This is a genomic window from Amycolatopsis echigonensis (genome assembly GCF_002846615.1).
Classification (GTDB): Bacteria; Actinomycetota; Actinomycetes; order Mycobacteriales; family Pseudonocardiaceae; genus Amycolatopsis; species Amycolatopsis echigonensis.
Genome location: NZ_PJMY01000003.1, coordinates 7,180,515 through 7,411,200 on the forward strand (window position 1 = coordinate 7,180,515; position 230,686 = coordinate 7,411,200).

Annotated in this window: 203 protein-coding genes, 1 tRNA gene and 4 pseudogenes (2 of these 208 only partly in view); 123 read left to right on the forward strand and 85 right to left on the reverse strand. The window is 69.6% G+C overall.

Annotated features, from left to right (window positions below):
• The 8 genes from ATK30_RS38950 to ATK30_RS38985 all read right to left on the reverse strand — a co-directional run.
• Nucleotides 1–4,016, reverse strand: partial view of an Eco57I restriction-modification methylase domain-containing protein gene (locus tag ATK30_RS38950; RefSeq protein WP_101439711.1) — the 5' portion only. It extends 52 nt beyond the left edge of the window; the window shows 4,016 of its 4,068 coding nt (coding positions 1–4,016); its start codon is at nt 4,014–4,016; its stop codon lies off the left edge, out of view.
• Nucleotides 4,016–6,907 carry a DEAD/DEAH box helicase gene (locus tag ATK30_RS38955; RefSeq protein ID WP_341867380.1) on the reverse strand — a complete coding sequence of 964 codons (2,892 nt, stop codon included), beginning with the start codon at nt 6,905–6,907 and terminating at the stop codon, nt 4,016–4,018. The genes ATK30_RS38950 and ATK30_RS38955 overlap by 1 nt, the downstream gene beginning before the upstream one ends.
• A gap of 24 nt (nt 6,908–6,931) precedes the next feature.
• Complete coding sequence (locus ATK30_RS38960; RefSeq protein WP_101439713.1) at nt 6,932–13,093, reverse strand: protein kinase domain-containing protein; 6,162 nt, start codon at nt 13,091–13,093, stop codon at nt 6,932–6,934.
• 475 nt (nt 13,094–13,568) lie between these two features.
• Nucleotides 13,569–14,195, reverse strand: coding sequence for a hypothetical protein (locus ATK30_RS38965; RefSeq protein ID WP_101439714.1), 627 nt, complete (start codon nt 14,193–14,195; stop codon nt 13,569–13,571).
• Between the two features lie 304 nt (nt 14,196–14,499).
• Nucleotides 14,500–14,631: a hypothetical protein gene (locus ATK30_RS46990; protein ID WP_279630037.1), complete on the reverse strand. Its 132-nt coding sequence runs from the start codon at nt 14,629–14,631 to the stop codon at nt 14,500–14,502.
• A 272-nt stretch (nt 14,632–14,903) separates the two neighbouring features.
• A complete protein-coding gene (locus tag ATK30_RS38975; RefSeq protein ID WP_101439715.1) occupies nt 14,904–15,326 on the reverse strand; it encodes a hypothetical protein in 423 nt (140 codons plus the stop codon).
• An 11-nt stretch (nt 15,327–15,337) separates the two neighbouring features.
• Nucleotides 15,338–16,942: a GMC family oxidoreductase gene (locus ATK30_RS38980; protein ID WP_101439716.1), complete on the reverse strand. Its 1,605-nt coding sequence runs from the start codon at nt 16,940–16,942 to the stop codon at nt 15,338–15,340.
• A 155-nt stretch (nt 16,943–17,097) separates the two neighbouring features.
• Entirely contained in the window at nt 17,098–18,177 is a 1,080-nt protein-coding gene (locus ATK30_RS38985; RefSeq protein ID WP_244194858.1) for a LacI family DNA-binding transcriptional regulator, read from the reverse strand.
• Between the two features lie 182 nt (nt 18,178–18,359).
• Here ATK30_RS38985 and ATK30_RS38990 point away from each other — a divergent pair, with 182 nt between their 5' ends.
• From ATK30_RS38990 to ATK30_RS39125, 31 genes and pseudogenes are all read left to right on the forward strand, one after another.
• A complete protein-coding gene (locus ATK30_RS38990; RefSeq protein WP_101439718.1) occupies nt 18,360–19,544 on the forward strand; it encodes a Gfo/Idh/MocA family protein in 1,185 nt (394 codons plus the stop codon).
• Entirely contained in the window at nt 19,541–20,701 is a 1,161-nt protein-coding gene (locus ATK30_RS38995) for a dihydrodipicolinate synthase family protein (protein ID WP_101439719.1), read from the forward strand. The genes ATK30_RS38990 and ATK30_RS38995 overlap by 4 nt, the downstream gene beginning before the upstream one ends.
• Nucleotides 20,698–21,549, forward strand: coding sequence for a sugar phosphate isomerase/epimerase family protein (locus ATK30_RS39000; RefSeq protein WP_101439720.1), 852 nt, complete (start codon nt 20,698–20,700; stop codon nt 21,547–21,549). Before ATK30_RS38995 ends, ATK30_RS39000 begins: the two co-directional genes overlap by 4 nt.
• Entirely contained in the window at nt 21,546–22,658 is a 1,113-nt protein-coding gene (locus ATK30_RS39005; RefSeq protein ID WP_101439721.1) for a glycerate kinase, read from the forward strand. Before ATK30_RS39000 ends, ATK30_RS39005 begins: the two co-directional genes overlap by 4 nt.
• 65 nt (nt 22,659–22,723) lie before the next feature.
• On the forward strand, nt 22,724–24,100 hold the full coding sequence (aldh, locus tag ATK30_RS39010; RefSeq protein WP_101439722.1) for an aldehyde dehydrogenase AldH: 1,377 nt from the start codon (nt 22,724–22,726) through the stop codon (nt 24,098–24,100).
• Nucleotides 24,101–24,146: 46 nt separating this feature from the next.
• Nucleotides 24,147–24,458, forward strand: a complete 312-nt coding sequence (locus ATK30_RS39015) for a hypothetical protein (protein ID WP_101439723.1) — start codon at nt 24,147–24,149, stop codon at nt 24,456–24,458.
• Nucleotides 24,455–25,474, forward strand: a complete 1,020-nt coding sequence (locus ATK30_RS39020; protein ID WP_101439724.1) for a DMT family transporter — start codon at nt 24,455–24,457, stop codon at nt 25,472–25,474. The genes ATK30_RS39015 and ATK30_RS39020 overlap by 4 nt, the downstream gene beginning before the upstream one ends.
• Before the next feature lie 26 nt (nt 25,475–25,500).
• Nucleotides 25,501–25,773 carry a hypothetical protein gene (locus ATK30_RS39025; RefSeq protein WP_143271475.1) on the forward strand — a complete coding sequence of 91 codons (273 nt, stop codon included), beginning with the start codon at nt 25,501–25,503 and terminating at the stop codon, nt 25,771–25,773.
• 4 nt (nt 25,774–25,777) lie between these two features.
• Nucleotides 25,778–25,933 carry a hypothetical protein gene (locus ATK30_RS45200; protein ID WP_158242562.1) on the forward strand — a complete coding sequence of 52 codons (156 nt, stop codon included), beginning with the start codon at nt 25,778–25,780 and terminating at the stop codon, nt 25,931–25,933.
• Nucleotides 25,934–26,017: 84 nt separating this feature from the next.
• Complete coding sequence (locus ATK30_RS39030; RefSeq protein ID WP_101439726.1) at nt 26,018–26,650, forward strand: TetR/AcrR family transcriptional regulator; 633 nt, start codon at nt 26,018–26,020, stop codon at nt 26,648–26,650.
• Nucleotides 26,651–26,854: 204 nt separating this feature from the next.
• A complete protein-coding gene (locus ATK30_RS39035; RefSeq protein WP_208637537.1) occupies nt 26,855–28,195 on the forward strand; it encodes an MFS transporter in 1,341 nt (446 codons plus the stop codon).
• Between the two features lie 3 nt (nt 28,196–28,198).
• Complete coding sequence (locus ATK30_RS39040; protein ID WP_101439727.1) at nt 28,199–29,512, forward strand: MmgE/PrpD family protein; 1,314 nt, start codon at nt 28,199–28,201, stop codon at nt 29,510–29,512.
• Between the two features lie 80 nt (nt 29,513–29,592).
• Entirely contained in the window at nt 29,593–31,704 is a 2,112-nt protein-coding gene (locus ATK30_RS39045; RefSeq protein WP_158242563.1) for a hydantoinase/oxoprolinase family protein, read from the forward strand.
• Entirely contained in the window at nt 31,701–33,719 is a 2,019-nt protein-coding gene (locus ATK30_RS39050) for a hydantoinase B/oxoprolinase family protein (RefSeq protein ID WP_101439729.1), read from the forward strand. Before ATK30_RS39045 ends, ATK30_RS39050 begins: the two co-directional genes overlap by 4 nt.
• Before the next feature lie 26 nt (nt 33,720–33,745).
• Entirely contained in the window at nt 33,746–35,311 is a 1,566-nt protein-coding gene (locus tag ATK30_RS39055) for a class I adenylate-forming enzyme family protein (protein WP_244194859.1), read from the forward strand.
• Complete coding sequence (locus ATK30_RS39060; protein WP_101439731.1) at nt 35,308–36,264, forward strand: cyclase family protein; 957 nt, start codon at nt 35,308–35,310, stop codon at nt 36,262–36,264. Before ATK30_RS39055 ends, ATK30_RS39060 begins: the two co-directional genes overlap by 4 nt.
• A 21-nt stretch (nt 36,265–36,285) precedes the next feature.
• Nucleotides 36,286–37,458, forward strand: coding sequence for a thiolase family protein (locus tag ATK30_RS39065; protein WP_143271476.1), 1,173 nt, complete (start codon nt 36,286–36,288; stop codon nt 37,456–37,458).
• A gap of 5 nt (nt 37,459–37,463) precedes the next feature.
• Nucleotides 37,464–37,865, forward strand: a complete 402-nt coding sequence (locus ATK30_RS39070) for a Zn-ribbon domain-containing OB-fold protein (RefSeq protein WP_158242564.1) — start codon at nt 37,464–37,466, stop codon at nt 37,863–37,865.
• The gene (locus ATK30_RS39075; protein ID WP_101439734.1) at nt 37,862–38,770 is read left to right on the forward strand and encodes a TIGR03620 family F420-dependent LLM class oxidoreductase; all 909 of its coding nucleotides are present in this window, start codon (nt 37,862–37,864) and stop codon (nt 38,768–38,770) included. The genes ATK30_RS39070 and ATK30_RS39075 overlap by 4 nt, the downstream gene beginning before the upstream one ends.
• Nucleotides 38,767–42,219: an indolepyruvate ferredoxin oxidoreductase family protein gene (locus tag ATK30_RS39080; RefSeq protein WP_244194860.1), complete on the forward strand. Its 3,453-nt coding sequence runs from the start codon at nt 38,767–38,769 to the stop codon at nt 42,217–42,219. Before ATK30_RS39075 ends, ATK30_RS39080 begins: the two co-directional genes overlap by 4 nt.
• Complete coding sequence (locus tag ATK30_RS39085) at nt 42,213–43,577, forward strand: FAD-binding oxidoreductase (protein WP_101439736.1); 1,365 nt, start codon at nt 42,213–42,215, stop codon at nt 43,575–43,577. Before ATK30_RS39080 ends, ATK30_RS39085 begins: the two co-directional genes overlap by 7 nt.
• Complete coding sequence (locus tag ATK30_RS39090; protein ID WP_101439737.1) at nt 43,559–44,545, forward strand: alcohol dehydrogenase catalytic domain-containing protein; 987 nt, start codon at nt 43,559–43,561, stop codon at nt 44,543–44,545. The genes ATK30_RS39085 and ATK30_RS39090 overlap by 19 nt, the downstream gene beginning before the upstream one ends.
• On the forward strand, nt 44,542–45,771 hold the full coding sequence (locus tag ATK30_RS39095) for a CoA transferase (protein ID WP_101439738.1): 1,230 nt from the start codon (nt 44,542–44,544) through the stop codon (nt 45,769–45,771). Before ATK30_RS39090 ends, ATK30_RS39095 begins: the two co-directional genes overlap by 4 nt.
• Nucleotides 45,772–45,773: 2 nt before the next feature.
• Nucleotides 45,774–47,234, forward strand: a complete 1,461-nt coding sequence (locus ATK30_RS39100) for an aldehyde dehydrogenase (protein WP_208637738.1) — start codon at nt 45,774–45,776, stop codon at nt 47,232–47,234.
• A 62-nt stretch (nt 47,235–47,296) separates the two neighbouring features.
• Nucleotides 47,297–48,901, forward strand: a complete 1,605-nt coding sequence (locus ATK30_RS39105; protein ID WP_101439740.1) for a PQQ-binding-like beta-propeller repeat protein — start codon at nt 47,297–47,299, stop codon at nt 48,899–48,901.
• A complete protein-coding gene (locus ATK30_RS39110) occupies nt 48,898–49,770 on the forward strand; it encodes a TIGR03621 family F420-dependent LLM class oxidoreductase (RefSeq protein WP_101439741.1) in 873 nt (290 codons plus the stop codon). Before ATK30_RS39105 ends, ATK30_RS39110 begins: the two co-directional genes overlap by 4 nt.
• Nucleotides 49,771–49,775: 5 nt before the next feature.
• Nucleotides 49,776–50,969 carry an acyl-CoA dehydrogenase family protein gene (locus ATK30_RS39115; RefSeq protein ID WP_101439742.1) on the forward strand — a complete coding sequence of 398 codons (1,194 nt, stop codon included), beginning with the start codon at nt 49,776–49,778 and terminating at the stop codon, nt 50,967–50,969.
• Between the two features lie 565 nt (nt 50,970–51,534).
• Nucleotides 51,535–51,726: pseudogene (locus tag ATK30_RS46995) on the forward strand (acyl-CoA dehydrogenase family protein); the annotation flags it as partial.
• 118 nt (nt 51,727–51,844) lie between these two features.
• On the forward strand, nt 51,845–52,057 hold the full coding sequence (locus ATK30_RS47000; protein WP_279630038.1) for an acyl-CoA dehydrogenase family protein: 213 nt from the start codon (nt 51,845–51,847) through the stop codon (nt 52,055–52,057).
• 121 nt (nt 52,058–52,178) lie between these two features.
• Nucleotides 52,179–52,331: a hypothetical protein gene (locus ATK30_RS45205; RefSeq protein ID WP_167441831.1), complete on the forward strand. Its 153-nt coding sequence runs from the start codon at nt 52,179–52,181 to the stop codon at nt 52,329–52,331.
• Between the two features lie 196 nt (nt 52,332–52,527).
• Nucleotides 52,528–53,988 (forward strand): recombinase family protein, encoded by a 1,461-nt coding sequence (locus ATK30_RS39125; protein ID WP_244194861.1) that lies wholly within the window; start codon nt 52,528–52,530, stop codon nt 53,986–53,988.
• A 191-nt stretch (nt 53,989–54,179) separates the two neighbouring features.
• Here ATK30_RS39125 and ATK30_RS44885 read toward each other — a convergent pair whose 3' ends face one another.
• The gene (locus tag ATK30_RS44885) at nt 54,180–58,079 is read right to left on the reverse strand and encodes an NACHT domain-containing protein (RefSeq protein WP_143271477.1); all 3,900 of its coding nucleotides are present in this window, start codon (nt 58,077–58,079) and stop codon (nt 54,180–54,182) included.
• 707 nt (nt 58,080–58,786) lie between these two features.
• On the opposite strand from ATK30_RS44885, the gene ATK30_RS44890 reads away from it, so the two are divergent.
• Nucleotides 58,787–59,404, forward strand: a complete 618-nt coding sequence (locus tag ATK30_RS44890; protein WP_143271478.1) for a hypothetical protein — start codon at nt 58,787–58,789, stop codon at nt 59,402–59,404.
• Nucleotides 59,405–59,533: 129 nt separating this feature from the next.
• Nucleotides 59,534–60,628: a DUF262 domain-containing protein gene (locus ATK30_RS39140; protein ID WP_158242566.1), complete on the forward strand. Its 1,095-nt coding sequence runs from the start codon at nt 59,534–59,536 to the stop codon at nt 60,626–60,628.
• 11 nt (nt 60,629–60,639) lie between these two features.
• Here the strand turns inward: ATK30_RS39140 and ATK30_RS47360 are convergent, their stop codons facing one another.
• On the reverse strand, nt 60,640–61,404 hold the full coding sequence (locus ATK30_RS47360; RefSeq protein WP_101439746.1) for a Scr1 family TA system antitoxin-like transcriptional regulator: 765 nt from the start codon (nt 61,402–61,404) through the stop codon (nt 60,640–60,642).
• Between the two features lie 22 nt (nt 61,405–61,426).
• Nucleotides 61,427–61,687: an HC3 family zinc finger protein gene (locus ATK30_RS39150; RefSeq protein ID WP_101439747.1), complete on the reverse strand. Its 261-nt coding sequence runs from the start codon at nt 61,685–61,687 to the stop codon at nt 61,427–61,429.
• A gap of 389 nt (nt 61,688–62,076) precedes the next feature.
• Here ATK30_RS39150 and ATK30_RS39155 point away from each other — a divergent pair, with 389 nt between their 5' ends.
• Nucleotides 62,077–63,504 (forward strand): helix-turn-helix transcriptional regulator, encoded by a 1,428-nt coding sequence (locus tag ATK30_RS39155; RefSeq protein WP_101439748.1) that lies wholly within the window; start codon nt 62,077–62,079, stop codon nt 63,502–63,504.
• Here ATK30_RS39155 and ATK30_RS39160 read toward each other — a convergent pair.
• From ATK30_RS39160 to ATK30_RS39170, 3 genes are all read right to left on the reverse strand, one after another.
• Nucleotides 63,493–63,843 (reverse strand): cupin domain-containing protein, encoded by a 351-nt coding sequence (locus ATK30_RS39160; protein ID WP_101439749.1) that lies wholly within the window; start codon nt 63,841–63,843, stop codon nt 63,493–63,495. The genes ATK30_RS39155 and ATK30_RS39160 overlap by 12 nt on opposite strands.
• On the reverse strand, nt 63,840–65,324 hold the full coding sequence (locus ATK30_RS39165; RefSeq protein WP_244194862.1) for a transcriptional regulator: 1,485 nt from the start codon (nt 65,322–65,324) through the stop codon (nt 63,840–63,842). The genes ATK30_RS39160 and ATK30_RS39165 overlap by 4 nt, the downstream gene beginning before the upstream one ends.
• A gap of 198 nt (nt 65,325–65,522) precedes the next feature.
• Nucleotides 65,523–65,903 (reverse strand): helix-turn-helix domain-containing protein, encoded by a 381-nt coding sequence (locus ATK30_RS39170; RefSeq protein ID WP_101439750.1) that lies wholly within the window; start codon nt 65,901–65,903, stop codon nt 65,523–65,525.
• Nucleotides 65,904–66,060: 157 nt separating this feature from the next.
• Between ATK30_RS39170 and ATK30_RS39175 the strand changes: the two genes are divergently transcribed.
• The 10 genes from ATK30_RS39175 to ATK30_RS39225 all read left to right on the forward strand — a co-directional run bounded on the left by ATK30_RS39175 (nt 66,061) and on the right by ATK30_RS39225 (nt 74,427).
• Nucleotides 66,061–66,237 carry a helix-turn-helix domain-containing protein gene (locus ATK30_RS39175; RefSeq protein WP_101439751.1) on the forward strand — a complete coding sequence of 59 codons (177 nt, stop codon included), beginning with the start codon at nt 66,061–66,063 and terminating at the stop codon, nt 66,235–66,237.
• Nucleotides 66,237–66,560, forward strand: a complete 324-nt coding sequence (locus ATK30_RS39180; RefSeq protein WP_101441307.1) for a WhiB family transcriptional regulator — start codon at nt 66,237–66,239, stop codon at nt 66,558–66,560. The genes ATK30_RS39175 and ATK30_RS39180 overlap by 1 nt, the downstream gene beginning before the upstream one ends.
• A gap of 218 nt (nt 66,561–66,778) precedes the next feature.
• On the forward strand, nt 66,779–67,069 hold the full coding sequence (locus ATK30_RS39190; protein WP_101438431.1) for a transposase: 291 nt from the start codon (nt 66,779–66,781) through the stop codon (nt 67,067–67,069).
• Between the two features lie 47 nt (nt 67,070–67,116).
• Nucleotides 67,117–67,752, forward strand: a complete 636-nt coding sequence (locus ATK30_RS39195; protein ID WP_101439753.1) for an IS3 family transposase — start codon at nt 67,117–67,119, stop codon at nt 67,750–67,752.
• A gap of 197 nt (nt 67,753–67,949) precedes the next feature.
• Nucleotides 67,950–69,077 carry an IS110 family RNA-guided transposase gene (locus ATK30_RS39200; protein WP_244194597.1) on the forward strand — a complete coding sequence of 376 codons (1,128 nt, stop codon included), beginning with the start codon at nt 67,950–67,952 and terminating at the stop codon, nt 69,075–69,077.
• 78 nt (nt 69,078–69,155) lie between these two features.
• Nucleotides 69,156–69,539 carry an integrase core domain-containing protein gene (locus tag ATK30_RS46645; RefSeq protein ID WP_101439754.1) on the forward strand — a complete coding sequence of 128 codons (384 nt, stop codon included), beginning with the start codon at nt 69,156–69,158 and terminating at the stop codon, nt 69,537–69,539.
• 43 nt (nt 69,540–69,582) lie between these two features.
• Nucleotides 69,583–69,756 (forward strand): hypothetical protein, encoded by a 174-nt coding sequence (locus tag ATK30_RS39210; protein ID WP_244194863.1) that lies wholly within the window; start codon nt 69,583–69,585, stop codon nt 69,754–69,756.
• Entirely contained in the window at nt 69,753–70,448 is a 696-nt protein-coding gene (locus tag ATK30_RS39215; protein WP_101439755.1) for a hypothetical protein, read from the forward strand. The genes ATK30_RS39210 and ATK30_RS39215 overlap by 4 nt, the downstream gene beginning before the upstream one ends.
• Nucleotides 70,441–72,528, forward strand: a complete 2,088-nt coding sequence (locus tag ATK30_RS39220; RefSeq protein WP_101439756.1) for an FtsK/SpoIIIE domain-containing protein — start codon at nt 70,441–70,443, stop codon at nt 72,526–72,528. Before ATK30_RS39215 ends, ATK30_RS39220 begins: the two co-directional genes overlap by 8 nt.
• 147 nt (nt 72,529–72,675) lie before the next feature.
• Nucleotides 72,676–74,427 carry a recombinase family protein gene (locus tag ATK30_RS39225; protein WP_101439757.1) on the forward strand — a complete coding sequence of 584 codons (1,752 nt, stop codon included), beginning with the start codon at nt 72,676–72,678 and terminating at the stop codon, nt 74,425–74,427.
• Here the strand turns inward: ATK30_RS39225 and ATK30_RS39230 are convergent.
• From ATK30_RS39230 to xsc, 6 genes are all read right to left on the reverse strand, one after another.
• A tRNA-Leu gene (locus ATK30_RS39230) sits at nt 74,409–74,492 on the reverse strand. The two genes, ATK30_RS39225 and ATK30_RS39230, sit on opposite strands and share 19 nt — an antisense overlap.
• A gap of 312 nt (nt 74,493–74,804) precedes the next feature.
• Nucleotides 74,805–75,524, reverse strand: a complete 720-nt coding sequence (locus ATK30_RS39235; protein ID WP_101439758.1) for a sulfite exporter TauE/SafE family protein — start codon at nt 75,522–75,524, stop codon at nt 74,805–74,807.
• A 58-nt stretch (nt 75,525–75,582) separates the two neighbouring features.
• Nucleotides 75,583–76,329 carry a sulfite exporter TauE/SafE family protein gene (locus ATK30_RS39240; RefSeq protein WP_101439759.1) on the reverse strand — a complete coding sequence of 249 codons (747 nt, stop codon included), beginning with the start codon at nt 76,327–76,329 and terminating at the stop codon, nt 75,583–75,585.
• A gap of 164 nt (nt 76,330–76,493) precedes the next feature.
• Entirely contained in the window at nt 76,494–77,858 is a 1,365-nt protein-coding gene (locus ATK30_RS39245) for an amino acid permease (protein WP_244194973.1), read from the reverse strand.
• Nucleotides 77,859–78,153: 295 nt separating this feature from the next.
• Nucleotides 78,154–79,518, reverse strand: a complete 1,365-nt coding sequence (locus ATK30_RS39250; RefSeq protein WP_101439761.1) for an aspartate aminotransferase family protein — start codon at nt 79,516–79,518, stop codon at nt 78,154–78,156.
• 210 nt (nt 79,519–79,728) lie between these two features.
• Entirely contained in the window at nt 79,729–81,537 is a 1,809-nt protein-coding gene (gene xsc / locus ATK30_RS39255) for a sulfoacetaldehyde acetyltransferase (RefSeq protein ID WP_101439762.1), read from the reverse strand.
• Nucleotides 81,538–81,682: 145 nt separating this feature from the next.
• On the opposite strand from xsc, the gene ATK30_RS39260 reads away from it, so the two are divergent.
• From ATK30_RS39260 to ATK30_RS39270, 3 genes are read left to right on the forward strand one after another with little or no spacing between them, the layout of a single operon-like run.
• The gene (locus ATK30_RS39260; protein ID WP_101439763.1) at nt 81,683–82,528 is read left to right on the forward strand and encodes an IclR family transcriptional regulator; all 846 of its coding nucleotides are present in this window, start codon (nt 81,683–81,685) and stop codon (nt 82,526–82,528) included.
• Nucleotides 82,529–82,541: 13 nt separating this feature from the next.
• Nucleotides 82,542–83,486, forward strand: coding sequence for an AAA family ATPase (locus ATK30_RS39265; protein ID WP_101439764.1), 945 nt, complete (start codon nt 82,542–82,544; stop codon nt 83,484–83,486).
• Nucleotides 83,483–85,168 (forward strand): cobaltochelatase CobT-related protein, encoded by a 1,686-nt coding sequence (locus ATK30_RS39270; RefSeq protein ID WP_244194864.1) that lies wholly within the window; start codon nt 83,483–83,485, stop codon nt 85,166–85,168. The genes ATK30_RS39265 and ATK30_RS39270 overlap by 4 nt, the downstream gene beginning before the upstream one ends.
• Here ATK30_RS39270 and ATK30_RS39275 read toward each other — a convergent pair.
• From ATK30_RS39275 to ald, 6 genes are all read right to left on the reverse strand, one after another.
• Complete coding sequence (locus ATK30_RS39275; RefSeq protein WP_101439765.1) at nt 85,165–86,604, reverse strand: sodium:solute symporter family protein; 1,440 nt, start codon at nt 86,602–86,604, stop codon at nt 85,165–85,167. The two genes, ATK30_RS39270 and ATK30_RS39275, sit on opposite strands and share 4 nt — an antisense overlap.
• A complete protein-coding gene (locus tag ATK30_RS39280; RefSeq protein ID WP_101439766.1) occupies nt 86,598–86,846 on the reverse strand; it encodes a DUF3311 domain-containing protein in 249 nt (82 codons plus the stop codon). The genes ATK30_RS39275 and ATK30_RS39280 overlap by 7 nt, the downstream gene beginning before the upstream one ends.
• The gene (locus tag ATK30_RS39285) at nt 86,843–88,507 is read right to left on the reverse strand and encodes an amidohydrolase (protein WP_101439767.1); all 1,665 of its coding nucleotides are present in this window, start codon (nt 88,505–88,507) and stop codon (nt 86,843–86,845) included. Before ATK30_RS39285 ends, ATK30_RS39280 begins: the two co-directional genes overlap by 4 nt.
• A 109-nt stretch (nt 88,508–88,616) precedes the next feature.
• Complete coding sequence (locus ATK30_RS39290; RefSeq protein ID WP_101439768.1) at nt 88,617–89,588, reverse strand: SDR family NAD(P)-dependent oxidoreductase; 972 nt, start codon at nt 89,586–89,588, stop codon at nt 88,617–88,619.
• A 62-nt stretch (nt 89,589–89,650) separates the two neighbouring features.
• Nucleotides 89,651–91,114: a MocR-like pyridoxine biosynthesis transcription factor PdxR gene (gene pdxR, locus ATK30_RS39295; RefSeq protein ID WP_101439769.1), complete on the reverse strand. Its 1,464-nt coding sequence runs from the start codon at nt 91,112–91,114 to the stop codon at nt 89,651–89,653.
• 92 nt (nt 91,115–91,206) lie between these two features.
• A complete protein-coding gene (ald, locus tag ATK30_RS39300) occupies nt 91,207–92,322 on the reverse strand; it encodes an alanine dehydrogenase (RefSeq protein WP_101439770.1) in 1,116 nt (371 codons plus the stop codon).
• A 204-nt stretch (nt 92,323–92,526) separates the two neighbouring features.
• Between ald and ATK30_RS39305 the strand changes: the two genes are divergently transcribed.
• The gene (locus ATK30_RS39305; protein WP_101439771.1) at nt 92,527–93,516 is read left to right on the forward strand and encodes a phosphotransacetylase; all 990 of its coding nucleotides are present in this window, start codon (nt 92,527–92,529) and stop codon (nt 93,514–93,516) included.
• Entirely contained in the window at nt 93,513–94,184 is a 672-nt protein-coding gene (locus ATK30_RS39310) for a phosphonatase-like hydrolase (RefSeq protein WP_101439772.1), read from the forward strand. Before ATK30_RS39305 ends, ATK30_RS39310 begins: the two co-directional genes overlap by 4 nt.
• Nucleotides 94,185–94,198: 14 nt before the next feature.
• Here the strand turns inward: ATK30_RS39310 and ATK30_RS39315 are convergent, their stop codons facing one another.
• On the reverse strand, nt 94,199–94,762 hold the full coding sequence (locus ATK30_RS39315) for a TetR/AcrR family transcriptional regulator (RefSeq protein WP_208637539.1): 564 nt from the start codon (nt 94,760–94,762) through the stop codon (nt 94,199–94,201).
• Nucleotides 94,763–94,833: 71 nt separating this feature from the next.
• On the opposite strand from ATK30_RS39315, the gene ATK30_RS39320 reads away from it, so the two are divergent.
• Entirely contained in the window at nt 94,834–95,997 is a 1,164-nt protein-coding gene (locus ATK30_RS39320) for an FAD-dependent monooxygenase (RefSeq protein ID WP_101439774.1), read from the forward strand.
• A gap of 75 nt (nt 95,998–96,072) precedes the next feature.
• On the opposite strand, the gene ATK30_RS39325 is transcribed toward ATK30_RS39320, so the two are convergent.
• Nucleotides 96,073–96,717, reverse strand: a complete 645-nt coding sequence (locus ATK30_RS39325) for a cysteine hydrolase family protein (RefSeq protein WP_101439775.1) — start codon at nt 96,715–96,717, stop codon at nt 96,073–96,075.
• Nucleotides 96,718–96,790: 73 nt separating this feature from the next.
• On the reverse strand, nt 96,791–97,717 hold the full coding sequence (locus tag ATK30_RS39330) for a LysR substrate-binding domain-containing protein (protein ID WP_101439776.1): 927 nt from the start codon (nt 97,715–97,717) through the stop codon (nt 96,791–96,793).
• Nucleotides 97,718–97,964: 247 nt separating this feature from the next.
• Here ATK30_RS39330 and ATK30_RS39335 point away from each other — a divergent pair, with 247 nt between their 5' ends.
• From ATK30_RS39335 to ATK30_RS39355, 5 genes are read left to right on the forward strand one after another with little or no spacing between them, the layout of a single operon-like run.
• Nucleotides 97,965–99,422 (forward strand): 2-hydroxymuconic semialdehyde dehydrogenase, encoded by a 1,458-nt coding sequence (locus ATK30_RS39335; RefSeq protein WP_101439777.1) that lies wholly within the window; start codon nt 97,965–97,967, stop codon nt 99,420–99,422.
• A complete protein-coding gene (locus tag ATK30_RS39340) occupies nt 99,419–100,153 on the forward strand; it encodes a 2-keto-4-pentenoate hydratase (protein WP_101439778.1) in 735 nt (244 codons plus the stop codon). The genes ATK30_RS39335 and ATK30_RS39340 overlap by 4 nt, the downstream gene beginning before the upstream one ends.
• Before the next feature lie 2 nt (nt 100,154–100,155).
• Complete coding sequence (locus tag ATK30_RS39345) at nt 100,156–100,581, forward strand: RidA family protein (RefSeq protein ID WP_101439779.1); 426 nt, start codon at nt 100,156–100,158, stop codon at nt 100,579–100,581.
• Nucleotides 100,578–101,102 carry a 3-hydroxyanthranilate 3,4-dioxygenase gene (locus ATK30_RS39350; RefSeq protein ID WP_101439780.1) on the forward strand — a complete coding sequence of 175 codons (525 nt, stop codon included), beginning with the start codon at nt 100,578–100,580 and terminating at the stop codon, nt 101,100–101,102. Before ATK30_RS39345 ends, ATK30_RS39350 begins: the two co-directional genes overlap by 4 nt.
• Nucleotides 101,103–101,104: 2 nt before the next feature.
• The gene (locus tag ATK30_RS39355; protein WP_101439781.1) at nt 101,105–102,079 is read left to right on the forward strand and encodes an amidohydrolase family protein; all 975 of its coding nucleotides are present in this window, start codon (nt 101,105–101,107) and stop codon (nt 102,077–102,079) included.
• On the opposite strand, the gene ATK30_RS39360 is transcribed toward ATK30_RS39355, so the two are convergent.
• Together ATK30_RS39360 and ATK30_RS39365 are read right to left on the reverse strand one after the other, a co-directional pair.
• Nucleotides 102,076–103,398 carry an NtaA/DmoA family FMN-dependent monooxygenase gene (locus tag ATK30_RS39360; RefSeq protein WP_208637540.1) on the reverse strand — a complete coding sequence of 441 codons (1,323 nt, stop codon included), beginning with the start codon at nt 103,396–103,398 and terminating at the stop codon, nt 102,076–102,078. The two genes, ATK30_RS39355 and ATK30_RS39360, sit on opposite strands and share 4 nt — an antisense overlap.
• Before the next feature lie 16 nt (nt 103,399–103,414).
• Nucleotides 103,415–104,530 (reverse strand): LLM class flavin-dependent oxidoreductase, encoded by a 1,116-nt coding sequence (locus ATK30_RS39365; RefSeq protein ID WP_101439783.1) that lies wholly within the window; start codon nt 104,528–104,530, stop codon nt 103,415–103,417.
• A 218-nt stretch (nt 104,531–104,748) separates the two neighbouring features.
• Here ATK30_RS39365 and ATK30_RS39370 point away from each other — a divergent pair, with 218 nt between their 5' ends.
• Nucleotides 104,749–104,910: a hypothetical protein gene (locus ATK30_RS39370; RefSeq protein ID WP_376772298.1), complete on the forward strand. Its 162-nt coding sequence runs from the start codon at nt 104,749–104,751 to the stop codon at nt 104,908–104,910.
• A gap of 48 nt (nt 104,911–104,958) precedes the next feature.
• Here the strand turns inward: ATK30_RS39370 and ATK30_RS39375 are convergent, their stop codons facing one another.
• Together ATK30_RS39375 and ATK30_RS39380 are read right to left on the reverse strand one after the other, a co-directional pair.
• A complete protein-coding gene (locus ATK30_RS39375; RefSeq protein ID WP_244194865.1) occupies nt 104,959–105,738 on the reverse strand; it encodes a nitroreductase/quinone reductase family protein in 780 nt (259 codons plus the stop codon).
• A gap of 25 nt (nt 105,739–105,763) precedes the next feature.
• Nucleotides 105,764–106,786, reverse strand: coding sequence for an LLM class flavin-dependent oxidoreductase (locus ATK30_RS39380; protein WP_101439784.1), 1,023 nt, complete (start codon nt 106,784–106,786; stop codon nt 105,764–105,766).
• Nucleotides 106,787–106,887: 101 nt separating this feature from the next.
• Here ATK30_RS39380 and ATK30_RS39385 point away from each other — a divergent pair, with 101 nt between their 5' ends.
• Nucleotides 106,888–107,859, forward strand: a complete 972-nt coding sequence (locus ATK30_RS39385) for a quinone oxidoreductase family protein (RefSeq protein WP_101439785.1) — start codon at nt 106,888–106,890, stop codon at nt 107,857–107,859.
• 2 nt (nt 107,860–107,861) lie between these two features.
• Here ATK30_RS39385 and ATK30_RS39390 read toward each other — a convergent pair whose 3' ends face one another.
• From ATK30_RS39390 to ATK30_RS39405, 4 genes are read right to left on the reverse strand one after another with little or no spacing between them, the layout of a single operon-like run.
• Nucleotides 107,862–109,445, reverse strand: a complete 1,584-nt coding sequence (locus ATK30_RS39390) for a dipeptide ABC transporter ATP-binding protein (protein ID WP_101439786.1) — start codon at nt 109,443–109,445, stop codon at nt 107,862–107,864.
• A 3-nt stretch (nt 109,446–109,448) separates the two neighbouring features.
• Complete coding sequence (locus ATK30_RS39395; RefSeq protein ID WP_101439787.1) at nt 109,449–110,273, reverse strand: ABC transporter permease; 825 nt, start codon at nt 110,271–110,273, stop codon at nt 109,449–109,451.
• Nucleotides 110,266–111,225, reverse strand: a complete 960-nt coding sequence (locus ATK30_RS39400; RefSeq protein WP_101439788.1) for an ABC transporter permease — start codon at nt 111,223–111,225, stop codon at nt 110,266–110,268. The genes ATK30_RS39395 and ATK30_RS39400 overlap by 8 nt, the downstream gene beginning before the upstream one ends.
• Nucleotides 111,222–112,799, reverse strand: a complete 1,578-nt coding sequence (locus ATK30_RS39405) for an ABC transporter substrate-binding protein (RefSeq protein WP_101441310.1) — start codon at nt 112,797–112,799, stop codon at nt 111,222–111,224. The genes ATK30_RS39400 and ATK30_RS39405 overlap by 4 nt, the downstream gene beginning before the upstream one ends.
• A gap of 324 nt (nt 112,800–113,123) precedes the next feature.
• On the opposite strand from ATK30_RS39405, the gene ATK30_RS39410 reads away from it, so the two are divergent.
• Complete coding sequence (locus tag ATK30_RS39410; RefSeq protein ID WP_101439789.1) at nt 113,124–114,344, forward strand: MFS transporter; 1,221 nt, start codon at nt 113,124–113,126, stop codon at nt 114,342–114,344.
• Nucleotides 114,345–114,348: 4 nt separating this feature from the next.
• On the opposite strand, the gene msrA is transcribed toward ATK30_RS39410, so the two are convergent.
• Nucleotides 114,349–114,849 carry a peptide-methionine (S)-S-oxide reductase MsrA gene (gene msrA, locus ATK30_RS39415; protein ID WP_101439790.1) on the reverse strand — a complete coding sequence of 167 codons (501 nt, stop codon included), beginning with the start codon at nt 114,847–114,849 and terminating at the stop codon, nt 114,349–114,351.
• Nucleotides 114,850–114,886: 37 nt separating this feature from the next.
• Complete coding sequence (locus ATK30_RS39420; protein WP_101439791.1) at nt 114,887–115,774, reverse strand: LysR family transcriptional regulator; 888 nt, start codon at nt 115,772–115,774, stop codon at nt 114,887–114,889.
• Between the two features lie 84 nt (nt 115,775–115,858).
• Between ATK30_RS39420 and ATK30_RS39425 the strand changes: the two genes are divergently transcribed.
• Both ATK30_RS39425 and ATK30_RS39430 read left to right on the forward strand, forming a co-directional pair.
• Nucleotides 115,859–116,716 (forward strand): EamA family transporter, encoded by an 858-nt coding sequence (locus ATK30_RS39425; RefSeq protein WP_244194866.1) that lies wholly within the window; start codon nt 115,859–115,861, stop codon nt 116,714–116,716.
• Between the two features lie 23 nt (nt 116,717–116,739).
• A complete protein-coding gene (locus ATK30_RS39430) occupies nt 116,740–117,366 on the forward strand; it encodes a DsbA family oxidoreductase (protein ID WP_101439792.1) in 627 nt (208 codons plus the stop codon).
• Between the two features lie 115 nt (nt 117,367–117,481).
• Here ATK30_RS39430 and ATK30_RS39435 read toward each other — a convergent pair whose 3' ends face one another.
• Nucleotides 117,482–117,973, reverse strand: a complete 492-nt coding sequence (locus ATK30_RS39435; protein WP_101439793.1) for a histidine kinase — start codon at nt 117,971–117,973, stop codon at nt 117,482–117,484.
• A gap of 154 nt (nt 117,974–118,127) precedes the next feature.
• On the opposite strand from ATK30_RS39435, the gene ATK30_RS47005 reads away from it, so the two are divergent.
• A complete protein-coding gene (locus ATK30_RS47005; protein WP_279630039.1) occupies nt 118,128–118,262 on the forward strand; it encodes a hypothetical protein in 135 nt (44 codons plus the stop codon).
• 33 nt (nt 118,263–118,295) lie between these two features.
• Here ATK30_RS47005 and lepB read toward each other — a convergent pair whose 3' ends face one another.
• Both lepB and ATK30_RS39445 read right to left on the reverse strand, forming a co-directional pair.
• Nucleotides 118,296–119,180: a signal peptidase I gene (gene lepB / locus ATK30_RS39440; RefSeq protein WP_101439794.1), complete on the reverse strand. Its 885-nt coding sequence runs from the start codon at nt 119,178–119,180 to the stop codon at nt 118,296–118,298.
• Nucleotides 119,181–119,656: 476 nt separating this feature from the next.
• Nucleotides 119,657–120,421 (reverse strand): crotonase/enoyl-CoA hydratase family protein, encoded by a 765-nt coding sequence (locus ATK30_RS39445; protein WP_101439795.1) that lies wholly within the window; start codon nt 120,419–120,421, stop codon nt 119,657–119,659.
• A 107-nt stretch (nt 120,422–120,528) separates the two neighbouring features.
• Between ATK30_RS39445 and ATK30_RS39450 the strand changes: the two genes are divergently transcribed.
• Together ATK30_RS39450 and ATK30_RS39455 are read left to right on the forward strand one after the other, a co-directional pair.
• Complete coding sequence (locus ATK30_RS39450) at nt 120,529–121,083, forward strand: HD domain-containing protein (protein ID WP_101439796.1); 555 nt, start codon at nt 120,529–120,531, stop codon at nt 121,081–121,083.
• 85 nt (nt 121,084–121,168) lie between these two features.
• Complete coding sequence (locus ATK30_RS39455) at nt 121,169–121,603, forward strand: L,D-transpeptidase (RefSeq protein WP_101439797.1); 435 nt, start codon at nt 121,169–121,171, stop codon at nt 121,601–121,603.
• On the opposite strand, the gene ATK30_RS39460 is transcribed toward ATK30_RS39455, so the two are convergent.
• Nucleotides 121,604–122,761, reverse strand: a complete 1,158-nt coding sequence (locus ATK30_RS39460) for an NAD(P)/FAD-dependent oxidoreductase (RefSeq protein WP_101439798.1) — start codon at nt 122,759–122,761, stop codon at nt 121,604–121,606. It abuts the gene before it with no gap.
• A complete protein-coding gene (locus tag ATK30_RS39465) occupies nt 122,758–123,075 on the reverse strand; it encodes a bifunctional 3-phenylpropionate/cinnamic acid dioxygenase ferredoxin subunit (protein ID WP_101439799.1) in 318 nt (105 codons plus the stop codon). The genes ATK30_RS39460 and ATK30_RS39465 overlap by 4 nt, the downstream gene beginning before the upstream one ends.
• Before the next feature lie 278 nt (nt 123,076–123,353).
• Here ATK30_RS39465 and ATK30_RS39470 point away from each other — a divergent pair, with 278 nt between their 5' ends.
• Nucleotides 123,354–124,475: an aromatic ring-hydroxylating oxygenase subunit alpha gene (locus tag ATK30_RS39470; RefSeq protein ID WP_101439800.1), complete on the forward strand. Its 1,122-nt coding sequence runs from the start codon at nt 123,354–123,356 to the stop codon at nt 124,473–124,475.
• Between the two features lie 18 nt (nt 124,476–124,493).
• Here the strand turns inward: ATK30_RS39470 and ATK30_RS39475 are convergent, their stop codons facing one another.
• Nucleotides 124,494–124,865 (reverse strand): nuclear transport factor 2-like protein, encoded by a 372-nt coding sequence (locus tag ATK30_RS39475; RefSeq protein WP_208637541.1) that lies wholly within the window; start codon nt 124,863–124,865, stop codon nt 124,494–124,496.
• 100 nt (nt 124,866–124,965) lie between these two features.
• Entirely contained in the window at nt 124,966–125,628 is a 663-nt protein-coding gene (locus ATK30_RS39480; protein ID WP_183125205.1) for a GntR family transcriptional regulator, read from the reverse strand.
• A gap of 71 nt (nt 125,629–125,699) precedes the next feature.
• On the opposite strand from ATK30_RS39480, the gene ATK30_RS39485 reads away from it, so the two are divergent.
• From ATK30_RS39485 to ATK30_RS39520, 8 genes are all read left to right on the forward strand, one after another.
• Nucleotides 125,700–126,944, forward strand: a complete 1,245-nt coding sequence (locus ATK30_RS39485) for a sarcosine oxidase subunit beta family protein (protein ID WP_101439802.1) — start codon at nt 125,700–125,702, stop codon at nt 126,942–126,944.
• A gap of 8 nt (nt 126,945–126,952) precedes the next feature.
• Nucleotides 126,953–127,231 (forward strand): sarcosine oxidase subunit delta, encoded by a 279-nt coding sequence (locus ATK30_RS39490; protein ID WP_009078042.1) that lies wholly within the window; start codon nt 126,953–126,955, stop codon nt 127,229–127,231.
• Nucleotides 127,228–130,017 (forward strand): 2Fe-2S iron-sulfur cluster-binding protein, encoded by a 2,790-nt coding sequence (locus ATK30_RS39495; RefSeq protein WP_101439803.1) that lies wholly within the window; start codon nt 127,228–127,230, stop codon nt 130,015–130,017. Before ATK30_RS39490 ends, ATK30_RS39495 begins: the two co-directional genes overlap by 4 nt.
• A complete protein-coding gene (locus ATK30_RS39500; RefSeq protein ID WP_101439804.1) occupies nt 130,007–130,558 on the forward strand; it encodes a sarcosine oxidase subunit gamma in 552 nt (183 codons plus the stop codon). The genes ATK30_RS39495 and ATK30_RS39500 overlap by 11 nt, the downstream gene beginning before the upstream one ends.
• A complete protein-coding gene (gene purU / locus ATK30_RS39505) occupies nt 130,555–131,400 on the forward strand; it encodes a formyltetrahydrofolate deformylase (protein WP_101439805.1) in 846 nt (281 codons plus the stop codon). The genes ATK30_RS39500 and purU overlap by 4 nt, the downstream gene beginning before the upstream one ends.
• Before the next feature lie 20 nt (nt 131,401–131,420).
• On the forward strand, nt 131,421–133,844 hold the full coding sequence (locus ATK30_RS39510) for a GcvT family protein (protein ID WP_101439806.1): 2,424 nt from the start codon (nt 131,421–131,423) through the stop codon (nt 133,842–133,844).
• An 18-nt stretch (nt 133,845–133,862) separates the two neighbouring features.
• Nucleotides 133,863–134,345 (forward strand): hypothetical protein, encoded by a 483-nt coding sequence (locus ATK30_RS39515; protein ID WP_101439807.1) that lies wholly within the window; start codon nt 133,863–133,865, stop codon nt 134,343–134,345.
• Nucleotides 134,346–134,483: 138 nt separating this feature from the next.
• Nucleotides 134,484–135,272, forward strand: coding sequence for an aldo/keto reductase (locus ATK30_RS39520; protein WP_101439808.1), 789 nt, complete (start codon nt 134,484–134,486; stop codon nt 135,270–135,272).
• A 98-nt stretch (nt 135,273–135,370) separates the two neighbouring features.
• On the opposite strand, the gene ATK30_RS39525 is transcribed toward ATK30_RS39520, so the two are convergent.
• The 6 genes from ATK30_RS39525 to ATK30_RS39550 form a co-directional block, all read right to left on the reverse strand.
• On the reverse strand, nt 135,371–136,057 hold the full coding sequence (locus tag ATK30_RS39525; RefSeq protein ID WP_101439809.1) for a substrate-binding domain-containing protein: 687 nt from the start codon (nt 136,055–136,057) through the stop codon (nt 135,371–135,373).
• 89 nt (nt 136,058–136,146) lie between these two features.
• Nucleotides 136,147–137,082 (reverse strand): 3-methyladenine DNA glycosylase, encoded by a 936-nt coding sequence (locus ATK30_RS39530; protein WP_101439810.1) that lies wholly within the window; start codon nt 137,080–137,082, stop codon nt 136,147–136,149.
• Between the two features lie 82 nt (nt 137,083–137,164).
• On the reverse strand, nt 137,165–138,208 hold the full coding sequence (locus tag ATK30_RS39535) for a hemolysin family protein (RefSeq protein ID WP_101439811.1): 1,044 nt from the start codon (nt 138,206–138,208) through the stop codon (nt 137,165–137,167).
• A complete protein-coding gene (locus ATK30_RS39540) occupies nt 138,205–139,527 on the reverse strand; it encodes a hemolysin family protein (protein ID WP_460431574.1) in 1,323 nt (440 codons plus the stop codon). The genes ATK30_RS39535 and ATK30_RS39540 overlap by 4 nt, the downstream gene beginning before the upstream one ends.
• A 351-nt stretch (nt 139,528–139,878) precedes the next feature.
• The gene (locus ATK30_RS46650) at nt 139,879–140,031 is read right to left on the reverse strand and encodes a hypothetical protein (protein ID WP_244194867.1); all 153 of its coding nucleotides are present in this window, start codon (nt 140,029–140,031) and stop codon (nt 139,879–139,881) included.
• 39 nt (nt 140,032–140,070) lie between these two features.
• Complete coding sequence (locus ATK30_RS39550) at nt 140,071–140,658, reverse strand: TetR/AcrR family transcriptional regulator (protein WP_009078063.1); 588 nt, start codon at nt 140,656–140,658, stop codon at nt 140,071–140,073.
• A 183-nt stretch (nt 140,659–140,841) separates the two neighbouring features.
• On the opposite strand from ATK30_RS39550, the gene ATK30_RS39555 reads away from it, so the two are divergent.
• The 4 genes from ATK30_RS39555 to pip are packed head-to-tail and all read left to right on the forward strand — an operon-like array spanning nt 140,842 to nt 143,705.
• Complete coding sequence (locus tag ATK30_RS39555; RefSeq protein ID WP_101439813.1) at nt 140,842–141,174, forward strand: hypothetical protein; 333 nt, start codon at nt 140,842–140,844, stop codon at nt 141,172–141,174.
• A gap of 34 nt (nt 141,175–141,208) precedes the next feature.
• Nucleotides 141,209–141,994 carry a WXG100 family type VII secretion target gene (locus ATK30_RS39560; protein ID WP_158242567.1) on the forward strand — a complete coding sequence of 262 codons (786 nt, stop codon included), beginning with the start codon at nt 141,209–141,211 and terminating at the stop codon, nt 141,992–141,994.
• A gap of 24 nt (nt 141,995–142,018) precedes the next feature.
• Nucleotides 142,019–142,747 (forward strand): ESX secretion-associated protein EspG, encoded by a 729-nt coding sequence (locus ATK30_RS39565; protein ID WP_101441313.1) that lies wholly within the window; start codon nt 142,019–142,021, stop codon nt 142,745–142,747.
• A gap of 10 nt (nt 142,748–142,757) precedes the next feature.
• Complete coding sequence (gene pip / locus ATK30_RS39570) at nt 142,758–143,705, forward strand: prolyl aminopeptidase (RefSeq protein ID WP_101439815.1); 948 nt, start codon at nt 142,758–142,760, stop codon at nt 143,703–143,705.
• Nucleotides 143,706–144,059: 354 nt separating this feature from the next.
• Here the strand turns inward: pip and ATK30_RS39575 are convergent, their stop codons facing one another.
• Nucleotides 144,060–145,259, reverse strand: coding sequence for a Glu/Leu/Phe/Val dehydrogenase dimerization domain-containing protein (locus ATK30_RS39575; RefSeq protein ID WP_101439816.1), 1,200 nt, complete (start codon nt 145,257–145,259; stop codon nt 144,060–144,062).
• A 120-nt stretch (nt 145,260–145,379) separates the two neighbouring features.
• On the opposite strand from ATK30_RS39575, the gene ATK30_RS39580 reads away from it, so the two are divergent.
• From ATK30_RS39580 to ATK30_RS39625, 10 genes are all read left to right on the forward strand, one after another.
• A complete protein-coding gene (locus tag ATK30_RS39580) occupies nt 145,380–146,306 on the forward strand; it encodes a LysR family transcriptional regulator (RefSeq protein ID WP_101439817.1) in 927 nt (308 codons plus the stop codon).
• A 198-nt stretch (nt 146,307–146,504) separates the two neighbouring features.
• Nucleotides 146,505–147,767 carry a glutamate-cysteine ligase family protein gene (locus tag ATK30_RS39585; protein ID WP_101439818.1) on the forward strand — a complete coding sequence of 421 codons (1,263 nt, stop codon included), beginning with the start codon at nt 146,505–146,507 and terminating at the stop codon, nt 147,765–147,767.
• A 62-nt stretch (nt 147,768–147,829) separates the two neighbouring features.
• Nucleotides 147,830–149,179, forward strand: coding sequence for an ergothioneine biosynthesis protein EgtB (egtB, locus tag ATK30_RS39590; RefSeq protein ID WP_101439819.1), 1,350 nt, complete (start codon nt 147,830–147,832; stop codon nt 149,177–149,179).
• A gap of 4 nt (nt 149,180–149,183) precedes the next feature.
• A complete protein-coding gene (gene egtC / locus ATK30_RS39595) occupies nt 149,184–149,948 on the forward strand; it encodes an ergothioneine biosynthesis protein EgtC (protein ID WP_101439820.1) in 765 nt (254 codons plus the stop codon).
• Entirely contained in the window at nt 149,945–150,916 is a 972-nt protein-coding gene (egtD, locus tag ATK30_RS39600) for an L-histidine N(alpha)-methyltransferase (protein WP_101439821.1), read from the forward strand. Before egtC ends, egtD begins: the two co-directional genes overlap by 4 nt.
• Nucleotides 150,917–150,962: 46 nt before the next feature.
• Nucleotides 150,963–151,379: a nitroreductase family deazaflavin-dependent oxidoreductase gene (locus ATK30_RS39605; RefSeq protein ID WP_220817422.1), complete on the forward strand. Its 417-nt coding sequence runs from the start codon at nt 150,963–150,965 to the stop codon at nt 151,377–151,379.
• 304 nt (nt 151,380–151,683) lie between these two features.
• Nucleotides 151,684–153,312, forward strand: a complete 1,629-nt coding sequence (locus ATK30_RS39610; RefSeq protein WP_167442078.1) for an alpha/beta hydrolase — start codon at nt 151,684–151,686, stop codon at nt 153,310–153,312.
• 106 nt (nt 153,313–153,418) lie between these two features.
• Nucleotides 153,419–154,558: an EfeM/EfeO family lipoprotein gene (locus ATK30_RS39615; protein WP_101439824.1), complete on the forward strand. Its 1,140-nt coding sequence runs from the start codon at nt 153,419–153,421 to the stop codon at nt 154,556–154,558.
• Nucleotides 154,555–155,715 carry a Dyp-type peroxidase gene (locus ATK30_RS39620; RefSeq protein ID WP_101439825.1) on the forward strand — a complete coding sequence of 387 codons (1,161 nt, stop codon included), beginning with the start codon at nt 154,555–154,557 and terminating at the stop codon, nt 155,713–155,715. The genes ATK30_RS39615 and ATK30_RS39620 overlap by 4 nt, the downstream gene beginning before the upstream one ends.
• A gap of 10 nt (nt 155,716–155,725) precedes the next feature.
• Nucleotides 155,726–157,348, forward strand: a complete 1,623-nt coding sequence (locus ATK30_RS39625) for a phospholipase C (RefSeq protein WP_101439826.1) — start codon at nt 155,726–155,728, stop codon at nt 157,346–157,348.
• Nucleotides 157,349–157,388: 40 nt separating this feature from the next.
• Here ATK30_RS39625 and ATK30_RS39630 read toward each other — a convergent pair whose 3' ends face one another.
• From ATK30_RS39630 to ATK30_RS39650, 5 genes and pseudogenes are all read right to left on the reverse strand, one after another.
• Nucleotides 157,389–159,392: a glycoside hydrolase family 31 protein gene (locus ATK30_RS39630; RefSeq protein WP_101439827.1), complete on the reverse strand. Its 2,004-nt coding sequence runs from the start codon at nt 159,390–159,392 to the stop codon at nt 157,389–157,391.
• Nucleotides 159,393–159,417: 25 nt separating this feature from the next.
• Nucleotides 159,418–160,233: a carbohydrate ABC transporter permease gene (locus tag ATK30_RS39635; protein ID WP_101439828.1), complete on the reverse strand. Its 816-nt coding sequence runs from the start codon at nt 160,231–160,233 to the stop codon at nt 159,418–159,420.
• Nucleotides 160,230–161,165, reverse strand: coding sequence for a carbohydrate ABC transporter permease (locus ATK30_RS39640; protein WP_101439829.1), 936 nt, complete (start codon nt 161,163–161,165; stop codon nt 160,230–160,232). The genes ATK30_RS39635 and ATK30_RS39640 overlap by 4 nt, the downstream gene beginning before the upstream one ends.
• Complete coding sequence (locus tag ATK30_RS39645) at nt 161,162–162,391, reverse strand: extracellular solute-binding protein (protein WP_101439830.1); 1,230 nt, start codon at nt 162,389–162,391, stop codon at nt 161,162–161,164. Before ATK30_RS39645 ends, ATK30_RS39640 begins: the two co-directional genes overlap by 4 nt.
• Nucleotides 162,392–162,418: 27 nt before the next feature.
• Nucleotides 162,419–163,425: pseudogene (locus ATK30_RS39650) on the reverse strand (LacI family DNA-binding transcriptional regulator).
• Nucleotides 163,426–163,749: 324 nt separating this feature from the next.
• Between ATK30_RS39650 and ATK30_RS39655 the strand changes: the two are divergent.
• Both ATK30_RS39655 and ATK30_RS39660 read left to right on the forward strand, forming a co-directional pair.
• A complete protein-coding gene (locus ATK30_RS39655; RefSeq protein ID WP_101439831.1) occupies nt 163,750–166,734 on the forward strand; it encodes a glycoside hydrolase family 3 protein in 2,985 nt (994 codons plus the stop codon).
• Nucleotides 166,735–166,794: 60 nt separating this feature from the next.
• Complete coding sequence (locus ATK30_RS39660; protein ID WP_101439832.1) at nt 166,795–167,487, forward strand: glycoside hydrolase family 12 protein; 693 nt, start codon at nt 166,795–166,797, stop codon at nt 167,485–167,487.
• A gap of 71 nt (nt 167,488–167,558) precedes the next feature.
• On the opposite strand, the gene ATK30_RS47600 is transcribed toward ATK30_RS39660, so the two are convergent.
• Both ATK30_RS47600 and acnA read right to left on the reverse strand, forming a co-directional pair.
• Nucleotides 167,559–168,206, reverse strand: coding sequence for a hypothetical protein (locus ATK30_RS47600; protein WP_416332934.1), 648 nt, complete (start codon nt 168,204–168,206; stop codon nt 167,559–167,561).
• A complete protein-coding gene (gene acnA / locus ATK30_RS39665; protein WP_416332935.1) occupies nt 168,173–170,383 on the reverse strand; it encodes an aconitate hydratase AcnA in 2,211 nt (736 codons plus the stop codon). Before acnA ends, ATK30_RS47600 begins: the two co-directional genes overlap by 34 nt.
• Before the next feature lie 342 nt (nt 170,384–170,725).
• On the opposite strand from acnA, the gene ATK30_RS39670 reads away from it, so the two are divergent.
• Nucleotides 170,726–172,090, forward strand: a complete 1,365-nt coding sequence (locus ATK30_RS39670) for an NlpC/P60 family protein (protein ID WP_244194868.1) — start codon at nt 170,726–170,728, stop codon at nt 172,088–172,090.
• On the opposite strand, the gene ATK30_RS39675 is transcribed toward ATK30_RS39670, so the two are convergent.
• The gene (locus ATK30_RS39675) at nt 172,080–172,874 is read right to left on the reverse strand and encodes a GNAT family N-acetyltransferase (RefSeq protein WP_101439833.1); all 795 of its coding nucleotides are present in this window, start codon (nt 172,872–172,874) and stop codon (nt 172,080–172,082) included. The genes ATK30_RS39670 and ATK30_RS39675 overlap by 11 nt on opposite strands.
• 101 nt (nt 172,875–172,975) lie before the next feature.
• Here ATK30_RS39675 and mobA point away from each other — a divergent pair, with 101 nt between their 5' ends.
• From mobA to ATK30_RS39695, 4 genes are all read left to right on the forward strand, one after another.
• Nucleotides 172,976–173,533: a molybdenum cofactor guanylyltransferase gene (gene mobA / locus ATK30_RS39680; RefSeq protein ID WP_101439834.1), complete on the forward strand. Its 558-nt coding sequence runs from the start codon at nt 172,976–172,978 to the stop codon at nt 173,531–173,533.
• A 112-nt stretch (nt 173,534–173,645) separates the two neighbouring features.
• Entirely contained in the window at nt 173,646–174,710 is a 1,065-nt protein-coding gene (locus ATK30_RS39685) for an AAA family ATPase (RefSeq protein ID WP_101439835.1), read from the forward strand.
• Nucleotides 174,711–174,786: 76 nt separating this feature from the next.
• Nucleotides 174,787–175,668 carry a DUF58 domain-containing protein gene (locus ATK30_RS39690; RefSeq protein WP_244194974.1) on the forward strand — a complete coding sequence of 294 codons (882 nt, stop codon included), beginning with the start codon at nt 174,787–174,789 and terminating at the stop codon, nt 175,666–175,668.
• Nucleotides 175,669–175,723: 55 nt separating this feature from the next.
• Nucleotides 175,724–176,704, forward strand: a complete 981-nt coding sequence (locus ATK30_RS39695; protein ID WP_101439837.1) for a VWA domain-containing protein — start codon at nt 175,724–175,726, stop codon at nt 176,702–176,704.
• 47 nt (nt 176,705–176,751) lie between these two features.
• On the opposite strand, the gene ATK30_RS39700 is transcribed toward ATK30_RS39695, so the two are convergent.
• From ATK30_RS39700 to ATK30_RS39725, 6 genes are read right to left on the reverse strand one after another with little or no spacing between them, the layout of a single operon-like run.
• On the reverse strand, nt 176,752–177,213 hold the full coding sequence (locus ATK30_RS39700) for a tRNA (cytidine(34)-2'-O)-methyltransferase (RefSeq protein WP_101439838.1): 462 nt from the start codon (nt 177,211–177,213) through the stop codon (nt 176,752–176,754).
• 7 nt (nt 177,214–177,220) lie between these two features.
• On the reverse strand, nt 177,221–177,646 hold the full coding sequence (locus tag ATK30_RS39705; protein WP_101439839.1) for an acyl-CoA thioesterase: 426 nt from the start codon (nt 177,644–177,646) through the stop codon (nt 177,221–177,223).
• A gap of 16 nt (nt 177,647–177,662) precedes the next feature.
• Nucleotides 177,663–178,604, reverse strand: coding sequence for a TAXI family TRAP transporter solute-binding subunit (locus tag ATK30_RS39710; protein WP_101439840.1), 942 nt, complete (start codon nt 178,602–178,604; stop codon nt 177,663–177,665).
• Entirely contained in the window at nt 178,601–179,989 is a 1,389-nt protein-coding gene (locus ATK30_RS39715; protein ID WP_101439841.1) for a sensor histidine kinase, read from the reverse strand. The genes ATK30_RS39710 and ATK30_RS39715 overlap by 4 nt, the downstream gene beginning before the upstream one ends.
• Before the next feature lie 3 nt (nt 179,990–179,992).
• Nucleotides 179,993–180,658, reverse strand: coding sequence for a response regulator transcription factor (locus ATK30_RS39720; protein WP_101439842.1), 666 nt, complete (start codon nt 180,656–180,658; stop codon nt 179,993–179,995).
• Between the two features lie 14 nt (nt 180,659–180,672).
• Complete coding sequence (locus ATK30_RS39725) at nt 180,673–181,995, reverse strand: MFS transporter (RefSeq protein ID WP_101439843.1); 1,323 nt, start codon at nt 181,993–181,995, stop codon at nt 180,673–180,675.
• A 167-nt stretch (nt 181,996–182,162) separates the two neighbouring features.
• On the opposite strand from ATK30_RS39725, the gene fabG reads away from it, so the two are divergent.
• Both fabG and fabI read left to right on the forward strand, forming a co-directional pair.
• Nucleotides 182,163–182,867, forward strand: a complete 705-nt coding sequence (fabG, locus tag ATK30_RS39730; protein WP_101439844.1) for a beta-ketoacyl-ACP reductase — start codon at nt 182,163–182,165, stop codon at nt 182,865–182,867.
• 49 nt (nt 182,868–182,916) lie between these two features.
• On the forward strand, nt 182,917–183,684 hold the full coding sequence (gene fabI, locus ATK30_RS39735; RefSeq protein WP_101441315.1) for an enoyl-ACP reductase FabI: 768 nt from the start codon (nt 182,917–182,919) through the stop codon (nt 183,682–183,684).
• 50 nt (nt 183,685–183,734) lie between these two features.
• On the opposite strand, the gene ATK30_RS39740 is transcribed toward fabI, so the two are convergent.
• On the reverse strand, nt 183,735–184,904 hold the full coding sequence (locus tag ATK30_RS39740; protein ID WP_101439845.1) for a Cmx/CmrA family chloramphenicol efflux MFS transporter: 1,170 nt from the start codon (nt 184,902–184,904) through the stop codon (nt 183,735–183,737).
• A 367-nt stretch (nt 184,905–185,271) separates the two neighbouring features.
• On the reverse strand, nt 185,272–185,856 hold the full coding sequence (locus ATK30_RS39745; RefSeq protein WP_101439846.1) for a TetR/AcrR family transcriptional regulator: 585 nt from the start codon (nt 185,854–185,856) through the stop codon (nt 185,272–185,274).
• Nucleotides 185,857–185,943: 87 nt separating this feature from the next.
• On the opposite strand from ATK30_RS39745, the gene ATK30_RS39750 reads away from it, so the two are divergent.
• Nucleotides 185,944–186,987 carry a ferrochelatase gene (locus tag ATK30_RS39750; protein ID WP_101439847.1) on the forward strand — a complete coding sequence of 348 codons (1,044 nt, stop codon included), beginning with the start codon at nt 185,944–185,946 and terminating at the stop codon, nt 186,985–186,987.
• Between the two features lie 322 nt (nt 186,988–187,309).
• On the opposite strand, the gene ATK30_RS39755 is transcribed toward ATK30_RS39750, so the two are convergent.
• On the reverse strand, nt 187,310–188,107 hold the full coding sequence (locus ATK30_RS39755) for a hypothetical protein (protein ID WP_101439848.1): 798 nt from the start codon (nt 188,105–188,107) through the stop codon (nt 187,310–187,312).
• Nucleotides 188,108–188,207: 100 nt separating this feature from the next.
• Here ATK30_RS39755 and ATK30_RS39760 point away from each other — a divergent pair, with 100 nt between their 5' ends.
• Nucleotides 188,208–189,605 carry an ATP-binding protein gene (locus ATK30_RS39760; protein WP_101439849.1) on the forward strand — a complete coding sequence of 466 codons (1,398 nt, stop codon included), beginning with the start codon at nt 188,208–188,210 and terminating at the stop codon, nt 189,603–189,605.
• Entirely contained in the window at nt 189,605–191,563 is a 1,959-nt protein-coding gene (locus ATK30_RS39765; RefSeq protein WP_101439850.1) for a vWA domain-containing protein, read from the forward strand. The genes ATK30_RS39760 and ATK30_RS39765 overlap by 1 nt, the downstream gene beginning before the upstream one ends.
• Before the next feature lie 70 nt (nt 191,564–191,633).
• Here ATK30_RS39765 and ATK30_RS39770 read toward each other — a convergent pair whose 3' ends face one another.
• Complete coding sequence (locus ATK30_RS39770) at nt 191,634–192,947, reverse strand: cytochrome P450 (RefSeq protein ID WP_101439851.1); 1,314 nt, start codon at nt 192,945–192,947, stop codon at nt 191,634–191,636.
• Between the two features lie 117 nt (nt 192,948–193,064).
• Here ATK30_RS39770 and ATK30_RS39775 point away from each other — a divergent pair, with 117 nt between their 5' ends.
• Nucleotides 193,065–193,829, forward strand: coding sequence for a MerR family transcriptional regulator (locus tag ATK30_RS39775; RefSeq protein ID WP_101439852.1), 765 nt, complete (start codon nt 193,065–193,067; stop codon nt 193,827–193,829).
• A gap of 81 nt (nt 193,830–193,910) precedes the next feature.
• Nucleotides 193,911–195,149, forward strand: coding sequence for a cysteine--1-D-myo-inosityl 2-amino-2-deoxy-alpha-D-glucopyranoside ligase (gene mshC / locus ATK30_RS39780; protein WP_101439853.1), 1,239 nt, complete (start codon nt 193,911–193,913; stop codon nt 195,147–195,149).
• A gap of 70 nt (nt 195,150–195,219) precedes the next feature.
• Here mshC and ATK30_RS39785 read toward each other — a convergent pair whose 3' ends face one another.
• On the reverse strand, nt 195,220–196,845 hold the full coding sequence (locus ATK30_RS39785; RefSeq protein WP_101439854.1) for an ABC-F family ATP-binding cassette domain-containing protein: 1,626 nt from the start codon (nt 196,843–196,845) through the stop codon (nt 195,220–195,222).
• Between the two features lie 271 nt (nt 196,846–197,116).
• On the opposite strand from ATK30_RS39785, the gene ATK30_RS39790 reads away from it, so the two are divergent.
• Genes ATK30_RS39790 through ATK30_RS39800 form a run of 3 tightly spaced genes read left to right on the forward strand, consistent with a single transcriptional unit; the run spans nt 197,117 to nt 199,748 of the window.
• Nucleotides 197,117–197,701: an ArsR/SmtB family transcription factor gene (locus ATK30_RS39790; RefSeq protein ID WP_101439855.1), complete on the forward strand. Its 585-nt coding sequence runs from the start codon at nt 197,117–197,119 to the stop codon at nt 197,699–197,701.
• Nucleotides 197,698–198,954 (forward strand): MFS transporter, encoded by a 1,257-nt coding sequence (locus ATK30_RS39795; RefSeq protein WP_101439856.1) that lies wholly within the window; start codon nt 197,698–197,700, stop codon nt 198,952–198,954. The genes ATK30_RS39790 and ATK30_RS39795 overlap by 4 nt, the downstream gene beginning before the upstream one ends.
• Entirely contained in the window at nt 198,918–199,748 is an 831-nt protein-coding gene (locus ATK30_RS39800) for a metallophosphoesterase family protein (RefSeq protein ID WP_101439857.1), read from the forward strand. The genes ATK30_RS39795 and ATK30_RS39800 overlap by 37 nt, the downstream gene beginning before the upstream one ends.
• Before the next feature lie 51 nt (nt 199,749–199,799).
• Here the strand turns inward: ATK30_RS39800 and ATK30_RS45210 are convergent, their stop codons facing one another.
• Together ATK30_RS45210 and ATK30_RS39810 are read right to left on the reverse strand one after the other, a co-directional pair.
• Nucleotides 199,800–199,952 carry a hypothetical protein gene (locus tag ATK30_RS45210; protein ID WP_158242568.1) on the reverse strand — a complete coding sequence of 51 codons (153 nt, stop codon included), beginning with the start codon at nt 199,950–199,952 and terminating at the stop codon, nt 199,800–199,802.
• Between the two features lie 285 nt (nt 199,953–200,237).
• Nucleotides 200,238–201,149, reverse strand: coding sequence for a PAC2 family protein (locus ATK30_RS39810; protein ID WP_101439859.1), 912 nt, complete (start codon nt 201,147–201,149; stop codon nt 200,238–200,240).
• Nucleotides 201,150–201,301: 152 nt separating this feature from the next.
• Between ATK30_RS39810 and ATK30_RS39815 the strand changes: the two genes are divergently transcribed.
• The 3 genes from ATK30_RS39815 (at nt 201,302) to hisG (ending at nt 203,197) form a co-directional block, all read left to right on the forward strand.
• Complete coding sequence (locus tag ATK30_RS39815) at nt 201,302–201,988, forward strand: HAD family hydrolase (RefSeq protein WP_101439860.1); 687 nt, start codon at nt 201,302–201,304, stop codon at nt 201,986–201,988.
• A 64-nt stretch (nt 201,989–202,052) separates the two neighbouring features.
• Nucleotides 202,053–202,316 carry a phosphoribosyl-ATP diphosphatase gene (locus ATK30_RS39820; RefSeq protein WP_033287726.1) on the forward strand — a complete coding sequence of 88 codons (264 nt, stop codon included), beginning with the start codon at nt 202,053–202,055 and terminating at the stop codon, nt 202,314–202,316.
• A gap of 35 nt (nt 202,317–202,351) precedes the next feature.
• Nucleotides 202,352–203,197: an ATP phosphoribosyltransferase gene (hisG, locus tag ATK30_RS39825; protein ID WP_101439861.1), complete on the forward strand. Its 846-nt coding sequence runs from the start codon at nt 202,352–202,354 to the stop codon at nt 203,195–203,197.
• A gap of 65 nt (nt 203,198–203,262) precedes the next feature.
• On the opposite strand, the gene ATK30_RS39830 is transcribed toward hisG, so the two are convergent.
• From ATK30_RS39830 to ATK30_RS39840, 3 genes are all read right to left on the reverse strand, one after another.
• Complete coding sequence (locus ATK30_RS39830) at nt 203,263–204,198, reverse strand: ParA family protein (protein ID WP_101439862.1); 936 nt, start codon at nt 204,196–204,198, stop codon at nt 203,263–203,265.
• Nucleotides 204,199–204,260: 62 nt separating this feature from the next.
• On the reverse strand, nt 204,261–205,052 hold the full coding sequence (locus tag ATK30_RS39835; RefSeq protein WP_101439863.1) for a thioesterase family protein: 792 nt from the start codon (nt 205,050–205,052) through the stop codon (nt 204,261–204,263).
• A complete protein-coding gene (locus ATK30_RS39840) occupies nt 205,052–205,942 on the reverse strand; it encodes a RecB family exonuclease (protein ID WP_101439864.1) in 891 nt (296 codons plus the stop codon). The genes ATK30_RS39835 and ATK30_RS39840 overlap by 1 nt, the downstream gene beginning before the upstream one ends.
• Before the next feature lie 460 nt (nt 205,943–206,402).
• Here ATK30_RS39840 and ATK30_RS39845 point away from each other — a divergent pair, with 460 nt between their 5' ends.
• Together ATK30_RS39845 and ATK30_RS39850 are read left to right on the forward strand one after the other, a co-directional pair.
• Complete coding sequence (locus ATK30_RS39845; RefSeq protein ID WP_101439865.1) at nt 206,403–207,557, forward strand: M50 family metallopeptidase; 1,155 nt, start codon at nt 206,403–206,405, stop codon at nt 207,555–207,557.
• Between the two features lie 81 nt (nt 207,558–207,638).
• On the forward strand, nt 207,639–208,469 hold the full coding sequence (locus tag ATK30_RS39850; RefSeq protein ID WP_101441316.1) for a tRNA (adenine-N1)-methyltransferase: 831 nt from the start codon (nt 207,639–207,641) through the stop codon (nt 208,467–208,469).
• Here the strand turns inward: ATK30_RS39850 and ATK30_RS46655 are convergent.
• Nucleotides 208,466–208,924, reverse strand: coding sequence for a hypothetical protein (locus tag ATK30_RS46655; protein ID WP_101439866.1), 459 nt, complete (start codon nt 208,922–208,924; stop codon nt 208,466–208,468). The two genes, ATK30_RS39850 and ATK30_RS46655, sit on opposite strands and share 4 nt — an antisense overlap.
• Nucleotides 208,925–209,815, reverse strand: coding sequence for a hypothetical protein (locus tag ATK30_RS39860; protein WP_101439867.1), 891 nt, complete (start codon nt 209,813–209,815; stop codon nt 208,925–208,927).
• A 339-nt stretch (nt 209,816–210,154) separates the two neighbouring features.
• Here ATK30_RS39860 and arc point away from each other — a divergent pair, with 339 nt between their 5' ends.
• Complete coding sequence (gene arc, locus ATK30_RS39865) at nt 210,155–211,957, forward strand: proteasome ATPase (RefSeq protein WP_101439868.1); 1,803 nt, start codon at nt 210,155–210,157, stop codon at nt 211,955–211,957.
• A 55-nt stretch (nt 211,958–212,012) separates the two neighbouring features.
• Here arc and ATK30_RS39870 read toward each other — a convergent pair whose 3' ends face one another.
• The gene (locus ATK30_RS39870; RefSeq protein WP_101439869.1) at nt 212,013–212,918 is read right to left on the reverse strand and encodes a DMT family transporter; all 906 of its coding nucleotides are present in this window, start codon (nt 212,916–212,918) and stop codon (nt 212,013–212,015) included.
• A 120-nt stretch (nt 212,919–213,038) separates the two neighbouring features.
• Here ATK30_RS39870 and ATK30_RS39875 point away from each other — a divergent pair, with 120 nt between their 5' ends.
• The 3 genes from ATK30_RS39875 (at nt 213,039) to ATK30_RS39885 (ending at nt 215,089) form a co-directional block, all read left to right on the forward strand.
• On the forward strand, nt 213,039–213,377 hold the full coding sequence (locus ATK30_RS39875; RefSeq protein WP_101439870.1) for a hypothetical protein: 339 nt from the start codon (nt 213,039–213,041) through the stop codon (nt 213,375–213,377).
• Nucleotides 213,378–213,472: 95 nt separating this feature from the next.
• Nucleotides 213,473–214,396, forward strand: a complete 924-nt coding sequence (locus tag ATK30_RS39880) for an aldo/keto reductase (RefSeq protein ID WP_101439871.1) — start codon at nt 213,473–213,475, stop codon at nt 214,394–214,396.
• Nucleotides 214,397–214,465: 69 nt separating this feature from the next.
• Nucleotides 214,466–215,089: a hypothetical protein gene (locus ATK30_RS39885; RefSeq protein WP_101439872.1), complete on the forward strand. Its 624-nt coding sequence runs from the start codon at nt 214,466–214,468 to the stop codon at nt 215,087–215,089.
• Between the two features lie 155 nt (nt 215,090–215,244).
• Here the strand turns inward: ATK30_RS39885 and ATK30_RS39890 are convergent.
• Nucleotides 215,245–215,763: pseudogene (locus ATK30_RS39890) on the reverse strand (NUDIX domain-containing protein).
• A gap of 40 nt (nt 215,764–215,803) precedes the next feature.
• On the opposite strand from ATK30_RS39890, the gene dop reads away from it, so the two are divergent.
• The 4 genes from dop to prcA all read left to right on the forward strand — a co-directional run bounded on the left by dop (nt 215,804) and on the right by prcA (nt 219,475).
• Nucleotides 215,804–217,306 carry a depupylase/deamidase Dop gene (gene dop, locus ATK30_RS39895; protein WP_101439873.1) on the forward strand — a complete coding sequence of 501 codons (1,503 nt, stop codon included), beginning with the start codon at nt 215,804–215,806 and terminating at the stop codon, nt 217,304–217,306.
• Nucleotides 217,307–217,395: 89 nt separating this feature from the next.
• Nucleotides 217,396–217,590, forward strand: a complete 195-nt coding sequence (locus ATK30_RS39900) for a ubiquitin-like protein Pup (protein ID WP_037806475.1) — start codon at nt 217,396–217,398, stop codon at nt 217,588–217,590.
• 141 nt (nt 217,591–217,731) lie between these two features.
• Nucleotides 217,732–218,595, forward strand: a complete 864-nt coding sequence (gene prcB, locus ATK30_RS39905) for a proteasome subunit beta (protein ID WP_101439874.1) — start codon at nt 217,732–217,734, stop codon at nt 218,593–218,595.
• Nucleotides 218,596–218,656: 61 nt separating this feature from the next.
• A complete protein-coding gene (gene prcA, locus ATK30_RS39910; protein ID WP_101439875.1) occupies nt 218,657–219,475 on the forward strand; it encodes a proteasome subunit alpha in 819 nt (272 codons plus the stop codon).
• Nucleotides 219,476–219,693: 218 nt separating this feature from the next.
• On the opposite strand, the gene ATK30_RS39915 is transcribed toward prcA, so the two are convergent.
• From ATK30_RS39915 to ATK30_RS39930, 4 genes are all read right to left on the reverse strand, one after another.
• Entirely contained in the window at nt 219,694–220,899 is a 1,206-nt protein-coding gene (locus ATK30_RS39915; protein ID WP_341867396.1) for an RNA polymerase sigma factor, read from the reverse strand.
• A 22-nt stretch (nt 220,900–220,921) separates the two neighbouring features.
• Entirely contained in the window at nt 220,922–221,272 is a 351-nt protein-coding gene (locus ATK30_RS39920; protein ID WP_101439877.1) for a YciI family protein, read from the reverse strand.
• Between the two features lie 110 nt (nt 221,273–221,382).
• Nucleotides 221,383–222,618, reverse strand: coding sequence for an alpha/beta hydrolase (locus ATK30_RS39925; protein WP_101439878.1), 1,236 nt, complete (start codon nt 222,616–222,618; stop codon nt 221,383–221,385).
• A 327-nt stretch (nt 222,619–222,945) separates the two neighbouring features.
• Nucleotides 222,946–224,385 carry a bifunctional phosphatase PAP2/diacylglycerol kinase family protein gene (locus tag ATK30_RS39930; RefSeq protein ID WP_220818103.1) on the reverse strand — a complete coding sequence of 480 codons (1,440 nt, stop codon included), beginning with the start codon at nt 224,383–224,385 and terminating at the stop codon, nt 222,946–222,948.
• A 205-nt stretch (nt 224,386–224,590) separates the two neighbouring features.
• On the opposite strand from ATK30_RS39930, the gene pafA reads away from it, so the two are divergent.
• The 7 genes and pseudogenes from pafA to tatC all read left to right on the forward strand — a co-directional run.
• On the forward strand, nt 224,591–225,949 hold the full coding sequence (gene pafA, locus ATK30_RS39935) for a Pup--protein ligase (RefSeq protein WP_101439880.1): 1,359 nt from the start codon (nt 224,591–224,593) through the stop codon (nt 225,947–225,949).
• 211 nt (nt 225,950–226,160) lie between these two features.
• A pseudogene (locus tag ATK30_RS39940) lies at nt 226,161–227,199 on the forward strand (WD40/YVTN/BNR-like repeat-containing protein).
• Between the two features lie 154 nt (nt 227,200–227,353).
• Nucleotides 227,354–228,346, forward strand: coding sequence for a helix-turn-helix transcriptional regulator (locus ATK30_RS39945; protein WP_101439881.1), 993 nt, complete (start codon nt 227,354–227,356; stop codon nt 228,344–228,346).
• Entirely contained in the window at nt 228,343–229,323 is a 981-nt protein-coding gene (locus tag ATK30_RS39950; protein WP_101439882.1) for a helix-turn-helix transcriptional regulator, read from the forward strand. The genes ATK30_RS39945 and ATK30_RS39950 overlap by 4 nt, the downstream gene beginning before the upstream one ends.
• A 9-nt stretch (nt 229,324–229,332) precedes the next feature.
• Complete coding sequence (locus tag ATK30_RS39955; RefSeq protein ID WP_101439883.1) at nt 229,333–229,545, forward strand: bacteriophage holin; 213 nt, start codon at nt 229,333–229,335, stop codon at nt 229,543–229,545.
• 37 nt (nt 229,546–229,582) lie between these two features.
• Complete coding sequence (gene tatA, locus ATK30_RS39960) at nt 229,583–229,891, forward strand: Sec-independent protein translocase subunit TatA (RefSeq protein ID WP_101439884.1); 309 nt, start codon at nt 229,583–229,585, stop codon at nt 229,889–229,891.
• An 88-nt stretch (nt 229,892–229,979) separates the two neighbouring features.
• Nucleotides 229,980–230,686 carry the 5' portion of a twin-arginine translocase subunit TatC gene (tatC, locus tag ATK30_RS39965; protein ID WP_101439885.1) on the forward strand. The gene runs 262 nt beyond the window's last position, so 707 of the gene's 969 nt are visible here — the first part of the coding sequence; it begins with the start codon at nt 229,980–229,982; the stop codon falls past the right edge of the window.

Consider the following 230,686-nt stretch of genomic DNA (forward strand, 5'->3'; position numbering starts at 1 on the left):
GGTGGCGGGTTGAGCGTGGAGGTGTAGTTCTCGCCGTCGACGAGCGGGTTGTCGATACTGACGCCGGCCTCAGCCATGCGGTCGTACTCGGTGAGGATCAGGTCCTTGGTGCGGTAGGTGCCGTACTTGGCTTCGTCCTTGCGCTTGACGATCGGGAAGGTGTTGAGGATGTAGTCGACGTCGCCACGGTTGATTCCGTAGAGGTGGAAGAAGAGCGCGTCTAGTTCTGCGCGGATGATTGAGCGGCGGAGTTCTTTCCACTGGAACGGTGTGCCAGGATCTCCCTGATCGCGTGCGAACGTCTCCATATCGTATGTAGTGTATGACAGTTCTATCAATCGTGGTGTGACGAAAAGTGCGTGAGGTGAAGCCTGCTTCGGGGAAACTGTTGGAAATTGCTTGACGTAGAAGTAGTTGAAGTTTGTCCCCCCAATTTTCAGGCGTGCAATATAGTCGAGAACAAATGAGGATAAATTGACTAGAAGTATCCCTTGGTGAGCTGTCGTCTTGTTGAACTGGAGTATTGGTGCGCTATTTCCTAGGGCTACGCGAGGCAGTGCATATGGTGTAAAACTTCGCGCATTGGTAGGTGCTGTGATTGAAGAAAACGCAAACCACCAGCCGTTGCTCGCAGCGGGGGTGTACTTCTCCCCAACCCACGCGGCAGGGAGTGCGGCGAAAGCTGGATCCTCGTGTTCGGAGGTTGTCGCTGGTGAGGGTTGGTTCAACCTTTTCTGGGCGGTGGCGCTACGTACGACACTTGCAGCTCGATGGTCGAATAGATCGGCCATCATCCCTTGATACAAGGGGAGCATGCGTTCGGAGTCGCGGGTGAAGACGTTGCCGTGGAGTTGCCAGCCTTCCGGTTCCAGCTCGTCGCGACCGCGGAAGAGATGGGCGTCGTTTGACATGTCGAACATCCGCATGAACGACACGCCCCACGGATTACTTCCACCCTGGCCGCGCTCATCGGGCTCCTTGATCAGCACTGGGACGCGACGGTAGATGCCGAGGGTGATCTCGGCGTCGCGGCGGGAGCGGAATACCGGGCAGGTGCCGGTGTTGGGGTTGAGGAGCGTGATCTCGTCCGGGGTCAGGGCGAAAGCCTTGCCGGCGTCGTCCAGCTCCGTCGGGTCGTGTAGGAAGAACGCGAAGCTCGCAGCTTCCTCACGGACCTCGCTTCCGGCCAAAGACAAGGTGCAGAATTTCATGCGCGAGTCGACAGCTGGGAATAGTCCACTTCGATTCTCGAAGTCGTAGAGCGCGGCGAGTGATCCGCGATTCACTAGATCCTTGAAAAAATACTGGGTCGTCGCGTCGGTCGCGATGCCAGTTGGCACGATCACGCCCATGCGGCCACGCGGCCCGGTGAGCGTGCGGTCCGTCTCGGCGAAGACTGCGTAGGTGTTGATGTCACCGCGGCCAGTGAGCGGATAGCGACCACTATTGCGGAGTATGTGGCTCTCGCCTTCCGCTTGTCGTTTGGCCTCCTCGAACTCCTTATAGAGCTCGTGGCGTTCCGTGTTGCTCTTCAGCTGGGCGATCAAGTCTTTGCGTGCGGCCGCGTTTTTGGCGGTGGCGATCTTCTGGTCGCGTTGCGCGAAGAACTCTTGCTCTTGCAGTTTGACCCGCTCCCAAGGTGGGTTCCCGAGCACGCAGTCGAAACCGCCCGACCACCCGGCGGCCTCGATGGCGGTTCCACTGCCGCCCACGTCGAAGACTTCGGGGTATTCCAGGTGCCAGTGGAAGAAGCGATACTGCTTCGCAAGCCGGGCGACCTCGTCGTGGGTGCTTTGCGGTGCGGCGTCGGCCTCGGGGTCCTGGAGCGCTCGGAAGACATCCTCCGTCACGGCGCGTGGCGCGTCAGCCGCCTTGGGCCATAGGAACGCAGCACACCAAGCGTCCGCGATGTGGCGGGCGTGGGTGTACGCAGCCGACGCTTCCAGTTCTTGGAAGGCGGCGGCCTGTTGGTGCACGTCCGCAAGTAAATCCGAAGGTGCTGAGGTGATACGGCTGAGGTCGACGGCAAAGTTCGCGTTGGAAACCTTCACTTCGGTATCGAGGTCGAACAGCCCGAGCTGGTTCAGACGCTCGGACTTGTTCTGGCTGGACACCGCCCTGGCGATCTTCTTGTCGTCGCCCTCGATCGGTTTGAAGGCTTCATCCGGGATGCCGCCACGCATCAACGCGGGTGTCGCACCGATCAGCGCGTTTCCACACTTGACGTGTGCATCCAAGAAGCCCAGCGGCTTCCCTGGCTCCAACGCCTCCAGCCACAACGAGACCTTGGCCAGCTCAACGGCCATCGGGTTGATGTCGACTCCGTAAATGCACCGGCTGATGACTTCGCGCAGCGCGTGCTGGACGGCGTCGAGTGTCGGCTCGGGGTTGTGTTCCCGCACGGCAGCCACGCGCTTGGCAATGCGCCGCGCGGCGGCGACCAGGAAGTGTCCCGAGCCGCAAGCCGGGTCGCACACGCGCAGCGCAAGCAACTCGCCCACAATGAACTCGGAAGGGTCCGAATTGCCGGCCGCCGATGCGGCTTGCTCGGCACGTTTGACGGCGTCATCAAGTACCGGGTCCAACGTGGAATCCAGCAGGCATGCGATGAGCGACGACGGGGTGTAGTAGGAGCCGGTGGTCTTGCGCGCGTTGCCGGCGACATTGTCGAGGAGTGCGAACTCCCGGTCCACCGCACTGTGGCGGGGCACCAGTTCCAGCAGCGACTCGTAGATCGAGCCGAGCTCTTCGGCGTCGAGGTTGCGATAATCCACCGACCGCCAACGCCGGGCACCGATGTCCCGGGTCTGCGCGAGATGGCGCACCGCGGTCAGCAGGTACTCGTTGGAGAGCGAGAGTCCGCGAAGAGGGGCATCCGCGTCGTTGTCGTCGAAGATGCCGCCGAGACCCGGCAGACCCAGCTCGGGGCGGCCGTTTTCGTCCCCGAGCGCGTCGAGGACGATGCGCAGCGCCTGATACAGATCGTCGTGCGCGGTGCCCCGGCGACGGCGCGCGTGATCGCGCAGTCTGGCCGTGGAGAAGTACTGGGCGTACCGCTCGCGCGTCTGCTGATCGACGTCCGGCTGGTGGAGCTTGTCCCGGTCTTCGGCAACGAAGACGAACAGCATCCGGTACACAAGGCGCAAGAGCGCGGCGTGCAGCTGAGTGACGTCCACGGACTCGCGCAGGGCGGTGTTCGCAGGATGCTTGAGGAACCCGGTGCCCAGGGCCATGATTGCGTTCTGGACGCCGATGCGCAAGCTGTCGAGCGCACGGGTGCCCGATGCGATCGCTTCCAGTCGCCACTTCTCCAGCCAGCACGTCGACGGAGCAGCTTCTGCGGCGATCGCGAACCGCGTGACGTGCAGCAGTCGGTAGAGCAGGACGAAGTCGCTGAACAGTTCGCCGTCGAAGATCGCGTCCAGGTCGAACTCGATGTATGCGGCGGTCGCGAACGCACTGGAGTCCCGCAACAATCGCAGCTGCCTGCCGTTGGTGACCACTCCCCACAGATGCGCGTCCGTGCGGTTGAGCAGCTCCTGGACCAGAGACTGGGCCGGCACACTGCCCGGACCGCTTGGCCGACGGTCCAGCGAGACGTTCCATTCTGTCAGGTGGATCGGCACGTGGTTCCAGCGGTGGCTGATCGCGAAGGACTTCGTGCTGTCGTCCGAAACGAGACCGGTCGAGTCGAGCTTTGTCAGCTGCCCGAAACCGAACTCGCCGAATAGGGGCAACAGCCATTGGGTGATCGCGAGGCCCATGGGGTCGGCTGGGGTGTCGGCGGCCGGCGCGGACGGGAGCTCCTTGCGCAGCTCGGCCCACAGGGATTTTAGGTAGTCCCAGTGCCGCTCGGCGTCGTCGCGGACCGAGCGTGCGCCGACGACGTGGTAGTCGCCGGGCAGCGAGCCGGAGACGTCCTTGCCCTCGGAAATGCGGACGAGCATGTCGGCCGGCAACAGGCCGCCGACGGTGTGGACGTTGGGGAAGACCTGGCTTCGTGCTGCGCTGGACATCAGGCGGCCCCTCCCGAGACCGGCAAATAGACATAGGCGCCGAGAATGTCGGCGGGCTTCTGCGCGACGACATTCACACCGCGGACGATTTCGGCGGACGCCTGCCGGACGCGGCGATGCGAGGTGAGCAGCTCTTCGGCAAGTTCGTCGCCGTGCACCGCAAGGTGCGGCTTCGTGGCGTCGAGGCTGTCCAGTACCCGCCGCATGGTGCGGACGGCGAAGTCGCGGTCGGTGTTCTCGTCCGCGGTGACATCTGCCAGCGCCAAAGCATCGTCAGAGGAGAGCCACGTCGCGTTGGCGGGGGAGCCTTGGAACGCCAGCAGCCGCGCATCCTCGGCCACCAGTTGGCGTTCGCCTACCCGCGACGGCAAGGTCAGGTGGAACCGGTACCGCACGAGAAGCAAGGTTGTCCGGGTGTCGACGCTCTTGGTTCGGATCACCCCGCATCGACGTGCTGGACGCAGGCTGGTGGTGTTTTCGTCCAGCGCGGAATTCAGCACGTAGCCGGCGATCGCGCCGACGACCGGGTCGGTACGCACCAGCGCGGCTTCGCCCCGGGCTACCGCGGCGGTCGTCCGGAACGGCACCGGACGACCCGACTCGACGGCGTTGCCGCCGACAACCGGCGCGACTGCATCGCGCAGGCCGACGGGTGTGCCGCTCAAGTCGGCGGTGAACCCGTTGTCGTCCTTCCGCAGCACGGCTTCCAACGAGGCCAAGGCTTGCCGGGTGAAATTCTGGACCTCGTCGGCCCGGCCGAGCGTTTCGCGGACAGCCAGCACTTCCTTGGCGACTTCCTCTGGCCGGATCGCGCGCTGCGCGAACCTCGAGCGCGAAGCGGTTTCCCGTTCCGCGGCGGAATTCCAGTCCGCCTCGAGCTTTCCGGACATGGCATTGATCGTTTCGACGTCGAACAATGCGGCCTGTTCCGGGCTCTCGTGGCGCATCAGCAGCCACTCGACGACGGCGTTGGTGACACCGGAGGACGATTCGTCCGGTACCGACACCGAGATGCCGAGATCCTTGCGGATCTGCCGGTGCTTCTTGATCAGCACCTCGAGCACCTTGCCGTCGATGCCGTTGTCGCTGCCGTACAAAGTGATGACCTTGACGGTGTCACGTTTCTGCCCGTAGCGGTCGACGCGGCCTTCTCGCTGGTCGTGCCGGGTTGGATTCCAGGCCAGGTCATAGTGCACGACGGCGTCGAAATGGTGTTGGAGGTTGACGCCTTCGGAGAGACAGTCGGTCGCCACCAGGACTCGACGTGCGGCGGGGTCCTCCCCGGCTTCGTCGGCGAGCTCCTCGATCCTCTGTAAACGCTGCTGAGGCGACAGCGTGCCCGTTACCGAACGCACGACCGTTTTGCGCCCGAGCTTGCCGTCGAGCTGGTCGGCCACGTAGTCAGCCGTCGGGATGTACCGGCAGAAGACAATCGGGTGATAGCCGTCGGCCAACAGGGCCTTGAGGTGCTTGACGAGGGCGACCAGCTTCCGGTCCTCGCCGACGCCCTCGAGCTCGGCAGCGCGATCGGCTAGCTCGGACAGCCGGACGCTTGCATCGTCGGTCTCCGCTCCCGGGGCAACGTCGAGCCCCTCCAACGCATCTGCGTCGGCGGCATCGCGCGTCAGAGGAGCGCCGAGCCTGTCGGCTTCTTCTGCGGTCGCGGCAGCTGCGGCGGCGGACCGGGTGCGCAGAGTCTGGGCAGCTGCCCGCGGAGACGACACCAGCGAGCGCAGCAAGGCGATCGCTGACCACCAGGCGATACGGGCCTCCCGCTTGCCTCGGTCGCCGGCCGCGGTCACGCGCTCGCTGGCATAGGCGATCGCGTCGTCGAGCAACGCCCGGTAGGCCTGTGACAGTTTGTAGGTCTCGTCTTTGAAGTAGCGGTCCGCGGGAAACTTCGTGTCCTCACGGAGGTTGTCGTTCGTCAAACCGTCCTCGGTCGTGAGGAACTGGCGGACATCCGCCCGTTTGCGCTGTACGAAGTGAGTGGCCAGCAGTCGCCGTCCGCCGTCGGAGTCCAGTTGGACGTGTGCGAGCTCGGGCCGGAGCAGACCGAGCAGGGCGCGAAACGCGCTTTCCTTGCCGCTGTGCGGAGTCGCGGTGACGAGGAGCAGGTGCCGGTCTTCGTCCGCGGCGATCTTTTGCAAGAGCTCGTAGCGGAGCTGATTCTGCGTGGCCGCGCTCTCTTCGGCAGCGACACAGGTGTGCGCCTCGTCCACAATGACCAGGTCCGGGCAGTGCCGGACGAAGTCGTCGCGGTGCCGGGTGGACTTGATGAAGTCGGTGGACACGACCACGTGCGGGTGCTTGTCGAACAACGATTGCCCCAGGTCGAGCCCACGCTCCAATTTGGACACTGTCGAGGCGAGGACCAGCTCGGCGTCGATGCCGAACTTCGTCCGAAGCTCCTCTTGCCACTGCTCGGCGAGCGCGGGCGAGCAGAGCACCGCCAGCTTCCGCGCGCTTCCCTGGGCAAGCAGTTCACTGGCGATCAGCCCGGCTTCCACCGTCTTGCCGATGCCAACGTCGTCCGAGATCAGGAGCCGGACGACCCGCTGACGCAGAGCCATCATCAGCGGAACAAGCTGGTAGGCCCGCGGTTCGACAGCGATCCCGGCGAGAGAACGGAAGGGGCCGGCACCCGAACGGAAACCGATCCGCAGCGCGGACCGGAGCAGACCGGCGGCGAGCGCGTCACCGAGATCATCCGCTGACGGAGGCTGGAACTTGGCGCTGCGGATCTCCTCGAACGCCGGGAACACGGCGGCGACATCGTCGTCCGAACCCCCGAGCGGACGCAGGACGAGCATGTCTTCGGCGCTTTCGGGGAGGACGACCCAATCCCGCCCGCGAGCAGACACCAGCGAACCGGCGGTGTAGGTGGACATCAGTGCGGTGGCCTCATTCCTCGATCAAACGCCCACGCCGGGCCCGAAAACATGCCGATTGTCCTTCACGACCGCGGGCCAGTCGTCGTCATACCGGAATCGCACGACGTCCCAGCCCTTGTCGTACAGGCGTTCTTCCGCGTCGGCGTCGCGCTGCGAGATCACCTCGTTGTCGTGCACCGGACCATCGATGAAGACGGCCACCGGGGCACCGGGCAGAAGGTAGACATAGTCGGGACGGGCGAGAGCCTCAGCGACGAACTCTTGTGTCTGGTCCGGCAGCCGGAGACCATGCTCCTTGAGCCATTCGACGAACTTCCGCTCGAGACCGCTCTCCGCGTGGTCGGCCAGCCGGGCCATCTGCTCCGATCGGCTCTCGCCTCGCCCCTCCGGCACGGTCCGCGCCTGCGCGAGACGTACCAGCAGGTCCCGGACTGAATGCCGGTCAATCTCACCGTGATCAGACTGGTTTCCGTAGGTGAGCAGGCATTCGTAGCAGCCACGCGCACATGGCCGGTCGTTGGTCGGGCCGCCGAGGTCGTTGCCGTCGCCGTCGAAGTGACAGATCTCCAGGGCCGCCTTCGCGGCTGCTGCAAGAGCCCCTGGCTCGGATTCCATCAGGCGCAGAACGCCAGCCCCGCCTTCGGCAGCTTCAGTGAACAGCAACCGGTCGCGCGGCCCCTCGTCCGGTGGCAGCAACTCGCTGGTGAGCTCGGAATCCTCAAGTTCGTACGCCGCCTCGATACCGCGCTCAAGGGCGTACATCAAGGAGACGGCGATCGACCGGTCCAGCGCCTCTGCGAGCTTGATGACGAGAATGTTGCGCCGATCTTCCACATAAGGGATGACCCGCTTCTTCCGGCGCGACTCGTTCTCGCGGTCGTCGACCACCGGCAGCTCGCTTGAGTCTCCGGCGGCGTCCGCGGCGTCCCGCTCGTTCATCCAGCGGCCGTCGGCCGGGTCGAGCCAGTACCCGTCCGGCTCGTCCTCTTTCGCGCGCAGACGTCCGAGGTTCGTGATCCGGACAGTCGCCGAGTCACCGTAGATCACAGTGGCCAGTTTTCCGAGGTCATCGGCGGCCGACGCATCACGGCGGCCCGGCCGGTCTCCGTGGTCCTGGAAGCGGTAGGAGGTGACTAGCCGGAAGCCGGCGCGACGGCGCTCCTCCTCGTCCGACGAGATCCGTTCGCGTCGGCGCGTGTACACCGTGTGCAGCTGGAGCAGGCCGGTGGTGTTCATGGCTTTCGGCTCGTTGCACAGCTGGCACCTGTCCGCGTTGTCGCTCTCATTGTGGTGATAGCCGCACGAGACACAGCGCCACGCCGTGGTGGTTACGACGTCACCGGTGCCCTCTGGCGGCAGCTGGATGCGGGTGACCTGGTAACGCGCGCCTTCGTGGTAGATCAGCGCTCCCGGACCGAACTCGCGGATCGCGAGGAATCGTGGGCGCTGCAAGTAGTCGCCGTCGCTGAAACGTCGCCCGGACGACGGGATGTAGGCCGCGAGCGGCAGCCGCGGGAAGGAATAGCCGGGCAGGAATCCTTCGCTGGCCAGGTACCGGTACGGGTTGAAGTCGGACAGCACCGAGTTCCGGTCTACGCTCTCGTTCTTGAGCAGGTTGAGTTGGGTTTCTGCCTCATTTCTCCGCTTGACGGCGATACCGCGGTCACGTTCGGACAATGTGTGGTCGAGAACGCGGCGGTTCTGCTCGGCCTGGTCGCGCAAGGCAGCTTTGTACAGTTTGCGCCAGCGCTCGAAAGCGTCTTTGAACTGGTGCGCTGCGCCGCGTGCGGCCTCGTCTAGCCACTGGTCGTCCCACCAGGCCGTCTCGGCGAATTCGGTCTGCAACGCACCGAACACGGCACGAGCGGCGACGGTTGCGCGGCGCTGCGCGTCGGGGTCGAGCCGCGCCTGGTCGATGTGGCTATGGAGGGGCAGCTCCGGGTTGGGGATCCGGGCACCCTCGTCGTGGCTGATGTCGATGATCTCGGGAATCGCTCGGCCGAGCTTGAGGCCAACCTCGGCGAGCCAGATGGCCTGGACGTGCGAGCGTACGAGATCCTCGTTGGTCAGGTCGAGCCGCGGACGGGTGATCACCCCGGAAACCATGCGCTCCGAACGCCGGAAGTAGTACTGGTCGTGGCTGTTGCCGGTCGCGCAATAGGTCGTGACCAGGGCTGGCTGCCCGGACCGGCCGGCCCGGCCGCTGCGCTGCGCATAGTTGGCCGGCGTCGGCGGCACGTTGCGCATCATCACCGCGTTGAGCTCTGCGATATCGACTCCCAGCTCCATCGTGGGGGAGCAGTAGAGCAGTTTCAGATCTCCGTTGCGGAACTTGTCCTCTCGGAGTTCCCGTTCCGGTGGCGGCACCTGGGCAGTGTGTTCCTTCGCCGACAGCCCCGCGAGCGCGCCGGCGGCGTCCCGATAGAGGTCACGGAAGAATGTATTCACGCGGGGACCCTCGCCACCTGCGTAGGTGCGGGTCAGCGGGTCGTGCGCGCCGGACATGCCGGTGTCGGCCTTCCAGACCAGCGCGACGGCGGACACCCGGTATCCGGTCATCGTCTGGCGCGCCGAACGAGGGAACCGGCGAACGAACGGCGGCGCGACCTCCACCTCGGTCACCAATTCGGCTTTTGCCAGTACCTTGAGCACGTCGCTGATGATCTTTTGGAGGTCGTCGGGAGTCGCCTCTTTGAAGTACGACCGCTTGAGGAACTTCCCGACCTTGCTGCGCCCGGAGACGAACAGCGCGTTCCGTTCCATCCCCGGCCGGGAACTCTGCGGGAACGCGGTCCCGACTTGTGCGCGGTCGTGCGACTGGGCCAGCACCCATGGTTCGATCAGGCGTTCTTCGCTGGCCCGCTGTAGGTTGTCGAAGTCGTCACGGAAATACTGCACGTCGATGGCGAGGCCGCGGCGCAGGTGGTCCAGCAGCGTCCGCATGATCTCTTCGCGCTGCTCCGGATCGAGGCGGGCCAACTCCGGATCGGCCTGGGCCCAGCGGCCTTCTTCGTTCGCGAGCCAGGCTAGGTCCTCGTATTCGATCTTCAGCAGACCGGTCTGCTCGAGGTTCGGCATGGTGACCCGCCAACCGCGTTGCAGGTCGGTGTAGAGCCGGAAAGCGATCACGTCTTGCAGGGTCTTGGCCGCGTTGCGTTGCAGCGCAGGTGCCTGGTCTTCGTTGCGCACGTAGTCGGAAGCCGCGAGGTTCAGCGCGGCAGCGACCCGGGAAGCGAGCTCCTCGTGCCTGAGCCCGTCATCACCGGCGTCGAGCACCGCCCGGTAGAGCGCCGAGCGCAACTGGGTGACCTGCACGAAGTCGTTGAAGTGGCCTGCCTGCAGAGATGCGTCCTGCCGGTTGTCCACAAAGGTCAGCAGCTTGCGCGCCTTCTTGTCGAGCGCATCGGCAGGGACCTGCTTGAGAGAGCGCAGGATCGAGGCGGACACGAGCGACGTCGCGGAAGAACGTCCCTCCTGATCAAGCGTGGCGAGCTTGGCGAAGTCCTTGCCGCGCACCTGCTCGTAGCTCACGTTGCACTGCAGGCAGAACCGGAAGGGAGCCGGGATAAAGGTCGCGGGCAGATCGCCGGCCCCTTCGTTCCCGTAAACATCGACGGTGACCGAGACCGGGACCCGTTGACGGCAGGAGTCCTTGACTACCTCACCGCGGACGTCGTCGAGTTCCAGCCACGAGTCGGGAAGGCGACGATCGGCGATGGCCCCCTCGATGGTGTTGGGCCACGGCCGGGCCGGGTCGATGTACAGGTATCCGTCCTCGGCGCTGCCGCCCGTTCCCGTGGTGTCACGACGCGGCTCGTAGACGATGCTGCCGTGTTTCTCCCGCCGCCACACGGTCAGATACTCCTGGCCGCATTCGCGGCAGAAAGCGACTGGAAGCAGGATCTTGCCGTTCGAACCGGGCTGGATCCGTTGATACTCCCGCGTCAGGTGGCGCTCCTTCTTGCCCTCCAACGTGACGTAGACGGTGTCGCCCTTGGAGAGAAACTGATGCAACCGGAAGGCGAACAACGGTCGTTCGGTGTTCGGGTTCCTGGCCTCGGAGCCAGCCTTCAGCGTTTCCCGGATCGCGGCCGCGCACTGGTCCGCCTCGACCCCGCTGGCTTCCGAGAGTTCCTTGGCAGCTACTTCGATCTTGGCGGGCTTGCTTCGGACGAGATGGCCAGCGTCATCGACGGCGAGGCCGAATCGGGTCTCGATCCAGCGGGCCAGCGGGTCGGCGACCAGGTCGGCGTAGGCACGCGGTGCGTGCTCGCTCTGCAGTCGTTCGGCGGGAACCACGGCAGGCGCTTCCAGCGTGGCTCGCTCGAGCGTTTCGCCGATGACGTGGTCGGAGCTCACCTCGGTGCCAAAGAGAGTGGTCGCGACGGTTGCGACAACATCTTTCTGAGCTGCGACCGTGTCCTCGCTGGACATCGTCGCGGACGTGCCGATGCATTGGAGATTCCCGGCTTGGCAGGCCTGCCGGACCCGACGGATGAGCAGCGCGACGTCGGCCCCCTGCCGCCCCCGGTAGGTGTGCAGCTCGTCGAAGACGAGGAATTCGAGGCCCTTCGCCATCCGGATGAGCGAGCGCCGGTCGTCCGGCCGGGTCAGCATGAGTTCGAGCATCACGTAGTTGGTGAGCAGGATGTCCGGCGGATTGTCCCGGATTTGTTTCCGTCGCTCGTCGCCCTCCTGCCCGGTGTAGCGTGCGTAGGTGACCGGCTCGCGGCCCTCGCCGTACCCGTCGAGCAGGAATTTGTCGAGCTCCTTGAGCTGGCTGTTGGCAAGGGCGTTCATCGGATACACGATGATCGCGCGGACGCGTTTGCGCGCCTTCGCGCCCTCTTGCGCGCGCTCCTTCAGTACCCGGTCGACGATCGGCACGATGTACGCGAGCGACTTGCCGGAGCCAGTTCCTGTCGTCAGGACGTAGGAAGCGCCTGATTGCGCGACCTCGATGGCCTGCCGCTGGTGGCGATGGAGCGTCAGCGGGCGGCCGTCGCAGACTGTGCTGTCGGGTTTCTTGCCAGCCTGGAAAATGCGTGAGCATTCCTCATGCAGGAGTCCCTGAGAGGTCAATTCGGGAAGGTTTCCGCCGGAGGCGAAGAAGGGATTCAACGAAAGCCACGGGTCCGGCCATTGAGACTTCGTGTCGAGGGTCTGCTCGACGAACGCTTTGATTGCTGGATCCCGGATGACCGTGCCGCCCTCGGTGAAATCACGGTAATCCTTGATGAGCTGCTGGTGGATGCCGAACACGTCCATTCCGTTCAGCATCGGCCGCTCGGCGGGCTTGGCAGGAGCCGAGGAGATGGGGTCGCGCACGTCGTTGACCCACTTGACCGGGTCGAGCGCTTCCCAGCCGGACACGGACGCGTCGCCGGTCGCCAGGGACAGCAGCAGCTCGCGCACCGCGACCGCATCGACCGGACGTTCGTCGGGCTTCTTGGCCAGGAGCGTCTCGACCAGCCGCACCAATGGACTGGGCGCGTCCGGACGCAACAGTGCGACCGATGGGGGAGGCTCCGTTCGGTGTTTCTGGCCGAGCTCGTAGCCGGACGGGCTGGAGAACGGTGGAACCCCGGTCAGGAACTCGTACAATACGCAGCCCAGCGCGTAGAGGTCGGCGGCAGGACCGACAGCTGAATCCTCGAACTGCTCGGGTGCCATGTAACGGGCGGTGCCGACGGTGACGCCCGAGCTGGTGATCCGGTCGTCATCCGTTCCGTCGATGATCAAGCTCATCCCGAAGTCGAGGACCTTCGCTGCGCCGCCCTGGACGAGCATCACGTTGGACGGCTTCAGATCGCGGTGGACGACGCCCTCGAGATGCGCCGCGGAGAGGGCATCGGCTATCTGCGCGCCCAAAGCTGAGACCCACGCGACCGGCAGCTGAGGATGTTCGACGACCAGGTCATCCAGAGACCGGCCGTCCAGGAGCTCCATCGCGAGATACGGGAGGCCGGTGGCGTCCACGCCGCCGTCGACGAGGTACGGGATGTTGGGGTGGTGCAGCCGGCGCATGATCTTGACTTCACGCGCGAAGCGGTCGGCCGAGGTGCCCAGTGCTGTCGCGTCGAGCAGCGTGTTCCAGCGGGTTCGCAGGATGAGCTTGACAGCGACCTTGTCGTGATCAGGAGCCTCAGGCTGCATGTCTTCGGCTCGGTGGACCTCGCCCATGTTTCCCCTGCTGATGGGCGAGAGCAGCTTGAACCGCCCCGCTACAAGTCCTGAGTTCGCTGGCACTCTTGCTGGCCCTCCCCGGGTGATGCTCCACGGCCTGGTACGACCGTATGTCGATGCAAGCACACTCAGCGCAACATCGTACACATATCGTTCTGCTAACTTGTGGAGTGTCAACGTTGTCAATGCTGTTGGATCGACCGGCGGACCTGTGGTCGAGGCGGAACCCCGTTGGCGGTTTGCGTCAGCGGAATGTCGAGGTTCCGGGATTCTAATTTCGGCCGGTTATTTATGCGGTGAGCCTGACCGATCGAGATTCGTGAACCGAAGCTGCGTGATAGCGGCATTAAATATGGAGGCCTTGTACTAATCGGAGATGGCTACGTGGGTCGTGTGTCAGGCGTGTCGCCGAAGCGCTCGTCCGGCACAACGAGGCCAGAGGCCGGGTACGGCTGCTCGGATGGCCTGGCAGTCAACCCCTTGGCCGCCCGGACCGTTCGAACTGCCACACCGCGTGATCGAGTTCCCACTGGGTGCAGCCCAGGCGGGAAGCGAGCGCAGCGAGGAGGTCGCGCGCCTCGGCAACGCTCACCAAGGTGTCGAGGCGCAGATGCCGAGTCGGCCAGCGTCGGATCATTCGGTCGGGTTTGATCCGGTTGTCGTCCCCGGCAAGCATCCACAGGTAGCTCAGACGGGTGCCTTGGCCATGCCCCGGCACCTGAGCCAGCCGTGCTTCCACGGGATCCACGATGGAGGTGTCGGTGGGCGCCGCGGCGACGTCGTCGATCCGTTGCAGTCCGCTGTCGGCCAGGATCTGCGCGTATTGGACTGCGGCATCGGCCTTGCGAATGTCGCCGCGCATACTGGTGAGCGACCGGTTGACCAGGACGTCGGCGGCGAGCCGCTCGCCTCCCAGTTCGCGCCCCAGCTTGGCCAGCTCGGCGACGGACTGCTCGCGATCTGCTCCGATCACGGTGTGCGCATCCGCGGCAGGCAACAGCCGATCCGGCAGGGAGACATAGTCCGCGTAGGCGTTGTATACGTTGACCACGTTGTTGTAGTGGGCGTTGATGGAAAAGACGGCGTCCAGGACGCACAATGACAGGTGTGTCCAGCGCCGTGGTCGTGGACTGATCACCAGCTCCGTCGTGGGCGCGGATGTCAAACATCGACCCTGTTCGTCTCGCTCATCTTGATCTCGCCTCCGATCGCGGGTCGATAGCCGGAAGAAATGACAATTTTTGCTTCACCGGATCAGTTCTCATGCCATCGTCACGTTCATGACGCTGCGGCGATCTCCGCGACCTGTGCGAGGGCGAGTGGCCGGAGTATGAGTATGCGATTAATTCCCTGCTTGCGCGCGGGTCGGCGAATTTCTTCCTGAGCCTGACAGACGGTCGCTGTCAAACGCCTCGCTTGTAGGCGACCATGTCGGTATAGGACTCCTCTACGGCGTCGTGCTCGTCGATGCCGAGATCGGCGAAGACGGCGCGGAGCGAATCGAGCGCGGCGGGCACGTCGTCGGCCTCGGCCATCGTCTCCAGCTCGATGAACGTTTGCTCGTCCAGCTCGGGGATCGTGACGACGGTGGGGCGAGTTGCACACTATCCACACGACTGTCGCTCCGTTCACGAACGGAATGTCTCTGACAACCTGTCGCTGGTTCGCGGCACCCCGCCGAAGCCTCCGGCATTACGGGGTATTCGTCGCCTGCGGAGAACGAATCGTCTGCTCAGCCGGCCGCATCGTGGTCGTTCTCCGTACCCGGCGAGACGGCGGCTGCCGCTCCGGTCCGGGCGGGCGGAGATCACGCGGGCCGGTAGAGCGGTCCGCGTTCGACGACTCGGAGCAAGAGGTCTTCGTCGATGTCCTCGGCGATCTGGACGGTACGGGGCTGTTGGCCGGTGTAGCCGAGAAGTTCGCGCACCTCGCGGTTCGTGTAGTAGCTGCCCGCGGCCGCGAGCAGGACTGCTTGGTACCCGGCGTCGTCGAGTTCTCGCAGGTGTTTGAGGGCGGCGCCGGCAGGCAGCCCGGTGGTGGACGTCCACGCGCGGAGCAGGTCGGGGAGGAGGTCCGGTCGCGCTCGGAGGACGACGTCGAGCTGTCCGCTGTCGATGCCGGCTGCGGCGGCGGAGGGCATCGGGCCGACTGCGGGGATCAGGTCGTCGGCGAGTGCTCGCAGCCAGTCGCGGCACTCGCCGGGCAGGTGGTGGTCCGGTGTCGCGGGCATGAGTGCTCCGATCAGGCGGGGACGGGCTGGTTCCGGCGGTTCGCGATCAGGTGTTCCGTTGCGCGCAGGGCGAGCGCGGCGATGGTGCTGGTGGGGTTGACGCCGCCGGAGGTGACGAACACGCTGCCGTCCACGATGTACAGATTGGGGATGTCGTGCGATTTCCCGTACTCGTCGACCACCGACGTCGCCGGGTCGGCGCCCATCCGTGCGGTGCCGAGGAGGTGCCATCCGGAATACCGCATCAGCGATTCGGTCGCGACGTCGCGGGCCCCGGCCGCACGGAGGGAGTCGGTGGCACGCGCGATGTGGAAATCGAGGAGGCGACGGGAGTTTTCGCTGACGGAGTAGTCGATCCGGGGCGCGGGGATGCCGGAGGAATCGGCGAGCCCGGTGCCGACCGTGACGCGGTTTTCCTCGTCGGGCAGGTCTTCGCCGAAAATGCCCCAGCTGATGGTCCGGCCGAGATGGCGGCGGATGTGCTCGTGGTGCGCCGGCCCCCACACCTCCTCGCCCGCGCGGGTCGGCAGCGCGGCGTTGAGCGGGCCGCCGGTCGGGGCGAGGCTCCACTTCGCGCCTCGCACGAAACCGCGGTCGGTGTCGGTTTCGTAGAACTGGTAGGAGGTGATCTTCGCGCCGACGTGGCCCCGCCAGCTTTCCAGGTCCTCGTCGAAGTATCCGGTGACGTTGGCGAACGGGTGCACCATCAGCCGCCGCCCGAGCAGGCCGCTGGAATTGCCGAGTCCGTCCGGGTGCGCGGGCGTGGCCGAATTGAGCAGGATCCGCGGCGTGCCGATTGCGTTGGCCGCCATGATCACCACGCCGGCCCGGACGGAATGCCAGGATCCGTCCGGGAGGACGTACTCGGCTCCGGTGGCGAGTCCGTTGGCGGACATCAGGATCCGGGCCACGCGCGCCCCGGTCAGCAGGCGCGCGCCGCCGGCGACCGCGGCGGGCCAGTGGGTGAGGTCGGTCGATGCTTTGGCGCCTTCCGGGCAGCCCTGCATGCACGATCCGAACTGGACGCACGGCCGCCGCCCTTGGTGCGGTGCGGACAGCACCGCCTGCGCGGCTGGCCACCAGTGCCATCCCAGCTTGTCGTGCGCTGTCGCCATCCGCGCGCCGATCCGGCCGATCGGCAGCGGCGGGAGGGGCGGTTCGGCACCGTCGGGGTAGGCCGGGTCCCCGCCCGCGCCGGACACGCCGAAGGCCGCGTCGGTGCGTTCGTAGAACGGTTGCAGGTCCGCGTAGCGAAGCGGCCAGTCGTCGGCGACGCCGTCCAGCGTGCGCACCCGGAAATCGGACGGCAGCAACCGCGGCCAGTCGCCCGCGTAAAGGATCATGCTTCCGCCGACTCCCGAGTACATCAGCGGCGCGACCGCGGAATGCGAGTCGTCGACGGGGTAGTCGGCGGGGTTCTGCCGGATGTTCGGGCTGGCCGACCACTGTTTGCGCGCTTCGAGTTCGTACGTTTCGCGCTGGGCCGGGTAGCCGGCCCGGTCGGGCCAGTCGCCTTGTTCCAGGCAGACCACGTTGAATCCGGCCTTCGTCAGTGCTCCCGCGGCGACCCCGCCCGACGCTCCCGCGCCGATGATCAGGACGTCAGCTTGCTCCATCGGATTCCTCTCGCACACCGCCGTTGGTAAGCGCTTTCCGGCGTACCGTAGGCGAGGTCGTTCCCGGATGCAAGAGGCGGCTCTGGTCCAGAGAGGACGCGGTCGTCGGCCTCGGCGGGGCGGCAGGCGGGCGGAAAGCTGCTGAGCGCGCGCGGTCAGCCGGCCGAAGAGCGTGTGCTGTCGCGGAGCACGACTTCGCCTCGGACCCGATGGCGCCGCGGGGGGCTGGCGGGTTCGTCGAGGGCGATCTGCACCGCGGTCGCGCCCATGTCCGTCATCGGGAGGCGGACGGTGGTGAGGGCCGGAACGACGTCCCGAAGCGGGCTGATGTCGTCGAACCCCGCGATGCCGATGTCCTCGGGCACCCGCAGGCCCGCGTCCCGCGCCGCCGCGAGCGCGCCGAGAGCCATCACGTCGTTGACGGCGAACAGGCAGTCGACCGGCGGCCTGCCTTCGGCCTGGTCGAGCAGAGCCTTGGCCGCGGCGTATCCGCCGGACCACGTGAACTCGCCCGAGACCTGATGCTCGGCCTGGGGTTCCGCGCCGTGCTCGGACAATCCGAAGGCGAACCCTTCGGCCCGGTCGCGGGCGGTGAGCAGCGAGGGCGGCCCGGCCAGCACGGCGAACCGCCGATGTCCCGCCCGGTAGAGCGCATCGGCGAGCGCGGCGGCGCTCAGCCGGTTCTCGACGACGACGGTGCCGATCCCGAGCCCGTCCTGCCCGATGCACGCGGCGCGTCCGCCGCCGCGGGTGTACTTCCGCAGGATCGCCCGCATCGGGTCCAGCAGGGCGGGATCGTCGACCCGTGAGCCGGCCAGCAGCACCGTCTGCGCGCGCTGCCTGCGCAGCAGTTCCACGTGCCGCAGCTCGGCGGCCGGGTCGCGCTGGGTGCTGGCGACGGTGACCAGCAGGCCCCGTTCGCCGGCGGCGGCGATGACTCCGGCCGCGATGCTGGAGAAGTACGGGTCGGCGATGTCGTGCACGATCAGCCCGAGGGTGGCGGTGCTGCCCCGGGCCATCGCCTGCGCCTGGGCGTTCGGCGAGTAGTCGAGTTCCGCCGCGGCGGCGAGAACCTTGGCTCGCAACGCTTCTTTCACCTGGCGGGTGCTGCCGTTCAGCACCCGCGAGGCGGTCGCGAGCGAAACCCCTGCCCGTTCGGCGACATCGGCGAGGGTGGCCGCGCTGCCCGCGGCTTCCTCGGGTTCGTCCGGGCTCGGCGTACGTCGGCGGCTCACGGTCGCGATGCTAACGCTTTCCGGAACTTGAGCGCCGAGTGGCGGGGTTGACGCGGCCGGACGGCGATCGTACTTTGGAAAGCGCTTTCCCGACGTGCCTGCCCGGTTGGGCGGGAAGGCGCAGACCGCAGCAGCCCCGCTCCGGCCGGGGCCGATCCGACGACGCATCCCCAGGAGAGTCCATGGCTCAGCGAAGCATCGGCATCATCATGAACGGCGTCACCGGGAGGATGGGCTACCGCCAGCATCTCGTCCGGTCCGTTCTCGCGCTGCGCGACGAGGGTGGGGTGCGGCTTCGCGGAGGCGAGCGGGTGCAGGTCCGTCCGCTGCTGGTGGGCCGCGACAGCGCCAAGCTCGCCGAACTGGCGCGACGGCACGACATCGCGGACTGGACCACCGACCTCGACGCCGCGCTCGGCGACGACCAGTGGGACGTCTACGCGGACTTTCTCGTCACCAAGGCGCGGGTGGCGGCGCTGCTGCGGGCGATCGCCGCGGGAAAGGCGGTGTACACCGAGAAGCCGACCGCCGAGACCGTGCCCGAGGCGCTGGAGCTGGCCGCGCTCGCCCAGGAGGCGGGCGTGCCCAATGGTGTTGTGCACGACAAGCTGTATCTGCCCGGCATGCGCAAGCTGGCGAGGCTGGTGCGGTCCGGATTCTTCGGCCGCATCCTGTCCGTGCGCGGCGAGTTCGGCTACTGGGTCTTCGAGGGAGACGGACAGCCCGCGCAGCGGCCGAGCTGGAACTACCGGGCCGAGGACGGCGGCGGCATCGTCGTCGACATGTTCCCGCACTGGAATTACGTGCTGGAGAATCTCTTCGGAGAAGTCCGCTCGGTCTACGCGAGGGCGGTGACGCACATCCCGACCCGGTTCGAAGAGAACGGCGCGTCCTACTCCGCGACCGCGGACGACGCCGCGTACGCGATTTTCGAACTCGACGGCGGCGTGGTCGCGCAGCTGAATTCGAGCTGGGCGGTGCGGGTGAACCGCAAGGAACTCGTCGAATTCCAGGTCGACGGCACGCACGGCAGCGCGGTCGCTGGCTTGTTCGGCTGCCGGGCGCAGCACCGGACCGGCACGCCCCGTCCGGTGTGGAACCCCGACCTCGCCGATGCGCACGACTACGGAGCCGACTGGAGCGAGGTCCCGGACAACGAGGTGTTCGAGAACGGTTTCCGGGTCCAGTGGGAGGAATTCGTCCGGCACGTGGTCGACGGCGATCCGCACCCGTACGACCTTCTCGCCGGAGCACGCGGGGTCCGGCTCGCCGAAGCGGGACTGGAGAGCTCCCGCACCGGTGCGCGGGTCGAACTTCCCCCGCTTGAAGCGCCGCGCGTGGCGCTGGCGAACGGAGCGGCGAAATGACGGAAGTCGCTCTGGTCGACTCGGCCGCCCGGGTCACTGGTTACCGGCTGCGGACTCCTCCCGCGCTGAAACGTCCGGAGAGTCCGTCGCGGTCGCGGATCGCCTTCGCGGCGGCGCACGTCGTCCCTCGCGCGACCGCGGAGAACGTGCCGGGTGCACCCGCGGATCTCGATTGGGACGCCACGCTCGCGTTCCGCCGCCACCTGTGGTCCTGGGGGCTCGGCGTAGCCGACGCGATGGACACGGCCCAGCGCAACATGGGACTCGACGCGGCTGCCACGCGCGAGTTGATCGCCCGGAGCGCGGCTGAGGCGGCGTCGGTCGGCGGAGCGCTGTTGGTCGGGGTCAACACCGATCACCTGACTGAAGAAGTGTTGTCCTTGAGCGAAATCGTGGACGCCTATGTCGCCCAGCTCCACTACGCCGAAGACCGCGGTGCAGGTGTCGTCCTGATGGCCAGTCGGCATCTCTCGCGCATTGCGACGTCGGCCGCGGACTACGAGAAGGTGTACCGCGAGGTGCTCGCGCGGGCGGGCGCCCCGGTCGTCCTGCACTGGCTCGGCGAGGCGTTCGACCCACAACTCGCTGGCTACTTCGGGTCCGAAGCGGACGCGACCGTACTCCGGATCGTGCACCAAAACGCCGACAAAGTGAGCGGGATCAAGATGAGCCTGCTCGATCCGGGCCGCGAAATCGCGCTCCGCGCCCGGCTTCCGCACGGCGTACGGCTCTTCACCGGGGACGACTACCACTACGTCAGCCTGATCGAAGGCGACGGCCAAGCGCACAGCGACGCGTTGCTCGGCGCCTTCGCGGCCGTCGCTCCGCTTGCGGCCACGGCATTGCAGGCGCTCGACGCGGACGATCTCGCGGAATACCGGCGCGTCCTCGAACCGACCGAAGCCCTGGCGCGGCACATTTTCGCCGCGCCGACTGCCTTCTACAAGACCGGCATCGTTTTTCTCTCCTGGCTCAACGGCCACCAGCCTGCCTTCGCGATGGCGGGCGGTCTGCACGCAGCGCGTAGCCTGCCGCACCTTTCCGCTGCGCTCCGGCTCGCCGACGAGGCAGGGGCGCTGACCGATCCCGAACTGGCCGCGCGGCGGTGGATCTCGTTGCTCGCCGTGCACGGCCTCGATGACCGGGTTCCGGCGTGACCGCGCACCCGCGGATGTCGTTGAACCAGGCGACGATCCGCCACGCGGACTTCGCGACCGCGCTGCGCGTCACGCGGCAAGCCGGCATTCCGGCGATCGGGGCGTGGCGGGAACCAGTGGGTGCGGTCGGGCTGCCGGCGGCGGCCGCGATGCTGGCGGATTCCGGACTGCGGATGTCCAGCCTGTGCCGCGGCGGATTCTTCACCGGACCTGACACGGCGGCCGCGCTCGACGAAAACCGCAGGGCGATCGAGGAAACCGCCGCGTTGGCCGCGGCCGGGGCGGCGGGCTCCGCTCCGGTGCTGGTCCTCGTGGCGGGCGGTCTCCCCGAGGGCGACCGGGACCTCGCCGGAGCCCGGAACCGGGCGCGGGACGCGGTCGGCGCGCTCGCCGAGGACGCGGCGGCGGCCGGGGTGGTGCTCGCGATCGAACCGATGCACCCGATGTACGCCGCGGACCGCGGGGTGATCTCGACGCTGGCGCAAGCGCTCGACATCGCCGAGCAGTTCCCCGCGGGCCGCGTCGGAGTCGTGGTCGACACGTTCCACGTGTGGTGGGATCCGTGCCTCGGCGAACAGATCCGCCGCGCCGGGCTGACCGGCCGGATCGCCTCCTACCAGGTCGGGGACTGGATCACGCCGCTGCCGCCGGACGCGCTGCTCGCCCGCGGCCTGCCCGGCGACGGGCACGTCGACCTGGCGTCGGTCTCGGAGCTGGTCGAGAAGGCCGGCTATCACGGCGACGTCGAAGTGGAGATCTTCAACGAGGACCTCTGGCGGGCCGACCCGGTTCGCGTGGCCCGGCGGGCGGCGGAAACCTTCGACGGTGCGGCGGGAGTGCCGGGATGACGGCCGGAGAACGAGCCTTGCGCGTGCTCGTCGCACCCGACTCGTTCAAGGGCTCGGCCGGCGCGGCCGAAGCCGCCCGGTGGCTGGCTGAAGGCTGGGCCGCGGTGCGCCGGCACGACGAGATGCGGGAACTGCCGCTTGCCGACGGCGGCGAGGGCACTCTCGACACGGTCGCCGCGGTCGTGCCGGGTGCGCGCAGGATGCCGGTCACCGTGCCGGGGCCGCACGGCAGCCCGGCGCACGCGTACTGGCTTCTGTTGCCCGACGGCACCGGCGTTGTCGAACTCGCCTCGACCAGCGGCCTCACGCTGCTCGACCGGCCCCGCCCCGCCACGGCGCACACGCTCGGCTTCGGCCGCGCGATCGCCGCCGCTCTCGACGCTGGCGTGCCTCGGCTTCTGCTCGCCCTGGGCGGGTCCGCATCGACGGACGGCGGCGCCGGGGTCCTCACCGCGCTCGGTGCTCGGCTGCTCGACGAGGCAGGAAACCCGGTTCCGCAAGGAAATCGCGGTCTGGCACAGCTGCGAACCATTGACTGCACAGGGCTCCGCCCCCTGCCGCGCGCGGGTGTGACGGTGCTCAGCGACGTGACCAATCCGCTGCTCGGACCTACCGGCGCCGCAGCAGTTTTCGGCCCGCAGAAGGGGTTTTCGCCGGTCGATCTCCCCGCCGCCGAGCGCAATCTCCGGCGGCTCGCCGACCGGCTGGACGCCGATGCGGCCGCGCCCGGGGCCGGTGCGGCGGGCGGGACCGCGTTCGGGCTCCTGGCCTGGGGAGCGCAGCTGGCCTGGGGAAGCGAGTTCGTCGGCGCACTGGCCGGGCTGCCTGCCGCCGTCGCGGGCGCGGACGTCGTCGTCACCGGGGAGGGCCGGTTCGACACGCAATCCCGGTCGGGAAAACTCGCTGGCCACGTGTCCGCGCTCGCAGCCGCGGCGCGGGTGCCCGCGCTCGTCGTCGCGGGCCGGATCGCCGCGCCGATCACGGGACTGTTCCAGGCCGCCGAGGACCTGTCCGAACTCGCCGGCGACCAGGCCCGGGCGACCGCCGATCCGGCGCGCTACCTGCGCCGTGCCGGAGAAAGGCTGGCCCGCCGGATGCCAGCGCACTGACCTGCCCGTCGATCACGTTCGCGCCCGCCGGGCGGGCGCCCGAACCTGCACAGGAAAGGAAAGCCATGACGATCGCCAGTGTCGATCCGACGACCGGAACCGTCCGCAAGGAGTTCGCCGCGCACAGCCCGGCCGAGGTCGAGGACCGGATCGCCGCGGCGCAGACCGCGTTCCGCGAACTGGCTGGCACCACCTTCGGCCAGCGCGCGGCGTGGCTGCACCGCGCCGCCGACCTGCTGGAGGCCGAGGTCGACGACGTCGCCGAGCTGATCACCGCGGAAATGGGCAAGACGCTCGCCTCCGCGCGCTACGAAACGCTCAAGTCGGCTGCCGGCCTGCGCCATTTCGCCGACCACGCCGAGCGGTACCTCGAGCCGGAACGGCCGGTCGACCCGGCGGCTGTGGGCGCCGCGGACCTCGCCGTCCGCTTCGAGCCGCTCGGGGTGATTCTCGCGGTCATGCCCTGGAATTACCCGCTCTGGCAGACGATTCGCTTCGCCGCGCCCGCTTTGATGGCCGGGAACACCGGGCTGCTCAAGCACGCCTCGAACGTCCCGCAATGCGCTCTTTACCTCGGAGAGCTTTTCGACCGCGCCGGATTCCCCGCCGGGTCTTTCCCCGCCCTGCTCATCGAAGCGAAGCAGGTGGCTCCGCTTCTCGCGGACCGCCGGATCCGCGCGGCGACGCTGACCGGATCCGTGGCAGCCGGCTCCGCTGTGGCCGAGGCAGCGGGGCGGAACATCAAGAAGACCGTGCTCGAACTCGGGGGCACTGACGTGTTCCTGGTACTCCCGAGCGCGGACCTCGCGAAGGCCGCCGAAGCGGCGGTGACCGCGCGGGTACAGAACTCCGGGCAGTCCTGCATCGCCGCGAAGCGCTACTACGTCCACGCTGATGTCTACGACGAATTCACCGCACGGTTCGTCGAAGGGATGGCGGCGACGACTGCCGGGGACCCCCGTGACCCGGCAACGACTTTCGGTCCGCTGGCCACCGAACGCGGGCGGCGTGACGTCGAAGAACTCGTGGACGACGCGATCGCGAAGGGCGCGACTGTCCTGACCGGCGGCCGGACGCCGGGCGGGCCGGGGTTCTTCTATCCCGCGACAGTCCTTTCCGGACTGACGCCGGACATGCGGCTGTACCGCGAGGAATGCTTCGGCCCGGTCGCCTGCGTGCACCGCGTCGCCGATCTCGACGAGGCGATCAGGCTCGCCAACGACTCCGACTTCGGGCTCAGCTCCAGCGTCTGGACCGCCGATCCGGACGAGATCGAGCGCGCGACCCGCGAGATCGAAGCCGGGGGAGTGTTCGTCAACGGGCTCACCGCTTCGTTCCCCGGCGTCCCCTTCGGCGGGACCAAGGATTCCGGCTACGGCCGCGAGCTGTCGGCGCACGGGATCCGGGAATTCGTCAACGTCAAAACCGTCTGGCGGGCCTGACCTGTCCTCGTTCCTGCCACTAGTCCACCGCGAAGGAGTTTCAACGATGAAACCGGCACCGAAGATGCAGGCGGTGATGGTGCTCTACCATCTCGGCGAGCAAGGCCTGTGGGAGCACCATTTGTTCGGGGCGCTGCGACAGCACTACCGCGACGCAGAACTGTCCGGGCTGCGCGAGGGCCTGGTCGGTCTGTCCACTGTGGGCTGGCTGGACGTGGTCGGGCAGCGCAGCCATCGCGGCCATCTCCTGCGCCGCTACGCGCTGGCCGCGTCCGCGAGGCGGCTCGTCGAGTACCAGCTCGACCTTCGGCGGTACCTGCCGGTCGAACTGCCAATCCCCGCGGGGAGGCAAACATGAGCGCCTCAGGCTCTGCGGCCGACTTGGCCGAACGGTCCCGCCTGGCCGACGGCAAGAAGACCCGGATGGGGATGATCTACGCGATCCTCGCCGCTCCCGCGCTCGGCCTCGCCTTCGGCTTGCTGGGCTCGATCGTCTCCACCCCGCCGTTCGACCGGCAGCAGCCGACCGGCGCTTTCGCGCTCGTCGCCGCGCTGCAAGTGCCGTTCGGCGTCCTGGCGATCGCGGTGTTCCTGCTCGTGACCGGAACCTGGCGCGACACCGGCCGGATCCTCGGGCACCGGGTCAGCTGGTGGAACCTCTTCGTCGCGGTAGGCGGATTCGTGGGCGACCTGTGCTTCGCCGCCGCCTCCGGGCTGATCGGCGGCGCGCTCGCCGGGTCCATCGGAGCGCTCGCCGGCGTGGTGGGCGCGATCGTCGCGGCCGTGCTGTACCGCGAACGCATCCTGCGCGCCTCCACGGTGCTCGGCCTGGCCGCACTGGCCGTCGGGATCTGGCTCGCCGTCTCCGGCGGCGAACTCGGCGCGCCGACGCACGGCTGGTACTTCCTGGTCGGTCTGCTCGTCATCGTGGCCGCCGTGCTCACCTGGGGGTTCGAGAGCTTCGCGATCACCGCGGGCACCGACCTCATGCCGCCGGAGAGCTTCCTGTGGTGGCGGGCGTTCCTCGAACTCCTCATCGCCGACGTCCTGCTCGTCGTGCTGTTCCCGGAAGGACGGCGGATCGCGGCCGACGCCTGGGCGCAACCGCGGCTCGTGGCGATCGGAGCGGTGATCGGGCTCGGCTGGGCGATCTGGATGATCATGGGCTACTACATCGGGATCTCTTACGCGGGCGCGGTCCGCGGCGGCGTGCTCACCAACACTCTCGCGTTCTTCTTCATCGCGTTTTTCTCGCTCACCGTTTACGGGGCGCCGTTCAGCACGTACGTCATCGTCGGATCAGCCATCACCATCGTCGGCACGCTTTTCATCGTCACCGAACCCAAAGCGCACCTTGCCCGGCTGCGCTCCTGAACCACCGCACCCAGAACGGAGACCACATGTCTGCCCGAATGTCCACATCGGACTCGACCGACGACGGCGCGCTCGCCGACGCGTACCTGCGCCGCAGCGCCCGCGCCAAGCTGCGCCGCCTCTCCGGGCTGATCGTGCTGTGCGCGCTTCTGCTCGCAGTCCTCGTGCTGATCTACGCCGAAGGCTGGTACTCCGGGCCGGGAGCCGGCGGCGCGGGCTGGGTGTTCGTCGGCATCGGCGTGGCGGCGGCCGCGATCGCGGCGGTCGTCATCGACATCGTCTACCGGAAGGAACTCTGAGATCATGGCTTCTCCTGCCGAACCGCCGTCCGAGACCGTCGCCCATGATCTGCCGTTGCTCAACGCACGCCGCTGGGCGCTGGGATTCCTGGCCTTCGCGATCGTCCTCGCAGTCGTGTTCGCTGAGTTCCTGGTCGGTTTCGTTGCCCACGCGCACTGACCTGGGGCACCGGACGGCGTGAGCGGGTTCCCGCGGCAGGCGCACGAACGACGAAGGCAAGTCGCAGGGCGTTACCATCGGCGCGTGGGCGACAACGTGTCGAATGAATCGACGGAGCTGCTTTCGGTGCGCGAGGAGCAGCGGAGGATGACGCGGCAGCGGATCATCACCGCGGCGCGGCAGGTGTTCGAGGAGCGGGGGTACGGACAGGCGTCGATCGGCGACATCGCCAAGGCGGCGAAGGTCAACCGGGCGACGTTCTACCTGCACTTCACCAACAAGGCCGAGGTGTTCACCGAGGTCTACCGCGCGGTCCGGGAGGACCAGAGCGCGCAGTACTGGTCGCTGCTCGGGCGGGCGCTCGCCGAGGGCAAGGCGGCGAGCGTGCGCGCCTGGCTCGACGGGGCGCTGTCCTGGTGGGAGAGCCAGGCGGCGCTGCTGCCCGCGATCCACGAGGCGATGGCCAGCGACCTCGAGGTCGCGGCCCGGTGGAAGGACCAGATCGACCAGCTGGCCGGCGGCCTGGAGGAGTACTTGGCCCAGTTCCCGGAGGCCCGGCGCGAGGAGCGGCGGCTGCGGGTCGAACTGCTCATGGTGCAGCTCGACCAGGTGTGTTTCCGCGCGATCGTGCAGAAGGTGTTCGCGATCGAGCGGACGCAGCTGCTCGATGTGGTGACCGGGCTGTGGGTCGACGCGCTCGGGCTGGAGCGCGACTGACCCGCACCTAGATCAACAGCTTGACGCTTGACTCGACACAGTGTCGTCCTTATTCTTCGGGGGACACCTGCGCCGGCAGTGAACGCGCAGGTCAGGCGAGTACGGCCGCAGCCCTGTGCGGCCTGCCCGCCTGGTGTCGAGGCGTCGACAGGGAAGACGCCGGTCTTCGCCCACCTGTCAACGATGACTCGGGAGCGTCCCCCTATGTCCTCCAGTCCTGGCGTCTCCGCTCCGTCTCCGGCGCTGATGCGGCGCGTGGTCTTCGCGTCCGCCATCGGCAATACCGTCGAGACTTACGACTACGCGGTCTACGGCTTCCTGACGGTCGTCCTTTCGAAACTGTTCTTCCCCGCGCAGCAGCCGGGTGTCGCGTTGCTGTCGGCCTTCGCGGTGTTCGGGGTCGCCTTCGTGGTGCGGCCGCTGGGCTCGCTGCTGTTCGGCTCGATCGCGGACCGGATCGGGCGCAAGCCCGCGCTGGTGGCCACGGTCGCGCTGATGGCCGGAAGCACGGCGGCGATCGGCGTGCTGCCGCCGGTGGCGTCGATCGGGGTGTGGGCGCCGATTCTGCTGGTGCTGTTCCGGTTGCTGCAGGGGCTCGCGGCGGGCGGCGAGTACGGCACGGCCATGACTTACGCCGCCGAGTTCACCCCGCGCGGCAAGCGCGGCGCGATGACCAGCCGCGTGCAGATCGGCAGCGTGGCGAGCCTGCTGCTGGCCGCGGGCTCGGTGCTGTTGCTGAGCACCCTCCTGACGCCCGCGGCGATGGCGAGCTGGGGCTGGCGGATCCCGTTCCTGCTGGCCCTGCCGCTCGGCCTGGTCGGGCTCTACATCCGTTCGAAGCTCGACGAGTCCCCCGAGTTCCGGGCGCTGGAGAACCGCACGCAGGTGCCCGCCTCTCCGGTCAAGGAGTCCTTCGCCGCGCACTGGCGGCTGATCGTGCTGATCTTCGGCATCGCCGCGTTCCAGCAGGTCGGCTACTACATCGCCTTCACCTACGCGCAGGCGTACTTGATCCGTCTGGGTTTCTCGCAGTCGCAAGCCACTTTGGCCACGGTGATCAGCATTGCGGTGGCGGTCGTGCTGGTCGCGCTGGGCGGACCGTTGTCGGATCGGTGGGGCCGGTGGCCGATGCTGCTCGGGCTTTCCGCGGGCACCTTCGTGCTGGCCTATCCGCTGTTCATCGGGCTCTCCTCGGCGAAAAGCCTCGGCGCGGCCATTGCCATGACGGTGCTGCTCGGAGTCCTGCCCGCGCTGTACACGGCGGTGGCTCCGGCGTCCTACGTGGAGGTTCTTCCCGCGCGGGTGCGTGCCACCGTGTTCGCGGTCGGGTTCGCGTTGGCGGCGACGTTGCTGGGCGGTCCGGCGCTGTACGTCAGCCAGACGCTCGTGCAAGTCACCGGGGACAACCGCGCGCCCGCGCTGTTCCTGATGTTCGGCGCGCTGGTGAGCCTGGTCGCGGCGTTGTTCGTGCGGCGGGCGGCCAAGCGGGTGGTGGACTCGGAGCCGGCCCCGGCGGTCAGCGAGCGGTCTCGCGAAGGGGTGTGACCCGTGTTGCTCACCGATCTCGCTGAGCAACTCGACACCGCGGCCCCGGGGATCACCGGCGAACTGATCGACCAAGCCGGTACCTGTCTCCTCGACGCGCTGGCCTGTGCCTACGGCGGACGCGACCTGCCGTGGGCCAGGCAGGCCAGGGCGATCGCGGGCAGCGGCGACGCCACGATCTGGGCGACCGGCGGCCTGCGGAGCGGGCTCACGGACGCGGTGTTCGCGAATTCCGTTGCCTGCCACGCGTTGCTGCACGAGGACACGCATGCCGAAAGCCGCGTGCATCCCGGGACGATGGTGATTCCGGCGGCGCTGGCGATCGGGGAGCGGCTCCGCTCGCCGTTGCCCGCGCTGCTGCGGGCGATCGTGCTCGGCTACGAGGCGATCGCGCAGGTTTCGGCCGCGGTGCTGACCGAGGAGTTCGGCGCTCGCGGATGGCGGGCCAGCAGCGTGTTCGGTCCCTTTGGCGCCGCGGCGGCGGCCGCGCATTTGCTGGGGCTCAAACCGATCGCTGCCGCGCACGCGCTCGGTATTGCTGCCAGTTCCGCCGCGGGTCTGTGCCAGTGGGCGCGCGACGGGACCGCCGAGGTGTTCTTCCAGAACGCCGGAGCCGCGCGAGCAGGCGTCGTCGCCGCGTTGCTCGCGGGGGAGGGCGCGACGGGCGCGACGTCGGCGGTGGACGGGATTTTCGGCCTGCGCCAGGCATTCGGCGGTGCGCGTGGCGAAGCAGGACCGCCGGACGTCCGGCTGGATCGGATGGCGATCTCGCAGACGTTCTTCAAAGCGCACCCGTCGTGCGCCTTGACTCAGGAACCGATCGACGCGGCGATCTCCCTTGCTGCCCAAGGAATCGACCCCGCGCAGGTCGTCGAAGCGACGGTGCACACGTCCGGCGTGGCGGCCCGCTATCCGGGCTGTGCCAACGCGACTGCGCTGACCGCGCCGATTTCCCGGCAGATGAGCCTGCAGTTCGCCGTGGCGGCCGCGCTGACCGACGGCGAAATCAGTCCGGAACGCTATGCCGGAGCGCTCGATCCTGGGCTGGCCAAGCTGGCCGCGCGGATCTCCGTGGCGGTGGATCCGGTTGCGGACGCGGCTTTTCCGGCGCGCCGGGACGCACGCGTGACAGTCCGGCTCACGGACGGACGCGTCGTGTCCGCAGAAAGCTGTGAGCGGGTGCAGGTGTCCGTGATCGAGAAGTTCCGCTCCTACGCGGAGCCGGTGCTGGGCGCGGGGATCGACACGGTCCTGCGGGCTGTCCGAGAACCCTTCTCCGGTACCGATTCCGCGGAGCTCGCCGCACATCTCCGCTGAATCGACAAGATGTCGCTTGACTCGACAGTATGTCGTGTCTAATCTGGCTCGCAGGCCGGGGGCCGTTCCACGGAAGGACAATGACGTTGCGTTCCGAAGTCACGTTTCAGATCGGGTGCGACATCGGCGGTACATTCACCGACGTCGTCGCGCTCGCCTCGGACGGACAGTCCTATGCGGACAAGTCCGACACCGTCCCGGACGACCTCGCCGCGGGATTGCTTGCCACGCTGGAAAATCTCGCCGGTCGTGTCGGACTGCCGCTGCCCGGACTGCTCGCCGCGACCACGCGGTTCGTCAACGGCACGACCGTGGTGACGAACGCGGTCGCCGAACTGCGCGGCGCGAAGGTCGGCCTGATCACCACGCAGGGCTTCGGCGACAACCTGCTGATCGCGCGTTCGGCCCGCAACGCGCACCGCGATCACCACAAGCAGCTCAGCCTTCCGCAGATCGTCGCCCGCGAGAACGTGCTCGAGGTGCCCGAGCGGATCGACCGCAAGGGCCGGGTCGTCGTTCCGCTGACCGAGCGGCGGGCGCGCGAGGCGGTGGAAGCGCTGGCGGCCAAGGGCGTCGATTCGATCGCCGTTTCCCTGTTGTGGGGCTTCGCGAACCCGGAGCACGAGGAACTGCTCGCCTCGATCGTCGAGGCCGAGCATCCTGAGCTGTTCTTGAGCGTCGCGTCGCGGCTGCACCCGGTGATCCGGGAGTACGAGCGGACGATGACCACGGTGCTCAACGCGTTCACCGGAATCCGGGTCGCCGAGTACACCGAGCGGATCGAGCGCGAGCTGGCGGCGCGCGGACTGCGCGAACCGGTTGCGTTCATGCAGGGTTTCGGCGGCACGTCGAGCGCGGCGGAAGCCCGGCAGCGCCCGATCACGCTCATCGACTCCGGTCCGGCGGGCGGCGTGATCGGGGCGCGGGCGCTGGCCGACCGGCTGGGCCTGAAGGACATCGTGACCGCGGACATGGGCGGAACGTCGTTCGACGTCTCGGTGCTGCGCGACGCGACCCCGAACGTGACCCGGCGGGTGATGCTGGGGGAGCGGTTCCTGACCGCGCTGTCCAAGATCGACGTGCTGCCCATCGGCACCGGCGGCGGCAGTATCGCGTGGCTGGATTCGCGCGGCGTTCCGCAGGTCGGGCCGCACAGTGCGGGAGCCGAGCCGGGGCCGATCTGCTACGGCAAAGGCGGCACGCGGCCGACGGTGACCGACGCGTCCGCGGTGCTCGGGCTGCTGGATTCCGGGTCCTTTCTGGACGGTCGCCGGTCGCTCGACACGGTCAGCGCCGGCGAAGCTCTCGCCCGCGAGATCGGGAAACCGCTGGGCGTGGACGCGGTGCAGGCCGCGGCGGCGGTGCACCGGATGGTGGTCGCGGACATGGGCAACGCCGTCCGCGCCGTGACGGTGGAGCGCGGACACGATCCGCGCCGGTTCGCGATGGTGGCTTTCGGCGGCGCGCTCGGCCTGTTCGCCGCGGACATCGCCCGTTCGGTCGGCATCCGGCAGATCGTGATCCCGGCCGAAGCGGCGGTGTTCTCCGCGCGCGGCTTGCTTTCTAGCGACGACATGCGCACCCGCGCGCGGTCGGTGATGTGGCAAGGCGGCGGCGCCGATGCGGTGCGTACCGCGCTGAAGGAGCTTGACGCGGAACTGGTCGAGGCCTTGCACGCCGCGGGCTATGCGGACGACCGGATCGACATCCGCTGGGAGGGCGACTTCAAGTTCCTCGGCCAGCAATGGGAACTGCGGGTGCCGATCCCGCGCCGCGACGACTTCGGCGAAGCGGATCTGGTCGCGATCCAGGACGGATTCGCCGCGCGCTACGAGCAGGAGTACGGCGAGGGCACGGCTTGGGTGGGCAGTCCGGTAGTTCTGATGTCGGTGCGGGTCACCGCGACCGGCCGGGTCGACTTCTTCGAACCGGCCAAGCAGGAGCCGACCGGCGACGTGGCAGAACCGGTCGGGCGCAGGCGGACCCAGCGGGCCGGACAGTCCGAAGTGGACGTCTACGACGCGCGGCGGATCACCGCCGGGGCCAGGATTTCCGGTCCGGCGCTGATCGAACACTCGCTGACGACCGTCTCGCTGCCTGAGGGCTGGGAACTGAACGTGGACGGCTGGGGCAACTACCTGCTGACCGACACCGACCGGACGACCGGGCTCACCGGGGAGGAAACCGCATGACCGCCGCCGCGACCGGGCTCGACCCGGTGGACGTCGAAATTCTCGCCAAGGCACTGGACAACGTCGCCGCGGAAATGGGCGTGGTGATGATGCGCGCCTCCGGCAGCCCCGCGATCGCGGAGGCGGTGGACTTCTCCACCTTCATCGCCGACGCCGAGGGCGACATCATCAGCTACGCCGGCTACATCACGATGTACCTGGGCGCGGCCCGCCAGGCGGTCCGGCACCTCCTCGCGACGTATCCCCGCGAGCAGATCCGGCCGGGGGACATGTTCCTCTGCAACGACCCGTTCACCACCGGCAACGCGCACGCCGTCGACGTCGGCGTGGTGCGGCCGATCTTCTTCGGCGAGCAACTGGTGGCGTGGTGCTGGGCCGAGGCGCACGTCAACGACTTCGGCGGTGCCGCTCCCGGCGGGATGGACCCGACGGCGACCGAGGTCTACGGCGAAGCGCTGCGGCTGCCCGGGGTGAAGATCGTCGACCGGGGGCGTCCGGTCGAGGACGTGTGGCGGATCATCGAGACCAACATCCGGGTGCCGGAGCTGGTGCTCAACGACATCCGGTGCTTCATCGCGGCCTGCCACCGCTGCGACGAACGGCTGCAGGCGCTCGTCGCGCAGTATGGCGTCGACACTTTCCGCCGGTATGTCGAGGCCGCCAAGGACTTGGCGGAGCAGGCGGTCCGGCGCAGGATCGCGGATCTGCCGAAGGGCACGTTCACCGCCGAGGAATTCGCCGAGCACAACGGGCACGCCGACGAGCTGTACCCGATCCGCTGCACGCTCACCGTCAGCGAGGACGCGCTGCGGTTCGACCTGACCGAGTCCGCGCCGCAGACCGACGGGTTCATCAACGTCAGCGCGGCGACCACGCTGGGTGCGGTTGTCTCCCCGCTGCTGATCACCCTGCTGCCGGACCTGCCGATCAACCAGGGCACGCTGCGCCCGATCGAGGTGGTGACCCGGCCGGGCACGATCTGCGACGCGCGCCAGCCCGCGCCGATGGGGGCCGGGCACATCGAGACCGGATTCCGGATCGGGAAGGTGGTCACGAGGCTGCTCGCCGATCTCCAGGCCGGCAGCGAGAACGCCTTCGTCCGCGACCACGTGACGGCGCCGTGGCAAGACTCGTGGAGCGCCAGTTTCTTCTACGCTCCCGACGAATCCGGCCGGCTCGTGCCGTTCCCGGACATGAACGGCGGCGGCAGCGGAGCGGGCGCGCAGGCGATCGCGGACGGCATGGACGTCAGCGGCGTGCTCGCCCAGCCGCAGAACAGCATTCCGGACATCGAGATCAACGAACTCGCGTATCCGGTGCTGTACCTGTGGCGCAAGCTGAACCCGAACTCCGGCGGACCGGGCCGGACCCGGGGCGGCGCGGGCATCGACCTCGCGTTCACGCCGTGGTACACGCCGGGCGGCCAGGAGCACGTCATGGCGGCCTGCTGGCAGGTTCCGCCGTCCGGGGTCTTCGGCGGCTACCCCGGTTCCACGAGCGGTTCGGCGCTGGTCTCCGGTGCGCAGGCGGACGAGGCGTTCGGCCGGGGCGAGGTGCCGCGTGGGGTCGAGGACCTCGCTGCCGCACCGAAACCGTTGCAGGGCAAGCAGTTCGGGCTTTCGGTCGGTGCGGGCGACGTCGTGGTGCTGCGGGTCGGCGGCGGTGGCGGGTACGGCGATCCGCTGGAACGAGGGCCGGAGCTGGTCGCGGCGGACGTGCGCGCGGGCGTCGTGACGGCCGACGCGGCGAGGGTTTCCTACGGCGTCGTGCTCGATGCGGCGGGCGACCCCGAGGTCGCCGAGACCAGCCGGGAAAGGGAGCGAATCCGCGCCGGCAGGCGGGAATGGCCCCGGGAAGACGGCTTGGCGGTGCGTCGAAGCCCGGCGCACGAACGGCTCGCCGAACGCGGCCAGTGGTGCCAGCCGAGGCCGGGGGTCGAACTCGTGGAGTTCGCCGACCCGGAGACCGGAACGCTGCTGCGCGCCGATGTGGTCGTGCACCCGGACGCCCGATGACGGGCCACAACGAAAGGCGGAACGACGTGGTTGCCCCGGATACTTTCCCGGACGCGCTGGCGGCGCTGGCGAAGCTGTTTCCCGGCGAGGAGGCGGTGGTCGCGCCCGAGGGACGGCTGACCTTCGCCGAGTTCGCCCGGCGCTGCGACGACCTGGCGGGCGCGTTCCGCGCGGCGGGGCTGCGGCCGGGGGAGCGGGTGGGGATCCTGCTGCCGAACGGGCTGCGCTGGCTGGTCACGATGCTCGGCGCCCAGCGGGCCGGGCTGGTCGCGGTGCCGGTCAACACCTGGTACCGGTCTGCGGAGCTGGCGCATCTGGTCGGCACCGCTGACTTGCGCCTGGTGGTTACCGAGAAGCAGGTGTTCGGCAAGGACATGCTCGCCGAACTCACCGCCGCCGGGCACGGCGAGGTCTTCGAGAGCGGAGCCCGCGCCGACGGATATCTGGGAGCGTTGTCCTGGCCGTCCGCCGAGCCGTTCCCGCCCGGGCTCGACCCCGCCCCGGCGCCGGAGCGCAGTGCGGGGCCGGACGACCTCGCGATGATCCTCTACACCAGCGGCAGCACGGCGTTGCCGAAGGCGGTGCCGCTGGAGCACGGCAAGCTGCTGCGCAACGGCTACGAGATGGGCGAGCGGATGCACGTCGGGCCGGGCGACCGGCTGTGGTTCGCGATGCCGTTGTTCTTCGGTTACGGGGCCTGTAACGCGCTTCCGGTCGCGCTGAGCCACGGCTTGACCTTGTGCATCGAGGAGAAGGTCGACGGCGACGCGTCGCTGGCCTTCATCGAGCGCGAACGGTGCACTGTCTCTTATGGACTCGCGACGGCGGTCCGTGCGCTGCTGGCCGCGCCGAGCTTCGGCAGCAGGGACATCTCGTCGCTGCGGACCGGGCCGGTCGGGTTCAACGCCGAGGACAAACGGCTGGCCATCGAAGGGCTCGGCATCACCGAGGCGTGCAGCGCCTACGGGCTGACCGAGTCGTACGGCTTCGTGACCATGACCGACGCGAGCGACCTGCCGGAAGTCAAGCTGCACACCCAAGGCAGGCGGCTGCCGACCCAGGAGATCCGCATCGTGGACAGGTCCGGTGCGGAGTGCCCGCCCGGCGCCACCGGCGAGATCGAGATCCGGGGCTGCGTGATCGACGGCTACCTCAGCGGGTCCGATGTCAGCGGCGGCACGCATTCCCCCGACGGCTGGTTCCGCACCGGCGACCTCGGTTCGGTCGACGCGGACGGGCGGCTGTCGTTCGGCGGCCGGTGGAAGGAAATGCTCAAGATCAAGGGGATCAACGTCGCGCCGGTGGAGATCGAGGGCATCCTCGGCGAGCACGCCGAGGTCGACCAGGCGTACGTCTTCGGACTGTCCACTCCGGACGGCGACCAGGAGATGGCCTGCGTCGTCGTCGCGGACGAGCGCAGCGGTGCCGACGGAACCGAACTGGCGGACCGGCTGCGGGAATACGTCCGGTCCCGGGCCGCGAGCTACAAGGTGCCCGCCCGGGTCGTGGTGCTGGATTCGGCCGCGGTGCCGCAGACCCACACCGGGAAGGTCAGCAAGCTCAAACTGCGCGAGATGCTGGAGGCGGGATGACCGGGCGGCGCACCCCGGCGTTCGCGGACCTGCCGACGCTGCCGGACCGGGACGAGCACCACGCGTGGGACGTGTGGGGGCGCGCGGACGAAATCGGCACGCTCAACCTGATCGGACCGCAGCAGCGGCTCGCCGCGGCGAAGACGGTGCGCAGCGGGCAGATGATCCCGCTGACGCTGCCGCTGAATGAGCCTGATCCTGGCCTGTTCGACGAGCGCGATGTCTTCCAGCACGTCGTGGAGGACACCGCGGCCGGGCACGACGACCGGCTGGACGGGTTCTATCTGCAGGGTTCCTCGCAGTGGGACGGGCTGCGGCACATCAAAGCCGGACGACACGGCTACTGGGGCGGCCGCAGCGAAGCCGACTTGGCGGACAGCGAAGTTCTCGGCGTCGACCGGTGGGCCGAGCACGGCTTCGGCGGGCGGGGCGTGCTGGTCGACGTCGCCGGGCACCTGGCGGCGCAAGGCACGCCGCTCGCGCCGGACGAGCCAGTGGAGATCACCGCCGCGCTGCTCGACGAAGTCGCCGACGCGCAGGGAACCGTCTTCGCGTCCGGGGACATTCTCGTGGTCCGCACCGGATGGACGGAATGGTACCGGCAGCTGCCAGCGCGGGACCGGGCCGCGCTGCGCGGAACGATCGGCACCGGTTTCGCTTGCCCCGGGCTGGAGTCGGCGAAGGACATGGCCGGCTATCTCTGGGACCGGGAATTCGCCGCGGTCGCGATGGACAACGTCGGCGTCGAGGTCTTCCCGGTGAACCGCGCCAAGGGCTTCCTGCACCGCCGGCTGATCGCGTTGCAGGGCATGCCGCTGGGCGAGCTGTGGCTGCTGGACCGGCTCGCGCGGGCGTGCGCGGAGCGGGGGAGCTACGAGTTCCTCCTCGTCTCCGGGGTGCTGCCGCTGCCGCGCGGGGTCGGCAGCCCCGCCAACGCGCACGCGATTCTCTGACGCTTCGAGAAAGGAACGATCATGCCGCTAGGACCGGTACGCCAGGTGGCGATAGTCGGGATCGGCATCACCGAGCTGTCCCGGAAATCCGCGCGCAGCGGTCTCGACCTGGCCGCCGAGGCGCTTCAGCTGGGGCTGGACGACGCCGGACTCGGTGCCGGGGACGTGGACGGGCTGTTCACCAACGTCGGCTATCCGCTGTCGATCGACTACGACCGGGTGGCGGAGGCGTTCGGCCTGCGGATCCGCGCCGCCGTGCAGACCTGGAGCCACGGCCGTTTCGTCGGTCCCGCGCTGCAAGCCGCCGCACAGGCCGTGGCGCTCGGCACCACGGAGGTGGCCGCTTGCCTGGCCGGGGTGTCTTTCTCCGGGCTGGGCATGGTTGGCGGCGCGGGCGACGCGGAAGGCCTGCGCCAAGGCGGCGGCTCGCACGGGGAACTGCCGCATTACGGGATGACCGCTCCCGGTGCGGGCGCGGCGATGGCGTTCCGCCGGTACTGCGAGCGGTACGGCGTCGACCCCGCGCTGATCTCCGCGGTGCCGATGGCCATGCGCCGCCACGCCCGGCTCAACCCCAACGCGCAGATGACCAAACCGCTGGAGCAAGCGGATTACGACGCGCAGCCCTACATCGTGGAGCCCTTGCGCCGTCCGGACTTCGCGCTGCTCAGCGATGGCGGCACCTGCCTGCTGGTGACCACAGTGGAGCGAGCGCGCGATCTGCGGCAGCCCGCGGTGATCGTCTCCGGAATGCAGGGCCTGCGCGCCGGCCGGGACGAGTTCATCTTCGCGCCGCCCGGGCTGGGCGTGTTCACGCAGGGCGACGAGCGCCGAGTCGAGGACCATCCGGTCTACGCGATGGCGGGCCTCTCCGGGCCGGGCGATGTGGATTCACTGCAGCTCTACGACGCTTTCTCGCCCAACGTGGTGTTCGTGCTGGAGCGGTTCGGCTTCGCCGGCGAGGGCCAAGCGCTCGAATGGCTGCAGGACGGCCGCATCGAACTCGGCGGCGAGCTGCCGGTCAACACCGCGGGCGGCCTGCTGTCCGAAGCGCACCTCTGCGGCTGGGGGCATATGGCCGAGGCGGTCCGTCAGATCCGCGGCCAGGCCGGGGACCGCCAGGTGGCCGGATGCGAGGTCGTCCAGTGGGCGACGCCGTTCGGCGATTCGACTGTTTTCACGAAGGACCGGTGACCACGATGACCACTGCGCGACCTCTCCCGCTTCGCTACCCCGAGGACGCCGAACACCTCGACGGCGCGGCTCGCGGCGAACTGCGCGTCCCGGTGTGCGGCTCGTGCGGCGAGGCGTTCTGGCCGCCGTCCCCGGTGTGCCCGCGCGATTTCCGCCGCGACGTCGGGTGGGCGACCGACGCCGGGACCGGCCGGGTGCACAGCTGGGTCCGGTTCCACAAGCGCTACTTCGAGGGTGACGGCGTGCCGTACGTCGTGGTGCAGGTCCGGCTCGACAGCGGCCCGAACCTGACCACGACGTGGACCGGCCCGGACGACCCTGTGCTCGGCGAACCGGTGACGGTCTCGTTCCGCGAGGTCGGCGACGGGGTGTGGCTGCCGGAATTCGGGCCGGGGGAGCAGGCGTGAAGCCGTCTCGTGGACTGGCGGCCCGGATCGGACCGGCCGGCGTGTGGCTGTCCGTTCTGGCGGAGGTTCCCGCCGCCGAGGCCGCGAAGGCCGCCCGGGTGGTCGAAGACCTCGGCTACGGTGCGCTGTGGATTGGCGAATCCCCGGCGCACAAGGAAATCTTCACCAACGCCGCGTTGCTGCTGTCGGCGACCACGCGGCTGACCGTAGCCACCGGAGTCGCCGCCATCTGGGCTCGCGACGCGGTCGCCGCCGAAGGCGCGGCCCAGACGCTCGGCGAGGCTTTCCCCAGACGGTTCGTGCTCGGCCTCGGCGCCAGCCACGCGGAGGCCGGCCGCGGGAATGGCCATGACCGGCCGCTGACGGCGTTGCGCGAATACCTCGACGTGCTGGACAGCGATCGCTACCGGGGGCCGCGGCCGGACCGTGCGGTGCCTCGGGTGCTGGCGGCGTTGCGGCCCCGGATGCAGGAACTGGCCCGCGACCGGGCCGCCGGGATGCACTCGTTCTTCGTGCCGCCCGCGCATACCGCGGCCGCCCGGGAACGTCTCGGTCCGGAGCCGTTGCTCGTTCCGGAACAGGCAGTGGTCGTCGATGCGGACGCGGCACGGGCGCGCGAGGTGGCGCGGGAGCACGTCGCGACCCGGCTTGTGCTGCGGAATTACGTGAACCACTTGCGTGCCTTGGGTTTCGGGGACGAAGACTTCGCCGACGGCGGGAGCGACCGGCTGGTGGACGAGTTGGTCGTGTGCGGCGCTGCGGACCAGGTGGCGGCGCGGGTTCGCGAGCATCTCGCCGCGGGGGCTGATCACGTGGCGATCCATCCGTTGACCCGCGCGCCAGGCGTCGAGCCAGTGCTGGACCAGCTTCGGGCACTGGCGGCAGAGGGAGGAATCCGATCGTGACTGATCGATATCGCGCGGCCGAAGGGCAGTTCCAGCTGACCGGCGTCCAGGCGCTGGCTCGGCTGCCCTTCGAGGTCCGCCGCGCCGACCAGCGGGCAGGGCTGCGGACGGCGGCGTTCGTGTCCGGCTACGAGGGCTCGCCGCTCGGCGGATACGACCTCGAACTGGGCAAACAGGCGAAGCTGCTGGCCGAGCACGACATCGTGTTCAAGCCGGGCGTCAACGAGGAACTGGCCGCCACCGCGGTGCAGGGCGCGCAGCTGGCGGCCAAGTCGGAGAACCGGCGCGTCGACGGCGTCACCGGCTATTGGTACGGAAAGTCGCCTGGCCTGGACCGCGCCTCGGATGCCCTGCGGCACAACAACCTCATGGGCACTCATCGCCTCGGCGGCGCGCTGGCGCTGGTCGGCGACGACCCGGGCGCGAAGTCCTCGACGGTGCCCGGCAGTTCCGAACTGCTGCTGGCCGACCTGGGCCTGCCGACGCTGTACCCGGCGGATCCGCAGGAGGTGCTCGACCTCGGGCAGCACGCGGTCGCGCTGTCGCGGGCCTGCGGGCTCTGGGTCGGGTTCAAGATCGCCACCAACGTCGCAGACGGAACCGGCGCCGTGCGCGTCGACCCCGGCCGGTTCCGGTCCGTGGCACCGGGTCCGGTGGTCGACGGGCGGCCGTTCGTCCACGAGATGACCGCCCGGATGCTGCAACCGGACCTCGGCAGGCTGGAGCGCAGCCGGGACGGCGCGCGGCTCGAACTCGCCCGTCGCTACGCCGCGGTCAACGGGCTGAACACGATCGTCGGCGCTCGCGACGCCCGGGTCGGGATCGTCGCCGCGGGCAAGACCTATCACGATCTCCGTCAGGCGCTGGAGATCCTGGGCCTGGACGAGTCCGAATTGGAGCGGCGCGGAGTCCGGCTGCTGCGGCTCGCGATGGTGCACCCGCTCGACCCCGAAATCGTCACCCGGTTCGCGGCGGGACTGCGCGAAATCGTGGTCGTGGAAGAGAAACGTTCCTTCATCGAGACCGCGATCAAAGACCTGCTCTACGGCCGCGCCGACGCTCCGGCGGTCACCGGCAAACGCGGCCCCGACGGCACGGCGCTGGTCCCGGCCGACGGGGAACTGGATCCGGACCGCATCGCCGCGGCGCTCGCGCTCCGGTTGCGTGCGCACGGCGGATTCCCGTCCGTGGAATCCTGGCGGGCCCCGCGACGCACGATCGCGCTTCCGCTCGCCGCGCGCACGCCGTACTTCTGCTCGGGCTGCCCGCACAACTCGTCCACGAAGACGCCGGAGGGTTCGCTGGTCGGTGCCGGGATCGGGTGCCACAGCCTGGTCCTGATGACCGGGCGCGAGGACTACGGCGACATCACCGGACTGACCCAGATGGGCGGCGAGGGCACGCAATGGATCGGCATGTCGCCGTTCGTGCGCGACGACCACCTGGTGCAGAACCTCGGCGACGGCACCTTCCACCATTCCGGCAGCCTCGCGGTGCGCGCGGCCGTCGCGTCCGGGGTCAACATCACCTACAAACTGCTGTACAACTCGGCCGTCGCGATGACCGGCGGGCAGCAGCCGACCGGGGGCATGACCGTTCCCCAGGTGATCGCGGCGATGCGGGCCGAGGGCGTGCACCGGATCATCGTCACCACCGAGGAACCGGCGCGGTACCGGCGGGTGCGGCTGGGCCGCGGCGTGCGGGTCTGGCACCGGAACCGGCTGGCTGAAGCGCAGGAGACGCTCGCTCGCGTCCCGGGCGTGACGATGCTGATCCACGACCAGGAATGCGCGACCGAACTGCGCCGCAAACGCAAGCGCGGGCTCGCCCCGGAACCGCCGCAGCACGCGGTGATCAACGAACGCGTCTGCGAGGGCTGCGGCGACTGCGGGGAGAAGTCGAACTGCCTTTCGGTGCAGCCGGTCGACACCGAGTTCGGCCGCAAGACGCGGATCGACCAGTCGTCGTGCAACAAGGATTTCTCGTGCCTGGACGGGGATTGCCCGTCGTTCCTCACCGTCCTTCCCGGCAAGAGCGCGGGGAAACGGCCACTTGCCGAACCGTTGGCGGCACCGCTTCCGGAGCCGAAGCGCACGGTCTCGGCTGAGCGCTTCACGGTGCGGGTGACCGGGGTCGGCGGCTCAGGCGTGGTCACGCTGTCGCAGATCCTCGCGACCGCGGCGAGCATCGCCGGGCTGCCGGTGCGGTCGCTGGACCAGACCGGGCTCGCGCAGAAGGGCGGTGCGGTCGTCTCCGACGTCAAGATCGGCGCGGCGCACGCGAACAAAGCGAGCGACGGCGAGTGCGACCTCTACCTCGGCGCCGACGTGCTCGTCGCCGCCGACCCGCGCTACCTCGCCGTCGCCGATCCGGGCCGGACCACCGCGGTGGTCTCGACGTCGAAGGTCCCGACCGGGGCGATGGTCGCCGACACCAGCGTCACGTTCCCGGAGGAAACGGCGTTGCTCGACCGGCTCCGCGAAGCGACCGGAACCGTGACCGCGCTGGACGCCCGGGAAATGGCCGAGGTGTTGTTCGGCCAGGACCAGTACGCCAACCTCCTGCTGACCGGGGTGGCCTACCAGCGCGGTGCGCTGCCGATTCCGGCCGAGGCGATCGAAGAAGCCGTCTCCCGCAACGGGGTTCGGGTCGAGACCAACGTGCAGGCGTTCCGCCGCGGTCGGCAGTGGGTCGCGGACCCGGGGGCGCTGGCGGCCGTGCTCGCGAGCTTGCGCGGAGAACCCGAACCGGAGCCCGCACTGACCCCGGAAGCCCGCGAACTCCTGTCCACTGTCGGCGAGAGCGCAGAACTGGCGCGGTTGCTGCGGGTCCGGGTGCCGGATCTGATTGCGTACCAGAACGTCGCTTACGCGCGGCGTTATGTGGAGCAGGTCGAACGGGTGCGCCGTGCCGAGTCCAGCGCGGTCCCGGGTTCGACGGCGCTGACCGAGGCGGTAGCGCGAAATCTGTACAAGCTCATGGCCTACAAGGACGAGTACGAGGTCGCGCGCCTTTCGCTGGATCCGGTGCAAGAACGCCAGGTCCGCGCGCGGTTCGGCGCTGACGCCCGCATCGCGTACCGGTTGCATCCGCCGGTGCTGAAGGCGCTCGGGATGCGCCGCAAGATCGAACTGGGACCGTGGTTCAAGCCGGTTTTCCGGGTTCTGGTGGCGGGACGGCGGTTGCGGGGCACCCCGCTGGACCCGTTCGGCCGCGCCGCGGTCCGGCGGCTGGAGCGCGACCTGATCGCCGAATACGAACGGGTCGTCGGGGAGCTGGCCGAGCGGCTGGACCCGGAAAACCATTCTCTGGCAGTGGAAACGGCTCTCTTGCCGGATCTGGTGCGCGGTTACGAGGACGTCAAGCTCGGCACGGTCGCGACATACCGGAGCACGCTCGCGCAGCGGATGGACGAGTTCCGTGCGGCGAAAGCCGGTGCACCGTGCTGAACGAACTCCGCCGGGCGTTGCCCGCTGGCCGGGTCCTCACTGATCCGGACGTACTCGCCGCTTACGCCCACGACGAGGCGGTCTGGGCTCCGCACGAGCTGCCGTTGGCTGTCGTGCGGGCGCACACCGCCGAGGAGATCCAGCAGACCGTGCAGGTGTGCCTGCGCCACCGCGTGCCGATCGTGCCGCGCGGGGCTGGCACGGGTCTGTCCGGCGGCGCGAACGCGGTCGCCGGCGGGATCGTGTTGTCCACCGAGCGGATGACCGCGATCCGCGAGATCAACGCCGCCGAGCGGCTCGCGGTGGTCGAACCCGGGGTCGTGAACGAAAGCCTGCGGTCGGCGTGCGCGGAACACGGCCTCTGGTACCCGCCGGACCCGGCGAGTGCGCCGTGGTCGACCATCGGCGGCAACGTCGCGACCAACGCCGGCGGGCTGTGCTGCGTCAAATACGGCGTCACCCGCGATTACGTGCTCGGGTTGGAAGTCGTCGCCGGGACAGGGGAATTGGTCCGGCTCGGCCGCCGGACCGCGAAAGGCGTGGCCGGATACGACCTCGCCGGGCTGATGGTCGGCTCGGAAGGCACGCTCGGCATCGTCACCGAGGTCACCGTGCGGCTGCGCGGCGCACGGGCCGCCGAACGCACGGTCGCCGGGTATTTCCCCAGCTTGTCGGCGGCGGGAGACGCGGTCGCGGCCGTCAGCGAGTCGGGTGTGGTGCCGTCGGCGCTGGAGCTGATCGACCGGCACACCCTCGCCGCGGTGGACGCCTGGAAGAACATGGGCCTGTCCGCCGAAGCCGAAGCGGTGCTGCTCGGCCGTACCGACGCGCCCGGCGAGGACGAGGCGAAGATGCTGACCGACTGCTTCACCGCGACCGGAGCCACCTGGGCGGCCGCATCGTCCGATGTGGACGAAGCCGAGGCGCTGTTCGCCGCGCGGCGGCTGGCATACCCGGCGCTCGAACGGCTGGGTCCGGTGCTCACCGAGGACGTCTGCGTACCCCGCGGCGCGGTGCCGGAAATGCTGCGTCGGATCGAAGCCATCGGCGTCCGGCACGCCGTGCGGATCGCGAACGTCGCGCACGCCGGGGACGGCAACCTGCACCCGGTGCTCGTCGTCCCGCCCGAGGAAAGGGCACGAGCGGAGGCCGCGTTCGAGGAGATCCTCGACGAGGCGATCGCGCTGGGCGGCACGGTCACCGGCGAACACGGCGTCGGCCTGCTCAAACGCGGCGGGCTCGCCCGGGAACTCAGCCCGGCGGTGCTGGCGATGCACGCGGCGGTCAAGAACGCGCTCGATCCGCACGGAATCCTCAACCCGGGCAAGGTGATCGCGTCGTGCGCGCCGTCGTCCTGAGCGCTCCGGGAGAGCTGGCGGTCGCCGAGGTGGACTGCCCGCAACCCGGCAGCGGCGAGGTCCTGGTGAAGGTCGCCGCCTGCGGAGTGTGCGGGCACGACCAGGCCGACCGGGCCGGTTTGCTGGACCTTCCGCTGCCTGCGGTGCTCGGCCACGAGATCGCCGGAACCGTCGTCGCTGGCGGGACCCGGTTCGCGGCCGGTGCTCGGGTCGCGGCGAAGCAGTTCGGCACCTGCGGCCGCTGCGAACCGTGCGTGACCGGCGATGAACTGCGCTGTCCGCAGCGTGCGTTCCTCTACGGCGGGTTCGCCGAGTACGCCGTGCTGCCGGAATCCGCCCTGCTCCCGGTGCCGCCCGGGGTGTCGCTGGCGGAGGCCGCAGTGGTCGCCTGCGCGGTCGGCACCGGACTGCAAGCTCTCCGGCGGGTGGCGCGGGTCAAGCCCGGCGAGACGGTCCTCGTCACCGGAGCCGGTGGCGGGTTGGGGTTGCACGCCGTCCAGGTCGCCGCCGCGCTCGGGGCGCGAGTGCTCGCGCTCACCGGGAACCCGGACAAGGCCGCGCAACTGGGGAATGCCGCTCAGGTGGTGCTCGCCGGGGACGCCGCCGGGCAGGACATCCTCGACCTGACCGGCGGCCGGGGCGTCGACGTCGTGCTTGACAACACGGGGTTGCAATCCGTGTTCCGCCGAGCTTTCCGCGCGCTCGCCCATGCGGGCCGGTACGTGCTGACCGGACAGGTCAGCGGGGAGCCGATCCGGGTCCATCCGGCTTTCGTGTTCGAGAAGGAAGCCGTGATCACCGGTTCGGGGTCGACGCTCATGCGCACCTTCGCCGAGGCGATGGCGTTGGTCGCCGAGGGCCGGGTGCGACCGGTGGTGAGCCGCTACCCGTTCGAAGACGCGGCGCGCGCTTTCACCGACCGGGTCGCCGGCCGCGCCGTGCTCGTCCCTTCGGGAGGACTGTCATGATCAGACCGTTGACCGGCACGCATGTTGTCGAGTGCGCGAGTTTCGTCGCCGGGCCGACCGGCGGCCTGACCCTGGCGCAATTGGGCGCCGACGTCGTCCGCATCGACCCGATCGGCGGCGGCAGCGATTACCTCCGCTGGCCGGTCGCGCCGACGGGGGAGAGCTACTACTGGGCCTCGCTGAACAAGGGCAAGCGTTCGGTCGCGATCGACCTGCGCGATCCGGAAGGCCGCGAACTGGTCCTCGCCCTGGCCACCGCTTCCGGCCGCGATCGCGGGATCCTGATCGACAATGCGGTCGGCCGCCCGTGGCTGGCCCGCGAACGGCTGGCCGCCCGCCGTCCCGACATGATCCACGTGCGCGTCCAGGGCTATCCGGACGGACGGCCCGCGGTCGACTACACGGTCAACGCCGAGGTCGGGGTCCCGGGGATCACTGGCAGCGGCGACTGGGCCGCCCCGGTGAACCACGTGCTGCCCGCGTGGGATCTCGTCACCGGGCTGAGTGTCGCGACCGGCGTGCTCGCCGCGCTGCACCACCGCGACCGTGCCGGCGAAGGGTCCTATGTGGAGCTCGCACTGTCCGACGTGGCTCTCGCCGGCGTCGCGAACCTGGGCTGGCTGTCGGAAGCCGCCGACCGGCACGGCGAACGGCCCCGGCACGGCAACCACGTCTACGGCAGTTTCGGCGTCGACTTCGCCTGCCGCGACGACGCCCGCGTGATGGTCGTAGCGCTCACCGACGGCCAGTGGCGCGCGTTGCAGTCGGCGACCGGGACCGCGGAGGTGTTCACCGCACTGGAGAAGGCAATGAACGCGGACCTGCGCGACGAGGCCGAACGGTATCGCCTGCGCGAGACCATCGCGGCAATCCTGCGGCCGTGGTTCGCCGCGCGCGACCTCGACGAGGTGGGCAAGGAACTCGACGCCGCGCGGGTCCTGTGGGGCCGTTACCGCGGGATGGCCGATCTCGTGGCCGAACACCGCGAGCGGGCACACGACGTGCTCGCCGACCTGCGACTGCCCAGCGGCAGCCCGGCCATCACGGCACGGTCGCCGTTGCGCTTCTCGGGCGAGCGCGGTCCCGCCGGGGCGTGCCCGGCGCTCGGCGCGGACACCGATTCGGTACTGGCCGAGGTGCTCGGCCTCACCGCCGCCGAACTCGGCGGCCTGCACGACCGGCGGGTCATCGCCGCGCCGGAAAACCCGTACAAGGAGGTACGTTGACCATCGATTCGAGCATCGCCCTCGACCGCACCCGGTTCTTCATCGACGGCGTCTGGACCGAGCCGAAGGGCACCGAGACGCACCTCGCCCTGGAAGCGGCTACCGAGAAACCGCTGGGCCGCGCCGCGCTGGGCTCCGACGCCGACATCGACGCTGCCGTCCGCGCCGCCCGCCGCGCCCTCGACGAGGGACCGTGGGGCCGGACCACCGCAGCGGAACGCGCGGCGACGATGCGCCGGTTCGCTGAGGCGCTGGCAGCCCGCGCTGCCGACACTGCCACCCTCGTCAGCCGGGAGAACGGCATGCCGATCGGGCTGTCGAACGCCTTCAACGGGGACGCGCCGGCCGGGCTGCTGACCATGTACGCGGATCAGATCGAGGCGGCGCAGCTGGAAGAAGTCCGGCCGAGCGCGTCCGGATCGACGGTCGTGCGCCGCGCCCCGGTGGGCGTGGTCGCGGCGATCACGCCGTGGAACTACCCGCAGGTGCTCGCGATGATGAAGATCGCACCGGCACTCGCCGCGGGCTGCACCGTGGTGCTCAAGCCGTCGCCGGAAACCGCGCTCGACGGGTACGTTTTCGCCGACGCCGCCGCGGAAGCCGGGCTGCCGCCGGGCGTGCTGAACGTCGTGGTCGCCGGTCGCGAAGCTGGTGCCGCGCTGGTGTCCCATCCGCTGGTGGACAAGGTCGCGTTCACCGGATCCACCGCCGCGGGCCGGACGATCGGCGCGGAATGCGGGCGGCTGATCCGCCGGTGCACGCTGGAACTTGGCGGAAAATCGGCGGCCATCGTGCTGGACGACGCGGACCTCGACACCTTCGTCGCCGGTCTCGACAACGCCTGCTTCCAGAACAACGGCCAAACCTGCACGGTCCAGTCGCGCATTCTCGCCCCGCGCTCGCGCTACGCCGAAGTGGTCGACGCGGTCGCGCAGTACGCGCGCGAAATGGTGCTGGGCGATCCGCTCGACCCGGCCGTCACCTGCGGTCCGATGGCCAGCAAAGCACAGCTCGACCGGGTCCTCGGCTACCTCGAACTGGGCCGCGCTTCCGACGCCCGGCTGGTAGCGGGCGGCGGCCGTCCCGCCGCGCTGTCCCGCGGCTGGTTCGTCGAGCCCACCGTGTTCGCCGACGTGGACAACCGCGAGCGGATCGCGCAGGAGGAGATCTTCGGCCCGGTCGTCACCATCACCCCCTATGCGGACGAGGACGACGCGGTCCGACTCGCCAACGACAGCGAATACGGACTCGGCGGCTCGGTCTGGACCGCCGACGAGGACCGCGGCCTCGCCCTCGCTCGCCGGGTGCGGACCGGGACCATCGGCCTCAACTACTACCTCCAGGACCTCGGCGCGCCGTTCGGCGGGATGAAGGGCAGCGGCGTCGGCCGAGAACTCGGGCCCGAGGCGCTCGACAGCTACCTGGAATTCCAGTCCGTCTACGCCAGCGCCGCCCAGCTCTGACCCAGAGCTGCCCCGGGGCCGCCGCACGCGGCCCCGGGGACTGACCGCGGAGGAGAAGACCCTTGTCCACTGTTCGACGCCTGCGCTCTGTCGCGCTCGCCCTCGCGCTTGTCCTGCCCCTGACCGCTGTCCCGGACGCTGCCGCCACCACCCGCTACCGGGTCCAGCGGCTGGTCACCGGCACCACGCTGCACTCGCCGAACGGCATCGCCGTCGCCCCGAACGGAGACCTGCTCACCGCGAGCCTCGCCAGCGAAACCATTTCCGCAGTGGACCCCCGCACCGGACGGAACCGCACTCTCGTCGGTCCGCGCGACGGTCGTTCCGACGATCTCGCGGTAGCCCCCTCCGGCGAACTCCTGTGGACCGACCCGGTCGGCGGTGTCGTGAAAGGCCGTGCACCGGACGGCCGGATCCGCACCGTCGCCCGCGACCTTCCCGGAGTCAACTCCATCGCGTTCGACCGCTCCGGCCAGCATCTGTACGTCGGGCAGCTGACCTTCGCCGACGCGCTGTGGGAGATCGATCCCGCAGGCCAGGCCGCGCCCCGGCTGGTCGCGCGCGATCCGGGCGGGCTCAACGCGTTCGCCTTCGGACCGGACGGCATGATCTACGCGCCGCGTTCGAAATACGGGGAAGTCGCCAGGGTCGATCCGCGAACCGGAGCGATTTCCGTGCTCGCTCAAGGATTCCGTCAACCGGTCTCCGTCCGCTTCGACGCGCAAAACCGCCTCTACGCGCTCGACGGCGCGACCGGCCAGCTGGCCCGGATCGACCCGGCCGGCGCCAAGCACACCGTGGCGATGCTGCCTGCCGCCGATGACAACATGATCATCGACTCCACCGGGCACGCTTACGTCAGCAATATGGCCGACAGTTCCGTCTCCCGAGTGGACCTGAACACCGGAACCGTCAGGGCCATTACGTCGAGTCGGCTCGCCTTTCCGTTCGATATCGCCTCCGACGGGCGGACGCTCTACGTCGCCGACGCGACCGCGCTGCGCACCGTGAACCCGCGTACCGGTGCGGTCGGCGAAATCCAGCGGCGGTTGTCGTCCTCTCTGGAGTTTCCGTCCGGGATCAGCGTCACCGCAGCACATTTCGTGCTCACGTCGGAGCTGATCGGGTCGGTTCAGGTGGTGGACCGCCGGACCGGGAAGGTCGTCCGCGAGGTGCACGGACTCGACAATCCCGCGGACGCCGTCGAGCTGTCCGACGGCAGCCTGGTGATTTCCGAACCCGCAAACGGAAGGCTGCTGCGCGTCGTCGGCGAGGAAATCCGTCCGCTGGCGGAGAACCTCGGCACACCAACGGGCCTCGCCGTCACGAAGCGCGGGACAGTCCTGGTCGCCGATGCTCAGGGCCGTCTCGTCGAGGTCGAACCCGCCTCGGGGAAGGTCGTCGAACGAGCTGCCGGACTCGGCGGACTGCGGGCGGTCGCGGTGCGGCCGGACGGATCGGCTGTCGTCCTCGACGCCACCGGACACCGCGTGCTTTCGGTGAACCGGCAAGGAAAACCCGAGGTCCTCGCGGCCAGCCTCGACGTCGGCTACCTGGACGTCCCGTACGCCCGTTCCGGCGGTCTCGCTCTCGGCTCCAACGGAACGGTCTACGTCGCCGCGGACCGGCACAACGCCGTCGACGCGATCCGGAAGACGCACAGATGACCGCACGGGAGTTCCGGTTCGGCGTCAACCTGCTGACGCCGTCCTCAGGCGCGGAATGGCAGGCGCGGTGCCGCGAAGCCGAAGACCTCGGCTATGACGTCATCGCGGTCGCCGACCACCCCGGCATGCCCGCGCCCTTGCCCGCGCTCGTTTCGGCGGCCGAAGTCACCACCCGGCCGCAGCTCGCGGTGTTCGTGCTCAACTCCGGGTTCTACAACCCGGTGCTGCTGGCCCGCGATCTCGCCGGAACGGACGCGCTTCTCGACGGACGCCTCGAGATCGCGCTCGGAACCGGCTACGTCAAAGCCGAATTCGACCGCGCCGGGATTCCCTGGCGCACCGCGTCCGAACGCGTCGACCACCTCGAGCGCACGGTGCTGGAGGTCGGGCGGCTCCTCGCCGACCCGGACCACCGCCCGAGCCCAGCGCGGCGGCCGCCGCTGTGCGTCGCAGGCAACGGCGACCGGGTCCTGCGGATCGCCGCCGAACACGCCGACATCGTCGCCTTCAGCGGGGCCGCACCCGGGCACCGCCCCGGCATGCTCCGGTTCCTCGGCCCGGACGCGCTCGCCGCGCGCGTGGATCACGTGCGGCAAGCGGCCCCGCACCGCTTCGACGCCCTCGAACTCAACCTGCTCGTCCATGCCGTCGCCCTCGACGGCGAGCGTCAGGCCGCAGTCGAGCGGTTGCCCCGGTTCGAGGCGCACCCGATCGATCTGGCGCAAGTGCCCACCGTCTTTTCCGGACCTCCGGCGGAGATCGCGGAAACCCTTCATCAGCACCGGAAGACGTTCGGCATCAGCTACGTCACGGTGCCCGAACCGGCGATGCGCGACTTCGCGCGCGTCATCGCCGAAGTGAGGAGCTGACCCTGATGGCTCGTTTGGCCCGGACCGCCGGTCTGACCGATGTGCAGCAGGAGATCCTGTCCACGGTGCGTTCGTTCGTGGACAAGGAGATCATTCCGCACGCGCAGGCTCTGGAGCACGCGGACGAGTACCCGGCGGAGATCGTCGAGGGCATGAAGGAGATGGGCCTGTTCGGGCTCACCATCCCGGAGGAGTACGGCGGTCTCGGCGAATCGCTGCTCACCTACGCGCTGGTGGTCGAGGAGATCGCGCGCGGCTGGATGAGCGTTTCCGGCGTGATCAACACGCACTTCATCGTGGCGCACATGATCAAGCAGCACGGGACTGCGGAGCAGAAGCAGCACTTCCTGCCCCGGATGGCGACCGGCGAGGTGCGCGGCTCGTTCTCGATGTCGGAGCCGGATCTCGGCTCCGATGTCGCGGCGATCAAGACCCGCGCTAAGCGCGAGGGCGACGGCTACGTGATCGATGGCGCGAAGATGTGGCTGACCAACGGCGGTTCGTCGAACCTGATCGCGTTGTTGGTGAAGACGGACGAGGGTGCGGAGAAGGCGCATCAGAACCTGACGACGTTCCTGGTGGAGAAGCCGTCCGGGTTCGGCGAGGTGCTTCCGGGCCTGACGATTCCGGGCAAGATCGACAAAATGGGCTACAAGGGCGTCGACACCACCGAAGCGGTGTTCGACGGCTTCAAGATCGGCGCCGACAAGGTCCTGGGCGAGGCTCCGGGCAAGGGCTTCTCGTACATGATGGACGGTGTCGAGGTCGGCCGCGTGAACGTCGCGGCGCGCGCGTGCGGGATCGCGATCCGCGCCTTCGAACTCGCTGTCGCCTACGCGCAGCAGCGCACGACGTTCGGCAAGCCGATCGCGCAGCACCAGGCGATCGCGTTCAAGCTCGCGGAGATGGCGACCAAGGTCGAGGCCGCGCACCTGATGATGGTCAACGCCGCACGGCTCAAGGATTCCGGCGCCCGCAACGACGTCGAGGCCGGGATGGCGAAGCTGATCGCCAGCGAGTACTGCGCCGAGGTGACCCAGGAAGCGTTCCGGATCCACGGCGGTTACGGCTACTCCAAGGAATACGAGATCGAGCGGCTCATGCGCGAAGCGCCGTTCCTGCTGATCGGCGAGGGCACCAGCGAAATCCAGAAAACCATCATCAGCCGCGGCCTCCTGCGCACATTTGGCCGACCTTAGGAAAGACTCGTCGTGGAAAGTCGGCCGGTGAAGTGGGTCCCTTGCTTCGATATCGAAGCAACGACGGCGGGCTCGGGTTCCGGGTTCTTGGTCGGTGCCTCGATTGTGGGAGACAGCCGGTTTTGGAGCACCGACACGATCGCTCTGCTCAAGCCGTCGAATGTGATTTCGTACAGACCTTAAGAACTGCTGTCCAGGCTTCCGCTGCACGTCGCTCTCACGGTTGAGGCGAGAGCGTCGAAGAGGGGTCCAGTCGTTCGCGTGCATCTGCCGGCGGGCGTGAGCCGTCCGCGATGAGGTTTCGGGACGCGCGGGCCGATGTACGTTTTCACAGTGGTGCCGGGCCCTCAACTGCTCTCCAGGGGTGCCCAGTGGTGATCGTCGCGACCATGAGCCGAGTTCCGCTGTGGACGGCGCGCGTGCCCCTGCGTCGTTCAGGACGTGTCGGACGACCAGCACCATCACGAGCGTCGCCGGCGCACTCGAGGCCGACGTCTTCCTCGTTGCCGCCGGGGGGCGCTGTACGAGGTCGCGGCTGCCGGTGACGCCGGTCGTCTCGCTCAACATGTCCTGCCAACTCGCCGACGTCCGCCTCGACGCCGCACCCGGCCGCCTCGTTCTCTCCGACTGCTCCGTCGCGATTCGCCTCGCACTCGAGTGCGGAGCGGGTTTGCTCGCCGCCGAACAGGTCGGTGTGGCCCGCTGGTGCTTGGAGACGACCGTCGAGTACCTCAAAATGCGCCGTCAGTTCGGCCGCGTGGTCGGCGGGTTCCAAGCCCTGAAACACCGGCTGGCCGACCTGTACACGAGCGTCGAATCGCCGCCGCAGCAGCCCAGTACGTCGCGGCGCCCCTCGCAACGGGCGAGACCCGGACGTGCCGGTCGCGGTGGCCGTCGCACAGGCCCACTGCAGCGACGTCACCGTCGTGGCCGCGGAGGAAGCCGTTCAATTGCACGGTGGTATCGGGATGACCTGGGAACACCCGGCACACCTCTACCTCAAACGCGCCAAGTCGGACCAGATCGCGCTCGGGACTTCAGGCTTCCACCGCTCCCGGCTCTCGGCGTTGATCGACCTTCCATCTTGATCAGCGGCGGCCACTTCGACGCGCGAGTCCCGCGCCGAGGACGGCTGCGAATGCTCCTGGACAACTGTTGTCGAGGGCGGTTTCTCATCGACGTCCCGGCAACGCTGGCGTCGATGCCGTGGTGGCCGGGTTCGAGGCCGCGTGGGTGTTCTTCGGCGGCGTGTTCGCGGTTGTGTTCCCGGACAAGATGAAAGCGATCGTGGTGCAGGCCGACGCGATCGATCCGCGGTTGAACGAGGCGGTCCGCGAGCACGCCCAGTCGCGCGGGTCGTGACGCGGTGCGACCCGGCTGGTTGTTGGTCTGTTCGGGCGGCGCTCGTTTGTTTCTCGTCATCGGCTGGTCTTCGTGCGGTCCCGGTTGCGGGCCGGCGGAGGGAGTTGCGGTGGGTGGGTTGAGCGGTGCGGGTTTTGCGAGTGCGGTGGCTGCGCGGCGTGGCGGGTCGCGCGCGTCTGGCCGGGTCGTGAGTGGTGTGCGGTTCGCGTTCTACGGGCGGATGTCGACTTCCGATTTTCAGGATCCGCGGACGTCACGTGGATGGCAGCGTGCGGTGGCGGATGAGCTGGTGGAGGGGGTCGGGAAGGTTGTGGTGGAGTTTTTCGATGAGGGCCGGTCGCGGCGGTGGTCATGGGAGGAGCGTCCGGCGGCGTCGGATCTGTTGGCGGCCGCGGAGCGCGGGGATCGCGGGTTCGATGCTGTGGTGGTGGGGGAGTACGAGCGGGCGTTCTACGGCGATCAGTTCCGGGAGGTGGTCGCCCGGCTGGGCGCGGTGGGTGTGCAGGTGTGGTTGCCGGAGGCCGGCGGCCTGGTGGAGCTGGGCAGTCCGGTGCATCAGGCGTTGATGACGTTGCTGGGTGCGCAGGCGCAGCGCGAGGTGGTGCGGGCGCGGCACCGGGTGATGGCGGCGATGGCTGCGCAGGCGCGGGTGCAGGGGCGTTTTCTCGGTGGTCGTCCGCCGTACGGGTACCGGTTGGCCGACGGTGGGCCGCATCCGAACGCGGTCCATGCGCGATGGGGTCGGCGTGTGCATGTGATGGAGCCGGATCCGGCGACGTCGGGGTGGGTGCGGTGGATGTTCGCCGAGCGCGCCAGGGGCAGGTCGATCGCGTCGCTGGCGCGGGAACTGAACCAGCGTGGTGTTGCGTGCCCGTCGGGCGTCGACCCGGCGAGGAACTCGCACCGGTCGGGTGCCCGGTGGATTGTCCGCACAGTGGCGATGATCCTGGAGAACCCGCGTTACACCGGCCGGCAGGTGTGGAACCGCCAGTCCACGAAAGGGCACGGCGCGGGCGGACGGCGTGGGGGTCGCGGCTCGGGTGCGGTGCGCCGGAACACCGCGGGGGAGTGGGAGGTGTCCGAGCGTCTGGCGCATGCCCCGCTGGTGGACGAGGCGACGTTCGTTGCTGTGCAGCGGATCCGGGCCGGACGCCGCGCCAAGGACGGCGGCACGCGCGAGTACGCGTTGTCCGGGCTGGTGGTGTGCGGGGTGTGCGGTCGTCGGATGGAGGGGCACTGGGTCCACGGCCGGCCGGGGTATCGGTGCCGTCACGGCTACAGCACCGCCGCGCCGCGCCCGGTCGACGGGCCGCGCAACGTCTACGTCCGCGAGGAACACCTGCTGCAGACCGTGGCAGGACTGATTCCGGCGGACGAAGCGGCTGACCGCAGCCCGCGCGCGATACAGGAGGCTCTTCGCGACCGGGGTCTGGAGATCTTCTGCGGTCGCGCGACGCGCGAACTCCGACCGGCCGCGGCGCGAGAAGTCGTCTGCCCCGGAGGGCCGCCGGGGCAGCTTGCGCTCGACGTGGACTGCGGCCCCCTCGCCGGCGCGCCATCGGCGCACCGGACGGAGCCCGCCGAGGAGCACGACCGCCCGTTCCCTGCAGCCGACGAGCGACCGGTATCACCGGGCCGCGACCGTCTACCGGCATAAATTTACCCCACGGATCTGAAAATCCGTGGGGTATGGGAGTGTCCGAGCGAGTTGCACACTAACCACACGCCTCCAGTTGCCCAGTTGACAGCGCGGCTGAGCCGGAAGCCGCTGCAGATGCGAGGTGCAACGGCCGACCATGCAACACTGACGGTTGGGAGTCCCTACCGGTGCGAGCTTGGCCAGTGCCTTCAGGAGACTGCACGACTTATGTCGAGCGCGAAAGGAACGATCTTCAGCTCCGGTTCATGGCTGCGAGCCTGCTCTGTTAGTTCTTGCATAAGGTTCGCCAGGTCCAGGCGGTCCTGTCGCCACGGTGGCGGACGTTGTGCCGGATCGACCCAGTAAACCAGGTAGATGCCACACCGCAGACCGGTCTGCTCAAGATATCGCTCAACCAACTGACCATGCAGCGCGGTGAGCAACTCTCTGTGATTGACGAGTTTTGCCTCGGCAATCACCGTCGCCTGGTGGCGGGGGTGGGTGTCGGTCGAGACGGCTGCCGTGAGGTCGATGCGAGTACCGATTCCCCTGTCGGTGGGACGTCGTACCTGGAGTTCGCGACCCACGACAGCGCCACCCCCAAGGCGCTGCTCCAGATTGCGTCGAAGCCAGTCGGATATATCGTCTTCAGACTTCGGATTCGGGACGGTTCCGAGATTCCACAAGTCACGGTAAGCCTCGCGACTAATTACATGCTGGAGGTCGCGAAGAGTCTCGACAACAACCGTTTGCAGGTCTTCGTCATTGCGCACTATTCGCGCGTCGGCGCGGCCTAGCAATTGCAATAGTTCTGCTGGCTCAATCGGAATAAAAGTCAAATCCGTGGCGCGATCGCGAGCCCTCCGAATGCAGCGGGAAAGGATCCACCGATCAGTGTCGTGTCGACCCTGATTGAGGGATTCAATAACATCGACGAGACCACGCTCAACAAGCTCGCCGAGAACTCCGTCCCGAGCTCTTTCTGGGCCGCGCCTCCGATGAGATTTACTGTCCCATGGGGCGTCGAGATGCGGGGGATATTGATCGAGAAGAATCTCAGCAATTAGGCTGACTTCCGAATTGCTCAACGCGTTAATATTGAAGTGGGACGCGACTTTCGATAGCTCGCTTGCGGCAAGTTCGCCATCATGGTGTAGCTTGATTACCAATTCAGGTTTCAGTACGACAAGACCCCGCAGGGCCTTGTCTGCTAATGTGGGCTGAGCGGTCCTCCACAACTCCAAGCAAAAATCAGATGCTACCGCAGGAACTTCTTCTACAAGCAAGTCCACGAGAGTTGCACCGAGGTTTCCTCGGTAGTCACCTCGCAGTAGATTTGCCATCAAATGCGGAGCCAACTCTGGCATAAGGTTTCGATATGTGTCAGATTGAGGCAACCATTCAGAATCGGCCGGTAACGCTGCAAGTGCAGCCTCAGCGAGATGTGCGCGAGCAGTCGCTGGCGCAAAACCAAGGAGCGCTTGGCGAAGTTTTCGGCCTCCGTCTTCATGGTCATTGTTCCAGGCCGTCACGATGGGTACAGCCCAGTGTTGCCACACAGCGACCTCGAGTTGCCGAAGAGCCTCTTGCCGATGCGCAGTAAGCGTAGTGAGAAAGAAGACGCCAGACCAATCTGGCATGACCTCAAGATCGTTGATCTGCTGCAGGTGCTCGGGAGCGACGCTTGGCTTGTGTTGTTGGAGGTAGCGCATGCCAAGGTCGAACACGGCCTCGCGCTCCGCGTCATCGAGGAGCTGCCACCCAGGGCGGCACGTAAAATCATGAGTAAAAAGATCGTCGTGATAGTGATTGCCCCGAGATAGGGCAACAGGCAGGCACCACCACTGGTTAACATCTGCCTTGGCAGCTTCGAGGGCTCCGGTCAAGTGCTCTCGGCGACGACGGGCGCGTTCGACACCTTCACTTTCCATGCGCAGCTCGCGCTCGCGAAATCGCCGACGTTGCTGAGCGATCGACGAATAAACATCCACTGTGCCGCGAAAAATCGCTGTTGTCAAGAAGGCTGGATGATCTTCCCTCATCGCGAGGACAGCATCGGCCTGGTTGCAGCTTGGTTCGCGAATGAAGTAGCTGAGGATTTCACTCAACGCTGGCCAACTTGCCGCAGGGAGGTTAGGTAAACTGGCTAGCAGATAGTCGGCGTCGTCCTTTGTGGCGAGGTGAGACGTGATCAGGTCGTACGCGCTAGTCGAGTCCAACTTTTGAGCCGTCAGGACCAAAAGTTGTCGCCGTTCCTCACTTGGAGCCGTCACCCAAGGTGGTTGACGACGTGAATTCCATGGGCTTTGGGACAACGGGGAAATCAGATTCGCGACGAAAGAAGCTAGTGCGGGTAAGACCTGTTCTGCCTGTCGGTTTCGCCAGGCAACCTCGACGAGTCGCTCCGGAAACTGACCATAGTTGTCCTCGTCGGCCGAGCCTGTCAACTGAGACGCCCATTCGAGCACCTCGGGTAAATCGCCAGCCGAGAACTGATCGGGCAAGCGACTTAGAAGCATTAGGTAGGCACCAACCAGCGAGCGATTAGTCCGGGGCCTCAGTACCTCAAGCAGGTCTGCAACATCAAGCAGGCGAGGATACGTAGCCTCGATCGCCGCAGCCAACAGCTCGTCGTCCGGATCGTGCGCGGCGTCGAGCTTCAGCAGCGGAGACAGCCTGCTGACGTTGGCGGAATCTTCAGACGTCGCAACTGCGGCGATCGCCGGACGGCGTGCCCATGCTGGCCAAGTCTCTCTCAACGCCTCGACGAGAAGTTTTTCCGCAACGCCCTTGCAACCTGTCGTTTCGGCCAACCGGGCTACCCACCAGAGGTGCCCGGCGTCGGTTAGGCCATCGTCAAGGTGCTGGATAAGGACAGATTCAAGCGTCGCGTGCCCCAGCGAGGACAAGTCGTATCCCCATTCTGGCTCAGAGTCGCCTGTACGCGCGGTCTCAAGAAGTGCTGAAATGATCAAGCCACGGACCTCGCCTGACGGCAATTCCACTCCGGCCTGAGCCAGCAAGTGCGCGTTCGCTGGTACGAGGTCGTCCGCCAGGTCAGGCCGAAGCGCGAGCAGCCAAGCGAGGACACCACCGAGGACGCCGGGAACCTGCCCGCCAGGTCCAGCTCGGAGCAGGTCTCTGATCTGTCCGCGGGTCACGCTTGACCGCTGAGTCACATACCGTGCAGCAAGGTACTCTGCGTATTGCTGATGACGGAAAGCCAATGAGCTACCGACCGCAGCGTCGAACAGAGCGGTGTTGAGCACCTCGGCATACGCCTCAGGCCCGATCGTCACACCCGGCTCGTCCGGCTCAGGAGTTGACGGAAGTGCCGACACCTCACTGCGGCCTGGCGCAACCGGCTCGCTTGACAGTGCGTAACGATTGATGCTGCCAAACACGACCATTGCGGCCATGCGCATAGCAATCCGAAGCATTCGATCAAGCGAGAGGGTCGGGTTAGCTGTCGGAGCAGCGTCGGCCAACAGACGCTCAACTTCGTAGGCGATCGCGGCCAACGGACTGTCTGGCAAAGTGCCGTTGTCACGCCACTGCTGCGCGGCGGCCTGAAATCGCAGAGCCGAGCCTGCAAGCCGGCCGAGCTTCGCTTTGATGACGATATCGATAAATTCTTTCGGTGCATCCACCCGTTCGCAAAGCGCTTCGGCGGCGGCGCGAGTCAGGGGTAAGAGCGCAAACTCCCGGAACTCGATCTGCGCGGCAGATAACGCCTGAGATAGATGCGCGTCCCAGGCTGCTGGTCGGCACGCTAGCCGCCATTGAATGGGGCGGGCTTGGGGCCTCACGACGTGCGACCGCAAGATACGGAGCGCAGCAGGTTCTTCGCGCGCGGCGACGTCCAGCCCGTCAAGGTAGACCGGTTTCCCGACGTCGATAGCGGCGTCCAACTCACGGTGCATGCCGCTCTTGTCGTGCAGACTGAGGTCAATGACCGTCGCGTCGGACTCGCAACTCCTTAGAGCTTCGAGCACCGTTGTCTTCCCAGCACCGCCCGGCGCGAGCAAGACAAAGCTGCCCGCGCCAACTAGGTCGGCTACAGGGACGGGCTGCGAGCCCCTATACCACCAGGCGATATCCTCGCTCAAGACTTGGAGGAAACCATGCTCATCGAGGACTCTTTCAACTCCCTCGGAGGACAATCGGACGTACCGATCCAGTCCAGCCGGCAACCTAGCTGACACTGTCCTCCTTCATTGCCTCGTGGAGGCACGCAGTCTAGCTGGCACGAACGCACGGCGCGGACCGATGGCGTCCCACGACTCGCGCCGGCACCACGTCCATAGCACTAAGGTGCTGAGACGAGCTACAAACTATCCAGATGTGTTCAGCTAGCTCCATGAACAGCTGCCGAGCCTAGCGAGCCTTCGCGCTCGACAGCGTTCTCAGGGCCTAGTTCACTTCCTCGGCCGGCCGAGGAAGCCACTTCGCGCCTTGTACGAGCTCCGCCGCTCGAAGCATCTCCATCCTTGAGTCTCAGCAACCGTCTGACTACACCGTGACGAGTGCGGTCGGCCGCGCAATCGGATGAACAGCAGTACAGGTCGATTCGATCTGTAAGACCGAATCGAACTTCGCACGCTAAGTAGTCGGGCGCACACAAAGCGAATGACTCGTGGGCGACGGGCACGGTGTCAGTGAGGCAATTTCCAACCAATTCTGCCCTGAACATGCCATCAGCGCCCGATTTCTCCACAGGGTCATCAAGATCGACAAAGGTCCGGACCTCAGGCAGATGACCTAGGCAGTCAAATCTGGCAAGATTGCCGGGGTGGTAGCGACTACGAAGACGCATGTGCGCGAGGCTCTACTGAGCTTTGAGCCCGACCGCTTCACCAGCCACTTCGTACTTGACCGCGTTCCCTGGTTCTGGCCGGACCGCTCCTCGTATGTCGAATGGAAGTGTGAGTTGGCTGCAGGCTTAGACGTCGATCCGTACGCCATCGTGGTCGTCGGTAGCGCTTGCACGGGAGTCACCCTAAACCCAAATAAGGAACTATTTAGGGAATTTACCCCTAAGTCTGACATTGATGTAGCTATTGTTAGTTCATATCATTTTGAGCTTGCATGGAAAACGCTAAGAGAAATGGGAAGCAGGGGTCATATACCAACCGCAAGCGAGAGGCGCGCCAGAAAGAAGCATCGATCCTACCTTGTCTTCGATGGAACAATTGCCACGGACTGGATCCTTCGTGATCTGCCGTTCGGGAAAGCTTGGCAGGCGGCCTTTGATGCGGCAGAACTCAAGCTCCCTATGAGCGGAAGCCATGAGGTAAAGGGCAGGATATATCGCGACCTGCAGGATCTGAGGGCCTATCAGGTGAACAATATAGAACGCCTGAAGAAGGACTTATCGATCCCCGGCGACGATATTGATGAAGGCGAGGGCGAACCCCTGCCTGTCAGTGATTAGAGTAAAGTCTAACGGGAAGATGATATTAAACAAATGTCCTCAATAACTCCGCCGAATGCTCGTTTTCTTGACGCTACCCAATATACTGTTTCCTGGTTTTGGAAGCGGCTCAACGCAGACGAACTGGACATGAAACCACCCTACCAGCGAAAACCTGTATGGCAGGAGCAGCAAAAGGCCTTCCTTGTTGACTCGATCATTAATGGGTATCCAGTTCCTGAGATCTACCTGCAAACAACAATCTCCCACGAGGGGGACGAGGTTCATACCCTCGTGGATGGCCAGCAGCGAATCCGTGCATGCATGGAGTTTATCGCTGGTGATTTTCCCCTGGGAGAGGCGACCCCAGAACTGGAGGGAAAGTACTTCGACGACCTCAGTGAAGAAGTCAGGCTTCGCATTTTTCGGTACAAGTTCGTGATCAGATCATTGCCCGAGCTCAATGAATCTGAGGTTCGCGACATTTTCGGGCGCCTAAATCGAAATAACGTCGCACTTAATCGGCAAGAGTTGCGGCATTCGACTTACTGGGGTCCATTCATATCTGCAATGGAAGAGTTTGCTCAAGACTCTTTCTGGTTAAAGTCTGGATTATTTACCACTAATGCAGTTCGTCGAATGCTAGATATTGAGTACGTCAGCGAGATAATAACTGCTGGTCTCTATGGGCTTCAGAACAAAAAGCAGCGGCTGGACTATTATTACGCGGAGTTCGAAGCGGATTTCCCTGACTACGAGCACGCGCGTCTAGTTTTCGACAAGATCATCGCTCAGCTAAGAGTGCTACTCGATTGGCCGAATCCTACGCGCTGGAGCAGGAAGGTCGATTTCTACACCCTATTCGTCGAACTATGGAACCAGCAAGATAAACTGCCTTTGAATGCGGGGGATGCCGCAGAGGTGTCGGCCCGATTAATCGAAATGTCTAGCGGTGTCAGTCATGTTCTGTCCTTGGAAGCAGACGATCAGTCAACGCAAGAGCCAGCATTTGTAATATACGCTCGAGGTGTCCGAAACTCCAGTGATATCGGAAGTCGCCGACTGCGTTCGCGAGGGATTCGCCAGTATATTTGGGGCGAAGACGCTTTGCCTGAAAATGAAGTCGACAAACTTCTCGATAGCGCCGAGCGCAAGAACTCAAACCCTCATCTAAGTCGCCTTCCAAGTGCCGAATCGTTGATGTCAGCAGATGCTGACGAGGAGGAAGAAGAGGAAGAGGAGTGAGAGGCCGGAACTCACCTGCGGCGACACAAGGATGCTAGAACTGAACCGGGTGTCGGCGGGAGGACGAGCGTTCTCCCATGGCTGGCCGCGATCCGCCGGACTAGCTCGATGTCTGCATCAAATGGACTGCTGGCTTGGCGCGGGTTAACCGCGAATATGCCGAGGCCTCGTTGTCCGCAGTAGACGACTGATTCTCCGCTGTTCATGGAATATCGGTCGAATGCCGTCGTGAGGCCGGCTTGCCAGGCGAGATCGGCAGGGACAATGTGAAGCGCGAGTGATCGTGCCGATGCGGCAGCGCGGGCAAAGGGTCGTGGGGTTTCGCTTGGGCTCCCGATCTCGTTGCGGAGAGCGTGATCGGTTATGAATGCCTCCAGCGGGGCAGGCTGCCTGTCCGGATGCAGCGGTGGGATCCGCAGCACCTCTGGGATAGCGAATGGACTCCAAGAGACGATCGCATGCGCAGACTCATCGTGCGCGCCGAGAGCTGCGCTTCGGGCCGAAGACTCCGGGGTTCCGCGGACTACCCAGCACTGTTCTGCTGTGCCGTTGGCTATGCGGAGAATGTCGCGCCTTACCTCGCCGACGACACCGATCGCGCCGAGGATGCCGGCGACGTCCGCGAGGCTCGGTGTGCGGCGCGCTTGTTCCCAGCTGGACACCATCGCGGGCGCAACGCCGATTCGGCGTGCCAGCTCGCGGAGTCCGAAGTTGGCGTCGATGCGCGCGTTTCGGAGACTGGCTCCGAGGATGCGCGTTCGAGGAGTCGGGGGCATCGCGGTTCGGGTCTCTCCGGTGCTACCGCGATAGCGCAGGATGATTCGGCGGGATCGGGAAGCCGTTGGCGCGGCGGTACTGGTAGTCGCAGTGGACGCACGTGACGAGGACGCAGTTGGGGTCGCGGCTGTCGCGTGACTTGAAACCGGCCGGTGCGGTGAGGCCACACAGCATGGTCACGTCTTCGCCGGGGTCTGGGACTGAGTCGAGGATGGCGCGATGCCACACGCCGTCCACAACTGGGTGGACGTGATCGAGATCGATGAAGATCAGCGCTTGCATGAGGATCCCCGTACCGGTGGTTGGTGCGTCTCGGAGCTGTCACAGCGTGCCGGGTGGCTGCGGAGTGGCGTGACACGATGAAAGCGGCGTTGAGCTGGGCGAACCACGGTTGTGACGACTGTGACGTGTCCCAGGCCCACGCTCGCTGGAGCGCCCCAGATGCCTAGTTCGGGCCGGAGACGACTGCCGCGGCTGGTGTCACAGCGTTTCGGCGCCAACTGGCATCTGACCTCTCCTCGACAGCCTGCAATCTGTTGAAATCATTCAATGCGTGCAGCCGGTGTGAGACCAGGGCGCTCGTGTGGCAAGGCTGTAGCACATGTGTGGATGACCTGCGTCTGCATTTGCTATCGTCCAACTTGGCTGGCCGGAAGGGGTGAGGTGCAGCGATGGCGGAGCGGCGAGAAGCGCTGATTTTGGCTCGCGAAGACGCTGGTCATACGCAGGAGACGCTCGCCGCGGTGCTCGGCGTCGATCGGACGACCGTTGCGCGCTGGGAATCCGGTGGGCATCGTCCGTTGCCGCATCAGTGGCCGGAGCTGGGAAGGGTGCTCGGGCGGCCGGTCGCGGAGGTGCGGACATTCTTCGTGCAAGGCGCGCCCGAAGCGGGAGGCTCCGCGCTTACGTCGGCGTTCGAATGGCTGGACAAGTCGGCGGGCTGGGCTGCGGGGACAGCTCGGCGCGCTGTACGACCGAAGTCGGGCCGTGAGCGTCAGATCGGTCGCCGAGCTGAGGAGGCGGAGGTACTTCGACAGTTCTACGGCACTCCCGAAGGCGAACACTGCTACTTCGGTGCGGAGGTCGGGGGCGAACTGGTCACCACGAGCGTGGTGACCAGACCTGACTGGATCAATCTTCGCTGTTCGTTGGACGCCCAGCGGGATGTGCTCGTGCTTGAGGCGCGAGTTGCGGCAGAGCAGCGGGCTGGGACGACGGATGCCGCACTGGCTCGCCTGGCAGAAGCAGCGACAGCGGACGTCCGGATTGCCGACCGGCCGCTGTACCGGCTGCTCGACGTTGATGTTTGCGCCGGTCACGTCGGTGGCACAGTGGGCACTACGTCGTTTGTCGAGTACGCGTTGGGTCCGGACCTGCTCGAACGGGAGTTAGCGGCTGGCGAGACCCAGTTGCGGAGCGAGCTGCTGCCAGACCTTGCTGGTGTTCTCGACGTGCGCAGTCGTCTTTGTGCCGGTGGCGTCCTAGCCCTGACGGCTATCGCCCGACCGGCGGATCGCCTGCGCGGTGAGGCTGACTATCTCCTGCTGGTCCAGGAACGATCCCGCCATGTGGTCAACGGCTCCGGGCGACTCGCCGTCATTCCGAAGGGGTTCCACGGCCCGCTCGCGGACCAACGCGGAGATGCGCGGATCAGTGCAACGCTCAGGCGTGAGCTGGAGGAAGAGCTGTTCGGCCGGGACGACGTCGACACCACGACGGAGGTGCAGCGCGCGGCCGATCCGATGCACCCGACGCGGCTCTCGGAACCGATGCGGTGGTTGACGGCGGAGCCGGGTCGGATGCGGATGGAGTGCACGGGGTTCGGGTTCAACCTGGTCAGCGGCAACTACGAGTTCGCGGCGCTCGTCGTGATCGAGGACGAAGAGTTCTGGCCGCGGTTCGGCGGAGTGGTCGAGGCGAACTGGGAAGTCTCTGGCCTGAGGCAGTACTCGTCGCTCGACCGCGAACTCGTCGGCGAGCTGATCACCGATGAGAAGTGGACGAACGAGGGCCTGTTCGCCTTCCTGCTCGGCCTGCGCCGATTGTCGGAGATCGGCGGTGCGCGGGTGTCGCTGCCACCGATTGACCTACGTTGCTGACGGCCACCGGACGGTCAGCACGACAGAGTCGGCTAGCGCTTCCCAAGAGTGGTCGATTCCGGGACCCCACATGACGTAATCGCCTTGGCGCGCCATGGTTTTCGTGCCGCCGGTGATGTCGATGCGGAACTCGCCGGAGATGAGCATGACAAGCGTCGTGCGCTGGTCGTCGGCCGTCCACTCGGGACGCTTGTCTCCTGCGGGATGGTTGGCCCACTTGACTTCCACGTCGTTCGTCGCTCGAACTCCGTGCGAGGGGTCGAGGAAGTGGCCGACCAGCCAGCCGCGGTTGCCTGCGGCGTCTTCGTTGGCGTTGCCGCTGGTCCAGCCCTCGGTCACTCGCTGATCTCCCACTCGATCGTTGGCAGGCGCACCCGGTCTCCGCCGATTTCCGCGAGGCGTCGGAGCCCTTGCGTCATGGCGAACAATCCTTCGTTGCTCCACGCTACATCAGTCAGCAGTTCGGTCAGAAGCTCGATGTCCGTGGTCGAATACTGGCGCAGTGTCGAGGATTCCCAGTTCGCGGCGACGGCTCCGCCGTACCGGTTCCAAAACTCTTCGTCTTCGATGACGATGAGGCTGGCGAACTCGAAGTTGCCGCTCACCAAGTTCAGCCCGAACCCGATCGTCTCCATGCGGAGGCGGCCGGGTTTTTGCATGAGCCAGCGCATCGGTTCGGACAGGAGCGTCGGGTGCATCGGGTCTGCGGTCAGCGAATCGGTGACGGTGTTGTCGATGTCCGGGCGGCCGAACAGTTCCTCTTCCATCTCGCGCCGGAGCGTCGCGCCGATCTGTGCGTCGCGGCGGACGTCGGTGAGGGGCTGGTGGAAGCCCTTCGGGATGACGGCCAGGCGGCGGGCGGCGTTCAGGACGTTGCCCGAGCGTTCTTGGACTAGCAGGACGTAGTCGGCTTCTCCGCGGAACGGGTCGGCAGGGCGGGCGATGGCGGTGAGGGCGAGTGCGCCGCCGGCGCAGAGGCGGTCGCTGACGTTAAGGACGGACGCGAGGTCGGGGAGGTAGCGGTCTCGCAAAGGGAGATTGGGCGGTCCGCCGGCGATGATGGCGTCGACCAGCTCGCCTTCCAGAAGATCCAGCGTCAGGGCGTAGTGGACGAAGTGCGTGGTGCCAAACGAGCCAGCGAGCTGGTGTTCGGCGATGTCCAGGTCGAGCGCGCGGTACAGCGGGCTGTTCACGAGGCGGGTGTTCATGGCCAGCGACTCTGCGAGCCGGTGAACTGCCGCGGTGGCGGCGCGCTCGTCGAGGGCCAGGTCTGCCTCGGGCTGCGCGGTGGCGACCTTGAATCGGTCTGATGCGGGGCGTAGCTCGCAGTCCAGATCCAGCCAGTTCGCGCAGGTGAGGATGCTGGTGTTCACGAGTTCGCTGCTGACTCGCGCGGTGTACAGGCCGTGTTCGCCGGTTCGGCTGCCGTAGTAGGCGGCGAGTGCGTCGGCCGTGTCGCGCTGGGTGACCCAGCTGCGGCGGGTGCTGCGGTCGCGCAGGGCTTGGGTGTCCAGTTGCGCGGCTTTGGCGGCGACTGCGCGTCGCGCGGTTCCGGGCGACCAGTGTGCGTGCTGGTCGATCCATTCGAGCGCGGACGCGATGTTCGGGTCGTCGTGCAGGCGGGGATCTCCGAGTGTCTCCGCCGGAGCAGTGCCGGTCAGTTTGGCGAAGCGGGCGCGCTCGGCGTCACCGACTTGCTCGTAGGCGCGGTCGAGCACCTGTTGCATCTCTGACCGCGGGCGCAGGTCCGGCTTCTGATGCCACGACGCGACCGTGCGGACGCCGATGCCGAGGTGCGCGGCGAAACCCTCGTTGCTCATTCGGAGAGCGGCTTGCAGCGCTGATGCGGTGCGGCCAGTCCATTCGTCGGCCGGATTCATCGGCGCGCGCATTCCGAATTAGAAGCTGCATTAGTTGTGCACTGCTCATGCACTGCCGGTGCATGGGAACGGTCGCTGTTTCGGCCTTGAATTCGGGGTATGGAAATCACCTGGTTCATCAGCCCGAGGCGCAGGCCGTCAGCGCTTCTTCTGCACGTGGTCGACGACGGTCGCCAGACTGGTCTGGACGTCGTCCAGTCGATCGAAGATCTGGTCCAGCCGCTCCTCCAGCGCATCGAGACGGGACGAGAGTTCGCCGCCGTCGTCGGCCGGTTCGTCAGGGTGCGGCGGCGTGCGGTTCTGCAGCACGGCCTGCAGATGCTGCGGGTGCCAGCCGAGCGTGGTCGACAAGGCTTCGAGCGTGCGCGCGCTCCGTCGGCGCTCGACCGTGTGGTGCTGCAGTTCGCGCACGATCGCTTGCGACACGTGCGATCGCTCGGCCAGCTCGCGCTGTCGCCAGCCGAGTTCGTGCACGCGCATGTCGATCGCCTTCGCGACCGCCGCCCAATCCTCCGACACCTATTCCTCCGCGCTCCGCCTCAGCGCCGAGATTAGCGCGTCATTGCGCTTTTCTCGCGCCGCGTAGCGGGTGTGCCGCGGCGCGTCGGATATCTATGCCCTTCGGGCAGCTGAAATCAACAATATAGTCTTGAAATCATCAGATTGGCCTTTTCTTATGAACTCGAATATCACTTTTCACACGCCGGATGAAGCGGCTTGGCTGCTCGGCGTCTCGCGGGGCGCGGTCAGCCGGGCCATCCGGAGTCGCAAGCTGCGGGTGGTCCGTCGCCGGGAAGGGCTGCGGATTCCGTCCACCGAGCTGACGCGCGTCCTTCGCGGAGGTGCGGCGTGATGGACGAACTCACCTTGATCGGGATTGCTTGGCGGCTCGACGCGGTCCGTTGGGTGCCGTCCGATGCGCTCTACGACGTCGTGATCTGGGACGGACTCTGTATGTGGCCACCGGATGGTGATCCGCCGCCCGCGTCATCGGACGCGGAACTCGCCGCCCGGATGTGCGGCGGGTGTCCGGTCCGGGACATGTGTCTGGAGCTGGAGTTGCGGACGGCCGGTGCGGCGACGGTCGGTGTCTGGGGCGGGATGACGGACGACAGCCGGCGGGCGTTGCACCCGCACTGGCTGCGCCGTGGCGAGCGGGCCGGGGGTGAGCGATGAACGGGCTGACTGTGACACCTGCGCAGCTCATGGCCGGAGTCGGTGTGCTGCTGGTGCTGTTTTGGGTGTGGCGTGCGGGTGCGTGCCGGGCGAAGGCGGCTGCGGAGAAGGCGCGGTCTGGGGCGCGACTGGTGTCGTTGGCCGGGCGGGTTGAGCTTCCCCCGGTCGTCCGGACACCTGACCTGAGGTGACCGCCGGTCACCAGGGAGGATGTTCCGATGCCTGCACCACACCCGCCTGAGTTTCGTCAGCGTGCCGTCGAGCTGGCCCGTCTGGGCGACAAACCGGTCGCCGCGCTGGCGAAGGACTTGGGGATCAGCGAGTCCTGCCTGCGCAACTGGATGGCCCAGGCCGACGCCGACGAGAACGGCTCGGCCACGAAGCTGACCAGTGCGGAGAAGAAGGAGCTTGCCGAGCTGCGACGGAAGAACCGGCAGCTCGAGATGGAGAACGAGATCCTGAAACGCGCGGCGGCGTACTTCGCGCGGGAGAACATCCTCCCAAAGTAACCTTCCCGCTGGTCCATGAACTGGCCGCGGACGGTATCGACGTCGCGGTGGCCTGCCGGGTATTGAACGTGTCCCGCTCCGGCTATTACGAATGGCGCGACCGGCCGCTCTCGATCCGTGAGGAGGAGAACGCGGTTTTGCTGAAATACATCGAACAGATCCATGCCGATTCCCGCGGCACCTACGGCTCGCCGCGGGTGCACGCCGAACTCACCCTTGGCCTGGGCTTGCCGGTCAACCTCAAACGCGTCGAGCGGCTCATGCGCGAGGCCGGCATCCAGGGCCTCTACCGGCGCCGGCGCCACCACACCACGGTCCGCGACCCGGCCGGGCAACCCAGTACTGACCTGGTCAACCGCCGTTTCGCCGCCGACGCCCCGGACCGGTTGTGGATCACCGACATCACCGAACACCCCACCGAGGAGGGCCGGATCTACTGCGCCGCGGTGATGGACGCCTACTCGCGGCTCATCATCGGCTGGTCCACCGCCGATCATATGCGCACCGAACTGGTCACCGACGCTCTCGGCATGGCCATTCTCCGCCGCCAACCCGACGGCGGCAAAACCATCCTGCATTCCGACAGTGAGACTGTTTCTGCCGGTGTTGCCCCGGGTTTCCCGGCCCGCGAGAGGGACGGACGCGGGAGGATGCTGGTGCCGGGCGCTCCGAGAGCTTCCTGACCCTCACTCCGATCGACGAAGTGTTGTCTTTCCTCGGATCTGTCGGTTGCTCTGGGAGCGCCCGGCGAGGCGCTACGCCTCGCCGTCGGGGTGACCTAAGGAGAGCCTGCGCCACCAGGCGCTCATCACTGTCTTGTCCGCCGGTTCGGTCGATGCGCGGCGCCGCCCTGCCCATCGAGCGGATCGGAGAGGACGACATGACCAGCATTGCGCATGCTGCGCGAACGGGCCAGACCCGGGAGTCGGCAGCATCCGGGAAGACCGTGTACGCCGGCGTGGACACGCACAAGGAGCTGCACGTGGCGGCGGTCGTCGACGACGGCGGGACAGTACTGGGCACGCACAGTTTCTCCACCACCCGCGCTGGCTATCGGGCTCTGACGGCCTGGATCGGCGAACACGGCCGGCTGGCCCGCATCGGCGTCGAAGGGACCGGCTCCTACGGCGCCGGGCTGACCCGGCACCTGGCGAAGGCCGGTGCGACCGTTCTCGAGGTCGACCGGCCGGACCGCTCCGATCGCCGCCGCAGGGGCAAGGACGACGACCTGGACGCGATCAGCGCCGCCCGGGCGGTGCTGCACAACCGGCGGACCGCGATCCCGAAGTCCAAGGACGGGGCCGTCGAGGCGCTGCGGGTCCTGCGGACGGCACGAGCCCAAGCGGTCCGCGAGCGGCGAAACGCCTTGCAACTGCTGCGAATGACGATCGTCTCAGCACCGGACGAGGTGCGTGACCAGATCCGCAACCTCACCCGCATGCAGCTGATCCGGGTGGTCGCCGCCTGGCGTCCGGACGTGTCGAACGCCGCCGACCCGATCGGCGCCTACCGGGTCGCGCTCAAGTCGATGGCACGTCGCTACCTCGAACTGACCGACGAGATCGCCGACCTCGACGACCTGATCAACCCGCTGGTCGAGGCACTCGCGCCGCAGCTGCTCGCGCGGCTTGGCATCGGCGTCGAGATCGCCGGACAGCTGCTCGTCACCGCTGGCGACAACCCCGACAGGATGACGTCGGAGGCAGGGTTCGCGATGCTCTGCGGCGTCGCGCCGCTGCCCGCGTCATCCGGGACGACCCAGCGCCACCGGCTCAACCGCGGCGGGGACAGGCAAGCCAACCGCGCCCTGCACCTGGCTGTCGTCAGCCGCATCCGCCTGGACCCGAGAACCCAGGCCTACCTCGCGCGCAAGACCGCCGAAGGCCACTCGAAGCTCGAGATCATCCGTTGTCTGAAGCGCTATCTCGCCCGCGAGGTCTACTACCTCCTCAACCCCGGCCAACAACGGATCGCCCGCCGCCCCTACCGCCGCCACACGGCCACCTGACCCCAAACTCTGCCGGCTCCTCCGTCGCCGCCGCAACCGCCGGAGCGCAGGCGCGGTCACGATGGAGCACCCCACCGGATGAACGACCTTGACCGCGCCGAGCACCGGCACACCATCACAGGCGAAGGAGCCAGCCACCCCACGGTTGACAAACAGGAGAGCATCCGCGGTTCGCAATACACCTCATGGGCTTTCGGGCAACGCCTCCGCGCCGCCGGGCTGCTCGCATCCATGGGCACCATTGGTGACTGTTACGACAATGCCATGATGGAATCGTTCTGGGGCACTCTTCAGCTCGAACTTCTCGACTCGAAAACCTGGAAAACCCGCGACGAACTTGCCAACGCGATATTCGAATGGATAGAGTGCTGGTACAACCCGAAACGGAGACACTCCAAGATCGGGATGCGCAGCCCCGCCACGTTTGAGGCCCTCAACCAGCCACCAGACGCGGCGGCCTGACCCCACACCCGCCGTGTCCGGCGAACGGGGGGAAGCTCAGGTCGTGTTCAATGCGACGCTGATCGTGGCGGTGCAGTGGGTGGTGATCGCTCACCAGGGCGGGACATGGGTCTTGCTGGCGGTGTTGGGGTTGCCTGCGCTGTTCGCTGCGCACGCACTGACTCGGGCGCTCACTGTGACGACGGTCGACACCTCGAAGCGGGGTGGTCGGCGATGAGTCGGGCACAGAAGTTGGCGCAGGACGCTGCTGAGGCTGCGGAGGTTCGGGCGTACCAGACGGATCCGGACGTTGTGGCGCTGCGGATTGAGCGGGTGCGGCGGCAGGTCGATTGGATGGCGTGGTCTGGGATCGTGCTCGGGCTGGGCTTCACGATGACGAACGTGCAGACCTTCGCGTCGGCGGATACGGCGGTGTGGTCGTTGCCGTGGCTGGCGGCGTGGGTGCTGGATCCGACGGTTTCGTTGGTACTGCTCGCGATTCTCCGGGCGGAGCAGGTCACGGCGCGGTACCAGGTGCGGACTGGGCCGTGGGTGCGTCGGGCGAAGTGGTTCACGCTCGCGGCGACGTATGTCATGAACACCTGGACGTCGTTCATGGCCGGTGAGGCTGCGGCGATCGTGTTGCACTCCGTTCCGCCGTTGGTGGTGTTTGTGGCGGTGGAGGCTGTCACTGATCTTCGGGACAAGCTGACCGAGGCCGTGCTGGTGGCTGCTGGTGAGCGTCGAGTCGTTCGGCCGGTCGAGGGCGGGCGGCGGAAGCTGTTCGCGGACTACCTCGCCGAGGCGCGGGCGGCTTGGGCTCCGGGCGTGGAGATCACGCCGGCGTGGGTTCGGCAGGAGACCGGGTGTTCGCGCGGGTTGTCGCCGCGGCTGGCTCGGACGTTGCGCGCGGAGGTGGCCAATGGCTGACGACGCGCTGGTCAAGGCTGATCCGATACTCGATGGCGAGTTGGTGGATGACACGTTGCCCCAGCCGCGGCCACGGAAGCGGGCTGCATCGTGGTGGCTGCGGTCGCGGTGGGTGCCGGAATGGTTGAAGGACCGGAACCAGGCACGGCAGGCGGCGAAGGACTTCGTTGCGGGTGTTGTGCGCTCGCCGTTCCGTTGTCTGGGCGCAGTCGTGCGCGGGCTGGTCGCGGCTGCGCGGTGGTGGCGAGCTTGGGTGACCGTCCGGGATTTCCGGGAGGCGGCGGAGCAGTCCGAGAAGTTGGCGGACAAGTTCGCCGATATCCGGGCGCTGACGTTGTTTCGGTGGAAGGTCACCGGTGCGGTGGTGGCTGGTGCGGCTGCGGTGACGCTGATGGCTGACCTGGTCTACGGCACCGTTGCTCTTTGGGTTGTCGGTGGAGTCTTGGCGGTTGCGTTGGCCGTGCTTGGACGGCAGCGCGAAGGGCGTCCAGGGCGTAAAGCGGTGCTCGCCGGGCCGCGGACGTTGCGCTGGACGATGGATCCGCAGGTGCTGGTCGACGCGTTCCGGGACGCGAAGCTGGTCGGCAAAGACGAGACGCTGCGGCTGGTTGAGCGCGCGACGCGGATGGGCGACGGCTGGGCGATCACCGTGGATCTTCCGGCCACGCGGAAGGCCGCGGACGTGATCAAGAACCGGGAGGCGTTGGCTTCGGCGCTTGCGGTCGATGAGGTGCAGCTGATCGTGGAGCGGGTGCGCGGTAACGGCGGGCACGCTGGCCGGGTCGCGATGTGGGTTGCGGATGAGGATCCGTACGCATCTGCGCCGCGGAGGACGCCGTTGCTCGACGCGGCGCGGTGGGACGCGTGGCGGCCGGTCCCGTTCGGAAGGGATGCGCGGGACCGGCGGGTGGATCTTCCGTTGGTGTGGACGTCGTTGCTGGTTGGGGCGATTCCGCGGCAGGGCAAGACATTCGCCGCGCGGTTGGCTGCGGCTGGGCTGGTGCTTGACCCGTTCACGCGGCTTTACGTGGCGGATTTCAAGGCTGGCAAGGACTGGGACGCGGCTGGGCGCGTGGCACATAGGTTCATGTCGGGCGACGAGCCGGAGCACGTGTTGGCGCTGGTCGGGTGGCTGGTGGAGCTGGTCGGCGAGGTGCAGGGGCGGTTCCGGCGGATGCGGGAGCTGGACGACGAGACCTGTCCGGAGTCGAAGGTGACGCCGGCAATGTCGCGGGACCGGGCGTTGGACATGCCGATCACGGCGATTTTCGTGGACGAGGTGCAGGTTCCACTGGAGGACCGGACGCCGGTCAAGGTCGACGGCAAGACGTTGACCGCGGGTGAGTACGTCGGCGAGTTGTTGACGTGGCTGGCGAAGAAAGGTCCGGCGGCCGGGATTGTGCTGGTGTTGGCGACGCAGCGGCCTGACTCGAAGACGATTCCGTCCGGGTTGCGGGCGGTGCTGGGGTCGCGGTTTGCCCTGCGGGTCATGGACTGGCGGGACAGCAACATCGTGCTCGGCGAACAGATGAACACGCGGGGGTATGACAGCAGTCGGTTGCTCGCGTCGCATAAGGGAGTTGGGATTCTTCGGCCGGACGGGGATGCGCAGGCTGGCGGGGATGTGCTGGCGCTGACTGTGCGGACGTATTACATGCCGAATGAGGATTGGCAGACGATCTGTCGCCGTGGTCGGGAGCTGCGTGAAGCTGAGGGGACTCTGACCGGGCACGCGGCCGGGACGGACTTGGCGCTGGAGAATACCTTGAAGGTGCTCGGACAGGCGGAGGCCGAAACGTCTGCCGTGCTGCCGGAGCCGCTCGCGTCACTCGCTGGCTACCTGGACGGCGACGAGCGGGAGTTCATCCCGACAGCTGAGCTGGTCGAGGCGTTGGCGGTGGACGCGAAGGAGTTCGCACAACTGATGGCGGACCTTTGCTGCCAGGGCAGGCGTGGGCGAGTAGCCGGTGAGGACGGGCGTGTCAGGCAGGTTCGCGGCTACCTGAGGGCTGAAATCAGTGCATCAATCGACCGAGAACGAACGCGAGCCGGCGAGGTGCGCGGGGGTACCGCATCATGACTCGCCGCGAAACCTCATCCAGTGCCGTTCGGGTTATCCTGCCAGTGAAGACGCCGACACTGACCGTGCCTGCGGCACGAGCGCTGCTGGCGATCCTGATCGAATTGACTGCGGTTCCGGTCTTGGAACCGGTCGAGGGAGTGCAACATGACTGCTGATTTCATCAGCGATCCGTGGGCGACTCTGGATGAGATTCTGGGCGTCCAGGCGGTAGAGCCGGTCGACGAGGGAATCGGGCCGGTCGCGTTCTACGGGCGGTGCTCGACGGAGGACAACCAGGACCCGGAGACTTCGTTGGGCTGGCAGCTCGGGAACGCGCGGAAGTTCGTGGAGCCGTTCGGCGGGCGCGTGACCACCGAGTATTTCGACGTAGGTCAGTCGCGGTCAGTCCCGTGGGAGCGAAGGAATGAGGCTTCGCGGCTGCTGGCCGCGCTCAAGGATCCGCGTCGCGGCTGGGATGCCATCGTCGTTGGTGAGGGCACGCGGTGCTGGTTCGGCAACCAGTTCTCGCTGATCGCACCGCGGTTCGCGGCGTACGGCGTGGACCTGTGGGTGCCGGAGCTGGGCGGGAGGTTCGATCCGCGGAATCCATCGCACAAGATGCTGATGAGCGTGCTTGGCGGGATGAGCGAGTCGGAGCGGCAGCACGTGCAAGCTCGGGTGCGGGCGGCGATGGACACACAGGTGATCAACGAGGGCCGTCATCAAGGTGGCCGCGCACCATACGGATACGTGGTGGTCGACGGCGGGCCGCATCCGAATCCGCGGAAGGCGGCGGAGGGGTTCCGGCTGCGATTGCTGGCTGTGGACGAGTTCGCCGCCGATGTGGTCCGGCGGATCTTCGCCGCCTACTTGGACGGCTGGGGCGACCGGGCGATTGCGAATGAGCTGAACCGGCTCGGGATTCCGTGCCCGTCGGCGCACAAGCCAGAGCAGAACAGGCACCGGTTTGCGGACGGCTGGCAGGGCAGCACGGTGCGGTCGATCGTGGAGAACCCGCGGTACACCGGTTACGCGTTTTTCGGGCGTTGGACGCGGCAGGAGATGCTGTTGGACCCGGAGGACGTGGCGGCCGGGAACGTCGTGCGGTTCAGGCGGGCAGCGCCGGAGCGCGTCGTCCGCTCGCGCAAGCCCGCGCACCCGGAAATCATCTCGGTGGAGGACTTCACGCGGGCTCAGCTGCTGCGCCGTTCCAAAGCTGCTGGCGGTCTGCGGACCGCGCGGAAGACCGAGCGGTCCGCGCGGGCGGTCAAGCACCAGTACTTGTTCCGGGGATTGATTCGTTGTGTGGCGTGCGGACGGAAGATGGAGGGCAGTCCGCGCAAGCACGGCATGTATTACCGGTGCCCGGCGAGGACGCTTGCTCCGGGCTCACCGGCCTTGGCGAGTCACCCGCCGACGGTCTACCTGCGGGAAGAGCCGCTGCGGGATGCGGTGAACGGCTGGATTGGGGAGCTGTTCGATCCGAAGAACGTGGATCGGACTGTGAAGCGACTAGTGGAGGCGCAGCCTGCGGCCAGGCCAGGGAGTGACGACGTAGCTCGGCGGCGGTTGGAGGAGGCCGAGGCCAAGATTCGGCGGTTCCAGGACGCCATCGCGGCTGGGATCGATCCGGCGGCGGTCGTGGAGAGCATCAACCAGGCGCAGGCGGATAGAGCGGTGGCGCAGGCTGAGCTGGCGAACCGGGGAGAGCCCGCCGGTCTGAGCGAGGCCGAGGTCTACGCGATGATCGACTCGCTCGGGGACATCGGCGCTGCGCTGGCCGACTCGGAGCCGGGGAAGCTAGCCCAGCTCTACCGGGACCTTGCTCTTGACCTGCGGTTCGACCACGAAAAAGAGGCCGTCGATCTGACGGCCTCTCCACGGGTGAATAATGTGTGTGTCCGAGGGGGGACTTGAACCCCCACGTCCGTTAAGGACACTAGCACCTCAAGCTAGCGCGTCTGCCATTCCGCCACTCGGACTTGCTGATGAAGAGAGTATACGACGGCGGGACACGTCTTTTCAGGGGGGTGTGGAAGAGCGCCGGAGGTTCGCATGAGAGGATCATCTGTTCTGGACATCCGGGATCCAGTGTAAGTATCCGCAGGTCATCGGCCTGAGGGTGAGGGGCAAGCCAAGATTCCCGTGGTCACCGGGAGCATGCGGCTGATCTTGCCAGGCGGACGATTTGGCGGAACGGGGTCCGCGCTCCGGCTGGAGTCATCGCATTCGCGTGGTCGATTAAAGGGGCTCGGCGGGGGCAGCCGTGGGGAACCTGTCAGCGAGAACTGAGGTCAGGCGCCGATCATTGTGACGAGGCCGGACACCACGATCAGCCCGACGATTGCCCTGTCGAACACCGTGCGGGGGACTCGGCCGATGAGGCGGCCGCCGAGGATGTTGCCGGCTAGGGCGGCCAGGACCAGGATCGGGAGTCGGGCGCCTAGGGCGGTGGTGTCGAGTTGGCCTGCGGTGACCAGGAGGAGCAGCGACAGGCAGTTCGTGACTACGAAATAGCCTGCCAGGTCTCCGACGAAGGTTCTTGGCGGGACTTTTGCCGAGGCGAGCAGGACGGCGGGTGGGGCGCCGTTCAGGGACGTTGTGGTGGAGAGGTAGCCGCCTAGTAGGCCCGCGACCGTTTGTTTGACGGTGGTCGCGGGGTGGGCTTCGCGGGTGGGGCGGAGAAGCAGGCGCAGGCCGGAAAGCACGACCACGGTGCCGGCCAGGATGCGGAGGGCGTGGGGCGGCAGCAGGTGCAGGGTGAGTGCGCCGGCGGCTGCGCCGGGGAGGCTTGCTGCGCCGAGGATCGCTACGCGGCGCCAGTCGATGTGGTTTCGTTCGCGGTGGAGGACGGCGAGCCTGGTGATCATCGTCGCGAAGAGGTTGATCACGACTACCTGCGGCAGCGGCAATCCGATGAGCAACAGCAGGGGAGTGCCGACCAAGGACGCGCCGAATCCGGTCAGGCCGCCGATGAAGCCCGCGAAGGCGACGGCCAGTGCGCCGAGGATCATGCGTTCGCCTGCCAGGTCTCCGAGAGGGGCAGCGCCATCGAGGGGAGTACGGAGCGGGTCACGCGACGACCGCCTGGCCTACCAACGCAAGCGACAGCACGGCGAGGATTCCCAGTACGATCCGGCGGACATCGCCGCCGCCGTGGCGGTACAGCCAGGTTCCGGCGGCGACTCCGGCCAGGGCGATGGGGAGGAACAGTGCGGTTTGCCAGAGGACGTCGGAGGTGAGCAGGCCGCCGGTGCCTGCGGTGGCGACTGTCATCGAGTCGGCGGCCAGGAAGAAGACGACCAGGCTCGCCCGATTCACCGCCATCGGCAGCGGGGACGCCAGGTACATCAGGACTACTGGCGGACCGCCCATTCCGCAGGCGCCGTTGAGGACTCCGAAGGCTGTTCCCATGCCGGCGCACGCGGCGCGGCCGGGCAGACGGTGGGTTCGGCGGCTGAAGGCCAGGGCTAGCGCGGAGATTCCGACGGCCAGTCCGACGGTCAGTCGGGTTGCTCGCTCCGGCAGAGCGGCGAGGAACCAGATGCCGAGCGGCAGGCCGAGAAGCGCGCCGGTCAGCAGCCAGCGGACGGAGGGACGGTGCGCGTCTGGCCAGGCTTTGGGGAGCAGGGACACGCTGGCGGCTACTTCCAGCAGGAGCGTGCTCGGGACGACGGCGGGCGGCGGGAGCACCAGGCAGAGGCAGCTCACCCACACCAGGGACGCGCCGAAGCCGGAGTAGCCGCGGATCAGGCCGCCGGCAAGCAAAGCGGCGACGGCGAAGGCCATCGCCGCGGGGGACAGCTGCCAGAAGGTCATCGGCGGGCTAAGGACGGGTGCGGCATGAGACCTCCACGGCGCGGGCGGACCGCTCTACCTTGCGGCACGACTGGCCGTGGCGGTAGGTCCAGAATCGCGGCATCGAGGGGTGCCAGCCGGGTGTGTGGCCTGGCCAAAGGACCACGCACCCGGCTGGCGAATCGTCAGGGTGAAGCGACTCCGGCCTCTCCTCGCGAGGAGTCCGTGTCCGCCGCCACCGCGGGACCGACTGGGCGGCGCTTCCGGAACTGGTAGGCGATCAGGATCAGCGTCAGGGTCACCGCGCTGAGCCAGAATTGCGAGCGGGTCGACGGGAGGAACGCCATGGCCAGGATGACCGCCGCCATCAGCGCGATCGTCGCGTAGCTGAGCCACGGGAACAGCCACATCTTCAGGCTCAGCGCGCCCGGATCGGTGTTCTGCAGGCGCTTCCGCAGGCGGACCTGCGCCAGGGCGATGGCCAGGTACACGAAGAGCGCGACCGCACCGTAGGAATTCACCAGGAACTGGAAGATGAGGTTCGGCGAGGTGTAAGCGGCGATGACGGAGACGTAACCGACGATCGTCCCGGCGAGGATGGCACGGCGGGGGACGCCGCTGCGGGACAGTTTCGTGAACATCTTCGGCGCGTCGCCGTTGCGGGTCAGGGCGAACAGCATCCGCGAGGACGTGTAGAGCGCGGAGTTGAGGCAGGAGAGCACCGCGGTCAGGACGATCGCGTTCATGATCGTCGCGACTGCGGGGATGCCCAGGACGTCCAGAACCGCGGCGTACGGGCTGACGGCGGTGTCGGGCGCGTTCCACGCCTTCACGGCGACCACGACGAAGACCGAGCCGACGTAGAACAGCACCACGCGGAACACGATGGAGCGCATGGCCTTGGCAATCGCGCGCCGCGGTTCGGCGGATTCGGCCGCTGCGATGGTGACGATCTCCGCGCCGGTGTAGAAGCCGACGCACGGAACCACCGCGGCCAGCACGGCGCCGATGCCCATCGGGGCGAAACCGCCGTGGGAGACCAGGTTGCCGACGCCTCCGTGCGAGCCGGGCCAGACGCCGAACAGGTACAGGGCTCCGACCACCAGGAACACTACGATCGCGATGACCTTGATGGACGAGAACCAGTACTCGAACTCGCCGTAAGACCGAGCCGAAACCAGGTTCGTGGCGGTGAGCAGCAGGAGCAGGCCGAGGCTCAGCACCCACAGGGGCACGTTCGGCAGCCACAGCTGCAGGATCCGGCCGCCGGCGACCGCTTCGACGGCCACCACGATCACGAAGAAGTACCAGTACATCCATCCGACCGTGAAGCCGGCCCGGTTGCCCATCGCCTCCCTGGCGTAGACGTAGAACGAGCCGAGCGCGGGCCGCGCGACGGTCATTTCGGCCAGCATCCGCATGATGAGGACGGTGATCAGCCCGGCGATCAGGAACGAGACCACCGCCGCGGGCCCGGCCGACTGGATGACCACGCCGCTTCCGACGAACAGGCCGGCCCCGATCACGCCGCCCAGGGCGATCAGATTCATGTGGCGTTGCTTGAGGCCGGGTTTGAGGCCGCTCTCGGCGGCTGTTTCCGGTGCAGAACCCACGTCTCCTCCTTCCGGCGGCGCCGGGGGACCTCGATGTCCCCGCGCCGGCCGCCGCCGCGATGTAGCTGAGAGCTGCTGTGTGGTTCCCGTCACCGTAAGAAGGGACAGGCCCCTCCGCGAGAGCCAGATACCACCGATGCTCTGGGACCAGAACGCACCGGTCCCGGACAGCACGACGGGTGCCGGGTGCCCCGTAACCTGCGAGGTACCCAGCGCCCGTCCTGGCTATCCGTCAGGGCTGGATCGCCTTCTCCACGTCTGTGAGCATGCCGTCGACGCCGTGCAGGAGCTCGTCCAGCACGTCCGTGTCGGCCACCAGCGGCGGCGAGATCATCAGCATGGTCGCGCCCCGGTCGTCGCCGCGGAGGATGACTCCGGTGCGGCGGAACGACTCCGGCAGGACCTCCCGCAGGACCGTCAGCGACTCCTGGTCGGTCAGCTCGCGGCCGCCGTCGCGGTCGGCCATCAGCTCGATCGCGTAGAAGAACCCGGTGCCGCGGACGTCCTTGACGCACCGGTGCGCGTCCTTGAGCGACTCCAGCGCCGCGTGCAGCTTCGGGCCTTCTTCCAGAACGTGCTGGGGCACCTTTTCGTCGCGCATCGCGCTGATGTTGGCGACCGCGATGGCCGTCGAGACCGGGTGGCCGCCCCAGGTTGCGCCGTGGGTGAAGACGCCGCCCTTCGGGGAGTCGTACAGCTCGGTGACCAGCTGCTCGCGCACGATCACGCCGCCGAGCGGGGCGTAGCCCGAGGTGGAGCCCTTGGCGAAGGTGATCAGGTCCGGGACCACGCCGGTGAGGCCGTGGCCGAAGAAGTGGCCGAGGCGGCCGAACGAGCAGATGACCTCGTCCGAGACCAGCAGGATGCCGTACTTGTCGCACAGCGCCCGCAGCGCCGGCCAGTAGCCCTCCGGCGGGACCAGCGCGCCCCGGCCGTTCTGCACCGGTTCGGCGAAGACCGCGGCGACCGTCTCCGGGCCCTCCTCGAGGATGACCGCTTCGATGGCGCGGACGCAGTCCAGCTGGTCGGCCGGACCGCAGTCGCCGGTGAAGCCGAGGGTGTTCGGGACGTGCCGGACGCCCGGCAGCAGCGGGCCGAACGGCTCCTTGATCTTGGGCAGCCCGGTGACCGACAGCGCGCCCATTGTCGTTCCGTGGTAAGCCATTTCGCGGCTGATGATCTTCGTCCGCTCGGGCGCGCCCTGGCTGCGGTGGTACTGCCGGACGAACTTCAGCGCGGTCTCGACCGCCTCCGAACCGGAGTTCACGAAGAACGTGGTGCCGAGGTCGCCGGGGGCGAGGTCGGCGATGATCCGGGCGGCTTCGATCGACGGCGGGTGCGCCGAGCCCCAGTTGCTCGCGTAGGCGAGGGTGCCGACCTGCTCGGCCGCGGCCTTGGCGATGTCCGCGCGGCCGTGGCCCATGTTGACGCAGAACAGCCCGGCGAGGCCGTCGAGGTGGCGGCGGCCCTCGGTGTCGATCAGATAGCTGCCCTCGCCGCGGACGAACACCGGGAAGTCGCTCTGCCAGGTGTCCTTGCGCGTGAAGTGCGGCCCGAGGTGTCGGCGGGCCGTGGCCCGCAGCTCCGTGACGTTCACCTGGCGACCTCCTGTGTGTTGCGAGAACGGGAATGTGTCGACGATCGCAATCTTTCTGGCCCCCGCCCAGAGCCAGAAAGCGGCCGATCACCGGTGCCAGATTGCGGGCCGGAACGCGAAAGAGCCCGGCCGGGCGCAAGGGCTCGGCCGGGCTGGGGGGTCGTGAGTGTTCATCGCGGTTCTGACCGTGATGAACACTCACGACGGGGATCAGACGTAGTCCTGGTACTTCTCCAGGAACCGCACCGGCTTCTTGAGCGCGTCGCGGCGGAACGGGTCGCCCAGCTCGCGGGTGCACATGATCTCGATGACCGTGGTGCGGCCCTCGTTCATCTGCGCGTCGACGGCCTTCTTCAGCGCTGGGCCGACATCCTCGAGCTTGTCCACGACGATGCCGTCGGCACCCATCGCCCGCGCGATCCCGGCGAAGCTCTCGCTTTCCAGTTCTCCGGCGACGAAACGGCGGTCGTAGAAGTCGACCTGGTTCTTCTTTTCCGCGCCCCACTGGCGGTTGTGGAACACGACGGCGGTGACTGGGATGTCGTGCCGCACCGCAGTCATGACCTCGCCCATGCTCATGCCCCACGCGCCGTCGCCGGCGTACGCGATCGCCGGCCGGTCCATCGCGGCGGCCTTGGCGCCGATGATGGTCGGCAGCGCGTAGCCGCAGTTGCCGAAGGACATCGGCGCGAAGAACGAACGCGGCTCCTCGAAGCGCAAGTAGCTGTGCGCCACGGAGTTGATGTTGCCGATGTCGGTGGAGACCATCACCCGCGGCGGCATGGCCTTCTCCAGTTCGCGCAGGACCTGGCGCGGGTGCAGCCAGTTGCCCTCCTCCTGCTCCTGCTCGGCGATCATGTCGAGGGAGTAGGGGTCCTTCTCGTGGGTCCACGCGGTGAGTTCTTCTTCCCACGCGTCCTTCTCGGCCTTGGTGCGGGCGGCGCGTTCGCCGCGGGTGGCGTCGCAGGCGAGCGTGCGGTCGGCGAGCCGCTCGGTCAGCGCCGCCGCGGCGGCCTTCGCGTCGCCGCAGATGCCGACGGTGATCTTCTTGACCAGGCCGAGCATCTTGTGGTCCGCGTCGATCTGGATGATCTTCGCGTTCTTGGGCCAGTAGTCCATGCCGTGCTGCGGCAGGGTGCCGAACGGCCCGAGCCGGGTGCCGAGCGCGATCACCACGTCGGCCTGCGAGATGAGCTTCATCGCGGCCTTGGAGCCCTGGTAGCCGAGCGGGCCGCACCACTGCGGGTGGCTGGCCGGGAAGCTGTCGTTGTGCTGGTAGCTGTTGACGACCGGCGCGCCGAGGCGTTCGGCGAGCGCCTTGCACTCCTCGACGCCGTCGGACATGACGACCCCGCCGCCGGAGATGATGACCGGGAACTCGGCGGTGGCCAGCAGTTCGGCGGCCTGGGCGAGGCTCTTCTCGCCGCCGGGGCCGCGGTCGAGCCGCTGCGGCTCCGGGATCTCGGTCTCGATCTCGCCGTAGAAGAAGTCGCGCGGGATGTTCAGCTGGGTCGGGCCGATTTCCGAGAGCGCCCGGTCGAAGGCCCGCGCGGTGTACTCGGCCATCCGGTTCGGGTTGTTGACGTGGGCCTGGTACTTGGTGAACTCCTGGAACATCGGCAGCTGGTTGGCCTCCTGGAAGCCGCCCAGCCCGGTCCCCATCGTGCCCGCCTCCGGCGTGATCATCACGACCGGGCTGTGCGCCCAGAACGCCGCGGCGATCGCGGTGACGCAGTTGCTGATGCCCGGGCCGTTCTGCCCGATCACCACGCCGTGCCGCCCGCTGACCCGGGCGTAGCCGTCGGCCATGTGCGCGGCGCCCTGCTCGTGCACGACCGGGACGAGCCGGATGCCGGCCGGCGCGAAGATGTCCATCGCGTCCATGAAGGCCGAGCCCATGATGCCGAAGATGTCGGTGACGCCGTTGGCCACCATCGTCTCGACGAAGGCCTCCGACGGGGTCATCTTCGCCGTCCCGCTGGCGACGGTGCGGCCGTCGCCCGTCTTCCTCTCCGCCATGGTTGAACTCCTTCGACGCTGAAAGTCTTGGTTTTCGGTACGTGAGGTTCGTGAAAGCTGAACACGACGGACCATAAGGCGCGGCGTCCGGCAGGTCAACCGGCAGTTGATGGAAAACGAGACGGGATGTGCTAGTTTTCGGAACGTGAGTGAGTTGCGGAAGACCAGCGCCGTGGAACTCGTGCGCGAGCCGGACGGCGCGGGCCTCGACGGAGACACCCCGACCATGCGGCTGTTCTCGCTGCTCGAGCTGATCGCGGCGAAGGACCAGCTGGTGACTCTGCAGAGCCTGGTCGAGGAGACCGGCCTGCCGAAGCCGACGCTGCACCGGATGCTGCAGCAGCTGGAGGGCGCGGGGTTGCTCGTGCGCCAGGCCGACGGACGCCATTACGGCACCGGCGACCGGCTGCGCCGTCTCGCGGAGAACCTGCTGCTCAACGCGACACACCACGGCGCGCGGCGCGCGGTGCTCAAGCATCTGGTCGACGAGCTGGGGGAGAGCTGCAACATCACCGCGCTGTCCGGCAGCGAAATCGTCTACCTCGACCGCGTCGAGACGCCCGAGCCGCTGCGGTTCTACCTGCGGCCCGGTTCGCGCGTGCCGATCCACTGCTCGGCCAGCGGCAAGATCATCCTCTCGCAGATGAGCCCGGCGCAGCGGCGCAAGCTGCTGGCGCACGCGCCGCTCAAGCAGTACACCCCCAAGACGGTCACCGATCTCGACGCGCTGGAGGAGGAGTTCACCCGGATCCGGCGCGACGGTTTCGCGCTGGACGACGAGGAATTCCTGCCCGGGCTCGTGTGCGTGGCGGTGCTGGTGCCCAGCCGCACCGGGCGGTCCAACCTGGCGGTCGCGGTGCAGGCCCCGGTCATGCGGCTCACCGCCGACAAGGCTTTGCAGGCGCTTCCCGCGTTGCAGCGGGCCGCCGAAGCGATCAAGGAGGTCGAGGCCGAGGGGGCGGCCGACGACGCCGACAGCATCCCGTCCTGACGGAGGTCTTCCGATGAACCCGTTGTGCGGCAACGGCCCCGACGCCCGGATCGCCGTGCGCGACACGTTCGGCCTCGACTCGGACCTGGTGGTCCCGGGCTTTTCCGAGCCCGACGAGCACGTGCCCGAGATCGACCCGGCCTACCGGTTCAACCCGGACGTGACGCTCGCGTTGCTGGCCGGATTCGCGCACACCCGGCGCGTGCTCGTGCAGGGACTGCACGGAACCGGCAAATCCACGCACGTCGAACAGGTCGCGGCGCGGCTGAACTGGCCGTGCCTGCGGGTGAATCTGGACGGCCATCTCAGCCGGCTCGACCTCGTCGGCAAGGACGCGGTGGTGCTGCGCGAAGGCAAGCAGGTCACCGAATTCCGCGAAGGAATCCTGCCGTGGTCGCTGCGGCGGCCGATCGCGCTGATCCTCGACGAGTACGACGCGGGACGGCCGGACGTCATGTTCGTCATCCAGCGGCTGCTCGAACGGGACGGCACATTCACGCTGATCGACAGCAACACCGTGCTGCGCCCGCATCCGGGCTTCCGGCTGTTCGCCACCGCCAACACGGTGGGGCTGGGCAACCTCAACGGGCTTTACCACGGGGTTCAGCGGCTCAACCACGCGCAGATCGACCGGTGGAACATCGTCGCGGCGCTCGATTACCTGCCGCCCGAAGAGGAAATCGCGATCGTCCGGGCGCGCGTGCCGCGGCTGTCCGGGCAGTTCGTCGAGGCCATGGTGGCGGTCGCCGGGCTGACCCGCGAGGGGTTCCGGGCCGGCGATCTGTCCGCGCTGATGTCGCCGCGCACGGTCATCACGTGGGCCGAGAACTGCGAGATCTTCGGCGATCCGGCGCTCGCGTTCCGGCTGACCTTCCTCAACAAATGCGACGAGGCCGAACGGCCGGTCGTCGCCGAATACTTCCAGCGCTGCTTCGATCTGGAGCTGGCCGCGGCGTGAGCACGCCGGAGACCCGGGCCCGCCAGCGGGTCGAGGAGCTGTCCGCGGCGGCGATCCGGGCGGTCAGCGGGTCGCCGGACGCGCATTTCCGGGGCGGGCGCTTGCATCGCGGCATCCGTCCGGTGCCGATGCCTGCCCCGCATTTGCGCGCCGACGACGAGGATGTGCAGTCCTTCCGGGGCGCGGCGGACGGGATGGCGCTGCACCTGAGCCGGTCGGATCGGGACTTGCACCGCCGGCTGCGGCCGGAAGGCGGCGTCGAGCGGCTGCTGTTCGAGCTGCTGGAGCAGTTCCGGGTCGAGTCGTTGGTTCCGGCCGGTTTTCCCGGCGTGACAGCGAATTTGCGGCGGCGGCACGAACGATGGTCGCTGTCGGCGCACCACAATGGACTGACCGAATCCGCGCGCGGCGTGCTGATTTACACCGTCGCGCAGGTCGCGCGGGCGCGCATCACCGGCGAACCGGTCGTGGCGGAGACCGAGGATCTGATCGAAGCGACCCGGGCGGCGATCGCGCCGATGCTCGGGGCGCAGTTGGCCGGCCTCCGGCGGAGCCGGGCTGATCAGGCCGCGTTCGCCGAGCACGCACGGGCGCTGGCCGAGACGGTCGCCGGGTTGCTGGAGCCGGAGAAATCCGAGAAATCCGAGGACGAGGACGAGGAAGACGCTGCGGCGTATGCGTTGCTGCTGGATTTCGACGATGAAACCGGCAGCGAGGAAGGCGGCACCGCGCGTCTCGGCGACCATCAAGGACCGGTGGCGGCCGGGTCGTATCGGGTTTTCACCACCGCCTACGACCGGGAGGACCGGGCCGGTCCGCTGGTGCGGCCGGAATTGTTGCGGGAGCTGCGCGACCAGTTGGACGCACGGGTCGCTAAGCAGGGCGTCAACGTGGCACGGCTGGCGCGTGAACTCACGGCGGTGCTCGCTGAGCCGGAACGGTCCGGGTGGGACGGCGCGCAGGAGGAAGGCCAGATCGACGGCCGGGCCCTCGCGCGGTTGATCGCGACGCCCGCGGACCATCGCGTGTTCCGGGTCGAGCGGACCGAACCGGTCGCCGACGTCCTGGTCACGTTCCTGATCGATTGCTCGGGTTCGATGAAGGCGCACCGGGAAACCGTTGCGGTGCTGGTCGATCTCTTCGCTCGCGCGCTCGATCTCGCCGGTGCGAGGTGCGAAATCCTCGGCTTCACCACCGGTGCCTGGCACGGTGGCCGCGCGCGGCGGGATTGGCTGCGCGCCGGGCGGCCGAAGCAGCCGGGGCGGCTCAATGAGCGTCGGCACCTGGTGTTCAAGGACGCTGCGACGCCCTGGCGGCGCGCTCGGCGGGATGTCGCGGCGTTGCTCAAAGCTGATCTGTTCCGCGAGGGCATCGACGGCGAAGCGCTCGCGTGGGCTGCGGAACGGGCGCAGGCGTGGGAGGCCCGGCGGCGGCTGGTTTTCGTGCTGTCGGACGGAAGCCCGATGGACGGAGCGACCGCGCTGGCCAACGAGGAGCGCTACCTCGACCGCCATCTGGTGCGGGTGGCCGACGGGTTGGAGCGGGGCGAGACGGAGGTGTACGGCATTGGGGTCGGGCTCGATCTCAGTGCGTATTACCGCCGGAGTTTGGCCTTGGACGCCGCGGAAGGCACGGGGTTCCGCGCCTTCCGCGAGATCCTCGATCTGCTCGCCCGCCGCTAGCCGGCTGGTTGGGTGACCGGCGCGGCCCTGGCCGGTTCGCGACGCTCCAACGCGATCGGAGAACGCTTCTTGCCGGGAGCGAGCAGGCTCCAGCCGAACACGATCACCAGGTTCACGCCCATCGACACGAGACCGGTGTTGAGGCCGCCGAGCGTGATGCCGGTGGCGTACAGGACGACCGCGGTCACCACGCCGACCACCATGCCGGTCGCGATCGCGGCCGTGCGCACCCGCCGGGCGAACAGGATCGCCAGCCAGCCCGGCACGACCTGGGCCAGCAGGTTGTAGGTCAGGTTCAGCACGGTGAGCATGAGCGTCGAAGCGGTCAGCGTGAGCACGGCGGCGAGCACCAGGAAGACCGCCACCGCCACGACCGTCCACCGCCGTTGTGCCGCGGGGCGGACGTTCGGGGCCAGGTTTCGGCTGACCATGCCGCCGATCGCCAGCGCCGTCGCGGACAGCACCAGCACGCCGGACAGCGCGGCACCGGCGGCCACGAGGCCCAGAACCGGTTCCGGGAGAAGGCCTTTCGCGGTCACCATGAAGACCGTGTTCGGATTCTTCAACCCGGGGTGCTGTTTCAGCCCGTAGTAGGCAGCGAAGACGAGGAACGGGTAGATCAGCATGTACAGCGGCATCCACACCGTCGAACTCTTCACCGCCCGCTCCGAACGCGCCGGGAACACGTACGCGCCGCCGAAGCCGAGGTAGAAGACCACGCTCTGGAACAGGATCGTGGTCATCGCGAACCACAGATCCGGGCCGCCCATCGTGGTTTGCGCCCTGGCCAGCGCCTCCGGCCCGGTCACCCCGGACGTCCCGCCGGCCACCAGCACCGCGGCGAGGCCGACGAGCACCACCCCGAGCAGCATGAACGCGTCCTTGAGGATCGAGACGAACGCGGGGGAGCGGATGCCGGACACGGCGATGTAGGCGAACGCGATGATCCCGGCCAGCAGCACGCACTGCACGGGCGTCAGTTTCAGCCCGAGGTTGCTCAGCACGACTTGCAGGCCGATGAACTGGTACTGGCCCCACGGCACGAGCGCGATGAGCATCGTGACGCAGGTGATCAGCTCGAGCGTCCGGCTGCCGTAGTGGCGGCCGAAGACGTCCGGGACGGTCATCGCGTCGTGCTTGCGCGCGGCGCGCCAGACCAGCGGGGCGAGGAAGTAGCCCAGCGAGTAGGCGAGCAGGATGTAGCCGAGGAACCAGATTCCGTAGCTCGCGCCGTGGGCGTAGATCCCGCTCGGGAAGCCGATCATCGTGCCGATGCTGTACACCTCGCCGACGGCCAGGAAGTACAGCAGCCACGGCGGGAACGAGCGGCCGCCGACCAGGAACTCGGAGATCCCGCCGCCGCGCGAGGAGCGGCCCGCCCACAGCGCCAGCAGGATCGACAGTCCCATCACGACCGCGACGATGAGAATCAGCATTCCCGGTCCTCCTTCGCGGGTGCGTTGCCGGGCGGGTCCGCCGGGTAGTGCTGACGGTCGAAGAACCGCCAGCTGATCCACAGGCACAGGGTGGTCAGCGGGAAGCAGAGGAACATCCAGAAGAACACCAGCGGGAACCCGGCGACGGTCGCGGGCGAGCCCGCCACCAGGGGGATTCCGCCGAGGATCGCGACCGCGGGGATGCCGAGCCCGACGCACAGGCTCGGCCAGCTCCGGATCATCGGACGCCTCCGGTCGCGACGGGATCGCGCTGCCAGACCACCTGTCCGCCGATCACCGTGGCGTCGACGGTCAGGTCCCGGATCCGGCTCGGGTCCACCGCGGTCGGATCCTCGGACAGCACGATGAGATCCGCGAGCTTGCCGGCTTCGAGACTCCCCTTGAGGGTTTCCTCTCCGGCCAGATACGCGGCGTCGATCGTGTACCCGCGCAGGGCGGCTTCGACGTCGATCGCCTGCTCCGGCCCCAGCAGCTGGCCGCTGCTCGTTTGCCGGGCGACGGCGCACCAGATGCCCTCCAGCGGCGGCACCGGCGTGACCGGGGTGTCGGAGTGGAGTCCGAAGTGGATTCCGCGGGAGCGCGCCGACGCGAGGGGGCTGATCCGGCGAGCCCGGTCCGGCCCGAGGAACACGTCCCGGTGCCGGTCGCCCCAGTAGTAGACGTGCTTGATGAAGAAGGACGCGGCGATGCCGTGTTCCGCCATCCGATCGAGCTGGTCCTCGCGGGCGGTCTGGCAGTGTTCGATGCGGTGCCGTCGACCGGTGCCTTCGGGCGCGCCCAGGCGGGCGTAGCCGTCGATGATGGCGTCGATCGCCGCGTCGCCGTTGCCGTGCACGGCGACCTGCCAGCCCGCGGCGTCGAGCGCGGCGATGCGGCGGGACAGGTCGTCCGGCTCGAGCAGCATCATGCCGTGCTCGTCGGGGTCGCAGGTGTAGCCCTCGGCCAGGCAGCCGGTGCGGCCCTGGATCGAGCCGTCCGCGACGATCTTGATGCCGTTCATGGTGAATCCGTCCGGGTTGGACGGATCGGGCGGTTCTGGCGTGCCCTCGGCGAGGCCGGGCAGGAGGGTGTGGAAGAGGTAGCCGTGGATGCGGGTGCGCAGCTTCCCCGCGCGGGTCAGCATCCGGTACGCGGCGAGTTCCTGTTCGCCGCCGATCAGGCCGATTCCGGTGTCGTGCACTGAAGTGACACCGTTGCGCAGGTACTCGGCGTCGGCCAGTTGGAGCGCCGCGGCCAGTTCGTCGGGGCCTTGCGCGGGCATCGCGGAGTTGACCAGGAACGCCGCGGTCTCGATGAGGAGACCGGTCGGTTCGCCGCGTTCGTCGCGGGCGATGGCGCCGCCGGGCGGATCGGGCGTGGCCGCGGTGATGCCGACCGCTCGCAGCGCGGCCGAATTCGCCACGGAGAAGTGGCCGGTCACATGGGTGAGCAGGACCCGGTTGCGCGGCGACGCCGGGTCCAGGTCGTGCCGGGTGGGATGCCGGTTGTCGGCGAGAAGAGTGTCGTCGTAACGGAAACCCTTGATCCATTCGCCGGGGCCGAAGTCGCGCGCCGCCTGCCGGACGCGGTCGGCGATGTCGCTGATCCGGTCGTTGGGCGGGCTGCCGGCGTCGACCGGGGCCGCCAATGCCATGCCGAAGAACGACGGATGGTTGTGCGACTCCACGAAACCCGGGACGACCGTGCGCCCGGCCAGGTCGAGCACCGTCGTTTCGGGACCGGCGAGGGCGGCGATCGCGCGGTCGTCGCCGACCTCGGTGATCCGGCCGCCGCGAGCGGCGAGCGCGGTCGCGCGCGTCCCGCCTCGGTCCAGAGTCAGCACCGTGCCCCCGACCACCACCAGGTCGGGAGCCGGACGAGCGGATGCCGCGGGTTCGCCCACGAGGGGACCTCCTTGTCCACGTGTCCTGCCCCCACGACAGTGCCGGGGGAGCTGGCCCGCGAACAGGTCCAGAAAGCGACGCGCGCGTGGTGCCAGAAGCGGGCGCGCGCTAGACGATGTCGAGCAGCGAGACCTCGCCCTCGCTGCCCACGATGCCGAGCGGCTTGCTGGTCGCGTCGTCGACGATCTCGGCGAGGTGTTCGGCGATGTCCTCCGGGGTGGTGTCCGGGTTGGCGTAGCCCTCGTTCATCGTGAGCGCGATGCGCTGCATGTGCCCGCCCTGGGTCAAGAAGGTCTCGCCGGTCACCGCGCAGTCTTCGTGGGCGAAATAGGCGACCAGCTGCGAAGCCATGGACGGCGTCATCTTCTCTTTCAGCGTTTCCTTGAGCGAGTCGGGAATGTCGGCTTCCTCGGCCAAGCGGGTGTAGGCCGTCGGCGCGATCGCGTTCACGCGGATGCCCGCCGCCTTGCCTTCCAGGGCGAGGCACCGGGTGAACCCGAAGACCGCGGCCTTGGAGGTGACGTAGGGAGTCTGGCCCTCCCAGCCGACGATGGTGGGCGACGAGGTGTTGACGATGCGGCCGGACCCGCTGGCGGCCAGGTGCGGCCACGCGGCGGCGGCGATCGCGGCCGTGCCGAAGAAGTTGACCTCCATCTGGCGCCGGATCTGGTCGACGGCGCCGGGCGAGCCGATCGGGGCGGGCACGTTGATGCCGGCGTTGTTCACGACGATGTCGAGCTTTCCGAACGCGTCGATCGCGGCCTGCACTACGGATGCGGCGTTGGCGGCGACGTCGTCGTGGTTCGCGGCGGCGGTGCCGCCCGCTGCCTTGATCTCGGCGACGACTTCGTCGGCCGGGCTCGGGCTGGCGCCGGAACCGGTCGGGTCGCCGCCCAGGTCGTTGACGAGCACCGAAGCGCCCCGTGCGGCGAGGAGCAGGGCGTGCGAACGGCCCAGGCCGCGTCCGCCGCCGGTCACCAGTGCCACTTTGCCGTCGAAACGCAGCATCTCGGGGTTCTCCTCGTCGTCTTCGGGGCCTTCTTCGGATCGGCTGCCGACGGCCTCCCGTGCGTCGCACAATATGTTATATATTTTAGGTAGTTGTCAAGGATCGAGGCGCGGCGGCCGGTCCCGGGCGCCGGTCAGCCGCCGAGCAGCTCGCGGCAGAGGTCTCCGAGCAGCCGGATCCCCGGGTCGATCGCGGACGGCGGGGTGGCGGAGAAGCCGATGCGGAAGTGGTTGCGCGGCGGATCGTCTCCGAGGAAGAAGATGTCGCCGGGTTCGATGAGGACTCCCAGTTCCTCCGCGCGCGCCACCAGGACCCGGCAGTCCAGTTCGGACGGCCCGGTCATCCACAGGCTGACGCCGCCGGGCGGGTACGGACCCTGGGCCCACGGCAGGTATTCGGTGACCGCGGCGCAGGTGGCGGTCCACTTGCGCATGAGTTTCGTACGGTAGCGGCGCAGCGAACGGTGGTACTCGCCGCTTTCGATGAGCAGCGCCAGTGCCCGTTGCAGCTGGCCGGGCGGATGGCGCAGGACGTAGCGGCGGGCCTCGCGCAGCGCGCGCACCAGCTCCCGGGGCCCGACCAGGTAGCCGAGACGCAGGCCGGGGGAGAGGAATTTGGAGAAGGTGCCGAGGTAGACCGCGTCGCCGCTGTTGTCGAGCGCCTTCAACGCCGGGGTGGGACTGCCCTGGTAGCGGAATTCGCTGTCGTAGTCGTCTTCGACCACCACGGTGCCGGACGCCGCTGCCTGGGCGAGCAGCTGGCGGCGGCGGCCGATGCTGAGGGTCGCGTTGGTCGGGTGCTGATGGCTGGGGGTGAGGTAGAGAAGGTCGATCCCGTCGAGCGATTCGGGCGGTTGCAGGCCGCGGGAGTCGACGTCGATTCCGGTCACGCGGGCGCCGGTGCGGAGGAAAATGTGCCGGGCGTCGAGGTAACCGGGGTTTTCGATGCCCACGACCTGGTCCGGCCCGAGCAGGACGCGGCCGAGCAGGTCGAGGCCCTGCTGCGAGCCGACGGTGATCAGCACTTCTTCCGGGTCCGCTTCGATGCCGCGGGTGGTCAGCAGCTGGCGGCAGACCATTTCGACCAGCATCGGGTCGTCGGAGCCGACGCTGTCCTGCAGGCTGTGGAAGACGTGCGGCCGGTAGAGGGAGTCGCGGAGGCAGCGCGTCCAGGACCGGGCCGGGAACGCGGTGATGTCGACCTGCCCGGCGAGGAACGGGTACGGGTAGCTGGCCCAGTCGGTGCGTTTCTCGATGTGGGCGACGCCGGCGTCCGGGAACCGGCGAACCCGGCCCGCCCAGTCGATCCGCGATTCGGTGTCCCGTTCCTCCACCGCGCAGTGCGGGCGCATCTCGCCGTTGACGAACAGTCCGCTGCGTTCGCGGCTTTCCACGTAGCCCTCGGCGACCAGCTCCTGGTAGGCGAGGTTGATCGTGTTGCGGGAAACGCCCAGTTCGACGGCCAGTTCCCGCGAGCTGGGCAGCCGGCGGGCCGGGTCGAACGTGCCGATGGCGATCCCGTGCTCGATCGCCCGCCGGACCTGGCGGTACAGCGGTTCGTCCGACGAGCGGTCGATCTCGATCAGCGTGCGGGGCAAGGGTGGTCTCCCAAGTGGCCGGCGTGCAGCGGGGTGGGCTGAAACGTAACTCGCGGTGGCCGGTTTTCCCACCCCACGCCACGCCGATCGGCTCAGGCCAGCGCGTCGGCGACGTCGGTGACGGGCAGGCCGTGCGCCCGGGCGACCGGCTCGTAGGTCAGCGCCCCGGCCACCGTGTTCACGCCGCCGCGGAGTTCGGGCGTGTCCTGCACCGCCGTGCGGAGGCCCTTGTTCGCGATTTCGAGCGCGTAGGGGAGCGTGACGTTGGTGAGCGCGTGCGTGGAGGTGTGCGGGACGGCACCGGGCATGTTGGCCACGCAGTAGAACACCGATTCGTGCACCCGGAAGGTCGGCTCGGCGTGGGTCGTCGGGCGCGAGTCCTCGAAGCAGCCGCCCTGGTCGATCGAGATGTCCACCAGCACGCTGCCCGGCTTCATCCGCGAGACCGTTTCGTTGGACACCAGGCTCGGGGCCTTCGCGCCCGGGACGAGCACCGCGCCGATCACCAGGTCGGCCTCGAGTACGGCCTGCTCGATCGCGTAGGCATTCGCCGCGGCTGTGCGGATGCGGCCCTGGTACATGCGGTCGGCGGCGCGGAGTTTGTCCACGTTCTTGTCGAACAGCACGACGTCGCCCCAGGTCCCGGCCGCGACGGCGACCGCGTTCATCCCGGCGACGCCCGCGCCCAGCACGACCACGCGGGCCGGCGGCACCCCGGAGACGCCGCCGATCAGCACGCCGCGGCCGCCGTTGACGCGCATCAGCGTCTGCGCTCCGACCTGCGGGGCGAGCCGTCCGGCCACCTCGCTCATCGGAAACAGCAGCGGCAGGGAGCCGTTCGGCAGCTGGACCGTTTCGTAGGCCACCGACGTCGTGCCCGCGTCGAGCAGCGCCTTGGTGCACGGCTCGCTCGCGGCGAGGTGCAGGTAGGTGAACAGCAGCTGGTCGGACCGCAGCCGGTGGTACTCCTCGGCGACCGGCTCCTTGACCTTCAGGACCATTTCCGCGGTGCCCCACACGTCGTCCGCGTGGTCGAGCAGCTTCGCGCCGGCGGCCGCGTAGTCCTCGTCGCGGATGGACGAGCCCTCGCCCGCGCCGCGTTCCACGAAGACCTCGTGGCCGGCCGAGGTGAACTCGTGCACTCCGGCCGGCGTCGCCGCCACCCGGTATTCGTGGTTCTTGACCTCGCGAGGCACACCGATCTTCATCGCCTGCTCCCATCTGCCGTGTGTGGTGCGACCGAGAGTGCGGGAGGACTGGCCACCGCGAAAGTGCCAGAAACCGCTCGGTCGACGGGTCCAGTCCGCGCGGCTTCTGGACCTGTCAACGGGGACATTTCTGGCTCTGTCGCTGGGGGCCAGCGGCCGAGATCCTGCTCGGGCAGCACTGCCGTCCGCGAGGGAGTTTGCGAGATGACCATGGCCCCTCTGGCCGAGACCTGGCGGGAACGCGTCGGCGACGCCCGGCCGCGGATCGCGCTGGCCGACGGTGCTGACCCGCGCGCCGTCACCGCGGCCGCGCACCTGGTCGAGCGGGGTGAGGTCGAGCCGGTGCTGGTGGGTCCGTCGGCGGAGATCGCCGCTGTCGCGGCCGAGCTGGGCTTTCCGGCGCCTCCTTTCCTGGACACTGCCGCCCTGGCCGCCGACGACGCGGTCCTGGCGCGGCTGGCCACGTCCTTCCCCGACCGGGTCGACACGGTCCGCGCCGATCCGGTCGCGCTTTCCGCCGCGCTTCTCGCGCTCGGCCGGGTGGACGCGTGCCTGGCGGGTGCGACGCGGCCGACGTCCGATGTCCTCCGGGCGGGTTTGCGGATCGTCGGACTCGCTCCCGGAGTGCGGACTCTCAGCAGTTGTTTCCTGATGTTGTTGCAGGACGGCCGATCGCTCACTTTCGCTGACTGCGCGGTGGTTCCCGAGCCGGATGCGGACGCGCTGGCCGATATCGCCGTGGGCGCGGCGTCAACGCACCGCGCGCTGACCGGAACCGAGCCGGTCGTGGCGATGCTGTCGTTCAGCACGCAAGGCAGTGCCAAGCATTCCGCGGTGGACAAGGTTCGTCAGGCGACTTCGCTGGTGCGGGAACGGCTTCCTGGCGTTGATGTGGATGGCGAGTTGCAGTTCGACGCCGCTGTCGTCGACGCAGTGGGGATCGCGAAGGCACCGCGTTCGACCGTGGCTGGGCGGGCGAATGTGTTGGTGTTCCCCAATCTCGACGCGGGGAACATCGCTTACAAGATCGCAGAACGCCTCGGCGGAGCGACCGCGCTCGGGCCGATCCTGCAAGGCGTCGCAGCGCCGCTGCACGACCTGTCGCGCGGCTGCAGCGCGGCTGACATCGAGACGATGGCCCTGATCAGCGCGGTGCACGCGGTGACCGGGCGGGAAGTGGAGAAGGTCCGATGAACGTGGAACTGGTCGTGCTGGACATGGCAGGCACAACGGTCCGCGACGACGGCGCGGTCGAGGCGGCGTTTTCGGCGGCGCTGGAGGCGGTGGGGGTGCCCGCGGACTCGCCGGAGCGCGAGGATGTGGATGCCTACGTCCGGGACACCATGGGGCAGTCGAAAATCGAGGTCTTCCGGGCGCTGTTCCCGGCCGAAGGTGTTGCGGAGAAGGCGAACCGGGTTTTCGAGAGCGCGTTCGCTTCGCGGGCGATTGAGGTCGCTGAGCCGCTGCCCGGTGCGGAGGAAGCAATCGACAAGTTGCGCGCCCAGGGGCGTCGGGTGTGCTTGAGCACGGGGTTCTCGGCTCGGACTCGGGATGCGCTGCTGGCGCGGCTCGGGTGGACGGAACTGGCGGATCTGGTGGTATGCCCGGCGGACGCGGGCGGACGAGGGCGGCCGTTCCCGGACATGGTGCTGACTGCGGTGCTGCGCTTGGGGATTACTGACGTGCGCGCGGTCGCGGTGGCGGGGGATACCGGGTTCGACATGCTGACCGGCCGCCGAGCAGGAGCGTCGGTGGCGGCGGGGGTGCTGACCGGGGCGCATGACGAGGCGACGTTGCGGGCCCACGGGGCGACGCATGTGCTGGGCTCGGTGGCGGAGTTGCCGGGGGTTCTTGAGCGTTAGCGAGGCGTCGTCGGTCAGGCGGGTGGAGCCACCGCGGTAGCGATCAACGCTCGTGCCGCGATCTCGATCCTCTCCTCGTCTCCGGTCACGATCCGGTCCAGGCACAACCCGCGCAGGCCGGAGATCAGCAAGCTCGCCCGCGCGGCTGCCTCGGGTTCGGGGTAGCCCAGCTTCCGGTACACCGGCACCAACGGCTCCACCATCGCGGTGATCGCTTCCCGAGCCACCGTCAGGTACCGCTCCGGCTGGGTCGGGGCCAGCGCCAGTACCTGGAACAGGATGTGGATCGGCCGTTGCTGGCGGCCTCGGGTGATCGCGTGCCACAGGGCGTGTGCTGCGGCGCTGAGGGATTTCTCGTCGTGCACTGAGTGGAAGAGTTCGGTGACGTCCGGGCGGCTCGCGGCGATCGCTTCGGTGATCAGGTTTTCCCGGCTGCCGAAGTAGTACAGCAGCATGCGCTTGCTCGTCCCCAGTGCTTCGCCCATCGGGGCGAGCGACAGGTCCGCGATGCCGTGCGTCGCGAGGTAGTCCACGGCTTGCTGCAGCAGCTCGGCGCGACGGCCGGTTCCGGAGTCCACCTCTTGACTGTACCGATCGGTACATCGTACCGTCCAACCTTGTACCGATCGGTACACGGCGAGGAGGGCTCATGGCGCTTTCGGTGGCGATAGTCGGCGGCGGGATCGGCGGGCTGACGCTCGCGCTCGCGTTGCGGGAGCGCGGGATCGGCGCGGAGGTGTACGAGCGGTCGGCCGAACTGCGCGAGATCGGGGCCGCGGTGGCCTTGTCCGCCAACGGTTCCCGGGTCTTGGCGCGGCTCGGGTTGAGGGACGAGCTGTCCGCGTGTTCGGCGGTGCCGACGGAGCTGGTCTACCGGCATTGGCGGGGCGGGCGCCGGGTGGTCGCGTATCCGGTCGGGGACAGCTACGAGGAACGGTTCGCCGGGCCGTATTTCGGGGTGCATCGGGCGGATTTGCAGCGGATCCTCGCCGGCGCGTGCGGGAATGTCCATCTTGGACGCCAGGTGACCGGAGTGGTCGAGGACGGGCCGCGGTACCGGCTCGAGTTCGCCGATGGCGCAAGCGAAACCGCTGATGTCGTGGTGGGTGCGGACGGGGTGCATTCGACCGTTCGCGAGTGGGTCGAACCCGCGCCGCTTGCCCGGTATTCGGGTTCGAGCGGCTTTCGCGGGCTGGTGCCGGTTGAACAGCTGCCGTCGTTGCCGGATGCCGGGGCGATCCAGTTCTGGATGGGGCCCGGCGGGCATCTGCTGCACTACCCGATCGGCGACGGGTCGGTGGTGAATTTCCTTGCGGTGCTGGACGAACCGGACGCTTGGGAGCGGGAGTCGTGGACGGAGGACATTCCTCGGGAGCGCATCGACGCGGCTTTTGAGGGCTGGCATCCGGCGGTGCGCGAGATGGTCGGCGCGACGACTCTGCAGCAGCGGTGGGGGTTGTTCGGCCAGTATCCGCTCAACCGCTGGCATCGCGGCGGAGTGGTGCTCCTCGGCGACGCCGCGCACGCGATGCTGCCGCATCATGGGCAGGGTGCCAATCAGACGATCGAGGACGCGGTGACGCTCGCCGAGTGCCTGGCGAGCGATTCCCGCGAGGCGGCGCTCGCCCGGTACGAGAAGCTGCGGCGGCCGCGGACCCGGGCGGTCCAGCGGAGTTCGTGGGTGGCTAATGCGCTGCTGCATGTGCCGGACGGTCCGGCGGCAGACGCGAGGGATGTTGCGCTCCGGCGGATCGGCGAGACGCTGGAGTGGATTCACTCCCATGACGCGCTGGCGACGGCCGGGCGCGGCTAACCGGACCCCGTTCCGCGAAGGTTCGGCCTCGGCCGGTGCGGGGGGACGTCGAGTCGGTGAAACGCAGGGGCGTTGCTAGGCGGCTCCCTTTTCCGCGAGAGCCTTGAACTCGGCACTCGTCAGCACGTCCGCGGTCGACTGGGCGAGGACGACCAGCGTCGCCGCGTGCACCTCGGCGGCGGACATCGCGCCGTGGCCCAGATCCGGGTGGTCGTAGGTGGCGCACGCGTCCGACAGCACTGCGGTGCGGAAGTCGCGGAACATCGCGTCGCGGATGGTGGCGTGGACGCAGTCCTCGGTCGTCACTCCGGTGGCGACCAGGGTGTCCACACCTCGTCCGCGGAGCTGCATTTCGAAATCGGTGCCGAAGAAGGCGCTGTAGCGGTGCTTGGGGATCAGCGGTTCGTCCGGGCGGCGGTCCACTTCGGAGTACAGCGCGGCGCCGGGCGTGCCTTCGATGAGTGCTTGGCCTTGCGCGATCGGCGGGTACAGGTCGGCGAAGCGGCCCATGTCGGAGCCGTCGGGACGGTGGACGTGCGCGGTGAAGAACACCGGGATGCCCGCGTCGCGGCAGAACCGCACGGTGTCGTTGAGGACGGGGATCATGGCGCGTCCGGCCGGGGATTCCAGCGGGGCGCCCGGGGCCAGGAAGTCGTGCTGCATGTCGATGACGACCAGCGCGGTGCGGGCCGGATCGACGGTGGACAAGCGGTAACCCATGGAACGCTCCCTCCGCGGAGGTCCATGAGGTATCACGGTTTGCCGTCGGTCGTCAAGAAAGCGACAGAAGGTGTCAGGCGTCTTCGATCTGCGCCGCGACCGTGTGCAGGGACTCGATCAGTGCCTGGGTGGCCGGATTGAGCCTGCGCCCGGCGGCTAGCGTCAGGCCGACGCTGTGCCCGATGTTCTCCAGCGGCGTCGGCAGCGTGACCAGCCGCGGGTCGTCCATCCCGAGAAGGCCGGGGAGCGCGGCGACCATGGCGGTTTCGGTGAGCAGCTGCCGGACCGTGAGAAACGACGTCGCCTCGACGCGGTTGGCGGGCAGGTCAAGACCGTGCTGGGCGAAGAGGCTTTCCAGCTCCTGGCGCAGCATCGTTTCGGTGCCGGGCACGATCCACGGGAACTCCGCCAGATCCTCCAGCGAGACGTTGTCGCGCGCGGCGAGCGGATGGTGCGCGCCGGCGACTACCCGGATCGACTCCTGGTACAGCGCTCGCCGCCGGGTGCCTTCCGTGCCGGGGCCGCTCAGCCGGCCGACGATGACGTCCACCCGGCCCGCGGTCAGCTCCACGAGCAGCGACTCCGGCGTGCCCTCCCGGACGACGACGGTGACCAGCGGATGGTCCTCCTTGAGGTGCGCGATCGCCCGCGGCAGCAACAAGTTCGAGCCGGCGAGGTGGATGCCCGCGACGACCCGGCCGCGGGTCGCGTCAGCGATTTCCACAACGTGCCGTGCCGCGTGGGTCAGCTGGGCGAGCACGGCGCGCGCGTGCTCGGTGAACGCGGTCCCGAACTCGGTCGGCGTGATCCCGCGCGGCCCGCGTTCGTAGAGCGGCACGCCGAGGATCGCTTCGAGATCGTGCAGGCCGCGCGTGACGACCGGCTGAGTCACGTGGAGTGCGGCGGCCGCGCCGACGACGCTGCCCTGCTCGGTGAGGGTGTCCACCAGCACGAGGTGCCTGAGCTTGAGGCGGCCGTCGAGCAGGCGGGGCATGTCCATTCCGGCGACATTACTGGCCGGGCCGGGTTCCGGCGTCACGGGCGGACGAGCTGAGCGCGGACCCGGGGTCGGCGAGGTCGAGGAAGACGCCGAAGCGGTTCCGGCCGGGCACGACGGTCCAGGACGAAGCGGCGCGTCGAGGTGCGTGAAAGGCTTTGCTCTGCCGAACCGGCTATGCCCGGACGGTCATGGCAGCGGCGGCAAAGAGCATTGGCCAGGCATTCCTGGCGTCCCTACGGTCAGCTTCATGGCTGCGGAACTCCACAACGTCGTCGGCGGGACCCGGGTCGCCGGGCGGCGCACCTTCGAGAAGATCGACCCGGTCGACGGGTCGCTCGTCGCACACGTCCACGAGGCCGGACCGGACGTGGTCGACGCCGCGGTCGCTGCTGCTCGTGCGGCGCTGGACGGCCCGTGGGGACGCGCTTCGGTGGCCGAGCGCACCGCGTTGCTGCGCCGGATCGCCGACCGGATCGAGGAGCGGTTCGAGGATTTCGTCGCCGCGGAGGTCCGCGACACCGGCAAGCCGGAGCACCTGGCCCGCGACCTGGACGTCGCCCGGGCGGCGACGAACTTCCGTTCCTTCGCCGACACGATCGCGGCGGCCGGTCTCGACTCCTTCCTGACCGAGCTGCCGAACGGCCGCAAGGCGCTGAACTACGCGGTGCCCAAGCCGCTGGGCGTCGTCGCGGTGATCGTGCCGTGGAACCTGCCGCTGCTGCTGTTGACCTGGAAGGTCGCACCCGCGCTCGCGTGCGGCAACGCGGTGGTGGTCAAACCGTCGGAGGAGACGCCGTCGACGGCGGCCTTGCTCGCCGAGGTCATCGCGGAGGCTGGCGCGCCGGCCGGGGTGTATAACGTCGTTCACGGCTTCGGACCGGACTCCGCCGGGGAGTACCTCACCACGCACCGCGGCATCGACGGCGTGACGTTCACCGGCGAATCCCGGACCGGCTCGGCGATCATGCGGGCAGTCGCTCCGTCGGTCCGGCCGGTTTCCTTTGAACTGGGCGGAAAAAACGCGGCGGTGGTGTTCGCGGATTGCGATCTCGAAAAGACCCTCGACGGACTCGCGCGCTCGGTTTTCCTGAACACCGGGCAGGTGTGCCTGTGCACGGAACGGGTCTATGTCGAGCGGTCCGTTTTCGACGCGGTCGCGAACGGGCTCGCCGAGCGGGCGGCGGCGTTGCGGCTGGGACGACCGGGCGATCCGGAGACCACGACCGGGCCGTTGATCTCCCAACAGCACCGGAAGAAAGTCCAGTCCTATTTGGACCTCGCGGTCGCTGAGGGGGCGACGGTGCTGACCGGCGGTTCGGTCCCGGAACTCGGGCCGGACCTCGCGGGCGGGTCGTGGATCGAACCGACACTGTGGACCGGACTGGACAACTCCGCGCGGGTCGTGCGCGAGGAGGTCTTCGGACCGGTCGCGGCGCTGATCCCGTTCGACACCGAAGACGAAGCCGTCCGGCTGGCGAACGACACCGACTACGGGCTCGCCGCCGCCGTATGGACGACGAACCTCGAGCGCGGCCACCGGGTCGCGCAGCAGATGCGGGTCGGGATGGCCTGGGTCAACACCTGGTATCTGCGCGACCTCCGCTCGCCGTTCGGCGGCGTCGGGCTTTCCGGCATCGGCCGGGAGGGCGGCCTGCACTCGATGCACTTCTATACCCAGCCGACGAATGTGTGCGTGCAGCTATGACCACCGTTGAGGAACGTGCCGAACTGCTTGACCGGGCGACCGCCACTGGGCAGGCGATCCCGCAGCTCACCAGCGACGGGCCGATGAGCCTGGAGACCGCGTACGCCGTGCAGCACGCCGGGATCGCGCTGCGCGAGCGACGCGGCGAGCGGCTGGCCGGAGTCAAGCTGGGTTTCACGAGCAAGGCGAAGGCCGAGCAGATGGGCGTCTCCGACGTCATCATCGGTTCGCTGACTGACCGCATGCGGATCGAGGACGGCGGAACGTTCGCCGTCCGCCACGGTGTGCATCCGCGGATCGAACCCGAGGTCGCGTTCCGGCTCGGGCCGGACGCCGAGCTGGTCGCCGTCGCACCCGCGCTGGAGATCATCGACAGCCGGTACCGCGACTTCCGGTTCAGCCTGGCCGACGTCGTCGCCGACAACACCTCGGCGTCCGCGTTCGTGCTCGGGCCGTGGACCCAGCTCGACCGGGTGGACGCGCTGGCCGTTGACCTGCTCTTCGACGGCGAGATCGTCGCGTCCGGCTCGACCACTGACATTCTCGGCGACCCTCTGCGAGCGCTCCCCGCGGCACAGCGAATGGCCGCCGCATACGGGCACCGCCTGCTCGGCGGGTCGGTGCTCCTGGCCGGTGCGGCGACCGCGGCTGTTGCGCTGAAAGCAGGAACGCAGGTCGAGGCTCGGGTCGCCGGGCTCGGTTCGGTTTCCGTTCGCACCAAGGAGGATTGAGCGTGGCGCAAGCCAATGTCGTCGCCGGGAAGGCGACGCCGCGCGGGCGGTTCCCGCACGTCAAGGTCGTCGGGGACCTCGTGTTCGTCTCCGGCACCAGCAGCAGGCGGCCGGACAACACGTTCGCCGGCGCGGAGGCCGATCAGTTCGGCGTGACCAGTTTGGACATCCGAGCGCAGACTCGCGCGGTCATCGAGAACATCCGCGACATCCTGGCCGCGGCCGGGGCGGGACTCGAAGACCTCGCGCAGCTGACGGTCTTTCTGGTCAACATGAACGATTTCGGCGGCTACAACGAGGTCTACGGCGAATTCTTCGACGAGAACGGCCCGGCGCGCACGACCGTCGCGGTGCACCAGTTGCCGCATCCGCATCTGCTCATCGAGATCCAGGCGATTGCCCGGGTCTCCGGCAAGGAGGAACGATGACTGCCATTCCGCCCGTGTTCGATTTCGCCGCGTGGATCGAGGAGCACGAGGACGAGCTGAAGCCGCCGGTGAACAACAGGCAGATGTGGGCGCCGATGGGGGATTTCATCGTGCAGGTGGTGGGCGGGCCGAATCAGCGCACCGACTACCACCTGGACCCGTACGAGGAGTGGTTCTACCAGTACAAGGGCGACATGCACGTCAATCTGATGACCGAGGACGGCCCGCGGCGCGTCGACATCCGCGAGGGCGAGATGTGGATGCTGCCGCGGAACGTGCACCATTCGCCGCAGCGTCCGCAGGAGGGTTCGATCGGGATCGTGATCGAGCGCATCCGGGAGGAGGGGACGCTGGAGAAGTTCGTGTGGTTCTGCGTGGAGTGCGACGCGAAGGTGCACGAGGTGGAGCTGCAGGTGCGTGACATCGTCGGCGATCTGCCGCCGGTGTTCGAGCGGTTCTACGCGTCCGAGGAGGCCCGGACCTGCGGGAACTGCGGGACGCTGCACCCCGGGAAGGGCTGAGCGTGCGCGCGATCGACGTCCACAGCCATTTCGTTCCGCACGGCTGGCCCGATCTGGGCGAGGGGATGCCGTGGCTGCGCCCGGAATCCGAGCGCGAGGCGATGATCATGGTCGGTTCGGAGGAGTTCCGCCGGGTGCGGTCGGACTGCTGGGACGCGTCGGTGCGGCTGCGCGACATGGACGCCGACGGGGTCGAGGCGCAGGTGGTGTCGCCGACGCCGGTGTTCTTCGGCTACGAGACGAGCCCGGGGCACGGCGAGAAGATCGCCCGGGTGTTCAACGATCTCGCGCTGGAGATCTGCGCGCCCGCGCCGGACCGGCTGATCCCGTTCTGCCAGGTTCCGTTGCAGGACACCGACGCCGCGTGCCGCGAACTGGACCGCGCGGTCGGGGCCGGGCACCGGGGCGTGGAGATCGGCAACCACGTCGGCGACCGCGACCTCGACGACGCGGGGGTGGTGACGTTCCTGCAGCACGCGGCGTCGCTCGGCGTGCCGGTGTTCGTGCACCCGTGGGACATGCCGCTCGCGCCGCGGCTGGACCGCTGGATGGCGCGGTGGCTGACCGGGATGCCCGCCGAGACGCATCTGTCGATCATCGCGATGGTGCTTGGCGGGGTGTTCGACCGGGTGCCCGACAGCCTGCGGATCTGTTTCGCGCACGGGGGCGGGTCGTTCGCGTTCTGGCTGGGGCGGCTGGAGAACGCGTGGCATCAGCGGGCGGACGTCATTGCCACGTCGGAGAAGCCGCCGTCGGAGTATGTCGGGCGGTTCAGCGTCGACTCGGTGGTGTTCAGCGAGTCGGCGCTGCGGAATCTGGTGGACACCCTCGGGGCCGAGCAGGTGATGGTGGGGAGCGATTACCCGTATCCGCTGGGGGAACGTCCGGCCGGCGGGGTGGTGCGGCGGGCGGAGTTCCTCGACGAGCCCGCGCGGGAGCTGGTACTGCGGGGGAACGCACAGCGGTTCTTGGGCTAGTCCAGCCCGAGGTGGTCCCGCAGCGTAGGTCCGCTGTAGTCCTCCCGGAACACCCCTCGTTCCTGCAGCCTCGGCACCACCTGGTCGGCGAACTGGTCGAGCCCGCCCGGTGTCACGTGCGGGACCAGGATGAACCCGTCCGACGCGTCGGCCTGCACGAGTTCGTTCATCGCGGACGCGACCGTCTCGGCGGAGCCGATGAAGTTCTGCCGTCCGGTGACCTCGATGATCAGTTCCCGGCTCGACAGGTGCTTCGCTTCCGCGAGCTGGCGCCATTCGCGGGCGGTCGCGACCGGGTCGCGGTACATGCGGACGCTCGCGCGGCCCTTCGAGATCAGGTCGCCGACCACCGGGTCGAACGACGGCAGCGGGCCGTTCGGGTCGTGGTCGCTGAGGTCGGTGTTCCAGAGCTGCTCGAGGAACTTGATCGCGGTCTGCTCGCTCACCTGCTGCAACCGGACTTCGTGGGCGAGTTCGTGCGCTTCGGCGTCGGTGTCGCCGAGGACGAAGGTCGCGGCGGGGAGGATGACCAGTTCGTGCGGGGAGCGGCCGTATTTCGCCAGGCGGCCCTTGACGTCGGAGTAGAACGCTTGGCCTGCTTCGAGAGTGCCGTGGCGGGTGAAGATGGCGTCGGCGGTCGCGGCGGCGAATTCGCGGCCTTCCTCCGAATCGCCGGCTTGGATGGTGACCGGGCGGCCTTGCGGGCTGCGCGGGACCGGGAAGCGGCCGGAGATGTCGAAGTGCTCGTCGTGGTGGGCGAAGTCGCCGCCGCCGGCCAGGAAGCGGCCGGATTCCTTGTCCGCGAGGAGTTCGTCGCCGCGCCAGGAGTCGAAGAGCTCCCACGCCGTGCGCAGGAAGGTTTCGGCGCGCGAGTAGCGCTGATCTTGCGGCAGGAAGCCGCCGCGGCGGAAGTTTTCGCCGGTGAAGGCGTCCCAGGACGTGACGACGTTCCACGCCGCCCGGCCTGCGGAAAGGTGGTCGAGGGAGGCGAATTGCCGGGCCACCTCGAACGGTTCGTTGAACGTGGAGTTGATCGTGCCCGCCAGGCCGAGGCGGTCGGTGACGGCAGCCAGCGCGGACAGCACGGTGAAGGTGTCCGGGCGGCCCACGACGTCGAGGTCGTAGATGTGGCCGCCCTGTTCGCGCAACCGCAGGCCTTCGGCGAGGAAGAAGAAGTCGAACTTCGCGCGTTCGGCGGTCTGGGCCAGCTTGACGAACGAGCTGAACTCGATGTGGCTGCCCGCTTCGGGATCGCTCCACACGGTCGTGTTGTTGACCCCGGGGAAGTGCGCGGCGAGGTGGATTTGCTTGGCAGTCATGGAAATCTCCCGGGACTCAGGCGGCGTAGCGGTTGGCCGGGCGCGGCAGGCCGAGCAGCCCGCGCAGGGTCGAGGCCTCGTATCCGGTGCGGAACGCGCCGCGGTCGCGCAGTTCGGGGACCAGGGCGCGGGTGATGGCGGTCAGGTCGTGCGGCACGGCGCCCGGGCGCAGCCGGAAACCGGTCAGGCCGGCGGTGTGCCAGTCGAGCAGGAGGTCGGCCAGCTGAGCCGGGGTGCCAGTGAAGACGTGGGCGTCCGAGGTGAACTCGGCACGGTCGTCCAGGCGGGCTTTGCGGTCGGCCGCGGCCTGCTCGGTCTCGTCGAGGAAGACCACGAGGTCGGCGAAAACCTGAATGGGCGCACCGATTTCGTCGATGATCGACGCGGCGTGCGCGCGGTCGTTCGGGGTCACGTACACGACGTCGGCCTGGCGGGCGGCGAGGCGGTAGGCGTCGGGGCCGTGCGCCAGCGCGGCGACAATCGGCTGGCCCTGCGGCGGACGCGGAGTGATGGACGGTCCTTTGACGGAGAACCAGCGGCCCTCGAAGTCGATGTAGTGCAGTTTGTCCCGGTCGATGAACCGGCCGGTCGCGACGTCGCGGATCTCGGCGTCGTCCTCCCAGCTGTCCCACAACCGGCGCAGCACCTCGACGTAATCGGCGGCTTCCTCGAAGAGCTCGGGAACCTCCGGCGGCGTGCGGCGGCCGAAGTGCCGGAACTCTTCCGCACTCCCGGAAACCTGCACGCGGACGCCGGCTCGGCCGGTGCTGACGTAATCGAGCGTCGCGATCGCCTTCGACAGATGGAACGGCTCCGTGTGGGTGACCACGGCGGTCGGGACCAAGCCGATGTGCGACGTCAGCGGCGCGATCCGCGAGGCGACCAGCACGGCGTCGAGGCGGGTTTGCGCGCGGTCGTCGCGGGCCGTCGGCTCGGAGGGGCCGCGCAGGGAGAGGAAGTCCTCGAAGGTGACGAAGTCCAGGTGCGCGGCTTCGGCCTCCCGCACCAGCTCGGCCCAGTATCCGGCGGTGAGCAGGTCGGCCGGGCGGGCGTCCGGTTCGCGCCACGCGGCCGGATGCCAGCCCGCGCCTTCCAGCGCGACGGCGAGCCGTGGTCCGGTGTGCCCTGTCATGCTGCGGTCCTTTCCCCGTGGATGCCAGCAGTGTGGCGCGGAGGGCGGGCCGAGGGCGACGGTAACCAGCGTCTGAGACAGTCGGCGAGAGCGGGAATAAACCGGTTGCCCCCTGTCACGGCCGTGCGGTGTGCTCGGGGCAGCGGAGATCGTGCGTGAACAGCGCTGGCTGCGGTGGCTCGGGCCGCGGTTGCCGGAGGTGGTTGCGGAGGCGCGCGGTGTTCCGCGAGGCGGTGGAGGCGGACGACGCGACGTGGGAACGCGGCCGGGGCTGGGCGTTGTCGATCGCGCTGATCCAGTTGCCGTATTACCGCGACACCAATCCGGTGGTGGCGGCGAACTCGCGGCGGACCATCGAGGCCGTGGTGTCCGGCTCGTGAGTGTTTATCGCGGTTCTAACCGGGATTGCCGCTCACGAGAACCCAACGCTAGTCCAGGTCGATCCGGATTGTCAGCAGATCCGTGCCGAGCGCCTGGACCGCGGCGCTGTTCAAGCGCGGCAACGACTTCAGCCGCGTCCGGGCGTCGTCTTCCGGGAGCAGGTGCGCGACCCCGCGCAGCCACCGGCCGTGCAGGCGCAGCCGGACGTGCGGGTCGGCCTGGATGTTGCGTACGTACTGCGACCGTTCGCCGAATTCGGACACCAGCCAGAATTCCGGTCCGACGCGACGGCCGCCGATCGGGGTCCGGCGGGGGAGACCTGAGCTGCGGCCGGTGGTTTCGAGCAGCGTCTGGCCGGGGAGCCGCGAGAGGACGGGGTTGCCGAGCTTCCGCTGGAACGTCGTCACGAGCTGGTGCTGGAGGTCGCCGGGTCGCACCTGACCGGCGGCGCGCCGCAGCCGGGCGGGGATGACGAGTTCGTGGATCGGCACTGCCAACGCCCACAGGTGGCGGGCCGGGAAACGCTGGTAGGTGACTTCAGTGGTCCAGTACACCCGGCTCGCGTCGAGGTGCACGATGTTGCGCGTGGTCATCAGCGGCGAAGGCGCTTCGAGCACGACCCGGTCCGGCGTGGCCGAAGCGATGGTCCAGCCGAGCACGCGGTCCGGGGCCAGGCGCGTGGTCAGGCCGAGGCCGAGCCATCCGGTGCGCAGGAACGCGCGCATCGGCGGCGGAGCGTCCTCCCAGACCGCGCGGGCCCACTGCAATGCGTCGCGCTGGTCTCCGGCGGGACGGGGAATGTCCACTGTGGACGTGAAATCCGGCACCCCGCCACGCTAGCATCAGCGACCGTCAGGACGCAGGCTTCCAGCGCAGCTCCGGGCCCAGCCGGGTGGCCAGGTCGGTGAGGATCTGCACGTAATCCTCGTGCTCGAAGGTGAACGGGAGCGCGAAGGCGACCTCGTCGATCTCGCGGAAGGCGGCGTGCCGGTAGAGCTGGTCGGCGATTTCGGCGGAGGTGCCGACGTAATCGCGCGAGAACAGCAGACCGGCCGGCCCCTGCGGGGTTTTCGTGCGCGGCAGGCGTTTCGCCGCGTAGTCCTCGTACTTCGCGCGCTGCTCAGCCGTGGCACTGTCGGTCGGAATCACCACCAGGCCTTGCGAAACCCGGGCCCGCGCACCGTCCGGATGGTGCGACCGGAATGCCCGCACGTGCGAGAGCTGGATCTTTTCGAAGTCCGTCGAACCCTCTTCGGCGCGGACGACGCTGCTGGTCAGATAGTTCATCCCGGCTTGTCCGGCCCAGGTCGCCGACCGGGTGCTCGCGCCGCCGTACCACATCCGGCCGGCCAGGCCGGGAGAATGCGGCTGCACGCGGTCGGAGAACGTCTCGATGCCTTCGACCCCGCTGAACGTCGACGCGGGCTCGCCGCGGACCAGGGACAACAGCCGCGACACCCGGTCGTAGCCGAAATCTTCGCGGTCGCCGGTGTCCGGATACAGCGCGGCCCGCACGTCCTCGTAGTGCATCGGCGGGCTGACGCTGACGCCCGGGTTGAGCCGTCCGCCGGAGAGGACGTCCACGGTGGCCAGGTCTTCGGCCAGTCGCAGCGGGTTTTCCCAGCCGAGCGGGATGACGGCGGTGCCCAGTTCGATCCGGCTGGTGCGCTGGGTGGCCGCGGCGAGCACCGCGACCGGCGACGAGATGCCGTACTGCAGGTGCCGGTGGCGCACCCAGGCGCTGTCGAACCCGAGCTGCTCGCCGAGTTCCAGCACTCGCAGCGTGGACTCGTGGCCTGGCCGCGGGTCGTCGCCGTCGAACAGGCCGATCGTCAGGAAACCCAGTTTGCGCAGCGGTTGCGTTTCGCTCGGCACGGCGAGGCCCTCCTCAGATCAACTAAGCCGGAATAACCGCGAGCTGGTCCAGGTTGTTCCGGCTCGCTGACACACACGCAGAACACTGGGGAGTACGCACGATGCGCGCTTTGTCCATCACCCGCTACGGCGGTCCCGAGGTCCTGGAAGAGATCGAGGTGCCCGAGCCCGTTCCAGGGCCGGGCGAAGTGACCATCACGGTCTCGCACGCGTCCGTCGGGCTGATCGACGCGCTGATCCGCCGCGGCACGCTCGCGGAGTACGACTACGCGCCGAAGCCTCCGTTGGTGCCCGGGCTCGAGGTCGCGGGCACCATCCGCGCGGCCGGACCGGATAGCGGCTTCTCGGTCGGGGACGAGGTCGTCACGCTCACGCTGCCCGGAATGGGCGGATACGCCGACGTCAAACTCGCGCCCGCCGGTCTCGTCGTGCCGCTGGCCGGCAGCGGAGTGGAGCGCGCGCAGGCGGTCGCGGGCCTGGCGAACACGGTGACGGCCTACCTTTCGCTCACCGAGGCAGTTCGGCTGCCGAAGGACGCGCGCGTGCTCGTGCACGGTGCGCTCGGCGGCCTCGCCTCGGTGTACCCCGAGGTGGCGCGGCTGCTCGGCGCGCGCGAGGTCGTCGGCACGGTCCGGCGGCCCGAGCAGGTCGAGGCGGCGAAGCAACTCGGCTTCGACCGCGTCGTGCTGTCCGGGGAGCTCGGCGAGCTGAGCGGCGAGCGGTTCGAGATCATCGTCGACCCGGTGGGCGGCGACCTGCGGATCGAATCGCTCGACCTGCTCGCGCCGATGGGCCGGATGCTCGTGGTCGGCAGCGCGGGCAGCGAGACCGCGCCGATGGTGGACTCGAACGCCGTGTGGGGCAAGAACATCGGCGTGCTCGGCTTCAACGTGGGCGGCTTCCTGGCCGCCGACACCGCGCCCGCTCGTCCCGCCGCGGACGCCGTGCTGCCGCTGTACACCGAGGGCCGGATCCGGTTGCCGGTCACCGTCCTGCCGATGGCGCAGGCGCGAGAGGCGCACCGCCGGATGGACGCGGGCGAGGCCGTCGGACGGCTCGTGCTCGCCAACTAGGGTCACGCCCGCACCTGCTCGCCGCCCGGGATCGCGGCCAGCAGGTCGCGGGTGTACTGCTCGCGCGGACGCAGCAGGACGTCGTCGGCCGGGCCGAATTCGAGCAGCTTGCCCTGGCGCATCACCCCGACCTGGTCGGCGATTTCCCGCACCACGGCCAGGTCGTGGGTGATGAACAGGTACGTCAGGCCGAGTTCGTCCTGCAGTTCCACGAGCAGGTTCAGGATCTGGGCCTGCACCGAAACGTCCAAAGCGGACACGGGTTCGTCCAAGACGACGAGATCCGGCCGCAGCGCCAGCGCGCGAGCGATCGCGGCGCGCTGGCGCTGGCCGCCGGACAGCTCGGCCGGCTTCCGGCGCAGCACCGACGACGGCAGCGCCACCTGGTCCGCCAGCTCGGCGACCCGCTCCGCGCGGTTGCCGACGCGGAACGCACGCAGCGGTTCGCCGATCACTTCGGCGATGGAGAAGCGAGGGTTCAGCGAGGCGTACGGGTTCTGGTACACGAGCTGGAACCGGCGGCGCAGCCTGCGCAGTTCGGCGGCGGACAGCCGGGTGACGTCCTGGCCGTCGAAGCTGACCGTGCCGGCGGTCGGGGTCTCCAGGCCGACCGCCATGCGTGCGGTGGTCGTCTTGCCGGAGCCGGATTCGCCGACCAGCGCCAGGGTCCGGCCGCGGGTGAGCTGGAACGACACGTCGTCCACGGCTCGCACGGAACCGGCGCGCGAGGAGACGAAGGTCTTCGACACCGAATCCACCGACAGCAGGACCTCCGGACCCTCCGCGCGGCGGGGCCGGAGAGGTTCGCGGCTGAGGCTCGGCGCGGCGGCGAGGAGCCGTTGCGTGTAGTCGTGCGTCGGCGCGGCGAGGAGTTCGCGGGCCGGTCCTTCCTCGACCAGCCGTCCCTCGGACAGCACGGCGATCCGCCCCGCCCGGTCGGCGGCCACGCCCAGGTCGTGCGTGATCAGCAGGATCGCGGTGCCGTCGTCGGCGGCCAGCTCCGCCAGGTGGTCGAGGATTTCCTTCTGCACGGTCACGTCGAGCGCGCTGGTCGGCTCGTCGGCGATGATCAGCCGCGGTTTGCCCGCGAGCGCGACGGCGATCAGCACCCGTTGCCGGAGCCCGCCGGACAGCTCGTGCGGATACTGTCGCGCGCGCAATTCCGGCCGGTCGACGCCAGCCCGGCGCAGCAGTTCCACCGCGCGGTCGGCGGCCTCGCCACGGGCAGCCAGACGGTGGATCAGCAGCACCTCGGCCACCTGCTCGCCGATCCGCCGGACCGGGTTCAGCGACACCGTCGGATCCTGCGGCACGAGCGCGATCCCGGTGCCGCGTACCTTCCGCCAGTCCTTTTCGGACAGTGCGGTCAGGTCGCGCCCGTCGAAGGCGATCCGTCCGTTGTGGACCCGTCCGCCGCGCGGCAGCAGGCCGATCGCGGCGTGCGCCGTGGTGCTTTTGCCGGAACCGGATTCGCCGACCACCGCGACGATCTCGCCCGCTCCGACCCGCAGGCTCACGTCGCGCACGGCAGGCACCACGCCGCCCGAGGTGCGGTATGTGACCGCGAGTTCGCTGATTTCCAGCACTTGTCAGCTCCGTTCGCCGTCGAGAGCCCGGGACACGCGGTTCGCGGCCAGCACGACGGCCGCGACGGTCAAGCCCGGGAACGTGGTCATCCACCAAGCGGTGGCCAGGAAATTGCGTCCGCCGGCCACGAGCGCACCCCATTCCGGCGTCGGCGGGCTCGCGCCGAACCCGAGGAAGCTGAGTGCGGACACTTCGAGCACCGCGGTTCCGACTGTCACCGTGGCCAGTACCAGCACCGGTCCTAGTGCGTTGGGCAGTATGTGCCGCGCGAGCACCCCGGCCCAGCGCACGCCGGACGCCCGCGCCGCCTCGACGAACACGCCGGAGCGCACCCGCAGCACCTCGGCGCGCATGAGCCGGGCGAACGAGGCGAGGTTCGCGACCCCGACGGCGATCGCGACGTTCGTGGTGCCGAACCCGAGCGCCGTCACCAGGGCCAGCGACAGCAGGATCGCCGGGACCGCCTGGAGGACATCGACGATCCGCATCACGACCGCGTCGAGCCAGCCGCCGCGGAACCCGGCGAGGAGCCCCAGGGCAGACCCGGCGGCGAACGCGACGAGGACCGCGAGAACCGTCGCCCGCAGGGACAAACCGGCCCCGTGCACGACACGGGCGAACACGTCGCGCCCGGTTTCGTCGGTGCCGAACAAGTGCCCGAGCGACGGGCCCTGGAGCCGTTCGGACGGGACGCCGGTGATCGGGTCCTGGCCGGTGAACAGCGTGGGCGCGAAAGCGGCGATCAGCACCGCCGCGAGCACGAACCCGGACAACACCAGACCGGGCCGCCGCAGGAGAAACCGTTGCGGCAAAACCGCTTCAGACATGCGCGGGCACCTCCTTGCGCGCGGACACCCGCGGGTCGAGCAGCGGGTACACGAGGTCGACGACCAGGTTGAGCACCACGAAGAAGAACGCGGCGAGCACGATCACCGCCTGCACCACCGGCACGTCCTGCGCGGTCACCGCCGACGCCGTGACCCGGCCGAGCCCGTCTCGGGAGAACACGGTTTCGGTCACCACCGAACCGGCCAGCAGGTTGCCCGCGACCACGCCCACCAGCGTGAGCGCGGGCAGTCCGGCGTTGCGCAGCGCGTGTCCGAAGTGGACTCGACGGCGGCTCGCGCCCTTCGCTCGCACGACTTCGATGTACGGTTCGGTGAGCTGCGTTCGCAGGCTCTTCGCCAGCACTTGCGCGATGATCGCCCCGGTCGGCAGGGCGAGCGTGACCGCGGGGAGGACCAGCGACGCGAAGCCGGTCGACCCGAGTGCCGGGAACAGCCGCAGCTGGAACGAGAACAGCTGGATCAGCAGCAGCCCGACCCAGAACGTCGGCAGCGAAGTCCCCAGCGGCGGCAAGGAAAGCAGCAGCTGGCTCACCCAGCGGGTGCGGGTGAAGGTGCCCAGCACGGCGATCCCGCCGCCGAAGACGATCGCGAGCACCAGCGCAAGGCCGGAGACGGCGAGCGTCGGCGGCAACGCGGTGAGGACCTGGTGCGTCGCGTCGTCGCCGGTGGCCACCGACGTGCCGAAGTCGCCGTGCAGCGCGGCGAGGAGGTGCTTGCCGTACTGCACGAGAACCGGGTCGTCCAGCCCGTACTCGGCGCGCAGGGCGGCGATCTGCTCCGGCGACGCGCTGGGCCCGCCCTCGGCGGAACCGAGCTTGGTCAGCACCGCGTCGCCGGGCAGCAGGTACAGGATGACGAACGACAGCGTGAACGCCGCCCACAGCACCACTACGGCCTGCAGAACCCGGCGAAGCAGCGGAAAGCCGTTCACGAGCCCGAAACCCAGGCGTCGAACAGCTGGAGCCGCGAGGAAGCCTCGAAGCCGACGTCATGCGCGTTCGGTCCGACGCCGAGCACCTGCGTCAGCTCGAACACCGGGATTGCGTAGGCCTGCTCCACGATGGTCCGCTGCGCTTGTTCCGCCGCGGGCTTGCGCTTCGCGGGGTCGACAGTGGCGGACTGCTCGGTCAGCGACGCGTCGAGCGGATTGTCCGCGGGCAGCTTGCTGCGATTGTTCGTCTTCGTGGAGAACTGCTGGCGCAGGATGTCCGGGTCGGCGCGGGTGACGTTGTACCAGAGGAAGTCGTAGTCGCCGGCCTGCTGCAGGCGGGTGACTTCCGAGTTGGTGTGCAGCTCGATCTTCAGGTCGAAGCCGATCTTGCGCAACTGCTGCTGGATCAGCTCCAGGACGCTCTGATTCTGGTTGAACACCGGGGAGAACAGCACGGACGCGGTCAGCCGCTGCCCGTTCTTCGTCCGGATGCCGTCCGGGCCGGGGACCCAGCCGTCGGACTGCAGCAGCGCCTGCGCGCCCGCCGGGTCGTAGGCGAGTTCCTTCGACAGATCGGTGTACAGCGGCGTCGCGGAGCCGAGGATGCTCGTCGCGGGCTTGTAGTTCGGGGTGAGCACGGTGCTGGTGACCTCGGGCCGGTTCACGCCCTTCGACACCGCCTGGCGCACCTTCTGGTCGGCGAGGACGCCGCGCGTGGTGTTCGCGTGCAGGTTGAACACGATGCCCGGGTTCGGCCGGACCGGTTCGGTGAAGCCGTTGCCGGAGAACTGCGGTTCGTCCACCGGCTGCACGTCCGTGATCGCGTCGAGCTGGCCGGAGGTCAGGCTGCCGGATCGCACGCCCGGCTCCGGCACCACGCGGAAGTCGATCTTGTCGACGTACGCCTCGCCCTGGTGCCGCCACAACGGTGAACCCCAGTGGTAGCCGGTGCGCTTGCCGAGCACGATGTCCTGGTTCGGCTTCAGACTGGTGAAGACGAACGGACCGGAGCCGATCAGTCCGGCGCCCTGGCAGCGTTGCTCGGCGGTGTGCCGGAACGCCGCGGGGGCGAGCACGCCGAGCGACATCGTGGAGCTGGCCTGCAGGAATTGCGCGCTGGGCTGGGTGAAGTCGAGCCGGACCGTCGCCGGGTCGAGCACCGTCGCGCCGCGGTAGGCGGCCAGGTAGCTGGAGCCGAGCAGGGCTTTCGCGCCGAGCGCCTTGATGCCGTCGAAGCTGGTCTTCACTGCGGCGGCGTCCACCGGGGAGCCGTCGGAGAACGTCGCGCCGGAGCGGAGGTGGAAGGTGAAGCTCGTGGAATCGGGGCTGACCGTCCAGCGGTCGGCGAGCCAGGGCGTGATCGCGCCGGTCTTCGGGTCCTGGTCGGTGAGCGAATCGACCAGCTGACGGCCGACGTTCACCGAGGCGTTCGTGCTGACCTGCTGCGGGTCGATGCAGTCCGGATTGGACGAGATGCCCAGCCGGAGCGTGCCGCCCGGACGCGGGGGACCGGCGTCCTGCGGGCTGGCTCCGCCCGCCGTGCCGCAGGCGGCGAGCAGCAGCGGAAGGGCCAGCGCGAAGGCGAGACGGGCCCGCGCTCGAGCGGGACGCGGGGGCCGGGGCGGGGTGTGGCGGGGCACGGAGTTCCTCCAGCGGGGACGGATCGGATGCCTCCAGCTCAACCGTTCGCGGCGGTTCGCTGAAGCCCGTCCCAGCACGTGAACCGCTGTCCCGCGATCCGGCCGGGCGCGCGGATTCCGGTTGACGGACAAGGGAAAGCGTGGCCCGCGCCCGCGTGATATCCGGCGCGGTTTTGTTCGGCGAGAAGGTCCGGAGAGCGGGAGCGCGCGGCGGTGTGCTGCGGAAAACCGGTTGCGGCGCGGAGGACACTGGCGGACATGGCGGGGTGGGGTGGGAGCGGGCCGGCTTGGGTCCGCCTGCAAGCGGTGGCGGTGTCCGGTTCAACCTGTGAAGGGCTTTTGCTCGCGGCGCTGCCCTTGCTGGCCGTCTCGATCACCACCGACCCGCGTGCGGTGTCCCTGGTGAACGTGGCCGGGCAAGCGCCGTGGCTGCTGCTTTCGCTGTTCGCCGGAGTGGTGATCGACCGGGTCCGGCGGACGACCGTGCTCGCTTCCGCCTACGCGGTGCAGGTCGTCGCCGCGCTCGCGTTGGCAGTGCTGGGTTCCACCGGTTCGCTGAGCCTGCCCGCGCTGCTGGCGGTGGCCTTCGTGCTCACGACGGCGCAGGTGTTCGGCGACGGCGCGGCGGGTTCGGTGGTCCCCGAGGTGGTCGCGCCGGATCAGCTCAACATGGCGAATTCCCGGCTGCAGGTGATCGACCGCGGCATGGTCCAGTTCGTGGTGCCGCCGGCGACCGGGTTGCTGATCGGGGTCAGCGCGGGACTGCCCGCGTGGCTGGCGGCCGTCGCCGCGCTGGGCGCCTTGCTGCTCGCACGGGGAATCCCGTCGGCGAAGCCGGTGCGCACACCGGTGCATCCGCTGAAGGACGTGACGGCCGGGTTGCGCTATCTGGTCGGCACGCCGTTGCTGCGGTCGATCACCATCACGGTCGCTTTGGGGTCGTTCGCGGCGGCCGCGGGCAACTCGATGCTCGTCCTCTACGCCACGCAGGAACTGCACCTCGCTCCGTTCGGCTGCGGCGTGCTGCTGGCCTGCTTGGCCGTCGGCTGGGTGGTGTCGTCGTTCTTCGTGGACCGGTTCGTGCGGCGGTTCGGCTACTCGACGGCGATGCGGATCGCGCAGGCGTGCGCGGTGCTGAGCCAGCTGCTGCTCGCGATCGTGCCGCCGTGGCCGGCGCTGGTCGGCGCGGTGCTGATCTTCCTGACCGGGACGACGTTGATCTGGAATGTCTGTTCGCAGTCCAGCCGGCAGCGGTTCACCCCGTCGGAGCTGCTGGGCCGCGTGCTGACCAGCCATCGCGCGCTGGCCTGGGGCTTGACGCCGCTGGGTGCGCTCGCGGGCGGCTTCGTGGCGGTGCACTGGAGCTTGCGCGGGGTGTGGGTGATGGCGGCGGCGGTCCAGCTCGTCGGGACGTCGGTGGTATGGCGGCAGCTGTCCCCGTCGGCGTTCCGGGAGGCAGAGGCCGCGATGGCGCGCTGAGGCGTCAGCCGCGTTTCGGGAGTTTCCAGCCGGGGCGGGGGAAGTGGCAGGTGTAGCCGTGGGGGTAGCGCTGGAGGTAGTTCTGGTGTTCGGGTTCGGCTTCCCAGAAGTCTCCGGCGGGGGTGACTTCGGTGACGACTGTGCCGGGCCAGAGTCCGGAGGCGTCGACGTCGGCGATGGTGTCTTCGGCGATGCGTTTTTGTTCGTCGGTGGTGTAGAAGATGGCGGAGCGGTAGCTGGTGCCGATGTCGTTGCCCTGGCGGTTTGTGGTGGTGGGGTCGTGGACCTGGAAGAAGAATTCGAGGAGGGTGCGGAAGTCGGTCTGGTCGGGGTCGTAGGTGACTTCGATGGTTTCGGCGTGGGTGCCGTGGTTGCGGTAGGTGGCGTTCGGGACGTCGCCGCCGCTGTAGCCGACGCGGGTCGCGGTCACGCCGGGCTGGTGGCGGAACAGCTCCTCCATGCCCCAGAAACACCCGCCGGCCAGAATCGCCTTTTCTTCCGCCATGTCGCCTCCTCCGTGCTCGAACCGCTGCGCTCCCATGCTAGTCGCCGGGCAGCAGCCCGAGGACGAGGGCGAGCGGCGGCCACGCGTCCCGTCCGCGCCGGGTGCAGGCGAAGGCGCGCAGCCGGACGTCCGGCCCGGTCAGCGGCAGGACGGTGACGTCGGACCGGGTCGGCCAGGATTCGGGCAGCAGGCCCACTCCGCCGCCCGCCGCGATCAGGTCCTGCACCAGGTCGAGGTTGTCCGCGCGGTGGGTGAACCTCGGGGAGAACCCGGCCATAGACGCCAGCGTCCCGACGACTGTCTCGTCCGCGCCGTTGCGGGAGTTGCCGATCCAGTCGCGGTCGCGGAGCGCGGCGAAGACGTCCAGGGTTCCGTTGCCCCGCAACCGTTTCGCGTCCGCGCGCGGCACCGCGAGACCCCACGGCTCGGCCCACAGCGGACGCACGGCGAGCGACGGATCCGCGGTCGCGGGCGCGAGGTTGTAGTCGTAGGTGAGCGCGAGGTCGATGTCGTCGGTCCGGAGCTGTGCGAGCGCCTCGGCCGGTTCGTGCTCGCTGATCGTCACGCGGACCTGCGGATGCCGCTGCGCGAGCTGATCCGCGACTGGGAGCACGGCGTGGCGTACGCCGGTCCCGAAGCCCGCGACGCGCACGGTTCCGGCGGGTTCGGCTTCGGGATCGAGGTCGACGCGGGCGGCCTCGACCGCGGCCAGGATCGTGACGGCGTGCTCGGCCAGCCGTCGCCCGGCAGGAGTGAGCCGCACGCGGCGGCCGTCCGGTTCGAGGAGCGCGACCCCGGTTTCCTTGGCCAGCACCGAGATCTGCTGCGAGACGGTCGACGTTGTGGTTTCGAGCACGTCCGCGACCGCGCGCATCGAGCCGAGCCGCGACAACTCGAGGAGGAACTGCAGCCTGCGGGTCTCCATCGCTTGATTGTTCACGATATCCGGACAGTACGTCCAGGATTGGCACGTGGACACGAACGGTCCGGATGGGTTCTCCTGGACAGCGTGCTTCCCTCCACTCCCCGGGCCGGCGTCGCCCTCGCCGTCGGCGCCATGCTGTCCGTCCAGCTCGGACTGGCGGTTTCGGTCGGCCTCGCGAACCGGATCGGGCCGACCGGCGTCGCGTGGCTGCGGCTCGCGTGGGCCGGCGTCCTGCTGCTGGTGCTCGTGCGGCCGCGGCCGTCGGCGTTCCGCCGCCCGGCGTTGCTGACGTGCGTAGTGCTCGGCTTCGCGACGGCCGGGATGACGATCCTGTTCATGATCGCCGCGACCCGGCTGCCGCTGGGCACGGCGAGCGCGCTGGAATTCCTCGGCCCGCTGACCGTCGCGATCGTGCGCGGCCGCAACGGAACCCGGGTGTGGCCGGTGCTGGCGGCGGCCGGAGTGGTGCTGCTGACCCAGCCGTGGCAGGGCGGGACCGACCTCGTCGGCCTCGGCTGCGCGCTCGCGGCGGCGGCCTGCTGGGGCGCCTACATCGTGCTGACGCAACGAGTCGGCGACGAGGTGTCGGGCCTGCGCGGGCTGGCGGTGTCGATGCCGGTGGCGGGTCTGCTCGCCACCGTCGTGCACGGGCCTGCGGTGCTGGGCCAGGTGACGTGGCCGCTGCTGCTCGCCGGGCTGGGGCTCGCCGTGCTCGTGCCGGTGGTGCCGTTCAGCCTGGAGATGATGGCGTTGCGCCGGTTGACGGCGTCGGCGTTCGGGACCCTGATGAGCCTGGAACCGGCGATCGCGCTGGTGCTCGGGCTGATCGTGCTGCACCAGGTGCCGAATTTCGCTGCGGCGGCCGGGATCGCGTTCGTGGTGGCGGCGGGCATCGGCGCGGAACGGACCGGGGCGCGGGAACCGGTGAAGACCGCCGTCTAGCGGGCGCGCTCTAGGCTGGCGGCATGCAGGTGGAAATCTGGAGCGATGTCGTGTGCCCGTGGTGCTATCTCGGGAAGGCGCGGTTCGAGAAGGCGCTGGCCGGGTTCGAGCACCGGGACGAGGTGACCGTGACGTACCGGTCGTTCGAGCTCGACCCCGGGCGGACCGGGACCGAACCGCTGCTGGACATGCTCACCGCGAAGTACGGGCCGCAGGCGGGGGAGATGGAGCAGCGGGTCGCCGGGCTCGCCGAGGCGGAAGGGCTCGGCTACCGGACGGACCGGGAAATCGGCAACACCTTCGACGCGCACCGCCTGCTGCATCTGGCTCGCGAGAAGGGCCTGGAGAACGAGATGCTGTCCGCGTTGTTCCGCGCGAATTTCGCCGAGGCTCGGCCGGTGTTCACCTCCGAGGTGCTGACCGATGTCGCCGAGGAGGCCGGATTGCCGCGCGCTGAGGCCGAAGCGGTGCTGGCGGATCCGTCGCGGTATGCGGAGGCGGTCCGCGCCGAGGAGCGGGAAGCCGCGGAACTGGGCGCGGGCGGGGTGCCGTTTTTCGTGCTGGGACGGCGGTTCGGGGTCTCCGGAGGACAGTCCGTGGAGGTTTTCGCGCAGGCGCTCGAAAAGGCTTGGGCCGCTTCCGCCGGGTGATCGCCGGGATTCGACTGCCCGTCTTCAATGCTGAGCGAGCGTGGCTGTCCCGGCGATTTCGGGTGCTGCTGCGGCAATGCCGGTCGCGAAAGGTCCGGACTCGCCGGGGCGACGCTTACTCGGACCAGGTGCTGAGGCGGTTCAGCAGCCGTTCGAGCACCTGCGGGTCCGCGGTGACCGGTTCGCCGGAGACGGGTTCGTCCACCAGCGTGCGCCGGTCGCCCCGGCGCGGCAGCCGGACCTGTCCCGCCGAAATCCCGCCGGGCAGCGGAAGCTCGCACCACGTGGTGCGGCCGCCGCGGTCGCCCTGCCGCACCCCGATCCGCTCGTCGCGAGGCGGGCTCGGGGCGACGAGATCGTCGTCCACCTCGATGACGAGCCGGTCGCCGCGCAGCTGGAGCCGGACGGTCACGAAAGCGGGCGCGGACGGGCTGCTCTGGTCGACGACGTCGCCGACGAGCCGGACCGCGGCGTTCGTGACCTGCTCCAGCATCGGCAAGAGCGACCAGTCGGTCAGGATCAGGCGGACGAACAGCTCGGTGCACGGGACCGCGCTCGGCTGCGCCACCAGCCGGAGGTCGTCCACCTGGGTTGTGCGCGTGCTCAAGCGTCACCTTCCTCCTCGGCGAGCGGTCCGATCGGCCGGGACCGTGCGGGCATCATGCCACCGCCGCCGGGCCGCGCTGCGGCGGGAGGGCGGTGTCCGGGAGAACCGCAGGTCACAGGTCCGGACCACCCAGGCGTCCCGCTGAGCGGTCGCCGTGTCCACAGTGGAGCTCCTGCCGGGCAGGCCCTGCGGCGCGGCGGCCGCCGGACCGGAGGCACGGCTCACCGAGTTCAGCCCCGCATCGCCCACCGTCCGCCGGATCCGGGTGGTGACCCGGCATCCGGCTTGAGACGAGTGCGGGGACGTCCGCGGGGCGGGGAGGTCAGTCGTGCTTGCTCAGCTTCCGTCGCAGACCCCGTCCGGCCGCGAGCGTCGGGAACGCCAGCAGCGCGCCCGCACCGAGCGGGATTCCCTGTTGCCACGCGGGAGCGCCGAGCGCCGCGGGCGCGGCTTGCGGGTCGTGGTCGCTGACGCCGCCCCAGCGCGAGGGCGGCAGGACGATCACGCGCGCCTTGCCGATGACGTCGTCCACCGGGACGGTGCCGTTCACCCCGCCGCCGCCCTGGCAGCGGGAATCGCACGAGTTCTCCCGGTTGTCGCCCATCACCCAGAGGCTGCCCTTCGGGACGGTGACCGGGGCGAACGTCTGGCGCGCCGTCGGCGGCTGCTCCAGCCAGTGCACGTACGGCTCGTCGAGAGGTTTGCCGTCGACCAGGACGCGGCCCTGCGGGTCGCAGCACTGGACGGTCTGGCCGCCGACGGCGATGACGCGTTTCACGAAGTCGCGCTCGTCCGGCGGCGCGAAGCCGACCAGCGAACCGAGGCCGCGCACCGCCTTCGTGAAGATGTTGCCCGATTCCTGCGGGGCGATCTCGTTCGCGGTCCACGGCTGCGGGCCGCGGAAGACGATGACGTCGCCGGGGGCGGGATCGGTGAAATCGTAGGTGACGCGGTCGACGACGACCCGGTCGCCGAAGCAGCCGTCGCATCCGTGCAGCGTCGTCTCCATCGACGCCGACGGGATCAGGAACACCTTCGCGACGAACTGCTGGATCAGGATCGTCAGCACGAGCGCGATCCCGATCAGGATCGGCAGCTCCTGCCAGAACGGACGCTTCCGCCGCGCTTTCCGGGGCGGTTCGTCCGCGCCGGGACGGTCGGATCCGGACTCGCCGGGGGCGGGGACTGGGGGGATCGGGTCGGCCACGCCGTCAGGCTACCCAGATCCGCCCGCCGGACGGCGGACCGCGCGCGGCCACGATCGGGGGGTCGTGCCGGTGGGCGGGACGGCAACCGGAGATTTCGCCCTCAGGGAAGGAAAACGGGCCGGAATCGGGGGAGAGGTTCGGAATCCGGCCGGGGAGCCGGGTCGGACGGGGGAACCGGCAGGAGATGGGGCGGAAACCGGAGCAGCGCGCCGGTCGATCGGGGTCGGAGTGTCCCGGGGCGCGTGCGTCAGAGCCTCGGGAGAAACGCAGCCCGGCGGAGGTGGAGACCCTCGGCTCGCCCTTCGAGCAGCACCGTCGGGGCGTCGTACGGGCGGAGGACCAGCGATCTCGCACCGCGGAGAGACCGGATTGCGCGTCACCGCTGAGGTTCCGGCGAAGGTGAGGGGACCAGCTCAACGGAACGCCGCACCCGCCGACCGCGAAATGCCCTGCTGGCAAAGACAAGCGGCAGCGACTAGTTCTCGAACGACCCGTGCCGCCCGGCTCCCTCGGCGAACCGGGTGGCTCCCGCGAGGGTATCCGCGCTGAGCGACTGAATCCCGTGCCGGAATTCGTTGTCCATCGCGGATTCCTCGCTCAGGGACTCGCTTTCCAGCAAGGCCGCCCGATCCTCCCGCAAGCAGGTCTGCGGGAACGCGGCGATGTCCCGCCCGAGGGCGACCGCGGCGGGCAGCGCCTGCCCGGCGGGCACGACGCGATTCGCCAAGCCGATCCGGTGCGCCTCCTCCGCGCCGACCGGGCGGCCGGTGAGCACGAGATCGAGCGCGTGGCTCCGGCCGATCAGCCGCGGCAGCCGCACCGTGCCGCCGTCGATCAGAGGGACGCCCCAGCGCCGGCAGAACACGCCGAACACCGCCGTTTCGTCCGCGATCCGGAGGTCTGCCCAGATCGCCAGCTCCAGTCCGCCCGCGACGGCGTGCCCGGACACCGCCGCGAGCACCGGCTTGCGCAACCGCAGGCGCGTCGGGCCCATCGGGCCGTCGCCGTCCGGTTCGGTCCGGTTGCCGCGGCCTTCGCTCACCGCCTTGAGATCCGCGCCCGCGCAGAACGTCCCGCCGACGCCGTACAGCACCGCGACCGCGGCGTCCGAGGCGTCGAATTCCCGGAACGCGTCGGCCAGCGCTTCGGCGGTGTCGCGGTCGACGGCGTTGCGGCGTTCCGGCCGGTTGATGCCGATGGTGGTGACCGGACCGTCGCGCTCGACCAGCACTGTGCTCACTCGCGGCCTCCTCGGGGACAAAGCGGTGGACAAAGCGGGTGCCCGGGCAGCATGCCATGCCCCGTAGGCTCCGGCGCGGAGATCGGCACGGGAAGGAGACCGCGGGAATGGACGCCGAAAGCCTGGCCGCGTTCGGGTTCGAACTGGGGGTGCTCAAGCGGGTCCGCCGCGCGGGCTGGTGGCAGGCAGGGGTCCGCGACCCGGAGTCGGTGGCCGAGCACAGCCTCCGCGCGGCGCAGCTGGCCGCGCTGCTCGCCGCCGAGGAAGGCGCGAGCCCCGAGCGCGCGGCGTTTCTGGCGCTGTGGCACGACACTCAGGAGACCCGCACCGGCGACCTGCCGCACACCGCCGCGCCGTACCTGACGAAACCGGAGCCTCGCGCGATCACAGCGGACCAGACCGCGAGCCTGCCGCGCGCGTCGGCGGAAACCGTGCGGGCGGCGGTAGACGAGTACGAAACACGCGAATCGGCCGAGGCGCGATGCGCGAAAGACGCCGACAAACTCGAAATGCTTTTCCAGGCCCTCGAATACCGGGCGACCGGAGTCTCCACAGTGGACGAATGGCTCGCGTCGGCGCAGGCCGGGCTCTTCACCGAAACTGCGAGGCGGGTTGCCGAGGCCGCGCTGGCGACATCGCCACTGGCTTGGCGGTCTCGTTAGAGCTCACCCACATGGGCGCACTTCTGGTTTAGGACTGTCCTCCTTGGGAAAGATCCAAAGAACGACCATCTCGGGGAGGCACAGGATGAACCGGAAAATCACGGCAGTACTGGCCAGTATCGCGGCGATGGCGGCAACGGTCGGCTTCACGGCGAACGCGGAGGCAGCGGGACCGCCGTGCGGCGCCCAGGCGAAGGCGTGCCTGAAGCTCTCGGCGAACACAGCGTGGCTGATGGACCACGGCAAGGTCGCCCGCGGCGGCGTGCCCGTCACCGTCGGCAAGCCCGCGTTCCCGACCCCGGTCGGCACGTTCCACGTGCAGTACAAGGATCTTCACCACTACAGCAAGGAGTTCAACGGCCCGATGCCGTACTCGGTTTTCTTCACCAACACCGGGGTGGCGTTCCATCAGGGCAGTCTGAAGGTCCAGTCGCACGGCTGCGTCCACCTCTCGCACGCGGACGCGGTGGCGTTCTTCAACACGCTGCAGCCGGGCGACGTGGTGCAGGTGGTGCGGTAATCACCCGACGGGCATCGGCCGCCGCAGCGCTTGCCTGCGCAGGCGGCCGAACCCCCTCGGGTTGTTGAGCCCGAACACTGCCACGGTCTGGCCGTCGCGGTGGTAGGTGGCGAGGAAGGACTCGTCGTCCGGGCCGCCGTCGGCAAAGCGCACCTCGTCGTCGGGCGAGGGATGCCCAGCCAGCTGGAGGGTGCCGGCGTACTGATCCGACCAGACGTAACCGCTCGGTTCGTACTCCCGGACCGCCTGCCCGGCCAGCAGATTCGCGACCGCGACAGACGCCTGTTCGCTGGCGTTCGTCCAGTGCTCGTGCCGGGTGCCCGCTGGACCGTACGCCGCGACGTCCCCCGCCGCGACCACGTTCGGCAGCGAAGCGACCAGGCCGGAGTCGGTCCGTACGCCGTTGTCGACGACCAGCCCGGAACCATGGAGCCATTCGACCGCGGGAACCATGCCGATTCCGGCGACGACCACGTCCGCGGGCAGAGTCTCGCCGGTCTCCAGCTCCACCCCGGTGACCCGGCCGGAGAGCGTGGAAAGCCCGGCCACCGAAGCGCCGCAGCGCAGGGTGACGCCGTTCCGGTCGTGCAGGCGCGCGCAGATCGAGCCGAGCTCCGGACCCAGTACGCGGGCCAGAGGCGTCGGCAGCGCCTCCAGCACAGTGACGTCCAAGCCCAAGGCATTGCACGTCGACGCCACCTCGGCCCCGATGAACCCGCCGCCGACGATCACCACGCGCGCGCCGGGGATCAGCTCCTCGCGCAGGGCGAGTGCGTCGTCCAAGGTGCGCAGAACGTGAACTCCGGCAACGGATTCCGTCCCCGGCAAGGCACGGGCGCGCCCGCCGGTCGCGAGCACGACGCCGTCCGCTTCGAGTTCGCCGTCGGACAGGACGAGACGGCCGGTCGACGGGTCGAGACGTTCCGCGCGGGTGCCGAGCCGGACGTCCAGCGAGGCGAGGTCGTCGGCGTCGAGCAGCTCCAGCGACTCGCGCGACGCCGTCCCGGCGAGGAAGGCCTTCGACAGCGGCGGCCGGTCGTAGGGGAGATGCGGCTCTTCGCCGACCAGGACCACGCGGCCGTCGAACCCCTGGGCGCGCAGTTCCTGCGCCGCGCGGGCGCCGGCGAGCGAAGCGCCGACGATCGCGACCGTCTTCACGCAGCGTCCTCGGCGGCGTCGGCGAGCACGTAGATCACGCCCTCGGCGACCTGCACCTGGTAGGTGCGCACCGGCTGCTTGGCGGGCAGGCACGACGGCATGCCGGTGCGGAGGTCGAAGAGCGCCGCGTGCAGCGGACACTCCACGAAGCAGCCCTCGAGCCAGCCGTCGGCCAGCGACGCGTCCTGGTGGGTGCAGGTGTCCCCGATCGCGTACAGCTCGCCGTCGGCGTTGAAGACGGCGATGGGCTCCGGCCCCGCGATCCGGACGGACTCGCCCGGGGGCAGTTCGTCCACAGTGCACGCGCGCAGCATTGATTCCTCCGAAGCTGGGAGTTGTTGCGTATTGAGGAACACCCAACGTGATACGCAACAGAGTCTGAGCGCGCGGAAGGGGTGTCGTCAAGAGGTTACGCGGGCGAGTTTTGCGGAGCGCGGTTCCGGATGAAACCGCTGGTCGAAGGCGGTTCCGGCGAACGGGTGCGGCCAGGGACGGGTGCTTGACAGCGCCCCCGCCGAGCCTCATCTTGTTCCGGAGAGGGCAACAAGACGCGTAATACGCAACATCGAGAACCTCGAGAGGAGCCCTGCCGGTGACCGCGATCGACCTCCCGCAGAGCCTGCTGCCGACTCTGCCCGGGCCGCACTACACCGACCCGGCGATCTTCGCCCGGGAGCAGGAGCGGATCTTCGAAGCGGGATGGTTCTGCGCCGTGCGCAGCGCCGACCTGCCGTCGCCCGGCTCGTTCGAGACCGTGCAGATCGGCCGCGAAAGCGTGCTGATCGCCCGCGGTCGCGACGGGGCTCTGCGCGCGTTCCTGAACGTGTGCCGCCACCGCGGCGCGCGGCTGTGCACCGACGAAAAGGGGTCGGTGAAGCGCGCTTTCCAGTGCATGTACCACGCGTGGACCTACGGCCTCGACGGAAAGCTCGTCGCCGCCCCGAATCTGACCGGGATGCCGGACGTCGACCGCGTCGAGTACGGCCTCACCCGGTTGCATCTGCGCGAATGGCTCGGCTACGCCTGGGTTTGCCTCGCCGAAGAAGCACCGTCCTTTGCGGACACTGTGATGGCCGACGTGAGCGAACGGCTCGGCGGCCCGGGCGAGATCGAGGCGTACGGCATCGAGAATCTGGCGCTGGGCCGGCGCATCGAGTACGACGTGCGCGCGAACTGGAAGCAGATCATCGAGAACTTCATGGAGTGCTACCACTGCGCGACCATCCATCCGGAACTCACCGAGGTGCTCCCGGAGTTCGCGGACGGGTACGCCGCACAGTATTACGTCGGCCACGGCGCGGAATTCGGCGCGGACGTCACCGGGTTCACTGTGGACGGCGGCGACGGCTTGCAGCGGCTGCCCGGCGTCGGCGAGCACCAGGACCGCCGGTACTACGCGATCACCATCCGGCCGCAGGTGTTCGTGAACCTGGTGCCGGACCACGTGATCGTGCACCGGATGTTCCCGCTCGCGCCGGACCGCACCTTGGTCCGCTGCGACTGGCTGTACCTGCCGGAGGTGGTCGAGTCGGGCGCGGACCTGGATCGTTCGGTGGAGCTGTTCCACCGGGTGAACCAGCAGGATTTCGAGGCGTGCGAACGGTGTCAGCAGGCGATGGGCTCGCGCGCGTACGCCCGCGGCGGCGTGCTGGTGCCGAGCGAACACCACATCGGCGAGTTCCATGACTGGGTGCGGGCGCGGACCGGGGAGTAGCACCCGCGCCCGCGCCGGTCAGGGCTGGATGTCCATCTCTGGGCCGATGTACTCGCGCACGCGGACCGCTTTCCCGTCCTTCGCCTCGACGATCTGCACGAGGTGCAGCTTCACCGGGTTGCCGCCGACCTCGATCTCGACGGCCGCCTCGTTGAAGAACCCCTTTTCGGTGAAGGTGACGCCGACCGGGCGGAAGTCCGGCACCGGTCCGTCGCCCGCGCGCTCGTGCACGGCGGCGACCGCCTCGGAGACCGTGACCCATTTGTCGTCGGCGCTGTGCCACACGGGACAGTCCTTGACGCAGATCTTGAGGAAGAGGTCGATGTCGGCCAGCGCCTTCACCCAGTTCTCGGCGAGTTCGGCGGTGGCCTGGTCTGGTGTGGTGCTCATCGGCTCGCGGTGCCTTCCGCTCGGGGATCGATTCCCCGATGCTGCCGGGGCCGACGCCGCCGGAGTGTCCAGATTCCTGGACACTTCCGGTGCGGGCCGGTCAGATCAGCGCGCGGATCGCTTCCTCGAAACCGGTCACGTGGTCGAGCGTCAGCGCCGAAGCCTTCTTCGCGTCGCCCTCGGCGATCGCCGTCAGCAGCGGCGAATGCTCGTCCACGTGCCCGGCCATGCCGCGCAGCCGGGGGAGGAACACGCACCAGATCCGGGTCGCGAGGTTGTCGTAGTGGATCAGGGTGTCCTCGAAGAACGGATTGTGCACGCAGGCGTAGATCGCGCGGTGGAGTTCGAGGTCGGTGCGCAGGAGTTCGGCGTTTTCCTTCGGGGTGGCCGAATCCAGCTGATCGCGCAGCTCCACCAGCCGTGCCCGGTCGGCGTCGGTCGCCCGCGTCGCGGCGGACGCGGCGGCCGTCGGCTCGAGGGTGCGCCGGACCTCGGAGATGTGCGCGAGGTCGGAGATGTTGACGTCCGTGGCGAACGTGCCGCGGCGCGGGTACGCGACCACGAGGCGTTCGGTCTCGAGCCGTTTCAGCGCTTCGCGGATCGGCGTGCGGCCCATGCCGAGCGCGGTGCCCGCCCATTCCTCGTTGATCGGGTCGCCCGGCTTGATGTCGAGCATGACGAGACAGTCGCGCAGGAACTCGTAGGCGCGTTCGGCCAGCGACGGGGCGGCGGCCGGGATGACGTGGTTGACCGGGGTGCTCACCCGGCATACTCTACAGCGAAGATTGATATATCAGTAGTCGACCAGTTGTCCGATACGGGAGGCCAGCCGGAATGACCACGACGGACCAGTCCCGTCCCCCGGGCGCGGACCTTCCGGACCACCCGGATTTCCTGTGGCGGGACCCGGAGCCGCGGCGCGCGTACGACGTCGTCGTGGTGGGCGGCGGCGGGCACGGCCTCGCGACCGCCTACTACCTCGCCAAGGTGCACGGCATCACGAACGTCGCGGTGCTGGAGAAGGGCTGGCTCGCCGGCGGGAACATGGCCCGCAACACGACGATCATCCGCTCGAACTACCTGTGGGACGAAAGCTCCGGCATCTACGAGCATTCGCTGAAGCTGTGGGAGGGCCTCGAAGAAGACCTCGGCTACCCGATCCTGTTCAGCCAGCGCGGCGTGCTCAACCTCGCGCACAGCCTGCAGGACGTCCGCGACAGCGTGCGCCGGGTGAACGCCAACCGGCTCAACGGGATCGACGCGGAATGGGTCGACGCGGACGGGGTCAAGGAACTCTGCCCGATCGTCAACACCTCGCCGGACGTGCGCTACCCGGTGCTCGGCGCGACCTACCAGCCGCGCGCCGGGATCGCCAAACACGATTACGTGGCTTGGGGTTTCGCCCGCGCGGCCGCCGCGATGGGCGTCGACCTGATCCAGAACTGCGAGGTCACCGGCATCGAAACGCGGGACGGCAAGGTCGTCGGCCTCGACACGAGCCGGGGCCGGATCGCCGCCGGGAAGGTCGCGCTGTGCGCGGCCGGGCACAGTTCGGTGCTGGCGAAGATGGCCGGGATCGACCTGCCGCTGGTGTCGCATCCGCTGCAGGCGCTCGTGTCGGAACTGCTCGAACCGGTGCACCCGACGGTGGTGATGTCGAACGCCGTGCACGTCTACGTTTCCCAGGCGCACAAGGGAGAACTCGTGATGGGCGCGGGCATCGACTCCTACGCCGGCTACGGCCAGCGCGGCGCGTTCCACATCATCGAGGACCAGATGGCCGCCGCGCTGGAGCTGTTCCCGGTGTTCGCGCGGGCGCACCTGCTGCGGACCTGGGCGGGCATCGTCGACGTGACCCCGGACGCGTCGCCGATCGTCGGGCTGACCCCGGTGGAGAACCTCTACCTGAACTGCGGGTGGGGGACCGGCGGGTTCAAGGCCACGCCGGGCGTCGGCGACTGCTTCGCGCACACCGTCGCGAAGGGCAAGCCCCATCCGTACGCCGAACCGTTCACCCTCGACCGGTTCACCACCGGCGCGCTCGTCGACGAGCACGGCGCCGCCGCCGTCGCGCATTAGGAGCAACTGTGCAGCTGATTCCCTGCCCCTGGTGCGGTCCCCGCGAGGAGACCGAATTCCACTACGGCGGCCAAGCCCACGTCGCGTACCCGCAGGACCCAGCGGCGCTGTCGGACGAGGAGTGGGCGAAGTACGTCTTCTTCCGCGCCAACCCGAGCGGCCCGCTCGCCGAGCGCTGGACGCACAGCGCGGGCTGCCGGCGCTGGTTCAACGCCGTTCGCGACACCCGCACCCACGAACTCGCGGCGGTCTACCGCCTCGACGAACCCCGGCCGGTGATCCCATGACCTTCCGCCTCCCCAGCGGCGGCCACGTCGACCGCGACACCCAGCTCCAGTTCACCTTCGACGGCCGCGTCCTCACCGGACATCCCGGCGACACGCTCGCGTCCGCGCTGCTCGCCCACGGCGTGCACCAGGTCGCCCGGAGCGTCAAGCTCGGCCGCCCGCGCGGCATCATGGCGGCGGGCGTCGAAGAGCCGAACGCGGTGGTGCAGCTGGAAAAGCCGTTCCCCGAACCGATGCAGACCGCCACCACCGTCGAGCTGTACGACGGCCTGGTCGCGCGCAGCCTGTCCGGCCAGGGCCGGTTGGCGACCGAACCGGACCCGGCGCGGTACGACGCGAAACACCTGCACTGCGACGTGCTCGTGGTCGGCGCCGGTCCGGCCGGGCTCGTCGCGGCCCGGACCGCGGCACGCGCCGGAGCCCGCGTGGTGCTGGTGGACGACCAGCCCGAACCCGGCGGTTCCCTGCTCGGCTCGAACGAGTACCTCGACCTGAAGCCCGCCGTCGAATGGGCCCGAGCGATCGCCGACGAACTCCGCGCGACGCCGGACGTGGAAGTGCTCGACCGGACCACCGCGTTCGGCGCCTACGACGACGGTTTCGTCCTGGCCGTGCAGCACCGGACGTCCGGTGCGGCCCGGCAGCGCGTATGGCGGATCCGCGCGCGGCAGACGGTCCTCGCGACCGGCGCGCACGAACGTCCGATCGTGTTCCCGGACAACGACCGCCCCGGCATCCTCCTCGCCGGCGCCGCGCGGACTTACCTGCACCGGTACGGCGTCCTGCCCGGCCGCCGCGCGGTGGTGTTCACGATGGACGATTCCGCCTACGCGACGGCGATCGACCTCGCCGACGCGGGCGTGGAAGTCCCGCTGGTGGTCGACGTTCGTCCGGCCGCGCCGGAAAACTGGACCGCCGCCTGTGCGGAACGGGGCATCGAGGTCCGCACCGGGGCCGCGGTCACCGCGACCGATGGCGCCGAGCGCGTCACCGGCGTCCGCGTCGCCGGGGAGCTGATCCCGTGCGACACGCTCCTGGTCTCGGGCGGCTGGACGCCTGCCGTCCACCTGTTCAGCCAGCAGCGCGGTGCCCTGCGCTACGAACCCGCGCTCGGCGCGTATCTCCCGGACGGCGACCTTCCGACCGCTCGGGTAGCAGGCAGTGCCAACGGCACGCTGGATTTCGCCGGTTGCGTGCGAGAAGGCCGGACCGCCGCCGAAAAAGCGCTCGCCGGAGCCGGAATCGAGGCACCGGCGGAAATCCCGCTCCCGGTCTCCGACGCTCGGCCGCGCGAGCTTCCGCCCGCCGTCGAATGGCAGATCCCCGGCGCGGAGTCCGATGCGGACACCCGCTTCGTCGACCTGCAGCGCGACGCCACCGTTTCCGACGTGCTCCGCGCGACTGGCGCGGGCCTCACCTCGCTGGAGCACGTCAAGCGCTACACCACCATCGGCACGGCGCACGATCAGGGCAAGACCTCCGGCATGCTCGCCGCCGGGATCACCGCCGAAGCCCTCGGCGTCGACCTCGCCGACCGTCGCCCGACCACCTACCGCCCGCCGTACACGCCGGTCGCCTTCGCCGCTTTGGCCGGACGCAACCGCGGCGAGCTGCACGACCCGGTCCGCGTCACCGCGCTGCACTCCTGGCACGTCGAGCACGGCGCGGAGTTCGAGAACGTCGGCCAGTGGAAGCGCCCGTGGTACTACCCGCAGCCGGGGGAGGACCTGCACGCCGCGGTCCGGCGGGAGTGCATTGCCGCCCGCACTGACGTGGCCATGATGGACGGTTCGACGCTCGGCAAGATCGACGTCCAGGGCCCGGACGCCGCCGAATTCCTCGACCTGCTCTACACGAACATGATGAGCACGCTCAAGGTCGGCCGGATCCGGTACGGCGTGATGTGCGGAGTGGACGGCATGGTCATCGACGACGGCACCGTGATCCGCGTGGCCGAGGACCGCTTCCTCGTCACCACGACGACCGGCAATGCCGCGATGGTGCTGGACTGGATGGAGGAGTGGCTGCAGACCGAATGGCCGCACCTGCGCGTGTTCGCCACCTCGGTCACCGAGCACTGGGCAACAGTCGCGCTCGTCGGCCCGCGTTCGCGCGAGGTGCTGGCCGGGCTGGCACCGGAGCTGGACGTCAGCAACGACGCCTTCGGCTTCATGACCTGGCGCGACGCCGAAGTGGCCGGGATCGCCGCGCGAGTGTGCCGGATCAGCTTCTCCGGCGAGCTGGCGTATGAGATCAATGTGCCGTCCTGGTACGGCCTGGCGCTCTGGGAAGCGTTGGCGGAGCAGGGAATCACCCCGTACGGAACCGAAACCATGCACGTCCTGCGCGCCGAGAAGGGCTACCCGATCATCGGCCAGGACACCGACGGCACCGTCACCCCGCAGGACCTCGGCATGAGCTGGGCGGTGTCCAAGAAGAAGGCGGACTTTCTCGGCAAACGGTCCTTCTCACGGGCGGAAAACCAGCGGCCGGACCGCAAGCAGTTCGTCGGCCTGCTTCCGGTCGATCCCACTGCGCTGCTGCCGGAGGGCGCGCAGGTCATCGAAACCGCGCACGTGCCGAAACCGCCGGTCCGCATGCTCGGCCACGTCACCTCCAGCTACCCGAGCGCCGCACTGGACCGCACCTTCGCGCTCGCCCTCGTCCGCTCCGGCCGGGAGCGGATCGGGGAGACGCTGTATGTCGCGGACGGCGACGAGGTGGTGCCGGTGACGGTGACCGAATCCGTGCTCTACGACAAGGAGGGGACCCGCCGTGACGGCTAAGACCCTGTCTCCGCTCGCGGAGCACGCGGGCCTGCTCGCCAGCTGCGCGCCCGCCGTGCTCGCCGAAGAACGACCGTTCCTCTCGCAGCTCAACGTCCGCATCCGCGAAGGCCACGACGCCGCCGCAGCCGTGCTCGGCACCGCGCTGCCGGACGTGTGCCGGTTCACCAGCGGCATCGGAGACGTGCTGTGGCTCGGCCCGGACGAGTACCTCGTGCTCGGTGCTCCGGAAGGCACCGAAGCCGCGCTGCGGGAAGCGATCACCGTCGGCGCGGTCACCGACGTGTCGGCGCAGCGCACCACGGTGCGGCTGGCCGGGCCGGCGGCTCGCGACGTCCTGGCGCATGGCTGCGCGATCGACCTCCACCCGAAGGCCGCGCCGCCGGGCACCTGCGTCCAGACGTTGTACGCCCGCACCGGAATCGTCCTGCTGGTGCGGGAAGCGGGCGAGTTCACCGTGCTCGTGCGCCAGTCGTTCGCCCCCTACTTCGCCGCCTGGCTCGCCGACGCGGCGCTGGAATACCGAGAGGAGGAGTCTTGACCCAGTTCACCTTGACCCTGCACTGCCCCGAGCGCTCCGGGATCGTGCACGCCGTGACGACGTTCCTCGTGAGCAACGGCTGCGACATCGTCGAGCACCAGCAGTTCGACGACGACGTGCACGGGGAACTGTTCCTGCGCACCGAATTCACCTGCGCCGGTCCGGCCACAGTGGACGATCTGACCCGCGAGTTCGACCTGGTCGCCCGGGACTACGCCATGCGGTACCGGTTCTCCGACCGCACCCCGGACCGGTTGCTGGTGATGGTGTCGAAGGCCGGGCACTGCCTCAACGACCTCCTCTTCCGCTGGCGCGCGGGTGCCCTCGGCGCGGAAATCGCGCTCGTGGCGTCCAACCACGAGGACCTGCGCCCGATGGCCGAGGCCGCCGGGCTGCCGTTCGTGCACATCCCGGTGACGCCCGAGACCAAGGCCGAGGCGGAACAGCGCCTGCTGGACCTGGTGCGGGAGCACGACATCGACCTCGTCGTGCTGGCCCGGTACATGCAGGTCCTCTCGGACGAGCTGTGCCAGAAGCTGCAGGGCCGCGCGATCAACATCCACCACTCGTTCCTGCCCGGGTTCAAGGGCGCGAAACCGTACGCGCAGGCCTACGACCGGGGCGTGAAGTACGTCGGCGCGACCGCGCACTACGTGACTCCCGAACTCGACGAAGGCCCGATCATCGAACAAGAGGTGCAGCGGGTCGACCACACCCACTCGCCGCGCGCGCTCGCGACTGTCGGCCGCGACGCCGAAGCCCTCGCGCTTTCCCGCGCGGTGCGCTGGCACTGCGAACGGCGCGTCCTCCTCAACGGCAACCGGACCGTCGTCTTCCGCTGACCTACTCCCAGGGAGTTCTCATGACCCGTGTCGTGATCATCGGCGCCGGAATCGTGGGCGCGAACCTCGCCGACGAGCTGACCCTGCGCGGCTGGACCGACGTCACCGTGCTCGACCAGGGCCCGCTGCCGCTGACCGGCGGTTCGACGTCGCACGCGCCCGGACTGGTGTTCCAGACCAACCCGTCGAAGGCGATGACCGAGTTCGCCGGCTACACCGTCCGCAAACTGCTCGACCTGGGCTGTTTCCACCAGGTCGGCGGCATGGAGGTGGCCAGCACCGCGGCGCGGTGGGAGGACCTGAAACGCAAGCACGGCTGGGCGACGTCGTGGGGCGTCGGCGCATACCTGATCGACCCGGACGAATGCGTCCGGCGCTGGCCGATGCTCGACCAGAACCAGATCTTCGGCGCGCTGTACGTCCCGACCGACGGGCTCGCTGTCGCCTCGCGCGCGGTGGAGGAGCTGATCAAACGGGCGTCGTCGCGCGGCGCGCGGTTCGCCGGCTCGACCCGGGTGACCGGCATCGAGCAGGCGAACGGCCGCGTCACCGGCGTGAAGACTCACGACGGGGAGATCCCGGCGGACATCGTGGTGTCCTGCGCCGGATTCTGGGGCCGGGAGATCGGCGAGATGGCCGGCATGACCGTGCCGCTGCTGCCGCTGGCCCACCAGTACGCGAAGACCGGCCAGCTCCCCGAACTGGCCGGAGCCGACCCGGTGCGCCCGGCGCTGCCGATCCTGCGCCATCAGGACCAGGACCTCTACTCCCGCCAGCACGGCGACCGGCTCGGCATCGGCTCGTACGCGCACCGCCCGATGCCGGTGGACACTTTCGCCGAACCCGGCGAGGTGACCGCGTCCGCGATGCCGTCGATGCTGCCGTTCACCGAGGACGATTTCGCGCCGTCGTGGGAGGAGAGCAAGCTGCTGCTGCCCGCGCTCGGGCAGACCAAGGCGGAGGAGGGCTTCAACGGCATCTTCTCCTTCACCCCGGACGGCGGTTCTCTCGTCGGCGAATCCTCGGACGTGCGCGGATTCTGGATCGCCGAGGCCATCTGGGTCACGCATTCGGCGGGCATCGCGAAGGCGGTCGCGGAGTCTATTGTGGACGGCCGCTCCGAAACCGATCTGCACGAGCTGGACGTGCACCGGTTCGAGGACGTCCAGCTGGCCCCGGAGTACATCCGGGAAACCGCGCAGCAGAACTTCGTGGAGATCTACGACGTGCTGCACCCGCTGCAGCCCCGGCTTTCGCCGCGCGACCTGCGGGTCAGCCCGTTCCACGCCCGCCAGCGCGAGCTGGGCGCGGTGTTCCTGGAGGCGGGCGGCTGGGAACGGCCGCACTGGTTCGAGGCCAACGCGTCGCTGCTGAAGGACCTGCCGCACGACTTCCTCCCGCCCGCGCGCGACGCCTGGGCCGGGCAGTTCCATTCGCCGATCGTGGCGGCGGAGGCCTGGCACACCCGAAACGGCGTGGCGATGTACGACATGACCCCGCTCAAGCGCGTCGAGGTCAGCGGCCCGGGTTCGCTGGAGTTCCTGCAGGGGCTCACGACGAACCAGCTGGCGAAGTCGGTCGGCTCGGTGACGTACACGCTGATGCTCGACGACGCGGGCGGCGTCCGCAGCGACATCACGGTGGCACGGCTGGAACCGGAGCTGTTCCAGGTCGGCATCAACGGCAACATCGACGTCGCGTACCTCCGCAGCCGGGCCCCGGAAGGCGTCCGGGTCCAGGACACCACCGGCGGCACCTGCTGCGTCGGCGTCTGGGGTCCGCTCGCCCGCGACCTGGTGCAACCGCTGTCGGCGGAAGACCTTTCGCACACCGGGCTCAAGTACTTCCGCGGCCGCCGGGCCCGGATCGCCGGGGTGCCGGTGACGATCCTGCGACTGTCCTATGTGGGCGAGCTCGGCTGGGAGATCTACACCTCCGCGGACAACGGCCAGCGCCTGTGGGACGCGCTGTGGCGCGCCGGGCAGCCGCTGGGCGTGATCGCGGCCGGGCGCGGTGCGTTCAACAGCCTCCGGCTGGAGAAGGGCTACCGGCTGTGGGGGACCGACATGACCACCGAGCACGACCCGTACGAGGCCGGGGTCGGGTTCGCGGTGCGTCCGGCGAAGGGCGACTTCGTCGGTCGGGCAGCCATCGACGGTCGCAGCGAAGGAACCTCGGCGCGGCGGCTGCGTTGCCTCACCGTGGACGACGGGCGGACTGTCGTGCTGGGCAAGGAACCGGTGTTCGTGGACGGCACCCCGGCGGGTTACGTCACGAGCGCGGCCTACGGCTACACGATCGGCCGCCCCATCGCCTACGCCTGGCTGCCGGGCTCGGTCGGGATCGGCGACCAGGTGCAGATCGAGTACTTCGGACGGCGGGTCGCCGCGACAGTGGCCGCGGAACCGCTGGTCGACCCCGGGATGGAGCGCATCCGGCGCTGAACGCGAAGGAGGCCCGCCATGCGGGACCAGATCGTGAGCGACTTCCTGAACACCCTCGCCCGGCCCGCGATCCCGGCTCCGGCCGGGGCCACGGTCGCGGCTCTCGCCCTCGCCCAGGCGGCGGCCCTGCTGAGCCGGGCCGCCGGCGGCGATGCGGAAGCGGACCACCTGACGCGCCATGCGTTGCGGCTGGCGGAAATCGACGCCCACGCCGTCACGCACGACGTCCCCGACCGCGCCCAGCCCGCCGCGGATGTGGTCGCCGCGGCGGGGGAGGTCGTCCGGGTGGCGGAACGCCTGTTGTCCACTGTGGACTCCGCGGCGCTGGCGGACGTCTCCGCGGCCGCGGAAATGGCGCGTTCCTCCGCGATGACCGCACGAGTCGCGGTCGAGGCCCGGCACGGCGTCCTGCTCGCCGCGGAGCCGGACGAGGTCGCCGAGAGAGCCGCCCGGGTCACGGAGGCGGTGCGGGCCCGTGAAGGACTCCTCGAAGGAATCTGATTCCCTCAAGGGGCCCTTCACGGACGTCGGGCGGCGGATTGCGGCAGGGGGCGCAAGCGGCGGCGACCAGGGAATGGCAAGATCTCCGGTGTTCCCCAGGAGACCTGTTCCCGAGAACACCGCAGTGAGGATCGCCGCATGGCTGTGCCGCCCCTGCTCACGCTGAACAACTCGGTCGCCATCCCGCAGCTCGGACTCGGCATGTACCAGGTCCGGCCCGACCAGGTCGCGAAGGTCGTCGCGACGGCGTTCGACGCCGGGTACCGCAGCATCGACACCGCCGCCATGTACGGCAACGAGGCCGAGGTCGGCGCGGCGGTGCGGGAGTCCGGGTTGCCGCGCGAGGACGTCTTCGTCACCACCAAGGTCTGGAACACCGACCACGGCTACGACAACACCCTGCGCGCGTTCGACCGCAGCGCCGAGGCGCTCGGCCTGGGCCCGGTCGACCTGTACCTGATCCATTGGCCGAAACCGGAGCTGGACCGCTACGTCGAGACCTGGCGCGCGCTCGAACGGCTGCTGAACGAGGGCCGGGTGCGGGCGATCGGCGTGTCGAACTTCGGCATCGACCATCTGCGGCGCCTGCTCGACGAGACCGACGTCGTGCCGGTGGTGAACCAGGTCGAACTGCACCCGTGGCAGCAGCAGGCCCCGCTGCGCGCGTTCCACGCCGAGCACGGCATCGCGACCGAGGCGTGGAGCCCGCTGGCCCGCGGCAGGCACCTGAACGACCGGGTGGTCACCTCGCTGGCGGCGAAGTACGGGAAGACGCCCGCCCAGCTGGTGCTGCGCTGGCATCTGCAGCAGGGCATCATCACGATCCCGAAATCGGCGACCCCCTCGCGGATCCGGGAGAACGCGGACGTGTTCGACTTCGAACTGGCCGAGGACGACCTGCTGGCGCTGGCCGAACTCGACTCCTGAGAGGCCTCGCCCGCCAGCCGCTAGCCCGGCCCCGCCCCGAACGCACAGCGCCGCCCCGGCCCGGGTGCGGGCGGAGGCGGCGCTGGTGCGGTCAGGGATCAGGAGGCGCGGATGCCCGCCGCCGCGAAGTCGGCCAGCTGCGCCGGTTCCTTCAGGAACGCCCGGAAGCTCTGCGTGCCGCGCTGCTGGACCTCGTCGATCGACGTGCCGGACAGGCCGACGAACGGGTAGTCCGCGGGCGGGCCGGAGCCGATCGGCATCGCGGGCGAGCCGATGACGTCGGGCTTGGCCTTCGACAGCTGGGTGATCCAGTACGACGATTCGGGGATCCAGCCGTCGGGCAGGCCGCCGATGGAGTCGAGCGAGGACTTGCCGGTGAGCGCGTTCAGCACGTCGGACGCGGGCTTGCTCTGCACGGCCACGTGCACGCAGCTGCCGTGCACCTGCGTCAGGTCCTGGTTCCACCGCGCCGCCGCGGCCTCGACCGGCTTGGCGATCTGCGGGGTCACCACGATCCGGACGTCGGTGCGGCCGCCGTTGCAGCTGGCGGCCTGCGCCTCGGCGCGGTTGTTGAGCACGCTGTCGGCCCAGTTCCAGCCGACGACGCCGAGCGCGGCGAGCACCACGAGCCCCAGGGCCACGAGCGGCCACTTCGCGATCCGCCTGCGCGGCGCCTTCTTGGCGACGATCCGGTGCGAGCCGGTCGTCTCGCTGCGGCCGGCGGGCCGCTTGGGCGGATCGAGGGGATGCGGCACCGGCTCCTCGGGCAGGCTGTGACGCCCCATCGTTGTCCTTTCGTGATGTGCACAACACGCTCAGTCATGCAATCGAATCGTTATCACTCTATCAGGCCAGCGACCTGCAGTGAATACCGTTACGCAGAGTTGCCGGTTCCGTGGTCCAGCGACTTCGGCACGGGTTCCGGCGGCTTCGCCGGGTCGGCGAGAAGCGCGCGGCAGAGGCCGATCAGGCGGGCCCGCAGCGGCGCGGCCCGCTCGGCGAATCCGGCTTGGGCACGGGCGTAGGAGGCCCGCCCTTCGGCGGTCTCGATCGGCACCGGCCGGTAGCCGTAGTCCGACAGATCGTACGGGCTGGCCCGCATGTCCAGTTCACGGACGTCCGCGGCGAGCGCAAAACAGTCGCCGACCAGCTCGGCGGGCACGAACGGATCGAGCTTGTACGCCCATTTGAACAGATCCATGTTCGCGTGCAGGCAGCCCGGCTGCTCCAGCTCGACCTGCGCTTCCCGAGTCGGCGCGAGCGTGTTGCGCGGCCGTGCCGGAGCGGTGAAGAACCGGAACGCGTCGTAGTGCCCGCACCGGATGTCCATCGATTCCACGACCTCGTCGGTCCTCGCCGACCCGAGCCGCAGCGGGACCTGCGCGTGCCGCACCGAGTCCGCGGGCTCGCGGTAGACCATGGCCCACTCGTGCAGTCCGAAGCAGCTCAGCCGCGGCGACCGGGACGCCGTGGCCGACAGCAGCTTCAGCACGAACTCGGCGGTGCGCGCCCGGCGGCCCGTGAAAGCCGCCGGGTCGAGCATCACTCCGGCCTCGGTCTCGACGTAGGCCGGACGCTCGAGGAACCGCCGGGCCGACGGCCCCGCGAGCACCACGCCCGGACCCGGCTGCCAGCGTTCGAGGTGGCCGGGCCGATGCGAGTAGTAGGTGAACAGGAAATCCAGCACCGGATGCTTCTCGCCGCGCGCCCGGCGTTCCTGGTGCGGCCCGGTCCACGCGCGCATCCGCTCGGCGTGCGCTCGCTCCCGGGCCTGCCAGTCCGCCTCGGCGAGCACCATCGGCGCACTCATGCCGCCGCCTCCTTGGCGAGTTTCACGCTGGTCATCGGGGAGGCGGCTGCATGAGTGCTGATGATTCGCTGGCAAGCTGCGCTCATGCCGCCACGTGGGTGCCGTCGCGCACGGTGCCCACGTATTCCTCGACGAGATCTTCCAGCGCCACCACGCCGACGGCCGCGCCGGAAGCGTCGAGCGCCCGCGCGAGGTGGCTGCCTTCCTTGCGCATGGCCGAAAGCGCGACGTCGAGCCGCGCGTCCGACCGCAGTTCGGTGAGCGCCCGCGTCTTGTCGTCCGGTATCACCGTGCCGGGGTCCTGGCCGACGAGGTCGAGAACGTCCTTGACGTGGATGTAGCCGGTGAGCGAACCGTCCTCGGTGCACACGGGGAACCGCGAGAACCCGGTGGTGGACACCGCGCGCTCGACGTCGCCGAGCGTCGGCCCGCAAGGGAGCGTCCTGAGTTCCGAGGTGGGCACCAGAACGTCCGCGACGGTCTTGGCGACCGACGACAGCGTCTGCGAAAGCCGCTGGTGCTCGGACTGGTCGAGCAGGCCCTCCTGGCGCGATTCGCTGAGCAGTTCGGCCAGTTCGTCGGAGCTGTACGCGGTTTCCAGCTCGTCCTTCGGCTCGACCTTCATCAGACGCAGCAAGGAGTTCGCGGCGAAGTTGAGGAACGCGATGACCGGGTTCGCCACCTTCACCCACGCCACGTGCACCGGCACGAGCCACAGCGCCAGCCGCTCCGGCTCGGCGATCGCGAGGTTCTTCGGCACCATCTCGCCGATCAGCACGTGCAGCATCGTGATGAACGCCAGCGCGATCGCGAACGAGATCGGGTGCAGCAGCTCGTCGGGCAGGCCGAGCAGGTCGAAGAACCCGGACAGCCGGTGCGCGACCGCGGGCTCGCCGAGGCGGCCGAGCAGCAGCGAGCAGATGGTGATCCCGAGCTGGGCCCCGGCGAGCATCCGCGACACGTGCTTGCTCGCGTTGATGACGATCTGCGCACGCGTCTTTCCCTGTTCCAGCAACGCTTCCAGCCGGTCGCGGCGCGACGAGATCAGCGTGAATTCCGCGCCCACGAAGAACGCGTTGGCCAGCAGCAGGACCACGACGAGGGCGATGTTCAGCCAGTCGCTCACGCGGTCACCTCGCGTTCGGCCGGGCGGACCTGGACCTCGGCGACGCGGTGCCGGTCCATGCTGGTGACCGCGAGCCGCCAGCCGTCGACCTCGACTTCGTCGCCCTCGGCCGGGATGGCGCCGAGGCGCTCCAGGATCAGGCCGGCGATCGTTTCGTAGTCGCCCTCGGGCATCCGGAAGCCGGTGACGTCCCGGACCTCGTCCGCGCGCAGCTGCCCGGACACGAGCCAGCGGTCCGCGCCGAGCTGCTGCGCGGCCGGGGCCTCGCGCTCGTCGTGCTCGTCGCGGACGTCGCCGATGATCTCCTCGACCACGTCCTCCAGCGTGACCAGCCCGGCGGTGCCGCCGTACTCGTCCACCACGATCGCGAGCTGGAAGCGCGAATCGCGCAGCCGGTTCAGCAGATCGTCGCCGGGAAGCGACTCCGGCACCGTCGGCACCGGGCGCATCGCCGAGCGGATCCGGGTGGTCGCGCGGTCCGCGGCGGGGACGGCGAACGCCTGTTTGACGTGCACCGCGCCCTGGACGTCGTCGAGATCCTCGGTGTAGACCGGGAACCGCGAGAACCCGGTGCGCCGGGAGATGTCGATCAGGTCGTCGATCGTGTCGTCGACGGTGAGCGATTCGACCTGCACGCGCGGGGTCATCAGCTCGTCCGCGGTGCGGTCGCCGAAGCGCAGCGACCGGTCCAGCAGCTCCGCGGTGGAGGTGTCGAGCTTCCCGCTTTCCGCGCTGGAGCGGACGATCGAGCCCAGCTCCTGCGGCGACCGCGCCGAACGGAGCTCCTCCTGCGGCTCGATGCCGAACTTGCGGACGAGGAAGTTCGCGCTGTTGTTCATCAGCGTGATGAGCCAGCGGAACAGCGCGGAGAACCGGGCGTGGTAGCCGGAAACGGCGCGGGCGGTCGGCAGCGGCCGGGCGATCGCGATGTTCTTCGGCACCATCTCGCCGAGGATCATCGACAGGAACGTGGCCAGCACCAGCGCGACCGCCACCGCGACCCCGGCCGCCGCCGAAGCGGGCAGGCCCATCGCGTCGAGCAGCGGGCGGACGAGGTCGCCGATGAGCGGTTCGGCGAGGAAACCGGTGACCAGCGTGGTGAGCGTGATCGCGACCTGCGCGCCGGACAGCTGGAAGCTCAGCGTGCGGTGCGCCTTCTGCACCGTGCGCGAACGCTTGTCACCGACCTGGCGGACGTTCGCGTCGACCGTGCTGCGCTCGAGCGCGGTCAGCGAGAACTCGGCGGCCACGGCGAGGCCGGTGCCGATCGTGAGGAGGAGGAAGAGCAGCACGCCGAGCACGGAAAGCAGGACGTGGATCACGGCGCACCGGCCGGAACGGCGGAACGGACGGCAGGCGGGAAGCCGGGTCGTCGGAGACCCGGCCCGGTACTGTCACCGGGCGATGGCGCAGCGCGCACGGATGGAAGTCACTCCTCGGGAGAACTGGGTTGTAGTGCGACGATGCCGACAATCGTACCGGGTCCGGGCAGCCGCGCCGCGACAGGACGCGAACCCGGCTCCGGGTTTTCCGCCCCGCCAGGGCGGGGGACAGCGGCTCGGCCAGCGGTGTCGCGGCCAGGTCGCGCGGTGCTCCGCTCGGCGGGCGAGTTCGGGGAGTTACGGAAAACACGCCGCGCGGAGGCGTCGGGCTCTGTCCACTGTGGTGTTTCAGCGCGGCCGACGGCCCAGCAAGGCCACGAGGGGGCCGACCTCCTCGAGCGTCGCTCCGGCGCGCAGATGCGGTACCCAGAGTTGTTCGACGGTCAGATGGTTCACCAGATCGCGTACCGATGCGCTGCCGTGGGCGGCGAGGAGATCCACGGCGCACAGTTCACCCGAACCCGGCGGTCGCGCGGGTGCCTAGCCGCGCGCGCCCGGCCGGTGGCGCCGCACGGTTTCTTCGACCAGGTCGAGCACCGGGCCGAGATCGTCGCCGGGCAGGCCCATCGCGAGGTGCGAGACGAGCCCTTCGAGCACGAGTTCCAGGAACGCGGTGAGCACGCTGACGTCGACGTCGTCGCGCAGGTTGCCGGCCTTGCGCTGCCATTCGAGACGGTCGCGGGTGGCCTCGGTCAGCTGCTGCGAGCGTTCCGCCCACCGGCCGCGGAACTCCGGGTCGGTGCGCAGCCGCCGGGACACCTCCAGCCGGGTGCCGAGCCAGTCCGCCGGGTGTTCGCTGTTCCCGGCCAGCAGGTCGCGCATGACCTGGACCAGGCCCTGTTCGGCGACGACGTCGGCCATCCGCACCGCGTCGTCCTCGGCGAGGGCGAGGAAGAGCGATTCCTTGTCGCGGAAGTGGTGGAAGATGGCCCCGCGCGACAATCCGGTCGCTTCTTCGAGGCGGCGTACTGTGGCGCCCTCGTAGCCGTAGCGTGCGAAGCACACGCGCGAGCCGTCGAGGATCTGCCGGCGGCGTGCGTCGAGGTGATCCTGGCTGACCCGTGGCATCCTGAAATCCTGACATCGCGGACCGGGTTCTCGCAATCCGTACGTACGTACTGTGACGTGACGGGGGAACGGATGCGCGCGGTCACACTGCCGGGTTCTCGGCTGACACGACCGTGCCGGTTGACTACGCTGTGCACATCACGACTGCACCTCACGACGTGAGCACCGGGAAAGGGAGCGGCCTTGGTCATCGGCGAGTCGGGCCGTGCGCGGGGCGGTTTCGCCATGGACGCGGCGGAGCTGACCGCCGTCATCCGGCTGTGGGAGGACCAGCTCGGCAAGATCGCCGCCGACGGCCGCGCGATCGACGAGATCCTCGAGGTCTTCGCGGCTCCCGGCGCCGACCCGGCGAGCGCGGAGTACGCCGCCGCCGGCGCGGACTCCCTGCGCACGCTGCGCGACCAGAACGAGGCGCTGCACCGGTACGCCGCCGGATACCTCGACAAGCTGCGCACCGCGCGGGACCGGACAGCCGAGGCGGACCGGGCCGGCGCCGATCTCGGCCGCGGCCGGTAAGCGGACGATCCCGGCTGCGCACGAAGGGAACCAGGTGGACGGCAAGCAGATCTTCGACAACTTCCGCGGCGGCGACACGTCCGGGTTGCGTGCTGCCGCGGCGAAGGTCCAGGAGCTTTCCGCGGCGTACCTGGAGCGCGCACAGAGCGTGAAAGAGCTGCAGGAGCGGATGGTGCGGTCGTGGACCGGCGACTCCGCGGACGCGGCGAAGGCGGGCGCGGGACCGGTCGAGGCCGGGTTCCGGGAGTCCGCCGATCCGCTCGACCTCACCAGCGCGTCGATGGACACCCAGGCCAGCAGCTTCGAAAGCTCGCGGCACGCGGTCGTCGAGGTGCCGCCGCGGCCGGAGCGGCCGCAGCCGTGGGCCGGGCCGCTGCAGGCGGTGCTGCCCGCGTCGGCCGCGCCAGCGTCCTTTCAGGACGGAATCGACCGGTTCCACGCCGCGAACGAGAACAACGTCCGGGTGATGGAGCAGTACCACGGCGTCACGGTGAACACGAAACGCGTGCTGCCGAAGCAATACGGCCCGATCGTGCCCGATGCCGCCGCGATCCGCCGGACCTCTCCGGACAGCACGACCACGCAGGCCGCGGCGAGCCACGACCGGAACGGCCCCGGCGCCGCGGTGCTCCCCGCTCCGGTGAGCGAACCGTCCCAGCGCGGCTCGGGACCGGCCGTCGGCGGCGCTCCGGCCGCACCGGGTAGTCCCGGCGACGGCCTGCACTGGCGGCCGGACTATCTCCTCGAGCCCGACCCGGAGGGCGTTTTCGGCCTCGACGGTTCGGCGACCCTGCCGGTTCTCGGCGACGAGGAGGAGTAGCCGGTGGCCGATCCGGCGGGACGAGTGGACGTCCCGGTCGAAGCGCTCGCGGCGCTGGCCGAACGCGAGCAGGTGGGCCGCTTGCACGTGACGCTGCGGCCGGATCCGGCGTGGCTGTCGGAAACCGAGCGCGACGAAGCGGCCAAACGGGTGGACGACGCGCTGGCGGTGGCCGGACTGGTCGACTCGCGCGGCCGGGCCACGGTGGACTTCCTCGACTGGCTGCCGCTGCTCGTGCGCCCGGTCATCGAGTACTACGGCTGGGTCGCGACCGGCGACCGCACGTACGGCGTGCTCGCCGCGGCGAGCGGATTGCAGGCGGTGCTCGCGGTGTCGGACGGCGAACACGTCGGAGTCCAGGAGATCGACCGCGAGCGCGTGCTGGAAACGCTCGTCGAGCAGTTGCCGGCGGTCGGCCCGGGCGGCGGGCAGGTGCGCAGTGTGCGCGTCGCGGACTTGACGGAAGCCGCCCGGCGCGGCGAGGACGCTTTTCCGTTGGACCCGGTGTTGTCGGACGTGCTAACTCTGGTGCAGCGTCCGGTGCACGGCAGCGGAGAACTGTATGCGGGACGGCGCGACGATGTCGGCCGGTACGTCCGGCTGGAAGAACCATTGCACTACGCGGACACGGACTGGGGCCGGTACCTGAGCTACACCGTCGGGGCCGGGCCGGACGCGGAAATCCGGATCGGGCCGGCCGGCCCGGCTGAACTCTGCGGTGCGCTGCGGGCTCTGGAGCGCACCCTGAACTGAGGGGAACGCGGTGCGCTATCCGGAAATCGAGCCGTACGACAGCGGGATGCTCGACGTCGGCGACGGGCACCAGGTGTACTGGGAAACCTGCGGCGACCCCGACGGCAAACCCGTAGCGGTCCTGCACGGCGGCCCGGGAACCGGCTGCAGCGAAGGAATGCGCCGGTTCTTCGATCCGGAGCGCTACCGGATTGTCCTGCTGGACCAGCGCGGCAGCGGCCGCAGCACCCCGCACGCGGGCGACAGTGTCGAGGCGCTGAAGGCGAACACCGCCAGCCACCTGATCAGCGATTTCGAATTGCTGCGGGAAAAACTGGGAATCGAACGCTGGCAGCTTTTCGGCGGTTCCTGGGGCTGCGTGCTAGGCCTGACTTACGCGGTGCGGCATCCGGAGCGGGTGACCGAAATCGTCATGATGGGCCTGGCCACCGACCGCCAGATCGAAATCGACCACCTGACCGGCGGCCTGGGCGAAATGTTCCCGGAGGCCTTCGCCCGATTCCGCGAAGGCGTACCGGAAAACGACCGAGACGGCGACCTGGCCGCGGCCTACTGCCGCCTGCTGACGGACCCGGACCCGGCAGTCCACGAGGCCGCCGCGCAAGCTTGGTGCGCTTGGGAAACCGCCATGCTGCCCGGCGTCCCGCCCTCCCCGAAATTCGACGACCCGAGGTTCCGCCTGGGCTTCGCCCGCCTGGTCACCCACTACTTTTCGCAAGGCTGCTTTCTGGAAGACGGCGCCATCCTTCGCGACGCACATCGGCTGGCCGGAATCCCCGTCGTCCTGGTGCAAGGCGTCCTGGATCTGAGCAGCCTGGTCGGCACCCCCTGGCTCCTGGAACGCGCGATTCCCGACGCAGAACTGATCCTCGTCAGCGGCGCGGGCCACACCACCGCCGTCCCCTCGATGGAAGAAGCCCTGATCGGCGCGACGGACAAATTCGCCACCCGTCCGTGAAGGGGCCCTTCACGGACGTGGATTCCCTGAAGGAGCCCTTCACGACCCGCAAGCGTTTCGGCGACACACCGAACGCGGCATCGGGGCGCCAGCCCCGGCCGCGAACCGCAGCCGACCTTCCCCAGCCCGCGCCGACTCACCGCCAAAACCGCAGCCAACCCACTCAACAGATCCAGGCACCCACACCACCCCCGCACCCCGATACGAAGCCTCCCTGCGGTCTGGGGGTGCTTGTCAAGGCATCTTTCCCGCCTTGACAAGCACCCCCAGACCGTCAGCACACTCAGGCTTCGGGGTGCCCCACGCACACACCCACCTGCGATGTCGCCGACAGGCGACGAGCCACCCCACCGCTCACGGAATCATCAGCACAGGAGCCCCCTGCGGACTGAGCGCCTCCGCGGTCCGCGCCTCCCGCACCGCCTCAGCCTGCTGCAACGCCGTGACCCGCGGCGGAACCCGGTCCAAATGCCACTCCGCCAACACCAGCGCCACCTTGGCCTGCATCTCCGTCCGGAGCCGCAAGAAGGAATCGGCCGGATCCGCCCCGACCTCCCCGAGGAGCAGCCACCAAGCCCAAGCCGCAGCCCCGGCGTTGGCGATGAAGTCCGGGATCACCGCGACCCCACGCGCCGACAGCGCCGCCTCGGCCTCCGGAGTCGTAGCCGCGTTGGCCGCCTCCACGACCACCTTGGCCTTGACCAGATTCTCGTTGTCCACCCGCAACGCGTACGAAATCGCCGCCGGCACGAAGATGTCCGCGTCAGCCGCCACCACCGCCTCGCGCGGCAGCGACTGGACCCCCTCCGGCAACCGCGCGCGATCGACCTCCCCGAACCGGTCGCGCAGCTCGAGCAGTGCGGGCACATCCAGGCCCTCGGGGTCGTACAACGTCCCCGCGGCGTCCGCGACCGCGACGACCTTCATCCCCGCCTCGTGCAGGTACCAGGCCGCGCCGCCGCCCATCGTGCCGATGCCCTGGATCGCGACAGTCGTCTCCTCAATGCCCCAGCCCCAGGTGTTCGCCGCGCCGAGGCAAGCCTGCGCCACGCCGTAGCCGCCGATCACGTCGCCGAGCAGCTGCCCGCCCGGGACCGGCGCGTTGAGCCCGGCCTGCACCCGGCGGAGCGTGCGTTCGGGATCGGCCGAGCGGCGGATCGCGGCGTGGTACGACTGCTCCAGCCCCAGCGTCGCGAAAACCTCGTCGATGAGGTGCTGCGGCACGCCGAGGTCCTCGGCGGTCACCCAGCTGGCGTCCAGCCACGGGCGCAGGAATTCGCAGAAGCGGGTGAGCACGCCGGTCGCGCGCGGGTCCTTGGGGTCGAAGTCGATGCCGCCCTTCGCGCCGCCGACCGGGAGGTTGAAAGCGGCTGTCTTGTTGGCCATGCCGCGCGCGAGGTCCGCCACCTCGTCGACGGTGCAGCCGGCGCGCATCCGCGTGCCGCCCGTGGCGACGCCGGAGACCAGGCTGTGCACGACCAGGTAGCCGTGCGCACCCGTGACGGGGTCGGTCCACGTGAGCTTCATCAGCGGTTCGGCGATCCGCGGGTCCATCGAGCCACTCACCTCCTCGAGTCCTTGGCGGCGCTGTTCGCCGCCTGCTTTCGAGGGTGGGGCCGGAGCGGGGCCCGCGTCCATTTACCGAATGTGCACGAAGTTGTTTAGGGTTCGTACATGGAGCTTTCGCTGCATCGCTTGAGGATGCTCCGGGAACTGCACCGCAGGGGCACGGTCACCGCGGCCGCGGTGGCGCTGCATTACACCGCTTCGGCGGTATCCCAGCAACTCGCGCAGCTCGAACGCGACGTCGGCGCGAAACTGTTCGAACGGCTCGGCCGCCGGGTGCAGCTGACCGAACTCGGCATGCTGCTCACCGAGCACGCCGAGGACATCCTGAGCTCGGTGGAGCGGGCGACGCTCGCGCTGGAGGAGGCGCAGGGCTCGGTGTCCGCCCGGCTGACCGCGGGCGTCTGGGCGTCGGTCGCGTCCGGTCTGCTGCCGACCGCGCTCACCGCGCTCGCCGCCGACTACCCGGGAATCCAAGTGCGGACGAAGGAACTGGCCCCGGAAGCGACCGCGGAGGCGGTCCGGGACGGCACGCTGGACCTGTCGTTCGTCATCGACTACTCCGACGCCCCGATGGAGCTGAGCGACGGGCTGGAGCGCGCGGTCGTGGCGGTGGAGCGGCTGCACGCGGCGGTCCCGGCGGGCGCGCTGCCGTCCGCCACGGCGCCGCTCGACGCGCTGGCCGAGCACCCGTGGATCCTCGCGAGCCCGAAGTCCCATTTCGGCCGTGCGATCCGGATCGCCTGCCAGCGGCACGGTTTCCAGCCGAAGATCAACCACGAGGTCGAGGAGCAGTCGACCGCGATGGCGATGGTGGGCGCCGGGCTCGGCGTCACCCTGGTGTCGGATCTCGGCCTGCGGTTGCTGCGGCCGCCGGGGATCGACGTGGTCGCGCTCGCCCCGCCGCTGCTGCGGACGGTGTCGATCGCCTACCGGCGCACCGAGATCCGGCGCCCGGCGCTGCACCTGGTGATCGGCGCGGTGCAGGAGGCCGCGGCCGAGCTGGGGCTGGGCACCGAGCCCGCCTTGCCGTGACCGGGGTGCCCCGGATGGAGCAGTGCCCGCTGTTCCCGCGAGGATGATCCGTTCGGTGAACTCCCAGGTCAGCCTGGATTACGAGTTCCTTATCGGTCGTCGCCGGGGCTTCGCGGCCCTGTTTTTGTCGGACCCCGCGTGTAGCGTCGCGAAGCGACGAGGTCCGGCCCCGCGGACCTCCTGAACGGACGGCGACAGATGACCGCAGTGCACGATTTTCCGGACAGATCCGGGAGTGCGGCGAACCTGACCGCGCGGGTGCTTGCCGACCGCGCGGAAGGGGAGCAGTACGTCGCGTCGGTGTGTTTCAAGCACGGCCCTCCGAGACTGCTCGGCGTGGAGCTGGAGTTCACCGTGCACCATTCCGGCGACCCGGCCCGCCCCCTCGACCCCGACGTCCTCGCCACGGCGCTCGGTCCGCACACCCCGCGGACGCTGCGCCCCGACAGTCCCGCGGTCCCGCTCCCGGCCGGTGCGCCGGTGAGCCTGGAGCCCGGGTGCCAGGTGGAGATCTCAGCTCCGCCGCAGGCCTCGCTGCGTGCGCTGCACGCGGCTGTGGAGGCCGATCTCGCTCATCTCACCGCTCTTCTCGCCCGCCACGGCCTCGAACTCGGGGCCGCGGGCATCGACGCGCACCGCCCTCCCCGGCGCGTTCTGCGCACCCCTCGCTACGCCGCCATGGAACGCCGGTTCGCCCCCATCGGGGCGGGCGGCATCACCATGATGTGCAGTACCGCGGGCCTGCAGATCTGCGTGGACGCGGGCGAGGCCGATGAGGTCGCCGCGCGCTGGGCGGCCGCGCACGCGATGGGTCCGCCGCTGCTGGCGCTGTTCGCGAATTCCCGCGTGCACGCCGGATCGGACACCGGATTCGCGTCGGCGCGCTGGCTCGCGGTGCGGGAAACCGAGCCGGTCCGCACGCAGTCGCCCGAGCCGGGCGCGGACCCGGCGCGCGAATGGGCCCGCCGGATGATGGACACGCCGCTGATGGTGTTCCCGCGCGGCGAACGGCCGTGGGACGCGCCGGAAGGGCTGACCTTCGCCGAGTGGATCGGCGGCCGGGGCGCGGCCGCCGTGCTGCGCCGCCCGACGGTCGCGGACCTCGACTACCACCTCACCACGATGTTCACCCCGGTGCGGCCGCGGGGCTATCTCGAGCTGAGATACCTGGACGGGCAGCCGCCGGGGGAATGGCTGGCTCCGGTGGCGCTGGTCACCGGGCTGCTGGCGAATCAGTCCACTGTGGACAAAGTGCGCGAGGTGTGCGCGCCGGTGGCCGGCCGCTGGGACGGCGCCGCCCGGTGCGGGATGGCCGACGCGCAGCTGGCGGCGGTCGCCAGCGAACTGGTGGAGCTGGGCATCGCCGGGCTCCCGGCCGCCGGGCTCCCCGGCGGCACCGCGGCCCGGCTCGCCGCCGGGCTGCGCGCCCGGGCCGCCGGGGTGCCGCGCCAATCCCGATGAGCAGGACCGAGAACACCGCCGGGCCGGGCGCCCGGCGAACCGGACTCGAGGAGTCAGGAGCCATGAGCACCATCCCCGAACAGAACCCGTTGCTGGAGCTGAGCCCGCAAGACCTGCGGGCGCACGCGGCCGCGGCCCTCACCCGGGCGCGCGAGCGCAGCGTGGCCCTCACCGACGCGGTCGACGACGAAGACCTCGTGCGGCAGCATTCGAAGCTGATGTCGCCGCTCGTGTGGGACCTCGCGCACATCGGCAGCCAGGAAGAACTGTGGCTGGTCCGCGACGTCGGCGGACGGGAGCCGCTGCGGCCGGACATCGACGACCTCTACGACGCCTTCCAGCACCCCCGCGCCGACCGTCCCGCGCTGCCGCTGCTCGGCCCGGCCGAGGCCCGGGCCTACGTGAAGGAAGTTCGCGAAAAGGCGTTCGACGTCTTGGAAACCGCGCCGCTGGAGGGCAGGCGGCTCACCGAGAGCGCGTTCGCGTTCGGCATGATCACCCAGCACGAACAGCAGCACGACGAGACGATGCTGGCCACCCACCAGCTGCGCAAGGGCGAACCGGTGCTGCACGCCCCGGAGCCCCCGCGCGCGCCCGCCCGGAAGCTGCCCGCCGAGGTGCTCGTGCCCGGCGGCCGGTTCACCATGGGCACCACCGCCGAACCGTGGGCACTGGACAACGAACGCCCGGCGCACGAGGTCGACGTGCCCGCGTTCGTCCTCGACACCACGCCGGTCACCTGCGGGGCGTACGTCGAGTTCCTGGAGTCCGGCGGCTACAACGACCGGCGGTTCTGGAGCGAGTCCGGCTGGGCGTACCGGCAGGAGCACGACATCACCGCGCCCCGGTTCTGGCACCGCGAACCGGACGGCTGGTGGCGCACCCGCTTCGGCGTGCGCGAGCGCGTCCCGGAGAACGAGCCGGTCGTGCACGTCTCTTATTACGAGGCGGACGCGTACGCGCGCTGGGCGGGCAAGCGGCTGCCCACCGAGGCGGAGTGGGAGAAGGCCGCCCGGCACGACCCGGCGAGCGGGCGGTCGCGGCGATTCCCGTGGGGCGACGAGAAACCGACGGCCGAGCACGCCAACCTCGGGCAGCGCCACCTGCGCCCGGCCGAGGCGGGCGCGTATCCGGCCGGCGCGTCGCCGCTGGGCGTGCACCAGCTGATCGGCGACGTCTGGGAGTGGACGAGCACCGATTTCCACGGCTACCCGGGCTTCGCGGCGTTCCCGTACCGGGAGTACTCGGAGGTGTTCTTCGGACCGGAGTACAAGGTCCTGCGCGGCGGGTCGTTCGGCACCGACGCGGCGGCGATCCGGGGCACGTTCCGCAACTGGGACTACCCGATCCGGCGGCAGATCTTCTCCGGGTTCCGGTGCGCGCGCGATCCGCGCCCGGGCGAGGCGGGATAGCCGGATGTGCCGTCATATTGCCTATCTCGGCGCCCCGGTGTCCCCGGCGGAGCTGATGTTCGCCGCGCCGCACGCGCTGCTCGTGCAGTCGTACGCGCCGCTCGACATGCGCGGCGGCGGTTCGGTGAACGCCGACGGCTTCGGCCTCGGCTGGTACCCGGAACCGGGTGCGCCGCCGCAGCGCTACCGCCGCCGCGAGCCGTTGTGGACCGACCAGACGCTGCCCGCGCTGGCCGCTTCGGTGCGCACCACGGCGTTCGTCGTGGCGGTGCGCAACGGCACCACCGGAATGCCGGTCACCGAAGCGGCCGCCGCGCCGTTCACGGAGAGCCGGTGGCTGTTCAGCCACAACGGCGTGGTGCGCGGCTGGCCCGGTTCGATGCGCGGGCTGGCTGGACAGCTGGACGTCGCCGAGCTGTTCACGCTCGAAGCGCCGACGGATTCCGCGCTGCTGTGGGCGTTGCTGCGCGCCCGGCTGCGTGCGGGGGAGGAGCCGCTCGAAGCGGTGACCGGCCTCGTGCGCGACGTCGAGGCGGTCGCCCCTGGCTCGCGGCTGAACCTTCTCCTCACCGACGGCGAACTGCTCGTCGGCACCGCCTGGACGCACGCGTTGTCCGTGCGCCGCACCGAAACCGGCGTGGTGCTGGCGTCCGAGCCGTGCGATCCGGACCCGGCCTGGACCGCCGTGCCCGACCGCCACGCCGTGCGCGCCACCGCGGCCGGCGTCGACGTTCTTCCCCTGACCCTGGAACGGAGCACCGCCCGATGACCGAAGCGGACCTGGAGAGCCATCGCCGCGACGTGACCGCCGAATTGCGCGCGGACGTGCGCGAGGGGCTCACCGCGGACCAGAAGTGGTTGCCGCCCAAGTGGTTCTACGACGCCGAAGGCAGCAAGCTGTTCGAGAAGATCACCGCGCTGCCGGAGTACTACCCGACCCGCAGCGAACGCGAGGTGCTCGCGCGGCGGGCGGCCGAGGTCGCCGGGCAGACCGGCGCGCACACGCTCGTGGAGCTGGGGTCGGGATCGAGCGAGAAGACCCGGCTGCTGCTTGACGCGCTCACCGCGCACGGCACGCTGGAGGCGTTCGTGCCGATGGACGTGTCGGAATCCGCGCTCGCCGAGGCCGCCGCGGCGATCACGGCGGACTACCCGAAGCTCGAGGTGCGCGGGGTGGTCGGCGACTTCACCCAGCACCTGCAGCTGCTGCCCGGCACCGCGCCGCGGGTCGTCGCCTTCCTCGGCGGCACGATCGGCAATTTCCTGCCCGGCGAACGCGCCGAGTTCCTGCGCTCGGTGCGGGACGTGCTCGGCGAAGGGGAGTGGCTGCTGCTCGGCACCGACCTGGTGAAAGACCCGGAAACGCTGGAACGGGCCTACGACGACGCGGCAGGCGTCACCGCGGCGTTCAACCGCAACGTGCTGCGCGTGATCAACGCCGAACTGGGCGCGGACTTCGACCCGGACGAATTCGACCACGTCGCGCACTGGGACGCCGAGCACGAGTGGATCGAAATGCGGCTGCGCGCCCGGGGCCGGATCGAGGTGCGCATCCCCGGCGCGGACCTGATCGTGCCGTTCGCCGAGGGCGAGCACATCCGCACCGAGGTGTCGGCGAAGTTCCGGCCGGACGGCGTCGAGGCGGAACTGAACGCCGCCGGGTTCGCGCTGGAGCGGTGGTGGACAGACTCACAGGAGCGCTTCGGGGTGAGTTTGGCAAGATCAGTGCGTGCATAACCCTCTCGCGGCGCTCGCCCGCAAGCTCGGCACCCAGCCCCGGCTGATGGGCGCGTCGCGCGCCGTCATCGCGACCGACCGGCAGCTGCACCGGTGGTTCGGCGGCCGGGTCAGCCTGGTCGGCCTGGCCGGGCTGCCGTCGCTGCGGCTCACCACCACCGGACGCCGCAGCGGCCTGCCGCGGAGCACGAACTTGCTGTACTACCCGCACGGCAGCGAGTTCGTGCTCACCGGCTCCAACTGGGGCCGCCCGAAGAACCCGGCGTGGACGCACAACCTGCGCGACAACCCGAAGGCGACCATCGCGCTGCGCGGTCGCGAGATCGAGGTCAAGGCGCGGGAACTGGAGGGCGCGGAGTACGACCGGATGTGGGCGGAACTGCTCGAGTTCTGGCCGGGGTACGAAATGGAACGGGAAGCGGCGGGGCGGCAGCTGCCGGTATTCGTGCTGACCCGCTGCTGAGCGCTCGCTCTGGCCGTCGAGGGCGACCTGCCGGTTCGAGACTGTCCGCCGCCTGGCCGACGAGAATTCGACGGGATCCGCCGGGCAGGCCCCGGCGGTCCAGGGCGGCCACTGCCCGCCCGGTGAAGCTCTCGCCGTTTTTTCGCTGCTGACGGGCGAGCCGGGCAGCCCGTCGGCAACCACGCCGTTGTCGCTCGTCAGAACCCGCACTTCCTCCTTTTGGCCGGTGCCCGGCTTGGCCGGATTGTGCCAGTCTCGGTGACGCCCCGTAATCAGGCGGGTGCGCAACCAGGGGAGATTCCACGTGCGCGGAGCGAAAAGAGCACGAACCGGAGCATTGGTCGCGGCGATCGCGACCGTGCTGACCGGGTTGGCGGGCACAGCCGCGGCGGCGCCGTCCGACCCGGCGGCGCAGCAAGCCGCACCCGCGGAGATCGCGCGCACCGCGCCGGTCCAATGGGAGGACTGCACCAAGGACCAGCTGCGCGGCGTCCCGGCCGATCAGCTGAAGCTGTACAGCTGCTCGCTCTACCGCGTGCCGATCGACCACGACGACGCGTCGCTCGGCAGCATCGACATCGCGCTGATGAAGCGCGCCGCCAAGGTCCCCGGCCAGCGGATCGGGTCGCTGTTCCTCAACCCGGGCGGTCCCGGCGGGTCCGGGCTGCGGATGCCGATCGCGGGCGACCGCTACTTCCGCCCGCAGGTGCTGGACCGCTTCGACCTCGTCGGGTTCGACCCGCGCGGCGTCGGGGCCAGCAATCCGCTGCGCTGTTTCACCACCGCCGAGGACGCCGCGGACGTGCAGAGCCAGATGGTCCCGGTTCCGTTGTCGCGCAAGGAAATCTCCGGCACGCTCGCGGCGTACCGAGACTACGGCCAGTTCTGCCGCCGCAACGCGGGAGCGCTGCTCGACCACATGTCCACCCGTGACGTCGTGCGCGATCTCGACCAGCTGCGCGCCGCGGTCGGCGACAAGCAGCTGACCTACACCGGGTTCTCGTACGGCACCCTCGTCGGGTCCACCTACGCGGCGATGTTCCCGACGCAGACGCGGGCGATCGTGATCGACGGGAACGTCGACCCGCAGCTGCGCACCAACGACGGCGTCATCTACGACCTCGCGCGGGCGCAGGGCTTCGAGATCGCGCTCGACGGTTTCCTCAAGCGCTGCGCCCAAGCGGGCGACAAGTGCGCGTTCAGCGCGGGCGACCCGCAGGCGAAGTTCGACGAGCTGCGCGAACACGTGCGCACCGACCCGATCACGTTGCCCGGCGGCACGAAGCTCGACCTCGGCGCGCTGACCGGCGCGGTGTCGGGCGCGCTGTATTCGCCGGATTCCTTCAGCGAGCTGGCGGAGGGCTTGCAGCAGGCGTATTCGGTGCTGCACCCGTCGCTCCAGGCCCAGTCCGCGCGGAAGGGCCTCCTGTCCGCGGGCCGCGGCGGTCTGCTCGACCTCGTCCCGGACAGCCCCTACACCGGCGACGACTCGTATTTCGCGGTGAACTGCGCGGACAAGCCGATGCGGATCCGGCAGGAGCAGGTACCGGGGATCGCGGCCAAGGCGGACCGCGAATCGCCGACGTTCGGCCGCTACCAGGTGTTCTCCGACATCGCCGCCTGCCCGGTGTGGCCGGCCGCGAAGACGTCCGACCCGTACCGCGGTCCGTGGCGGGCGAACACCGCGACGCCGGTGCTCGTGGTCAGCAACTTCTACGATCCGGCCACCCGATACCGGTTCGGCCGGCGGATGGCCGAGGAGCTGGGCAACTCGCGGCTGCTGTCGGTCGACGCGTTCGGCCACTGCATCCTCGGCCGCGCGCGGGGCGTGGACGACGCGGCCGCGGCGTACCTGATCGACTTGAAGGTGCCCGCCGACGGCCAGGTGTTCCAGCCGGACCGGCAGCCCTTCACTTCGGCCGCGAAGGGCTGATCGGTTGATCTTCGGCCCGGAACCGGGCATAACGGCACAACCCTCTTGTCAGCGCCGGGCGGATCGGTGAAAGTGTCCGCCAGAAGTTCACCTGAGGGGAGTTGACGTGCGGCGCTGGGCGGGCGGGTTCGGCGCGGCCGCGGTGCTCTTCGGGACCGCGGTGCTCGCCGGCTGCTCCGGCTCGCCCGCCCAGCCCGGTCCGGTCGAGGTTTCGCGCTCGGCCTGCGGCGACGGCTGGACCGCGCCGCCGGCCGGGCCGCAGACCCTCCAGGTCCGCAACAACGCCGCCGTCACGATGGAAATCGACCTCGTCGACCCGGCCACCGGCACGGTCTTCGGGGAACTGGAAGGCGTCGGCCCCGGCACGACGCGCGCGTTGCCGGTGAACTTCGGCAACGGCGCGTACGCCCTGCGCTGCGCCCCCGAGGACGGCACCCCGTTCGTTGGCCCTACCGTGCAGGTCACCGGTGGCGCGGATCGGCCTGGACCCGCGGTGGTGCCCGTGACCAACGCGGATTTGCTCGGGCCGCTCAAGCAGTACCACGCCTATGTCGCCGACGGCCTCGGCACGCTCGCCGGCCAGACCGCCGCGCTGGCGCAAGCCGTCCGTTCGGGCAATCGGGGTGCGGCGCAACAGGCCTGGCTCACCGCCCACCTCACCTACGAACGGCTCGGCGCCGCCTACAACGCCTTCGGCGATTCGGACCGAGCCATCAATGGCACGACCGCCGGGCTGCCCGCCGGAGCCGCCGATCCGGGCTTCACCGGCTTCCACCGTCTCGAGAACGGCTTGTGGCACAACGAACCGATGTCCGCGCTCAGCCCGGTCGCCGACCAGCTCGGCCAAGCGGTCCAGAAGCTGCGCACGTCGTTCGCCAACGCCCAGATCAACGAGAACGATCTCGGCCTGCGCTCGCACGAAATCATGGAGAACACTCTCCAGTTCGAGCTGACCGGCCGCACCGACTACGGCAGCGGCTCCAACCTGGCGACCGCACGCGCGAATCTTGCTGGGACGCGTGCGGTGCTCGATGTGTTGCGTCCGTTGCTGACGACTCGGTTCCCCGGCTTGAAGGACCTGGACGCCTGGATCGCGCGCACTGATCGGGATCTTCAAGCGGTGGCCGGGAAGCCGCTCTCGGCGCTTGATCGGAAGGAGCGGCAGCGGGTCAACGCTGATGTCGCGGAGCTGACCGAACGTCTGGCCCCGGTGGCGGCGATCGCGGAGCCGAGGAGGACGTCGTGACCCTGGGGCGGCGAGCCTTCCTGCGCGGAGCGGCGGCCGCCGGAGCGGGCGCGGGCCTGGTCGGCCTGTCCGGAAGCGCGACGGCGGCCAGGGGAGCGGTGCCGTTCCACGGTTCCCGGCAGACAGCCGTACTGGCGGAGCCAGCGAGGCATTCGGTCGTCGCCGCGTTCGACGTTGTCGCCGAGAACCGCGCCGAGCTCACCGACCTGCTCAAGCAGCTCACCGCCCGCGCGCGGTTCCTCACCAGCGGCGGCGCGCCCGCCTCGGTCGGGATCACCGGGCCGCCCGCGGATTCCGGCGTCCTCGGTCCCGAAGTCCCGGAAGGTCAGCTGTCCGTGCTCGTCGGCGCGGGCGCCTCGCTGTTCGACGACCGGTACGGGCTCGCCGCGCGCAAACCGCCGAAGCTCAAGCAGATGCCGACGTTCCCGGACGACGCGCTCGATCCGCAATGGTGTCACGGCGACCTGAGTCTCGTGCTCAACGCCGCCGAACCGGACACCGTGCTGCACGCGTTGCGCGACATCGCCCGATCGACCCGCGGCGGGATGCAGTTGCGCTGGAAGATCGACGGATTCACTTCGCCTCCGCGTCCGGCCGGGACACCCCGCAACCTGCTGGGGTTCAAGGACGGCACGGCGAATCCCGGACCGTCCGAAGCGGACAGTCTCGTGTGGACGGACGACGGCGGCAGCTACCAGGTCGTCCGGCTGATCCGGATGCTGGTCGAGTTCTGGGACCGGGTGTCGCTGTCGGAGCAGGAGAACATGATCGGGCGCCGCCGCGACACCGGCGCGCCGCTCGACGGCGCGGCCGAACAGGACGTGCCGCGCTACGCCGAGGACCCGATCGGCACGGTCATCCCGCTGACCAGCCACATCCGGCTCGCGAACCCGCGCACGCCGCAGACGGACGGACAGCGGATCCTGCGCCGCGCGGTCAACTACGACCGCGGCGTCGACTCGAACGGCAACCTCGACATGGGCCTCGTCTTCACCTGCTACCAGCGCGACCTCGAGCAGCAGTTCGAGGCCGTGCAGAAGCGGCTCGCCGGGGAGCCGCTCACCGACTACGTCTCGCCGTTCGGGGGCGGGTACTTCCACCTGTTCCCGGGCGTGACGGATCCGGCCGACCACTACGGCCGGGCACTGCTGGGTTGATGCTGAGTTGATGCGAAGGAGTTCTGCAGTGAAGCGAACCAGGAAGCGGGCCACCGCGGCAGCCGCGCTGGCGGCGACCGCGGCGCTGGCCGCGGCGTGCGCGAGCAGTTCGGCGTCGACCTCGGCGCCGGCGCACGCGATCGCCGCCGAGACGTTCACGACCTCGACGCCGATCAAGCACGTCGTGGTGATCTTCGGCGAGAACATCTCCTTCGACCACTACTTCGGCACCTATCCGAACGCCACCAACGAAAACGGGACCCCGTTCCACGCCGCGCCCGGCACTCCGAAGGTCAACGGCCTCACGCCGGAGCTGCTGCAGCACAACCCGAACGCCTACAACCCGAAGCGGCTGAGCCCGGACCAGGCGCTCACCTGCGACCAGGCGCACGACTACAAGAAGGAACAGGCCGCGTTCGACGGCGGCAAGATGGACAAGTTCGTTGAGTACACCGAGAAGGACAAGTGCACCGGGCAGCCGGTGCTGTTCGGCGAGCCCGGCCTGGTGATGAACTACTTCGACGGCAACACCGTCACCGCGATGTGGAACTACGCCCAGCATTACGCGCTGAACGACAACTCCTTCAACACGGTCTTCGGCCCGTCCAGCCCCGGCGCGATCAACCTCGTCTCCGGCCAGACGCACGGCCTGCAGCCGGTGGATTCGGTCACCGGCGAGCCGAAGGTCGACCCGCAGACTGCGGCCTCGCCGGACTCGCACGGCGTCGGCACGATGATCACCGACCCGGACCCGGCGTTCGACGACTGCTCGGACAAGAACCACACCGCGACCGACAACCTCGGCGCGTTCCAGGGCCGCAACGTCGGCGACCTGCTGAACGCGCGCGGCGTCACCTGGGGCTGGTTCGAGGGCGGGTTCCGGCCCACTGGCGAGGCGAACGGGTACGCCGTCTGCGGGACGAAACACGCGAACGTGGGCGGTCAGGCGTCCGTCGACTACAGCCCGCACCACGAACCGTTCCAGTACTACCAGTCGACCGCCAACCGGAAGCACCTTCCGCCGTCTTCGGTGCACGCCGTGGGCCAGCAGGACCAGGCGAACCACCAGTACGACGTGCGGGACTTCAACGACGCTCTCGCCGCGGGGGCCATGCCCGCGGTGAGCTTCCTGAAAGCACCGGAGTACCAGGACGGGCACGCGGGCTACTCGGACCCGTTGGACGAGCAGGCCTTCGTCGCCGACGAGATCAACCGGATCCAGGCCTCGCCGCAGTGGAAGAACACCGCGATCGTGCTGGCGTACGACGATTCGGACGGCTGGTACGACCACGTAGCGCCGAAGATCGTCAACGGCTCGCACGACCCGGCGCAGGACGCTTCGGTGTGCACGTCGAAGCCGGTGAAGCTCGGCGGGTCCGCGGATCGCTGCGGGTACGGCCCGCGGCTGCCGTTGCTGGTGATTTCGCCGTACAGCAAGGTGAACCACGTCGACCACACGATGACGGACCAGACGTCGGTGCTGCGGTTCATCGAGGACAACTGGCATCTGGGCCGGGTCGGCGGAGGCTCGTTCGACGTGCTGGCGGCTCCGTTGACCGGGATGTTCGACTTCGCGCATCCGGACGCGAAGCCGCTGAAGCTCGACCCGAAGACCGGCGCGGTCGTCGGCTAGGCGGGCGGGGACCGGGCGGGACCGCCGCCCGGTCCGCCGGTCACTCGGGGAGGATCGGCACGCGGGCGCCGTCGCGGAGGAACACCGGGATCCGGTCCGGCGGCGCGGCGGCCTCGACCGCGGTCCCGCCGGGATGGCGCCGCCCGGTGCCGGTTTCGGTCCAGTCCGCGCCCCGCGGCAGGTAGACCTCGCGCCCGGCGGCTCCCGGCTCGAGCACGGGGGCGACCAGCACGTCCGGGCCGAGGAGGAATTCCGTGTCCCGCCGCCAGCTTTCCGGGTCGTCGGGGAAGTCGACGAACAGCGGCCGCATCGGCGGCACACCCTCCTCGTGCGCGACGCGCATCTGGGCCATCAGGTACGGCCGGATCCGTTCGCGCAGCCGGAGCGACTGCTCGATGAACCCGAGCGCCTCCTCGCCGTAGGACCAGGCTTCGTTGGGGCCGCCGGTCATCTCCGGGCCGAACGCGGGGCGGGGATCGCGGAAACCGTGCAGCCGGAACAGCGGGCAGAAGACGCCGTACTGGAACCACCGGACCATCAGCTCGCGGTAGTCCGGCGAATCCGGGTCGCCGCCGTGGAAGCCGCCGATGTCCGTGGTCCACCACGGGATCCCGGCCACCGCGAGGTTGAGCCCGGCGCGGACCTGCGCGCGCAGCCCGTCCCAGGTGGCGGGGATGTCGCCGGACCAGACGGCGGTGCCGTAGCGCTGGCTGCCCGCCCACGCGGACCGGCTGAGCAGGACGATCTCCTCGTCGCCTTCGGCGCGGATGCCGTCGTGGAAGGTCCGGGCGTTGGCCTGCGGGTACAGGCCCACCACCTCGGCGCCCGGACCGGCGTGGAAGCTGAGGTTCTGCGGATGCCCGGGCTGCAGTTCGGGTTCGTCGCCGTCCAGCCACCAGGCCCGCACGCCGAGGTCGTAGTAGTTCTGCTTGATCTTCGCCCAGACGTACTCGCGGGCGGCCGGGTTCGTCGGGTCGTAGAAGGAGACCGGCATTTCGGTGCCGAACCCCTTGTCGTTCCACGGCGCGTGGGCGGGTACGCCGGTCCGCGTGCCGACGAGGAGCCCGCGTTCGTGCAGTTCGCGGTAGTTTTCCGACAGCGGGCTGACGCTCGGCCAGACCGAGACCATCAGCTTGACCCCGAGCTCGTCCAGTTCGCGGATCATCGCGGCGGGGTCCGGCCATTCCGCCGGGTCGAACTTCCAGTCGCCGAGATGGGTCCAGTGGAAGAAGTCGGCGACGATGACCGACAGCGGCAGCCCGCGCTCGCGGTACTCCCGCGCGACCGCCAGCAGTTCGTCCTGGGTGCGGTAGCGCAGCTTCGACTGCCAGAAGCCGGACGCCCACTCCGGCAGCAGGGGAACGTGCCCGGTGGCGTCGGCGTAGCGGCTGAGGATCTCCCGCGGGTTCGCTCCGGTCGTGATCCAGTAGTCGATCTGCCGGGCTTGGTCGGCGACCCAGCGGGTGCCGTTGCCCGCCAGCTCCACCCGGCCGACCGCGGGCGAGTTCCACAGGAACCCGTAACCGCGGCTGGACAGCAGGAACGGGACGGACACCTCGGCGTTGCGCTGCACCAGATCGAGCACCAGGCCCTTCTGGTCGAGCCGGCCGTGGGTCCGCTGGCCCAGCCCGAAGATCCGCTCGTCCTCGTACGCGGCGAACCGCTGCTCGAGCCTGCCGTACCCGTTGTCGGCGGGCATGAACAGCCGCGCGCCGGGCCACCAGAAATGCGCGCGCTGCTCGGAAAGCAGTTCCTCGCCGGTGCCGGTGCGGACGAACCGCAGCTGGGCGTCGATCCCGGTGTCGGTGCCGGCGATCGTCACCTCCGCGGTGATCGCTCCGTTGACGAGCGAGGCGGTGCGGTCTTCGCACGTCACGTGCACCGGCACCGGTTTCGGGGGAATCAGCGAGCCGGGGAGGTCGTCGCGGATCGCGTGCTGTGCCGCGCGGACGCGGACGCTGCTCGCTCCCCACGGTTCGATGCGCAGGACTTCGTGCCGCACTGCGACTTCGAGGGCCCGGCCGTCGTCGGCCACGGTGATCATGCGGGAGGTCTCCTTGTCCGGAAGGTCAGTCTTTGACGGCGCCGCTGGTCAGCCCGGCGACCACGTAGCGCTGGGCGACGACGAGCAGCACCGCCGCGGGGATCGCGGCGAGCACGGCGGTGGCCATGACCACGTTCCAGTCGGCGGACTGGTTGCCGACGAAGCGGTAGATGCCGACCGTGATGGGCTCGAACGACTGCCCGGTGGTGAGGGTGACGGCGAAGAGGAAATCCGCCCAGGCGAACAGGAACGAGAACAGCCCGGCGGTGACCAGCGCGTTGCGGCTGACCGGGAGGATGACCGAAAAGAACGTGCGCCAGTACCCGGCTCCGTCCACCCGGGACGCTTCGGCGAGTTCCTTCGGCACGGAGATCATGAACGCGCGCAGCAGCAGGATGGCGAACGGGATGGTCGCGGTGGAGTCGGCGAGCACCAGTCCGAGGTAGTTGTCGATCAGGCCGAGATTGCTGAACACGGTGTAGAGCGCGTTGGCCATCACGATGCCGGGGATCATCTGCACGATCAGCAGCACGAACACCAGGACCGGCCCGCCGCGCAGTTTCAGCTGCGCCAGCGCGTAGGCCGCCGGGGCGGCCACGACCAGCGACACCAGCACCGTGCCCGCCGCGACGACGATGCTGGACGCCAGGTTCGGCCCCTGCGTGGCGAGGGCCTTCCGGTATCCGTCGAGGGTGCCGCCGACCGGGAAGAACGCCGGGTCCGGGCGCAGCAGCGCGCCGCTCGGCTGCAAGGAGGCGTTGACCATCCAGTACAGCGGGAACAGCAGGACGGCGACGATGACGACGCCGAGCACGGTGCGGAGCCAGTTGCGGGCGGTCATGCGGCCGTCTCCGAGAGAGTCGCCTTCGCCGAGCGAAGGTAGAGGAAGCCGAACAGCGTGGCGACGACGATCAGGATGTTGCCCACCGCGGCGCCCTGGCCGAACGCGAAGTCGTGGAAGGACAGCCGGTAGGACCAGGTGGTGAGCGTCTGGGTCGCGTTGGCCGGGCCGCCGCCGGTGATCACCATGATCACGTCGAACACCTTGATCGTGTAGACCAACCCCAGCATCAGCACGATGCCGGTGACCGGCCGCAGCAGCGGCCACGTGACGTGCCGGAACCGCTGCCACGGCCCAGCTCCGTCGAGTTCGGCGGCCTCGTACAGCGAAGCTGGGACGGCCCGCAGCCCGCCGTGCAGGATGACGAGGTTGAACGGGATGCCGATCCAGATGTTGGCGAGGATCACCGCGGGCAGCGCCCAGCCGGTCCCGGTCAGCCACGGCACCGGGTCGAACCCGAGCGCGCGCAGGCCGGCGTTGAGCACGCCGTGGTCGGTGTCGAACATCCACCGCCACACCGCGCCGCTGACCACCAGCGGCAGCAGCCAGGGCAGCAGGAGCAGCGAACGCAGCAGTGCGCTGCCGAGGAAGCGGCCGTTGAAGAACACCGCCAGCGCCAGGCCGATGGTGAACTGGAAGACCAGCGAGCCGACCGTGAACAGCACGGTGTTCAGCGCCGTGGCCGGGAACAGCGGATTGCTCAGCACCGCGGCGTAATTGCCGAGGCCGACGAACGGCGCCTGTCCGGTGTAGAACGACTTTACCGTGTAGTCCTGGGTGCTCATCACGACATTGGCGACCAAGGGGTAGCCGAAGAACAGCCCCACGTAGGCCAGTGCCGGGAGCAGGAAGCCGAGCGCTGCCCAGTTGCCGCGGCGCGGGCGGCGGACCGGGCGCGCCGCGGCGGCCGGACGGGCGGCGGCGAGGGTCACGACCCGCTCGCTTGCTGCGCGGTCTTGAGCGCCTGCTCGGGCGGCTGCTTGCCGGTCAGCGCGGCCTGCAGGGCGTCGGCCAGCGCCTGGGAGACCTTCGGGTACTTCTCGCCGAGTTCGGCGGTGCGGGACCGCGCGGTGTCGACCTCGTTGACGAAGGCCTGCATCTCCGGCTGGCTCGCGGCGAACTTCTCGGCGACCGCGGTCTTCGACGGGACGTAGGCGTGGGCCTTGCTCCACTGCACCATGACCGGTTCGGACAGGACGCAGGACAGCACCTTGCCCGCGGCCTGCTGGCCCGCGCCGCCGGTGGCCGGGATCGCGCCGACCTCGCCGCCGAGCGCGACCACCGGCTTGCCGCCCGCGTGCGGGACCGGGATCGGCACCACGCCGTAGTGCAGCGACTTCTGCTCGTCGAGGCGGGCGAGGTTCCACGAGCCGTTGATCATCATCGCCGCGTTGCCCGCGACGAACTGGTCGGCCACGTCGTTCTGGTTCCAGCTGACCACGGACTTCGACGCCGAACCGGAGTTCACCAGGTCCGTCAAGTACTGCAGGGCCTGAACGGCTTCCGGAGAGTCCACTCGGGACAGATCGGCGCCGTTGCTCCAGAAGAACGGAAGATACTGCCAGGCGCCTTCCTCGGACGGGATCGCGGAGAAGGCGAGGCCGTACTTGCCGGCCTTGGTGAGCTTCGCGGCGGCGGCCTTGAGGTCGTCCCAGGTTTTCGGCGGTTCCACTCCGGCCGCGGCGAGCTGGTCCTTGTTGTACACCAGCGCGAGGCCGTTCACGCCGGGCGCGAGGCCGTAGACCTTGTCCTGGTAGGTGCCGGCCTTGACGATGCTGGGGTAGTAGCCGTCGGTGCTGATGCCGTAGTCGGTCAGCGGCGTCAGCGCGCCCGTCGCGGCGATCTGCTGCAGCGTCGGGTTGTCGGTGAACAGCAGGTTCGGCAGGGACTTGGAACTGGCTCCCTGCAGGATCTTCGGCAGCATCTGGTCGGTCGGCACCTTCTGCCGCTGTACCTTGACCCCGGTCTGCGCGGAGCAGGTGTCGAGGATCTTCTGCCACGCGGCCGAACCCTGTTCGTCGGCGTAGTAGTCGAGTTCGGTGATCGACGCCGCTGCCGCCCCGGAGGAGTCCGACGCGGACGGCGCGGGGGCGGGACTGCAGGCGGCCAGGAGCGCGAGGCCGGCGCCCAGGACGAGGACACGGCGGACTGGGGACATGGAAGTACTCCTCGGGCGGAAGGGGATTCAGGAGCGCGGGGCGGCGGTGCTCTCGCGGCGGGTCAGCCGGGGCGAGAGCAGCCGGACTCGGGTGCGGTGTGCCCGCCCAGCTGGCGGACCACCATTTCGACGGCGAGCGTGCCGACCGGTTCGGCCGGTATCGCCACCGTGGTGAGCCGGACCGCGTGGTGCTCGGCCATCGTGTCCGGGCAGACCGCGACGACGGAGACGTCCTCCGGGACGCGCAGCCCCCGGTGGCGCAGCTCCGACAACAGGCCGGGCAGCACGGCTTCGTTGTGCACCACCAGCCCGGTCGGCGCCGGCCCGTCGCCGAACAGTGCGTCGAGACAGGTGCGCATGGCCTCGTAGGAATGCGCGCACGGCCGCGTGCTGACCGCGAGCCCGTGCTCCCGCGCGGTCTCGGTGAAACCGCGCAGGAACCGGGGCGCATAACTGGTTCCGCGTTCGTAGACCGCGGGGGAGGGCCCGACGAGCGCGATCCGGCGGTGGCCGAGTTCGGCCAGATGCCGCGCCGACAGCGAACCCGCCGCCGCGAAGTCCAGGTCGACGCAGGTGAGGCCGTCCGGATGGTCCGGGACGCCGATGAGCACCACCGGCCGGTCCAGCGCCAGCAGCATCGGCACCCGCGGGTCGGCGGCTTCGACGTCCATCACCAGGAGCGCGTCGGCCAGCGCCGAGGAGGCGACGCGCTGCAGTGCTGCCGGTCCTTCGTCCTTGGTGAGCAGCAGCAGGTCGTAGTCGTGCGCGCGGGCCGCGGTGGCCGCGGAAGCGATGAACTCCATGACGACCGAGACATTGAGGTCGGTGCGCAGCGGGACGACCACGGCGAGCACGTTCGTCTTGCTGCTGGCCAGCGCTCTCGCCCCGGCATGCGGGTGGTAGCCGAGCTTGCGGATGTTCTCTTCGACGAGCCGGCGCGTCTTCGGGGAGATCGCCCGTTTGCCGCTGATCACGTAGGACACCGTGCTGGGCGCCACGCCCGCCGCTTCGGCGACGTCGTTGATCGTGACCATGCACGGCCTCCTTGCCGGGGGATCTCGGTTCGCTGTCGAAGCGCATCGACGGGACACAACGTAAGCCAGCGACCCGCCGAAGACAAGTGTCGTCGCGCAATTCGACGGAATCGACGCGCGGGCCGCCTGTCGAAATTGTCGAATGCGCCAGGCCTGGGCATTTCCCCAGGTGGAGAGCCGCTGGGCCGACTGCGGGAATCTCCGGCGGCGCACCTTGACCGCCGCGCGAACGGACTGCGATAGTCCTCGGCAATTCCCGATTCGCCGCGCTCCTTTTCCCGGAATTCATCGAATCGATTCGACGCCTGACCCGGAGGTCGGTTGATGCGTCCCCCACTTTCCCGGCTCCTTCGCCGCGGCGCGCTGGTCGCGCTGGCCGTCACGCTCAGCGCGGGCGCCGCTCCCGCGCTCGCCGCGCCGCCCCCGCCGTTCCGAGATCCGTCGCGGCCGCTTGCGGCCCGGATCGACGACCTGCTGTCCCGGCTGACCCTGGACGAAAAGGTGTCGCTGCTGCACCAGTACCAGCCCGCGATCCCGCGGCTGGGCATCGGCATGTTCAAAACCGGGACCGAGGCCCTGCACGGCGTGGCGTGGTCCACCGACTACGCGGACAACGGCGCGGTCGTCACGGCGAACGGCACCGTCTTCCCGCAGGCGCTGGGGCTGGCGAGCACCTGGGACCCGGCGCTGATCAAGCAGGTCGGCGGCGCGGTCGGACAGGAGGCGCGCGGGTTCAACGCGGAGAATCCCTCGCTGTGGGGCCTGAATCTGTGGGCGCCGGTGGTGAACCTGCTGCGCGATCCGCGCTGGGGCCGCAACGAGGAGGGCTACTCCGAGGACCCGTACCTGACCGGGCAGATCTCGACCGCCTACGGCAAGGGCATCCAGGGCGACGACCCGCGCTATCTGCAAGCCGCGCCGACCCTGAAGCACTATCTCGCCTACAACAACGAGACGGACCGGACCACCAGCGACTCGATGGCCCCGCCGAAGATCCTGCACGACTACGACGAGCAGGCGTTCAAGCCCGCGCTGACCGCGGGCGCGGCCAACGGCGTGATGCCGTCGTACAACCTGGTGAACGGCAGGCCCAACACGGTCAATCCCGACTTGAACACCGTGCTGCGGAAGTGGGCGCCGCACGACCTCGCCGTGGTCAGCGACGCGGGCGCACCGTCCAATTTGGTCGATTCGGAGAAGTACTATCCGACCAAGGCCGAGGCGGACGCGGCGGCGATCAAGGCCGGGCTCGACAGCTTCACCGACAACGACACCAACGGGTCGATCACCGCCGCGGCCGTCAAAGAGGCGCTGAGCAAAGGCTTCCTGACGCTCGCGGACGTCGAAAACGCCGACCGGCACCTGCTTTCGCTGCGCTTCCGGCTCGGCGAATTCGACCCGCCGGGGAGCAACCCGTACGCCAGGATCACGCCCGCGGCGATCAACTCGCCGCAGCACCAGGCCCTCGCCCGGAAAGCCGCGGACGAGCAGATGGTGCTGCTGCGCAACAACAACGGCGCGCTGCCGCTGAACGCCGCGAGCACCAAGAAGATCGCGGTGGTCGGCCCGCTGTCGGACACGCTCTACACGGATTGGTACAGCGGTTCGCTGCCGTATCGGGTAACCCCGCTTCAGGGGATCAAGGAGCGGCTGGGCACCCAGGGGACAGTCGCGTCGGCGGAAGGCGTCGACCGGATCGCGCTCAAGAACCTCAGCACCGGCAAATATCTCACGGCGTCCGCCGACCCGGCCGGGGGCAAACTCGCCGAAGCGGCCACGACCGCCGGTCCGGCGCAGTCGTTCGACGTCTTCGACTGGGGTGCCGGCAAGAACACCCTTCGCACGGTGGCCAACGGGAAGTACCTGAGCTACTCCGGCGGCGCCTTGGTCAACAACGCCCAGCAGCCCAACGGCTGGTACGTGCAGCAGCAGCTCAAGCTGGACGCCCAGGCCGACGGGAGCTACGTGCTCGAATACGCCGGCAACGAAGTGACCGAATCCTGGTTCGGCAAGAACAAGTACGCGGTGGTCGGCGCGGACGGCACGCTCACGTTCAGCGCGGCGGATCCGGCGCGGGCGACCAAATTCGGCCGCGAGGTGCTCACCAGCGGGGTCGGCAGCGCCCTCGCCGCGGCACAAGGTGCCGACACGGCGGTGGTCGTCGTCGGCAGCATGCCGTTCATCAACGGCCGCGAGGCGAACGACCGCACCAGCACCGAACTCGCGCCGGCGCAACAGGCACTGGTCGACGCGGTCCGCAAGGCCAATCCGCACACCGTGGTCGTGCTGGAGAACAGCTACCCGACGACCGGCTGGGACACCAGCGGAGTCCCGGGCCTGCTCTGGACCACGCACGCCGGACAGGAGACCGGGCACGCCGTCGCCGACGTGCTGTTCGGCGACGTCAACCCGAGCGGACGGCTGACCCAGACCTGGTACGCCTCGGACGCCGGCCTGCCGAACATGCTCGACTACGACATCTCGAAAACCGGCATGACCTACCAGTACTACCGCGGCGCCCCGCTGTTCCCGTTCGGCTACGGCCTGAGCTACACCGATTTCCGCTACAGCCGGCTCCGGATCGACCGGCCCGCGGTCGGCGCCGACGGGACCATCGCGGTCGACGTCGACGTGACCAACACCGGCGGCCGGGCGGGCGCCGACGTGGTCCAGCTGTACTCCAGCGCCCGGGATTCGCGGGTACAGCAGCCGTTGAAGCAGCTACGCGCGTTCAGCCGGGTGTCGCTCGAACCGGGGCAGACGAAGACCGTGCGGTTGTCGGTGAAGGCTTCCGACCTGGCTTTCTGGGACGTCACCCGGGGCAAGCCGGTGGTGGAGACCGGCGTCTACGACTTCTCGGTCGGCCGCTCGGCCGCGGATCTCGCGCAGACCCGGCCGGTGTTCGTCGCCGGGGAGCGGATCCCCGCTCGCGACCTCGGCCGGGACACCCCGGCGGAGAACTTCGACGACTACCAGGGCATCACCCTGACCGACACCGCCAAAGCCAGCGGGACGTCCGTCGCGGGCGCGGCCGGCGGCTGGGTCGCGTTCAAGGACGCCGACCTCGGCCGGGGCGCGGCGAACTTCACCGCGTCAGTGTCCAAAGCGGACAGTGCGCCGGCGCGGATCACCGTGCGGATCGACGATCCCGTCCGCGGCCGCGTGCTGGGCGCCGTGACCGTCGGCGGCACCGGCGGCAAATACACCTTCCAGACGGTCAGCGCCGCGCTGGCCCGGGCGACCGGGCGGCACGACGTCTACCTCGAGTTCGACGGGCCGGTGACCGTGTCGAGTTTCCGGCTCGGCTGATCCGCGGTCCCTCGCGGGAGAACCGATCCGGGCGGACGCCGTCCGGGAAAGGAAGGAATCATGCACAAAGCCGTGCGCTCCCTCGTGGTCTCGCTGACCGCCGTCGCGCTCGCGGCCGGCACGGCGGGGACGGCCGAGGCCGCCGCCTGGTCGTCGTCGGACAAATACGCGAGCTGGTCCAACGGCGGCTACACCGTCCGCAACGACGTATGGGGCAGCGGGGCCGGCCCGCAAACCATCTGGGCCAACTCCTACAGCAACTTCGGCGTCTACTCCGACCAGCCGAACACCGGGGGAGTGAAGTCCTACCCGCATTCGGCGAAGAACGTCGGCCGGAAGCTCAGCGCGCTGCGCTCGGTCTCCAGCAGCTTCAACGTCAGCCGGCCGGGCAGCGGCTCCTACGAAAGCACGTACGACATCTGGGCCGAGAACAACGCCTACGAAATCATGCTCTGGATGAACAAACAGGGCGCGGTCGGCCCGATCGGCACCAAGCAGACCACGGTGACCGTCGGCGGGCACACCTGGGACGTCTACCAAGGATCGAACGGCGGCAACGCGGTCTTCTCGTTCCTGCGGACGTCGAACACCGACGCCGGATCGGTCGACGTGCTGGCCGTGCTGAACTGGATCAAGGCACGCGGCTGGTTCGGCGACGTCACCCTGGGCGAGGTGCAGTTCGGCTTCGAGATCACCTCGTCGGCCGGCGGGATGAACTTCACCGCCAACAGCTATTCGGTGTCCTCCTCCTGACCGGGCACTGAGACAACGCACTGAGGCCCGCCCCCGCGGATGCGGGAGCGGGCCTCGATGCGCGTGCTAGATCAGGACTGGGTCATCTTCCGCAGCACGTACTGCAGGATGCCGCCGTTGCGGTAGTAGTCCGCCTCGCCCGGGGTGTCGATGCGGACGACCGCGTCGAACTCCACCTTGGAGCCGTCTTCCTTCGTGGCGGTCACGTGCACCGTCCGCGGGGTCTCGCCCTCGTTCAGCTTCGTGATGCCCTCGATGTCGAACGTCTCGGTGCCGTCGAGCTTCAGCGACGCCGCCGACTCGCCCTCCGGGAACTGCAGCGGGATGACGCCCATGCCGATCAGGTTGGAGCGGTGGATGCGCTCGAACGACTCGGTGATCACCGCGCGCACGCCCAGCAGCGAAGTGCCCTTCGCCGCCCAGTCGCGCGACGAACCGGAGCCGTACTCCTTGCCGCCCAGCACGACCAGCGGGATGCCCGCCGCCGCGTAGTTCTGCGCCGCGTCGTAGATGAACGCCTGCGGCGCGCCCTCCTGGGTGAAGTCGCGGGTGTAGCCGCCCTGCACGTCGTCCAGCAGCTGGTTGCGCAGCCGGATGTTGGCGAAGGTGCCGCGGATCATGACCTCGTGGTTGCCGCGGCGCGAGCCGTAGGAGTTGAAGTCCTTGCGCTCGATGCCGTGCTCGGTCAGGTAGCGGCCGGCCGGGGTGTCGGCCTTGATCGCGCCGGCGGGGAGATGTGGTCGGTGGTGACCGAGTCGCCCAGCTTCGCCAGCACGCGGGCGCCCGAGATGTCCTGGACCGGGGCCGGTTCGGCAGTCATGCCGTCGAAGTACGGGGGCTTCCGGACGTAGGTGGACTCGGGGTCCCATTCGAAGGTCTTGCCGGTCGGCGTCGGCAGCGACTTCCAGCGCTCGCCGCCGTCGAACACGTCGGCGTAGTCCTTCGTGAACATCTCCTGCGTGATCGCGGAGTCGATGGTCTCCTGGATCTCCTGCGGCGTCGGCCAGATGTCCTTCAGGAAGACGTCGTTGCCGTCGCTGTCCTGGCCGAGCGGCTGGGTCGCGAAGTCGAAGTCCATCGTCCCGGCCAGCGCGTACGCGATGACCAGCGGCGGGGACGCCAGGTAGTTCATCTTGACGTCCGGGTTGATCCGGCCCTCGAAGTTCCGGTTGCCCGAGAGCACCGAGACCGCGGTGAGGTCGTTCTCCTGGATCGCGGCGGAGATCTCGTCCGACAGCGGGCCGGAGTTGCCGATGCAGGTGGTGCAGCCGTAGCCGACCAGGTGGTAGCCCAGTTTCTCCAGGTACGGCCAGAGGCCGGCCTTGTCGTAGTAGTCGGTGACGACCTGCGAACCCGGGGCCATCGACGTCTTGACCCACGGCTTGACCGACAGGCCCTTGTCGACCGCGTTGCGCGCGAGCAGCGCCGCGCCCAGCATGACCGACGGGTTGGAGGTGTTGGTGCACGAGGTGATCGAGGCGATCACCACGGCGCCGTGGTCGAGCACGAACTCGCCGCGGTCGGCGGTGGACACCTTGACCGGCTTGCTCGGCCGCCCGGTGGCCCCGTTCGCCGCGGACTGCACCGGCACCGCGGTCTCGTCCTGGAACGACAGCGCGGCCGGGTCGGAGGCCGGGAAGGTCTCCTCGACGGTCTCGTCGACGTTGGTGTGCGGGGTGGGCTGGTCGTCCTCGGCGTAGTCGTGCACCGACTTGCGGAACGAGGACTTCGCGTCGGACAGCTCGATGCGGTCCTGCGGGCGCTTCGGGCCGGCGATCGACGGGACGACCGTCGACAGGTCCAGCTCGAGGTACTCGGAGTACTGCGCCTCGTGGGACGGGTCGTGCCAGAGGCCCTGCTCCTTGGCGTACGCCTCGACCAGCGCGACCTGCTCGGCCGAACGGCCGGTCAGCTTGAGGTAGCGGACGGTCTCCTCGTCGATCGGGAAGATCGCCGCGGTGGAACCGAACTCCGGGCTCATGTTGCCGATGGTGGCGCGGTTGGCCAGCGGCACCTGGGCGACGCTCTCGCCGTAGAACTCGACGAACTTGCCGACCACGCCGTGGCGGCGCAGCATCTCGGTGATCGTGAGCACGACGTCGGTCGCGGTCACGCCGGCCGGGATCTCGCCGGTCAGCTTGAAGCCGACGACGCGCGGGATCAGCATCGACACCGGCTGGCCCAGCATGGCCGCCTCGGCCTCGATGCCGCCGACGCCCCAGCCCAGCACGCCGAGGCCGTTGACCATGGTGGTGTGCGAGTCGGTGCCGACGCAGGAGTCGGGGTAGGCCTGGCCGTTCCGGGCCATCACCGTGCGGGCCAGGTGCTCGATGTTGACCTGGTGCACGATGCCGGTGCCCGGCGGGACGACCTTGAACTCGTCGAAGGCGCCCTGGCCCCAGCGCAGGAACTGGTAGCGCTCGCGGTTGCGCTCGTATTCGATCTCCACGTTGCGCTCGAAGGCGTCCGCGCGGCCGAACACGTCGATGATCACCGAGTGGTCGATGACCATCTCGGCCGGGGCGAGCGGGTTGACCTTGTCCGGGTCGCCGCCGAGGGCGGTCACGGCCTCGCGCATGGTGGCCAGGTCGACCACGCAGGGCACGCCGGTGAAGTCCTGCATGATCACCCGGGCGGGCGTGAACTGGATCTCGGTCGACGGGTCCGCGTTCGGATCCCAGCCGCCGAGCGCGCGGATGTGGTCGGCGGTGATGTTCGCGCCGTCCTCGGTGCGCAGCAGGTTCTCGAGGAGGATCTTCAGGCTGTAGGGCAGCCGGGCGGAGCCTTCGACCTTGTCCAGGCGGAAGATCTCGTACGAGTTCTCTTCCACCCGCAAGGTGTCCTTGGCGCCGAAGCTGTCCTTGCTAGGTGCAGTCACGTCTAACTCCAGTGGCATGGATTCCACGCCGCAGCCGGCGTTTCCTCCCGGGTCAGTTCGGTGTCGTATCCGGGTCGTCGGGTCGACCCTGGCGAGTCTTGCGCACCCCCACCGTAGGACCGGAACCGGGAGGGCACACCTCGTCTTCTCGACCCAAACAGTACGCGTGTCCTGTATTTCGTTCAAGACGACACGCGGAGTGACGTGCGCCATCCGGACACGCCGTCCCCTCAGGTCCCCCGAACAGGGGAAATGATCTCCGCGGTGTGTAAGTTCTTCCTGAGGCTTGTGATAGTGGTATGACTGCAGTGGTACGCGGTGTGCCCGGAACGCGGCAGCCGGTGAGCGGAGGTGGCGGGCGTGAGGGTCCGGCGGGGACGGTCCGGGACGGCGGGCGCGCTGGTGCGCGGCGCGGGCGCCCGGCGCGGCCTGACGGTCGCGGCGGTCGCCCTGGCGGCGCTGCTCGGCGCGACGGGCACGGGGCTCGCGGTGCCTCCGCCGCCGCCGAACCCGAGCGATTCGGCGATCGATTCGGCCAAGGGCGACGCCAGCGCGAAAGCGGGCGAGGTCGGCCGGCTCACGAACCAGCTCGCGCAGGCCGAGCAGAAGCTCAGCGCGCTGCAGGACGACGTCGAGCTGAAGCAGGAACAGGCCATGAAGGCCCTGGTCGACCTGCAGACCGCGCAGGACGAGGCGACCCGAGCTCAGAACGACGCAACGTCTGCGAGACAGGAGGCGGACGCGGCGGCCGGAGCCATCGAGAAGGCCCGCGAGGACGCGAAGAAGTTCGCCGCCGCGAGCTTCGAGCAGGGCAGCACGATCGGGTCGATCTCGGCGTACCTGACCTCGGACAGCCCGAAGGACCTGCTCGCCCGCGCCCAGCTGCTCAACGCCATCGGCGGTTCGCGGCTCAACGCGATGGACCGGCTCCAGCAGGCGCAGACCGACAAGGCCAACAAGGACTCCGCCGCGCGCAAGGCGCTGGAGCTCGCGCAGGAGAAGCAGGACGCGGCCACCCGGGCGAAGGGCGTCGCGGACGCCGCGCAGTCCGCCGCCGTGTCCGCGCAGCAGGCCCAGGCCGCGCAGAACACGCAGCTGGAAGCGAACAAGAACTCCGTCGAGCAGCAGCTGTACGCGGCGCAGGCGAAGGTCAACGGCCTGCAGGGGCAGCGCCAGCGCTACCAGGACTGGCTCGCGCAGAAGCAGCGCGAGGACGAGGAGCGCGCCCGGCAGGCGGCCCTGCGGGCAGCCGCGGCGAACAACGACGACGACAACGGCGGCGGCAGCCCGTCCCCGGCGGCGGGCGGCTCGATCGAGGACGTGATCGCGCGGGCGCTGTCCAAGGTGGGCATGCCGTACGCGTGGGGCGGCGGGAACGGCAGCGGCCCGACCCGCGGCATCCGCGACGGCGGCGTGGCCGACCAGTACGGCGACTACCGCAAGATCGGCTTCGACTGCTCCGGCCTGATGATCTACGCCTTCGCCGGGGTGCAGGGCCTCCCGCACTACAGCGGCTACCAGTACACGGCGGGCCGCCAGGTGCCGCTCTCGCAGATGCGCCGCGGCGACATGCTGTTCTGGGGCTACCCGGGCAACATCCACCACGTCGCGCTGTACCTGGGCAACGGGCAGATGGTCGAGGCCCCGCAGTCGGGTTCGTACGTGCGCGTGGTGCCGGTCCGCTACGGCGGGATCATGCCGTACGCGACCCGCCTCATCGGCTGAACGGGCTCCACACGTACGGCGTCGTTTCGGTGACCGCGGTGAAGCCCAGCCGTTCGAGGATCGGACGGCTCATGGGTAGCGCGTCGACCTGGAGGTAGGCCACGCCGCGGTCCCGGGCCGTGCCGACCCGGTGCGCCACGAGCGCCCGGTAGAGGCCGCGGCCGCGCCATTCGGGCAGGGTCGCGCCGCCCCACAGCCCGGCGAATCCCGTGCCGGGCACGACTTCCAGCCGGGACGCGGCGACGAACCGGCCGTCCGCTTCGGCCACGACGTGCGTAGTGGTCCCGGGATCGGCGCGGGCCCGGGCGAGCAGATCCGCGGCGACGGCGGCTTCGTCGTGGCCGAACACCGTGGCGGACAGCGTCGCGATGCGCAGCAGGTCGTCGTGGCCGTCGGCTTCGCGCACGACCACGTCGGTCGACGGCGGCGCCGAGGCGGCGACCGCGTCCAACGGCGCGATCAGGACGGTTTCGGTTTCCTCCGGGACGAATCCGGCGGCGAGCAACCGCTCCGGCAGCTCCGCGGGACGGTCGTGGGCGCGGGTCTTCCACTCGAACTCCTCGCCGCGGGCGGCGAAGAACGCGCGCTGGCGGGCGATCAGCTCGTCGAGCGCTGCGCCGGTGACGCCGAGGTCGGGCGGCCCGGAGACGAACCCGCGGCGGCCGCCGGTGAGGCGCGCGAGCGGGCCGTCGACGGTGAGCTGCTGGCCGGGTTCGGCCTGGGTCAGCTCGGCTTGGCGGACTTCGCGGTCGTAAGCGGCGAGCAGCCGCGCGGCGTCGGGCACGTCGGCAACCTAATACGCGCGACCCCGGAGCGCGCGCGGGTTTCCGGTGCGGGCGGCCACCCCTGGTGTACGCGGCTTTCCGCACCGGGCACCCTGGGGGCATGACTGAGAGCCCCCGGTACGCGGGGATCGTGCTGGCCGGCGGGGCCGCGCGCCGGCTGTCCGGAGCGGACAAGCCGGAGCTGCGGGTCGGTGGGATCTCGTTGCTGGGCCGGGCGATCGAGGCGCTGGCCGGGGCGGATCCGGTCGTGGTCTGCGGGCCGCGGCGGCCGGGCTACGACGCGGTCGTCTGGACCCGCGAAGCCGTTCCCGGCGCCGGACCGGTCGCTGCCTTGGCCGCGGGGCTGGAGGCCGTCGGGGACGCGGAGATCGTCGTGCTGCTCGCCGCCGATCTCCCCGGTGTCCGGCGCTCCACAGTGGACCGGCTGCGGTCCACTGTGGCCAGCGCGGACGGAGCGGTGCTCGTGGACGCGGCGGGGGAGCGGCAATGGCTGGTGAGCGCTTGGCGCACCGCCGCTGTGCGCGAGGCGATGCCGGAGCGTCCGGAGAACGCGTCGCTGCGCCGGACGCTCGGCGGACTGCGGATCGCGGAGGTCGCCGCGGAACCGGGCGAGAGCGACGACATCGACACGCCGGAGGACCTGGAAAAGCACCGCTGACACGGGCTTCACAGCTGTCACACCGGCGATGCGATTGGCTACCGTCGCGGGAAGTCCGCGACGCAGTAGGGTCGCGGGCGAGCACGCAGACGTGGAAACCCCTGGAGGAAGAGTGACCGAGCCCGGCTTCGCCGAGGGAGCGAACGGGCAGCAGCCCGGCACCCCGGCGCGGGACGCCCAGCTGCTGGAACGCACCGTGTTCGAGGTGAAGCGCGTCATCGTCGGGCAGGACCGGCTGGTGGAGCGCATGCTCGTCGGGCTGCTGGCGAAGGGGCACCTGCTGCTCGAAGGCGTGCCCGGGGTCGCGAAGACGCTGGCGGTCGAGACGTTCGCGCGCGTCGTGGGCGGGTCGTTCTCCCGCGTGCAGTTCACCCCCGACCTGGTGCCCGCCGACATCCTCGGCACGCGCATCTACCGTCAGGGCGCCGAGCGCTTCGACGTCGAACTGGGCCCGGTCGTCGCGAACTTCGTGCTCGCCGACGAGATCAACCGCGCCCCGGCGAAGGTGCAGTCGGCGATGCTGGAGGTGATGGCCGAGCGGCACGTGTCGATCGGCGGCAAGACCTTCCCGATGCCCGATCCGTTCCTCGTGCTGGCCACGCAGAACCCGATCGAGAACGAGGGCGTGTACCCGCTGCCGGAAGCCCAGCGCGACCGGTTCCTGTTCAAGATCCTGGTCGAGTACCCCTCCGCCGAGGAGGAGCGCGAGATCATCTACCGGATGGGCGTCACGCCGCCGGAGCCGCACGAGGTGCTGAGCCCGGCCGAGCTGGTGCGGCTGCAGGGCGTCGCGTCGCAGGTGTTCGTGCACCACGCGCTGGTCGACTACGTCGTGCGGCTGGTGCTCACCACGCGGACGCCGAACGACCACGGGCTGTCCGACGTCGCGGGCTGGGTGTCCTACGGCGCCTCGCCGCGCGCGAGCCTCGGCATCATCGCCGCGGCGCGGGCGCTGGCGCTGGTGCGCGGCCGGGACTACGTGCTCCCGCAGGACGTGGTCGACGTCGTGCCGGACGTGCTGCGGCACCGGCTCGTGCTGTCCTACGACGCGCTGGCCGACGGCGTTCCGATGGACCACATCGTCACCCGCGTGCTGCAGACCGTGCCGCTGCCGCAGGTTTCCGCCCGGCCCCAGGGCGGTGCCGGCCCGGTGCCGGCGGGCGCCCCCGTCAGGTAACGGCGTGGCTGGCACCTCCTCGAAAGATCCGGGCGGCCGCCCCGGCTGGGCGCCGCCGGTCCTGCGCGGCGACCGGATGGAAGCGGGACTGCGGACCCTCGAACTCGAAGTGCGCCGCCGCCTCGACGGGCTGCTCCAGGGCAATCACCTCGGGCTGGTCCCGGGGCCGGGTTCGGAGCCCGGCGAAGCCCGGCCGTACCAGCCCGGCGACGACGTGCGCCGGATGGACTGGGCGGTCACCGCGCGCACGACGACGCCGCACATCCGCGAGACGGTCGCGGACCGCGAGCTGGAGACCTGGGTGGTCGCGGACATGTCGGCGAGCCTCGACTTCGGCACCGCGCTGTGCGAGAAGCGCGACCTGGTCGTCTGCGCGACCGCGGCGGTCGCGCACCTGACCGGCGGCGGCGGGAACCGGATCGGCGCGCTCGTGTCGAACGGCGAGGGCATCGCGCGGATCCCGGCGCGCGGCGGGCTTCCGCACGCACGCGGGCTCGTCCGGCGGCTGGCCGAGACGCCCCGCGCGGCCGAGGGAGTCCGCGGCGATCTCGCCGGTGCGCTGGAGAAACTGCGCCGTCCGCCGCGGCGGCGGGGACTCGCGGTGGTGATCTCCGACTTCCTCGGCCCGCTGGACTGGGAGCGGCCGCTGCGCGCGCTCGGCGGCAGGCACGAGCTGATCGCGATCGAGATCGTCGACCCCCGCGACGTGGACCTGCCGGACGTCGGCACCGTCGTGCTGGCCGACCCGGAGACCGGACGGCAGCGCGAGGTGCACGCTTCGGCGTTGCTGCGCAAGGAATTCGGCGCGGCGGCGAACGCGCACCGGCAGACGGTCGCGGCCGGTCTGCGCCGGGCCGGCGCGGCGCATCTGGTGCTGCGCACCGATTCCGACTGGATCGCGGACATGGTGCGGTTCGTGGTCGCCCGCAAGCGTCGCTGGTCGGGAGGTGTCGCATGAGCGAGCTCGTCGTGCACGCGGCCGCCGCCCGGGCAACCAGTAAGGAGGCGACGGCATGAGCCTCGCCGGATTCAGTTCGCCGTGGTGGTTCCTGCTGCTGATCGCGGTCGCCGCGGTGGCGGGCGCGTACGTGCTGTCGCAGCGCCAGCGGCGCCGCCGGGTGCTGCGGTTCGCGAACCTGGAGCTGCTGGAGAAGGTCGCGCCCAAGGCGCAGGGCTGGATCCGGCACGTGCCCGCGGTGCTGATCGTGCTGTCGCTGCTGTTCCTGACGGTCTCGCTGGCAGGCCCGACGGCGGAGCAGAAGGTGCCGCGCAACCGGGCGACGGTGATGCTGGTGATCGACGTGTCGCTGTCCATGGAGGCCACCGACGTCGCGCCGACGCGGCTGAAGGCGGCGCAGGACGCGGCGAAACAGTTCGCGCAGAACATGACGCCGGGCATCAACCTGGGCCTGATCTCGTTCGCCGGCACCGCGACGGTCCTCGTCAACCCGACGACGGACCGGGCGGGCGTGACGAACGCGATCGACAACCTCAAGCTCGCCCAGTCCACCGCCACCGGCGAGGGCATTTACGCGGCGATGCAGTCGATCCAGAGCTTCTCCGCGGTCGTCGGCGGCGCGGACGGCCCGCCGCCCGCGCGCATCGTGCTGATGAGCGACGGCAAGCAGACGGTGCCGGAAGACCTGTACGCCCCGCGCGGCGCGTACACGGCGGCCCAAGCGGCGAAGCAAGCGCACACGCCGATCTCGTCGATCTCGTTCGGCACCGAGCACGGATCGGTCGACATCGAGGGCAAGCAGCAGGACGTCCGCGTGGACGACGAATCGCTGCGCGAGATCGCCCGGCTGTCCGGAGGAGAGTTCTACAAGGCGGCGAGCGCGGACGAGCTGAAACGCGTGTACGCCGACTTGGGGGAGCAGATCGGGTACGAGCTGAAGAACGCCGACGCGAGCAAGCCGTGGGTCGTCCTGGGCACGATCATCCTGATGGCCGGAGCCGCGACGGCGCTGCTGTTCGGGCAGAGACTGCCGTAGGTCCGTGAAGGGCTCCTTGAGGGAATCAGGTTCCCTCAAGGAGCCCTTCACGGAGTTGCGAAGCCGTTCTGCCGCCACCCTTCGTAGACCGCGATAGCCGCTGTGTTGGCGAGGTTCAGCGACCGGTTGTTCGGCAGCATCGGCAACCGCAGCCGGTCCGTGACCTCCGCCGCCCGCTGGACGTCGTCCGGCAGCCCGGCGGACTCCGGCCCGAACATCAGCACGTCCCCGGGCGCGTAGGAGACGTCGGTGTAAAGCCGGGTCGCGTGCGCGGTGAACGCATACACCTTCGCGGGCAGCAGAGCCTCCCACGCAGCAGCCAGATCAGCGTGCACGTGGACCCGCGCGAGGTCGTGGTAATCGAGCCCGGCGCGGCGGAGCTGCTTGTCCTCCAAGGTGAACCCCAGCGGCTCCACCAGGTGCAGCTCGCATCCGGTGTTGGCGGCCAGCCGGATCGCGTTGCCGGTGTTGGGCGGGATTTCGGGGCGGTAGAACAGCACTCGGAACACGGGGACCTCACACCGTCTCGGGGAGGTACTTCGCGTAGGCCGCGCGCACCTCCGGGGGCGGTTCCGTCTTGCGGTAGTTCTCGGTGTCGACGAACACGTACCGCAGCCGGATCTCGGTCGTCACCGTGTCGCCGCGGCGGACTTCCAGCTCGAACTGCATCGACGTGGTGCCCAGGTGCACGAGGTACACCGCGACCACCAGCTCGTCGTCGAAGCGGCACGGCGCGAAATACCGCAGGTTCGACTCGGCGACCACCAGGTCGACACCGGTGGCGAGCAGTCCGTCGTGCGAGCCGAAGAGCGCTCTCTCCACTTCGAACGCCGCCATGTCCGCGTACGCCAGGTAATGCGCGTTGAAGACGATCCCCTGGCCGTCGCATTCGTGGTAGCGCACGCGCAGGGGCATTTCGACGAGAGGGCGGCGTTCGGTCACGGCACCAATCTAGCGATCACCCGTGCAGCGCGCGGTAGGTGTCGGCCGCGCCGCGGTGCAGCGGGACCGGCTGGGTGCCGATGAGCGTCCGCACGTCCAGGAACTGCGTCCCGACGGCCTGCGCGGGCACGAGTTCGGCGGCGCGTTCGACGAGCACCCGGACCACTGCCGCGGCGACGTCGAAGGGCAGCTTGGGGGAACAGACCAACAGGTTCGCGACGCCGATCGTGCCGAGCGCGCCGACCCCGCGGTATGCCCCGGCGGGCACTTGCACCTGCTCGTACAGCGGCCCGTACGCCTTGCGCAGCTGGGGGAGCACCGACGTCAGCGGGATGAGCGAGAGCGGCGTCGTCCGGTTGAGATCGGCGAGGGCGGGCGTCGGGATCCCGCCGGACCAGAGGAACGCGTCGATCCGGTGGTCGTGCAGCGCGGCGACGGCGTCGTTCAACGGAAGGTGCTGCTCCTGGACCGGGACTCCGCTCGCGGCGAAGACCCGTTCGCCCAGCTGCGCGGCGCCGGACCGGCTCGCGCCGACCGAGATCGGCCGTCCGGCCAGCGAACGCAGGTCGGTGAGCTGGTCCTCGGCGCGGACGACCAGCTGCAGGTAGTTCTCGTAGACGCGGCCGAGTGCTTGCAGCGGAACGGGTTTCCCGAACGGCGAGCCGCCGGTGATGGCCGATTGCGCCACGTCGGCGAGCGCGAGGCCGAAGTCGGCCGTTCCGTCCTGGACCCGCTGCACGTTCTCGACGCTCGCCTCAGTGGGGAGCGCGCTGCAGCGCAGCCGCGGTTCGGCGCGCGACAGTTCGGCGGCCAGGACCTCCGCGAAAGCCAGGTAGAAGCCGCCGGGTTCGCCCGCCGCGATGGTGATCTTCCGCTCCGGGCCGCGGTAGGTGTCGTCGCAGGCGGCGAGCGCGAGGGCGAGGCCGCCGAGGATCGCGGCGCGGCGGGTGACGGTCATGGCGTCCCCGCCGCGGGCAGCGTGATCCGGACTTGGAGACCGTGCGGTTCGACCGCGCGCAACTCCAGAACCCCGCCACGGGCGCGGGTTTGCTCGCGGGCGATGGCGAGTCCGAGGCCGGTTCCGCGCGGCGCGCCGTCGCCGCCCGCGCGCCAGAACCGTTCGGTGGCCCGGGCGAGATCCTCCGGCGGGAGACCGGGACCGTCGTCGGCGACGACCAGCGTGACACTGTCCGAAGTGGACTCCCAACTGGCGGTGATGGTCGCACCCCGGCCGGCGTGGTGGACGGCGTTGTCCAGCAGGACGTCGAGAATCTGCGCGAGTTCGCTCTCTGGCGTGCGTACCAACAGCGGCTCTGTGTGCCCCTCGCACGGCACGAGCGTCGCGCCGGCTTCGTCGGCGGACAACCGCCACGCGTCAACTCGTTCCGCCACGACGGCGGCCAGGTCGGCGGGTTCGTCGTCGGCGCGCGCGGCCAGCCGGGTCGCCGTGCTTTCCGCGGTGGCGAGGGCGAGCAGACCGTCGAGAATCCGTTCCAGCCGTTCGACTTCGGCCACCGTGGCCTCGTAGGCCGGGCGGTTCTCGACCTCGGTGCCGAGCAGGTCGAGCCGGAGCCGGAGCGCGGCCATCGGGTTCCGCAGCTGGTGCGACGTGTCCGCGACGAGCCGCTGCTGCTGGTTCGCCGACTCGACCACCGCGTCGGACATCCGGTTCACCGACGCCGCGAGCGACCGCAATTCGCGCGGCCCGGACCGTTCCGGCACCTGCGCCCGGCGTCCGCCCGCCACGGCCAGCACGCCGGTTTCCAGCTCCACCAACGGCCGCACCATCCATCGCGACAGAAGGACCGCCAGCAACACAAACAGCGCCGCGACCACCATCGCCCCGGCCGCGATCGCGCTCCACGCCGCTTCGACGTCCGCCGCCGCGGCGGTCACCGAAGCGCGCAGCAGGACTACGCCCGACACGCGCGTCCCGGTGCCGACTGGGCGGGCGAACAGCACCGGAGTGTCCGACCACGGCCGGATCCGCTCGACCGGCGCTTCCGGCTCGTTCCGCAGCGTCGCCTCGATCAGGGTCCGCGCGTCCCGATCGCTGCAGGTCAGGCCGCCGGTTTCGACCAGCGGCCGCCGCTGCGCGTCGACGATCAGCACGCCTTCGCTGTATAACGACGAATACTGCCGCGCGTCGGCGCTCAACGCGGCTGCGTCGCCGGAATCGACGGCCTGTTGCGCGAGCACCACGAAGCGGTCGACGTCGCTGTTGCGCGAAATCACGAGCTGCTGCGTCCGCTGGTCGGCGGTCGCGGACAGCAACGGCACCGCGAACGCCGCCACGACGGCGAGCGCGAGCGTGACCAGGACAGCCAGCAGGCGAGTGCGCACCGATCAGCTCCGGCCGAGCCGGTAGCCGAAGCCGCGGATCGTGGTGAGCAGGCCGGGCCGGTCGAGTTTCGCGCGCAGCTGCGTCATGTGGACGTCCAGCGAACGCGAAACGGCGAGGTACGCGTCGCCCCACACCTCGTCCATCAGCTGCTGGCGGCTCACCGCCGTGCCCGGCCGCGCGGCGAGCACCGCCAGCACCGCGAATTCCTTGGTGGTCAGCCCGATGTCCCGGCCGCCGACGACGACCCGGCGTGCGCCCAGATCGATCTCGACGTCCTCGATCCGCACGACCGGGTCTTTCGGGGCGGGGGAGGAGTTGCCCGCCCGCCGCGCGACAGCGTCCATCCGGGCAAGCAGTTCGGCCATCCGCACCGGCTTGGCCAGGTAGTCGTCCGCGCCGAAGCGCAGCGCCCGGACGACCGAACGCTCGTCGTCGCGCGCGGTCAGCACGATCACCGGCACCGGCGACACCTGGCGGATCTTGCGCAGCACGTCGAGCCCGTCGAGGTCCGGCAGACCGAGGTCGAGGAGCAGCAGGTCCGCGTCCCGGTGCCGGGTGAGGGCGTCCGACCCGCGGCCGACCGCGGCGACGGAGTGGCCGTGCGCACCCAGCGTTTCGGCGAGTGCCCGGGCGACACCGGTGTCGTCCTCCACGAGCAGCACGCGCACGGCCGTCCTCCCGGTCAGTCCTCGCCGCGTTCGAGGGCGGACGAACGCGAAGTTTCCCGCATTGTCGCGTACACGACGAGCGACACGAGAACGCAACCCGCGACATACCAGAAGAAGAGCGATTCGTGCCCCGCCTTCTTCAGCGCCTGGGCGATCAGCTCGGCGGTCCCGCCGAAGATCGCGACGGTGAGCGCGTAGGGCAGGCCGACGCCGATCGCGCGGATCCGCGTCGGGAACAGCTCGGCTTTCACGATCGCGTTGATCGAGGTGTAGCCGGTCACGATCACCAGCGCGCCGAGCAGCAGCAGGAAGGCGAGGAACGGCTGGCTGGTGCGCGCCATCAAGGTCATGATCGGCACGGTCAGCAGGGTGCCCGCGATGCCGAAGAACATCAGCAGCTTCCGCCGGCCGATCCGGTCCGACAGCCGTCCGGCCAGCGGCTGCAGGATCGCGAAGACCAGCAACGCGAGGAACATGATCACGGTGACCGTGCGCCGCGGGATGTGCGCGGTGTTCTCCAGGAACTTCTGGGTGTAGGTGGCGTAGGTGTAGAACGCGACCGTGCCGCCGAGCGTCAGGCCGACCACGAGCAGGATCTCCCGCGGGTACTTCACGAGCTGGCGCAGCGTGCCGCGCTCGCCCTTGCCGGCTTCGGCGTTTTCGGTGACCCGCTCGTAGCTTTCGGACTCGTCCATTGACCGCCGCAGCGCCATCACGATGACCGCCGCGAGCGCGCCGACGACGAACGCGATCCGCCAGCCCCAGTCGCCCATCTGCTTGTCGGTGAGCACGCTTTGCAGGATCAGCTGCAGCCCGAGCGCGAGCAGCTGCCCGCCGACGAGCGTCACGTACTGGAAGCTGGAGTAGAACCCGCGCTTGCCCGGAGTGGCCACTTCGGACAGATACGTCGCCGAGGTGGAGTACTCGCCGCCGACCGAAAGCCCTTGCAGCAGCCGGGAAAACACCAGCAGGATCGGCGCCGCGATGCCGATCGCCGAATAGCCCGGCGTCACCGCGATGAGCAGAGAGCCGCACGCCATCATGGAAACCGAGAGGACGAGCGCGGAACGCCGCCCGTAGCGGTCGGCGAAACGGCCGAGAAGCCAGCCGCCGAGCGGGCGCATGAGGAATCCGACGGCGAACACGGCCGCGGTGTTGAGGAACTGCGCCGTGGCGTCGCCGCCGGGGAAGAACGCCTTCGCGAAGTAGACGGTGAACGCCGAATAGGCGTACCAGTCGTACCACTCGACGAGATTTCCGATCGAGCCGCGCAGCACGTTGCCGACCACGCGCCGCTCGTCCCGCGCCGAGCCGGCGTCCTGGATCCGGGTAGTCATCTTTGACCTCCTGTGTCGCGACTCACGGTGACCAACCGGCGGGTAACCATCAAGGTCGAAGCGCGGTTCCTTACCGTCGCTTAGGACGGGAGTGCCGGGTGCGCCGCCGGTCAGCGCAGCCGATAGCCTCAAGCGGGCGCAACAGCGAAGACGACGAGGAGAACGCAGTGGGACGGTCGGTCTTGGTCACCGGCGGCAACCGGGGCATCGGGCTGGCCATCGCCCGCGACCTCGCCGAGCAGGGGCATCAGGTCGCGGTCACGCACCGCGGGTCGGGCGCGCCGGACGGGCTTTTCGGCGTGCGGGCCGACGTCACCGACGCCGAGCAGGTGGACGCGGCGTTCAAGCTCGTCGAGGAGCACCAGGGGCCGGTCGAGGTCCTGGTGTCCAACGCCGGGCTCACCGACGACACCCTGCTCATGCGGATGTCGGAGGAGCAGTTCGAGCGCGTGCTGAACGCGAACCTCACCGGGGCGTTCCGCGTCGCCAAACGGGCCTCGCGGGGCATGCTGCGCGCCCGCTGGGGCCGGTTCGTGTTCATCTCGTCCGTGGTGGGCCTTTCCGGCTCGGCCGGGCAGGCGAACTACGCCGCGTCGAAGGCCGGCCTGGTCGGCTTCGCGCGTTCGCTCGCGCGGGAGCTGGGCTCGCGCAACATCACCGCGAACGTGGTCGCGCCCGGCTTCGTGCACACCGACATGACCGACGCCTTGAGCGAGGACCGGCGCAAGGAGATCCTCGCCAACGTCCCGTCCGGCCGCTACGCCGAACCGGCCGAAATCGCCGCGGCGGTGCGCTACCTGTCCTCGGACGAGGCGGGCTACGTCAACGGCGCGGTGCTGCCCGTCGACGGCGGCCTCGGCCTCGGCCACTGATTCTCTTCCCGCACTTCCCGAGAAGACCATCCACGACCTGGAGGACGTGTTGCCCGGATTGCTCGAAGGCAAGCGGCTGCTGATCACCGGCGTCATCACCGACGCCTCGCTCGCGTTCCACGCGGCCCGCATCGCCCAGCAGGAGGGCGCGAAGGTCGTGCTCACCGGCTTCGGACGGCTGTCGCTGGTGGAGCGCATCGCCAAGCGGCTGCCCGAGCCCGCCCCGGTGCTGGAACTGGACGTCACGAACCAGGAGCACCTCGACTCGCTCGCCGACCGCGTCCGCGAGCACGTCGACGGCCTCGACGGCGTGCTGCACTCGATCGGCTTCGCGCCGCAGAGCTGCCTCGGCGCGCCGTTCCTGGACGCCCCCAGCGACGACGTGAAGGTCGCGGTGGACGTCTCGGCGTTCTCGTTCAAGTCGCTCGCCGTCGCGACGCTGCCGCTGCTCGGCCGCGGCTCCTCGATCGTCGGCATGGACTTCGACGCGCGCGTCGCGTGGCCGGTCTACAACTGGATGGGCGTCGCGAAGGCCGCGCTGGAGTCGGTGAACCGGTACCTGGCCAAGGAACTCGGCCCGCGGGGCATCCGGGTCAACCTGGTCAGCGCCGGCCCGATGAAGACCATGGCCGCGAAGTCCATCCCCGGCTTCGGCGAACTCGAAGGCGGCTGGGACGGCCGCGCGCCGCTCGGCTGGGACTCCGCGGACCCGGAGCCGACCGCCAAGACGGTGTGCGCGGTGCTGTCCGACTGGCTGCCCGCCACCACCGGGTCGATGATCATGGTCGACGGCGGAGTGCACGCGCTCGGCATCTGAGCTGACAGTGGAATGGCCCTGCGGGAACGCTCCCGCAGGGCCGTTTTCCTTTAGGCGTTCACGAGTTGCGGCGCGGTGTCGCGCCGGTGCAAGCGCAGCGCATACGTGAGGGCCGACAGCGCGAGTGCTCCGAGCGCGACGCTCACCCACGCCACGCTGGAAAAGCCCAGCCCGGCGCTGATCGTCGTCCCGCCGAGCCACGGGCCCACGGTGTTGCCGACATTGAACGCGGACGTCGTGCTCGCGCCGACGAGCGTCGAGGTGCCGCCCGCCGCGGAGTAAGCCCGCACATTGAGCGCCGGGTTCGCCGCGAAGCCAGCCGCGCCGAGGACGAGCACTGCGGCCACCGCTACGACGGGGTTGGCCGCGAAGGCAAGCGTGACGAGAGCGGCGACAGCGATGCCGAGACTGCCGTAAAGCGTCGCGAACGGATACGCGTCGGCAAGCTTGCCGCCAGCGAAAATCCCGATGACCGCACCGCCGCCGAACAACGCGAGCACGAGCGGCACGGCGGATTCGGGCAGTCCCGCGACGGAGACCAGCAGGGGAGCGAGGTAGCTGAACGTCGCGAACACCATCGCCTGCAGCAGCGCGATCACGCCGAGCGCGAGCCACAACCGGCTGCGGCGGAACACGCGCAGTTCTTCGGCGATCCGCGGCGCTTCAGTTTCCTTGGCGGTGCGCGGAACCGACAGCAGGACGGCGAAGGCGGCGACGGCGGTCAGCGCGGCGACCGCCCAGAACGCGCTCCGCCAGCCCGCGTGCTGTCCGAGCAGCGTGCCCGCCGGAACCCCGACGACGTTCGCGACCGTGAGCCCGCCGACCAGCACCGCGAGCGCCTGCCCGCGCCGGGCTTCCGGCACGAGATTCACGGTGGTCGCGGCGGCGACGGCCCAGAATCCGGCGCAGGCGACGGCGGCGATGACGCGGGTGGCGAAGAGGATTCCGTAACCGTCGGCGACCGCGCCGATGACGTGTGCCGCGCTGAAGACGACGAGCAGCCCGAGGAGGGTGGTCCGCCGGGGAAGCCGGAACGTGCCGACGGCGAGCAGCGGGGCGCCGACGACCATGCCGATGGCGAAGGCGGAGATCAGCAGGCCCGCGTCCGGGATGCTGACGCCGAGGTCGGAGGCCATTCCGGGGAGGAGGCCGGTGATCATGAACTCGGAGGTGCCCAGGGCGAAGATGCTGAGCCCTAGCACGAAGACGGCTGGGGGCATCGGAGAGCTCGCTTTCTGGAATCGGCGGTACAGAATTGGGGTGGGGGTGTGGTGGTGTGGGCGTGGGTGAGACGGGTGGGGTGTGGGGGCGGCTCGTCGCCTGGCGGCGACATTGCAGGTGGGTGTGTGTGGGGCACCCCGAAGCTTGATTGTGCTGACGGTTCGGGAGTGCTTGTCAAGGCGGGAAAGATGCCTTGACAAGCACTCCCGAACCGCAGGGGGGCTTCGTATCGGGGTGCGGGGGTGGTGTGGGTGCCTCGATTGTTGGGTGTGGTGGTGGCGGTTTGGTGGGGTGGGGCTGGTGCTCCGATGTGGCAGTGGGTGGGTCTGGCGTACCGAGCGCCGTGTCCTGGTTGTGGGTGGTCAGTCAGCGTCTGGCGACTGCGCTTGTCGCGATTTCTGCTACTGACGTCAGGGCTTCTCGTTCTGCGCCGCGTCGGGACATTGTTCTCAGTCCGGAGATGGTGGCGTGGATGAAGTTCGCGATGTCGGCGGCGTCGCGGTCGCGGGTGACGCTGCCGTCCGCTTGTCCGGTGCGGGCGAAGTGGACCAGGGCGGACAGATGTGCTTCGGTGTCGGCGTTTATCTGCGCAGCGACTTCCGGGTCGGTGGTGCCGAATTCGGCGATGGTGTTCACCATCAGGCAGCCGCGTCTGCCGTTTTCGAGTTCGTCGTCGATCGTCGAGGCCAGGAGCAGGCGGATGGCGCCGAGGCCGTCCGGTGCGTTGTCCAGCAGGGCTTCCCGCAGCCGGATGCCGCGGTGCGAGTAGTGGTCCAGCACGCGCCGGAACAGTTCGTGCTTGCTGGAAAACGTGTTGTAGATGCTGCTGCGGCCGAGTCCGGTGGCGGCGCACAGTTCCTCGGTCGACGTCGCTTCGTATCCTCGCGCCCAGAAGGCGTTCATGGCGCCTTCGAGTGCTTCGGTCTCGTCGAACTCTCGTGGCCTCGGCATGTTCCCCACCCTAACACATTTTGGACAGAGCAATACATAACTGGGCCGCCGGGGCGTGCGGGGCGACACAGGGGCAGGATGAGCACCGTGGGTTACGACGCGTTGCTATGGCTTTCGTTCGGCGGTCCGGAGGGACCCGACGAGGTGATGCCGTTCCTGGAGAACGTCACCCGGGGCCGGGGCGTGCCGCGCGAGCGGCTGCTCGAGGTCGCCGAGCACTACCAGCACTTCGGCGGGGTCTCGCCGATCAACCGGCTCAACCGGGCCGCGATCGCCGCGGTCGAGAAACAGCTCGCGGCCGAGAGCATCGAGCTTCCGGTGCACTTCGGCAACCGCAACTGGGCGCCGATGGTCGAGGACACCGTGGCTCAGATGAAAGACGCGGGCGTGCGGCGCGCGCTGGTGTTCCCGACGAGCGCGTACGGCGGCTACTCCGCGTGCCGCCAGTACGACGAGGACATCGAACGAGCCCGCGCCGCCGTCGGCGAAGGCGCGCCGGAACTGGTCAAGCTGCGCCAATTCTTCGACCACCCGCGGTTCGTCGCCGCGGTCGCCGACGCGGTCCGCGCCGCCCACGCCAAACTCGGCGACCGTCCCGGCACCCGCACGGTTTTCACGGCCCACTCGATCCCGGAAAGCGCCGACCTCGCCTCCGGCCCGCCCTCCGAAGGCGGCCGCCGCTACTCGCGCCAGATCGCCGAAGCCGCCCGCCTCGTGGCCGCTGAAGCAGGAATCGCCGAGTACGACGTCGTCTGGCAGTCGCGCTCCGGCCCGCCCCAGATTCCGTGGCTGGAACCGGACATCGTCGACCACATCGACGCCCTGCACGCCCAAGGCGTGGAATCCGTGGTGGTCAGCCCGATCGGCTTCGTCGCGGACCACCTGGAAGTAATCTGGGACCTGGACAACGAAGCCGCCGACCGCGCCGCCGAACACGGCATGGCCTTCGCCCGCGCCGCCACGCCGGACGCGTACCCGAGGTTCGCGGAAATGGTGGTGGAACTGGTCCGCGAACACCTGGACGACGCCCCCGCGCGGAAACTCTCCCCCTTCCCGGCGGCTGGCTGCACCCTCAACGGCGCCCCCTGCGCCGTCGGCTGCTGCGAACCGCCCCGCCGCCCCAGCCGCTGACCAAGTTCGTTGCCGCAACCGCACCGAATGCGGCATCGGCGCCCCAGCCCCGGCCGCGAACCGCAACCGACCCTCTACAGCCCCTGCCCAACCCACTGCCAACCGGCGCTGGTGCACCCGACCGACCAGGCACCCAGACCCACCCCTGCACCCCGATACGAAGCCCGCATGCGGTCTGAGGGTGCTTGTCAAGGCATCTTTCCCGCCTTGACAAGCACCCTCAGACCGTCATGACAATCAAGCTTCGGGGTGCCCCACGCAACCACCGACCCCCTACGAAACCGCACCAGCAGGACGGCCGAAACCGCACCAGCAGCACGGGCTAAACCTGCCGATCCCCCTGCTCAGCAAAAACCCGCACCGCCTCATTGACCGACGCAGTCCGCGCCCCCCGAACCGCTTCCGCCAACGGCCGCAACGCCTCCGCCCGCCGGTTCACCGCCGACGCCGACAACGCGCCCCCAGGATCATCCGCCTGCGCCACCGCGAGAATCGCCGAAATCTCCTCCGCCCGCTGCAGCACCCGCAACGCCCGCCCCGGCGTCCCGGCAGGCCACTCGACCTGCGGCCGAGCCCGCAAATGCGCGGACAACTCCGCCCGCACCCCCGGCCGGTCGCTCGCCACATCCAACGCCTGCAACGCCCCGGCGCTGGCCCGGATGGCGTCGGTCAACCCGTGCTCAGCGTCCGGCAACGGCTGATACTCCAGCGAAGCCGGTGCGGCGAGCGAATACACCGTCCACCGCATGAGCCCCTCGGCGATCGACTCGGGCACCAACCCGAACCCCAGCCCGGTCAACACCACAGCCTCGCCGCACCGCAACGCCGCCTCCGCGAACGGCCCGCCGCCGCCCAGGCCGCGCACATCGCCCGGAACCGGCAGCACCAGCTGGACGCTCACCGCACCCTGCGCCCGCAGCGCGAGCAGCAGCTGCACCGGAGTCGCCGCCCGGTGGAACGCGAGCGGGAGATCGAACGCGTCGGCCGCGGCGGGATCGGCCGCGACGACGTCGTGGGCCTCGGCCCAGTCCTGCAAGGCGTCGAGGACGTCGTCGGACGCCGCGGCCCCGTTCAGCCACGCGGAGGACCAGACGGCGAGGGTCGCACTGGGTCGGCACACGACTGCTCATTTTACCGGTTCCTCCCGGCTCCGCCGATCCCCGCCCGGCTGGAGCCGCTCCACATCGACGGATGCCGGAACGGTCAGTAGCGTCGAAGGGGTGAACGCTGTTCCCGACGCTCTTCCCCGTACTGCCGGCGAGCTCCGCGCCGCCGGATACGCCCCGCGCCCGATCGCGCGGGAGATCCACGACAACCTGCTCGCCGCGCTGCGCGAGGGCCGCGACGCCTGGCCTGGCATCGTCGGCTTCTCCCGCACCGTGCTGCCCCAGCTCGAACGCGCCCTGCTCGCCGGCCACGACGTCGTCCTGCTCGGCGAACGCGGCCAGGGCAAAACCCGCCTGCTGCGCACCCTGGCCGGCCTGCTCGACGAGTGGACCCCGGTCATCGAGGGCTCCGAACTGGGCGAACACCCGCTCGAGCCGATCACGCCCGCCTCGATCCGCCGCGCCGCCGAACTCGGCGACGACCTGCCGGTGGCCTGGCGGCACCGCAGCGAGCGCTACACCGAAAAGCTGGCCACGCCGGACACGAGCGTGGGCGACCTGATCGGCGACGTCGACCCGGTGAAGGTGGCGCAGGGTCGCAGCCTCGGCGACCCGGAGACCATCCACTTCGGACTCGTGCCGCGCGCGCACCGCGGCATCGTCGCCATCAACGAGCTGCCCGACCTGGCCGAGCGGATCCAGGTCGCGCTGCTGAACGTCATGGAGGAACGCGACATCCAGGTCCGCGGCTACACGCTGCGGCTGCCGCTGGACGTGCTCCTCGTCGCCACCGCCAACCCCGAGGACTACACCAACCGCGGCCGGATCATCACGCCGCTGAAGGACCGCTTCGGCGCGGAAATCCGCACGCACTACCCGCTCGACGTCGAGTCCGAGGTCGCCGTGGTGCGCCAGGAGGCGAACCTCGTCGCGGAGGTCGGCGAGCCGCTGCTGGAGGTGCTGGCCCGGTTCGTGCGCAACCTGCGCGAGTCGCCGGTGATCGACCAGCGTTCCGGCGTGTCCGCCCGGTTCGCGGTGGCGGCGGCCGAAACCGTCGCGGCGGCCGCGCTGCGCCGGGCCGCGGTGACGGGGGAGGACCCGGCGGTCGCCCGGCCGGTCGACCTCGACGCCGTGCCCGCCGTGCTGCGCGGCAAGGTCGAGTTCGAGCCCGGCGAGGAAGGCCGCGAGGTCGAGCACCTCGTGCACCTGATGCGCCGCGCGATCGCGGAAACCGCCCGCGAACGGTTCGCCGGGCTGGACCTGCGCCCGCTGTCGGACGCGGTGGCGGACGGCCACCTGGTCGCCACCGGGGAGCGCGTGCCCGGCTCGGAAGTTCTCGCCGCGCTGCCGGAACTGCCGGTGCTGCACGAGGTCGCCCAGCGGGCCGGAGTGTCCGCGGACGAACCCGCCGGCCGGATCGCGGCCGCGGTCGAACTGGCCCTGGAGTCGCTGTTCCTCGCCCGCAGACTGGCGAAGGACTCCGACGACGGCACGACGGTGTACGGCGAATAATGCCGCTCTTACCGGAGGGATATTCCTACGGCCCGTGGCACGACGGGCCGGATCCGCTCGCCCCGCCCGCGGACCTGCGGGACGCGCTGGACGAGATCGGCCGCGAGGTCATGGGCGGCTCGTCCCCGCGTTCGGCGCTGGAGGAGTTGCTGCGCCGCGGCACCGAACGCACCGCCGGGCTCGACGAGCTGACCCGTCAGCTGTGGCAGCGCCGTTCGCAGATCCAGCGGCGGCACCGGCTGGACGGCACGCTGCGGGAAGTCCAGCAGCTGCTGCAGGAAGCGCTGCAAGCCGAGCGCCGGGAACTCTTCCCGGACCCCGACGACGAGGCCCGCTTCCGCGAGGCACAGCTGGACGCGCTGCCGCCCGGCACCGCCGCAGCTGTTCGCGAGTTGAACGAGTACGACTGGCGTTCCGACGAAGCCCGGCAGAAGTACGAGCAGATCCGCGACCTCCTCGGCCGCGAGATGCTGGACGCGCGGTTCCAGGGCATGAAGCAGGCGATGCAGAACGCCGGCCCCGAGGACGTCGAGCGGATCAACCAGATGCTCGGCGACCTCAACGCGCTGCTCTCCGCGCACGCCCAGGGCGCGAGCGACATCGGCGAACGCTTCGCCGAGTTCATGCGGCGGCACGGCGAGTTCTTCCCGGAGAACCCGCAGAACGTCGACGAGCTGATCGACGTTCTGGCCGCCCGTTCCGCCGCCGCGCAGCGCATGCTGAACTCGATGTCCGAGGAACAACGGGCCGAGCTGGCCGAGCTGGCCCAACAAGCCTTCGGCGACCCGAGGCTGGCGCAGCAACTGTCCGCTTTGGACTCCCAGCTGCGCGCGTTGCGGCCGGGGGAGGACTGGACGTCGTCGTCGCGCTTCCGCGGCCAGGACCCGCTGGGTCTCGGCGAAGGCGCACAGGCGATGGCCGACCTGGCGGAGCTGGACGCTCTCGCCGAGCAGCTGGGCCAGTCGTATCCGGGCGCCCGCCTGGAAGACATCGACCTGGAGGCGCTGGAACGCCAGCTCGGGCCGGACGCGGGGGTCGACGCCCGTCGTCTGTCCGAACTGGAACGAGAACTGCGCCAGCAGGGCTTGTTCGAACGCGCCGCGGACGGCACCCTGCGCTTGTCTCCCAAGGCATTGCGCCGGCTTGGCGAGACCGCACTGTCCGATGTGGTCAATTCGCTGCGGGGCAAAACCGGGGAACGCGAGACCGAATCCGCGGGCGCAGCGGGCGAACCGACCGGTTCGAGCCGCCCCTGGCGGTTCGGGGACATGCAACCCTGGGATGTTCCCCGGACCGTGCGCAACGCCGTCCTGCGCTCGACCGCGGTCGGTGCGGGGAGTGTTCGGCTCGACGTCGAGGACGTCGAAGTCATCGAGACCGAACACCGCTCTCGTGCCGCGGTAGCGCTGCTGGTCGACACGTCGTGGTCCATGGTTCAGGAGGGCCGCTGGCTGCCGATGAAGCGGACCGCGCTGGCCCTGCACCAGCTGATCAGCACCAGATTCCGCAACGATGCCCTGCAGCTGATCACCTTCGGCCGCTACGCGATGCCGGTGGAACTGCCGGAACTGGTCGGTCTCGAAGGCACCTGGGAGCAAGGCACCAACGCCCACCACGCGCTGCTGCTGGCCGGACGCCACCTGCGTCGTCACCCAGACGCCCAGCCGGTGGTCCTGATGGTCACCGACGGAGAACCCACCGCTCACCTGGAACCCGACGGCGAAGCGGAATTCTCCTACCCGCCGGAACCGGCGACCATCTACAAGACACTGTCCGAAGTGGACAGGATCGCCAAACTGGGCGCGTCCGTCACCGTCTTCCGGCTGGGCGACGACCCGCGCTTGGAAGCCTTCGTGGACACCATCGCCCGCCGCTCCGGCGGTCGCGTCGTGGCCCCGGACCTGGACGGCCTGGGCGCGGCCGTCGTGGGGGACTATCTCCGCACCCGCCGCCGCTGACCGGCTCGGACAACGGTCCGTGAAGGGCTCCTTGAGGGAATCACATTCCCTCAAGGAGCCCTTCACGGACTTACCGGCGGCGCACCATGATCCGTGCGCCGTCCCCGGGCACGAGGGTGATGTGACGGGTCTTCGTCCGTTCCGGACGGGGACTGGGCGCGCTGACCCGGTAACGCGTGAACAGCTCCCGCAGCACGATCGTCGCTTCCAGCAAGGAGAATCCCGCCCCGAGACACCGTCGTGCGCCGCCGCCGAACGGGAACCAGCTGCCAGCGGGCGGACCGCTGCCGAGGAACCGCGTCGGATCGAACACCTCGGGCGACGGGTGATGTTCCGCGTCCGCGTGAATCATCGAAATCGACGGCAGCACCATGTATCCGGCCGGAACGGTATACGGCCCGACCTGGACATCCTTGGTCAGCTTCCGCGAAACCTCGGAGATGATCGGCCGCAGCCGCATCGCTTCCTTCGCGACCGCTTCCAGGTACTTCTCGTCGCCCTCGTCGGCGGCACGAGTAGTCGCCGCGGCGGTCACCGGGTCCCGGGCCAGCTCGTGCAGCGCCCAAGCGAGCGCAGTAGCCGTGGTCTCGTGCCCAGCCAGCAGCAACGTGATCAGCTGGTCGCGCAACTCGAGGTCGCTGAGCTGATCGTCGCCGGACACGGTCAGCAACCGGGACAGCACATCGGTCCGCTCGGCCAGATCCGGCGCCGCCCGCCGCTCGGCGATCTCCGCGTACAGCAGCTGGTCGACCCGCTCCTGCCGCTCCCGATTCCGCCGCCAGGGCCCGAACTTCTGCAGCGCCGGGCTGTGCCAGCCAAAAAGGTCCAGCGCGCTGATGTCGACGACCTGTTCCAGGGCCACCCGCAACTCCGCCAGCCTCGGCCCGTCGGTCACGCCGAAAACGACTCGCAGGATCACTTCCAGCGTCAGCGCCCGCATCCGGTCGTGCACCCGGAACGCCCGGCCCCGCGGCCACCGCTCCAGTTCCGCGACGGTCAGCTCGGCGACCATGTCGCGGTACCCGCGCATCGCGGCGCCGTTGAACGCGGGCATCAGCAGTTTCCGTGCCCTGCGGTGCTCTTCCTCGTCGGTGAGCAGCACCGAATGCGCGCCCAGCATGGGTTTGAGCACCATGTTTCCCTCGCCGGCATGGAACGTCTCGACCGGACCGGCGAAGATCTCGCGGACCAGGTCGAGGTTCCCCACCAGCACCACCGACCGCTCCGGGTACAGCTTCAGCCGCACGACGTCGCCGTAGCGTCGGCGCAGCAGCGGCAGCAGGGCGTTGCGGAAAGCGCCGAAGAGGACGGTTTGCGCCGCGAGAGGCAGTCGCGGACCGGGCGGAAGAGCGGAGCGGCCGCGGATCGGCGTGCGCAGTGCCATTCTTCGTTCGTACTCGCGCCGGACTGAGGTGTCCACCACACTTGACCCTCACGCGACGTGAGGCGCGATCGTGGTTTCTCGCAAGGGCCGTTCGGCCGAAGAAACAGGGGGAGAGCGATGGGCTACCGGGTGGGCGAGGTGGCGGCGCTGGCCGGTGTCACCGTGCGCACGCTGCACCACTACGACGAGATCGGGCTGCTGTCGCCGAGCGGGCGGACCGCGGCCGGCTACCGGCGCTACGACAGCGCGGATCTCGACCAGTTGCAGCGGATCCTGGTCTACCGGGAGCTCGGCTTTCCCCTGGAGACGATCGCGTCCGTGCTCGCGGATCCGGGAACCGACGCCGACGCCCACCTGAAACGGCAGCGGGAGCTGCTGGTGGCGCAGGCGGACCGGATCGCGCACATGGTCGCGGCCGTCGACCGATTGCTGGAGGCGAGAGCCATGGGCAACGCGTTGACGCCCGAGGAGAAGTTCGAAGTGTTCGGCGGGTTCCGGGAGCCGGAAGGCTACGCGGAGGAGGCGGTCCGGCGCTGGGGTTCCACGCCGGAGTGGCAGCAGGCGCGGCTGCCGGACACCAAGCAGGAGTGGGCCGAGGCGGAGCGGCGGCGGAAGGACTGGGTCAGCCGCTTGGTCGCGCTGGTCGACGCGGGTGCGCCCGCGGACGGTCCGGAGGCGGGCCAGCTCGCCGAGGAGCACCGGGCGATGCTGTCCGCGGTGATGGGGGAGTGCGGGTACGAGATGCAGCAGCGCATCGCGGACCTGTACGCGGACGAGCCCGCGCAACTGGCGTTCCTCGTCCGGGAGGACGAGCAGCGGCCCGGCATCGGGGCGTACGTGCGTGACGCCGTCCGGGCGAACGCCGTCCGGCAGCGGCTCTGACCGTTCCGGTGGGAGGGACCGCGCGGCGGTCTCTCCCACCGGGTGGGAAAGCGGACGGACCTCACGCTTACAGTCGGAGGCATGCAGACTTGGTCATCCGTCGCCGTGCCCCGGCTGCCCGGCACCCCCCGCCCCCTCCGGCTCCACGACACCGCGACCGGGCAGGTCCGCCCGACGGCTCCCGGCGCCGCCGCCCGGATGTACGTCTGCGGCATCACCCCCTACGACGCCACCCACCTCGGCCACGCCGCCACCTACCTCGCGTTCGACCTGGTCAACCGGGTGTGGCGGGACAACGGGCACGAGGTGCACTACGTCCAGAACGTCACCGACATCGACGAGCCGCTGCTGGAGCGCGCGGAACGCGATTCGGACGACTGGATCGTGCTCGGCATGCGCGAAACGGCGCTGTTCCGCGAGGACATGGAGGCGCTGCGGGTGCTGCCGCCGCGGCAGTTCGTCGGCGCCGTCGAGGCGATCCCGGAGATCGTCGAGGTGATCGCGAAGCTGCTCGCCGACGGCAGCGCCTACCGCGCGGACGACGCCGAGTTCCCGGACATCTACTTCGACCACAACGCGACCGGCCGGTTCGGCTACGAATCGAACTACGACGCCGAGACCATGGCGAAGTTCTTCGCCGAGCGCGGCGGCGACCCGGACCGTCCCGGCAAACGGCACCCGCTGGACGCGCTGCTGTGGCGCGTCGCGCGCGAGGGAGAGCCGTCGTGGGAGTCGGAGCTGGGCGCCGGACGGCCGGGCTGGCACATCGAGTGCAGCGCGATCGCGGTGAACCGGCTCGGGCTCGGCTTCGACGTGCAGGGCGGCGGGTCCGACCTGATCTTCCCGCACCACGAATACAGCGCGGCGCACGCCGAGGCCGTCGCCGCCGACCACCCGTTCGCCCGGCACTATGTGCACGCCGGGATGATCGGGCTCGACGGCGAGAAGATGTCGAAGTCCCGCGGCAACCTGGTCTTCGTGTCGCGGCTGCGCGCCGACGGCGTCGACCCGGCGGCGATCCGGCTCGCCCTGTTCGCCGGGCACTACCGCGAGGACCGGGCATGGACCGACCAGCTGCTGGTCGACGCCCAGGAGCGGCTGGCCCGCTGGCGCGAAGCGGTCGCGCTGCCGGCCGGGCCGGACCCGGAGGACACCGTCGCCCGGCTGCGCGACCACCTCTCCGACGACCTGAACACGCCGAAGGCCCTGACGGCGATCGACGCGTGGGTCACGTCGGCACTGCGCCGCGACGGCACCGATCAGGCCGCTCCGGGCCTGATCAAGGAGGCCGTGGACGCCTTGCTGGGCATCGTTCTCTAAGCCCGCTCAGCACCGGACAGTGGCCGGACATCGATCCGGCCACTGTCCGCGCAGTGAACTGTATAACGACCTATACATCCTCGCGTTGGCCGTCCGCCAACGCGAGGTGGTCTCCTTCCCAGCGGCGGCGCAACCACCGATCATGCGAAGCGAGGACGACCGCGCCCGGCGCGCTGTCGAGCGCTTCGGACAGCTCTTCGGCCAGGCTGAGCGACAGGTGGTTGGTCGGCTCGTCCAGCAACAGCACGTCCGGCGGCTCGGCGAGCAGCACCGCCAGCGCCAACCGGCGACGCTGGCCGACGGAAAGCTCGCCGACCGGACGATCGTGTTCCCTCGGCGGCAGCAACCCGAGAGTGGACAGCGAAGGCGCCGTTTCCCCGGCCGCGGCGCGGTACACCTCCTGCGCGGTCCGCTTCGGGCGAGCGAACGTGACGTGCTGCTCCAGCAACCCCACTCGCACACCAGGTCCGAAGTGGACAGTCCCGGCCGACGGCGTGAGCTGACCGGCCAGCACCGACAGCAGCGTGGATTTGCCCGCCCCGTTGCCGCCGGTCACGAGGAGCCGTGCGGTGCGATCCACATCCAGCTCGTCCAGCTCCACACGGCCCGGCACCGCGATGCCGCGCACCGACACCGCCGGGCCTTCGCCGCTGGTGTCCGCGGTGAGCGTGGCCCGAAACCGCAGCGGTGCGGGCGGTTTGCGGACTTGCTCGCGCTCCAGCGTCTCGAGCTTGAGCTGCGCGTTGCGGACGCGGCGGGAAATCTGCTTCTGCACGCGACCTGTCTTGAAGTCGTAGAGCATCTTCGCGTTGTCGCGCGGCGCACGGTTGTGCGCGACGCGGCGCGCGGTCCCGTGCACGGATTCCCGCAACTGCTTGAGTTCCTCCTGTTCTTCAGTGAACCGCTGTTCCCACCGCGCTCGTTCGGCCTTTTTCTGGCGGAGGTAGTCGGTGTAGCTGCCGCCGTAGCGCGTCGCGCCGCCGACGCGACGGTCCGCCGGAACCGGGTCCAGGTCCACGATGTCCGTGCAGACCGCGTCGAGGAACACGCGGTCGTGCGAGGACAGCACGACGACGCCGGTCAGCTCCGCGAGATGGCGTTCGAGGAACTCCATCGCGTTGTCGTCGAGGTGGTTGGTCGGCTCGTCGAGCAGCAGAATGCGCGGCCGCCGCACCAGCAGCGCGGCCAGCCCGAGCCGCGACCGCTGTCCGCCGGAGAGCGTGTGCAGCCACCGGTCGTGCTTGATGTCGCCGAGCCCGAGACCGGTGAGCACGAGGTCCGCGCGGCGGTCCGCGTCCCACAGGTCGTGGGCCTGCGCCCATTCCAGGACATGGCCGTACTCGCTGAGCACCTCCGGGTCGTCGGGGCGGTCGGCGAGCACCGCGGCCAGCTTGTCGAGCGTCGCGGCGGCGGTGCGGATCTCGGCGAGAGCCTCGTCGAGAACGTCGGAAACCGTTGCGGTGCCGGCGAACGGCAGTTCCTGGAAGAGGAAGCCGAGGTCGCCGTGCCGCACGACGTCGCCGGCGCGCGGGATTTCCAGTCCGGCGAGCAGCCGGAGCAAGGTGGATTTCCCGACCCCGTTTTCGCCGACGAGGCCGATCCGCCTCCCGGGCGACGCGACGAGCGAGACGCCGTTGAGGACGGTGCGGCCGCCGTAGCCGAACACGAGGTCGGAGGCGTGCAGGACAGTAGACATGAGTGAGCACCGGGCCTTTGCGGTGGAAGCGAAATCCCCGACGGGCAACGCGCGGCTTCCCGGGAGCAGGGCTCGACCGGGAGCGGCCTCGATGCGGGGAGGGCTCGGTTCAGCTGTCCATGATGGCCGGGAGCATAACGCGGAGCGCACGGCGTCTGGCAAACCGTTTTTCGGGGGCGGGGCAACCGCCCGGCTTGACGATCGACCTCCGGCCTGCAACTCTGAAAGAACAGTTTCGAAAGAAACCCTTCAGAGTTTGGACGGACGGCTGATGACCGAACTGCCCCCGAGGAAACGGGTCGACGACGTCGAGCTGCTGCGCGCGCTCGCCCACCCGCTGCGGTCCGCGCTGGTGCACCACCTGATGGCAGTCGGCCCGTCGACGGCGAGCGAATGCGCGGACGCGGTCGGCTCGACGGCGTCGAACTGCAGCTGGCATCTGCGCAAGCTGGCTGAACACGGCCTGGTCGAGCGAGCCGAGGGCGGCGACGGGCGGGAGCGGCCCTGGCGGGCGTGCCAGGTCGGGCTGGTGCTCGGCGGCTCGGGCGGCGACCCGGCGCTCACGGCGGCGCAGCTCGCGGTCACCGGCACCGAGCTGGCCGAGGAGCAGGAACTGACCCAGCGGTACCTCGACACGGTCGAGCAGCTGGACGAGGAGTGGCGCGAGGCAAGCGGATTCTTCTCCTACGGCCTGAAAGCGACGCCCGAAGAGGTCACCGCGCTGACCAAGGCGATCGACGACCTGGTCCGGCCGTATGTCAGCACAATCCGCGAGGACGCGCCCGCGGACGCCCGCGCGGTCTTCCTCGGGATGCGCGCCTTCCGCCGGATCGGGCACGACGGGAAACCGGCGTGAGACGGCTGCTGGCCGCCCCGGGATTCGCCCGGCTCTGGGTTTCGGCGTTCTTCGGCGAGACGGCCGAATGGATGCTGCAGGTGGCGCTGCCGGTGTACCTGTTCGTCCGCACCGGATCCGCGGTCACGACCGCGTTGAGCATCGTGCTCGGGCTGCTGCCGGCGGTGCTGCTGAGCCCGGTCGCGGGGATCGTCGCCGATCGCTGGGACCGCCGGGTCGTGCTGGCGGCGGTGTGCGCCGGGCAGGCGCTCGTGGTGCTGCCGTTGCTCGCCAGCTCCGCGTTGCCGGTCCCGGCGGTTTACGCGGTGATGGCGGCGCAAGCAGGGCTGGCGTCGGTGTTCGAACCGGCGCGCAGTGCGCTGGTGCCGGAACTGGTCGGCGTCGAGGACGTCACCCCGGCGAACGGCCTGATGAGCGTGAACAGCAGCGTCGCGCGGCTCGCGGGCGGCTGGGCCGGGGGAGCGTTGCTGGGCTGGGGCGGGCTGGACCGCGTGATCGTCGGCTACCTCGTCGCGCTGGCGGCCGCGGGATTGCTGCTCGCGTTCCCGTTCCGGCGGGCGGCGGTGCGGAAGACCGCGCCCGACCGGACGGCCTGGCTCGCGGGCGTCCGTGATCTGGCGGGCAAGCGGCTCCGGGCGACGAGTGCGTCGGCGCTGCTGACTTCGCTCGCGCAGGGCATGTTCCTGGGGCTGTTCGTGGTGTTCGTGCTCGACATCCTGCGCGGGAGCGAGGCCGACGCCGGGCTGCTGCGCGGCGTGCAGGCAATCGGAGGCCTGGCGGCCGGGTTCGCGGTGGCGACGCTGGCCCGCCGGGTCGCGCCGGTGTTGTTGCAGGGCTGGGGGTTGGTCGCCGCGGGGCTGCTGTCGATGGCGATCTGGAATCTGCCGGGCGCGACGACCGTGCTCGGCGTGTACGTCGGGCTGTTCATGGCGGTCGGTGCGCCCGCCGTCGTGGCCGGTGCCGGGCTGCTGTCGCACGTGCAGGCGGAGACCGGCCCGGACCGGGCGGGACGGGTGCTGAGCACGGTCTACGCGCTGATGGCCGCGGGCACGGCGGCCGGTTCTCTGCTGGCCGGCGCGCTCGTCGCGGTGACCGGGCCGACAGTGCTGCTGAACGTGCAGGCAAGCCTCCACGTGAGCGCCGGGCTGGTCGTTCTGGGGTGGGGGAAGGGGCGGTCGCGGCGCTCCCGGACGCGGAAAGTCGTTACGGTGGACGAGTGCCGTCTCTCTTCGCCACCAGCGACCTCCACGTGACCCACGAGGGCAACGGCCCGATCGTCGACGAGATCGTGCCCGACGATCCCGGCGACTGGCTGCTCGTCGCCGGAGACGTCGCCGAGTCCGCCAAGGTCGTCCGGGAGACGCTCGCGAGGCTGCGCGAGCGGTTCGCGAAGGTCGTGTGGGTCCCGGGCAACCACGAGCTGTGGACCACGCCGAACGACGAATGCCAGCTGCGCGGCCAGGCCCGGTACGAGTTCCTCGTGGAGCAGGTCCGGGCGATCGACGTGCTCACCCCCGAGGACGAGTTCCCGGTGTGGGACTTCGGCCCGGAGCCGCTGACCGTCGCGCCGCTGTTCGTGTTCTACGACTACAGCTGGCGCACCCCGGCGACGGAGGGCAAGACCCGCGAAGAAGCGCTCGCGCACGCCCGCGAGATCGGCGTCGTCTGCACCGACGAGTACTACCTGCACCCGGATCCGTACGAATCGCGTGCGGCCTGGTGCGAGCAACGGCTGAAGGTGTCCCGCGATCGGCTGGACGCGATCCCGGACGACCGCCGCACGATCCTGATGTCGCACTGGCCGCTGCACCGGCATCCGACGAACCCGTTGTACTACCCCGATTTCGCGCTCTGGTGCGGCACCACGCAGACCGAGGACTGGCACCTGCGCTACCGCGCCGAGCTGGCCGTGTACGGGCACCTGCACATCCCGCGCACGACCTCCGCGGACGGCGTGCGGTTCGAGGAGGTGTCGCTCGGCTATCCGCGGGAGTGGCGGAAGCGGGCACGCGGCGCGGTCCCGGTGCGGAAGCTGCTCACCGCCTGAGCCCGGACGCGACCGGACTGCCCGCGCGGCCCGGTCGCGTCGTGGTGCGGATCAGTCGAACGAGAGCCGACAGGCCGTCACCGCGACCTCAGCGGGAACGTAGGCGCGGTGCAGGACCCAGTAACACTCCTCGAACGTGGCGGCGTCGCACGCGTCGTGTGCGAGCCAGGGCTCGATGGCGTACTCGCCCACCGCGTAGTCCATGCAGGCGCCGAAATCATCCGCCTTCACCGGTGAAACCGGTGCCGCCGACGCGGTCCGCCGCTAGTGCCTTGGCGAACATGCTCGTACCTCCTGGTCCGCGCGATGTCGCTCGCGCCGGACCAGTCAACGAGACGCGCTCGGCGAGGCACCAGAGCAGCACGGGGCGATCAGTCAACGGCGCAGGCGCCGTCATCCCGCCGGGCGGCTCGGATTACTGTTCGTAGTTCGGCGATCACGGTGCGTTCCCTCGCCCGTGCACCCGGGAACACGCCTGCCCCGAACCGGTCAGCGGAGGCCGAACCCGCCGTCCTGCCCGGGCCGGCGCCGCCGCAGGTACCGCTCGAACTCGGCGGCGATCTTGTCGCCGGAGACCTCTTCCATGGTGAAGTCGGTCTCGGCGTCGCCGCGTTCCTCGAGGCTGCGCACGTACTCGCTGATTTCCTCGTCCTCGTCGGCCATCTCGCTGACCGTCTGCTGCCACTCCTCGGCCTGCTCCGGCAGCGCGCCCAGCGGGATCTCGACGTCGAGCACGTCCTCGAGCTTGTGCAGCAGCGCCAGCGTGGCCTTGGGCGACGGCGGGTGCGACACGTAGTGCGGCACCGCGGCCCAGATCGAGACCGCCGGGATGCCGACCTGCACGCAGTAGTCCTGCAGGATCCCGACGATCCCGGTCGGGCCCTGGTAGTTGCTCACCTCGAGCCGGTACTTGCTCGCGGTGTCCTTGTCGTAGGCCGTCCCGGTGACCGGGACGGGGCGGGTGTGCGCGGTGTCGGCCAGCAGGGCGCCGAGCGCGATCACCATCGACACGTCCAGTTCCTGGACGTGCTCCACGATCTCCGCGCAGAACTTCCGCCAGCGCATGTTCGGCTCCGGGCCCTGCACCAGCACGAGGTCGCGGTCGAAGCCCTCGGGACGGCAGACCGACAACCGGGTGGTCGGCCATTCGACCCTCCGGGTGATGCCGTCGACCATCTTCACCGTGGGGCGGCTGACCTGGAAGTCGTAGTAGTCGTCCGGCTCGAGTTCGGCCAGCGGCGTCGCGTCCCAGGTGAGCTGGAGGTGTTCGATCGCCTGGCTGGCCGCGTCGCCCGCGTCGTTCCAGCCTTCGAAGGCCAGGATCATGATCGGGCGCTGGGCATCGGCGCGGTCCTGCTCCGGGTCGCCGGGCCGCGGGGTGTCGTCGACAGGCTCACTCACCTGACCAGCCTACGGCCTTCGCCACCTACGCTGCGCAGCGTGTCCGCCCCCGCGTGTCACGGAGCGGGTGTGGCCCCGCTCACGGCGGCCCGCGTGGGACGCTGGAGGCGAGCGCGCCCGGCCGGAGCGGGCGCACCGGACAAGGAGAAACTGTGACTGCACCGTCCACTTCGGACGGATTGGCGGCTGTCCTCTGGGACATGGACGGCACCCTCGTCGATTCCGAGAAACTGTGGGACGTCGCGCTGTACGAGGCCGCCGAGGCGCTCGGCGGCACGCTTCCGGAGGAAATCCGGATGACGCTCGTGGGGTCCAACATGGACGCCACCGCCACCGTGCTGCTGGAGCAGACCGGCCGCCCGGTCACGCCGGAAGCGGTCGCGGAAACGGGGGAGTGGATCCGCCGCCGCACCGCCGGGCTGTTCGACGACGCGCTGCCCTGGCGTCCGGGCGCACGCGAGGCGCTGGCCGCGGTCCGCGCGGCCGGGCTCAAATCCGCGCTGGTCACCTCCACCGAACGGGCGCTCACCGAACTCGCGCTCGACACGATCGGGCGGGAGTTCTTCGACGTCACGGTCTGCGGCGACGAGGTCGACGGCCAGAACAAACCCCTCCCGCGGCCCTATCTGAAGGCCGCCGAACTGCTCGGCGTGGCCCCGGCGCGGTGCGTCGCGGTCGAGGACTCGCCGCCGGGCGCGGAGTCGGCCGAGAGCGCCGGCTGCACGGTGCTCGTGGTGCCCAACGACGTGGCCGTCCCGGACGGTCCGCGCCGGGTGTTCCGCACGTCGCTGGCCGGGGTCGGCGTGCCCGAGCTGGCCGCGCTGCTGCCGTCGCTGTGAACTCGGCGGCTTCCGGGTCACCCGGAAGGACGCGGACGAGCGCGGGATGAAAGGATCCGGTCCCGTGAAGACCTTCGATGAGCTGTTCGCGGAGCTTGCCGAGCGCGCGCGTACCCGTCCCGACGGGTCCGGCACCGTCGCCGCACTGGACGCCGGAGTGCACGCCCAGGGCAAGAAGGTGCTCGAAGAGGCGGGCGAGGTGTGGATCGCCGCCGAGCACGAATCCGACGACCGGCTCGCGGAGGAGATCTCGCAACTGCTGTACCGGGTGCAGGTGCTCATGCTCGGCCGGGGGATCTCGGCCGAGGACGTGTACCGCTACCTGTGACGCGCTCGCGCACCGGAGACCGAGGAGAGACCGAAATGCTGCGTGTTGCCGTGCCGAACAAGGGAGCCCTCGCCGCCGCGTCGGCGGAGATGCTTTCCGAGGCGGGCTACCGCAAGCGACATGACGGCAAGGACCTGACCGTGCTCGACCCGGTCAACGAGGTCGAGTTCTTCTTCCTCCGGCCGAAGGACATCGCCATCTACGTCGGTTCCGGCGAGCTGGACCTCGGCATCACCGGCCGCGACCTCGCGCTCGACTCGGGGGCCCCGGTCGAAGAGGTGCTCGCGCTCGGGTTCGGGGCGTCGACGTTCCGGTACGCCGCCCCCGCCGGACGGGACTGGAAACCGGCCGACCTGCAGGGAAAGCGGCTCGCGACGTCCTACCCGCGGCTGGTCCGCGACGATCTCGCGCGGCACGGGGTCGAGGCGGAGGTGATCCGGCTCGACGGCGCGGTGGAGATCTCGATCCAGCTCGGCGTGGCGGACGCGATCGCGGACGTCGTCGAGTCCGGACGGTCGTTGCGGCAGCACAATCTGGTGGCGTTCGGGGATCCGATCTGCGCGTCCGAGGCGGTGTTGCTGCAGCGGGCCGGGAGCGACGGGTCGCGGGCCAAATCGCAGCTGGCGGCTCGGCTGCAGGGCGTGGTTTTCGCGCAGCACTACATGATGCTGGACTACGACTGCCCGCGGGAGATCCTCGACCAGGCCATTTCGATCACTCCGGGGCTGGAGTCGCCGACGGTGGCGCCGCTCGCGGACGAGAAATGGGTCGCGGTGCGGGCGATGGTGCCGCGCAAGGAAGTCAACCGGATCATGGACGAGCTGGCCGAAACGGGCGCCAAAGCGGTGCTGGCCTCGGACATCCGCTCGTGCCGGTTGTAGAAAACTCTTGAGCAGAGGGCGTCTTATCTTCGGGGAGACGCCCTCTGTCGCATGTGGACGGTGCGTCAGCGCGGGCGGTTCGGGCGTTTCGGCATCAGGTCGTACAGCTTCTTGCGCGCGCCGTTGTCGTTGACGTTCCGGGCGACCGCGACCTCGGAGATGAAGTCCTCGAAGACGAACTCGTCGTCGGCGGGAACCTCGGTGGGGCCCGGATTCTGCGCGAGGTAGCCGTCGAGAGTTTCGGCGATCTCCCGGAACGACACGGCCTGGATCGTCTCCGGCGCGAACGTCGTCACCGGGACGCCGTGCGCGGCCGCTTCGTTCATCACCACGCCCAGCGGGACGTGCGAGAGCATCGGCACGCCGAAGGAGTACATCTCCTGCAGCGCTGCCGCGGCGTAGTGCGAGATCGGGCGGCGGTACAGGCCGGGAACGATGCCGAACCAGGCGATCGGGGAGCGGCCGGTGGTCTGCTCCACGTACCGGACCTGCTCCGACAGCAGGCGCAGCGCGCGGATGCTCGTCTTGTCCGGCTGGACCGGCACCAGGATGCCGTGCGACGCCGCCAGCGCGTTGTTCGTCAGCACGTCCTGGGCGGGCGGGCAGTCGATGATCACATGGTCGTAGTGCGCGAACTGGATCACCCGCGCCAGCTGCCAGCCGGGCACCCGGAACTGGTCCAGCCTGCGGATCAGGTCGAACATCCCCGGCGACGTCGGGATCACGTCGAACGCTCCGCCCCGGCCCAGGTTGCTGCGCGGATGCGGCACGGCCAGCTGCTCGATCGGGCCCTTCCACAGCTTCGTCAGCGCCTTCGCCAGGCTCGGCGCGTCCGCCGGGACCTCGTCCATGCCGAGCATCTCGGTCGTCGCGTGCCCCTGCGGGTCGAGGTCGACGAGCAGCACCCGCCTGCCGCGTTCGGCGAGGGCCGCCGCCGCGCCCACGCTCAGCGAGGTTTTGCCCACCCCGCCCTTCTGGTTGACCACCGAGGTGATCTGCATGCCGGAGCGCTCCCTTGTCGATCGTTCCGCGAAGGCTATCGGACTCGCGCGCGCCAGGGCGCTCATCCGCCCCCGGCCTGTCGCGGACGCACCAGCAAAGCCTGCGCGCCGGTGCCGACCGGACCGGAACGATCGTGCAGCGTACTGGTCGCGCTGCCGATCCCGTGCGGCCCGACCAGCGTGACCGCGTCGAGCCCGATCCACTCGCCCTCGGGGATCCGGCGCAGGTGCACGGTGAGTTCCGAGTTGATGAACCACCACTCCGCCGCTGGAAGGAAGTGCGACACCCCGTTCCCGGAGTCCGCGATGGCGAACAGCCGTTGCAGGCCCGTCGGTTCCTCGCCGTCGACCAGCGGATACCGCTGCCGCGCCCACACCGCGGCCGGGCCCGGCGCGGAAATCGAGCCGCGGACCGAACGCCACTCGATCGCGTGCAGGTAACCGCCCTGCCAGTCGTCCGGGAAAGCCGCCTCGCTCCCCGCCTCGGCCGCGGGCAGCAGCGGACCGCCGTCGGTGGCGATCTCGGCGGTGTCGGACGTCGCGATCCGCCACCCCGACGCCCGCGCGACCGTCCGCCCGTTCGCGGACAGCTCGGACTGGACCAATTCCACCGTCCGGCCCGGCCGCTCGATCCACGACCGCTGCTCCAGCTCGCCCACCGGAGCCGGGCCGAGGATCTCGACCGTGACCCGGGCCAGCTGCGCCGGATGCTTCGCCTCCAGCCGCTCGAGCCCGCGCACGAGCAACGCCGACGGAGGGCCGAAATGCTGCGCTCCCGGGCTCCACGGGCCGCTGGTGTGCTCAGTCGCCTCGTAGCGGTCGCCGCCGAGCGGGAGGAAGAACGCGTCGCCCATCAGTCGGCCCGGTCCAGGGCCGTCTCCTCGCCCGGATCCGGCTCGGGCCAGCCCGGATACTCCGGCGGCGTCCCGCCGAACTCCGGGCAATGCGCCTGGTGATCGCACCACGAGCACAGCTTGCCCTTGTTGGGCCGGAAATCGCCGGTCTTGCCGGCCTTCAGGATCGCCTGCCAGATCGCTTCCAGCGTGCGCTCGAACCGGACCAGCTCCGCCTCGTCCGGCGTGTAGGCCAGCGACTGGCCGTCCGTGAGATACATCAGCTTCAGCTGGCGCGGCACGACCCCGCGCAACCGCCACAGCACCAGCGCGTAGAACTTCATCTGGAACAGCGCTTTGGCCTCGCCGATTTCCCGCGGGGCGGCACCGGTTTTGTAGTCCACCACGCGGATCTCGCCCGTCGGCGCGACATCCACCCGGTCGATGTACCCGCGCAGCAGCACGCCCGAGCCCAGCTCGATCTCCACGTGCAGCTCGCACGCCTCCGGCTCCAGCCGGCGCGGATCCTCCAGCTCGAAATACGCATCGAGCAGCTTTTCGGCCGAGGCCAGCCACTTGTCGGCCTCCCCGGGTTCGCCGTCCGCGAACAGCTCCGTCCATTCCGGACTCTCGGCGGACAGCTCCGACCACGTCGGCGCGAGCAGCTCCTTGGCCCGCGGAGCGACCCGTTCGGAGGCGGGGAGAGCGAAAAGCCGCTCCAGAACCGCGTGGACGAGCGTGCCGCGCAGCTGCGCCCGGGTGGGCACCTCCGGCAGCCGATCGACCGCGCGGAACCGGTAGAGAAGCGGGCACTGCTTGAAGTCGCTCGCCCGGGACGGCGACAGCGCGGGCCGCCTCCGGGCCGGCGCGTCGCCCTCGGGAGGAGTGGTGACCGTGGCGGTGTCGGACATGGCCAGAGCGTAACCCTGGGGTACGACAATTGTGTTTGCCCCGCCTTCGGCGGGGCGGGCGGGATCGCCTTCAAGTCGGCGTGCCGGGGAACAGCGCGCCCGGCCCGGGGGGCCGTGCACGCTGTTCCCCGGCACGCCGACGCGATCCCGCGGTGGGGTCGGGTTGGGAGTGGATGGCTGGGGTGGGGGGGGCTGGCGAAGTGTTCTGGCGCGGCGGGTTCCGGGAGAGGCCGGGAGAGGGTTGCGTTGGCGAAGGGGGAGGAGGTCGTCCGGCCGTGCGCGCCGTGATCTGCTGGTTCCGGTTGGGTGCGTGAAGGGGTTTTTCGAGGAAAGCTGATTCTCTCGAGCAGTCGGCCACTGCGTTCGGGCCGGGCCGGGCGGCCGGGGGCGAGACCGACACCACCCGTCCGGGGAGACCGGGTCACCGGCTTCCCACACACCGCCCCCTACTCTGTCCCGCATGGCCGCGACCAGTCAGCACGGCGCCGGGCCCGCTCGGCGCGCCGGCGGGGACGGCGGCCTGCTGCTGTTCCGCGTCGGCGGGGTGCCCGTTGTGCTCGCCCCGTCGTGGTGGATCGGGTCGCTGATCATCGTGGTGCTCTACGCGCCGCTGGTCGGGCGGCTCCTGCCGGACGTTTCGACGCCGACCGCCTGGCTGCTCGCCGCCGCGTTCGCGGTGCTGCTCGGGCTTTCCGTGCTCGCGCACGAACTGGGGCACTGTCTCGTCGCGCTGCGGCTGGGGATCCCGGTACGGCGGCTGCGGCTTTTCCTCCTCGGCGGACTGTCCGAAGTGGCCCGAACGCCGCGGCGCCCGGGTCAGGAAGGGCTCGTCGCCGCGGCGGGGCCCGCGGTTTCGCTGGTGCTGGGCGGCTTCTGCTCGCTGCTGCTGTTCGCGGTGCCGCCGGACGGTGCGGTGTGGCTGCTGGTCGCCGAGTGCGCGGTGGCCAACTTCGCGGTCGGGTTGTTCAACCTGCTGCCGGGCTTGCCGCTGGACGGCGGACGGCTCGTGCGCGCCGGGGTCTGGGCGATGACCGGGTTGCGGGCCAAGGGGACCCGGGCCGCGGTCGCCGGCGGCGCGCTGGTCGCGACCGGGCTGATCGTCTGGGCGCTGCTGGGCTTGGCGATGCAGAGCCCGGACCGTTGGCTGCGGCTCGGCGTGTGCGTCGTGACGGCGTGGTTCGTGATTCTCGGCGCGCGCTCCGAACTGGCGGCGGAAGCGCGGCGCGGCTGGCCCGCCGGGCTGGAACTGTCCGATTTGGTGCGTCCGGTGCTGCAGCTGCCCGCTGAAAGCCCGGTGTCCGACGCGTTGGCGGCAGCAGCGGGACGCGGTGTCGTGCTGGTGCGCGCGGACGGGGTCGCGGCGGGATTGCTGGACGAGCAAGCCGCGCAACACCTGGCGAGCGTCAGTCCGCACGCGCCCGCCGAACAGGCCGCCGAGCCGATCCGCGCGGAAACTGTGTTGCTGGCGTCGGAACCGGGCGAGGAGATCGCCGAGCGCGTGCGCGAGACGCCTGCCTGGCAGTTCCTCGTGGTCGACGACGAAGGCCGTCCCGCGGGCGTCTTGCGCCGCGAGGACCTGCGGACCGCGCTGATGCAGGGCCGTCGCGCCCAGTGAGGGGCACCCGCGCACGACGTGCGCGGGACGACCTGCGAGGATTCGACGTCGGCGTTCCGGGTTTCGCAGTGGAGGAAGAAGTTGTCGGTCAGCGGACCGTTTCGTGCAGGTGACCGGGTTCAGCTGACGGACTCGAAAGGCAGGCACTACACCCTCACGCTCGCCGACGGCGGCGAGTACCACACGCACCGCGGCGCGCTCGCGCACGACGACCTCATCGGCCGTCCCGAGGGCAGTGTGGTCACTTCGGCCGGAGGCAGCACGTATCTCGCGCTGCGGCCGCTTCTGCCGGACTACGTCCTGTCGATGCCGCGCGGCGCCCAGGTGATCTATCCGAAGGATGCCGCGCAGATCGTGATGTGGGGCGACATCTTCCCGGGCGCCCGCGTTCTCGAGGCCGGCGCCGGTTCGGGCGCGCTGACGTGCTCGCTGCTGCGCGCGGTCGGTCCGGCGGGACACGTGTTCTCCTACGAGATCCGCGACGACCACGCGGAGCACGCCGAGCGGAACGTCGTGAAGTTCTTCGGCGAGAAGCCGGACAACTGGACGCTCACCGTCGCCGACCTGGCCACGCACGCCGGCGAGGTCGACCGGGTCGTGCTGGACATGCTCGCGCCGTGGGACCAGCTGCCCAACGTCGCCGAGCATCTGGTTCCCGGCGGGGTCCTGACCGTGTACGTCGCCACCGTCACCCAGCTGTCGCGCGTCACCGAATCGCTGCGGGAACAGCAGTGCTGGACCGAGCCGGAGTCGTGGGAGACGCTGATGCGGCCCTGGCACGTCGTCGGCCTCGCGGTGCGGCCGGACCACCGGATGGTCGCGCACACCGCTTTCCTGCTCACTGCCCGTCGTCTCGCGGACGGCACAGTGTCGCCGCGCGTTTCACGACGGCCCAGCAAGGGCAAAGGCTAATCAGGGACGCACCATCGGCCGTTCTCGCGCCGCAGCGGGAACGGTGTCTCCTTGTGCCCGCCGGTGCCTTCGACCCGGACGGTCACGGTGGCGTCGTCGCCCGCGATCGCCGGTGATCCGGCGAGTGAGACGCGAAGCGGCCCCGCGGCGTCCCATTTGGCCTGGAGTTCCTTCAGCGCCGCAGCAGTTTGCGGTTTGCAAGTGAGGGTGCCGAATTCGGCCGAGTCGGCGCGCGTGATCGCGTCGACGAGAGTGCGCGCCAGCGTCGCGACCGCGGCCTGATCCGCCGCGGGCGCGGGACTCCACGACGTGCTGCTTCGCGGTGAAGGCGGGGGAGCGGGCGGTTCCGAGGAGGGACGCGCGGGCCCCGGGAGGCCGATCGAGACCAGGCCGAGGACGCCGCCCGCGACAACGACCGCGAGCAGGCCGAGTGCCGTGCCGAGCCGGCGTCTCACCTAGTGGTCCGTGCTGACCTTCCCGAGGCACCAGGCCCCGCCCTGGCGCAGGGCGGTGAGGGTGCCGTCGGCGGTCTTGCTGGCCATGGTGACGTGGTACTTCACCGTGGCCTGGTCGCCGTTCTCCTGCGGGCTGCTGGTGAGCTCGAAGTGGATGCCCGAGGGCATCTTCTCGGTCGGCTTCTGGCCGTTGGTGAGGCTGGTGCAGAGCATCGAGTACAGCCCGTCGGTATCGGAGCTGTTGTACGCCTCGGACGCGGCCTGGAACAGTTCGCCCGAGGTCGGCTTCGCCCCGGACGCGGCCGGGTAGTCGCCGCTGCCCGAACCCGAGGACGTCGGGGACGACGACGAACTGCCGCTCGGCCCGCCGGACTGCGGGCCCGCGGCCGGAGCCGAGGACGACGCCGGGGCGGCGGTCTTGGTGTCCTTGCTGTCGCCGGTCAGCCAGATCACCAGGCCGGTCGCGCCGCCGAGCACGACCACCGCGCCGATCGCGAGGCCCACGATCAGGCCGGTCTTCTTCTTTTTCGGCGGTTCCTCGCCGAACCCGCCGAACTGCCCGCCCGGCTGCTGCCCGAACGGCCCTCCGGGCTGTCCCGGCTGCCCGAACTGGCCAGGCTGCTGCCCGAACTGCCCGTACTGGTCCGGTTGCTGCCCGTACTGCTGGGGGCCGCCCGGCTGCTGGTATCCGCCCTGGTAGGGGCCGCCCTGGCCGGGCGTGCCGGGGCCGGGAGCGGAGGGGAATCCGCCGGACTGCGGCTGCCCGCCCTGGTTCCATCCGCCCTGCTGAGGCTGCCCGTACGGAGGCTGGCCGCCGGGCTGCTGCCCGTACGGGTTCGGCTGCTGTCCGCCCTGGTCCCAGCCGCCGGGCTGCTGCGGCGGATACGTCATCTCAGTTCCCCCTGCCGTGCTCGCGAAAGTGCGGGCCACGAGCAGAGCGTGGCCACCCGGGGATGCTAGCCAGCCGCGCGGGTTTCCGCGCAGCCAACCCGCAACTCGGGTTTGCCGGGCGCTGGGCGGGGCATCCTTACCGCGTTCAGTTCCGCGTTGCGGAAACCCGCGCGGAGCGGATTCCCGTCCGCGGCACCGAATCGGCCGCTTGCGCTGCGCTCGCGGCCGTGCTTCGCCGGAGGAAAAAGCGCGACGCGCCGGTCTTGTGATGCGGAAAGGCCTTTTCTTGTCGGTGATCGCCGGTACCGTGGAATGAAAAGCACTCCGAGGAGGTGCCCGATGCATCATGACCTTCCCGGAGGTCGGCGCGAGGAGGCCGACCCTTCAGCAACCGGCGGAGCAGGGCAGACACCAGAGGAACAAGCCCGGCAGATCCGTTTTCTCGAGGAAGAAGTGGCGCTGCTGCGCCGCAGGCTCACCGATTCTCCGCGACAGAACCGCGTTCTCGAACAACGTCTCGCCGAGGCGTCGGAACGGGTGAGTCAGCTCACCGAGCGGAACACGAAACTCGTCGAAACCCTGCGCGAGGCGCGGGGACAGCTGCTCGCCCTCCGCGAAGAGGTCGACCGGCTGGCCCAGCCGCCGAGCGGCTACGGGGTGTTCGTCGAGGCGTACGAGGACAACACGGTGGACGTCTACACCGCGGGGCGCAAGATGCGCGTCTCGGTGTCGCCCGCGGTGGAGGTCTCGTCGCTGCGGCGCGGGCAGGCGTTGCGGCTCAACGAGGCGCTCACGGTCGTCGAAGGCGGCGATTTCGAGCGCACCGGCGAGGTGTGCGCGCTGCGCGAGGTGCTCGCACCGGATGTCGAGGGCGGCAGCACGCGCGCTCTCGTGGTCGGGCACGCGGACGAGGAGCGGGTGGTCCTGCTGTCGGACCCGCTCGCCGAGCAGCCGCTCAAGCCGGGCGATTCGCTGCTGGTCGACTCGAAGGCGGGCTACGCCTACGAACGGGTGCCGAAGGCGGAGGTCGAGGACCTCGTGCTGGAGGAGGTCCCGGACGTCCGCTACGAGGACATCGGCGGCCTGACCCGGCAGATCGAGCAGATCCGCGACGCCGTGGAGCTGCCGTTCCTGCACGCGGACCTGTACGAGCAGTACCAGCTGCGCCCGCCGAAGGGCGTCCTGCTCTACGGCCCGCCGGGCTGCGGGAAGACGCTCATCGCGAAGGCGGTGGCGAACTCGCTGGCCAAGAAGGTGGCCGAGGCTCGCGGGGACAACGCGGACGGCAAGTCCTACTTCCTCAACATCAAGGGCCCGGAGCTGCTGAACAAGTTCGTCGGCGAGACCGAGCGGTCGATCCGGCTGATCTTCCAGCGGGCGCGCGAAAAGGCCTCCGAGGGCACCCCGGTGATCGTGTTCTTCGACGAGATGGACTCGATCTTCCGCACCCGCGGCTCGGGCGTGTCGTCCGACGTGGAGACGACGATCGTGCCGCAGCTGCTGTCGGAGATCGACGGCGTCGAGGGGCTGGAGAACGTCATCGTCATCGGCGCCTCCAACCGCGAGGACATGATCGACCCGGCGATCCTGCGGCCGGGCCGGCTCGACGTGAAGATCAAGATCGAGCGTCCGGACGCCGAGGGCGCGAAGGACATCTTCTCGAAGTACCTGGCCGAGGGCCTGCCGATCCACGCCGACGACCTGGCGGAGTTCGGCGGGGACCAGAAGGCCACGTTCGACGCGATGATCCAGCACACCGTCGAGCGCATGTACGAGGAGAGCGACGAGAACCGGTTCCTGGAGGTCACCTACGCCAACGGGGACAAGGAAGTCCTGTACTTCCGCGACTTCAACTCGGGCGCGATGATCCAGAACATCGTGGACCGGGCGAAGAAGTCGGCGATCAAGTCGGTGCTGGAGACCAAGCAGCCCGGCCTGCGCGTGCAGCACCTGCTGGACGCGATCGTCGACGAGTTCGCGGAGAACGAGGACCTGCCCAACACCACCAACCCGGACGACTGGGCCCGGATCTCCGGCAAGAAGGGCGAGCGGATCGTCTACATCCGCACGCTCGTCACCGGCAAGAACCAGGAATCGGGGCGGGCGATCGACACCGCCACGAACACCGGTCAGTACCTGTAACGCAGCGCGAGCACTGTGGGGCCGCCGGATCCCTCCGGCGGCCCCACAGGCCGTTTCAGACCCGTTCCAGGACTGGTTGCCGCGCCCGGGAAAGCCGTCCGTGCGAGGCGAGGATCCCGAGCACCACGAGGAGCGCGCCGACGGGCTCGTTCCAGTGCACCGGTTCGTCAAGTACCAGCACGCCGAGCAGAACTCCGACCACCGGAGTGAGGTAGGTCACAGAGGACGCGTTGGCGGCTCCCCAGGCGCTGGCGATGGCGGTGTTCCAGGTGTAGGCGACGCCGGTGCCGAGCACGCCGAGCGCCAGCATGGACAGGACGACGGCGAGGTTCAGGTGCACCGGCTGCGCCGCGATGACCGGCGTCGCGGCGAGCAGAATGACGGTGGCGAAACCGGTTTGCCCGAACGCGACGACGACCGGGTCGGGGTTGCGCGGCGACACGAACTTCCGCAGGTACACGAAAGCCAGGCCGTAGCAGGTGGTCGCGCCGAGGCAGGCGAGCTGGGCGAGGACTTCCTGGCTGAGGTCGATGCCGCGCCAGACGCCGACAAGCGTGAGCACGCCGGCGAACCCGATCAGCAGGCCGGCGGCTTTCGGCCGGGTCAGTCGCTCCGCGGGCAGCGCGGCCGCGGCGAACAGCATGGTCAGCAGGGGAGTGGTGGCGTTGAAGATGCTGGCGAGCCCGGACGCCACGTACTGCTCGGCCCACGAGTACAGCAGGAACGGGCCCACGCAGAACAGCAGCGAAACCACCGCGAGATGCGCCCACAACGCGGGATCGCGGGGGAGCGGCCGCCTGCGCAGCGCCAGAAACGCGCCGAGTGTCAACGCGCCCAGCGCGACCCGCGCCAGCGCCACCTGAGCCGGCGAGAGCCCTTCCAGGCCCACCTTGATGAACAGAAAACTCGCGCCCCACACGACGGCGAGCGCGACGAACCGGGCGGCGATGCCGAACCTCACTGAACCTCCGAAACGACCAGCGGACTGCTGCGGCCAGTCAACGTCCGCGCCACGCCCGGCGTCCAGCGGGTTTCGGTCACTGTGCCCGACGCCAGTGTATAACGCCCTATACTGCGCCGCGTGAGCACAGACAACGCCCGCCCGCGCCCGCCGATCACCGAGGCCGACGTCCTGGCCTGGCTCGAGACGACCGCCGCCGCCGTCCAAGCGGGGGAGCTCAACGCGAACGACCTCATCGACCTGCTGGGGGAGCTGCGCCGCGCTTCCGCGGCCTGCGCCGACGCCTCCGACTGGGCACTGCTCGCTGCCCGCGAGGAGGGAGCCAGCCTCCGCCAGATCGCCCCGGTCTTCGGCAAAGGCTACGTCCGGGCACCCGCCGCCCGCCTCGAGAAACTCCACCGCCAAGCCCAGAACTCCGGCCAATGGCTCGCCATCCTCCGGCACAAACAAAGTGTATAACGACCTATACATCTGGCGAATGAAGAACGTTTCAGCTCGTCTTGCCTCATCTGCCTGACCCATTCACAAAAATCGCCACAGACAAGGGGATCCCGATGGACCGCATCGCGGTGGGGCTGGCCGCGCTCGGCCGTCCGGCGTACATCAATCTCGGACGAGACTTGCCCGAAGTGCGGGATGTGCCGTCGATGCGAGCCGCGACGCACGAGGTGCTCGACGCCGCGTACGCAGCGGGAGTTCGCTGGGTCGACGTCGCGCGGTCCTACGGCCGTTCGGAGGAGTTCCTCGGCAGCTGGTTGGCCGCACGCGGACACCAGGACGTCTTCGTGTCCAGCAAGTGGGGTTACCGCTACGTGGGCGACTGGCGGCTCGACGCGGACGTCCACGAGGTCAAGGAACACACGCTGCCGCGGTTCCGCGAACAGTGGGCGCAGACGCAAGAACTTCTGGCGGGCCATGTGAACCTGTACCAGGTCCATTCGCTCACTGTGGACAGTCCACTTTTCACTGATCCGGCTCTGCTCGACGCGCTGGCCGGCCTTTCCTGCGACGGTATCGAGGTCGGGTTCTCCACCTCCGGGCCTGCGCAAGCGGACGTGGTGCGCCGGGCGTTCGAGCTGGAATCGGGCGGACAGCCGGTGTTCGCGTCGGTCCAGTCCACGTGGAACGTCTTCGAGCCTTCGGTCGGCCCGGCGCTGGCCGAAGCGAAAGCGGCCGGGAAACGGGTGCTGGTCAAGGAAACCCTCGCGAACGGTCGGCTCGTCGCGGAGGCTCCGGAGCCGCTGCGGCGGATCGCCGAGGCGCACGGCGTCGGCCCGGACGCGATCGCGGTGGCCGCGGTGCTCGGTCAGGAGTGGGCTCCGGTGGCGGTCCTGGGCCCGTCGAGCCCGGCGCAGCTCGCCGCGAACCTCGCCGCCGCGGAGGTCCGGCTGAGCGACGAAGACCGCGCTGCGCTGGGAGAACTCGCGGAGGACACGCGCGAGTACTGGACGCGTCGATCCCACCTCGGGTGGAGCTGAGCGGCTGCATTACCCTCGGGCGCAGCATGGCCCGGGGCGGACGGGCAACACTGAGCGCGGAGGGGCAACGTGCGTCGTCGGCAGGTGCCAGCAGTCGCTGTGCTGGTCGGGCTGGGGGCGCTGGCCGGGCTCGCCGGATGCGGCAACCGGCCCAACAATCTCGAGACCTATTACGACGATCCGGTTCCGGTGCCGGGCACGAGCGCTCCCGTGTCGCCGCCGGTTTCGCGCGCGGTCGACCCGCCGGCGGTTTCTTCCGCGGCGGCACCGGATCCGCAGCGTGCGTCGGCGGCTCTGCTGGCTGATGCGGACGTTGCCGAGGAGGGCGTGAAGCCGGGTTCGGGCCGGGTTTCGGGATGCCTGACCGGGTTGGCCGCGGGCGAGCGCAAGTCGGTGAGCTGGGTGTATCCGAGCGGTTCGGCGCTGACCCACGAGGTCACGGCGTACCCGGACCGGTCGGGCGAGGACATCGTGTCGGGTGCGCATTGCGCGGGTGCCGAGGTGCCATTGCCGCCGCAACCGGGGATCGCCGTGCAGCGGGCGTGGTGCGAGGGATCGACGTGCGCGGTGTTGGTGGCGAAGGGAAATCTCGTGTCGGCGCTGAGCGTCGCAGCGAGCACGCCAGCGCGGGCGCAAGACGCGGCGATGCGGCTGCTGCCGAAAATGGCGAACAAACTAACCGCTCAGCCCTAAACAGCCAGCCCCCACCTTCTTTCTTCGGACTGAACCGAAACGCGGGATCGCGTCGGCGGGTCGAGGAACAGCGTGCACGGCCCCCGGGCCGGGCGCGCTGTTCCTCGACCCGCCGACTTGAAGGCGATCCCGCCACGACGGCGGAGCCGGCGCCATCAAACACAGCGCCGGAACCATTCCTGGACGCCCTTTCGGCCGTCGGGGATGAAGGGCGGTTCGGGGTCAGGGTCGAAGACCCACGCGCGGAGTTCTTCCAGCGGGATCCAGCGTCCTTCGACGATTTCCTCGGGCTGGAGACGGACCGGGCCGTCCCAGCGGACCTCGAAGGCGAAGTTGTGGCAGCGGATCGTGCCGTCGTCGTAGATCTGGGTGAACAGCGGTTCCGGTTCCACTCCGTGGACACCGAGTTCTTCGGCGAGTTCGCGGCGCGCGCAGTCGGCCGGGGTTTCGCCCGCCGCGACGACGCCGCCCGCCCAGCAATCCCAGGTGGACGGGAAAATGTCCTTGTCCGGGGTGCGCAGGTGCACCTAAACGGACCGGCCGTCGCCCGATCGGACGAGGACGACGCCGGCGGCGTGCCAGAGCCCTTCGGCCCGCACCCGGGAGCGGAGCGCTTCGCCTACCGCGTGGCCTGCGTCGTCATAGAGGGCAACGAGTTCGTCACTGCCTGGCATGGGGGCATCGTCGCACGCGCCGAACCCGTAGGGTGGTGGCATGCGTCGGATCATGGGAACCGAAGTCGAGTACGGCATCGCCGTGCCCGGGGACGCCACGGCGAACCCGGTGCTGACCTCGACTCAGGTGGTGCTGGCCTACGCCGCGGCTGCGGACATCCCGAGGGCGCGCCGGGCGCGCTGGGACTACGAGGTGGAATCGCCGTTGCGCGACGCGCGCGGGTTCGACCTGACCGGGCCGGGCGGCCCTGGCCACGACCCGGACGTCGAGGACCTCGGCGCGGCGAACGTCATCCTCACCAACGGTGCGCGGCTGTACGTGGACCACGCGCATCCGGAGTACTCCGCGCCGGAGGTCACGAACGCGCGGGACGCGGTGATCTGGGACAAAGCGGGCGAGCGGGTGATGGAGGAGGCCGCGCTGAAGGCGGCCACCGTGCCGGGGCAGCCGCCGTTGCAGCTGTACAAGAACAACGTGGACGGCAAGGGCGCGAGCTACGGCACGCACGAGAACTACCTGATGCAGCGGTCGACGCCGTTCACCGCGGTGATCGGGGGACTGACGCCGTTCTTCGCGTCGCGGCAGGTGGTGTGCGGTTCCGGCCGGGTGGGGATCGGGCAGCAGAGCGAGGAGGCGGGTTTCCAGCTTTCGCAGCGCTCGGACTACATCGAGGTCGAGGTCGGGCTGGAGACCACGCTCAAGCGCGGGATCATCAACACGCGCGACGAGCCGCACGCGGACGCCGACAAGTACCGGCGGCTGCACGTGATCATCGGGGACGCGAACCTGGCGGAGTACTCGACGTATCTGAAGGTCGGGACGACGGCGCTGGTGCTGGACCTGATCGAGGCCGGGGTGCGGTTCGACGACCTGAAGCTGGACGAGCCGGTCCGGGCGGTGCACAAGATCAGCCACGACCCGACCTTGAAGACGAAGGTCGAGCTGGCGAACGGGAAGAAGTTCACCGGGCTGGACCTGCAGTTCGCCTATCACGAGCTGGCGGAGGCGAACCTCGAGCGCACGGGCGCGGACGAGGCGTCGAAGGAAGTGCTGCGGGTGTGGGGCGAGGTGCTGGACGCGCTGGCGCGGGATCCGCAGGAGTGCGCGGACCGGCTGGACTGGCCGGCGAAGCTGCGGCTGCTGGAGGGGTACCGGGAGCGGGACCAGCTGGCCTGGGGCGCGCCTCGGCTGCGGCTGGTGGACCTGCAGTATTCGGACGTGCGGCTGGGGAAGGGCCTGTACAACCGGCTGGTCACGCGGGGTTCGATGAAGCGGCTGGTCACCGAGGAGGAGGTGCAGGCGGCGATCACGAATCCGCCGTCGGACACGCGCGCCTACTTCCGGGGCCGGGCGCTGGAGAAGTACGCGTCGTCGATCGCGGCGGCGTCGTGGGATTCGGTGATTTTCGACGTGGGCCGGGAGTCGCTGGTGCGGATCCCGACGCTGGAGCCGTTGCGCGGGACGAAGGCGCACGTCGGGAAGCTGCTGGACGCGGCGGCGACGGCGGAGGAGCTGGTGGAGGCGATCACCGGTTCGGACTAGCGCGATCCCGGAGTTTCGGGCCGAGGGAAGGCCCTTTTCGTCGGTACCGCTGGGTAGGCTAGGGAACATCGGCCAGACCGGGAGGCGAGATGGCGCAGGAGAAGATCGAGAAGCACGGCGGCGGCGATTCCGACGAGGAGTTCGACGACGCCGGCGGGGCGGGCCAGGAACGGCGCGAGAAGCTCGGCGAGGACGTGGACACGATCCTCGACGAGATCGACGACGTGCTGGAGGAGAACGCCGAGGACTTCGTCCGCGCTTACGTGCAGAAGGGCGGCGAGTAGCCGCCCGCCCGTCGCAGCCGCCCCGGGTGCGGGGCGGTGCGGCGGGCGCGCGCTGGGCCGGAGGTTTCGTTCGGAGCCGCCGGGGGCAGGTTGGTGCCCGGCGGCACCGGGCACGGGATGAGATGGGAACCGAGAGCACGTATGGACAACACCTCCTCTGGGGCGGGTTTTTCCGGGCCCGGACTGCCGTCGGCTTACTTTTCGCCGACGTCGTCGTCGTTCGCGGATTTCGTGCGCGCGACCGCGCCGGAGCTGCTGCCCGCGCGGCGGGTGCCGGCGGGCGCGGCTGAGCTGGACGCGCCGCACGGCACCACGATCGTGGCCGTCGCGTTCGCCGGCGGGGTGCTGATCGCCGGCGACCGGCGGGCGACGTCGGGGAATCTGATCGCGAGCCGGGACATCGAGAAGGTGCACGTCACGGACGAGTACTCGGCGGTGGGCATCGCGGGGACCGCGGGGCTGGCCGTGGAGATGGTCCGGCTGTACGCGGTGGAGCTGGCGCATTACGAGAAGATCGAGGGCGTTTCGCTTTCGCTGGACGGCAAGACGAACAAGCTGGCCGGGATGGTGAAGGCGAACCTGGAGATGGCGATGGCGGGCCTGGCGGTCGTGCCGTTGTTCGTCGGGTACGACCTGGAGGCCGAGGACGCGAAGCACGCGGGCCGGATCGTGTCGTACGACGCGGCGGGCGGGCGGTACGAGGAGCACGCCGGGTACGCCAGCGTCGGTTCGGGTTCGCTGTTCGCGAAGTCGTCGCTGAAGAAGCTGTACGACCCGGACGCGGACGTCGACGCGGCGGTGCGGACGGCGCTGGAGGCGCTGTACGACGCGGCGGACGACGACACCGCGAGCGGCGGGCCGGACCTGGTGCGGCGGATTTTCCCGAACGTCATCACCATCACCGCGGAGGACGGCGCGGTGGTGCTGCCCGCGGAGCGGACGGGCGAGGTGGCCGAGGCGGTGGTGGCCGGGCGCGCGGAGCGCAATCACCACCGGCCGGTCTGAGGCCGCCGATGTCCGCTGAATCAATGACTGCCGAGTTTTCGGAGAACGTGGAGCCGACACCGTGACGATGCCGTTGTATGCCTCTCCCGAGCAGTTGATGCGGGAGCGTTCCGAGCTGGCGCGCAAGGGGATCGCGCGGGGCCGGAGCGTGGTGGTGCTGAAGTACGCGGGCGGCGTGCTGTTCGTGGCGGAGAATCCGTCGGCGACGCTGCACAAGGTTTCCGAGATCTACGACCGGATCGGGTTCGCCGCGGTGGGCCGGTATTCGGAGTTCGAGAACCTGCGGGTGGCGGGGATCCGGCACGCGGACCTGAAGGGCTACCAGTACGACCGCCGGGACGTGAGCGCGCGGGCGCTGGCGAACGCGTACGCGGCGACGCTGGGCAGCATTTTCACCGAACAGCTGAAGCCGTTCGAGGTCGAGGTGTGCGTGGCCGAGGTCGGGGCGACCGCGGCGGAGGACCAGCTGTACCGGTTGACGTTCGACGGGTCGATTTTCGACGAGTCGCCGTTCGTGGTGATGGGCGGGCAGACCGAGCCGATCAGCGCGAAGCTGAAGGACGTCGTGGACGCCGACCACGATCTGCGGACGGCGCTGGCGACGGCGATCGAGGGGTTGCGGGCGACCGCGACCTCGTCGAACGGGAACGGGTCGGCGGCCGAGGCGGAGATCAAGCTCGAGGTCGCGGTGCTGGACCGGGCGAGGCCGCGGCGGGCGTTCCGGCGGTTGTCGGGGGCGGCGCTGGAGGCGTTGCTGCCGGCGAAGGAGGAGTCCGCGGAGAAGCCGGACGATTCCGGCGAGGGCGATTCCGGCAAGGACTCGGACAAGGGCTCCGGCAAGGACTCCGACAAGGGCGAGGGTTCGTCCGAGAAGGAATGACGTGAGGGGCTGTGGGCCGTCGGCGAACTGTCGACGGCCCACAGTCGTGTTGCGGGGTACTGGCGTGGTGGCTCTGTGGCGTCGTCGGGTATCCGCGGGCGCAAGGGATTCCGATGCGGATGCGGGGTCTCCTGGTGGACGGCCGGTTCTGGTATCCGCGATGCCTTCGGCTGAAGTTCCGGGGTCCGGTTGGTTCCGCTAGGGGAGCGGGCACCGGTTCAGAGTGACTCCAGCCGCTGACGCAGATGCGCGCGTTCCGGTTCGGTTCCCGCGCTGGCCAACGCTTCCTGGTACGCCGCGGCTGCTTCGTCGTCGCGGCCGAGGCGGTGCAGGAGGTCTCCGCGAGCGGCGGCATACGGGTGGTAGCCCTGCAGCCGAGGGTCGTCGGCCAAGCCGTCCAAGAGTTTCAGCCCCGCTTCGGGTCCGTCGCGCATCGCGACCGCGGCCGCGCGGTTGAGCGCGACCACCGGAGTCGGGGTGAGCGTCAGCAGGATGTCGTACAGCGCGACGATCTGCGGCCAGTCGGTGCGGGCGACGTCCGGTGCTTCGGCGTGGAGCGCGGCGATCGCCGACTGCACCCCGTACGGTCCGGGCGGGCCTCCGGTGAGCGCGGTCGGCACCAGCGCACAGCCTTCGTCGATGAGCGCGGCGTCCCAGGAGGTCCGGTCCTGGTCTTCGAGCAGGACGAACTCGCCGTCCGGGCCGGTGCGGGCGGTGCGGCGGGCGTGGACGAGCAGCACCAGCGCCAGCAGTCCGGTGATCTCGCGTTCGTCCGGCAGCAGGCGGTGGAGGATCCGGGCCAGCCGGATGGCTTCCTCTGCCAGGTCCGGACGCTGGATGTCCGGGCCGGAACTGGCCGCGTAGCCCTCGGTGAACAGCGAATACAGCACCTGCAGCACGCCGGGCAGCCTGGCGCGCAGCTCGTCGCCGGCGGGTACGCGGAACGGGATGCGGTGGTCGCGGATCCGGTTTTTGGCCCGCACGATCCGCTTCGCCATCGTCGCGGTCGGCACGAGAAACGCCCGCGCCACCTCGGGCGTGGTGAGCCCGGCCAGACAGCGCAGCGTGAGCGCGAGCCGGTCCTCGGCGGCGAGCGCGGGATGGGCGCAGGTGAAGAACAGCTGGAGCCGGTCGTCGGGCAGGTCGCCGTCGGCCCCGGGCAGCGGGGGAGGGTCGGTGCGGTCGGATTCCGCTTGCAGGACAGCGAGTTTCGCCGCGTACGCCTGGTCCCGGCGGAGCCGGTCGACGGCCTTGCGGCGCGCGGTGGTCATCAGCCACGCGCCGGGTTTCGCCGGAACGCCGTCCACCGGCCAGTGCACCAGCGCGGCCTCCACCGCTTCGGCGGCGACTTCCTCGGCCAGGTCGAGATCCCCGAAGCGGCGGACGAGCGCGCCGAGCAGGCGGCCGTGCTCCTCGCGGAACACAGCCGCCACGGACGCTCGGGCGTCAGGCACCGAAGTCGGCGATCGGGCGGACCACCACCGAACCGTCGCGGGAGCCGGGGCAGCGCGCGGCCCAGTCGAGCGCCGCGTCGAGGTCCGGCACGTCCAGCACGTAGAACCCGCCGAGCAGTTCGCGGGTCTCGGCGAACGGGCCGTCGGTCGTGATCGAACGCTCGCCGTCCGGGCCCACCCGCACTTTGGTCGCGGTCACGAGATCGGCGAGCGATTCCCCGCTGACGTAGACCCCCGCGTCGCGGACTTCCTTGTCGTAGGCCAGCCAGTCGGCGGGCTCGCAGCCGGCCGCGCCGCCCTGCTCGGTGGCCGCCGAGGCGTGGATCAGCAGCAGGTACTTCATGGTCGGGCTCCTTCGTCGGTCAGGGCGGCCGGAGTGCCGCACTGACCTCACCACGAACGGCGCCCGCCCGGATGGACAGCGCCCGGAAGATATTTTTCCGGACGATCCGCTCAGGAGGCGGCAGGCGCGGTGCGGAAGTTCTGATCGGCGAAGGCGAGCATGTAGGGGAGCGTCGCGCGGGCGGTGTGCCACGTGTGGTTGAACCCGCGTTCGGCGTGCACCACGACCTCCTGGCCGCGCCGCTGCAGCGACGCGGCGATGCGGTGCGCGGTCGCGACGTCGGTGGGCGCGCCGGTGCCTACGGTGAGCATCACGGCGATCTTCTGCGGGAACGGCATGGTTGGGATGTAGCGGCGCGGGGTGTTCGCCGCGATCGCCGCCTGGTTGCCGCCGAGGACGCCGACCGAGTCGTTCAGGTCGTCGTACGGCAGCGAAATCAGCAGGGTGCCGAACTCGTCGAGGTGGTGCAGCCCGATGTTCAGCGCGCCGAAGCCGCCGCCGGACATGCCGCCGAGCGCGCGGTGGCCGCGGTCGGCGTACGTGCGGTAGTGCTGGTCGACCGACGGCACGATGCTGCCGGCGAGATACGTCTCCAGCTGCGGCCCGCCCGGGACGTTGAGGCATTCCCAGTCGGTGCTCGGCCGGTTGGCGGTGAGGTCGACGCTCACGATGATCATCGGCTGGATCACGTGCGCGTCCTCGAGGCTCTTCAGCGTCTGCGGCGCGGAACCGGAGGTGAGCCAGTCGCGCGGCCCGCCGTAGGGGTAGCCGTGGATGAGGTAGACGACCGGATAGCGCTTGGCCGCGTTCGCCGGGTCGTGGTAGCCGGCCGGGAGGATCACGTAGTTCTCGCCGTTCGACACGCCGTGCGCCGGGTCGGGCACGTTCAGCACCTCGATGCTGCCGTTGGCGCTGGGCTGGGCCGCGGGACGGCCGGCGGAGGGGGAGCTGCCGCTGCTGCCGCCGGTGGAGCTGTCGGCGGCGCTGATGTCCGAGCCTTCGGCCGGATCGTCGCTGGTGCCGCGCAGCAGGGTGCCCGCCACGTTCATCACGCCGCCCCCGCGCTGCAGGAGCCTGCCGAGGTCGCTGGGAGTGCGGACGTAGCCGACGTAGCTGTTCACCGCGGTGACCGCGGCGATCAGGAACAGCGCGATCGCACCGCTGATGCCCCAGCGGCGCACGCGGCGGCGATGCGCGAGCGCGATGGTGACGGCGAGGACCGCCGCGGCGGCCCCAGCGAACGCGAGCCACAGCAAAGGGGATTCGAGCGGACCGATGTCCCTCGCCTGGGAGGTGACCGACGGGGGCAGGACCGGGTCGACAGCCTGCGGAAGCATCCTCGTCATCCGCGGCCTGCCGGACCCGGGCAGCTGTGACCGCGGAAGGAAAAACGCACTGAGAAAACCCCTGCCGTGAACTGGTGCGGACAGGGCTGTCCGCACCTCGAAGATCACGCTAGGGAGGGCTCGCTGTGGATTCGTTGAGAAAAGATAAAGAAACGGTCAAGGTTTGCCGTTGACGCGGCCAGCTGGCGGCAAACGCGCAAGTCGGGGCCGGGAATTCCGGGTGCGAGGTGGCGAAGAACTCGGTGCCCGGCCGAGCGCTCTCCGAGGGACCTTAGGGCAGGACCCGGCCCGGAGTCACAAGCTGGTTCGCGACAGCCCGGCCTCGGCTCAGGAAGGGCTGTCGGGATTCCGGTAGACGGTCAGCGCGCTCGGCCGCGACCGGAACCGGAACTCCCGGCCGAGCGGGCCGACCTCGCCGTCGGTGGCCACCCGCCGGTTCCCGTCGAGCAGCCGCACGTGCAGCTCCGGCAGATCCCGCTGCCGGTAGACGTGGCTCGCGTGCAGGCTGTTGGTGAGGCTCGCGAGCACGAACCGGACCCGCGACCAGCGCACGTCGGCCCGCACGTACCGGACGTCGAGCAGACCGGTGTCGAGCGCCGGGCGCCGCGACGGCGCGAAACCCTTGGGCGCGTAGGTGCCGTTGCCGATGAAGATCAGCCACACCCGCGTCGGCTTCCCGTCCAGCTGCACCGGGAGCGGCTTCGCGCGCCGCAGCACGCGCACCAGCGCGATCGCCGCGGACGGCCACTTCGGGAACCGGGTTTGCAGCTTCTCGCGCAACCGCACCATTTCCGGGTAGCCGCCGAGACTGGCCGTGTTGACGAACCAGCGGTGCTCGGGCTCGCCGGTGCCGTCGATCTCGACCTCGGCCAGGTCGACGCCGACCGCGTGCCCGCCCTCGGTCGCCTCGTCCGCGTCCGGCATCGAGCGGACCCCGATGTCGCGGGCGAAGTGGTTGAGCGTCCCGGCCGGGATGAGGGCCAGCGGCAGCCCGCGTTCGGCGGCGACCGACGCCACCGCCGCGACCGTGCCGTCCCCGCCCGCGACGCCGAGCGCGCGGACCGAGCCGTGCGCTTCGATCTCCTCGGTCAGCTGCTCGCGCAGATCCCGCGACTGGTCCGGATAGATCAGCGACGCCTTCGGCCAGGCAAAGCGGACGTCGTCGGTCGGGTCGAGGCCGTTGATGCCCGAATTCGGGTTCACCAGCGCCAGCATGTTCTCGCCGTCGCGCATCTCCGGCGCTTGCGCCCGGTGGGCGGTGCGGGCGCGGACGTCCGGGTGCAGCGGCCACCAGTGCCGGGTCAGCACCGCGATCCCGGTCCCGATCGCCAGCCCGGCGGCGACGTCGCTCGGCCAGTGCACGCCGGTGTGGACCCGGGAATACGCCACGGCCCCGGCGAGCGGGACGACGGCCAGCCCCGCTCGCGGCGACTCCATCGCGACCGCGGCCGCGAACGCCGCGGCCGAAGCCGAATGCCCGGACGGGAATGACGACGACGTCGGCCTTTTGCGCAGCTGACGGTGCGAGGGAACCTCTTCCTCGGCCGGACGGCGGCGCGGGAACAACGGCTTCGCGACGAGATTCGCCGCGGCGCTCGCCCCCGCGATCGCGGCGATCCCGCGCAACGCCCCCCGCCTCCCCGGGCCCTTCCGGACGGCCAGGACAGCCGCCACGGCCCACCAGAGCCGTGATTTGTCCGCACTTCGGGACAACGCGGTGATCACGTCGTCGGCCCGGGTGCGCGGGAGAGCCGCACTGCGCCGCATCAGCGCCCGATCCCGCCGCCCCACCTGCCGGAACGCCCGGCCGACCTGCTGGAACACTCTCGTCCACCTCCGCTGGCCGCGCCGGAACGCGCACCGGTCCCGGCGACCGGTTTCCGCCGCATTGTCACCACTTGCAACGTACCGACCGCGTGTCGCCGCCCGAACGGCGCACCTTCCGCGGGGGTGCAGCGCCTACTCTGGTGGGATGCAGCGGCGGATCTTTGGCATCGAGACCGAGTTCGGGGTCACGTGCACCTTTCACGGCCAGCGCAGGCTCTCGCCCGACGAGGTCGCGCGCTATCTCTTCCGGCGGGTCGTCTCGTGGGGACGCTCGTCCAACGTTTTCCTGTCCAACGGCTCCAGGCTCTACCTCGACGTGGGCTCGCACCCGGAGTACGCGACAGCCGAATGTGACGACCTGACCCAGCTCGTCACGCACGACAAGGCCGGCGAGCGGATCCTCGAGGACCTCCTCGTGGACGCCGAGCGCAGGCTCGCCGACGAGGGCATCGGCGGCGACATCTTCCTGTTCAAGAACAACACCGACTCGGCGGGCAACTCCTACGGCTGCCACGAGAACTACCTGGTGACCCGGGCCGGGGAATTCTCCCGGATCGCCGACGTGCTGCTGCCGTTCCTCGTCACCCGCCAGCTCATCTGCGGGGCGGGCAAGGTCCTGCAGACCCCGCGCGGCGCGGTGTACTGCCTCTCCCAGCGCGCCGAGCACATCTGGGAAGGCGTCTCCAGCGCCACCACCCGGTCCCGGCCGATCATCAACACCCGCGACGAACCCCACGCCGACGCCGAACGCTACCGGCGCCTGCACGTCATCGTCGGCGACTCCAACATGGCCGAGCCCACCACGATGCTCAAGGTCGGCTCGGCGCACCTGGTGCTCGAGATGATCGAGGCCGGGGTTCAGTTCCGCGACTTCACGCTGGACAACCCGATCCGCGCGATCCGGGAGATCAGCCACGACCTCACCGGACGCCGCCAGGTCCGGCTCGCCGGCGGCCGCGAGGCTTCCGCGCTCGACATCCAGCGGGAGTACCACGCCCGGGCCGTGCAGCACCTGAAGGAGAACGGGTCCACCCCCGCCAACGAGCGGGTGGTCGAGCTGTGGGGCCGGGCCCTGGAGGCGGTCGAGGAGCAGGACTTCAGCAAGATCGACACCGAGATCGACTGGGCGATCAAGCACCGGCTCGTGGAGCGCTACCGGTCCAAGCACGACCTGGACCTGTCCAGCCCCCGCGTGGCGCAGCTGGACCTGGCGTACCACGACATCCGCCGCGGGCGGGGGATTTTCGACCTCCTGCAGCGGAAGGGACTCGTCCGGCGGGTCACCGACGACGGCGAGATCGAGGCCGCCAAGGACACCCCGCCGCAGACGACCCGGGCGAAGCTCCGCGGCGACTTCATCGCGGCGGCGCAGGCCGCCGGGCGGGACTTCACGGTCGACTGGGTGCACTTGAAGCTGAACGACCAGGCACAGCGGACCGTGCTGTGCAAGGACCCGTTCCGCTCGGTAGACGAGCGGGTGGAGCGCCTCATCGGGTCGCTGTGACATGGCCCCGGCTTCGCCGGGGCGGCGGGATCGCCGTTAAGTCGGCGTGCGAAGGGACAGTGCGCCCGGCCTGGGGGCCGTGAGCACTGCCCCTTCTCACGCCGACGCGATCCCGCGTTGTGGCGGCGCGAGCAGGCGCTGGGTTGGAAATCGTTGGGGCGGGCGGAGAAACCGACGAAAGTTGTCGGGTTGGTGCGGCAGAGTTTGCGGCATGCGTGCGTTCCGGACGGTCCTGGTTCTGTTGGCAGTGCTGTCGGTGTCTGTGGGCGGAGTCGCCGCGGCGTCCTCGCTGCCGTCGTGGCGGGTGCTGCCTACGGGAACGACGGCGCAGTTCCGTGGCCTGTCCGCGGTCAGCGCGCGGGTCGCCTGGGTCAGCGGCACCCAGGGCACTGTGCTGCGGACAGTCGACGGCGGTCGCGGCTGGGCTCCCGTCGGGCCGCCGGACACGGGGAAGCTCGAGTTCCGCGACATCGAAGCCTTCGACGCTGACCACGCGGTCGTGCTGTCGATCGGGCCCGGGGCGGATTCCCGGGTCTACCGAACCGACGACGGCGGGAAGCACTGGCGGCAGACGTTCAGCAATCCCGATCCCGCCGCGTTCTACGACTGCCTCGCCTTCTTCGACCCGTGGCGCGGACTGGCGATGAGCGATCCGGTCAACGGGAAGTTCCGCGTGCAGGCCACCTTCGACGGCGGCCGCAGCTGGCGGCAGATCCCGGACGACGCGTTCCCGCCCGCGGAGCCGGGAGAAGCCGGGTTCGCCGCCAGTGGCCAGTGCGTCACCACGTCCGGGCCGTTCGACGCGTGGCTCGCCACCGGCGGCGGCGCGCATGCTCGCGTCTTGCACTCCGGAGACGGCGGACGGCACTGGACCGCGGCCGAGACGCCGTTGCCCAGCAGCGCGTCGGCCGGAGTTTTCGCGGTGGCGTTCCGTACACCGTGGCAGGGCGTCGCGATCGGCGGCGACTACGCCAATCCGACCGCGCCTGGTCCGGCTGTCGCGCTGAGCCAGGATCGCGGCCGCAGCTGGCGTACGCCGCCTGAGCATCCCGCTGGCTACCGTTCCGGCCTCGCCTGGCGCGGGAGGCACGGTGCTGGCCGTCGGACCCGGGGGCAGCGACCTCAGCCGGGACGGCGGGCGGCACTGGACGTCGTTCGACAGCGGCAGTTTCGACACTGTGGACTGCGCTCGGGACGGCGCTTGCTGGGCCAGCGGAGCGAAGGGACGAGCGGCGAAGCTGGTTCCGTAAGGGCGAACCCGATCCGGGCAGCCGGTCCGCCGGAACGGCGGTGCGTGACGGGGCGGGCGCGGAGGGTCCACTCGCCGCACGCGGGCTGACCAGGCGCGACGCGCGCAGGCTGGACCTCACGATCGGGCTGGACGGGGAGAGCTAGAGTCGTCTGGTGTCCACCGCACGCGCCGAACGGCTGGTCAACCTCGTGCTGGCCCTGCTCTCCACCCGGCAGTACCTCACCGCGGAGCGGATCCGCGGGATCGTGCCCGGGTACGCCGACGCGGCCAGCGACGACGCCTTCTTCCGCACCTTCGAGCGGGACAAGACCGAACTCCGGGAACTCGGCATCCCGCTCGAGACCGGCCGCAACTCCGTCTTCGACCCGGTCGAGGGCTACCGCATCGCCCGCCGCGACTACGAGCTCGGCGAGATCGACCTCGCCCCCGACGAGGCCGCCGCCGTCGGGCTCGCCGTCCGGCTCTGGGATTCGCCCGAACTCACCGGACAGGCCCAGGGCGCGCTGGTGAAACTGCGCGCGGCCGGCGTCGAGGTCGACGACCAGGCGCCGACCGTGATCGAGCCGCGGGTGCGCGCGGAACCCGCGTTCGCGCCGATGCTCGCCGCCGTCCAGGCCGGACAGGCGGTCCGGTTCGAGTACCGGCGCAGCGGCTCCCCGGAACGGCGCATCCGCACGCTCGAACCGTGGGGCGTCGTGTCCTGGCGCGCCCGGTGGTACGTCGTCGGGCACGACCGCGACCGCGACGCCACGCGGTGCTTCCGGCTCTCCCGCGTCACCGGGAAGGTCACCGCGATCGGGAAACCGGGCACGGTGGTGCGGCCCGAGGGCGTCAACCTGATGCAGCTCGTGTCGGTGACCGGCGGCGGCGAGGACCCGGCTCCGGTCACCACCGCCCGGCTGTGGATCGCCGACGGCCGCGCCGCGGGAGTCCGCCGCCGCGGCGACGTCGTGGGCCGCGAAACCGTCGCCGGCGAGGAAGGCGATGTCGTCGAGATCGGCCTGTACTTCCCGGAATCGGCCGCCGACTGGATCGCCGCGCAAGGCCCGGACGTGCTCGTGCTCGAACCCGACGTGCTGGCCAAATCCGTGCAGCACCGCCTCGAAGCCGTGCTCGCCCGCGCCGGACAGGGGAGCGGGCGATGACCGCTTCCGGCGAACGCATGCCGAGACTGCTCGCGCTCGTGCCCTACCTGCTGGCCCGCCCCGGCATCCGGATCGACGAGGCCGCCCACGACTTCGACGTCACCCCCCGCCAGCTGCGCAAAGACCTCGAACTGCTGTGGATGTGCGGCCTGCCCGGCTACGGCCCCGGCGACCTCATCGACCTGTCCTTCGAGGGCGACACCATCGTCGTCACCCACGACGCCGGGATGAGCCGCCCGCTGCGCCTCACCGGCGGAGAAGCCACCGCGCTCCTGGTCGCGCTGCGCGCGCTCGCCGAAACCCCGGGCGTGGCCGACGGCGACGCGGTCCGCCGAGCCATCGCCAAAATCGAGGACGCCGCCGGACAGGCCCGCCCGGCCGGAGTCGTCGTCGGGGGAGGAGTGCGCGAGGGAGCCCGCGCCGCCCGCACCCGCGAGACCGTGGCCGGCGCGCTGCAAGACGGCCGCGCGCTGCGGATGCGCTACTACACCGCCTCGCGCGACCAGATCACCGAACGCACCGTCGACCCGATGCGGCTCGTCATCGTCCAAGGGGTCGGCTACCTCGAAGCGTGGTGCCGACGGGTCGAAGGCGTCCGCCTGTTCCGCCTCGACCGGGTGGACGCGCTCACCGTCTTGGACGAACCCGCGGCTCCGCCCGCCCACGCGCGGCCCACCGACCTGTCCGACGGCGTTTTCTCCGCTCGTCCCGATCAGCGGGTCGCGCATCTCGTGCTGGACCCCGACGCCCGCTGGGTCGCCGAGTACTACCCGTGCGAGGAACTCGACGAACTCGACGGCGGACGGCTCCGCATCGCCATGCGCTACAGCGACGAGCCCTGGATGGTCCGGCTCGTGCTCAGCCTCGGCGGGGAAGCCCAGGTGGAGAGCCCCGCCACCCTCGCCGAGGCAGTCGGTCGCCGAGCCGCCGACGCCGTGGCGCGCGCCCGTCACCTCACGTCCATCTCCGACCGATAAGGTGGTTTCGTGCCGTACCTGCCCGTCTACGTGCTGCTCGCGGCCGGTCTGCTCGTCCTGGCCCTGCTGCTGGTACGGACCGCCGGAGTCTTGCGCCGCTTCCGCCGCACCATGAGCATGGTCAGTGCGGACACCCACGACCGGACCGGACTTCTCCGGGCCCGGTCCGCGGCACTCCGTGTGGCCGTGGCCGAACGCCGCCCGGCGGCCGGCAACAAGTAACATCAGCACAGACCCCAGACAAGGAGGGCAGACGACCATGAACGCGCTGCAGCCGTGGCACATCATCGTTCTGGTGCTCGTGGTGGTTCTGCTGTTCGGAGCGAAGCGGCTCCCGGACGCGGCCCGGTCCATCGGCAAGTCCATGAAGATCTTCAAGGCCGAGACCAAGGACCTGACCGGCGAACAGAAGACCGAGGCCGAGGCCGAATCCGCCGACACCCGGCACATCGCCGCCCCCGCGCAGACCTCGCACGACCAGCAGGTCGCCGACCTCCAGCGCCAGCTCGACGAACTGAAGAAGCAGCAGGCGGCCTCGGCCGACCAGCCGCAGAAGAACGCGAGCTGACCCTCCGCGCGCACCACCCGGTCCCCGGTCCACGGCGGCGCGCCGGTGCGGCGCGCCCCGGCGGGCTCTGACGAGAACGGAACGACCAGTGGCGGAAGCCGCCCACGGCAACGGCAGCCGGTCCAGCAAGCGGAGCCGGCGCAGCCGTCGGAACAATCCCGACGGCACGATGACGCTCATCGAGCACATCTACGAGTTCCGCCGCCGCCTCGGCTGGGCGGTCGTTTTCGTCGTCGTCGGCGCGATCTTCGGGTTCATCTGGTTCGAGCAGCGGCTCGGCCCCGTCCCGTCGCTCGGCGACATCATGACGCACCCGTACTGCGCCATCCCCGCTTCGCAGCGCTTCGCCGGAGACCAGTCCGGCTGCCGTCTGCTGCAGACCGTGCCGTTCGAAGCGTTCATGATCCGCCTCAAGGTCGGCGTGGCCGCGGGCGCGGTCCTGCTGTCCCCGGCCTGGCTGTACCAGATCTGGGCGTTCATCGCGCCCGGCCTCTACGCCAAAGAGCGCCGCTACGCGATGATCTTCGTCAGCTTCGCCTCGGTCCTCTTCGCCGCCGGCGCGGTGCTGGCGTACCTGCTCGTCCCGCACGCGCTGGCGCTGCTCGCCGGCTTCGGCCAGGACCAGTTCGTCACCGCGCTCACCGCGGACAAGTACATCTCGTTCATCCTGTCGCTGCTGGTGATCTTCGGCGTCAGCTTCGAACTGCCGCTGCTCGTCGTGATGCTCAATCGCGTCGGCGTGCTCAAGTACCAGCAGCTCAAGAAATGGCGCCGCGGCATCGTCTTCGCGCTGTT

What these genes read in the sequence shown, in the direction of transcription:
- ATK30_RS38955 (WP_341867380.1), bottom strand. Translation starts at nt 6,907, where the DNA reads ATGTCCACCTACACCGCCGGTTCGCTGGTGTCTGCTCGCGGGCGGGAT.
- ATK30_RS38960 (WP_101439713.1), bottom strand. Translation starts at nt 13,093, where the DNA reads ATGGGCGAGGTCCACCGAGCCGAAGACATGCAGCCTGAGGCTCCTGAT.
- ATK30_RS46990 (WP_279630037.1), bottom strand. Translation starts at nt 14,631, where the DNA reads ATGGCCGAGGCCGACGACGTGCCCGCCGCGCTCGATTCGCTCCGCGCC.
- ATK30_RS38975 (WP_101439715.1), bottom strand. Translation starts at nt 15,326, where the DNA reads ATGCCCGCGACACCGGACCACCACCTGCCCGGCGAGTGCCGCGACTGG.
- ATK30_RS38980 (WP_101439716.1), bottom strand. Translation starts at nt 16,942, where the DNA reads ATGGAGCAAGCTGACGTCCTGATCATCGGCGCGGGAGCGTCGGGCGGG.
- ATK30_RS38990 (WP_101439718.1), top strand. Translation starts at nt 18,360, where the DNA reads ATGGCTCAGCGAAGCATCGGCATCATCATGAACGGCGTCACCGGGAGG.
- ATK30_RS38995 (WP_101439719.1), top strand. Translation starts at nt 19,541, where the DNA reads ATGACGGAAGTCGCTCTGGTCGACTCGGCCGCCCGGGTCACTGGTTAC.
- ATK30_RS39005 (WP_101439721.1), top strand. Translation starts at nt 21,546, where the DNA reads ATGACGGCCGGAGAACGAGCCTTGCGCGTGCTCGTCGCACCCGACTCG.
- aldh (WP_101439722.1), top strand. Translation starts at nt 22,724, where the DNA reads ATGACGATCGCCAGTGTCGATCCGACGACCGGAACCGTCCGCAAGGAG.
- ATK30_RS39015 (WP_101439723.1), top strand. Translation starts at nt 24,147, where the DNA reads ATGAAACCGGCACCGAAGATGCAGGCGGTGATGGTGCTCTACCATCTC.
- ATK30_RS39020 (WP_101439724.1), top strand. Translation starts at nt 24,455, where the DNA reads ATGAGCGCCTCAGGCTCTGCGGCCGACTTGGCCGAACGGTCCCGCCTG.
- ATK30_RS39025 (WP_143271475.1), top strand. Translation starts at nt 25,501, where the DNA reads ATGTCTGCCCGAATGTCCACATCGGACTCGACCGACGACGGCGCGCTC.
- ATK30_RS45200 (WP_158242562.1), top strand. Translation starts at nt 25,778, where the DNA reads ATGGCTTCTCCTGCCGAACCGCCGTCCGAGACCGTCGCCCATGATCTG.
- ATK30_RS39035 (WP_208637537.1), top strand. Translation starts at nt 26,855, where the DNA reads ATGTCCTCCAGTCCTGGCGTCTCCGCTCCGTCTCCGGCGCTGATGCGG.
- ATK30_RS39045 (WP_158242563.1), top strand. Translation starts at nt 29,593, where the DNA reads ATGACGTTGCGTTCCGAAGTCACGTTTCAGATCGGGTGCGACATCGGC.
- ATK30_RS39050 (WP_101439729.1), top strand. Translation starts at nt 31,701, where the DNA reads ATGACCGCCGCCGCGACCGGGCTCGACCCGGTGGACGTCGAAATTCTC.
- ATK30_RS39060 (WP_101439731.1), top strand. Translation starts at nt 35,308, where the DNA reads ATGACCGGGCGGCGCACCCCGGCGTTCGCGGACCTGCCGACGCTGCCG.
- ATK30_RS39065 (WP_143271476.1), top strand. Translation starts at nt 36,286, where the DNA reads ATGCCGCTAGGACCGGTACGCCAGGTGGCGATAGTCGGGATCGGCATC.
- ATK30_RS39070 (WP_158242564.1), top strand. Translation starts at nt 37,464, where the DNA reads ATGACCACTGCGCGACCTCTCCCGCTTCGCTACCCCGAGGACGCCGAA.
- ATK30_RS39095 (WP_101439738.1), top strand. Translation starts at nt 44,542, where the DNA reads ATGATCAGACCGTTGACCGGCACGCATGTTGTCGAGTGCGCGAGTTTC.
- ATK30_RS39110 (WP_101439741.1), top strand. Translation starts at nt 48,898, where the DNA reads ATGACCGCACGGGAGTTCCGGTTCGGCGTCAACCTGCTGACGCCGTCC.
- ATK30_RS39115 (WP_101439742.1), top strand. Translation starts at nt 49,776, where the DNA reads ATGGCTCGTTTGGCCCGGACCGCCGGTCTGACCGATGTGCAGCAGGAG.
- ATK30_RS39140 (WP_158242566.1), top strand. Translation starts at nt 59,534, where the DNA reads ATGAAACCACCCTACCAGCGAAAACCTGTATGGCAGGAGCAGCAAAAG.
- ATK30_RS47360 (WP_101439746.1), bottom strand. Translation starts at nt 61,404, where the DNA reads ATGCCCCCGACTCCTCGAACGCGCATCCTCGGAGCCAGTCTCCGAAAC.
- ATK30_RS39150 (WP_101439747.1), bottom strand. Translation starts at nt 61,687, where the DNA reads ATGCAAGCGCTGATCTTCATCGATCTCGATCACGTCCACCCAGTTGTG.
- ATK30_RS39155 (WP_101439748.1), top strand. Translation starts at nt 62,077, where the DNA reads ATGGCGGAGCGGCGAGAAGCGCTGATTTTGGCTCGCGAAGACGCTGGT.
- ATK30_RS39165 (WP_244194862.1), bottom strand. Translation starts at nt 65,324, where the DNA reads ATGAGCAACGAGGGTTTCGCCGCGCACCTCGGCATCGGCGTCCGCACG.
- ATK30_RS39175 (WP_101439751.1), top strand. Translation starts at nt 66,061, where the DNA reads ATGAACTCGAATATCACTTTTCACACGCCGGATGAAGCGGCTTGGCTG.
- ATK30_RS39180 (WP_101441307.1), top strand. Translation starts at nt 66,237, where the DNA reads ATGGACGAACTCACCTTGATCGGGATTGCTTGGCGGCTCGACGCGGTC.
- ATK30_RS39190 (WP_101438431.1), top strand. Translation starts at nt 66,779, where the DNA reads ATGCCTGCACCACACCCGCCTGAGTTTCGTCAGCGTGCCGTCGAGCTG.
- ATK30_RS39200 (WP_244194597.1), top strand. Translation starts at nt 67,950, where the DNA reads ATGACCAGCATTGCGCATGCTGCGCGAACGGGCCAGACCCGGGAGTCG.
- ATK30_RS46645 (WP_101439754.1), top strand. Translation starts at nt 69,156, where the DNA reads ATGAACGACCTTGACCGCGCCGAGCACCGGCACACCATCACAGGCGAA.
- ATK30_RS39215 (WP_101439755.1), top strand. Translation starts at nt 69,753, where the DNA reads ATGAGTCGGGCACAGAAGTTGGCGCAGGACGCTGCTGAGGCTGCGGAG.
- ATK30_RS39220 (WP_101439756.1), top strand. Translation starts at nt 70,441, where the DNA reads ATGGCTGACGACGCGCTGGTCAAGGCTGATCCGATACTCGATGGCGAG.
- ATK30_RS39225 (WP_101439757.1), top strand. Translation starts at nt 72,676, where the DNA reads ATGACTGCTGATTTCATCAGCGATCCGTGGGCGACTCTGGATGAGATT.
- ATK30_RS39235 (WP_101439758.1), bottom strand. Translation starts at nt 75,524, where the DNA reads ATGATCCTCGGCGCACTGGCCGTCGCCTTCGCGGGCTTCATCGGCGGC.
- ATK30_RS39240 (WP_101439759.1), bottom strand. Translation starts at nt 76,329, where the DNA reads ATGACCTTCTGGCAGCTGTCCCCCGCGGCGATGGCCTTCGCCGTCGCC.
- ATK30_RS39245 (WP_244194973.1), bottom strand. Translation starts at nt 77,858, where the DNA reads ATGAATCTGATCGCCCTGGGCGGCGTGATCGGGGCCGGCCTGTTCGTC.
- xsc (WP_101439762.1), bottom strand. Translation starts at nt 81,537, where the DNA reads ATGGCGGAGAGGAAGACGGGCGACGGCCGCACCGTCGCCAGCGGGACG.
- ATK30_RS39265 (WP_101439764.1), top strand. Translation starts at nt 82,542, where the DNA reads ATGAACCCGTTGTGCGGCAACGGCCCCGACGCCCGGATCGCCGTGCGC.
- ATK30_RS39275 (WP_101439765.1), bottom strand. Translation starts at nt 86,604, where the DNA reads ATGCTGATTCTCATCGTCGCGGTCGTGATGGGACTGTCGATCCTGCTG.
- ATK30_RS39280 (WP_101439766.1), bottom strand. Translation starts at nt 86,846, where the DNA reads ATGATCCGGAGCTGGCCGAGCCTGTGCGTCGGGCTCGGCATCCCCGCG.
- ald (WP_101439770.1), bottom strand. Translation starts at nt 92,322, where the DNA reads ATGAAGATCGGTGTGCCTCGCGAGGTCAAGAACCACGAATACCGGGTG.
- ATK30_RS39305 (WP_101439771.1), top strand. Translation starts at nt 92,527, where the DNA reads ATGACCATGGCCCCTCTGGCCGAGACCTGGCGGGAACGCGTCGGCGAC.
- ATK30_RS39310 (WP_101439772.1), top strand. Translation starts at nt 93,513, where the DNA reads ATGAACGTGGAACTGGTCGTGCTGGACATGGCAGGCACAACGGTCCGC.
- ATK30_RS39320 (WP_101439774.1), top strand. Translation starts at nt 94,834, where the DNA reads ATGGCGCTTTCGGTGGCGATAGTCGGCGGCGGGATCGGCGGGCTGACG.
- ATK30_RS39325 (WP_101439775.1), bottom strand. Translation starts at nt 96,717, where the DNA reads ATGGGTTACCGCTTGTCCACCGTCGATCCGGCCCGCACCGCGCTGGTC.
- ATK30_RS39330 (WP_101439776.1), bottom strand. Translation starts at nt 97,717, where the DNA reads ATGGACATGCCCCGCCTGCTCGACGGCCGCCTCAAGCTCAGGCACCTC.
- ATK30_RS39335 (WP_101439777.1), top strand. Translation starts at nt 97,965, where the DNA reads ATGGCTGCGGAACTCCACAACGTCGTCGGCGGGACCCGGGTCGCCGGG.
- ATK30_RS39340 (WP_101439778.1), top strand. Translation starts at nt 99,419, where the DNA reads ATGACCACCGTTGAGGAACGTGCCGAACTGCTTGACCGGGCGACCGCC.
- ATK30_RS39350 (WP_101439780.1), top strand. Translation starts at nt 100,578, where the DNA reads ATGACTGCCATTCCGCCCGTGTTCGATTTCGCCGCGTGGATCGAGGAG.
- ATK30_RS39360 (WP_208637540.1), bottom strand. Translation starts at nt 103,398, where the DNA reads ATGACTGCCAAGCAAATCCACCTCGCCGCGCACTTCCCCGGGGTCAAC.
- ATK30_RS39365 (WP_101439783.1), bottom strand. Translation starts at nt 104,530, where the DNA reads ATGACAGGGCACACCGGACCACGGCTCGCCGTCGCGCTGGAAGGCGCG.
- ATK30_RS39385 (WP_101439785.1), top strand. Translation starts at nt 106,888, where the DNA reads ATGCGCGCTTTGTCCATCACCCGCTACGGCGGTCCCGAGGTCCTGGAA.
- ATK30_RS39395 (WP_101439787.1), bottom strand. Translation starts at nt 110,273, where the DNA reads ATGTCTGAAGCGGTTTTGCCGCAACGGTTTCTCCTGCGGCGGCCCGGT.
- ATK30_RS39410 (WP_101439789.1), top strand. Translation starts at nt 113,124, where the DNA reads ATGGCGGGGTGGGGTGGGAGCGGGCCGGCTTGGGTCCGCCTGCAAGCG.
- msrA (WP_101439790.1), bottom strand. Translation starts at nt 114,849, where the DNA reads ATGGCGGAAGAAAAGGCGATTCTGGCCGGCGGGTGTTTCTGGGGCATG.
- ATK30_RS39420 (WP_101439791.1), bottom strand. Translation starts at nt 115,774, where the DNA reads ATGGAGACCCGCAGGCTGCAGTTCCTCCTCGAGTTGTCGCGGCTCGGC.
- ATK30_RS39430 (WP_101439792.1), top strand. Translation starts at nt 116,740, where the DNA reads ATGCAGGTGGAAATCTGGAGCGATGTCGTGTGCCCGTGGTGCTATCTC.
- ATK30_RS39450 (WP_101439796.1), top strand. Translation starts at nt 120,529, where the DNA reads ATGGACGCCGAAAGCCTGGCCGCGTTCGGGTTCGAACTGGGGGTGCTC.
- ATK30_RS39455 (WP_101439797.1), top strand. Translation starts at nt 121,169, where the DNA reads ATGAACCGGAAAATCACGGCAGTACTGGCCAGTATCGCGGCGATGGCG.
- ATK30_RS39465 (WP_101439799.1), bottom strand. Translation starts at nt 123,075, where the DNA reads ATGCTGCGCGCGTGCACTGTGGACGAACTGCCCCCGGGCGAGTCCGTC.
- ATK30_RS39475 (WP_208637541.1), bottom strand. Translation starts at nt 124,865, where the DNA reads ATGAGCACCACACCAGACCAGGCCACCGCCGAACTCGCCGAGAACTGG.
- ATK30_RS39485 (WP_101439802.1), top strand. Translation starts at nt 125,700, where the DNA reads ATGACCACGACGGACCAGTCCCGTCCCCCGGGCGCGGACCTTCCGGAC.
- ATK30_RS39495 (WP_101439803.1), top strand. Translation starts at nt 127,228, where the DNA reads ATGACCTTCCGCCTCCCCAGCGGCGGCCACGTCGACCGCGACACCCAG.
- ATK30_RS39510 (WP_101439806.1), top strand. Translation starts at nt 131,421, where the DNA reads ATGACCCGTGTCGTGATCATCGGCGCCGGAATCGTGGGCGCGAACCTC.
- ATK30_RS39515 (WP_101439807.1), top strand. Translation starts at nt 133,863, where the DNA reads ATGCGGGACCAGATCGTGAGCGACTTCCTGAACACCCTCGCCCGGCCC.
- ATK30_RS39520 (WP_101439808.1), top strand. Translation starts at nt 134,484, where the DNA reads ATGGCTGTGCCGCCCCTGCTCACGCTGAACAACTCGGTCGCCATCCCG.
- ATK30_RS39525 (WP_101439809.1), bottom strand. Translation starts at nt 136,057, where the DNA reads ATGGGGCGTCACAGCCTGCCCGAGGAGCCGGTGCCGCATCCCCTCGAT.
- ATK30_RS39530 (WP_101439810.1), bottom strand. Translation starts at nt 137,082, where the DNA reads ATGAGTGCGCCGATGGTGCTCGCCGAGGCGGACTGGCAGGCCCGGGAG.
- ATK30_RS39550 (WP_009078063.1), bottom strand. Translation starts at nt 140,658, where the DNA reads ATGCCACGGGTCAGCCAGGATCACCTCGACGCACGCCGCCGGCAGATC.
- ATK30_RS39575 (WP_101439816.1), bottom strand. Translation starts at nt 145,259, where the DNA reads ATGGACCCGCGGATCGCCGAACCGCTGATGAAGCTCACGTGGACCGAC.
- ATK30_RS39580 (WP_101439817.1), top strand. Translation starts at nt 145,380, where the DNA reads ATGGAGCTTTCGCTGCATCGCTTGAGGATGCTCCGGGAACTGCACCGC.
- ATK30_RS39585 (WP_101439818.1), top strand. Translation starts at nt 146,505, where the DNA reads ATGACCGCAGTGCACGATTTTCCGGACAGATCCGGGAGTGCGGCGAAC.
- egtB (WP_101439819.1), top strand. Translation starts at nt 147,830, where the DNA reads ATGAGCACCATCCCCGAACAGAACCCGTTGCTGGAGCTGAGCCCGCAA.
- egtC (WP_101439820.1), top strand. Translation starts at nt 149,184, where the DNA reads ATGTGCCGTCATATTGCCTATCTCGGCGCCCCGGTGTCCCCGGCGGAG.
- egtD (WP_101439821.1), top strand. Translation starts at nt 149,945, where the DNA reads ATGACCGAAGCGGACCTGGAGAGCCATCGCCGCGACGTGACCGCCGAA.
- ATK30_RS39605 (WP_220817422.1), top strand. Translation starts at nt 150,963, where the DNA reads ATGGGCGCGTCGCGCGCCGTCATCGCGACCGACCGGCAGCTGCACCGG.
- ATK30_RS39625 (WP_101439826.1), top strand. Translation starts at nt 155,726, where the DNA reads ATGCGAAGGAGTTCTGCAGTGAAGCGAACCAGGAAGCGGGCCACCGCG.
- ATK30_RS39630 (WP_101439827.1), bottom strand. Translation starts at nt 159,392, where the DNA reads ATGATCACCGTGGCCGACGACGGCCGGGCCCTCGAAGTCGCAGTGCGG.
- ATK30_RS39635 (WP_101439828.1), bottom strand. Translation starts at nt 160,233, where the DNA reads ATGACCGCCCGCAACTGGCTCCGCACCGTGCTCGGCGTCGTCATCGTC.
- ATK30_RS39645 (WP_101439830.1), bottom strand. Translation starts at nt 162,391, where the DNA reads ATGTCCCCAGTCCGCCGTGTCCTCGTCCTGGGCGCCGGCCTCGCGCTC.
- ATK30_RS39655 (WP_101439831.1), top strand. Translation starts at nt 163,750, where the DNA reads ATGCGTCCCCCACTTTCCCGGCTCCTTCGCCGCGGCGCGCTGGTCGCG.
- ATK30_RS39660 (WP_101439832.1), top strand. Translation starts at nt 166,795, where the DNA reads ATGCACAAAGCCGTGCGCTCCCTCGTGGTCTCGCTGACCGCCGTCGCG.
- acnA (WP_416332935.1), bottom strand. Translation starts at nt 170,383, where the DNA reads ATGCCACTGGAGTTAGACGTGACTGCACCTAGCAAGGACAGCTTCGGC.
- mobA (WP_101439834.1), top strand. Translation starts at nt 172,976, where the DNA reads ATGACTGAGAGCCCCCGGTACGCGGGGATCGTGCTGGCCGGCGGGGCC.
- ATK30_RS39690 (WP_244194974.1), top strand. Translation starts at nt 174,787, where the DNA reads ATGGAAGCGGGACTGCGGACCCTCGAACTCGAAGTGCGCCGCCGCCTC.
- ATK30_RS39695 (WP_101439837.1), top strand. Translation starts at nt 175,724, where the DNA reads ATGAGCCTCGCCGGATTCAGTTCGCCGTGGTGGTTCCTGCTGCTGATC.
- ATK30_RS39710 (WP_101439840.1), bottom strand. Translation starts at nt 178,604, where the DNA reads ATGACCGTCACCCGCCGCGCCGCGATCCTCGGCGGCCTCGCCCTCGCG.
- ATK30_RS39725 (WP_101439843.1), bottom strand. Translation starts at nt 181,995, where the DNA reads ATGACTACCCGGATCCAGGACGCCGGCTCGGCGCGGGACGAGCGGCGC.
- ATK30_RS39740 (WP_101439845.1), bottom strand. Translation starts at nt 184,904, where the DNA reads ATGCCCCCAGCCGTCTTCGTGCTAGGGCTCAGCATCTTCGCCCTGGGC.
- ATK30_RS39745 (WP_101439846.1), bottom strand. Translation starts at nt 185,856, where the DNA reads ATGCCGAGGCCACGAGAGTTCGACGAGACCGAAGCACTCGAAGGCGCC.
- ATK30_RS39765 (WP_101439850.1), top strand. Translation starts at nt 189,605, where the DNA reads ATGCCGCTCTTACCGGAGGGATATTCCTACGGCCCGTGGCACGACGGG.
- ATK30_RS39770 (WP_101439851.1), bottom strand. Translation starts at nt 192,947, where the DNA reads ATGGCACTGCGCACGCCGATCCGCGGCCGCTCCGCTCTTCCGCCCGGT.
- ATK30_RS39775 (WP_101439852.1), top strand. Translation starts at nt 193,065, where the DNA reads ATGGGCTACCGGGTGGGCGAGGTGGCGGCGCTGGCCGGTGTCACCGTG.
- mshC (WP_101439853.1), top strand. Translation starts at nt 193,911, where the DNA reads ATGCAGACTTGGTCATCCGTCGCCGTGCCCCGGCTGCCCGGCACCCCC.
- ATK30_RS39785 (WP_101439854.1), bottom strand. Translation starts at nt 196,845, where the DNA reads ATGTCTACTGTCCTGCACGCCTCCGACCTCGTGTTCGGCTACGGCGGC.
- ATK30_RS39790 (WP_101439855.1), top strand. Translation starts at nt 197,117, where the DNA reads ATGACCGAACTGCCCCCGAGGAAACGGGTCGACGACGTCGAGCTGCTG.
- ATK30_RS45210 (WP_158242568.1), bottom strand. Translation starts at nt 199,952, where the DNA reads ATGGACTACGCGGTGGGCGAGTACGCCATCGAGCCCTGGCTCGCACAC.
- hisG (WP_101439861.1), top strand. Translation starts at nt 202,352, where the DNA reads ATGCTGCGTGTTGCCGTGCCGAACAAGGGAGCCCTCGCCGCCGCGTCG.
- ATK30_RS39830 (WP_101439862.1), bottom strand. Translation starts at nt 204,198, where the DNA reads ATGCAGATCACCTCGGTGGTCAACCAGAAGGGCGGGGTGGGCAAAACC.
- ATK30_RS39835 (WP_101439863.1), bottom strand. Translation starts at nt 205,052, where the DNA reads ATGGGCGACGCGTTCTTCCTCCCGCTCGGCGGCGACCGCTACGAGGCG.
- ATK30_RS39840 (WP_101439864.1), bottom strand. Translation starts at nt 205,942, where the DNA reads ATGTCCGACACCGCCACGGTCACCACTCCTCCCGAGGGCGACGCGCCG.
- ATK30_RS39845 (WP_101439865.1), top strand. Translation starts at nt 206,403, where the DNA reads ATGGCCGCGACCAGTCAGCACGGCGCCGGGCCCGCTCGGCGCGCCGGC.
- ATK30_RS39860 (WP_101439867.1), bottom strand. Translation starts at nt 209,815, where the DNA reads ATGACGTATCCGCCGCAGCAGCCCGGCGGCTGGGACCAGGGCGGACAG.
- arc (WP_101439868.1), top strand. Translation starts at nt 210,155, where the DNA reads ATGCATCATGACCTTCCCGGAGGTCGGCGCGAGGAGGCCGACCCTTCA.
- ATK30_RS39880 (WP_101439871.1), top strand. Translation starts at nt 213,473, where the DNA reads ATGGACCGCATCGCGGTGGGGCTGGCCGCGCTCGGCCGTCCGGCGTAC.
- dop (WP_101439873.1), top strand. Translation starts at nt 215,804, where the DNA reads ATGCGTCGGATCATGGGAACCGAAGTCGAGTACGGCATCGCCGTGCCC.
- ATK30_RS39900 (WP_037806475.1), top strand. Translation starts at nt 217,396, where the DNA reads ATGGCGCAGGAGAAGATCGAGAAGCACGGCGGCGGCGATTCCGACGAG.
- prcB (WP_101439874.1), top strand. Translation starts at nt 217,732, where the DNA reads ATGGACAACACCTCCTCTGGGGCGGGTTTTTCCGGGCCCGGACTGCCG.
- ATK30_RS39920 (WP_101439877.1), bottom strand. Translation starts at nt 221,272, where the DNA reads ATGAAGTACCTGCTGCTGATCCACGCCTCGGCGGCCACCGAGCAGGGC.
- ATK30_RS39925 (WP_101439878.1), bottom strand. Translation starts at nt 222,618, where the DNA reads ATGACGAGGATGCTTCCGCAGGCTGTCGACCCGGTCCTGCCCCCGTCG.
- ATK30_RS39930 (WP_220818103.1), bottom strand. Translation starts at nt 224,385, where the DNA reads ATGCGGCGCAGTGCGGCTCTCCCGCGCACCCGGGCCGACGACGTGATC.
- pafA (WP_101439880.1), top strand. Translation starts at nt 224,591, where the DNA reads ATGCAGCGGCGGATCTTTGGCATCGAGACCGAGTTCGGGGTCACGTGC.
- ATK30_RS39950 (WP_101439882.1), top strand. Translation starts at nt 228,343, where the DNA reads ATGACCGCTTCCGGCGAACGCATGCCGAGACTGCTCGCGCTCGTGCCC.
- tatA (WP_101439884.1), top strand. Translation starts at nt 229,583, where the DNA reads ATGAACGCGCTGCAGCCGTGGCACATCATCGTTCTGGTGCTCGTGGTG.